218 protein-coding genes, 1 tRNA gene, 2 pseudogenes and 4 riboswitches (1 of these 225 running past the window's edge) are annotated in these 226,332 nt (G+C 63.8%); of the genes and pseudogenes, 143 read left to right on the plus strand and 78 right to left on the minus strand.

Features of this window, described 5'->3' with window-relative positions; all coding sequences use genetic code 11:
• Nucleotides 1–66 precede the first annotated feature (66 nt).
• Nucleotides 67–1,605 (minus strand): APC family permease, encoded by a 1,539-nt coding sequence (locus tag LRQ04_RS06445; protein WP_235518836.1) that lies wholly within the window; start codon nucleotides 1,603–1,605, stop codon nucleotides 67–69.
• Nucleotides 1,606–1,820: 215 nt separating this feature from the next.
• On the minus strand, nucleotides 1,821–2,600 hold the full coding sequence (gene map / locus LRQ04_RS06450) for a type I methionyl aminopeptidase (RefSeq protein WP_235518838.1): 780 nt from the start codon (nucleotides 2,598–2,600) through the stop codon (nucleotides 1,821–1,823).
• A gap of 67 nt (nucleotides 2,601–2,667) precedes the next feature.
• Between map and LRQ04_RS06455 the strand changes: the two genes are divergently transcribed.
• A complete protein-coding gene (locus LRQ04_RS06455; RefSeq protein ID WP_235518839.1) occupies nucleotides 2,668–2,958 on the plus strand; it encodes a helix-turn-helix domain-containing protein in 291 nt (96 codons plus the stop codon).
• On the opposite strand, the gene LRQ04_RS06460 is transcribed toward LRQ04_RS06455, so the two are convergent.
• On the minus strand, nucleotides 2,955–3,542 hold the full coding sequence (locus LRQ04_RS06460) for a helix-turn-helix domain-containing protein (protein ID WP_235518840.1): 588 nt from the start codon (nucleotides 3,540–3,542) through the stop codon (nucleotides 2,955–2,957). The genes LRQ04_RS06455 and LRQ04_RS06460 overlap by 4 nt on opposite strands.
• A gap of 123 nt (nucleotides 3,543–3,665) precedes the next feature.
• On the opposite strand from LRQ04_RS06460, the gene LRQ04_RS06465 reads away from it, so the two are divergent.
• Together LRQ04_RS06465 and LRQ04_RS06470 are read left to right on the plus strand one after the other, a co-directional pair.
• Nucleotides 3,666–4,661, plus strand: a complete 996-nt coding sequence (locus tag LRQ04_RS06465) for an NAD(P)/FAD-dependent oxidoreductase (protein WP_235519710.1) — start codon at nucleotides 3,666–3,668, stop codon at nucleotides 4,659–4,661.
• A 67-nt stretch (nucleotides 4,662–4,728) separates the two neighbouring features.
• Complete coding sequence (locus tag LRQ04_RS06470) at nucleotides 4,729–4,944, plus strand: DUF4312 family protein (RefSeq protein WP_235518841.1); 216 nt, start codon at nucleotides 4,729–4,731, stop codon at nucleotides 4,942–4,944.
• 155 nt (nucleotides 4,945–5,099) lie between these two features.
• Here LRQ04_RS06470 and LRQ04_RS06475 read toward each other — a convergent pair whose 3' ends face one another.
• From LRQ04_RS06475 to LRQ04_RS06490, 4 genes are read right to left on the minus strand one after another with little or no spacing between them, the layout of a single operon-like run.
• Nucleotides 5,100–5,483, minus strand: a complete 384-nt coding sequence (locus LRQ04_RS06475; protein WP_235518842.1) for a flagellar assembly protein FliW — start codon at nucleotides 5,481–5,483, stop codon at nucleotides 5,100–5,102.
• Entirely contained in the window at nucleotides 5,480–6,367 is an 888-nt protein-coding gene (gene flgL / locus LRQ04_RS06480; protein ID WP_235518844.1) for a flagellar hook-associated protein FlgL, read from the minus strand. The genes LRQ04_RS06475 and flgL overlap by 4 nt, the downstream gene beginning before the upstream one ends.
• Before the next feature lie 3 nt (nucleotides 6,368–6,370).
• On the minus strand, nucleotides 6,371–7,804 hold the full coding sequence (gene flgK, locus LRQ04_RS06485) for a flagellar hook-associated protein FlgK (RefSeq protein WP_235518847.1): 1,434 nt from the start codon (nucleotides 7,802–7,804) through the stop codon (nucleotides 6,371–6,373).
• A gap of 30 nt (nucleotides 7,805–7,834) precedes the next feature.
• The gene (locus LRQ04_RS06490) at nucleotides 7,835–8,317 is read right to left on the minus strand and encodes a flagellar protein FlgN (RefSeq protein WP_235518849.1); all 483 of its coding nucleotides are present in this window, start codon (nucleotides 8,315–8,317) and stop codon (nucleotides 7,835–7,837) included.
• A 229-nt stretch (nucleotides 8,318–8,546) separates the two neighbouring features.
• Here LRQ04_RS06490 and LRQ04_RS06495 point away from each other — a divergent pair, with 229 nt between their 5' ends.
• The 4 genes from LRQ04_RS06495 (at nucleotide 8,547) to LRQ04_RS06510 (ending at nucleotide 11,608) form a co-directional block, all read left to right on the plus strand.
• On the plus strand, nucleotides 8,547–9,392 hold the full coding sequence (locus LRQ04_RS06495; RefSeq protein WP_235519712.1) for a flagellin: 846 nt from the start codon (nucleotides 8,547–8,549) through the stop codon (nucleotides 9,390–9,392).
• A gap of 107 nt (nucleotides 9,393–9,499) precedes the next feature.
• Nucleotides 9,500–10,882, plus strand: coding sequence for a flagellar filament capping protein FliD (fliD, locus tag LRQ04_RS06500; protein WP_235518851.1), 1,383 nt, complete (start codon nucleotides 9,500–9,502; stop codon nucleotides 10,880–10,882).
• Nucleotides 10,879–11,337, plus strand: a complete 459-nt coding sequence (fliS, locus tag LRQ04_RS06505) for a flagellar export chaperone FliS (RefSeq protein WP_235518853.1) — start codon at nucleotides 10,879–10,881, stop codon at nucleotides 11,335–11,337. Before fliD ends, fliS begins: the two co-directional genes overlap by 4 nt.
• Complete coding sequence (locus tag LRQ04_RS06510) at nucleotides 11,324–11,608, plus strand: hypothetical protein (RefSeq protein WP_235518854.1); 285 nt, start codon at nucleotides 11,324–11,326, stop codon at nucleotides 11,606–11,608. Before fliS ends, LRQ04_RS06510 begins: the two co-directional genes overlap by 14 nt.
• Before the next feature lies 1 nt (nucleotide 11,609).
• On the opposite strand, the gene LRQ04_RS06515 is transcribed toward LRQ04_RS06510, so the two are convergent.
• Entirely contained in the window at nucleotides 11,610–12,836 is a 1,227-nt protein-coding gene (locus tag LRQ04_RS06515) for an amidohydrolase (protein WP_235518856.1), read from the minus strand.
• 90 nt (nucleotides 12,837–12,926) lie between these two features.
• On the opposite strand from LRQ04_RS06515, the gene LRQ04_RS06520 reads away from it, so the two are divergent.
• The 26 genes from LRQ04_RS06520 (at nucleotide 12,927) to csrA (ending at nucleotide 34,889) form a co-directional block, all read left to right on the plus strand.
• Nucleotides 12,927–13,583 carry a cyclodeaminase/cyclohydrolase family protein gene (locus LRQ04_RS06520; RefSeq protein ID WP_235518857.1) on the plus strand — a complete coding sequence of 219 codons (657 nt, stop codon included), beginning with the start codon at nucleotides 12,927–12,929 and terminating at the stop codon, nucleotides 13,581–13,583.
• 119 nt (nucleotides 13,584–13,702) lie between these two features.
• Complete coding sequence (locus LRQ04_RS06525) at nucleotides 13,703–14,044, plus strand: flagellar basal body rod protein FlgB (protein ID WP_235518858.1); 342 nt, start codon at nucleotides 13,703–13,705, stop codon at nucleotides 14,042–14,044.
• Complete coding sequence (locus LRQ04_RS06530) at nucleotides 14,044–14,436, plus strand: flagellar basal body rod protein FlgC (RefSeq protein ID WP_235518861.1); 393 nt, start codon at nucleotides 14,044–14,046, stop codon at nucleotides 14,434–14,436. Before LRQ04_RS06525 ends, LRQ04_RS06530 begins: the two co-directional genes overlap by 1 nt.
• A complete protein-coding gene (locus LRQ04_RS06535; RefSeq protein WP_235518865.1) occupies nucleotides 14,436–14,735 on the plus strand; it encodes a flagellar hook-basal body complex protein FliE in 300 nt (99 codons plus the stop codon). Before LRQ04_RS06530 ends, LRQ04_RS06535 begins: the two co-directional genes overlap by 1 nt.
• Nucleotides 14,735–16,369: a flagellar basal-body MS-ring/collar protein FliF gene (gene fliF / locus LRQ04_RS06540; RefSeq protein WP_235518866.1), complete on the plus strand. Its 1,635-nt coding sequence runs from the start codon at nucleotides 14,735–14,737 to the stop codon at nucleotides 16,367–16,369. Before LRQ04_RS06535 ends, fliF begins: the two co-directional genes overlap by 1 nt.
• Nucleotides 16,366–17,394 carry a flagellar motor switch protein FliG gene (fliG, locus tag LRQ04_RS06545; RefSeq protein ID WP_235518867.1) on the plus strand — a complete coding sequence of 343 codons (1,029 nt, stop codon included), beginning with the start codon at nucleotides 16,366–16,368 and terminating at the stop codon, nucleotides 17,392–17,394. Before fliF ends, fliG begins: the two co-directional genes overlap by 4 nt.
• Nucleotides 17,384–18,001: a FliH/SctL family protein gene (locus LRQ04_RS06550; RefSeq protein ID WP_235518872.1), complete on the plus strand. Its 618-nt coding sequence runs from the start codon at nucleotides 17,384–17,386 to the stop codon at nucleotides 17,999–18,001. Before fliG ends, LRQ04_RS06550 begins: the two co-directional genes overlap by 11 nt.
• Entirely contained in the window at nucleotides 17,998–19,335 is a 1,338-nt protein-coding gene (locus LRQ04_RS06555; protein ID WP_235518873.1) for a FliI/YscN family ATPase, read from the plus strand. The genes LRQ04_RS06550 and LRQ04_RS06555 overlap by 4 nt, the downstream gene beginning before the upstream one ends.
• The gene (locus LRQ04_RS06560; RefSeq protein WP_235518876.1) at nucleotides 19,332–19,757 is read left to right on the plus strand and encodes a flagellar FliJ family protein; all 426 of its coding nucleotides are present in this window, start codon (nucleotides 19,332–19,334) and stop codon (nucleotides 19,755–19,757) included. The genes LRQ04_RS06555 and LRQ04_RS06560 overlap by 4 nt, the downstream gene beginning before the upstream one ends.
• A 2-nt stretch (nucleotides 19,758–19,759) precedes the next feature.
• Nucleotides 19,760–20,425: a C40 family peptidase gene (locus tag LRQ04_RS20665; protein WP_305082603.1), complete on the plus strand. Its 666-nt coding sequence runs from the start codon at nucleotides 19,760–19,762 to the stop codon at nucleotides 20,423–20,425.
• Nucleotides 20,425–22,632, plus strand: a complete 2,208-nt coding sequence (locus LRQ04_RS20670; protein ID WP_305082601.1) for a flagellar hook-length control protein FliK — start codon at nucleotides 20,425–20,427, stop codon at nucleotides 22,630–22,632. The genes LRQ04_RS20665 and LRQ04_RS20670 overlap by 1 nt, the downstream gene beginning before the upstream one ends.
• 14 nt (nucleotides 22,633–22,646) lie before the next feature.
• On the plus strand, nucleotides 22,647–23,087 hold the full coding sequence (locus LRQ04_RS06575; RefSeq protein WP_235518877.1) for a flagellar hook assembly protein FlgD: 441 nt from the start codon (nucleotides 22,647–22,649) through the stop codon (nucleotides 23,085–23,087).
• Between the two features lie 46 nt (nucleotides 23,088–23,133).
• Nucleotides 23,134–24,306, plus strand: coding sequence for a flagellar hook protein FlgE (locus tag LRQ04_RS06580; RefSeq protein ID WP_235518879.1), 1,173 nt, complete (start codon nucleotides 23,134–23,136; stop codon nucleotides 24,304–24,306).
• Between the two features lie 155 nt (nucleotides 24,307–24,461).
• Nucleotides 24,462–24,800, plus strand: a complete 339-nt coding sequence (locus tag LRQ04_RS06585; RefSeq protein ID WP_235518880.1) for a flagellar FlbD family protein — start codon at nucleotides 24,462–24,464, stop codon at nucleotides 24,798–24,800.
• A gap of 3 nt (nucleotides 24,801–24,803) precedes the next feature.
• Nucleotides 24,804–25,622, plus strand: a complete 819-nt coding sequence (locus LRQ04_RS06590; protein WP_235518884.1) for a motility protein A — start codon at nucleotides 24,804–24,806, stop codon at nucleotides 25,620–25,622.
• Entirely contained in the window at nucleotides 25,619–26,440 is an 822-nt protein-coding gene (locus tag LRQ04_RS06595; RefSeq protein ID WP_235518885.1) for a flagellar motor protein MotB, read from the plus strand. The genes LRQ04_RS06590 and LRQ04_RS06595 overlap by 4 nt, the downstream gene beginning before the upstream one ends.
• 63 nt (nucleotides 26,441–26,503) lie before the next feature.
• Nucleotides 26,504–27,400, plus strand: a complete 897-nt coding sequence (locus LRQ04_RS20700) for a flagellar motor switch protein FliM (protein ID WP_235518886.1) — start codon at nucleotides 26,504–26,506, stop codon at nucleotides 27,398–27,400.
• The gene (gene fliN, locus LRQ04_RS06605) at nucleotides 27,397–28,122 is read left to right on the plus strand and encodes a flagellar motor switch protein FliN (RefSeq protein WP_235518888.1); all 726 of its coding nucleotides are present in this window, start codon (nucleotides 27,397–27,399) and stop codon (nucleotides 28,120–28,122) included. The genes LRQ04_RS20700 and fliN overlap by 4 nt, the downstream gene beginning before the upstream one ends.
• The gene (gene fliO / locus LRQ04_RS06610; RefSeq protein ID WP_235518889.1) at nucleotides 28,123–28,668 is read left to right on the plus strand and encodes a flagellar biosynthetic protein FliO; all 546 of its coding nucleotides are present in this window, start codon (nucleotides 28,123–28,125) and stop codon (nucleotides 28,666–28,668) included.
• 122 nt (nucleotides 28,669–28,790) lie between these two features.
• Entirely contained in the window at nucleotides 28,791–29,534 is a 744-nt protein-coding gene (gene fliP / locus LRQ04_RS06615; RefSeq protein ID WP_235519720.1) for a flagellar type III secretion system pore protein FliP, read from the plus strand.
• Nucleotides 29,534–29,809: a flagellar biosynthesis protein FliQ gene (gene fliQ, locus LRQ04_RS06620; RefSeq protein WP_159708780.1), complete on the plus strand. Its 276-nt coding sequence runs from the start codon at nucleotides 29,534–29,536 to the stop codon at nucleotides 29,807–29,809. Before fliP ends, fliQ begins: the two co-directional genes overlap by 1 nt.
• A 1-nt stretch (nucleotide 29,810) precedes the next feature.
• Nucleotides 29,811–30,569 (plus strand): flagellar biosynthetic protein FliR, encoded by a 759-nt coding sequence (locus tag LRQ04_RS06625; protein WP_235518891.1) that lies wholly within the window; start codon nucleotides 29,811–29,813, stop codon nucleotides 30,567–30,569.
• A complete protein-coding gene (locus tag LRQ04_RS06630) occupies nucleotides 30,569–31,654 on the plus strand; it encodes a flagellar biosynthesis protein FlhB (RefSeq protein WP_235518892.1) in 1,086 nt (361 codons plus the stop codon). Before LRQ04_RS06625 ends, LRQ04_RS06630 begins: the two co-directional genes overlap by 1 nt.
• Nucleotides 31,651–33,702, plus strand: a complete 2,052-nt coding sequence (locus tag LRQ04_RS06635) for a flagellar biosynthesis protein FlhA (RefSeq protein WP_235518894.1) — start codon at nucleotides 31,651–31,653, stop codon at nucleotides 33,700–33,702. Before LRQ04_RS06630 ends, LRQ04_RS06635 begins: the two co-directional genes overlap by 4 nt.
• Complete coding sequence (locus tag LRQ04_RS06640; protein WP_235518895.1) at nucleotides 33,680–34,645, plus strand: hypothetical protein; 966 nt, start codon at nucleotides 33,680–33,682, stop codon at nucleotides 34,643–34,645. The genes LRQ04_RS06635 and LRQ04_RS06640 overlap by 23 nt, the downstream gene beginning before the upstream one ends.
• A 4-nt stretch (nucleotides 34,646–34,649) precedes the next feature.
• Nucleotides 34,650–34,889: a carbon storage regulator CsrA gene (csrA, locus tag LRQ04_RS06645; RefSeq protein WP_235518896.1), complete on the plus strand. Its 240-nt coding sequence runs from the start codon at nucleotides 34,650–34,652 to the stop codon at nucleotides 34,887–34,889.
• Between the two features lie 320 nt (nucleotides 34,890–35,209).
• On the opposite strand, the pseudogene LRQ04_RS06650 reads toward csrA, so the two are convergent.
• Both LRQ04_RS06650 and LRQ04_RS06655 read right to left on the minus strand, forming a co-directional pair.
• Nucleotides 35,210–36,447 (minus strand): annotated as a pseudogene (locus LRQ04_RS06650) (IS256 family transposase).
• 326 nt (nucleotides 36,448–36,773) lie between these two features.
• A complete protein-coding gene (locus LRQ04_RS06655) occupies nucleotides 36,774–37,322 on the minus strand; it encodes a flagellar protein FlgN (RefSeq protein WP_235518897.1) in 549 nt (182 codons plus the stop codon).
• Nucleotides 37,323–37,532: 210 nt separating this feature from the next.
• On the opposite strand from LRQ04_RS06655, the gene LRQ04_RS06660 reads away from it, so the two are divergent.
• Nucleotides 37,533–38,348, plus strand: coding sequence for a sigma-70 family RNA polymerase sigma factor (locus tag LRQ04_RS06660; RefSeq protein WP_235518898.1), 816 nt, complete (start codon nucleotides 37,533–37,535; stop codon nucleotides 38,346–38,348).
• A gap of 58 nt (nucleotides 38,349–38,406) precedes the next feature.
• Here LRQ04_RS06660 and LRQ04_RS06665 read toward each other — a convergent pair whose 3' ends face one another.
• Nucleotides 38,407–39,954, minus strand: a complete 1,548-nt coding sequence (locus LRQ04_RS06665) for an MFS transporter (RefSeq protein WP_235518901.1) — start codon at nucleotides 39,952–39,954, stop codon at nucleotides 38,407–38,409.
• A 72-nt stretch (nucleotides 39,955–40,026) separates the two neighbouring features.
• Between LRQ04_RS06665 and LRQ04_RS06670 the strand changes: the two genes are divergently transcribed.
• The 9 genes from LRQ04_RS06670 (at nucleotide 40,027) to LRQ04_RS06710 (ending at nucleotide 51,916) form a co-directional block, all read left to right on the plus strand.
• Complete coding sequence (locus LRQ04_RS06670) at nucleotides 40,027–40,566, plus strand: TetR/AcrR family transcriptional regulator (RefSeq protein ID WP_235518906.1); 540 nt, start codon at nucleotides 40,027–40,029, stop codon at nucleotides 40,564–40,566.
• A 95-nt stretch (nucleotides 40,567–40,661) separates the two neighbouring features.
• Nucleotides 40,662–40,759, plus strand: a riboswitch (glycine riboswitch).
• Nucleotides 40,760–40,937: 178 nt separating this feature from the next.
• Entirely contained in the window at nucleotides 40,938–43,784 is a 2,847-nt protein-coding gene (gcvP, locus tag LRQ04_RS06675) for an aminomethyl-transferring glycine dehydrogenase (RefSeq protein ID WP_235518907.1), read from the plus strand.
• A gap of 13 nt (nucleotides 43,785–43,797) precedes the next feature.
• Nucleotides 43,798–44,931, plus strand: a complete 1,134-nt coding sequence (gene gcvT, locus LRQ04_RS06680; protein ID WP_235518908.1) for a glycine cleavage system aminomethyltransferase GcvT — start codon at nucleotides 43,798–43,800, stop codon at nucleotides 44,929–44,931.
• A gap of 34 nt (nucleotides 44,932–44,965) precedes the next feature.
• On the plus strand, nucleotides 44,966–45,352 hold the full coding sequence (gene gcvH, locus LRQ04_RS06685) for a glycine cleavage system protein GcvH (RefSeq protein ID WP_026542540.1): 387 nt from the start codon (nucleotides 44,966–44,968) through the stop codon (nucleotides 45,350–45,352).
• A gap of 187 nt (nucleotides 45,353–45,539) precedes the next feature.
• Nucleotides 45,540–46,940, plus strand: coding sequence for an L-serine ammonia-lyase (locus LRQ04_RS06690; protein ID WP_235518909.1), 1,401 nt, complete (start codon nucleotides 45,540–45,542; stop codon nucleotides 46,938–46,940).
• A 38-nt stretch (nucleotides 46,941–46,978) separates the two neighbouring features.
• Nucleotides 46,979–47,800 (plus strand): DNA/RNA non-specific endonuclease, encoded by an 822-nt coding sequence (locus tag LRQ04_RS06695; RefSeq protein WP_235518911.1) that lies wholly within the window; start codon nucleotides 46,979–46,981, stop codon nucleotides 47,798–47,800.
• 84 nt (nucleotides 47,801–47,884) lie between these two features.
• Nucleotides 47,885–48,973 carry a peptidoglycan bridge formation glycyltransferase FemA/FemB family protein gene (locus LRQ04_RS06700; protein ID WP_235518914.1) on the plus strand — a complete coding sequence of 363 codons (1,089 nt, stop codon included), beginning with the start codon at nucleotides 47,885–47,887 and terminating at the stop codon, nucleotides 48,971–48,973.
• Nucleotides 48,974–49,083: 110 nt separating this feature from the next.
• Nucleotides 49,084–50,400 carry a peptidoglycan bridge formation glycyltransferase FemA/FemB family protein gene (locus LRQ04_RS06705; protein ID WP_235518915.1) on the plus strand — a complete coding sequence of 439 codons (1,317 nt, stop codon included), beginning with the start codon at nucleotides 49,084–49,086 and terminating at the stop codon, nucleotides 50,398–50,400.
• A 28-nt stretch (nucleotides 50,401–50,428) separates the two neighbouring features.
• Nucleotides 50,429–51,916 carry a threonine/serine exporter ThrE family protein gene (locus LRQ04_RS06710; RefSeq protein ID WP_235518916.1) on the plus strand — a complete coding sequence of 496 codons (1,488 nt, stop codon included), beginning with the start codon at nucleotides 50,429–50,431 and terminating at the stop codon, nucleotides 51,914–51,916.
• Between the two features lie 23 nt (nucleotides 51,917–51,939).
• Here the strand turns inward: LRQ04_RS06710 and LRQ04_RS06715 are convergent, their stop codons facing one another.
• Together LRQ04_RS06715 and LRQ04_RS06720 are read right to left on the minus strand one after the other, a co-directional pair.
• Nucleotides 51,940–52,779, minus strand: coding sequence for a siderophore-interacting protein (locus LRQ04_RS06715; protein ID WP_235518917.1), 840 nt, complete (start codon nucleotides 52,777–52,779; stop codon nucleotides 51,940–51,942).
• A gap of 168 nt (nucleotides 52,780–52,947) precedes the next feature.
• Complete coding sequence (locus tag LRQ04_RS06720; RefSeq protein WP_235518920.1) at nucleotides 52,948–53,715, minus strand: uracil-DNA glycosylase; 768 nt, start codon at nucleotides 53,713–53,715, stop codon at nucleotides 52,948–52,950.
• A gap of 107 nt (nucleotides 53,716–53,822) precedes the next feature.
• Here LRQ04_RS06720 and LRQ04_RS06725 point away from each other — a divergent pair, with 107 nt between their 5' ends.
• From LRQ04_RS06725 to LRQ04_RS06745, 5 genes are all read left to right on the plus strand, one after another.
• Nucleotides 53,823–54,158 (plus strand): DUF3263 domain-containing protein, encoded by a 336-nt coding sequence (locus LRQ04_RS06725; RefSeq protein WP_374198921.1) that lies wholly within the window; start codon nucleotides 53,823–53,825, stop codon nucleotides 54,156–54,158.
• Nucleotides 54,159–54,207: 49 nt separating this feature from the next.
• Complete coding sequence (locus LRQ04_RS06730; RefSeq protein WP_235518922.1) at nucleotides 54,208–54,822, plus strand: LytR C-terminal domain-containing protein; 615 nt, start codon at nucleotides 54,208–54,210, stop codon at nucleotides 54,820–54,822.
• Between the two features lie 170 nt (nucleotides 54,823–54,992).
• Nucleotides 54,993–55,196 (plus strand): cold-shock protein, encoded by a 204-nt coding sequence (locus LRQ04_RS06735; RefSeq protein WP_011773737.1) that lies wholly within the window; start codon nucleotides 54,993–54,995, stop codon nucleotides 55,194–55,196.
• A gap of 323 nt (nucleotides 55,197–55,519) precedes the next feature.
• Entirely contained in the window at nucleotides 55,520–57,145 is a 1,626-nt protein-coding gene (gene groL / locus LRQ04_RS06740; RefSeq protein WP_235518923.1) for a chaperonin GroEL, read from the plus strand.
• A gap of 122 nt (nucleotides 57,146–57,267) precedes the next feature.
• Nucleotides 57,268–58,320, plus strand: a complete 1,053-nt coding sequence (locus tag LRQ04_RS06745) for a ribonuclease HI family protein (protein WP_235518924.1) — start codon at nucleotides 57,268–57,270, stop codon at nucleotides 58,318–58,320.
• Nucleotides 58,321–58,440: 120 nt separating this feature from the next.
• On the opposite strand, the gene LRQ04_RS06750 is transcribed toward LRQ04_RS06745, so the two are convergent.
• The 4 genes from LRQ04_RS06750 to LRQ04_RS06765 form a co-directional block, all read right to left on the minus strand.
• The gene (locus tag LRQ04_RS06750) at nucleotides 58,441–58,731 is read right to left on the minus strand and encodes a WXG100 family type VII secretion target (protein ID WP_235518925.1); all 291 of its coding nucleotides are present in this window, start codon (nucleotides 58,729–58,731) and stop codon (nucleotides 58,441–58,443) included.
• A gap of 134 nt (nucleotides 58,732–58,865) precedes the next feature.
• The gene (locus LRQ04_RS06755) at nucleotides 58,866–60,311 is read right to left on the minus strand and encodes a HAMP domain-containing sensor histidine kinase (protein ID WP_235518929.1); all 1,446 of its coding nucleotides are present in this window, start codon (nucleotides 60,309–60,311) and stop codon (nucleotides 58,866–58,868) included.
• 2 nt (nucleotides 60,312–60,313) lie between these two features.
• The gene (locus tag LRQ04_RS06760; RefSeq protein ID WP_026543233.1) at nucleotides 60,314–61,024 is read right to left on the minus strand and encodes a response regulator transcription factor; all 711 of its coding nucleotides are present in this window, start codon (nucleotides 61,022–61,024) and stop codon (nucleotides 60,314–60,316) included.
• An 81-nt stretch (nucleotides 61,025–61,105) separates the two neighbouring features.
• Nucleotides 61,106–61,735, minus strand: a complete 630-nt coding sequence (locus tag LRQ04_RS06765; protein ID WP_235518930.1) for a LysE/ArgO family amino acid transporter — start codon at nucleotides 61,733–61,735, stop codon at nucleotides 61,106–61,108.
• Between the two features lie 68 nt (nucleotides 61,736–61,803).
• On the opposite strand from LRQ04_RS06765, the gene LRQ04_RS06770 reads away from it, so the two are divergent.
• Nucleotides 61,804–62,721, plus strand: a complete 918-nt coding sequence (locus tag LRQ04_RS06770) for a LysR family transcriptional regulator ArgP (protein ID WP_235518932.1) — start codon at nucleotides 61,804–61,806, stop codon at nucleotides 62,719–62,721.
• A gap of 69 nt (nucleotides 62,722–62,790) precedes the next feature.
• Nucleotides 62,791–63,030 (plus strand): hypothetical protein, encoded by a 240-nt coding sequence (locus LRQ04_RS06775; protein ID WP_235518934.1) that lies wholly within the window; start codon nucleotides 62,791–62,793, stop codon nucleotides 63,028–63,030.
• Nucleotides 63,031–63,047: 17 nt separating this feature from the next.
• Here the strand turns inward: LRQ04_RS06775 and LRQ04_RS06780 are convergent, their stop codons facing one another.
• The 5 genes from LRQ04_RS06780 to LRQ04_RS06800 all read right to left on the minus strand — a co-directional run bounded on the left by LRQ04_RS06780 (nucleotide 63,048) and on the right by LRQ04_RS06800 (nucleotide 70,268).
• On the minus strand, nucleotides 63,048–65,123 hold the full coding sequence (locus tag LRQ04_RS06780) for a multicopper oxidase family protein (protein WP_235518936.1): 2,076 nt from the start codon (nucleotides 65,121–65,123) through the stop codon (nucleotides 63,048–63,050).
• Nucleotides 65,124–65,135: 12 nt separating this feature from the next.
• Entirely contained in the window at nucleotides 65,136–65,609 is a 474-nt protein-coding gene (locus tag LRQ04_RS06785) for a hypothetical protein (RefSeq protein ID WP_235518938.1), read from the minus strand.
• A 210-nt stretch (nucleotides 65,610–65,819) separates the two neighbouring features.
• Nucleotides 65,820–67,478, minus strand: a complete 1,659-nt coding sequence (locus tag LRQ04_RS06790; protein WP_235518939.1) for a DNA repair helicase XPB — start codon at nucleotides 67,476–67,478, stop codon at nucleotides 65,820–65,822.
• Between the two features lie 54 nt (nucleotides 67,479–67,532).
• Nucleotides 67,533–69,998: a helicase-associated domain-containing protein gene (locus LRQ04_RS06795; protein WP_235518940.1), complete on the minus strand. Its 2,466-nt coding sequence runs from the start codon at nucleotides 69,996–69,998 to the stop codon at nucleotides 67,533–67,535.
• 54 nt (nucleotides 69,999–70,052) lie between these two features.
• Nucleotides 70,053–70,268, minus strand: a complete 216-nt coding sequence (locus tag LRQ04_RS06800; RefSeq protein ID WP_235518941.1) for a hypothetical protein — start codon at nucleotides 70,266–70,268, stop codon at nucleotides 70,053–70,055.
• A 227-nt stretch (nucleotides 70,269–70,495) separates the two neighbouring features.
• Between LRQ04_RS06800 and LRQ04_RS06805 the strand changes: the two genes are divergently transcribed.
• The 3 genes from LRQ04_RS06805 to LRQ04_RS06815 are packed head-to-tail and all read left to right on the plus strand — an operon-like array spanning nucleotide 70,496 to nucleotide 72,882.
• Nucleotides 70,496–70,879, plus strand: coding sequence for a cold-shock protein (locus tag LRQ04_RS06805; protein WP_090820714.1), 384 nt, complete (start codon nucleotides 70,496–70,498; stop codon nucleotides 70,877–70,879).
• A gap of 4 nt (nucleotides 70,880–70,883) precedes the next feature.
• The gene (locus LRQ04_RS06810) at nucleotides 70,884–71,534 is read left to right on the plus strand and encodes a DUF3027 domain-containing protein (RefSeq protein WP_235518943.1); all 651 of its coding nucleotides are present in this window, start codon (nucleotides 70,884–70,886) and stop codon (nucleotides 71,532–71,534) included.
• A 43-nt stretch (nucleotides 71,535–71,577) separates the two neighbouring features.
• Complete coding sequence (locus tag LRQ04_RS06815; RefSeq protein WP_235518945.1) at nucleotides 71,578–72,882, plus strand: MFS transporter; 1,305 nt, start codon at nucleotides 71,578–71,580, stop codon at nucleotides 72,880–72,882.
• A gap of 70 nt (nucleotides 72,883–72,952) precedes the next feature.
• On the opposite strand, the gene serC is transcribed toward LRQ04_RS06815, so the two are convergent.
• Nucleotides 72,953–74,083: a phosphoserine transaminase gene (gene serC, locus LRQ04_RS06820; protein WP_235518946.1), complete on the minus strand. Its 1,131-nt coding sequence runs from the start codon at nucleotides 74,081–74,083 to the stop codon at nucleotides 72,953–72,955.
• Nucleotides 74,084–74,377: 294 nt separating this feature from the next.
• Here serC and LRQ04_RS06825 point away from each other — a divergent pair, with 294 nt between their 5' ends.
• The 10 genes from LRQ04_RS06825 to LRQ04_RS06870 all read left to right on the plus strand — a co-directional run bounded on the left by LRQ04_RS06825 (nucleotide 74,378) and on the right by LRQ04_RS06870 (nucleotide 87,691).
• Nucleotides 74,378–75,073 carry a metal-dependent transcriptional regulator gene (locus LRQ04_RS06825; RefSeq protein WP_235518947.1) on the plus strand — a complete coding sequence of 232 codons (696 nt, stop codon included), beginning with the start codon at nucleotides 74,378–74,380 and terminating at the stop codon, nucleotides 75,071–75,073.
• Nucleotides 75,074–75,261: 188 nt separating this feature from the next.
• Nucleotides 75,262–75,503, plus strand: a riboswitch (cyclic di-AMP (ydaO/yuaA leader).
• Between the two features lie 4 nt (nucleotides 75,504–75,507).
• The gene (locus LRQ04_RS06830; protein WP_235518948.1) at nucleotides 75,508–76,338 is read left to right on the plus strand and encodes a M23 family metallopeptidase; all 831 of its coding nucleotides are present in this window, start codon (nucleotides 75,508–75,510) and stop codon (nucleotides 76,336–76,338) included.
• Between the two features lie 137 nt (nucleotides 76,339–76,475).
• Nucleotides 76,476–76,644, plus strand: a riboswitch (cyclic di-AMP (ydaO/yuaA leader).
• 4 nt (nucleotides 76,645–76,648) lie between these two features.
• Nucleotides 76,649–77,389 carry a C40 family peptidase gene (locus LRQ04_RS06835; RefSeq protein ID WP_308194890.1) on the plus strand — a complete coding sequence of 247 codons (741 nt, stop codon included), beginning with the start codon at nucleotides 76,649–76,651 and terminating at the stop codon, nucleotides 77,387–77,389.
• A gap of 98 nt (nucleotides 77,390–77,487) precedes the next feature.
• Complete coding sequence (locus LRQ04_RS06840) at nucleotides 77,488–78,267, plus strand: NlpC/P60 family protein (protein ID WP_235518951.1); 780 nt, start codon at nucleotides 77,488–77,490, stop codon at nucleotides 78,265–78,267.
• A gap of 217 nt (nucleotides 78,268–78,484) precedes the next feature.
• On the plus strand, nucleotides 78,485–78,985 hold the full coding sequence (locus tag LRQ04_RS06845) for an HNH endonuclease (protein WP_144662688.1): 501 nt from the start codon (nucleotides 78,485–78,487) through the stop codon (nucleotides 78,983–78,985).
• A gap of 42 nt (nucleotides 78,986–79,027) precedes the next feature.
• Nucleotides 79,028–79,930, plus strand: a complete 903-nt coding sequence (locus LRQ04_RS06850; protein WP_235518952.1) for an NTP transferase domain-containing protein — start codon at nucleotides 79,028–79,030, stop codon at nucleotides 79,928–79,930.
• The gene (locus tag LRQ04_RS06855; protein WP_235518954.1) at nucleotides 79,927–81,270 is read left to right on the plus strand and encodes a molybdopterin molybdotransferase MoeA; all 1,344 of its coding nucleotides are present in this window, start codon (nucleotides 79,927–79,929) and stop codon (nucleotides 81,268–81,270) included. The genes LRQ04_RS06850 and LRQ04_RS06855 overlap by 4 nt, the downstream gene beginning before the upstream one ends.
• 52 nt (nucleotides 81,271–81,322) lie before the next feature.
• Entirely contained in the window at nucleotides 81,323–83,629 is a 2,307-nt protein-coding gene (locus tag LRQ04_RS06860; protein WP_235518956.1) for an FdhF/YdeP family oxidoreductase, read from the plus strand.
• 1 nt (nucleotide 83,630) lies between these two features.
• Complete coding sequence (gene fdhD / locus LRQ04_RS06865) at nucleotides 83,631–84,497, plus strand: formate dehydrogenase accessory sulfurtransferase FdhD (protein ID WP_235518957.1); 867 nt, start codon at nucleotides 83,631–83,633, stop codon at nucleotides 84,495–84,497.
• Between the two features lie 161 nt (nucleotides 84,498–84,658).
• Nucleotides 84,659–87,691: a glycoside hydrolase family 38 C-terminal domain-containing protein gene (locus tag LRQ04_RS06870; protein ID WP_235518959.1), complete on the plus strand. Its 3,033-nt coding sequence runs from the start codon at nucleotides 84,659–84,661 to the stop codon at nucleotides 87,689–87,691.
• Here the strand turns inward: LRQ04_RS06870 and LRQ04_RS06875 are convergent.
• The 5 genes from LRQ04_RS06875 to LRQ04_RS06895 all read right to left on the minus strand — a co-directional run bounded on the left by LRQ04_RS06875 (nucleotide 87,688) and on the right by LRQ04_RS06895 (nucleotide 91,615).
• Complete coding sequence (locus LRQ04_RS06875) at nucleotides 87,688–88,488, minus strand: amino acid ABC transporter ATP-binding protein (RefSeq protein WP_235518961.1); 801 nt, start codon at nucleotides 88,486–88,488, stop codon at nucleotides 87,688–87,690. The two genes, LRQ04_RS06870 and LRQ04_RS06875, sit on opposite strands and share 4 nt — an antisense overlap.
• Nucleotides 88,475–89,134 (minus strand): amino acid ABC transporter permease, encoded by a 660-nt coding sequence (locus tag LRQ04_RS06880; protein WP_235518963.1) that lies wholly within the window; start codon nucleotides 89,132–89,134, stop codon nucleotides 88,475–88,477. Before LRQ04_RS06880 ends, LRQ04_RS06875 begins: the two co-directional genes overlap by 14 nt.
• The gene (locus LRQ04_RS06885) at nucleotides 89,135–89,950 is read right to left on the minus strand and encodes an amino acid ABC transporter substrate-binding protein (RefSeq protein WP_235518965.1); all 816 of its coding nucleotides are present in this window, start codon (nucleotides 89,948–89,950) and stop codon (nucleotides 89,135–89,137) included.
• A 238-nt stretch (nucleotides 89,951–90,188) separates the two neighbouring features.
• Nucleotides 90,189–90,896 (minus strand): hypothetical protein, encoded by a 708-nt coding sequence (locus tag LRQ04_RS06890; protein ID WP_235518967.1) that lies wholly within the window; start codon nucleotides 90,894–90,896, stop codon nucleotides 90,189–90,191.
• Nucleotides 90,893–91,615, minus strand: a complete 723-nt coding sequence (locus LRQ04_RS06895) for a hypothetical protein (protein ID WP_235518969.1) — start codon at nucleotides 91,613–91,615, stop codon at nucleotides 90,893–90,895. The genes LRQ04_RS06890 and LRQ04_RS06895 overlap by 4 nt, the downstream gene beginning before the upstream one ends.
• A gap of 221 nt (nucleotides 91,616–91,836) precedes the next feature.
• Here LRQ04_RS06895 and LRQ04_RS06900 point away from each other — a divergent pair, with 221 nt between their 5' ends.
• On the plus strand, nucleotides 91,837–93,498 hold the full coding sequence (locus tag LRQ04_RS06900; RefSeq protein ID WP_235518974.1) for an ABC-F family ATP-binding cassette domain-containing protein: 1,662 nt from the start codon (nucleotides 91,837–91,839) through the stop codon (nucleotides 93,496–93,498).
• A gap of 2 nt (nucleotides 93,499–93,500) precedes the next feature.
• Nucleotides 93,501–95,414, plus strand: coding sequence for an ABC transporter ATP-binding protein (locus tag LRQ04_RS06905; RefSeq protein ID WP_235518976.1), 1,914 nt, complete (start codon nucleotides 93,501–93,503; stop codon nucleotides 95,412–95,414).
• Nucleotides 95,415–95,435: 21 nt separating this feature from the next.
• Here the strand turns inward: LRQ04_RS06905 and LRQ04_RS06910 are convergent, their stop codons facing one another.
• The 3 genes from LRQ04_RS06910 to LRQ04_RS06920 form a co-directional block, all read right to left on the minus strand.
• On the minus strand, nucleotides 95,436–95,861 hold the full coding sequence (locus tag LRQ04_RS06910; protein WP_235518977.1) for an NUDIX domain-containing protein: 426 nt from the start codon (nucleotides 95,859–95,861) through the stop codon (nucleotides 95,436–95,438).
• A complete protein-coding gene (locus LRQ04_RS06915) occupies nucleotides 95,858–96,301 on the minus strand; it encodes a DUF6314 family protein (RefSeq protein ID WP_235518978.1) in 444 nt (147 codons plus the stop codon). Before LRQ04_RS06915 ends, LRQ04_RS06910 begins: the two co-directional genes overlap by 4 nt.
• 1 nt (nucleotide 96,302) lies before the next feature.
• Nucleotides 96,303–96,375, minus strand: a tRNA-Arg gene (locus LRQ04_RS06920).
• 104 nt (nucleotides 96,376–96,479) lie between these two features.
• On the opposite strand from LRQ04_RS06920, the gene LRQ04_RS06925 reads away from it, so the two are divergent.
• On the plus strand, nucleotides 96,480–97,301 hold the full coding sequence (locus tag LRQ04_RS06925) for a hypothetical protein (RefSeq protein ID WP_235518979.1): 822 nt from the start codon (nucleotides 96,480–96,482) through the stop codon (nucleotides 97,299–97,301).
• A gap of 303 nt (nucleotides 97,302–97,604) precedes the next feature.
• On the opposite strand, the gene LRQ04_RS06930 is transcribed toward LRQ04_RS06925, so the two are convergent.
• Nucleotides 97,605–98,231 carry a hypothetical protein gene (locus LRQ04_RS06930; protein ID WP_235518980.1) on the minus strand — a complete coding sequence of 209 codons (627 nt, stop codon included), beginning with the start codon at nucleotides 98,229–98,231 and terminating at the stop codon, nucleotides 97,605–97,607.
• A 33-nt stretch (nucleotides 98,232–98,264) separates the two neighbouring features.
• Between LRQ04_RS06930 and LRQ04_RS06935 the strand changes: the two genes are divergently transcribed.
• The 7 genes from LRQ04_RS06935 to LRQ04_RS06965 all read left to right on the plus strand — a co-directional run bounded on the left by LRQ04_RS06935 (nucleotide 98,265) and on the right by LRQ04_RS06965 (nucleotide 105,347).
• Complete coding sequence (locus LRQ04_RS06935; RefSeq protein WP_235518987.1) at nucleotides 98,265–99,098, plus strand: inositol monophosphatase family protein; 834 nt, start codon at nucleotides 98,265–98,267, stop codon at nucleotides 99,096–99,098.
• 145 nt (nucleotides 99,099–99,243) lie between these two features.
• A complete protein-coding gene (locus tag LRQ04_RS06940) occupies nucleotides 99,244–100,560 on the plus strand; it encodes a choice-of-anchor G family protein (protein WP_235518989.1) in 1,317 nt (438 codons plus the stop codon).
• Nucleotides 100,561–100,602: 42 nt separating this feature from the next.
• Complete coding sequence (locus tag LRQ04_RS06945) at nucleotides 100,603–100,785, plus strand: hypothetical protein (RefSeq protein ID WP_235518994.1); 183 nt, start codon at nucleotides 100,603–100,605, stop codon at nucleotides 100,783–100,785.
• A 91-nt stretch (nucleotides 100,786–100,876) separates the two neighbouring features.
• Nucleotides 100,877–102,238 carry a glycosyltransferase family 2 protein gene (locus LRQ04_RS06950; RefSeq protein WP_235518996.1) on the plus strand — a complete coding sequence of 454 codons (1,362 nt, stop codon included), beginning with the start codon at nucleotides 100,877–100,879 and terminating at the stop codon, nucleotides 102,236–102,238.
• The gene (gene xrtS / locus LRQ04_RS06955) at nucleotides 102,238–102,834 is read left to right on the plus strand and encodes an exosortase S (protein ID WP_235518998.1); all 597 of its coding nucleotides are present in this window, start codon (nucleotides 102,238–102,240) and stop codon (nucleotides 102,832–102,834) included. The genes LRQ04_RS06950 and xrtS overlap by 1 nt, the downstream gene beginning before the upstream one ends.
• A complete protein-coding gene (locus LRQ04_RS06960) occupies nucleotides 102,824–103,705 on the plus strand; it encodes a septum formation family protein (protein ID WP_235518999.1) in 882 nt (293 codons plus the stop codon). Before xrtS ends, LRQ04_RS06960 begins: the two co-directional genes overlap by 11 nt.
• Nucleotides 103,698–105,347 (plus strand): hypothetical protein, encoded by a 1,650-nt coding sequence (locus LRQ04_RS06965; protein WP_235519001.1) that lies wholly within the window; start codon nucleotides 103,698–103,700, stop codon nucleotides 105,345–105,347. The genes LRQ04_RS06960 and LRQ04_RS06965 overlap by 8 nt, the downstream gene beginning before the upstream one ends.
• Here LRQ04_RS06965 and LRQ04_RS06970 read toward each other — a convergent pair.
• The 3 genes from LRQ04_RS06970 to LRQ04_RS06980 are packed head-to-tail and all read right to left on the minus strand — an operon-like array spanning nucleotide 105,321 to nucleotide 108,378.
• Complete coding sequence (locus LRQ04_RS06970; protein WP_235519002.1) at nucleotides 105,321–105,962, minus strand: response regulator transcription factor; 642 nt, start codon at nucleotides 105,960–105,962, stop codon at nucleotides 105,321–105,323. The genes LRQ04_RS06965 and LRQ04_RS06970 overlap by 27 nt on opposite strands.
• Nucleotides 105,956–107,134, minus strand: coding sequence for a hypothetical protein (locus LRQ04_RS06975; RefSeq protein ID WP_235519010.1), 1,179 nt, complete (start codon nucleotides 107,132–107,134; stop codon nucleotides 105,956–105,958). Before LRQ04_RS06975 ends, LRQ04_RS06970 begins: the two co-directional genes overlap by 7 nt.
• Nucleotides 107,131–108,378 carry a sensor histidine kinase gene (locus tag LRQ04_RS06980; protein WP_235519011.1) on the minus strand — a complete coding sequence of 416 codons (1,248 nt, stop codon included), beginning with the start codon at nucleotides 108,376–108,378 and terminating at the stop codon, nucleotides 107,131–107,133. Before LRQ04_RS06980 ends, LRQ04_RS06975 begins: the two co-directional genes overlap by 4 nt.
• Nucleotides 108,379–108,450: 72 nt before the next feature.
• Here LRQ04_RS06980 and LRQ04_RS06985 point away from each other — a divergent pair, with 72 nt between their 5' ends.
• From LRQ04_RS06985 to LRQ04_RS07050, 14 genes are all read left to right on the plus strand, one after another.
• Nucleotides 108,451–109,119, plus strand: a complete 669-nt coding sequence (locus tag LRQ04_RS06985) for a response regulator transcription factor (RefSeq protein WP_235519013.1) — start codon at nucleotides 108,451–108,453, stop codon at nucleotides 109,117–109,119.
• An 80-nt stretch (nucleotides 109,120–109,199) separates the two neighbouring features.
• A complete protein-coding gene (gene pcrA / locus LRQ04_RS06990) occupies nucleotides 109,200–111,743 on the plus strand; it encodes a DNA helicase PcrA (RefSeq protein ID WP_235519015.1) in 2,544 nt (847 codons plus the stop codon).
• 15 nt (nucleotides 111,744–111,758) lie between these two features.
• Nucleotides 111,759–112,457, plus strand: a complete 699-nt coding sequence (locus LRQ04_RS06995; protein WP_235519017.1) for a hypothetical protein — start codon at nucleotides 111,759–111,761, stop codon at nucleotides 112,455–112,457.
• Between the two features lie 253 nt (nucleotides 112,458–112,710).
• A complete protein-coding gene (sucC, locus tag LRQ04_RS07000; protein WP_235519024.1) occupies nucleotides 112,711–113,880 on the plus strand; it encodes an ADP-forming succinate--CoA ligase subunit beta in 1,170 nt (389 codons plus the stop codon).
• Between the two features lie 11 nt (nucleotides 113,881–113,891).
• A complete protein-coding gene (gene sucD / locus LRQ04_RS07005; protein WP_235519026.1) occupies nucleotides 113,892–114,794 on the plus strand; it encodes a succinate--CoA ligase subunit alpha in 903 nt (300 codons plus the stop codon).
• A 463-nt stretch (nucleotides 114,795–115,257) separates the two neighbouring features.
• Nucleotides 115,258–115,662 (plus strand): tautomerase family protein, encoded by a 405-nt coding sequence (locus LRQ04_RS07010; RefSeq protein WP_235519028.1) that lies wholly within the window; start codon nucleotides 115,258–115,260, stop codon nucleotides 115,660–115,662.
• 162 nt (nucleotides 115,663–115,824) lie between these two features.
• Nucleotides 115,825–116,829, plus strand: a complete 1,005-nt coding sequence (iolC, locus tag LRQ04_RS07015) for a 5-dehydro-2-deoxygluconokinase (protein ID WP_235519030.1) — start codon at nucleotides 115,825–115,827, stop codon at nucleotides 116,827–116,829.
• Nucleotides 116,826–117,791 (plus strand): deoxyribose-phosphate aldolase, encoded by a 966-nt coding sequence (locus LRQ04_RS07020; RefSeq protein ID WP_235519031.1) that lies wholly within the window; start codon nucleotides 116,826–116,828, stop codon nucleotides 117,789–117,791. Before iolC ends, LRQ04_RS07020 begins: the two co-directional genes overlap by 4 nt.
• A gap of 26 nt (nucleotides 117,792–117,817) precedes the next feature.
• Nucleotides 117,818–119,743 (plus strand): 3D-(3,5/4)-trihydroxycyclohexane-1,2-dione acylhydrolase (decyclizing), encoded by a 1,926-nt coding sequence (iolD, locus tag LRQ04_RS07025; protein WP_235519723.1) that lies wholly within the window; start codon nucleotides 117,818–117,820, stop codon nucleotides 119,741–119,743.
• 43 nt (nucleotides 119,744–119,786) lie between these two features.
• Nucleotides 119,787–121,298, plus strand: a complete 1,512-nt coding sequence (locus LRQ04_RS07030; RefSeq protein WP_235519035.1) for a CoA-acylating methylmalonate-semialdehyde dehydrogenase — start codon at nucleotides 119,787–119,789, stop codon at nucleotides 121,296–121,298.
• Nucleotides 121,299–121,331: 33 nt separating this feature from the next.
• Nucleotides 121,332–122,249: a sugar phosphate isomerase/epimerase gene (locus LRQ04_RS07035; RefSeq protein ID WP_235519036.1), complete on the plus strand. Its 918-nt coding sequence runs from the start codon at nucleotides 121,332–121,334 to the stop codon at nucleotides 122,247–122,249.
• Between the two features lie 33 nt (nucleotides 122,250–122,282).
• The gene (locus tag LRQ04_RS07040) at nucleotides 122,283–123,296 is read left to right on the plus strand and encodes a Gfo/Idh/MocA family protein (RefSeq protein WP_235519037.1); all 1,014 of its coding nucleotides are present in this window, start codon (nucleotides 122,283–122,285) and stop codon (nucleotides 123,294–123,296) included.
• A gap of 10 nt (nucleotides 123,297–123,306) precedes the next feature.
• Nucleotides 123,307–124,179: a sugar phosphate isomerase/epimerase family protein gene (locus LRQ04_RS07045; RefSeq protein ID WP_235519038.1), complete on the plus strand. Its 873-nt coding sequence runs from the start codon at nucleotides 123,307–123,309 to the stop codon at nucleotides 124,177–124,179.
• Nucleotides 124,176–125,591, plus strand: coding sequence for a sugar porter family MFS transporter (locus LRQ04_RS07050; RefSeq protein WP_235519039.1), 1,416 nt, complete (start codon nucleotides 124,176–124,178; stop codon nucleotides 125,589–125,591). The genes LRQ04_RS07045 and LRQ04_RS07050 overlap by 4 nt, the downstream gene beginning before the upstream one ends.
• A 65-nt stretch (nucleotides 125,592–125,656) precedes the next feature.
• Here LRQ04_RS07050 and iolB read toward each other — a convergent pair whose 3' ends face one another.
• Nucleotides 125,657–126,550 (minus strand): 5-deoxy-glucuronate isomerase, encoded by an 894-nt coding sequence (iolB, locus tag LRQ04_RS07055; RefSeq protein ID WP_235519040.1) that lies wholly within the window; start codon nucleotides 126,548–126,550, stop codon nucleotides 125,657–125,659.
• A gap of 14 nt (nucleotides 126,551–126,564) precedes the next feature.
• Nucleotides 126,565–127,305 carry a GntR family transcriptional regulator gene (locus LRQ04_RS07060; protein WP_235519041.1) on the minus strand — a complete coding sequence of 247 codons (741 nt, stop codon included), beginning with the start codon at nucleotides 127,303–127,305 and terminating at the stop codon, nucleotides 126,565–126,567.
• Between the two features lie 307 nt (nucleotides 127,306–127,612).
• Here LRQ04_RS07060 and LRQ04_RS07065 point away from each other — a divergent pair, with 307 nt between their 5' ends.
• The 3 genes from LRQ04_RS07065 (at nucleotide 127,613) to LRQ04_RS07075 (ending at nucleotide 130,671) form a co-directional block, all read left to right on the plus strand.
• Nucleotides 127,613–128,608 carry a substrate-binding domain-containing protein gene (locus tag LRQ04_RS07065; protein ID WP_211712909.1) on the plus strand — a complete coding sequence of 332 codons (996 nt, stop codon included), beginning with the start codon at nucleotides 127,613–127,615 and terminating at the stop codon, nucleotides 128,606–128,608.
• Nucleotides 128,609–128,673: 65 nt separating this feature from the next.
• A complete protein-coding gene (locus LRQ04_RS07070; RefSeq protein WP_211712910.1) occupies nucleotides 128,674–129,732 on the plus strand; it encodes an ABC transporter permease in 1,059 nt (352 codons plus the stop codon).
• A 12-nt stretch (nucleotides 129,733–129,744) separates the two neighbouring features.
• Nucleotides 129,745–130,671, plus strand: coding sequence for an ATP-binding cassette domain-containing protein (locus LRQ04_RS07075; protein ID WP_211712911.1), 927 nt, complete (start codon nucleotides 129,745–129,747; stop codon nucleotides 130,669–130,671).
• 75 nt (nucleotides 130,672–130,746) lie between these two features.
• On the opposite strand, the gene LRQ04_RS07080 is transcribed toward LRQ04_RS07075, so the two are convergent.
• A complete protein-coding gene (locus tag LRQ04_RS07080; protein ID WP_235519042.1) occupies nucleotides 130,747–131,742 on the minus strand; it encodes a LacI family DNA-binding transcriptional regulator in 996 nt (331 codons plus the stop codon).
• A gap of 156 nt (nucleotides 131,743–131,898) precedes the next feature.
• On the opposite strand from LRQ04_RS07080, the gene LRQ04_RS07085 reads away from it, so the two are divergent.
• Nucleotides 131,899–133,086, plus strand: a complete 1,188-nt coding sequence (locus LRQ04_RS07085) for a Gfo/Idh/MocA family protein (protein WP_235519043.1) — start codon at nucleotides 131,899–131,901, stop codon at nucleotides 133,084–133,086.
• Nucleotides 133,083–134,102 carry a sugar phosphate isomerase/epimerase gene (locus LRQ04_RS07090; protein WP_235519044.1) on the plus strand — a complete coding sequence of 340 codons (1,020 nt, stop codon included), beginning with the start codon at nucleotides 133,083–133,085 and terminating at the stop codon, nucleotides 134,100–134,102. Before LRQ04_RS07085 ends, LRQ04_RS07090 begins: the two co-directional genes overlap by 4 nt.
• 83 nt (nucleotides 134,103–134,185) lie before the next feature.
• On the opposite strand, the gene LRQ04_RS07095 is transcribed toward LRQ04_RS07090, so the two are convergent.
• Entirely contained in the window at nucleotides 134,186–135,208 is a 1,023-nt protein-coding gene (locus LRQ04_RS07095) for a Gfo/Idh/MocA family oxidoreductase (RefSeq protein ID WP_235519725.1), read from the minus strand.
• A 249-nt stretch (nucleotides 135,209–135,457) separates the two neighbouring features.
• The gene (locus LRQ04_RS07100; protein WP_235519045.1) at nucleotides 135,458–138,268 is read right to left on the minus strand and encodes a chitobiase/beta-hexosaminidase C-terminal domain-containing protein; all 2,811 of its coding nucleotides are present in this window, start codon (nucleotides 138,266–138,268) and stop codon (nucleotides 135,458–135,460) included.
• A gap of 301 nt (nucleotides 138,269–138,569) precedes the next feature.
• Here LRQ04_RS07100 and LRQ04_RS07105 point away from each other — a divergent pair, with 301 nt between their 5' ends.
• On the plus strand, nucleotides 138,570–139,706 hold the full coding sequence (locus tag LRQ04_RS07105) for an LOG family protein (protein WP_235519046.1): 1,137 nt from the start codon (nucleotides 138,570–138,572) through the stop codon (nucleotides 139,704–139,706).
• Between the two features lie 9 nt (nucleotides 139,707–139,715).
• Here the strand turns inward: LRQ04_RS07105 and LRQ04_RS07110 are convergent, their stop codons facing one another.
• The 3 genes from LRQ04_RS07110 to LRQ04_RS07120 form a co-directional block, all read right to left on the minus strand.
• Complete coding sequence (locus LRQ04_RS07110; protein WP_235519047.1) at nucleotides 139,716–140,651, minus strand: matrixin family metalloprotease; 936 nt, start codon at nucleotides 140,649–140,651, stop codon at nucleotides 139,716–139,718.
• A gap of 118 nt (nucleotides 140,652–140,769) precedes the next feature.
• A complete protein-coding gene (locus tag LRQ04_RS07115; protein ID WP_235519048.1) occupies nucleotides 140,770–141,606 on the minus strand; it encodes a matrixin family metalloprotease in 837 nt (278 codons plus the stop codon).
• A 141-nt stretch (nucleotides 141,607–141,747) separates the two neighbouring features.
• A complete protein-coding gene (locus tag LRQ04_RS07120) occupies nucleotides 141,748–142,920 on the minus strand; it encodes a VIT1/CCC1 transporter family protein (protein WP_374198922.1) in 1,173 nt (390 codons plus the stop codon).
• 226 nt (nucleotides 142,921–143,146) lie between these two features.
• Here LRQ04_RS07120 and LRQ04_RS07125 point away from each other — a divergent pair, with 226 nt between their 5' ends.
• Nucleotides 143,147–143,338 (plus strand): hypothetical protein, encoded by a 192-nt coding sequence (locus tag LRQ04_RS07125; RefSeq protein WP_235519049.1) that lies wholly within the window; start codon nucleotides 143,147–143,149, stop codon nucleotides 143,336–143,338.
• Here the strand turns inward: LRQ04_RS07125 and LRQ04_RS07130 are convergent.
• Nucleotides 143,335–143,691 (minus strand): hypothetical protein, encoded by a 357-nt coding sequence (locus tag LRQ04_RS07130; RefSeq protein ID WP_235519050.1) that lies wholly within the window; start codon nucleotides 143,689–143,691, stop codon nucleotides 143,335–143,337. The genes LRQ04_RS07125 and LRQ04_RS07130 overlap by 4 nt on opposite strands.
• 16 nt (nucleotides 143,692–143,707) lie before the next feature.
• A riboswitch (SAM riboswitch) is annotated at nucleotides 143,708–143,827 on the minus strand.
• 226 nt (nucleotides 143,828–144,053) lie between these two features.
• Nucleotides 144,054–145,595: a sodium:solute symporter gene (locus LRQ04_RS07135; protein WP_235519051.1), complete on the minus strand. Its 1,542-nt coding sequence runs from the start codon at nucleotides 145,593–145,595 to the stop codon at nucleotides 144,054–144,056.
• 267 nt (nucleotides 145,596–145,862) lie between these two features.
• Between LRQ04_RS07135 and LRQ04_RS07140 the strand changes: the two genes are divergently transcribed.
• Nucleotides 145,863–146,438, plus strand: a complete 576-nt coding sequence (locus LRQ04_RS07140) for a helix-turn-helix domain-containing protein (RefSeq protein WP_235519052.1) — start codon at nucleotides 145,863–145,865, stop codon at nucleotides 146,436–146,438.
• Nucleotides 146,439–146,525: 87 nt separating this feature from the next.
• On the opposite strand, the gene LRQ04_RS07145 is transcribed toward LRQ04_RS07140, so the two are convergent.
• Together LRQ04_RS07145 and LRQ04_RS07150 are read right to left on the minus strand one after the other, a co-directional pair.
• A complete protein-coding gene (locus LRQ04_RS07145) occupies nucleotides 146,526–147,368 on the minus strand; it encodes a DUF559 domain-containing protein (RefSeq protein WP_235519053.1) in 843 nt (280 codons plus the stop codon).
• A gap of 273 nt (nucleotides 147,369–147,641) precedes the next feature.
• Nucleotides 147,642–149,615: an amino acid transporter gene (locus LRQ04_RS07150; RefSeq protein WP_235519054.1), complete on the minus strand. Its 1,974-nt coding sequence runs from the start codon at nucleotides 149,613–149,615 to the stop codon at nucleotides 147,642–147,644.
• Between the two features lie 216 nt (nucleotides 149,616–149,831).
• Here LRQ04_RS07150 and speB point away from each other — a divergent pair, with 216 nt between their 5' ends.
• From speB to LRQ04_RS07215, 13 genes are all read left to right on the plus strand, one after another.
• Nucleotides 149,832–150,893 (plus strand): agmatinase, encoded by a 1,062-nt coding sequence (speB, locus tag LRQ04_RS07155; protein ID WP_235519055.1) that lies wholly within the window; start codon nucleotides 149,832–149,834, stop codon nucleotides 150,891–150,893.
• Nucleotides 150,890–152,593, plus strand: coding sequence for a thiamine pyrophosphate-binding protein (locus tag LRQ04_RS07160; RefSeq protein ID WP_235519056.1), 1,704 nt, complete (start codon nucleotides 150,890–150,892; stop codon nucleotides 152,591–152,593). The genes speB and LRQ04_RS07160 overlap by 4 nt, the downstream gene beginning before the upstream one ends.
• 198 nt (nucleotides 152,594–152,791) lie before the next feature.
• Entirely contained in the window at nucleotides 152,792–153,274 is a 483-nt protein-coding gene (locus LRQ04_RS07165; RefSeq protein WP_235519057.1) for a MarR family winged helix-turn-helix transcriptional regulator, read from the plus strand.
• A gap of 9 nt (nucleotides 153,275–153,283) precedes the next feature.
• Nucleotides 153,284–155,323: an MDR family MFS transporter gene (locus LRQ04_RS07170; protein ID WP_235519058.1), complete on the plus strand. Its 2,040-nt coding sequence runs from the start codon at nucleotides 153,284–153,286 to the stop codon at nucleotides 155,321–155,323.
• A 313-nt stretch (nucleotides 155,324–155,636) separates the two neighbouring features.
• Complete coding sequence (locus LRQ04_RS07175) at nucleotides 155,637–157,370, plus strand: ABC transporter ATP-binding protein (RefSeq protein WP_235519059.1); 1,734 nt, start codon at nucleotides 155,637–155,639, stop codon at nucleotides 157,368–157,370.
• On the plus strand, nucleotides 157,367–159,445 hold the full coding sequence (locus tag LRQ04_RS07180; protein ID WP_305082602.1) for an ABC transporter ATP-binding protein: 2,079 nt from the start codon (nucleotides 157,367–157,369) through the stop codon (nucleotides 159,443–159,445). The genes LRQ04_RS07175 and LRQ04_RS07180 overlap by 4 nt, the downstream gene beginning before the upstream one ends.
• A 62-nt stretch (nucleotides 159,446–159,507) precedes the next feature.
• Nucleotides 159,508–159,927 carry a thioesterase family protein gene (locus tag LRQ04_RS07185; RefSeq protein WP_235519731.1) on the plus strand — a complete coding sequence of 140 codons (420 nt, stop codon included), beginning with the start codon at nucleotides 159,508–159,510 and terminating at the stop codon, nucleotides 159,925–159,927.
• Between the two features lie 82 nt (nucleotides 159,928–160,009).
• A complete protein-coding gene (locus LRQ04_RS07190) occupies nucleotides 160,010–160,759 on the plus strand; it encodes a copper homeostasis protein CutC (protein ID WP_235519060.1) in 750 nt (249 codons plus the stop codon).
• Between the two features lie 87 nt (nucleotides 160,760–160,846).
• Nucleotides 160,847–163,981, plus strand: coding sequence for a glycoside hydrolase domain-containing protein (locus LRQ04_RS07195; RefSeq protein ID WP_235519061.1), 3,135 nt, complete (start codon nucleotides 160,847–160,849; stop codon nucleotides 163,979–163,981).
• A gap of 1 nt (nucleotide 163,982) precedes the next feature.
• Nucleotides 163,983–165,920: a DUF5107 domain-containing protein gene (locus tag LRQ04_RS07200; protein WP_235519062.1), complete on the plus strand. Its 1,938-nt coding sequence runs from the start codon at nucleotides 163,983–163,985 to the stop codon at nucleotides 165,918–165,920.
• A gap of 72 nt (nucleotides 165,921–165,992) precedes the next feature.
• Nucleotides 165,993–168,227 (plus strand): McrB family protein, encoded by a 2,235-nt coding sequence (locus tag LRQ04_RS07205; RefSeq protein WP_235519063.1) that lies wholly within the window; start codon nucleotides 165,993–165,995, stop codon nucleotides 168,225–168,227.
• Between the two features lie 73 nt (nucleotides 168,228–168,300).
• The gene (locus LRQ04_RS07210; protein ID WP_235519064.1) at nucleotides 168,301–169,509 is read left to right on the plus strand and encodes an McrC family protein; all 1,209 of its coding nucleotides are present in this window, start codon (nucleotides 168,301–168,303) and stop codon (nucleotides 169,507–169,509) included.
• Between the two features lie 36 nt (nucleotides 169,510–169,545).
• Complete coding sequence (locus tag LRQ04_RS07215) at nucleotides 169,546–169,800, plus strand: hypothetical protein (protein WP_235519065.1); 255 nt, start codon at nucleotides 169,546–169,548, stop codon at nucleotides 169,798–169,800.
• 30 nt (nucleotides 169,801–169,830) lie between these two features.
• Here LRQ04_RS07215 and LRQ04_RS07220 read toward each other — a convergent pair whose 3' ends face one another.
• Entirely contained in the window at nucleotides 169,831–171,501 is a 1,671-nt protein-coding gene (locus tag LRQ04_RS07220; RefSeq protein ID WP_235519066.1) for a cell wall metabolism sensor histidine kinase WalK, read from the minus strand.
• A gap of 99 nt (nucleotides 171,502–171,600) precedes the next feature.
• Between LRQ04_RS07220 and LRQ04_RS07225 the strand changes: the two genes are divergently transcribed.
• Complete coding sequence (locus LRQ04_RS07225; RefSeq protein ID WP_235519067.1) at nucleotides 171,601–172,344, plus strand: response regulator transcription factor; 744 nt, start codon at nucleotides 171,601–171,603, stop codon at nucleotides 172,342–172,344.
• 27 nt (nucleotides 172,345–172,371) lie between these two features.
• Here LRQ04_RS07225 and LRQ04_RS07230 read toward each other — a convergent pair whose 3' ends face one another.
• The 3 genes from LRQ04_RS07230 to bioB all read right to left on the minus strand — a co-directional run bounded on the left by LRQ04_RS07230 (nucleotide 172,372) and on the right by bioB (nucleotide 174,861).
• Nucleotides 172,372–172,752 carry an Hpt domain-containing protein gene (locus LRQ04_RS07230; RefSeq protein ID WP_235519068.1) on the minus strand — a complete coding sequence of 127 codons (381 nt, stop codon included), beginning with the start codon at nucleotides 172,750–172,752 and terminating at the stop codon, nucleotides 172,372–172,374.
• Nucleotides 172,753–173,125: 373 nt separating this feature from the next.
• The gene (locus LRQ04_RS07235) at nucleotides 173,126–173,566 is read right to left on the minus strand and encodes a very short patch repair endonuclease (RefSeq protein WP_235519069.1); all 441 of its coding nucleotides are present in this window, start codon (nucleotides 173,564–173,566) and stop codon (nucleotides 173,126–173,128) included.
• A gap of 281 nt (nucleotides 173,567–173,847) precedes the next feature.
• Nucleotides 173,848–174,861: a biotin synthase BioB gene (bioB, locus tag LRQ04_RS07240; RefSeq protein ID WP_235519070.1), complete on the minus strand. Its 1,014-nt coding sequence runs from the start codon at nucleotides 174,859–174,861 to the stop codon at nucleotides 173,848–173,850.
• A 193-nt stretch (nucleotides 174,862–175,054) separates the two neighbouring features.
• Between bioB and LRQ04_RS07245 the strand changes: the two genes are divergently transcribed.
• The gene (locus tag LRQ04_RS07245) at nucleotides 175,055–176,782 is read left to right on the plus strand and encodes a cytosine permease (RefSeq protein WP_235519071.1); all 1,728 of its coding nucleotides are present in this window, start codon (nucleotides 175,055–175,057) and stop codon (nucleotides 176,780–176,782) included.
• A 78-nt stretch (nucleotides 176,783–176,860) separates the two neighbouring features.
• Here LRQ04_RS07245 and LRQ04_RS07250 read toward each other — a convergent pair whose 3' ends face one another.
• Complete coding sequence (locus tag LRQ04_RS07250) at nucleotides 176,861–177,046, minus strand: CsbD family protein (RefSeq protein WP_211712941.1); 186 nt, start codon at nucleotides 177,044–177,046, stop codon at nucleotides 176,861–176,863.
• A gap of 91 nt (nucleotides 177,047–177,137) precedes the next feature.
• Nucleotides 177,138–178,313, minus strand: coding sequence for a zinc-dependent alcohol dehydrogenase (locus LRQ04_RS07255; protein ID WP_235519072.1), 1,176 nt, complete (start codon nucleotides 178,311–178,313; stop codon nucleotides 177,138–177,140).
• Between the two features lie 206 nt (nucleotides 178,314–178,519).
• On the opposite strand from LRQ04_RS07255, the gene LRQ04_RS07260 reads away from it, so the two are divergent.
• The 13 genes from LRQ04_RS07260 (at nucleotide 178,520) to LRQ04_RS07320 (ending at nucleotide 190,447) form a co-directional block, all read left to right on the plus strand.
• The gene (locus LRQ04_RS07260; protein ID WP_235519737.1) at nucleotides 178,520–178,945 is read left to right on the plus strand and encodes a hypothetical protein; all 426 of its coding nucleotides are present in this window, start codon (nucleotides 178,520–178,522) and stop codon (nucleotides 178,943–178,945) included.
• 109 nt (nucleotides 178,946–179,054) lie between these two features.
• Nucleotides 179,055–179,531: a hypothetical protein gene (locus tag LRQ04_RS07265; RefSeq protein ID WP_235519073.1), complete on the plus strand. Its 477-nt coding sequence runs from the start codon at nucleotides 179,055–179,057 to the stop codon at nucleotides 179,529–179,531.
• A 27-nt stretch (nucleotides 179,532–179,558) separates the two neighbouring features.
• Nucleotides 179,559–180,173 carry an SIS domain-containing protein gene (locus tag LRQ04_RS07270; protein ID WP_235519074.1) on the plus strand — a complete coding sequence of 205 codons (615 nt, stop codon included), beginning with the start codon at nucleotides 179,559–179,561 and terminating at the stop codon, nucleotides 180,171–180,173.
• Between the two features lie 51 nt (nucleotides 180,174–180,224).
• Nucleotides 180,225–180,890, plus strand: a complete 666-nt coding sequence (locus tag LRQ04_RS07275; RefSeq protein WP_235519075.1) for a hypothetical protein — start codon at nucleotides 180,225–180,227, stop codon at nucleotides 180,888–180,890.
• A 79-nt stretch (nucleotides 180,891–180,969) separates the two neighbouring features.
• Nucleotides 180,970–182,040: an alkene reductase gene (locus LRQ04_RS07280; protein ID WP_235519076.1), complete on the plus strand. Its 1,071-nt coding sequence runs from the start codon at nucleotides 180,970–180,972 to the stop codon at nucleotides 182,038–182,040.
• 128 nt (nucleotides 182,041–182,168) lie between these two features.
• Entirely contained in the window at nucleotides 182,169–182,861 is a 693-nt protein-coding gene (locus tag LRQ04_RS07285) for a GntR family transcriptional regulator (RefSeq protein WP_235519077.1), read from the plus strand.
• 268 nt (nucleotides 182,862–183,129) lie between these two features.
• Complete coding sequence (locus tag LRQ04_RS07290) at nucleotides 183,130–184,131, plus strand: sugar phosphate isomerase/epimerase (RefSeq protein WP_235519078.1); 1,002 nt, start codon at nucleotides 183,130–183,132, stop codon at nucleotides 184,129–184,131.
• A 3-nt stretch (nucleotides 184,132–184,134) separates the two neighbouring features.
• Nucleotides 184,135–185,883 carry a dihydroxyacetone kinase subunit DhaL gene (gene dhaL / locus LRQ04_RS07295; protein WP_235519079.1) on the plus strand — a complete coding sequence of 583 codons (1,749 nt, stop codon included), beginning with the start codon at nucleotides 184,135–184,137 and terminating at the stop codon, nucleotides 185,881–185,883.
• 2 nt (nucleotides 185,884–185,885) lie between these two features.
• Complete coding sequence (locus tag LRQ04_RS07300) at nucleotides 185,886–186,368, plus strand: ribose-5-phosphate isomerase (RefSeq protein WP_235519080.1); 483 nt, start codon at nucleotides 185,886–185,888, stop codon at nucleotides 186,366–186,368.
• A 2-nt stretch (nucleotides 186,369–186,370) separates the two neighbouring features.
• Complete coding sequence (locus tag LRQ04_RS07305; RefSeq protein ID WP_235519081.1) at nucleotides 186,371–187,360, plus strand: 3-hydroxyacyl-CoA dehydrogenase family protein; 990 nt, start codon at nucleotides 186,371–186,373, stop codon at nucleotides 187,358–187,360.
• A 20-nt stretch (nucleotides 187,361–187,380) separates the two neighbouring features.
• Nucleotides 187,381–188,145 carry an SDR family NAD(P)-dependent oxidoreductase gene (locus LRQ04_RS07310; RefSeq protein ID WP_235519082.1) on the plus strand — a complete coding sequence of 255 codons (765 nt, stop codon included), beginning with the start codon at nucleotides 187,381–187,383 and terminating at the stop codon, nucleotides 188,143–188,145.
• A 145-nt stretch (nucleotides 188,146–188,290) separates the two neighbouring features.
• Nucleotides 188,291–189,640 (plus strand): MFS transporter, encoded by a 1,350-nt coding sequence (locus tag LRQ04_RS07315; RefSeq protein WP_235519083.1) that lies wholly within the window; start codon nucleotides 188,291–188,293, stop codon nucleotides 189,638–189,640.
• A gap of 3 nt (nucleotides 189,641–189,643) precedes the next feature.
• Nucleotides 189,644–190,447: a triose-phosphate isomerase family protein gene (locus LRQ04_RS07320; RefSeq protein ID WP_235519084.1), complete on the plus strand. Its 804-nt coding sequence runs from the start codon at nucleotides 189,644–189,646 to the stop codon at nucleotides 190,445–190,447.
• Here the strand turns inward: LRQ04_RS07320 and LRQ04_RS07325 are convergent.
• A complete protein-coding gene (locus tag LRQ04_RS07325) occupies nucleotides 190,431–194,018 on the minus strand; it encodes a bifunctional RecB family nuclease/DEAD/DEAH box helicase (RefSeq protein ID WP_235519085.1) in 3,588 nt (1,195 codons plus the stop codon). The genes LRQ04_RS07320 and LRQ04_RS07325 overlap by 17 nt on opposite strands.
• 97 nt (nucleotides 194,019–194,115) lie before the next feature.
• On the opposite strand from LRQ04_RS07325, the gene LRQ04_RS07330 reads away from it, so the two are divergent.
• From LRQ04_RS07330 to LRQ04_RS07340, 3 genes are all read left to right on the plus strand, one after another.
• Nucleotides 194,116–194,583 carry a nucleoside deaminase gene (locus tag LRQ04_RS07330; RefSeq protein WP_235519086.1) on the plus strand — a complete coding sequence of 156 codons (468 nt, stop codon included), beginning with the start codon at nucleotides 194,116–194,118 and terminating at the stop codon, nucleotides 194,581–194,583.
• Nucleotides 194,584–194,662: 79 nt separating this feature from the next.
• Entirely contained in the window at nucleotides 194,663–195,097 is a 435-nt protein-coding gene (locus tag LRQ04_RS07335; protein ID WP_235519087.1) for a CBS domain-containing protein, read from the plus strand.
• 171 nt (nucleotides 195,098–195,268) lie between these two features.
• Nucleotides 195,269–197,704: a Tex family protein gene (locus LRQ04_RS07340; RefSeq protein ID WP_235519088.1), complete on the plus strand. Its 2,436-nt coding sequence runs from the start codon at nucleotides 195,269–195,271 to the stop codon at nucleotides 197,702–197,704.
• Between the two features lie 95 nt (nucleotides 197,705–197,799).
• Here LRQ04_RS07340 and LRQ04_RS07345 read toward each other — a convergent pair whose 3' ends face one another.
• The 3 genes from LRQ04_RS07345 to LRQ04_RS07355 form a co-directional block, all read right to left on the minus strand.
• On the minus strand, nucleotides 197,800–198,795 hold the full coding sequence (locus tag LRQ04_RS07345; protein ID WP_235519089.1) for an alpha/beta hydrolase: 996 nt from the start codon (nucleotides 198,793–198,795) through the stop codon (nucleotides 197,800–197,802).
• Nucleotides 198,792–199,154, minus strand: coding sequence for a DUF1622 domain-containing protein (locus tag LRQ04_RS07350; RefSeq protein ID WP_235519090.1), 363 nt, complete (start codon nucleotides 199,152–199,154; stop codon nucleotides 198,792–198,794). Before LRQ04_RS07350 ends, LRQ04_RS07345 begins: the two co-directional genes overlap by 4 nt.
• Before the next feature lie 160 nt (nucleotides 199,155–199,314).
• On the minus strand, nucleotides 199,315–200,223 hold the full coding sequence (locus LRQ04_RS07355) for an MSMEG_6728 family protein (protein ID WP_235519091.1): 909 nt from the start codon (nucleotides 200,221–200,223) through the stop codon (nucleotides 199,315–199,317).
• 82 nt (nucleotides 200,224–200,305) lie between these two features.
• Between LRQ04_RS07355 and LRQ04_RS07360 the strand changes: the two genes are divergently transcribed.
• The 3 genes from LRQ04_RS07360 (at nucleotide 200,306) to LRQ04_RS07370 (ending at nucleotide 202,739) form a co-directional block, all read left to right on the plus strand.
• The gene (locus tag LRQ04_RS07360; RefSeq protein WP_235519092.1) at nucleotides 200,306–201,337 is read left to right on the plus strand and encodes an adenosine deaminase; all 1,032 of its coding nucleotides are present in this window, start codon (nucleotides 200,306–200,308) and stop codon (nucleotides 201,335–201,337) included.
• A gap of 145 nt (nucleotides 201,338–201,482) precedes the next feature.
• Nucleotides 201,483–202,361 (plus strand): glycosidase, encoded by an 879-nt coding sequence (locus tag LRQ04_RS07365; protein ID WP_235519093.1) that lies wholly within the window; start codon nucleotides 201,483–201,485, stop codon nucleotides 202,359–202,361.
• A gap of 93 nt (nucleotides 202,362–202,454) precedes the next feature.
• On the plus strand, nucleotides 202,455–202,739 hold the full coding sequence (locus LRQ04_RS07370) for an acylphosphatase (protein ID WP_235519094.1): 285 nt from the start codon (nucleotides 202,455–202,457) through the stop codon (nucleotides 202,737–202,739).
• Between the two features lie 5 nt (nucleotides 202,740–202,744).
• Here the strand turns inward: LRQ04_RS07370 and LRQ04_RS07375 are convergent, their stop codons facing one another.
• From LRQ04_RS07375 to LRQ04_RS07390, 4 genes are all read right to left on the minus strand, one after another.
• Complete coding sequence (locus LRQ04_RS07375; protein WP_235519095.1) at nucleotides 202,745–203,137, minus strand: type II toxin-antitoxin system VapC family toxin; 393 nt, start codon at nucleotides 203,135–203,137, stop codon at nucleotides 202,745–202,747.
• Nucleotides 203,134–203,400: a type II toxin-antitoxin system Phd/YefM family antitoxin gene (locus LRQ04_RS07380; RefSeq protein WP_235519096.1), complete on the minus strand. Its 267-nt coding sequence runs from the start codon at nucleotides 203,398–203,400 to the stop codon at nucleotides 203,134–203,136. The genes LRQ04_RS07375 and LRQ04_RS07380 overlap by 4 nt, the downstream gene beginning before the upstream one ends.
• Before the next feature lie 75 nt (nucleotides 203,401–203,475).
• Nucleotides 203,476–204,369, minus strand: a complete 894-nt coding sequence (locus LRQ04_RS07385) for a ribokinase (protein ID WP_235519097.1) — start codon at nucleotides 204,367–204,369, stop codon at nucleotides 203,476–203,478.
• 23 nt (nucleotides 204,370–204,392) lie between these two features.
• Complete coding sequence (locus LRQ04_RS07390) at nucleotides 204,393–205,166, minus strand: GntR family transcriptional regulator (protein ID WP_235519098.1); 774 nt, start codon at nucleotides 205,164–205,166, stop codon at nucleotides 204,393–204,395.
• Between the two features lie 135 nt (nucleotides 205,167–205,301).
• Here LRQ04_RS07390 and LRQ04_RS07395 point away from each other — a divergent pair, with 135 nt between their 5' ends.
• Nucleotides 205,302–206,762 (plus strand): MFS transporter, encoded by a 1,461-nt coding sequence (locus tag LRQ04_RS07395; RefSeq protein ID WP_235519099.1) that lies wholly within the window; start codon nucleotides 205,302–205,304, stop codon nucleotides 206,760–206,762.
• A gap of 82 nt (nucleotides 206,763–206,844) precedes the next feature.
• A complete protein-coding gene (locus tag LRQ04_RS07400) occupies nucleotides 206,845–207,825 on the plus strand; it encodes a nucleoside hydrolase (protein ID WP_235519100.1) in 981 nt (326 codons plus the stop codon).
• A gap of 5 nt (nucleotides 207,826–207,830) precedes the next feature.
• Here LRQ04_RS07400 and LRQ04_RS07405 read toward each other — a convergent pair whose 3' ends face one another.
• The 3 genes from LRQ04_RS07405 to LRQ04_RS07415 form a co-directional block, all read right to left on the minus strand.
• Complete coding sequence (locus LRQ04_RS07405) at nucleotides 207,831–208,583, minus strand: metalloregulator ArsR/SmtB family transcription factor (RefSeq protein WP_235519101.1); 753 nt, start codon at nucleotides 208,581–208,583, stop codon at nucleotides 207,831–207,833.
• A 133-nt stretch (nucleotides 208,584–208,716) separates the two neighbouring features.
• Entirely contained in the window at nucleotides 208,717–209,214 is a 498-nt protein-coding gene (locus tag LRQ04_RS07410; RefSeq protein ID WP_235519102.1) for a DinB family protein, read from the minus strand.
• Entirely contained in the window at nucleotides 209,211–209,642 is a 432-nt protein-coding gene (locus LRQ04_RS07415) for a VOC family protein (RefSeq protein WP_235519103.1), read from the minus strand. The genes LRQ04_RS07410 and LRQ04_RS07415 overlap by 4 nt, the downstream gene beginning before the upstream one ends.
• A gap of 82 nt (nucleotides 209,643–209,724) precedes the next feature.
• On the opposite strand from LRQ04_RS07415, the gene LRQ04_RS07420 reads away from it, so the two are divergent.
• A complete protein-coding gene (locus LRQ04_RS07420; protein ID WP_235519104.1) occupies nucleotides 209,725–210,414 on the plus strand; it encodes a hypothetical protein in 690 nt (229 codons plus the stop codon).
• A gap of 126 nt (nucleotides 210,415–210,540) precedes the next feature.
• On the opposite strand, the gene LRQ04_RS07425 is transcribed toward LRQ04_RS07420, so the two are convergent.
• A complete protein-coding gene (locus LRQ04_RS07425; protein WP_235519105.1) occupies nucleotides 210,541–211,041 on the minus strand; it encodes a GNAT family N-acetyltransferase in 501 nt (166 codons plus the stop codon).
• Nucleotides 211,042–211,084: 43 nt separating this feature from the next.
• On the minus strand, nucleotides 211,085–211,498 hold the full coding sequence (locus LRQ04_RS07430) for a hypothetical protein (RefSeq protein WP_235519106.1): 414 nt from the start codon (nucleotides 211,496–211,498) through the stop codon (nucleotides 211,085–211,087).
• Nucleotides 211,499–211,766: 268 nt separating this feature from the next.
• Between LRQ04_RS07430 and LRQ04_RS07435 the strand changes: the two genes are divergently transcribed.
• The 5 genes from LRQ04_RS07435 (at nucleotide 211,767) to LRQ04_RS07455 (ending at nucleotide 216,724) form a co-directional block, all read left to right on the plus strand.
• Nucleotides 211,767–212,504, plus strand: coding sequence for a GAF and ANTAR domain-containing protein (locus LRQ04_RS07435; RefSeq protein ID WP_235519107.1), 738 nt, complete (start codon nucleotides 211,767–211,769; stop codon nucleotides 212,502–212,504).
• Nucleotides 212,505–212,635: 131 nt separating this feature from the next.
• Nucleotides 212,636–214,000 (plus strand): MFS transporter, encoded by a 1,365-nt coding sequence (locus tag LRQ04_RS07440; RefSeq protein WP_235519108.1) that lies wholly within the window; start codon nucleotides 212,636–212,638, stop codon nucleotides 213,998–214,000.
• Between the two features lie 222 nt (nucleotides 214,001–214,222).
• Nucleotides 214,223–215,218 (plus strand): NADP-dependent oxidoreductase, encoded by a 996-nt coding sequence (locus tag LRQ04_RS07445; RefSeq protein WP_235519109.1) that lies wholly within the window; start codon nucleotides 214,223–214,225, stop codon nucleotides 215,216–215,218.
• A 45-nt stretch (nucleotides 215,219–215,263) separates the two neighbouring features.
• On the plus strand, nucleotides 215,264–216,109 hold the full coding sequence (locus tag LRQ04_RS07450) for an alpha/beta fold hydrolase (RefSeq protein WP_235519110.1): 846 nt from the start codon (nucleotides 215,264–215,266) through the stop codon (nucleotides 216,107–216,109).
• A gap of 12 nt (nucleotides 216,110–216,121) precedes the next feature.
• Nucleotides 216,122–216,724 carry a TetR/AcrR family transcriptional regulator gene (locus LRQ04_RS07455; RefSeq protein WP_235519111.1) on the plus strand — a complete coding sequence of 201 codons (603 nt, stop codon included), beginning with the start codon at nucleotides 216,122–216,124 and terminating at the stop codon, nucleotides 216,722–216,724.
• Between the two features lie 2 nt (nucleotides 216,725–216,726).
• Here the strand turns inward: LRQ04_RS07455 and LRQ04_RS07460 are convergent, their stop codons facing one another.
• Complete coding sequence (locus tag LRQ04_RS07460) at nucleotides 216,727–217,914, minus strand: TerC family protein (RefSeq protein WP_235519112.1); 1,188 nt, start codon at nucleotides 217,912–217,914, stop codon at nucleotides 216,727–216,729.
• Nucleotides 217,915–218,091: 177 nt separating this feature from the next.
• Here LRQ04_RS07460 and LRQ04_RS07465 point away from each other — a divergent pair, with 177 nt between their 5' ends.
• Complete coding sequence (locus LRQ04_RS07465) at nucleotides 218,092–218,535, plus strand: hypothetical protein (protein WP_235519113.1); 444 nt, start codon at nucleotides 218,092–218,094, stop codon at nucleotides 218,533–218,535.
• On the plus strand, nucleotides 218,532–218,837 hold the full coding sequence (locus tag LRQ04_RS07470; protein WP_235519114.1) for a transcriptional regulator: 306 nt from the start codon (nucleotides 218,532–218,534) through the stop codon (nucleotides 218,835–218,837). Before LRQ04_RS07465 ends, LRQ04_RS07470 begins: the two co-directional genes overlap by 4 nt.
• 63 nt (nucleotides 218,838–218,900) lie before the next feature.
• Here the strand turns inward: LRQ04_RS07470 and LRQ04_RS07475 are convergent, their stop codons facing one another.
• The 8 genes from LRQ04_RS07475 to LRQ04_RS07505 all read right to left on the minus strand — a co-directional run bounded on the left by LRQ04_RS07475 (nucleotide 218,901) and on the right by LRQ04_RS07505 (nucleotide 222,982).
• Nucleotides 218,901–219,140 (minus strand): PLD nuclease N-terminal domain-containing protein, encoded by a 240-nt coding sequence (locus LRQ04_RS07475; protein WP_235519115.1) that lies wholly within the window; start codon nucleotides 219,138–219,140, stop codon nucleotides 218,901–218,903.
• Nucleotides 219,141–219,185: 45 nt separating this feature from the next.
• Nucleotides 219,186–219,737, minus strand: a complete 552-nt coding sequence (locus tag LRQ04_RS07480; protein ID WP_235519116.1) for a hypothetical protein — start codon at nucleotides 219,735–219,737, stop codon at nucleotides 219,186–219,188.
• Nucleotides 219,738–219,782: 45 nt separating this feature from the next.
• Nucleotides 219,783–220,850 (minus strand): hypothetical protein, encoded by a 1,068-nt coding sequence (locus LRQ04_RS07485; protein ID WP_235519117.1) that lies wholly within the window; start codon nucleotides 220,848–220,850, stop codon nucleotides 219,783–219,785.
• A 120-nt stretch (nucleotides 220,851–220,970) separates the two neighbouring features.
• Nucleotides 220,971–221,387 carry a DUF6188 family protein gene (locus LRQ04_RS07490; RefSeq protein WP_235519118.1) on the minus strand — a complete coding sequence of 139 codons (417 nt, stop codon included), beginning with the start codon at nucleotides 221,385–221,387 and terminating at the stop codon, nucleotides 220,971–220,973.
• The gene (locus LRQ04_RS07495; RefSeq protein WP_235519119.1) at nucleotides 221,384–221,833 is read right to left on the minus strand and encodes a hypothetical protein; all 450 of its coding nucleotides are present in this window, start codon (nucleotides 221,831–221,833) and stop codon (nucleotides 221,384–221,386) included. Before LRQ04_RS07495 ends, LRQ04_RS07490 begins: the two co-directional genes overlap by 4 nt.
• 41 nt (nucleotides 221,834–221,874) lie before the next feature.
• Nucleotides 221,875–222,114, minus strand: coding sequence for a PLDc N-terminal domain-containing protein (locus LRQ04_RS20745; protein ID WP_374198923.1), 240 nt, complete (start codon nucleotides 222,112–222,114; stop codon nucleotides 221,875–221,877).
• 135 nt (nucleotides 222,115–222,249) lie between these two features.
• Nucleotides 222,250–222,657: an SRPBCC domain-containing protein gene (locus tag LRQ04_RS07500; RefSeq protein ID WP_235519120.1), complete on the minus strand. Its 408-nt coding sequence runs from the start codon at nucleotides 222,655–222,657 to the stop codon at nucleotides 222,250–222,252.
• The gene (locus LRQ04_RS07505; RefSeq protein WP_235519121.1) at nucleotides 222,650–222,982 is read right to left on the minus strand and encodes a helix-turn-helix transcriptional regulator; all 333 of its coding nucleotides are present in this window, start codon (nucleotides 222,980–222,982) and stop codon (nucleotides 222,650–222,652) included. The genes LRQ04_RS07500 and LRQ04_RS07505 overlap by 8 nt, the downstream gene beginning before the upstream one ends.
• A gap of 210 nt (nucleotides 222,983–223,192) precedes the next feature.
• On the opposite strand from LRQ04_RS07505, the gene LRQ04_RS07510 reads away from it, so the two are divergent.
• Entirely contained in the window at nucleotides 223,193–223,642 is a 450-nt protein-coding gene (locus LRQ04_RS07510; RefSeq protein ID WP_235519122.1) for a hypothetical protein, read from the plus strand.
• Between the two features lie 27 nt (nucleotides 223,643–223,669).
• Nucleotides 223,670–223,843, plus strand: coding sequence for a hypothetical protein (locus LRQ04_RS07515; protein WP_235519123.1), 174 nt, complete (start codon nucleotides 223,670–223,672; stop codon nucleotides 223,841–223,843).
• A 67-nt stretch (nucleotides 223,844–223,910) separates the two neighbouring features.
• On the opposite strand, the gene LRQ04_RS07520 is transcribed toward LRQ04_RS07515, so the two are convergent.
• Nucleotides 223,911–224,150, minus strand: coding sequence for a hypothetical protein (locus LRQ04_RS07520; RefSeq protein WP_235519124.1), 240 nt, complete (start codon nucleotides 224,148–224,150; stop codon nucleotides 223,911–223,913).
• Between the two features lie 374 nt (nucleotides 224,151–224,524).
• Nucleotides 224,525–225,055: a MarR family winged helix-turn-helix transcriptional regulator gene (locus LRQ04_RS07525; protein WP_235519125.1), complete on the minus strand. Its 531-nt coding sequence runs from the start codon at nucleotides 225,053–225,055 to the stop codon at nucleotides 224,525–224,527.
• A gap of 60 nt (nucleotides 225,056–225,115) precedes the next feature.
• Here LRQ04_RS07525 and LRQ04_RS07530 point away from each other — a divergent pair, with 60 nt between their 5' ends.
• Both LRQ04_RS07530 and LRQ04_RS07535 read left to right on the plus strand, forming a co-directional pair.
• A complete protein-coding gene (locus LRQ04_RS07530) occupies nucleotides 225,116–225,346 on the plus strand; it encodes a hypothetical protein (protein ID WP_235519126.1) in 231 nt (76 codons plus the stop codon).
• Between the two features lie 15 nt (nucleotides 225,347–225,361).
• A pseudogene (locus tag LRQ04_RS07535) lies at nucleotides 225,362–225,985 on the plus strand (EamA family transporter); the annotation flags it as partial.
• A gap of 101 nt (nucleotides 225,986–226,086) precedes the next feature.
• Here LRQ04_RS07535 and LRQ04_RS07540 read toward each other — a convergent pair.
• Nucleotides 226,087–226,332, minus strand: the 3' portion of a protein-coding gene (locus tag LRQ04_RS07540; RefSeq protein ID WP_235519127.1) for a hypothetical protein. Its footprint extends 2,382 nt past the window's final position; the window shows 246 of its 2,628 coding nt (coding positions 2,383–2,628); its start codon lies beyond the right edge, outside the window — the gene reads right to left on this strand; the stop codon is at nucleotides 226,087–226,089.

The raw sequence follows: 226,332 nt of genomic DNA on the forward strand, positions 1-226,332 counted from the left end.
GGGAAACTTCCCTGCGAGCTGGCCGCTTTCCCACGAACTCGGGGTAACGCGAGCCGTACGGACCGGCTACTCCGGAACTACCAGTGCCGGGGTGTCCTTGCGGATGGTCTCCCCACGGAAGAACCCGGGACGCATGCGGGCCTGAACAAGCATGACCACGCCACCGAGGGCCAGGATTCCGATGCCAAGCACGAACACGAGCCCTACACCGAAGATTTCCGAACCGCTGCCGAACTCCGGATCCCAGCTGTCCACTGCGGTCTGGATGAACACCACGAACAGTCCCAAACCACCGAGCAGCGGGCAGACGAGCCGGAAGAAGAAGTTCCGGGCGTTGGAGAACACGCTGTTGCGGAAGTACCAAACACAGGCGATGGCCGTGAGCCCGTAGTAGAAGCAGATCATCAGGCCCAGGGCCAGGATGGTGTCGTTGAGGACGTTCTCGCTGATCACGTGCATCACCGCGTAGAACCCTGCGGACAGGACGCCCGCAGCGACAGTGGCGAAGCCCGGCGTCGAGAACTTCTTGCTCATGTGGCTGAAACGCTCCGGGAGTGCACCATAGTGCGCCATGGCCAGCAGGCTGCGGGACGGCGACGTAAACGTGGACTGCAAGGAAGCCGCGGACGACGACAGCACCGCGAGGGACATGAGGATCGCGAACGGACCCATGACCGGAGAGGCCAGCGCGGTGAAGACGTTGGCGTGGTTCTCGGCGTTGTTCAGGCCAATTCCTGCATCTCCTACACCGGCGAACATCATGGTGGCGATGGTGACCAGCAGGTAGATGCCAAGGACGATGACAGCGGTGAGCGTGCCTGCGAGTCCGGCAGTCTTCTTGCCGTTGGCGGTTTCCTCGTTGACCGTGAGGCAGACATCCCAGCCCCAGTACACGAAGATCGACAACGAGATGCCGGCAGCGATTTGGCCGAAGGTTTCCACCTTGGTCACGTCGAACCAGTCCCAGCTGAAGGGGATTGCGGTCTCGGAGGTGGACCAGTTGGCAAACGCCATGGCCACGAACAGGCCCAGGACCAGCAATTGGAAACCGACCAGGCCGTACTGAACGATCTTGGTGGTGTGCAGGCCGCGGTAGCTGATCCAGACGGCCAGTGCCACGAAGACGAAGCACGTTGCAACGTTCAGGAGTTTGTTGGAGGCTAGGTCCGCAAGCTCGGGTGAGCCGGTGGCCTGGGCGAGGAAGAGGTAGAAGAAGTCCACGGCGACGCCTGCCAGGTTGGACAGGACGATGATGTTCGCTGCGAGCAGGCCCCAGCCGCCCATCCAGCCAACCCATGGGCCGAAGGCCTTGGTGACCCAGGTGAAGGTGGTGCCGCTGTCCGGGGAGTCAGCGTTGAGCTCCCGGTATGCGAGCGAGACCAGGATCATGGGAATGAACCCGATCAGGAAAATAACGGGCAACTGGAGCCCGACTTGGTTGACGGTGGGTCCGAGCGCACCCGTGAGGGTATACGCCGGGGCGATGGTTGAAATGCCAAGAACGACGACGGCGAGGAGCCCCAACTGCCCCGTCTTCAGTCCCTTGCCGCTGATGTTGTGCGACTCTGCAGCATCGACGCTGCTGCGGCGGATTGTCTGGCTCATATGGGCCCTTTCTAGATGGCCGAAGGTTGCTGCGTGGTGCTGGCCAAGGAATTGGGGCCATCGAGGCGGGAAAGTTCAATCATGGTGGCATGTACTCCGGTGAGACGACAGTCACTAAATGAATAGCGTTCATTTAGTATGGCCTGTGTCACGCCTTGGCGCAAGGCCCAAATGAATCCCGTTCATATGTGACCTCGCCGACCCGGTCGGACGGGTTAGCCGCCGAGGGTTGGCAGGGTCAGGATTTCCGCGCCGTCGGCGGTGATGGCGATGGTGTGCTCGCTGTGTGCCGTGCGGCAGCCGGTGACGCTGCGCAGGGTCCAGCCGTCGGTGTCGGTGACGAGCTGTGCGGTGTCCGCCATGACCCACGGTTCAAGTGCAAGCAGCAGGCCGGGGCGCAGTTTGTATCCTCGCCCGGGGCGGCCCATGTTGGGCACGTGCGGGTCCTGGTGCATGGTTGATCCGATGCCGTGTCCGCCAAATTCGACATTGATGGGGTACCCGGCGTCGCTGAGTACTGAGCCGATGGCGTAGGAGAGGTCCCCGATCCGGGCCCCCGGGCGCGCCGCGGCAATCCCCGCGCGAAGCGCCCGCTCGGTGGCTTCAATCATCGCCACGCTTTCGGCGGGCTTCGAGTCGCCCACGATAAAGCTGATCGCGGAGTCTGCCGCGATGCCCCGAAGGGAAGCCGCGAGGTCGAGGGTGAGCAGGTCGCCGTCGGCCAGGGTGTAGTCGTGGGGCTTTCCGTGGAGGACGGCGTCATTGACCCCGGTGCAGATGTAGTGCCCAAACGGCCCCCGGCCAAAGGAGGGTGCGTAGTCGACGTAGCAGGACTGCGCCCCCGCTTCGAGGATCATTTCCTTGGTCCACTGGTTGATGTCCAGGAGGTTGGTTCCCACTGTGCATCGGCCCTTGAGGGTGTGCAGGATATTGGCGACGAGGGCGCCGGAGTCCTGTGCTCGGAGCAGTTCGGTGGGGGTCAGGATCTCGATCATGGAGGGCCTTTCGCGGGATTACCAATAACTATCCCGGCCATATTATCCCGGTATTAGAATTGGATCCATGGTCAGGTTGCCCCTCACACCCGCAGAGGCCGAGCGCGGACAGCGTCTCGGCGCCCTTTTGCGACGCGCCAGGGGAGGGAGGTCCATGCTTGAAACTGCCTTGGATGCAGGAGTTTCCCCTGAAACCCTCAGGAAGATCGAATCCGGAAGGGTAGCAACCCCCGCGTTCCCCACCGTGGCCGCGATCGCTGAGGTCCTTGGCTTGTCACTGGATGAAGTGTGGGCCGAGATCAACCAGCCCGAACCTGGGACCGTCCGGCGTGGCGAACGTGAAAGGCTCGCGTCCTAGCCCTGGCGCTGCGGGCGTGCCCGCACGTGCATCCGCTCGCCCTGCTGACCGAAGAGCGTGAGCAGCTCAACCGGGTCCTTGGTGGCGCTCGCGAACCAATGTGGCGTCCGCGTATCGAATTCGGCCACCTCGCCGGGCTTCAGCACAAAGTCGTTCCCGCCCAGGACCAGTCGCAGCCGGCCGTTGAGGATGTACATCCAGTCGTAGCCATCGTGTGACTGCGGTTCCGGAGTTTCCTTGCCGGTGGCACCGCGGAGCACCATTTTGAAGGCCTGGATGCCGCCGGGCCGTCGGGTCAGGGGAAGAGCGGTTCCCCAGGGGTGGACGTGTGGCTTGAGGTGGATGCGGGGATCGCCCGTTTCCGGAGCGTCAATGAGCTCCTCCAGCGGGATCTGATGGAGGCGCGCCAAGGGCAGGAGCAACTCCAGTGTGGGTTTCCGCTGCCCCGCCTCCAGTCGGGAGAGGGTGCTGACGGAGATGCCCGTGGCTTCCGAAGCTTCCGCGAGGGTCACGTTACGCTGCGTCCGCATGGCCCTCAGGCGCGGACCAACGGCGTCGAGCATGGAGCTGAAGTCTGTAGCCATGGGATCAGTTTGCCATACCGGCAAATTTCTTTGCTGTTTCACGATGATGTGTCAAACCATGGAAGAAGCGGCGCAGGGCCGCTCCGATGACGTGGAGGCACAGTGGAAACAGCAAACAGCCGGATGGCCGGACAGTACGACGTAGTGGTTGTTGGTGGTGGCGCAGCTGGGTTAAGTGCGGCCGTGAGTTTGGGCCGCGCCCTTCGCTCCGTTCTGGTGATCGACGCCGGGGAGCCCAGGAACGCGCCAGCGGCCGGCGTGCACAACTTCCTCTCCCGGGATGGAATCAACCCCACCGAGCTACTCAGCCTGGGGCGGGATGAGGCAATCCACTACGGGGCCGACGTCGTGGACGGGGAAGCCGTAGCGGCGCGTCTGACCGGGGAACAGCGTACGACGGCGGAACCGGGCACCGCAGCCCAGCCCGCCTTTGAGGTGGACCTGTCGGACGGCAGTACCGTGGCCGCCTGCCGCTTGCTGGTCACCACCGGCGTGGTGGATATCCTGCCCGATGTCGAAGGAATCCGTGAGCGCTGGGGCAAGGACGTCCTGCACTGCCCGTACTGCCATGGATGGGAAGTCAGGAACAAGGCAATCGGCATCCTGGGATCCGTCCCCATGGCTTTGCACCAAACAATGCTGTTCCGCCAGTGGAGCCCTTCCATCACGCTGTTCCTCAACGACATTGTGGAGCCGACTGAGGAGCAGTGGGAACAACTCGCGGCCCGTGCCATCACTGTGGTTGAGGGCAAAGTCCGTTCCCTTGACGTTTCCGATGATGCGTTGGCCGGCGTGGTCCTGGAATCCGGAAAGGTGGTTCCCGTGGACGCCCTCGTGGCCGGACCGCGGGTGGAGGCACGGTCCGGAGTCCTTGAGTCCTTGGGTATCTCCACGGTGGAACACCCGATGGGCGTGGGTCGCCACGTCGAAGTGAGCCAGCCCGGTGGTGCCACCTCCGTCCCCGGGGTGTATGCGGCCGGAAACGTCACCGACCTCACGGGCCAGGTCATGGCTTCGGCGGCATCCGGCACCATGGCCGCGGCTGCCATCAACGCGGACCTGATGCTCGAAGAGACCACCCTCGCCGTGGAAGCTGCCCGGTTGGCTGTCCGAATGTGAGCAAAAGGGTCGACGCAGGGATCGAGAGCGAGGAACATTAAAGGACAGCCGTTGAAGGAGGTTGGGTATGTGCTACGCGTACTATGACGACTTCGAGCGGCGCACGAAGAAGGACTCCGCGCGCAAGCCCGAGACGCACACGTCTGAGCCAGTGAAGGAAACGGAAGCCCCAGCAGAAAGCCGTCCGCGGACGGAAGGAACGTTGTGGACTTTCCTGGCCCGCCGTCGCAGGGAATTCGAGGTTTCCGAACCGAAGATCGACCGCATCCGCGAGAAAGTCTAGGCGCCGTCCTGGACTGACCCGAAGAACCGATCCACTGAAAGGCGCTGCCCCGGCAGCGCCTTTCCGCTGCGCGTGACCGGCGCTGCGCGTGACCGGCGCTGCGCGGGATCGCCCTACGCGGGACCCGCTATAAAAACGCCGGAACGCGAATCTTCCTACCGTGCCAGCTCTGCCCGGAGCGGATACACGGCGCCGTCCAGGATCACTTGGAGGCACGTGCCCTCCGCGTTGACCAGGAGTGGTGCCATCAGGTTCACGGTGGTCTTCTCCGACGCCGGGTTGACCACTACCAGGACCATTGCGTTGGCAACACTGGCCAGACCCAGCGCATCCAACGACGCCGCGGGAATGGCTGGCTCGTAATCGGGGACATACACGGAGGCGTCAGCTACGAACATCCGGGCGCGCGGCTCAGCCACTTCCAGGGCGTAGAGTCCTTCTGCTCCGGCGATGCCGCGCAGCGAGAACCCCTCGGCCGATTCCAGCCCGGGCATGGGGGAGGCGAAAGTCAGGGTGTCGAACGCCAGTGCCGTGCTCATCGGAGGAAGTCCATCAGCGTCGGCTGGAGCACCTTGGCCGAGACGGCAAGTGCCACCTGATAGTTGGTTTCCTGCAATTTCAAATCCATGACCGCCTTTCCCAAGTCCATGTCTTCGACACGCGACCTTTGAGTTTCCAGCGTAGCCTTCATCCCCTCCAGCGAGTCCTGGGCCTGCCCGAGCCGCGTTTGCCGCATGCCAACATCGGAGCGGCCGTCGATCACGGCTTTGATGCGGTCGCCGAGCGCGGCCAGCCGGGCATTGGGGTCCGCGCCGGAACGGATGTCGGCGACGACGTCACTCACCAGGGCGAAAACAGAGCCGGCGCCATCGCCGAAGATCGCTCCGCCGTCGGAATCCACGCGCACAGTCCGGGCGGCGTCAACGCGACGTTCCACGGACCCGCCGGCCGTGCCCATGAACGCTGGCGGAGTTGTGTTCGTAAACGCACCCACGGTGTCCGAGTTGCCGGCGAAGACGTTGCGGCCCAGGTACTGCGTGTTGGCCTGGTTCAGGAGGTCCTTGCCCAGGCCTTCGATCTCGACGGCGATGGCCTCCTTCGCGCTGCTGTTGAGGGTGCCGTTGGAGGCCTGGATGACGAGGTCCCGGACGCGGTTGAGGATGTTGGTGGACTGCCCTAAAGCGGTATCGGCAGCCGCGAGCCAGCCATTGCCGTCGCTGATGTTGGAGCCGTATTGTGTGGCCGCACTGAGTTGTGCGCGCATTGCGATGGCTTGGGCGGCACCGGCGGGGTCGTCGGAAGGGCGGCTGATGTTTTTCAGTGTCTGGGCCCGTTCCTGCAACTCTGCAAGCCGGGATTGGGCGGTCTGGAGATTCCGCTGCGCGGAAGCTGACATCATCTGGTTGGTGACGCGATTGAGCATGGCTTACCTTCCCACCAATCCGGTGCGGTTGATCAGGACATCCAGGGCTTCGTCGATTGCGGTCATGACGCGCGCCGCGGCCTGGTAGGCGTGTTGGCTCGCGAGGAGTGCGACGTTCTCCTCATCAAGGCTCACCGAGGCGGCCGACGAACGCTGCCCGACGGCGGCCACAGTCGCCGCGTCTGCCAGCTGCGAGTGCTGCTGGGCTGATTTGGAGGCCATCCCAATGCCTGCCACCACTCCATTCCAGAAGGTGTCAGGCGCGCCCGGCTTCGAACCGATTTGGGCCACCGCATCCGCGATGCTGCCGTCCAAGGAGCCGGCGCCGGGTGCGCCGGTCGCGATTCCCGCGGCATTGGTGGGAACCACGCGCAGGGACAGTGCCACGGGGACGCCGGGCGTGCTGGTGAAGAAGTCCAGGTTGCCGGCAGCCGTGGAGGTCTGGCCCGTCCGGTGGATTGCGTTGACGTCGTTCATCAGTTGGGTGGCGAAGGCGTTGTAAGCCTCTGCAGCTTCGGCGATCGGGCCGCCTGTTCCGGCTCCCTTGCTTCCCGGCGCCGCGGGAGCCAGGAGTGAGACAGCTCCGGCGAGTTGGCCGCCGTCGAGGTTTACCGCCAGGCCGGCACGGTCCGCCCACTCCAGCTGCACCGGCTGTCCGGGGCCGCCCATGGAGGTTTGTCCGGCCAGCGTCAATGCGCTGTGCGAGGTCCCGGACACCAATGCGTTGCCTCCGACGAAGACGTCCGCGGTGCCGTCCGGATTCTCGCGGACGGTGCCACCTGCCAGCGTGGCTATGGCCTCGGTCATCTGGTTCCTCGTGTCGATAAGTTCGTTCGCGGAACCCCCGGAGGCCAGGACCGAGCGGATGGTGGCGTTCAATTCGGCCACCTTGCCTGCGGTGGCGTTCAGTTCGTCCACAGTGGCAGAGGCTTCTCCACGAACCCGGCTCCACTGGGCGTCGAGCGCTTTGTAACCAGCTGAGACGGTTTCGCTAAGGGTGGCGGCCGCTTCGAGCAAGACCGACGCCGGAGCGGATTCGCCCGGGTGGTTCGAAACCCCCTGCCATGACGCCCAAAAGGTGTGCAACGCCGTCGAAATCCCGTGGGGGCCGGGTTCCTGCAGTGCATCTTCGAGGCGCTGGAGTTCCGTGGACCGGATCCCCGCGAAACCGGACTGGGCCCCGGTCCTGCGAACCCCGGCGTCCAGGAAGCTGCTGCCGAGCCGGGCGATACCGTCCACCGAGACGCCCTGGCCGGCCTGGCCCGTGGCCGGGTTCAGCCCAACCGGGACGGGTGCGCCGATGGCCGACAGGTCCAGCCGTTGACGGGTGTAGCCGGGGGTGGTGGCGTTGGCGATGTTCTGGCCCGCCAGGTTGATGGCCTGCTGCGCTGCGGTGAGGCCACGGTAGGCCGTGTTGAGTCCGCCGAAAGTGCTCACGTGAAGATGTCCTTTTCGCTGGGTGGGCGGTCAGAATTGCCGGTCGACCAGGTGCGCGGCCGATTGGTCCCCGGTCCGGCCGTGGGAGTCGTAGGTTCCCGCCGCGGGTTTCAGGTCGGCGAGTGTTTCCTGGGTGGAACGGACGGCGGCACGCAGGAACTGCTCATTGGCGTCGCGAAGTTCCTTGATGGCCGCTGCCTGCTGGCGCATCGCGGTGACATGGGAGGTGAGGACCTCGACCCAGGCGGGATCCGGCGCGGCTGCGGCGAGCTCAGCCAGGGAACAATCCTGGGATACGCCCCATTGCGCAGCAACCGCGGCGATCTCCACCGTGCGGGCCAGGCCGGCCTGGGAAACGCGCTCCAGGACCTGCTCCACTTCCCTTGTCCCGTGGGGCAGCCAACGGGACTTGCCTGCTGTCAGGAGCAACTGTTCTTCTTCGAGCTTGAAGGTCAGGAGATCGAGAAGTTCGCGCTCGCGCCACAGCAGTGCTGACAGTTCATGGATGGCCACAGGTGGTCAACTCCAGTTCTGGTCGGTATCGGGTGCGGTTGTGATGGCGTACCTCCCGCCAACTCCCCATTAGCTATCGGCCGCCGGCTGGCAGGGGTTAGGCGGGAAGGTCCCTGAATCTTTCCTTCGGATTTTTCCTAACGGGCCCGCGATGGCCAGTCGATAGTGCTGTGTGACGGCCCACGGATGGGCTGTTGCACAGTAAGTCCACATCATGGAGGAAACCAACATGGGCATGCAGATCAACAACAACCTGATGGCGAACAACGCGTACCGCAACCTGAACGCCACCCAGGACAACCTGTCCAAGTCGATGGAAAAGCTTTCCAGCGGCCTGCGCATCAACCGTGCTGCCGATGACGCAGCCGGCCTTGCCATCTCGGAAGGCCTCAAGTCCCAGGTCACCGGCTCCACGGTTGCCGCCCGCAACGCCCAGGACGGCATCAGCCTGATCCAGACCACTGAAGGTGCCCTTAGCGAGGTCCACTCCGTTCTGCAGCGCATGCGCGACCTCGCAGTCCAGGGTGCATCAGACACCAACAACGGTGACGCCCGGGCGGCCATCCAGAAGGAAGCTGACTCGCTGGGCAAGGAACTGTACCGCATCACGCAGTCCACCAACTTCAACGGGATCAACCTGCTCCAGGGCGGTTCCAAGAACATCCAGGTGGGCACTGCAGGCACGGCCAATGACACCATTGCCGTGACTCTGGGTAACGTCGCAACGGCTACGGGCACCCTGTCCTCGGCAGACGGCATCGCGGGAGCCACCGGCTTCGACGTCAGCACTAACGGTGCTGCACAGACCACGATCACCGCTATCGACGCAGCGATCACCACGGTCTCCGCACAGCGTTCGGACCTTGGCGCCAACCAGAACCGTCTGGACCACGCGATCAAGACCCTGACCGTCTCCGGTGAAAACCTGCAGGCAGCACAGTCCCGCATCGCTGACACGGACATGGCCGCGGAAATGGTCAAGTACACCAAGGCCAACATCCTGTCCCAGGCCGGCACCGCAATGCTGGCCCAGGCAAACCAGTCCGGCCAGGGTGTCCTGTCCCTCCTGCGCTAAGCCTTCACAGCATTTAGCCGCATGAGCTGACGGCGGCCGGCCAGGCCCCATCCTGGCCGGCCGTCGTCGGACACCTTTGCTTTACGAGCCTTCCGGAAGGGACCCGCGTGGGAACAGCTATCGACGGCCTTGTCAGCGGCCTTAAGACCACGGACATCATCAACTCGTTGATGTCCGTCGAAGCCCTGCCGCAGACCCAGCTCAAGACCAAGCTGGCGTCCAACCAGACCATCATTTCCACGCTGCAGTCCTTCAACACCAAACTCACCGCGCTGAAGGACCTCGCCGTTGCCGGGACGGCTGCCGGTGCCCTGAACCTGTTCACCGCAACCAGCAGTTCACCTGCCATCACCGCGAAAACCACGACGGCGGCCACCGCCGGATCGATCGACCTGACCGTGACGCAGTTGGCCCAAACGCAGGTCAACGTCACGGCAGCCATGTCCGCCTGGCCGTCCAACGCCGGGGTGCCTGAACGGCTGACGATCGTCGATTCCACGGGTAAGAAGACCGAGATTGCTCCCTCAGGGACTTCCTTGGATGACGTGGTTTCGGCGATCAACGCAGCATCAGCGGGCGCACACGCCGTGAAGGTCCCGGCCGGCAACGGCAGTTACCGGCTGCAGCTCACTGCCACCACGGCCGGGGCAGCAGGTGCTTTCACCGCCTACCGGGGGACGGCCGCGCAAGTGGGGGACGGCACCGCGGTGGACCTGATGACGGAGCCGACTGCCGCCGTCGTGAAGTCCGCCCAGGACGCGAAAGCGACGCTGTATGCCGGCACGCCCGCCGCGCAGGTCCTTAGCTCCGCTACCAATACTTTTGAGGATGTCCTTCCCGGCGTCTCCATCACGGCCTCGGCTGTGACCACGGGCCCGGTGACGGTGACCGTGGACAGCGACGTTCCCGGAATCACCAAGAAGGCCGAGGACCTGGTCAAGTCCGTCAACGACGTTCTGGGGTTCATCGCCATCTACTCTTCAGTGTCCAAAACCACGGACACCAAGGGCGCCACAGTGACCAAAGCCGGAATTTTCACCGGCAACAGCACTGTCCGCGCCGTCAACGACCAAGTACTCACAGCACTGTCCCGGCCCATCGACGGGAAGTCGCCCTCCGAGTACGGAATCAACATCACCAAGGCCGGCGACTTCACCTTCGACGCCGACAAGTTCGCGAAATCACTCGCCGCAGACCCCGCCGCCACGCAAGCCGCCGTCCAGGGGTTGGCAGCCAGGCTCGCCGAGGCAGCCACCGCCGCCTCTGATCCGTACACGGGCGCAGTGTCCGGGCTGATCAAAGGCCGCGAATCCGAAGTGCGCGACCTCGGCAACAGGATCGCGGACTGGGATCAGCGCCTCATTACCCGCCGCGCCACGCTCCAATCCGTTTATACGAACATGGAGGTGCTGCTCGGCGGCCTCCAGTCCCAGTCGGCCTGGTTGTCCGGCCAAATTTCCAGCCTCTCCAAGCAGTCCTCAGGAGCATGATGACTCTCCGCGCCCAGCAACTTTCCCGGTACAACGACGACGCCGTCCTCTCAGCACCCCCGGCGCGTCTGCTCACCATGCTTTACGACCGGCTCCTGCTGGACCTCAAACGTGCCCAACTGGCGCAGGAAAGCAGCAATTGGGACACCGCAAGGGAAAACCTGTTGCACGCCCAGGCGATCGTGGCTGAGCTGCGCTCCACCCTGCGGACCGACGCGTGGGACGGCGCGGCCTCGCTCGCGAGCATCTACGACTACTCCATGGAAGCCCTGATCGGCGCCAACATTTACCGGGACGTGGAACGGACCAAGGAGTGCATCGGGCTTCTGGAGCCACTCCGCCAAGGCTGGCACGAAGCCTCGGCTGCCTTGTCGGCTGACACCCCGGCTGGATCCGTTGCGGGGGCCGTTGCTGGGTCAGTTGCTGCGTCGGGCAGGGCCCTTGGAGTCGCTTGAGGCCTGGTCCGCGATCCTGGACAGTTTTGAACACGACATTGCCCGTGCCGTTTCGGGCGGTCCCGCAGGGCCGTGGGCGCCGCCGACCGACGCGGGACCCTTGCCCGCCGCCTTGGCCGAGCGCGCCCGCCGGGTCCTTGATGCACAGGCGGACGCGGTCGCTATCCTTTCGCGGTTGAAGCACGACGCCGGCACGCAGTTGGGTGCCATCGACGCCGTTCCTTCGGGGTCGGCGTCGGACAGGCCCCTGCTGCTCGACGTGCGCGGCTGACTTAGCTGGCGGAGGACCCCAGGAATTCGCGGGCCGCGGTGACCAGTGCTTCCGTTCCGCGCTGCAGGGTTGGCTGGATCACCGGCGCGAAGTAGGGGGAGTGGTTGGACGGGATATCCTCCGGCAACCGGCCCGTCGTGGCGTACTCCTGGAAGAGCGCAGGATCGGCTCCGCCCAGGAACCAGAAGACCAGGGGAGCATCCACAGCCTTGGCCAACGCTCCCACGTCTTCGCTGCCAGACACCGGACCCGGATCGATAATGTGACCCTCGCCGAAGGTCGCCTGGAACGCAGCCCTTACCTTAGCCGTGGCCGATTCATCGTTGACCGTCAAGGGGAAGTGCTCTTCGTAATGGAACTCCGGCTCCTTGGCAGCACCGGAAGCCGTTGCTTCGCTCTGGATAATCCGTTCGATGGAACCCAGGATCTTATCCCGGGTGGTGTTGCTGAAGGACCGCACGCTGAGCCCAAGGCTCGCGGTCTCGGGGATGATGTTGTTCTTGGTTCCGGCATGGATTTGTCCCACCGTCACCACCGCCGAATCGCTGGCAGCGAGCTCCCGGGACACGATGCCCTGCAGGCGGACAGTGGCCGACGCTGCCATGAGGACCGGGTCAACGGTGGTTTCGGGGCGGGAGCCGTGGCCGCCGCGTCCGTGCAGGGTCACGTTAAGGGAGTCCGCGGATGCCATGGTGACGCCCGGGCGGATGCCGAACCATCCGGCCGGGAACGGGGCCACGTGCTGGCCCAGGACGACATCGGGTTTCGGGACGCGGTCGTAGAGGCCGTCCTCCACCATGGTTTGGGCGCCGCCACCCCATTCCTCGGCGGGCTGGAACACAGCAATCAGGGTGCCTTGCCATTCCTGGCGCTGCCCGGCCAACGATTCAACGGCCCCCACCAGGCAGGTCACGTGCACGTCGTGCCCGCAAGCGTGCATGACGGGAACGTCCTTGCCTTCATGATCGACGCCGGCGGCCGAGCTTGCGTAGTCCAGGCCGGTGGCTTCCTTGACGGGAAGAGCGTCCATGTCCGCGCGCAGCATGACCACCGGGCCCGGGCCGTTCTCCAGCACACCCACAACGCCGGTTTTTCCCACGTTGCGGTGCACGGTGAAGCCAAGGTCCTGGAGGTGTTGCGCGGCGATCCCTGCGGTCCGGACTTCCTGGAACGAGAGTTCAGGATTCGTGTGCAGGTCTTTGTACAGCTCTTCGAGGTCAATGGTCATGGGTTTGCCCTTCTTTCGACGTCGTCGGTACGGCCAGTGTATCGACGCGAAATCCGCACTTGCTGGGAAGCCAGAGGGCAGACTGGTGCAATGAATGATTCCGGGTCAGTGACAACTCAGGCAGCCACTGTGGAAGCGTGGACGGAAGCCCTCGCCGAATCAACAGGCTCGCCTGGCGGCGGTGCCGGGACCGGGGTGATGCTGGCCATCGCTGCCTCGCTGACCTCGATGGTGGCCGGGTATACGGAGGCTGAGGGGGAGCAGGAGTCCGAGTTGGCGGCGCTGCAAAGGCGGGCGAAGGAACTGCGTCGGAACGCACTGCGGCTGGCCGACGACGACGCTGCCGCATCCAAGGCGTTCGGCGCTGCCTTCCGCTTGGATCCAGGACCGGAACGCGACGACGCCATCCACCGGGCATCGGTTGATGCGGCCAAAGCATCCGCCGTCCTGGGCGGGAAAGCCATGGACGCCATCGAGGACCTTGGCTGGCTGGCTTCGCACGGAAATCCGGCGCTCATCGCCGACGTCGTGGTGGCGTTCGGGGCGCTCAGGGCTGCGATTGCCGGGGCAAGGACCAATGTCAGCTTCGACCTCGGTTCGCTCACGTCGGCAGGTGCCGAACTCGAGGAAGTCCGGGAGCAGCACCCCAGGCTGTGGGACACGGTCAGCCGGCTCAGCGAAGCCTTGGACCGGATCGACGAACTGACGGCAAGCGTGGACGGGAAAGCGGCACCGACGCAGCGCTAAAAATAAGTGGAAGTATTCTCCTAACGGGTTCGCGGGCGCTGCCGATAACTGTTGCTGAGCAGGGATCGCTCGATGCATGGCCACGGATTGGCCTTAGGACACCAGCAGGTGAGGACTTTGTGCTTGAATCCGTGACTTCCGCCGCCATGGCCAGCGCCCTGGACGCGCTCGCCTTGCGCCAGCGGACCATCGCCAACAACATCGCGAACGTCAACACGCCCAACTACCAGGCCAAAAGGGTGTCCTTCGAAGACCAGCTGGCCGCTTCGGTACGTTCCGGGGACGGCAACGTCAAAGCGTCCATCAGCCCGTCCGATGAGCCCACCCGGACCGACGGCAACAACGTCAACCTGGACACGGAAACCCTTTCCAACATTGACACAGTGCTGCGCTACCAATTCGCTTCAAGGGCAGCAACCGGCGAATTCACTTCCCTCCGCACCGCACTGAGGACCAACTGATGACGTTTGACGCGATCGGAATCGCCGGTTCCGCACTGACGGTACACCGCAAATGGCTCGATGCAGTCTCCGACAACCTGGCCAACATGAACAACGCGTCCAGGACCGACGGGCAGGTTTTCCGGGCACGCTACATCGAGGCCGCCGAGGGCAACAACGGCGACGGCGTGTACGTCAAGAGCACACCGCTGGGAAATGGCGAAGGGCGGATTGTCTACCAACCTGACCACCCCTTGGCCGACGCCAACGGCAACGTCCGCTACCCGGACATCGACATGGCCGAGCAGATGGGCACGTTGATCATCGCCCAGCGCGGCTACCAGGCCAACGCCCAAGTGGTTGACCGCGCGCGCGAAACTTACCTGGCGGCCCTTGAGATAGGAAAATCCTGATGGCCATCGGCCCAATAACAGCGGTCCAAGGCGTCAGCGGAACCGGCTACGTAAGCCCGGCAGCGCCAGCCACCACCGGCGGCGACTTCGGAGCCGCACTGACGGGCGCCGTCGACAATTTGCAGTCCCTGCAATCGACATCCAAGGAACTGGCCGTATCCGCGGTGACCGGCAACCTGGACGACATCCACAAAGCGACCCTTGCGTCCACCCGTGCGCAGGTGACCTTTGAACTGGTGGCCGCTGTCCGGAACAAGGGTATTGACGCGTTCAACGAGATCATGAGGATGCAGGCCTGATGCCACCGGCGATTTCCCAGTTTTTCCGCAAGTTCGGCAGCGGCATCCAGGCGTTCAGCCCTGCCCAGCGCACCCTCGCCATCCTGGGCGTGGCCGTCCTGGTGCTTGGCGGCGTCGCGCTGACCGCATGGCTGGGAAAGCCCGCCTACTCACCACTGTTCTCCGGCTTGAAAGACACCGACGCCAACAGCATCGTGGAGCAGCTCCGGAAGGACAACATCCCCTACGAGCTCAGCAACGGCGGTTCCACCATCCTGGTCCCGGAGGACAAGGTTTACGACGAACGGCTGAAGGCTGCTGCCGCCGGACTCCCTTCCGCTGCTGCCACCGGATACTCGCTGCTGGATAAGTTGGGTGTCACATCCTCCGAGTTCCAGCAATCCGTCACCTACAAAAGGGCGCTGGAGGGCGAACTGAGCACCACGGTGCAGGCGATGGACGGCGTGAAGAGCGCAGCGGTCCGGCTCGCCATTCCCGAGAAGTCCGTGTTCGTGGACACCACCCCTGAGGCCACAGCGTCGGTGTTCGTTGAGACCCAGCCCGGGACCACCTTGTCCGCTGACAAGGTGCAGGCCATTGTGCACCTGACCTCGGCAGCCATCGAGAACCTCAAACCCACCAACGTCTCCGTGGTCGATTCCCAAGGCAACGTCCTGTCCACTGTGGGCGGGGGAGCCACCGGTTCCTCTTCCAAGCAGGCAACCGACTACCAGCAACGAACCTCGGATGCAGTCCGGGCAGTCCTGGACAGCGTCGTAGGGCCCGGCAACGCAACCGTCGCCGTCGCAGCGGACGTCACCGCCGAGTCCGCCCAGCAGCGCAGCGAAACGTTCGCGCCCGCGGCCAACACTCCGGCGCTCAGCGAGTCCACGAAAACCGAAAAGTACACCGGCACCGGTGGCGGCGCAGCGGGCGTCCTCGGCCCGGACAACATCGCAGTGCCCGGTGGCTCCAACGCCAACGGATCCTACGATTCCAGCGACACCACCAAGAACAACGCCGTCAACAAGGTCACCGAGGACCGGACCATCCCGCAGGGCGCCGTGAAGCGCCAGACCATCTCTGTAGCGATCAACCAGGCCGCAGCTGGAGGAGTAAACGTGGACTCGGTGCGCGCACTGGTCACCTCAGCGGCAGGGATCGATACGGGTAGGGGTGACGTGGTCACTGTGGAGGTGCTGCCATTCAGCACCGCTGCCGCCGACAAAGCCGCCCAAGCACTCGGGGCGGCGAAAGCCGACGCCGCCGCTGCCAAGGATGCAGCCCTGATGAACACCCTCATCCTTGCAGGCAGCATCATGCTGGCGGCCATTGCCCTGATCGTGGTTGTGCTCATTACCCTCAAACGCCGCCAACGCCGCGAGCCTGTGGACCTGGGCGAGCAGATGGATTACGACGCCCTCCCCGAAGCCCTTCAGACGCCGGCCCTCACCGGCCCGCCGACCACAGCGATCGAACTGACCTCCATCCAGCCCCAAGCCCCGGTCCAGCCCACCCCGGCGCTGCCGTTGCCAGGCTCCGAGGCCCTCGACGGCGAACTGAAGCGCGCCCAAATCGAAGCCATGGTGGCTGACAACCCGGCACGCACGGCCGAGTACCTGCGCGGGCTCATGGATGACAGGCAGTCCGTATGAGCCAGATGGTCCCGGAAGCCTCAGCCCTGAGCGGGGTGCAAAAAGTGGCGGTGGTGCTCATGCAAATGAACCCGTCCAGCGCGGCAGCCGTCATGGCCCAATTCTCCGAATCCGAAGCCGAAGACATCGCGGCCGAAATCGTTCGGCTCCGCCGTGTGTCCTCGGTGGTCGCCGACCACGTCATCAACGAATTCCACGGCCTGGCCGTCAGCGGGCGCCGCACTGCCCGCGGTGGCCAGGAATTCGCCGTCGGGCTCCTGGAAGCATCCTTCGGCGCGGACAAAGCCGCCGGCTTCATGGACCGGCTCGCGTCCACCATGGCCGGTAAGTCATTCGAGTTCCTGGAAATGATGGATCCCGGGCAAATCCTGGCCCTGATCGACGGCGAACTCCCGCAAACCATCGCACTGATCCTCGCCCACCTGCGGCCGGGGAAGGCCTCCGCCGTCATGGCGGGCCTCGGCGACACCCAGCGCATCGATGTTGCCCGCAGCATCGCCACCATGGGCTCAGCATCACCCGAAGCCGTTGGGATCGTGGCTGAAACCCTCAAAGCCAGGGCCGGCGCTGTCATGTCGCAGCGGAAGTCAAACGAAATCGTTGGCGGTATCCAACCGCTGGTGGACATCATCAACCGGTCCGACATCACCACCGAACGCTCCGTCCTGGACGGCCTGGGCACGCTGGATCCCGAGCTCGCCACCGAGGTCCGGGCCCGGATGCTCACCTTCGTGGACATCGTGAAGCTGGAACCGCGGGACATCCAACGGATCCTCCGCGGAGTCAGCGCCGACGTCCTGGCAGTAGCCATGAAGGGCGCCCCGGCCGTGGTTCTGGATACCGTCCGGGCCAACGTGTCCGGCCGCAACCTGGAAATCCTCGAAGCCGAGATGGCCGCCTCCGGTCCGGTTCGTGCCTCGCAAGTGGAGGAAGCCCGCGCGGAGATCGTCCGCTCCATCCGCGAACTCGAAGCCGAAGGCGCGATCGTGGTCCGGCGCGGGGACGAGGACGACTTTGTCTACTGAGAACTTCACCCGCATCACCTTCCCGCCGGTTGGCACCACCGACCGTTCCGATGACGTCGATCGCGGCTTCGTCCAAGGCCATGCGGCCGGCTATGCCGCCGGTATGCAGGCCGCCGCAGCCGAGCACCGCGAGCTCCAGCAGCGCTTGCGGGCCGAGCACCAGGAAATGCTCGACGCCGGCAGGTCCTCCCTGGCCCGTTCGGCCCAGGTCCTGCAGGCTGCAGCACAAGCGGCCCAGCAGCGTCAGGAAGTCACCTTGGACGAGATGCAGGACGTGCTGGCGGCCAGCGCGGTGGAACTGGCCGAGGCAATCCTCGGATACGAGCTCGCCCACGGCGCGGACACGGCCCGGGCGGCACTGAACCGCGCGCTGGGAGCCGGCGGCAGCACCGGCGTCGAACACGTCACCGCAGTACGCCTCCACCCACACGACATCGCAGCCCTCCAGGCCTCGGGTGTTGACGACATTGCCGGTGTGGAGCTGAAATCCGATGCCACGCTCAGGCCCGGCGACGCCATCGGCGAGTACCCGAACGGATGGATTGACGCCCAGATCGGTACCGCGCTGGACCGGGCCCGGAGAGCCCTGCTCGAGGTCCGGCAGTGACGGCGTACCGCCCCCACGCGCACAGTTTCCGTGCAGCACTGGCCGCCGCCGCCCCGCAACGCGTAGGCACCGTGACCTCCGTGCTCGGACTGGGATTGGACATCGCCGGGCTGCACTGCGCAGTGGGGGAGCTGGTGACGGTCGGCTCCGGAACGGAAACGCTCGACGCCGAAGTGGTCGCCTCTGTGGGTGGCACGCTGCGGTGCATGCCCCTGGGCCGGTTGACCGGCGTCGCGGCAGGAACACCCGCACGGGCCGCGGGGTCTCCCATGCTCGTACCCACCGGTGCCGGGCTGTTCGGACGGGTGCTCGACGCGCTGGGCCGACCCATCGACGGCAAGGGGCCACTTCCACCCTCCCGAATGGTTCCGTTGGATCAGGAAGCGCCGAATGCCATGAGCCGGGCCCGGATCGACACGCCCCTGCAGACCGGAGTCCGCGTCCTCGACACGATGACCACACTGGGTCGCGGCCAACGCATGGGGCTCTTCGCAGGCTCCGGCGTGGGAAAGTCCTCGCTGTTGTCCATGGTGGCCCGAGGCACCGACGCCGAAGTCTCCGTGATCGCCCTCGTTGGGGAACGCGGCCGTGAAGTCCGCGAATTCCTGGAAGACGACCTTGGCGCCGAAGGATTGGCCCGCTCCGTGGTGGTGGTTGCCACCTCCGACGAACCCGCCCTCATGCGGCTCCGGGCCGCCGTCACCGCTACCCGCATCGCCGAGTCCTTCCGCGAAGCCGGCAAGGACGTCGTGCTCATGATGGACTCACTCACCCGCGTGGCCATGGCCCAACGCGAAATCGGCCTCTCCGCAGGTGAGCCGCCGGCGACACGCGGCTACCCGCCGTCGACCTTTTCCGTTCTGGCCCGGCTCCTGGAACGCGCCGGCACCGCAGAAGCGGGCTCCGTCACCGGCATCTACACCGTTCTGGTGGACGGCGACGACCACAACGAACCCATCGCCGACGCCGCCCGCTCCATCCTGGACGGACACGTCGTCCTGGACAGGAAACTCGCCGTCACAGGGCACTTTCCCTCCGTGGACGTCCTCGGTTCGGTGTCCCGCGTTGCCTCCAAGGTCAACCCTGCCGGGAACACCGCGCTCGCCGTTGCCCTCCGGAGAGTCCTGGCGGCGAGGCGTGGCGCGCAGGACCTGATCGACGTCGGCGCGTACCAGCGGGGCAGCAACCCGCTGGTGGACGCGGCTCTTGACCACGAGGACGCGATCAACCAGTTCCTGCGCCAGCCAATGGGCGAATCGACGCCCAACAGTGGGTCCTGGGACGCGTTGGCCCAGCTCACAGCCAACTTTGGACACTTTGAAGGAGCAGCGTGAACCGACAATTCTCCCTTGCCGGGCTGTTGAGGCTGCGGCAGGCTGAACAGACGTCCGCGGAAAGCGGGCTCGCCGCCGCCAACTCACGATCCGCGTCATTGCGCGTCAGGCGTGCAGAAGCCCGGGACGTGCTTGCTGATTCGAATGGGCACGCAGGGGATTCGGCGTCTTTGCTGGCCATCGCCGCGGCCCGTGCGTCCTCGCAGAGCATGCTGGCCGAACTCGACGCCCTGGTAGCCAGTGCCGAGGCGGACGCCGACGCTGCCCGCGCCGACTACACCGAAGCCAAGCGCCGGGCGGTGGGCCTGGAGAAGCTTGAAGCCCGGCACGACGCCGCGTTCGTTGCCTCACAGTTGAACGCCGAACAGGGCGTCCTGGACGAGATCGCATCCACCGCATGGCACAGGAAGGCCACCCCGTGAGCATGACCGACGCCATTGGGCGGATACAGAACATCGAAGCATCCCTGCAACAGCTGACTTCGCCGACTCGTTCTACCCCAGCCTCTTCAGCCTCCGCCGGGAGCTCGGCTACCTCTGCCTCTGATGCTGCTTCCTTCGCTTCCGCGTTGAGCAGTGCGATGGGCACCTCCACTTCCCTTGCCCCAGGCTTGGGTTCCTTGTTGCCAGCTGTCGGGGGTGCGACTTCTTCGAACGCGGCGTTGGGAAGCACGACGGCGGCCACCGGAGCGGCGGCTGTCGGCGGCAGCGGCGGCACGACGTCGGGTGACGCCGTGGTTGCAGCAGCCAAGAAGTACATCGGTGTGCCCTACGTCTGGGGTGGAACCAACCCGGCAGTAGGCATGGACTGTTCCGGCTTCGTGCAAAGGGTCTTCAAGGACCTGGGCGTGGAACTGCCCCGGGTGGTCAGCGACCAGATGCAGAAAGGAACCCCTGTGGCCTCCCTGGCCGAAGCGAAGCCCGGGGACCTCCTTGTCAGCTACGGCGGAGAGCACATCTCCATCTACCTGGGCAACGGGAAAGCCATCGACGCACCCGTGCCCGGGCAGACCATCCAGATCCGGGACGCTTGGGAAAAGTACTCCAACCTGACCTCGATCCGTCGGATTGTCCCGGCAGGGGTGTCCTGATGTCCGCCGTTGCCGCGGGTCCGCGGTTCCTTGGTCCCCAGCTTGGTTCCGGCGCCCGGATGCCTCATGGCCAAGGGGATGCAGGCGCATTCGAGGCCGTAATGGCAGCCGAAGCCCAACCCGCCGGCCAGCTCGACGGTGCGCTGCAGGATAGACGTTCCCTGCCGTCTAATTCGCAGCGGGCCATCGAAACGGACGCGCCCGGGGATTCTGTGGGTGGCCCGGGGGGAGCGGCCGATGCTCTTCCCGCGCTTCCTTTCGGGATTGCCGGGGGAGCCCGTTTCGAGGCTCCGCCGCCGAGTGTGCCGGACGCACGGCATGGTTTGCAGCAAACCCCCGAGCGGGGCGTGCCCGGGGCCGGTGGTTTGGCCGGGGCTGGCGGTTTGGCGGGGAACGTGGCGGGTGCCAGCGTGTCCGTGGCCGGCGTGCCCGTGCCCGGTGGGCCGGGGGCCGGCGGCTTGGCCGGGAACACGGTGGGAGCTGGCGCGGCTGGGCTTGCCGCTGCCTCCGGTTATCAGACAACGCAGCCCACGCCTCCATCCAGTGCCGGGGGAGGGGTCGAGGTCTCGTCGTCTCTCCAATTCGGTGCTTCGCTGCCGAGTGTGCCGAACGCACGGCATGATTCGCAGCAAACCCCCGAATCGGGTGCACTGGCGTCTGCAGTGCCCGCTGGTGTTTATGCGGCTGCCGGGGTGTCGGGATTGGCCCGGATTGAGGGAGATGTTGGCGTGCCCGGGATTCGTTCGGCCACCCATTTCGACGCTTCGCTGCCGGCTAGACGATTCCTACCGTCTAATGGGCACCAAGCCGTCGAAATGGGCGTGCCCGGGGCAGCGGCTCCTGGCATCGGGGTAGCAGTTGATGCCCCTCCGGCACTTTCTGGTGCTCTCCAATTCGATGCTTCGCTGCGGAGTGTGCCGAACGCACGGCACGATTCGCAGCAAACCCCCGAATCGGGTGTGCCCGGGCCCGGCGGCTTACCCGGGAACGTGGCGGGTGCTGGTGCGGCTGGGCCTGCCGATGCCTCGGACCCCCAGGCGACGCAGCCCTATACTCCATCCAGTGCAGGGGTAGGGCTGGGCTCCTCGGTTGAGGTCTCTTCCTCTGCCCGTTTCGGTGCTTCGCTGCGGAGTGTGCCGAACGCACGGCATGATTCGCAGCAAACCCCCGAATCGGGGGTGCCCGGGGCCGGCGGCCTGGCCGGGAACCCGGCGGGTGCTGGTGCGGCTGGGCTTGCAGGGAACAGCGGCCTGGCCGGGAATGCGGTGGGTGCTGGTGCGGCGGGGCTTGCCGGGAATGCGGGCTTGGCCGGGAACCCGGCGGGTGCTGGTGCGGCTGGGCTTACCGGGAACACGGGGCTTGCCGCTGCCTCCGGCCCCCAGGCGACGCAGCCCGTTCCTCCATCCAGTGCAGGGGTAGGGGTGGGCGCTGCTTCGGTGCTGTCGCCGGCTCTCCAATTCGACGGATCGCTGCACGACAGACGCTTCTTTGCGTATAACCAGCAGGGAAGCGTCGAATCGGGCCCGCTCCAGGCACCCCAAGTCACGCAGGCCGCACAAATTCCCCCGAGCCTGCAGCCTGCACCCCCGCAGCTCAACACCATCCCAACCCAGCCGGCTACCCCAACCCAAACAGCCATCCCAAACCCGCTGGCTAGCGCACCCCAACCGGCCCTCGCACCCCAGCTCGCCGCACCACTTTTTTCGCTGGCATCGGCGGGACACGGGGAACACGTGATGACGTTGCGTGTTGCCCCGGACGACCTGGGACCCCTCACGGTCAGGGCCCACATCGACGCCGCGGGCGTGCGAATCGAACTGTTCGCACCCGGGGACGCGGGCAGGGACGCGGTGCGGCATGTCCTTCCGGAGCTTCGACGAAGCCTCGAGGACTCCGGCGCGAGCCTGAGCCTCTCTTCACAGAACAGCCCACCCGACGCCGGACGGGACCCCGGGCAAGGCAGCGGACGGGATCCCGGCCAAGGAACAGGGCAGGGCTCAGGTCCCGGCAACGGAACACGTGACCCGGACACCCGCACCCAAGGGCCCGGCGAGCAAGGCCCCGGCGAACGAGGGACCCGCACCCAAGGCCCCAACGAACAGGTGCCCGGCGAAGCGGGGCACGAAGGTGCCGATGCCCAACCACAGCTGCCACCCGGCGTCGTACACCGCCCGGGTAGCCCGAACCGCCTGGACATCCTGGCCTGACGAAGGAGACGAGCATGACAACCATTCCCGCAATCGCGGCCAACAACGGCGCAGCCCCGGGCAGCACCCCAAGGAGCCCGGTCAAGGCCATGGATTCGGAGGTCTTCATGTCTTTGCTGGTCACCCAGCTGAGGTACCAGGACCCCAGTGCCCCCATGGACACGAACCAGATGATGAGCCAGTCCGTGCAGCTCTCCATGATGGAGAAGATGACCGAGCTGACAGCCGGGTCCAAGGAGAGCTTCTCGCTGCAGATGCGAAGCGCTGCGGCGCAGATCATCGGAACCGAGGTGAGCTACACGCTCGCCGACGGCACCAAGGGCGCGGGCGTCGCCAGTGCGGTGTCGTTCGCCGACGGTGTACCCACCGTGACCGTGGGGCAGGCCAAAGTGCCCCTGGACCTGATCACCGGCATGACGGCACCAGCGCCCGTCGAGCCCAAGAAGACCACCTGATCCCCAAAAACACTTACCCCGAACCAAACCGAAGAAAGGCAACACCATGCTCCGTTCGCTGTACTCCGGAATTTCCGGCCTCCGAGCCCACCAGGCCATGCTCGACGTCACCGGCAACAACATCGCCAACGTGAACACCACCGGCTACAAGTCCTCGTCCGCCCAGTTCCAGGACACGCTCTCGCAGATGACGCAGGGCGCGGCGGGACCGCAGCAGAATGTGGGCGGTTCCAATCCAGCACAGATCGGTCTCGGAGTCCGGGTGGCTGGCGTGAGCACCAACTTCGGCCAGGGTTCGTCGCAGAGCACCGGCCGCGGCACGGACCTGATGATTTCCGGTGAGGGCTTCTTCGTCACCGGCAAGGGCACCCAGCAGTACTACACCCGCGCGGGCAACTTCCAGATGGACGCTGCGGGCCGCTTGGTCAGTCCCGACGGCGGCATCCTCCAGGGTTGGACGGCCACCAACGGCGTGGTCAACCCGGGCGGGGCAACCGGACCGATCACTTTGTCGCCGGGCACCACCGCGCCGGCTGTTGCGACGACGAACGCCACCTTGGGCGGCAACCTGCCTTCCGACGCCGCTGTGGGCACGTCCGTGGAGCGCCAGGTGAAGGTGTACGACGCCAACGGGGCGGAGCGCAGCCTCACCCTGACGTTCAGCCGCTCGGCCACGGGCTGGAATGTGGCCGGTGCGGACGCCAACGGAGCCAATGGAACGGGCACCTTGACCTTCGCCAACGGTGCTTTGACGTCCGGCGGGACGATGACGGTTGGTGGAATCACGGTGAACATGGGCGCGGTCACCGGCTTCGCGCAGATGAGTACCCTCTCCGTTACCGGCCAGAACGGCGCGGAAGCGGGCGAACTCGAGTCGTTCACGTTGGCTGGCGACGGTTCCCTGGTGGGGTCCTTCAGCAACGGTGCCAAGGAAGTCCTGGCACGCGTGGCCCTGGCGCGATTCACCAACCCCGAAGGCCTGGAGAAGGCCGGCGGCTCCGCGTATGTTGCCACGGCCAACTCGGGTGCGGCCCAGCTTGGGGTTGCCGGTGAAGGCGGTCTTGGCTCGCTGGCTTCGGGTTCGCTGGAGATGTCCAACGTGGACCTGTCCCAGGAGTTCACCAACCTGATTGTGGCCCAGCGTGGTTTCCAGGCGAATGCCCGCATCATCACCACCTCGGACGAGGTCCTGCAGGAACTGAGCAACCTGAAGCGCTAAGCAGATCCCGTCCTTGTCCGGATTCCAGCCGCGTAGTACGTGCGGATATTCGAACAAGGACGGGAGAGGGCTGCACGCAAGCTAACGCCCGGGCCGGTCCGGCCGACAGTAGGGGACAGCACCACTTCCAGCCACACCCTGACCAGAAACGGCCCATGATCGTTGTCACCCGCCTCAACGGCACACGCTTCGCCGTGAATCCGGACATCCTTGAACGGATCCACGAGAGTCCGGACACCCACTTGGTGACTCTCGACGGCGCCGCTTACGTCGTGCGCGAATCGCTCGCCGAGGTGGTGGAGCTGATCGCGGATTACCGTGCCAGTGTCCTCCGCCGTGCCCAGGATCTTCCCGCACGCACAGGGTATCCGCTAAGCCTGGTCCGGTCGCCTGAGCCCGAGCCAGAGCCTGGCCCGGCCGACGCGCCGCAGCCCGCGCCGCAGCCCGGCCCGGCCGACGCGCCGCAGCCGAACAACCACCCGAACGGAATGTAGTCGATGACAATTCTTGGCCTGCTGCTGGCCTTCGCATCCGTGGTGGCCATGGTCACCCTGGAGCACGCGAACCTCATGTCGCTGCTCCTGCCGGCACCAATGATCCTGGTTTTCGGCGCCACCATCGCGGTGGGCCTGGCAGGGAACACGCTCGCGGATGTCATCAAGGCCTTCAAGGACGTTCCCAAGGCCTTCCTCGGCAAACCCGCCAAGCCCACGGAGAGCATCGACGAGTTGGTCCGCCTCGCCGAGAAGGCCCGAAGCGAGGGCCTCCTTTCCTTGGAGGAGGAGGCCAACAACGCCAAGGATCCGTTCCTGCAGCGCTCCCTCCAGAACATCGCCGACGGGACGGACGCAGAGGAATTGCGCCTGCTCATGGAGGACGAAATCGACACCAAAATGCGTGCCGACCACGTGTCGTCCAAGTTCTTCGCGGCCCTGGGCGGGTACGCGCCCACTATCGGCATCATCGGCACGGTGGTCTCCCTGACGCACGTCCTGGAGAACCTTTCATCGCCCGACCATTTGGGGCCGATGATCGCGGCAGCCTTCGTTGCCACCCTCTGGGGCCTGCTGTCCGCGAACTTCATCTGGCTGCCGTTGAGTGCCAAGCTCAAGCGCCTCTCCGAGCTGGAAATCGAACGCATGACGCTCCTCATGGAGGGCCTGCTCGCTGTGCAGAACGGCACCCAGCCCTTGCTCCTGGCCGAACGGCTCCGGGCCATGGCGCCCGCAGGGGCCAAGGCCAAGGCCAAGTCCAAAGACGGAAAAGCGGAAGACGGCGGCAAGTCCCGTAAGTTGCCGGCGTCCAAGGCAGCATGAGGTCCCGGAGGAGGCGGGGTGCCCAGCCCGAGGAGCACCACGTCGACGAACGCTGGATGGCTTCCTACATGGACATGGTCACGGTGCTGATGTGCATGTTCATTGTCCTGTTCGCCATGTCCTCGGTGGATCAGGATAAGTTCGAGAAGCTGCGCAATTCGCTGGCCACGGGCTTCGGCACCCAGATCAGCCAGAAAGTGGACACGGCTACTGGCGTTGTGGTCCCCGCGGAGCTCGCTGCTTCCGACGGCGAGGGTTTTTCGGCACTGGATTTGGCCATCAAGGAAGCCGATAAGCTCACTGCCCTTGAGCACGAAATGAAAGCCAAACTCGATGCCCAGGGCCTTGGCGCGAACGTGCAGTTCGACGTCGGCGAGCGGGGACTGTCCGTGAAACTGGTGGGCTCCCAGACGTTCTTCCAACCGGACATGCCGGACCTGACCAACCGCGCCCTCGAGATCCTGAAGACCATCGCACCCACCGTGGTGGGCTCCGGGCTTGAAGTCATGGTGGAGGGCCACGCAGCCAAGGGAATCACGGCCTATGCATCCACGTGGGAGCTGTCGGCTGCCCGTTCCGTCAACGTCCTGAGGTACTTCGTGGACGACGCCGGCATGCCGCCTGGCCGGATCGGTGCGGTGGCTTTTGGTGCCGCGCGCCAGGTGACGGACGATTCCACCGAGGAACTCATGGAGTTGAACCGGCGCGTTGACGTGGTGTTGTTGTCCTCCAGCCCGGAGGATGTCCGCACGCTGATTCCCGGCGCGATCGAAGCCCAGACCAAGGAATCGGCGGCCGCCGCGAAAGCCGCGAAGTAACCGCGGAATAGTCGTACCGGGAAACGTCTTACGCGCTTCTCCTACGTGCCGATAGTGCCGTCCGTGGGAGAACAGGAAGATCGCGCGGCGGTACGCCAGCGCACCGTAGAGGTCTACGACTTCCGTCGACCCACCACTTTGCCGCGCCAGCATAGCCGGGTCCTGGAAGTCGCCTTCGAAACGTTCGCCCGGCAGTGGGGTACGCAGCTCACGGCCAAGGTGCGGTTGAAGTCCACGGCCACGCTGGAACAGCTGAGCATGCAGAGCTACGACGAATACTCTGCCTCCCTCCCTTCGGTCACGTCCATGGTGCTCTGCAGGATTGATGGCAGCGAATCCCGCCTGGTCATCCAGTTCCCCGCTACGGCCGCCCTGTCGTGGCTGAGCCGGATGCTCGGGGGTTCAACGGAAACCGCAGTGCCGGAGCGGAAGTTCACCCAGATCGAGCACGCCCTGGTTTCCCGGATGGTGGAGGAAGTGCTGGAAGACCTCCGGTACTCGTTGGGCAACCTCCTGACGCAGGCCGTGACGATGGACGGCATCCAGTACAACTCCCAGTTCGCGCAGGCGGCCGCCCCCTCCGAGCTTATGATCGTGGCGTCTTTCAACGTCAACGTGGGGGAAACCCAGTGCGCGGCCACCTTGGCAGTTCCTGCCGACGTGCTGCTCTCCAGACTCGGCGATGTAAACCCCATGGTCCACAGCGTCGACAACGAAGCAATGGTCCGCACCCAACTGGCGCAGGTGCCGGTGGATGTGGCCGTACAGTTGACCGCCGCACCGGTGACGCCCGCACAAATCCTGGGTCTCGCCGTCGGAGATGTCCTGCAGCTGCCGCACCTTGAAAACCGTCCGTTCGATGTCACCATCAACGGCACCCGCCTGGCCACCGCCGCGGCCGCCCGCAACGGCTCCCGCGCCGCCGCAGTCATCGTCACAACCGAGGAGCATCAGCGATGAGCAACATTTTGACCCTGCAGGCGGCTGCTGCCGAGCGCCTCGCGCTGCACCTGCCCAGCGCATCCACCCTCCGTGTTGCCGGCATCGTTCCGGCGCAGGACGCCGCCGCCTATGCTTCTCCGGCCGTCACTGCCACGTTTGTTGGAGCCCTGACGGCCGATTTCGCGCTGCTGCTGGTGGACCGGTCGTTCCTTGCCGCCGCCGGCGGTGCCGGGCTGGGTGGTGCGGTCCAGCATGCCGTGCAGGCCGCCGACGTTCTGCGTCCCGCCCTGGAACAGGCCGCGTCAGCGTTCGACGCCGGCGTGCTGGGTGAGGTGCGCGAGGAGGACTCAGCCGCGCTGCTCTCGGACCCCGATACTGCGGTTTTTGAACTGAACGACGGCGGTGCCCCCTTCGGCTGGTTCGCTGTCCGTGTGCGGGACAACGCTACTGGCACTGATGCCGGTGCCCGTGGACAAGGTAACGAGCTGGCTGCCCGCTTGGGCCTGATCAGCAGTGTTGAGATGGCGTTGACCGTGGAGATCGGCCGTACCCGGATGTCAGTGCGGGACGCCCTGGCACTCGAGCCCGGGAAGGTCATTGAACTGGACCGGTCAGCCGGTGCACCGGCAGATGTGCTGCTGAACGGCAGGCTGATCGCCCACGGCGAAGTTGTAGTGGTGGACCAGGACTATGCAGTGCGCATCACCCGCATCCTGGACGGGTCCGAGGGAACACTGTAGATGGACACAATGATCCTCGGGCTGCGGGTGCTCGTGGCCCTCGGCGCCGTGCTGGGCTTCATCTGGCTGGTGCAGAAGCGCCTCGGCAAGGGCAAAGGCCGCCGGCGCGCTGATGCCGCGCTGACGGTCGTGAGCCGTCAGGTGGTAGGCCAGAAAGCGTCGGTGGTGGTGGTCGACGCCGGGGACAAGCGTTTCCTGTTGGGCGTCACCGAGCACGCGGTGACAGTGCTCCACAGCGGTGACACGCCTGCCATGGCGCCGGAGCCGGGGGAAGCAGCGGGAGCCCAGTCGGCTGGGAGCTTCGCGGAGCTGTTCCGGCAGGCATCTGGTCGCCCCCAGCCTGAACTTCGGCCCCAGCCTGAACTTCGGCCGCAGCCGCTCACTGGGTCGCTTCCGGAGCCGGTCACGGACTCGCTGCCGGTGCTTCGGCGTCGGAGCGAACTCCACCGTCGAGGCCAAATGCCGGAGCACCCCATGCATGGCTCCATCCTGTCCGCTTCCACTTGGCGGCAAGCCTCGGATGCCATCCGGGGACGCCGCAATTGATCCGAACTGCTGGGTTCGGCCTGCCGGGCCGGCCATTTCCTGCCGCACGCCGGCGCGCACTGCCGCAGTTGTTCTCTGCTGCGGCAGTCGTGTTGTTCACGGGCGTTCTGCTGCTGCTTGGAATGGCAGCCGCCCAGGCAACCCCCATCGATCCCACGCAGCCCACGCCTCCAACTCCGCCTGCGGCACCCGGTTCCGGGAACGTCAGCATAGACATCAACGGCCTGGACGGGACACCCTCCACGGCGGTCGTAACGCTGATCGGGATCACGCTGCTTTCCGTAGCCCCCGCGCTGCTGCTCATGATGACCTCCTTCACCAAGATCTTCGTGGTGCTGGCGATGACCCGGAACGCCCTCTCCTTGCCGGCTATCCCGCCCAACCAGGTCCTCGCCGGACTCGCGCTGTTCCTCTCCTTGTTCGTCATGTGGCCCGTCGTCTCGGACATCAATACAGCGGCCGTGCAGCCATACCTGAACGGTGGGCTGGACTTCAACGGTGCAATGTCCGCGGGTTGGTCTCCGCTCCAGCACTTCATGCTGGCCCACACACGGGAAGAGGACATCGCTCTGATGACCCGGGCCGCGAAGATGGACAACCCCGCCAACCCTGAAGCCGTGCCGTTCCAGACATTGGTTCCGGCCTTCATGATTTCGGAACTGCGTGCCGCGTTCATTATTGGCTTCGTCATTTTCATCCCCTTCCTGGTCATCGACCTCGTGGTATCCGCTGCTCTCATGTCCATGGGCATGATGATGCTTCCGCCGGTGATGATCTCGCTGCCGTTCAAGATCCTTTTGTTTGTCTTGGTGGACGGTTGGGGACTGGTCATCACGTCCCTGATCCAGAGCTATTCGAGCGGCTGATGGATACCAATGCAGTCCTGGACATCTGCCTCCAGGCCATGATCGTCGCAGCCAAGCTCGCCGCACCCACATTGGTAACCGCACTGGTGGTGGGACTGGCGATTTCGCTCCTGCAGTCCATCACGCAGTTGCAGGAAGCAACGTTGTCATTCGTCCCCAAGGCTGTTGCAGTAGCGATCGCCTTGGTGGTCTGTGGGCACTGGATGATTTCGGAAATGGTGGCTTTCACCAATGAGCTGTTCGCCCGCATTCCCGGCCTGATCGGCGGAGCGTGAGGTGGACATCCCCGTCGACCAGTCGTGGATCCAGGTCCTCTTGCTGGCATCGGTTCGCATGACAGCCTTTTTGGTGGTCGCTCCGCCGTTCGCCCACCACGCCATCCCGGCCCGCATCAAAGCCATGCTCGGGATCGGGTTGGGGCTGGCCGTTTCCCAACGGCTCTCGTCCGGAGCCGTCCCGTCGGACACGGCAGGTTTCGTCATGGCCGTGGTCCTGGAACTGGTCACCGGCCTGGTCCTGGGCTTCCTGGTCATGGTGATCTTCGCAGCGATCCAGTCCGCCGGCAGCCTGGTGGACCTCTTCAGCGGTTTCCAAATGGCGCAGGCATTCGATCCCCAAATGATGGTCAATGGGGCCCAGTTCACCCGGCTCCTTCAAATGGCGGCCCTTGCGCTCCTATTCGCCTCGGACGGCTACCAGATGGTCCTTGGCGGCCTCATGGGAAGCTTCAATGCGTTGCCCCTGGCGGGCGGCATCGATCTCAGCCGACCCATCGAGGCCCTCATCGGCGCCGTCACCGGCATGTTCCTCGCCGCCGTGCAGATCGCCGGTCCGCTCCTGGTGGTCCTGGTGCTCGCCGACGTCGGGCTCGGACTCCTCACCCGCGTGGCCCCGGCCCTCAACGCCTTCTCGCTCGGATTTCCGCTCAAGATCTTCATCACCCTGGCACTGGCGGGTTTCCTGTTCCTGGCGTTGCCCCGGCTGGTTTCAACCCTGGCCGAGCAGGCAGCCAATGCTTTGATGGGGGTGGGCTAGTGGCGGATTCACAAGAGAAGACCGAACAAGCCACCGACAAACGCATGCGCGAGGTACGGGAAAAGGGGCAACTGTCCCGGTCCCAGGACCTCATGGCCTGGCTGGCAGTGGGGGCCGCGGCTGCGATGCTCCCGGCAACCATCGATCACGCCTCGAACGCTGCCGTCGACCAGCTCTTCACCGTGAAAAGCGTCATCGCGCAGCCTGATCCCGCGAAAGCCGTTGCTGCACTCGAAGCAGGGCTGGGGTCCCTGGCCGGAATCCTGGGGCCGTTGCTCTTGGTTGTCACCGTGGTGGTGCTGGCAGGCTCGGCCCTGCAGGGCGGCATCCGCTTCAAGAAGTTCCGGGCCGAGTTTGAGCATTTCAACCTGCTCGCCGGTTTCAAACGCATGTTCGGCGGCCAGGCACTATGGGGAGGCGTCAAAGCGCTGCTGAAGACCGCCGTCGTGGGTCTTGTCCTTTACGCCGTGGTGCAGGGACTGATGCCGGTGCTGTTGACCGCCGGCGGGCTTCCGGTTGCCGGGATTTTGGCAGCGGCTGCGGGGGGAATTGGCGCGCTCATCCAGTTCGCCGTCGCCGCAGGGCTGGTGCTGGCAGCGGCGGACATCTTCGTGGTGATGCGCCGCAACCGCAAGAAAACGCGGATGTCCAAGAAGGAAGTCCAGGACGAGAACAAAAGCACCGACGGCGACCCCCTCATCAAATCCCAACGGCGTTCACGCCAGCTCAGCATGAGCCGCAACCGCATGATCGGCGCCATTGGGGACGCGGACGTCGTGCTGGTCAACCCGACGCACGTGGCAGTTGCGTTGAAGTACGACGCCGGTAAATCGGCACCGCGCGTCGTGGCAAAAGGCTCAGGGCTGATCGCTGCCCGCATCAGGGAGGAAGCCGAAGCCAAGGGAGTGCCCATGGTCCAGGACATCCCCCTGGCGCGGGCCCTGCACTCGGCCTGCGAGTTGGGCCAGGAGATCCCGGTTGAGCTGTACCGCTCGGTCGCCGGAGTGTTGGCCTTTGTGATGTCGCTGAAGAAACGCGGAACTGCACGGGGAATCCATCAGATGAAAGAAAGTATGCAGGCATGAAGAACAACAAGTTCGCCCGGCTTTCCGTGCCGGTTGGCATCGTAGGAATTGTGCTGCTGCTGGTTGTTCCGCTGCCGGCCGCGCTGCTGGACTTCCTGATCGTGTGCAACATCCTCCTGGCGTTGCTGATCCTGCTGACCAGCATGTTCGTGAAGAAGCCCCTGGACTTCTCCGTCTTCCCGTCGCTGCTGCTCGTAGCCACGCTGTTCCGGCTGGGACTCAACGTGGCGTCCACCCGGTTGGTGCTGGGCCAGGGCTTCGCGGGACAGGTCATCGAGGCGTTCGGCAAGGTCACGGTTGGCGGTTCGCTGATCATCGGCGCCGTGGTATTCCTGATCCTGGTGGTCATCCAGTTCGTGGTGGTCACCAAGGGTGCCGAACGTGTTGCCGAGGTGGGCGCACGCTTCACCCTGGACGCCATGCCCGGTAAGCAAATGGCCATCGACGCGGACCTCAACGCCGGACTCATTACCGACGCCGAAGCCCGGAAGCGGCGTGCTGAAGTCTCCGCAGAAGCCGACTTTTACGGTGCCATGGATGGTGCTTCGAAGTTCGTCAAGGGTGATGCCATCGCGGGCATCATCATTATCATCATCAACTTCGTAGGCGGAATCGCCATTGGCGTGCTCCAGCGCGGCATGGACGCCGGGGATGCCCTGAACACCTACGGCCTCCTGACCATGGGCGATGGCCTGGTCACCCAGATTCCCGCACTGCTCATGGCCGTCTCCACCGGCATGATCGTCACCCGGTCCAATGCCGAAGAAGACATGGGCCGCACCGCTTCCTCGCAGCTCATGCAATCACCCAACGCGCTGCTGATCGCAGGACTGGCCGCCGGCAGCATGGCCCTCATTCCCGGCATGCCCATCCTTCCGTTCGTGGTGGTGGGCGCGCTGCTGGTCCTCGCTTCCAGGCGTGTAGCCACAGCACAAAAACTCCAGGCCGAAACGCAGGAGACAGAGAACGCAGCAGCTTTGACCGGGGAGGAGGACCCCAACGAGCGGCTCATGGAAGACATGCGCGTCCACCCTGTGGAGATCCTGCTCGCACCGGACCTTGTGGACATTGTTTCCGGTGCCTCCGATGACCTCTTGGCGCGGGTACGGTCACTCCGGCACAAGATCGCCATGGAACTGGGGCTCGTGGTCCCGCCCGTCCGTACACGCGACGCGATGGACCTGCCGCCCTCCACCTACGCCATCCGCATCGCCGGCGTCGAGGCTGGAAGGGGAGTGGCGCCGTCGGGCAAGCTGCTTGCCTTGGGCGAATTCCTGGACGCATTGCCGGGCACCGCAACCGTGGAACCCGTGTTCGGTCTCTCCGGCAAATGGGTTCCCACGGAAATGCGGCACAGCGCCGAAATGACCGGAGCCACGGTGATTGACCGGGTCTCCGTCCTGGTCACGCACCTGTCTTCGATCATCACCGCAAACGCGGCCCGGCTCCTGACCCGCGAAGACGTACGGGTGCTCACCGAAGGGGTCCGCAAACAAAGCCCTTCCGCCGTCGAAGAACTTACGCCTGCCCTGCTGTCCCTGGCGGAAATCCAGCGCGTGCTCCAAGGACTCCTCGAAGAGCAGGTCCCCATCAACGACCTCCCGCGGATCTACGAAGCGCTGGCGCTGCGGGCCAAGGTTTCCACCGACCCGGAATCGCTGGTGGAATCCGCCCGGCACGCGCTGGGTCCGGTGCTGGCAGACAGGTACATGGACGGTGAGGTCCTCAACGTGATCATGATCGATCCGTTGTTGGAGCAGTCCATGTTGGAAGACATGCGTCCAGGCGAAGGCGGGACCCAGATTGTCATGGGCCAGGCGAAGTTGGACAGCGTCCTGAACTCCCTGAAGTCCGCTGCCGACGGAGCCGCTGCTGCCGGCCGGGAAGCCGTGCTTGTGTGTGCACCAACCCTGCGTCCAGCGATACGGCGGCTCGTCGCAGCCCCCGACGGCGGTGTCCCCGTTCTCTCGTATCGCGAAGTGACCTCCGCCAACATCCGTATCGAGACGGTGGGGGTGGTCCGCCATGCAGAAGCGCTACAAGCTTAGCGGTGCGTCGCTGGAAGCCATTCGCGCCAAAGCACTCAAGCAGTGCGGACCCGGCGCGCGCATAGTCTCGGCCGAGAAGGTCACCAATCCGGGAATCGTGGGACTGTTCGCCGCAGCCAGGTTCGAAGCCACAGTGGAGGTGTCGGACGTCCCTGAACCCGCTGGCCAGCAGGCGCCGCTGACTGCCCGGCTTGTTGAGTCAAGTCCCGTTCACGAACTCCACGGGCCAGCCATCGCGGCACTCCTGGAGCAAGCCGACGCCGCCGAACTCGAGATGCACCAGCCCACCCCCTCGCCGGTCTCCACCGCATCCCCGGACTTCGCGGGCCTGCTGGAACAACTCGGCAAGGAACTCCAGCCGGCTGGTCCGTCCCCCTCCGTGCCGGCTTTGGCGACCCTGCCGCCGTCGGCCCCTAAGCCCATGCCGAAGGTTCCGCAGCCCATGACCGGCGACGGTAACCTCATCGTCCTCTTGGGCCTCGGCGACGACGCGCTCGGACCGGCCCTGGAAATGTCCATAGCCGCCGGAGGCTCGGATGTGCGCACATCGGGACGGCTCACCGCCTTCGGCCACCTTCACGTCCAAGGAAGGCAAGGCACGACGGCGGCACGCGCCCAGGCCGTCCTCACCGGCCAGACCGTGGTGGTTGCGTTCGGGCTCGGACGCCCGGGGGACGTGCCATCACATGGCGCGGACATCTCCCTCCTGGCCGCCGACCAAATGTGGGTGGTGGTCGACGCCCGGCACAAAGCGGAAGACACCCAGGCCTGGGTACAGGCCCTCCAGCGTGTCGTGGCAGGGGAGTCCTTGGGTGTTGACGCGCTCGCCGTCATCGGCGCCTCGGAAACCGCGAGTCCGCAAACGGTGGATACGCTGGACATTCCTGTCGGTTGGGTGGATGGCAAACCCGCCACCGCACCCGTCCTCGGAAAGGTAAATTGAAAGCATGCTGGTACTGACGCGTAAGCCGGGCGAAAAGATCATGATCGGGGACGACATTGTCATCACCGTCATGGAAGGGCGCGGCGACGGCGTCCGGATCGGAATCGAGGCTCCCCGCGGAGTGTCCATCCAGCGCAGCGAGGTGGTGGAAGCCATCGCCGCAGCCAACCTGGCAGCAACCCAGGCCGGCCCCGACGCCGAGGAACTCCTGGCGGCCCTCCGCCCGCCCGCCCCCAAAGCCTGACCCTCTCTCACATCCCGCCCTATTGGGCCGGACGCTCGCTCACGTTCCGCCCTGTTGGGCCGGACGCTCTCTCACGTTCCGCCGTGTTGTAGCGGACGCTCTCTCACGTTCCGTCCTGTTGTAGCGGACGCTCTCTCACGTTCCGTCCTGTTGTAGCGGACGCTCTCTCACGTTCCGCCGTGTTGGGCGTGACGCTCTCTCAGGTTCCGCCGTGATGTAGCGGACGCTCTCGCACGTTCCGCCGTGTTGGGCCGGACACGTCCTCCGGGGAAGGCCGACGCCGGGGAGTGTCCGTTTAACGGTGGATTCGGGCGTTGGCGTTACGTGATTCTGCCTTCGAAAGTGATGGCGAAGGCGTTTAGTGCCGGTTTCCATCGTGCTATCCATCGTGCTCTGCTTCGGCCGGTGGGGTCCAGGCCCTGGTGGCCAGGTAGAGACATTTGAGGGCAGCCGGGATGGTCGGGAAGTGTCCTCGTGCCCTGACTGCTCGACGGTAGCGGGCGTTGAGGGATTCGATGGCGTTGGTGCTGCAGATGACTTTCCGGATTTCCACGTCATAATCCAGGAAGGGCACAAACTCACTCCAGGCGTTGTGCCAGAGCCGGGTGATGGCCGGGTATTGCCGGCCCCATTTAGCGGTGAACTCCTCGAGGCGTTCCTTCGCAGTCGTTTCCGATGGTGACGTGTAGACCGGACGAAGGTCCCGGGCCATTTCGGTCCAGCTTTTCCGAGAGGCATACCGGAAAGTGTTCCGGACCAGATGCACCATGCAGGTCTGGACCACGGCCCGGGGCCAGACGGTATTGATCGCGTCGGGCAGGCCTTTAAGACCATCGCAGACCGTGATGCAGACGTCTTCCACGCCCCGGTTCTTGATCTCGGTCAGCACCGAGAGCCAGAACTTCGCTCCCTCCCCGCCATCACCGGCCCACAGCCCCAAGACGTCCCGTTCACCATTGATGGTGACCCCGATGGCCACATATATGGGTCGGTTGCTGACCTGCCCGTCACGGACCTTGACGTGGATCGCGTCGATAAACATCGCCGGCAGCACCCGGTCCAGGGGACGGTTCTGCCACTCGGTCATCTCCGCGACGACTTTCTCGGTGATCCTGGAGATGGTGTCCTTGGAAACCTTCGCCCCGAAAACATCAGCGAAGTGCGCTGAGATCTCCCCGGTCGTGAGTCCCTTCGCATTTAAGGACAACACGATTTCGTCCACGCCGGTCAGACGGCGTTGTCGCTTCTTCACCGTTTGGGGTTCGAACGTGGCCCCAGTGTCCCTGGGCACGTCGATCTCCACCGGCCCGATCTCGGTCAGCACGGTCTTCGAGCGCGTCCCGTTGCGGGAGTTCCCGCTCCCACGCCCGGCAACCTCGTGCTTCCCGTATCCCAGATGCTCGTCCATTTCCGCTTCCAAAGCGGTTTCCAAGACGTTCTTGGTCAGCTTGTTCAACAGCCCTCCCGGGCCAACAAGCTCCAACCCCTGTTCCTTGGCATGGGACAGGAGCTGCTGCGCAAACTCATGCTGATCCACCTCAGTCGCCATGGGACCCATGGTCTCGCTCATGATCAGTCCTCCCCGCCAGGCAAACCCGGCGTGTCAGGCCAACCCCGGATCCACCGTTATTCCGACAGTCCCTGGTGGCGCAGTAAATGAGGTTCACGGATGGGCGTCTACCGCCAAAGGGGGTGGGGTGTGAGTGAGGGTTGGGTTGATGGGGGTGGGGTGTGAGTGAGGGTTGGGTTGATGGGGGTGGGTTGTGAGTGAGGGTTGGGTTGATGGGGGTGGGTTGTGAGTGAGGGTTGGGTTGATGGGGGAGGGATGTGAGTGAGGGTTGGGCTGAAGGGGGTGGGATGTGATGGAGCGTCGGAAGGGAGGGGCTAGCCCAGCTCCAGGAAATCGCGGAGCGACCTCAGGGTAGCCGAGTTCACTGCAGCCAAGGCCCGCTGTATGTTCGCATCACGGGCCAAGAGGTCAAGGTCCGCGTCCCCACCCGGTGCCTCATTGGTGCCCGATGCCAACGACGGGATCCCGGCCTCGTCCGGCGGGGCTTTCAACAGCTCGATATTCCGGGCAGCGGCAAGGTCAATTCCTGCCAACAATGCCGTCAATCCCCGGCAGTGATCGTCAAGGAGCTCGGGCCACAGTCCAGGGGGCGCCAGCGAAATAAGGGAGGGAAGGGTGGATTGATCCGGGGCTTTCCATTCGGCGGCCAGGGCCGAGGCCTCCACCCCGCGTGCGAGGGATTCGAAACGCAGATTTTCCAGGACTTTTTCGAGTTCGGCCGCAGTGAAGTTCAACCGGTGCCAGTTGCCTGCCCGGAGGTGCAGGAGCTGTGTTTCGAGGAGGAAAAGCAGGAAATCCAGCTGCCTCCGTTCGCGCCACAGCGTTGCCGATAGCTCGTCCGCCCCCACGGTTCCCCAATTCATTTTATGGCCCGCCAAAATCACAATTTGGCAGGGTTTATCTTTACTTCTGTCGAGCGTACACGCAGGGAGCTTTTGAGGTGGTATGTTCACTGAATACGTACCTGATTGAACGCTCAACAACGATGCTCTGATTGGTCTCTGGACATCGGCGAAACGGCAAAGAAGTCGGGTTTGCAACTCAATAATCCGGTCTCATGGGGGGACTCACTTTTGAATCGCGAACAGCGCAACGAGCTGGTGTTGCAGCACCTTCCGCTCGTTGGTTACCTGGTCTCTGACCTTTGCGCGCGCGCGTCGCATTTATCGCGCGATGATTTTGCTTCTGTCGGTGCCGTTGCCCTGATAACGTCTGCTGATTCCTTCGACCCCGACCTTGGTGTTCCGTTCGGTGCTTTCGCGCGTCGCCGGATCGTAGGTGCTTTCGCGGACGAGATGCGAGCAGGAGACTGGGCCACGCGGTCGGCCCGTAAGCGGATCAAGGAAACCTTGGGCGTCCAGGAGACCCTGACCAGCATGCTGGGCCGTGGTCCGAGCGTGGCCGAGATGGCTTCGGCGCTGGGTGTCGAGCGGAGCCATGTCGAAGCTGCCCTGGTGGATGCGTCCCGAACGCTGACGTCGCTGGATGAGGTGGTGGCCGATACCGTTGCGTCCCCCACTGAATCCCCGGAACACTCTGTCCTGGCCGATGAGCGGATCAAGTACCTCCGTGCCGCCGTCGATGCACTCCCGGAAAAAATGCGCTTCGTGGTCCAGGAAATCTATCTCGCGGGACGGTCCGTGAAGGAGCTTGCCGAGGAGCTGGGTTCCACGCACGCCGCCGTCTCGCAGCAGCGTGCCGAGGGGATCCGTCTCATGCGCGACGGCTTGGCTGCCCATTACGCCGATTCGCCCGACCAGGTTTTCGAACCGGAATCGCGCATCACAGCCCGCCGCCGCAATGACTATCTTTCATCCCTTGCCGCGGCAACCACGGGTGGAATCACCCGCGGCTTTGGCCTGGGAACCTCACTCAACAGCGCCGTTTAGACACTGACGCGAAGGAGGCCGGGCCGCTCAGCGACCCGGCCTCCTTGCGTAGCCTCGGCTAGTGCGCCTTGGGGACACGCCGGAGTACGACGGCGGCAAGGGCTGCCGCTCCGGCCATGAGTACCAGCCCAATCGCCGCAGTGATGTGGACGCCGGAGTCGAAGGCGACGCGTGCCGAGGCCGTCAATGCTTCAGCCAAGGGCGCTGGGAGCGTGGAAGCAACGTCAACGGCACCGGCCAGGGTTTCCCCGGACTTTTCGGCGGCGTGGCCGGATACGCCGTCCGGTATGACCAGGTTGTGCTGGTAGGAGGCGGTGAGGATGGAACCAAGGACAGCCGTTCCCAACAGCGAACCCAACTCGTAACCGGTCTCCGAGATGGCTGATGCTGCCCCGGATTTGTCAGCCGGTACGGAGGCCAGGATGAGGTCGTTGGAGATGGTCTCCGCCGCACCCACGCCAACAGCAAGAACTGTGAGGGCCGACAGGAGGAACACGGGGCCGCTGCCGTGGTCGCCCACCACCGCCACGAAGTAGCCAACGGCACTGAGCGTCAACCCTCCGGCCACCACAAAACCGGGCCGGACCTTTTTGACCAGGGGCACCACCAGCAGTCCGGCGATGACTGTTGCCAGCAGGGCCGGGATCATTGCGATACCCGCCTCCATGGGGGACTGGCCTTCAACCAATTGCAGGTGCTGGGCGAAGAAGTAGATGAAGCCGGTCATGGAGAAGAGGGAAAGTACGTTGGCAACGATTGCCGTACTGAATACCTTGTTCTTGAACAGGCTGACATCCAGCATCGGGCTGTCAATCCTCTGCTGGCGTCGGACGAAGAGGACACCCATCACCAGGCCGAAAAGCATGAACGCTGCCGCTGATGCCCCAAAGCCGTGCACTGCGAATTCTTTGATGCCGTAGACAAACGGAGCCATGGTCAAGATGGACAAAGCGATGCTGGGGACATCCACCCGGCCCGGGTTCGCGTCTTTGGACTCAGGGATGAGCACCCTACCGAAGGCAAGCAGCGGCAGCAGCAGGAAGGCTGCCACCAGGAAGACGGCGCCCCACCAGAAGTGTTCCACCAGCCAACCGCCGAAGATCGGCCCGAGGGCAGCACCGCCTGAGAACCCGGCCGCCCACACGGCAATAGCGAGCCGCCGGCGGTTGGGGTCGGTAAAGATGTTCCGGATCAGGGAAAGCGTCGAGGGCATCAGCATGGCGCCGAAAACGCCAAGGGCGGCGCGTCCGGCAATCAGCCATTCCGCGGAAGGCGCGAACGCCGTAGCGGCCGAAACCGCAGCAAAGCCTGTGCTGCCGATCAGAAGCAGCCGCCGTCGTCCGATCCTGTCGCCGAGGTTGCCCATGGAGACCAGCAGCGCGGCCAGGACCAAGGGGTAGGCGTCGACGATCCAGAGCAGTTGCACACCACCGACATCGAGGGATCGGGCGATCTCGGGCAGGGCAAAGGTGAGCGCGGTGTTGTCGACGGCCACCAGCAGTACCGGGAACATCAGGAGTGCCAGGGCCGTCCAGTCGCGCCACGGTGCAGGGCCCATGACGGGACGAGCTGAACGGGGAGCTTGGGTGGAGGACGGCGAGAACATGTCCTTACTGTACCGTCCAGACGGTATAGTTTCAAATTAATCCTCAGCAAACCTTTAGGGAATGATGTACTCATGCCACGAAAACCAGTTGCCCGGGACGCCGTCCTGGATGCCTACGAAGCCCTCCTTATAGAGGTAGGGGAGCGGGCCGCCACGCTCGATGCAGTTGCCAAGCGTGCGGGCGTCTCGAAGGGCGGTTTGCTGTACCACTTTCCGAACAAGGAGTCGCTGATCAGTGCCCTCCTGGAACGCCTGGACCAACTGGCAGTACAGGACATTGAGCAGATGAGGGCCGCGCCGGACGGCGCCGCTGCCTACTTCATCCGGACGTCGTTGTGGGCCGGGACGCCGATGGACCGCGCTTTCGTCGCTGCTACCCGGCTGGCTGAGGTTGCCCACGAAGAAACGCGCCGCAGGTTTGCCGGAATCCAAAAGCAGTGGCTTGATGTGCTGGCCAAGGATGTGGGACCCGAGGTAGCGAAGGCCGTTAGCTACATGGGCGACGGACTGTATTTCAACGCAATGTTCGAGGGCGGACAGGAGGCCGGCGACGACGGCCGGGAAGCCGACATCAAGATCCTGCTCGGAGTGCTGGAGCGGCTGCGGAAATAGCGCATCATCCCATTTGCGGCGACGCGCCGCACGTAGGACAATTAACCCTTGTGGCCTGCCTTGATCCGGGGCCGCGCTACAACTGAACATGCCTATGATCTGCGGCGGGAGAGTCCTGCAAGCACGTGATGCAGGCGCCGTAGGAGCAAACCCTCCCCAGGAATCTCTCAGGCCCACGCACCGCCGCGGCAAGGCAACTCTGGAAAGCAGCAGGCGCTCTGACCACCGAAGGGTGAATGGAGTGCTGTGCTCACCGACGGTGCAAGCGATGTTGTTCCAACAACGCGGAAACTCTCAGGTCCAATACAGAGCGGGGAGGAACCCAACCGCTGTGGCGTACCCAAACGCCGCCCAAGTAATGGAGTTCCTTCGTGACGGTTAGTTCTGCCTCCACCACCTTCGTTGATCGGCATATCGGCGCCCGCCGCCGGGCCGACATTGAGACCATGCTCAAGTCCGTGGGCTACGACACCGTTGACGCGTTGGTCGACACCGCCGTCCCCAAAGACATCCGCCAGGACGTCGCCCTCACCCTGCAGAACGCCCTGAGCGAAGTCGAAGTCCTTGCTGAGCTGCGCAAGCTCGCCTCGAAGAACAAGACAGCCGTGCAGATGATCGGCCAGGGCTACTACGACACCGTCACGCCGCCGGTGATCCGCCGCAACATCCTCGAATCCCCGGCCTGGTACACCGCCTACACCCCGTACCAGCCGGAAATCTCGCAAGGCCGCCTCGAGGCACTCCTGAACTTCCAGACCATGGTCCAGGACCTGGTGGGCCTGCCCATCGCCAACGCTTCCCTTCTGGATGAAGCAACGGCTGTGGCCGAAGCCGTGCTGATGATGCGCCGCGCCAACAAGAACAAGTCCGCCCAGGACGGCAAGACCGTCCTCGACGCCGACTGCCTGCCGCAGACCATTGCGATCGTAAAGGGCCGCGCGGAAGCGCTCGGCTTCGAAGTTGAGGTCGCTGACCTGAGCGCCGGTCTTCCGGAAGGTGCCATCAACGGCGTCGTCCTCCAGCAGCCCGGCGTTTCCGGCCGTGTGTTCGATCATTCCGCCGTCATTGCAGAAGCCAAAGAGCGCGGCGCGCTGGTCACGGTCGCCGCCGACCTCCTGTCCCTCACGCTCATCACCCCTCCGGGTGAGCAGGGTGCCGACATCGCCGTCGGCTCCGCCCAGCGCCTGGGCGTTCCGCTGTTCTTCGGCGGCCCGCACGCCGCGTACATGGCCGTCCAGAAGGGCTTGGAGCGCTCCATGCCCGGCCGTCTGGTAGGCGTTTCCAAGGACGACGCCGGTGTCCCCGCCTACCGCTTGGCGCTGCAGACCCGCGAGCAGCACATCCGCCGCGAGAAGGCTACGTCCAACATCTGTACCGCCCAGGCATTGCTGGCCATCGTGGCCTCGATGTACGCCGTCTACCACGGCCCGGAAGGCCTGAAGGCGATCGCGGAGACCGCCCACAACCACGCCCGGACCCTGGCCGCATCCCTGAAGGCTGCCGGCGTCGAGGTCCTCCACGGCTCGTTCTTCGATACCATCACGGTCCGCGTTCCGGGTAAGGCTGCCGAGCTGGTGGCCGCAGCTGAGGCCAAGGGCATCAATCTGCGCGGCGTCGACGCCGACACGGTTGGCATCTCAGTGGATGAAACAACGACGACGGCGATTGTCGCCGACGTCGCAAGCGTCTTCGGCGCTTCGGTCACTGAAGCCGTTGAAGGCTTCGCGCTGGAGTCCTCCGTTGAGCGCACCAGCGGCTTCATGCAGCACCCGGTGTTCAACACCCACCGCTCGGAAACCCAGCTCCTGCGTTACATCCGCAAGCTCTCTGACCGCGACCTCGCGCTGGACCGCACCATGATCCCGCTGGGTTCGTGCACCATGAAACTCAACGCCACGGCTGAAATGGAAGCTATCTCCTGGCCGGAGTTCGCTTCCATCCACCCGTTCGCGCCGGACTCCCAGACAGAAGGTTGGCGTGAGCTCATCACCGACCTCGAGGCGCAGTTGACCGAGATCACCGGCTACGACCAGGTCTCCATCCAGCCGAATGCTGGTTCGCAGGGTGAACTCGCCGGGCTCCTCGCGATCCGCGGCTACCACCTCTCCAACGGTGACGAGCAGCGCAACGTCTGCCTCATCCCGGCTTCCGCCCACGGCACCAACGCTGCCTCTGCAGTCCTTGCGGGCATGAAGGTAGTGGTCGTTGCCACCGCGCCGGATGGCACCATCGACCATGTTGACCTCAAGGCCAAGATCGAGGCCAACCGCGACGCCCTCTCGGCAATCATGATCACCTACCCGTCCACGCACGGTGTCTACGATGCCGACGTCCGCGAAGTGTGCGACGCCATCCACGAAGCCGGCGGCCAGGTCTACATCGACGGTGCCAACCTCAACGCCCTTGTTGGCCTTGCCCAGCCGGGCAAGTTCGGTGGCGACGTCTCGCACCTGAACCTGCACAAGACCTTCTGCATCCCGCACGGCGGTGGCGGACCGGGCGTTGGTCCGGTTGCTGCCAAGGCACACCTGGCACCCTTCATGCCGGGCGATGCGGCTTCCTGGACCGAAGGCAACGACGTTCCGATTTCCGCATCCCGCTTTGGTTCCGCCGGTGTCCTGCCGATCTCCTGGGCATATGTGAAGCTCATGGGTGGCCAGGGCCTCACCGAAGCAACCAAGTCCGCACTGCTCGCTGCGAACTACATCGCGTCCCGCCTCAACGACCACTTCCCGGTGCTCTACACCGGCGAAGGCGGACTCGTGGCACACGAGTGCATCCTGGACCTGCGGGAACTGACGGCCAAGACCGGCGTCACCGCTGAAGATGTGGCCAAGCGCCTCATTGACTTCGGCTTCCACGCCCCCACGCTCGCCTTCCCGGTTGCAGGGACCTTGATGGTGGAGCCCACCGAGTCCGAAGACCTCGTGGAGATCGATCGCTTCATCGAAGCCATGATCACCATCCGCAAGGAAATCGACCAGGTCGCTGCCGGTGACTTCTCCGTGCAGGACTCCCCGCTTCGCCGCGCGCCCCACACGGCAGCCGCCGTCGTAAGTTCCGACTGGGACCGCGCCTACCCGCGTGAGCAGGCCGCCTTCCCGGTCCACCACCTGAAGCAGGACAAGTACTTCCCGCCCGTTGGCCGCATCGACGGCGCAGCCGGAGACCGCAACCTGGTCTGCTCCTGCCCGCCCATCGAAGACTTCGAGAACTAAGGGGTTCCGGACAATGACTGAGAACTACACGGCTCTCTACGAAGAGCACAAGAAACTCGGCGCCTCCTTCACCGACTTCGGTGGCTGGCAAATGCCGCTCAAGTACTCCTCGGAGTTGGCTGAGCACCACGCCGTCCGCAAATCCGCAGGCCTGTTCGACCTCTCCCACATGGGGGAGGTGTGGGTCAGCGGCCCTCAGGCTGCCGAGTTTCTCGACTACGCCCTGGTTGGCAAAATCTCGGCCATGGCCGACGGTAAGGCCAAGTACTCGCTGATCTGCCAGGAAGACGGCGGCATCATCGATGACCTCATCACCTACCGTCGCGGTGAGGACAAGTTCCTCGTCGTCCCCAACGCGGGCAACGCGAAGGTAGTGGCTGACGCCCTTGCCGAACGGGCCGCCGGATTCGACGTTGTGGTTCAGGACGCCTCCGCCGGGACCTCGCTCATCGCCGTCCAGGGTCCCCTTGCGGAATCGATCCTTTTGCGGCTCGTGCCTGCGGAGCAGCACTCCCTGCTCACGGAACTGAAGTACTACGCCGCCGTCAAGGTCACGTTCCTGGTGGCCGGCAGCGGCCAGGACCTGCTCCTGGCACGCACCGGCTACACGGGCGAGGACGGCTTCGAGATCTTCGTGCCCAACGAATCCGCGGCAGCCCTGTGGCAGGCCATTGCCGCAGTCGCGGATGACGGCGAGCTCATCCCCGCCGGCCTCGCATCCCGCGACTCCCTCCGACTCGAAGCGGGCATGCCCCTCTACGGCAACGAACTTTCCCGTGAGGGCAACCCCTTCGCCGCAGGACTTGGGCCCGTGGTTGCGCTGTCCAAGGAAGGCGACTTCGTGGGCAAGGAAGCCCTGGCTGCCCTGAAGGCGGACGGGGCCGGGTCCACCACCGGCCGCAAGCTCGTTGGCCTCAAGGGCCTGGGGCGCCGCGCCGGACGCAGCCACTACCCGGTCCTGAAGGACGGAGCGGTTGTTGGCGAAGTGACCTCCGGCCAGCCCAGCCCGACGCTCGGCTACCCGGTAGCGTTGGCGTATGTCGACGTCGAGTTCGCCGAAGTTGGAACTGCGCTGGACGTCGACCTGCGCGGCAAGGCCGAGCCTTTCGAGGTCGTTGCCCTGCCGTTCTACAAGCGCCAAAAGTAGCCAGTTTTTCATTCACCACACGTTAGGAAACAGAATGCCCAAAGTAGCGCCCGAACTTCAGTACTCCGACGAACACGAGTGGGTTTCCCGCGGCGAAGGGAACTCGGTGTCTGTTGGTATCTCCGAGGTTGCCACCGACGCCCTGGGCGACATTGTCTACGTTGACCTGCCCGAGGTCGGTTCCACCGTGACCGCAGGCGAAACCTGTGGCGAAGTCGAGTCCACCAAGTCGGTCTCCGACCTGTACTCGCCCGTCACCGGCGAGGTCACCGAAATCAACGACGCCGTTGTTTCCGACCCCGCCCTCATCAACAACGATCCCTACGGTGCAGGCTGGCTGTTCAAGGTGGCCGCCGAGTCCGACGGTCCGCTGCTTTCCGCCGAGGAATACGCCTCCAAGAATGGCGGAGACCTGTCCTAGGTATCCCGCCACGCGAGCTCCATGGGCGTAGCGTGGTAATTAGTAACTGAAAAATTGCGACGCCGGGTTGCCGCCTTTGGGGGCCATCCGGCGTCGTGCTTCGGTTGACTTCCGCCACAAGCGGTAGCGGCCATCCGGCAGGACCATCTGCCGGGACATCTCAAGTTTTTATGAAGGGATCACGGCTATGGCTGTTGGTGTTTTCGATTTGTTCTCCGTGGGCATTGGCCCGTCGAGTTCGCATACGGTGGGCCCGATGCGTGCCGGGGCGGTGTTTGCTTCTGAGTTGAAGGACGCTGGTGTCCTTGATTCGGTGGCGTCGTTGCGGGTGGACCTGTATGGGTCGTTGGCGGCGACGGGTCGTGGGCATGGGACGTTCACTGCGACCCTGCTTGGCATGGAGGGCTACGAGCCGGAGTTGATCCTTCCCGATGAGGTGGAGGAGCGGTTGGCGTCGATTGCGGAGACGGGGAAGCTGAACCTGGCCGGCGAAGTGCTGCTGGATTATGCGGTGGAGGACATGGTTTTGCATCCGTTGACGGTGTTGCCGCGGCATACGAACGGGATGAAGTTCGCTGTCTCCGATGCCGAGGGGAATGTTCTCAAGGAGGCGACGTTTTTCTCGGTCGGTGGCGGGTTCATTGTCCGGGAGGGTGAGGAGTCCGCGGCGCAGGCGGAGTTGGAGGAGTCCAAGAAGGAGTTGCCGTTGCCGTTCCGGACGGCGGCGGAGTTGTTGGGCCGGTGCGCGTCCAAGGGTTTGGGGATCAGCGACATCATGTTCATCAATGAGCGGGCGTCCCGGTCCGAGGAGGAGATCCGGGAGGGTCTGCTGCATATTTGGGCTGTGATGGAGGCTTGTGTTGAAACCAGTTTGCAGCGTGAGGGTGTGTTGCCCGGTGGGTTGAAGGTCCGTCGTCGTGCGCCGGATTGGTTGGAGCGGCTCCTGAAGGAGGACAAGGACCGGAACGATCCGAAGTACTGGCAGGAGTGGGTGAACCTGATCGCATTGGCGGTCAATGAGGAGAACGCCTCCGGTGGGCGGGTGGTGACGGCTCCGACCAATGGTGCTGCGGGGATCATTCCTGCGGTGTTGTATTACGCGTTGAATTACGCCCCGGGCATGGATAAAGCGACCCAGGCTGATAAGGACGATGTGGTGGTGAAGTTCCTGCTCGCTGCCAGTGCGGTGGGTGTGTTGTATAAGGAGCAGGCGTCCATTTCGGGTGCTGAGGTGGGTTGTCAGGGTGAGGTCGGGTCGGCCTCGTCGATGGCTGCTGCCGGGTTGGCTGAGGTGATGGGTGGTTCCCCGGGTCAGGTGGAGAACGCGGCGGAGATCGCGATGGAACATAACCTGGGGTTGACGTGTGATCCGATTGGCGGGTTGGTGCAGATCCCGTGTATCGAGCGGAACGCGATTGCTGCGGCGAAGGCGATCAACGCGGCGAAGATGGCGTTGTGGGGTGACGGGACGCACCGGGTCTCGTTGGACGAGGTGATCGTGACCATGCGTGAAACGGGCAAGGACATGTCCCACAAATACAAAGAAACAGCGATGGGCGGCCTCGCCGTCAACGTCGTCGAATGCTGAGTCTGTTTACTGTCGGTGCCTAGTGCCATGCTGTATCCATGAGCGGGGGATACGACAGGGATTTTTTGCGGGCACGTCTCGAGCTGCCCAGTCCGTCGGCGACGACGACTCTTTTGGACTACATCCACTTCTCCGTGCGTTTCCGGGTTTCCCGGAAGCTCGCGGCGATCGTGGGGGTCAACATCAACGGCAAGGAACTGAACCCGCTGGCCCGGGAAGGTACCTGGCACTTCGATGACCGGATTCCCCGGGAGCAACAGGCCGGTCCGGACGTCTACAAGAACAACGCGTTTGACCGCGGGCATCTGGTGCGGCGTCTGGACCCGGTGTGGGGAGATCCTGCCACCGCCAAAAAGGCCAACCAGGACACCTTCGTGTTCACCAATGCTGCGCCGCAGGTTGACGACTTCAACCAAGGCAAGGAACTGTGGGTGGGGCTGGAGGACCATGTCCTGGAACACGCTGACGCCTACGATGCCAAGCTCAGCGTGTTTACCGGGCCGGTCTTGCTTGATGACGACCCCCCGTACAGGGGCGTGCAGGTTCCACGGAAATTCTGGAAGATCGCTGCGTGGACCAGTGATGCCAAACTGGCGGCCGCGGGATTCGTCCTGGACCAGTCGCCGCTCCTGGGCAAAGTAGAGCTGAAACGGGCCATCGACCAGCGGCTCCTGGAAGGCGAACCGCCGCCATTGGGGCCGTTCCGGACGTTCCAGGTGCCCATTGGGGAGATTGCGGATCTGACAGGGCTCAGCCTGAGCCGGTTGGTCAGCGCGGACCGTCTGTCCAGCAGCCAGCGGGAGCTCGGAAAAGCGCCGAAGGCCATTAAGTTGGAAAGCACGGATCAGATCAGGCTTTAGGGCGAACCTGAGGATTTTTCCCGGCCCGATAGACTTGGGGCTGCATGTCCGCATGCCTTTGAACACTGCACCAAAACCCTGAGATTGGACACGGCCACCTTGCGAGAATTTACTGCCCGCTTTGCCACCGCCGAGGAAACCGATAACTGGGACAAGCACGTCACGGCCAATCCGAACGGCGGCAACATGCTGCAGTCGGACGCCTACGCCGCAGTCAAGGACGGCAACGGCTGGCTGGTCCGCCGCGTAGTGGTGGAAACCGCCGAGTACGCCAGCTACAACTTGCTGCTGGAGAAGAAGTTCCCCGTTCTCGGCCGGCTCTGGTACCTGATCAAGGGACCGGATGCTGCCTCGGCGGATGACATCGAGCCCATGCTCAGGGCGGTAGCTGCGTTGGCACGGGAACAGAAGCTGAACGTCTTCAGCATCAAGATCGAGCCCGACGTCGTGGAGTCACCTGAGGTGGTCGCGAAGCTGAAGGCGTCTGGCCTGGTCAAGGCTCCGAATATCCAGTCCAACGATTCCACGGCCTTGTTGGACATCTCCGCCCCGGCGAACGAAGTGCTGCGCAGCATCTCGTCCCGGGCCCGCAACGCTGTCCGAAGGGCGGAGCGCGAAGGCTGCGAAGTTGTGGAAGCGGAGCCGGGCCAGGACAGCTACAAGAAGCTCTACGCCCTGATGCAGAACACCATGAACGCCAAAGGCGCCATGCCCCTGCGGAGCTACGAGTACTACGCCACGTTCTGGGAAGAGTTTTGCAGCCGGGGCCAGGGACACTTCTTCTTCGTCTACGAGGACGGCGCGCCAAGCGTTGGCGCTTTCGTCATCAACTACGGTTCCAAAGCAACCTACAAGGACGGCGGTTCCACGCAGAACCGTAAACAGTATGGCGACTCGCACTTGGTCCAATGGGCAGCCATCCAGCGCATGCAGGAGCTCGGCTGCGTGGAATACGACTTCTGCGGCACACCCCCCGCTGCCAGGATCAAGGACAAGAGCCACCCGCTCTACGGCCTGGGATCGTTCAAGACGAGCTTCACCAAGACCGTTACGGACTTTGTGGGCTGCTACGACCTCGTGCTGGGCCCTGTCCGGTACAAGCTGTGGCTCAAGGGCGCAGAGAAGGTGTTCAGAAGGCTCGAAACCATGCGCACCGGCGGTCAGTTCTACTGACGGACACCCAAGCCAGCAAGCCAACCCACAGGCCCGCCCCGGCCACCAACGGGCGCAAATCTAATCTAGGTGAGGTAATTTCTTTGACTCCGATCGAGGCTGGAACCGACATGGAATTCGTGATTCTCAGTGACGCTGATTTCGAGACGTTCGCCAAGGGACACCCACAGGGGAGCTTCATCCAGTCCATGGACCTGACACGCTTCCAACGCGCCCGTGGCCAGGAAGTCGAGCTCTTTGGCGTAACCCGCGCCGGCAGTCTCATTGCTGCGGGAAAGCTCGTCTACACGTCCAACCGTTTTGGCTACAAAACCGCGGACTGTGCCAAGGGACCACTGATGGACTACAGCGACCCCGCAGTGGTTCGCTTCGTCGTCGAGCAGTTGAAGAAGCATGCCGCCTCAAAGAAAGCGGCGGAACTGCGCATTTCGCCGAACGTCCGTTACATCGCCCGTGACGAGGACGGCGCCGAGCACCCGGAGATCGAAGACAACCGGCCGCTGTTGAAGGAACTCGAGGGCCTCGGTTTCAAGCACCAGGGCTTCGACATGAACTTCGCCAATATCAACTGGATGTTCATCAAGCAGCTCGACGGGTTTGCGGACTCCGAAGAGCTCATCATGGGCATGAACTACCGCACCCGCAAGGCGATCCGGAAGGCCGAGAAGAACGGCGTCTACCTGGAACAGGCCACGCTGGAGACCCTCGATGACTTCTACAAAGCGCTGAGCACCGCAGGCGACGAGAAGGGCTTCACGTACCGCGAGCGGGAGTACTACGAGCAGCTGCTCCGGAACACCTCCGATGAGTTCACCAAGCTCATGATGGCCAAGATCAACATCCCCGAGTACCGCGCGTCCATCACGGAGCGGCTCGAAGCCGAGTCCAAGACGCTGGCCGAACTGAAACGTGAAGTCGAGGAGACCGGCAGCAAGAAGAAGGCCAACCGCGTCAAGGTGGTCCAGGACCTCGTGGACAGCTACGAGCGCAGCCTCAAGGACATCGAGCGCTTCCCCGATTCCGTGGGAGTGGCCACGGTGGCGGCCATCCACTTCGCGTGCTCCGGCGACGAACTGACCTGCGTTATCGGTGGCACCGTGCAGGACTACATCTACTTCAACGGCGCCACGTCCCTGTACTGGGGCATGATGCTCCACGCCCTCAACAACGGGTACTCGCGGTACAACTTCTACGGCACGTTCGGCATCCAGGGCCAGGACGACACCGGCCACGGTGGGTATGAATTCAAGAAGGGGTTTGGCGGCGAGGTGGTCCAGCTGATTGGCGACTTCGTGGCTCCGGTGAACCCGCTCACGTTCAACGCCTACCGCGTGGCCAGAAAGCTTGCAGGCGCCGCCCAGACAGTACTGGGACGATTGCCACTTGAGAAATTGCCGGTTGTAGGAAAGCTCCGGAGGAACCACTAATCACACAAGCGCACGGGAGGATCACCGCGTGACTGAACGCCCCGAGGGGTCAGCGAGCAGGCCGCACACGGACGGCTTGCCCAAGACCCAGCCGCTTCGGCCCTCGCAGGTCCGGCAGAACGTCAACGCCAAACGCATGCTGATGCGCCTGGTGCAAGGCGACAGCCCACCTACGGCTCCCATGAACATCGTGGACCGGCTGGCGGGCAGCCCCTACGCCAACCCCACCATCCAGGTAGTGGGCGTGGATGCATCCGCCCGCAAGACCATCGACTTTGCCTTGCACCTGGCTGAGGTCATGTTCCGATACGGTGCCGGCGCTTTGGAAGTCGAGACGAGCATGATCGCCGTCACGGCTGCCCTGGGCCTGAAGAACGTTGAAGTGGACATCACCAACCAGTCGGTGGCCATCAACTATGCGCCCAAGGACCAGACGCCCATCACGCTCCTCCGTGTGGTGCGCTCCTGGACCAACAACTACGCAGGCCTTGCGCAGGTGCACCAACTGGTCACCGACATTGTGGCCGGGGGAGTGGGCCGCGACGAAGCCGTGCGCCGGTTGAACGAAATTATCCGCAGCGCCAAGCCTTTCCCTCGATGGATGGTGACCATAGCGTTCGGTATCTTCGCAGCTGTCTTCGTTGGCGTCTTGGGCGGTGGGCTCGGCGCATCAGCGGTGGCCTTCTGCTCCAACATCCTGATCAGCCTGCTTTCCCGTCAACTGGCCAGGTGGAGGACGGCGGACTTCTTCAACACCATGGCGTGCGCGTTTCTTGTCACCTTCATTGCCTTGATGCTCCGCTGGGCAGGTGTGGACATCGCTCCCTCCATAGTGGTGGCGGGCGGAATCCTGCTGCTGCTCCCAACGGGCAGGCTCGTGTCGTCGGTACAGGATGCGATCAACGGCTTCCCGGTCACCGCCGCGGGCCGGTTCCTCTCCACGCTGCTCACCTTCGGGGCGATCGTGGCAGGGATCGGTGTCGCCGTCGTGGTGGGCACCCTCATGGGCAGCGCTGTCCTGGATGTCACGCAAACATTCCCCGACGCGTATCCGTTGTGGGGGCGCGCCGTCCTCATCGCCGTCGCTGTGGTTGCCATCGGCGTCACGGAACAAACCCAGATGCGGTTGCTGATTCCGACGGCGGCAGTCGGCATAGTGGGCTTCTTCGTTTTGTGGGGGGTCGGCCAAGCCGGTCTCGGCGATCGTTTGTCGCCCGCTGTCGCGGCGGTGGTCATCGGTTTGCTGGCCCGTGTGGTTGCCCTGAAGCTGGGTGCTCCCCAGCTGGTTGTCGCTGTGCCCGCGGCTTTGATCCTGCTGCCCGGCCTGACGATCTTCCGTTCGATGTATGCCCTCACCGTTGAAGGGGGCGACTTCCTGGCCGGTGCCGGCGGGATGCTTAACGCCGGAGCGATTGTCCTGGGAGTGGCCGCGGGTATCGTGCTCGGCGACAACCTGGCCAGGCCGCTGACGAAGGGCCTGTCCAGCAACGAACGCCGCAGGGTGCGTCGGCGCTAGCCTTTGAGGGGCGCTGGAGCTTGCTAGATCTTCCCTACGGGGAGCTTCTTCTCGGCTTGGAAGACCTCTTCGACGCGCCCCTGTGCCCAGTACCCGGACAGGGAAACCTGCGAACGTTCCAGGCCCCGCTGGACGAAGAAGATCTCCCGAAGACCCTTCATGTAGCCCCGCTCGCCGTGGGCGAAGACGTCCACTCTGCCGGTCAGCCACTCGGTGGTCCTCAGGGCTTCGAGCAGGAGGTCGCTGGAGCCGGCAGGCACGCCGCCGCGCAGCAGCCAGCGCAGTTCCAGGCCGGCAGGTGCCGCGATAGGCAAGATGTCCGCCTCACTGTCCACCTCCAGGTAAGCCACGCCGCGTGCGTCAGGAGCCAGTGCCTCCACGCAGGCGGCAACGGCTGGGATGGCGGCGTCGTCGCCCGCGAAAAGGTACCAGTCGGCGTCGGGGTTGGGATTGTAGCCACCGCCGGGGCCCGTAAAGACCAGTGTTTCACCTGGTTCGGCTGCTGCAGCCCACGGCCCGGCAAGTCCCTCGTCACCATGGACAACAAAGTCGATCGCCAGCTCCTGGGCCGCCACGTCGACCCAGCGGATGGTGTAGGTCCGGGTGTGCGGCCATTGCTCGCGCGGCATGGTCTCGCGGATGGTCCAGAGGTCCAGCGGGAAGTCGTAGTCGACGTCCGGCTGGGGAAAAACGATCTTGACGTAGCGGTCCACGTAGTCGTTGTTTGCGTAATCGCTGAACCCCGGCCCGCCGGCCACGATCCGCACCATGTGCGGGGAAAGGAGTTCTTTCCTGAGCACGGTCAGGGTGACCTGGGGGCGGGTGTTGCGGGTCGCGGACGAGGTGACGGGGAGAGCGGCCATATAGGCAAGCCTAAGCTAGTGCGCTGGACGTCTGCTGGATAGGGCCGAACGTTACAAACCCTCTCTCACGTTCCGTCCGCTTGGGGCGGACGCTCTCTCACGTTCCGTCCGCTTCGCGCGGACCCTCGCTCACGTTCCGTCCGCTTCGCGGCCTTCGGTGGAGGAGCGCTAGAGGACCGGCAACTCCCAGTCGATCGGCCCGGCGCCCTGCTGGACCAGAAGCTCGTTAGCCCGGCTGAACGGCTTGGAGCCAAAGAAGCCCCGTGACGCCGACAACGGACTGGGATGGGCCGACACGAGCGACGGCGCTCCCTTGAGCAGCGGCACGACACCCTCAGCGTCCTTCCCCCACAGGATGGCGACGAGTGGCTGTTGCTGCCCGGTACTGGTGGTTCGGTCGGCGACGGCGGTGACAGCCGCCGTCGTAATGTCCTCCCAGCCTTTGCCGCGGTGCGATCCGGCATTTCCCGCCTCGACGCTGAGGACACGATTCAGCAGGAGCACGCCCTGGCGGGTCCATTCGCTCAAGTTGCCATGGACCCGAGGTGGCAGGCCGAGGTCGTCCTGAAGCTCGCGGTAGATATTGGCGAGGCTCCGCGGGATGGGTCGCGTACTCCCTGAAACAGCGAAGGAAAGGCCGACGGCGTGTCCCGGGGTTGGGTAGGGGTCCTGGCCGAGGATGAGTACTTTGACGTCAGCCAGCGGCTGTTTGAACGCGCGCAGGAGATTGTCGGCTGCCGGCAGGACCTGGCGCCCCTTGGCGGCCTGGCCGGCAACGAACGCGAGGGCGGCGCGGAGTTGGTCTTCCACGGGCAACAAGGCGTCCGCCCAGTCGGGCGCCATCAGCTCTTCCAGCGGACGGTCGATCAGTTCCGCGAAGTCGCTATCCGCTACGCCTGCCGGTTCAAGTTCAAACAGTGCATCCTCGCCAGTCATCACGCCATTGTCCCCCGCGCCTGCCAGGCGGGGCGAATGACAGCGTTGTTATTCACCCGTAACATAGGGGTAGGACAATTTCCCATCAAGCGTCGAAGGAGTATGCCGTGGCGGAACCAGCACCGGAACCGATGGCGCAGCAGGCGACAGGTTTTTCCCTCGAGGACCTCGCGGCTGAAACCCGCAGCGAATCGCCCCTGAGTGAACGCGACCAGCAAATGCTGGCACTTGAACGGCAGTGGTGGAAGTACGCAGGCGCCAAGGAACAGGCTATCCGTGAGCTGTTCGATCTCTCCGCTACGCGTTACTACCAGATCCTGAACGCGCTGATCGATACCGAGGACGCGTTGGCCCACGATCCCATGCTCGTCAAGAGATTGCGTAGACTACGTACGTCCCGCCAACGTGCGCGGACGGCACGTCGCCTGGGGTCCGACGCGTAAATCGCCAGGCTGATCTGTCAGCAGCAACCAGCAAGGACAACGCTTCACCATGACCAAATTTGCCAGGGATGAATTCGACCAGGTTCCGCAAAACACCAATCGCCAGGGCGTCCACCGCGACGCCCAGGAGACTGCCCGACCTGCCTTGTGGCCGGTCCTCACAGTTGGAGCTGTCGCTCTGGTGCTGGGCCTGGTGGCCTTCCTGATCCTTCCGAACCTCGGCGTGGTGGGCCCCAGCGCCTCCTCGAACGTCTCGACGCCGGCACCCCAGCAGACTGATGCCTCGCCTTCCGCGGCGCCCAGCGAACCGGCTCCCACGGCTTCGGGTGAACCGAGCCCCGAGGCGTCACCGTCCAACGTTCCGTCCGCTACTCCGTCCTCGGCTCCGGTAGACAAGTCCATCCCCGTGGCTGTCTACAACGGTGCTGGCACGGCTGGCCTGGCAGGCCGGGTGGCCGGCCTGGTACAGGGCGATGGCTGGACGCTGAGCACAGTTGGGAACTGGGGCGGCCTGCCGCAGCAGACCTCCGTGATCTTCTACAACAGTCCTGCGCAGAAGGCCAACGCTGAGGCGTTGGGAACCCTGCTGCGTATTCAGTCGATCGTTGAGTCCCCGGAAATCCAGCAGCCCCTGGTGGTTGTTGCCGGTCCCGGATACCAGTAGCGGACCGCTGTAGGAGCACCTTTGAGCCCCAACTCGGTTAAGCATCAATAACAAAACCGAAGCACTGCCGCCCACCGGCAGCGCCGCAGGAGTGACTGTGGTTACAGTGGATTAATTCCGGTACGGAGATCCCGGCAACCGGTCTTGGCTACTGCGAAAGTGTGGGCATCATGGCATTGGGAACCGTCAAATGGTTCAACGCCGAAAAGGGCTACGGATTCATCACTGTGGATGAGTCCGGCGACGACGTTTTTGTGCACTGGTCCGCCATCCAGATGGATGGCTTCCGGGCCCTCGAGGAGGGTCAGCGGGTGGAGTTCGAATTGGGGGAAGGCCAGAAGGGGCCGCAGGCAGAAGGCGTGCGCGTCGCCTAGCCCTGGAGCAGGCCAACGCCTGACCGGCTCAGCTCATGGCTGAAACCCTTGGTTTTCTGTCGCATTGACGCTTTCCTGCTTGCACTCTCCCCGGTCGAGTGCTAATTATTGATTTAGCACTCCTACGGTTCGACTGCTAAGTGCGGATCGGTTGACGCCGGTCCCGGATGGCTGGCGTGCCGCTGGAGGATCAAGAACAACCTTGGTGTGGTGAGGTTTGGAGCGCGGGGCGTACATAGGCCGCAAGCAAAGAACCGTCCGTCGCGGGCACCGCATCTGACAGGTACCTTCTTATCGACTGTCCCGAAAGGACTACCGCCGTTATGGCCAAGATCATTGCATTTGATGAAGAGGCACGCCGCGGCCTCGAGCGGGGCCTGAACACCCTCGCTGACGCCGTCAAGGTCACCCTCGGCCCGCGTGGACGCAACGTCGTCCTCGAAAAGAAGTGGGGCGCCCCCACGATCACCAACGATGGTGTTTCCATCGCCAAGGAGATCGAACTGGACGACCCTTACGAGAAGATCGGTGCAGAACTGGTCAAGGAAGTTGCCAAGAAGACGGATGACGTCGCTGGCGACGGTACCACCACTGCAACCGTCCTCGCCCAGGCACTGGTGAAGGAAGGCCTGCGCAACGTTGCCGCCGGCGCCGACCCGCTGTCCCTCAAGCGCGGCATCGAGAAGGCTGTTGAAGCAGTCATCAACGAACTGCTGGCTTCCGCCAAGGAAATCGAAACCAAGGAAGAGATCGCAGCCACGGCTTCCATCTCCGCCGGTGACCAGGAAATCGGCGGCCTGATCGCCGAAGCCCTGGACAAGGTGGGCAAGGAAGGCGTCATCACGGTCGAGGAATCCAACACCTTCGGCCTGGAGCTCGAGCTCACCGAGGGCATGCGCTTCGACAAGGGCTACATCTCCGCTTACTTCGTCACCGACGCAGAGCGCCAGGAAACGGTCCTCGAAGACCCGTACATCCTGATCGTCAACTCCAAGATCTCCAACGTGAAGGAACTCGTCACGGTTCTGGAGAAGGTCATGCAGTCCAACAAGCCGCTGCTGATCATCGCCGAAGACATCGAGGGCGAGGCCCTGGCCACCCTGATCGTCAACAAGATCCGTGGCACCTTCAAGTCCGTCGCCGTCAAGGCTCCGGGCTTCGGTGACCGCCGCAAGGCCCAGCTGGCCGACATCGCCATCCTCACCGGTGGCCAGGTCATCTCCGAAGAAGTTGGCCTCAAGCTCGAAAACGCCGGCCTCGAACTCCTCGGCACCGCCCGCAAGGTTGTTGTCACCAAGGACGAGACCACCATCGTTGAAGGTGCCGGCGACGCCGAGCAGATCGCTGGCCGCGTGGCCCAGATCCGCGCCGAGATCGAAAACTCCGACTCCGACTACGACCGCGAGAAGCTGCAGGAGCGCCTGGCCAAGCTGGCCGGTGGCGTTGCAGTCATCAAGGCCGGTGCCGCAACCGAAGTTGAGCTCAAGGAACGCAAGCACCGCATTGAGGACGCAGTCCGCAACGCCAAGGCTGCTGTTGAAGAAGGCATCGTTGCCGGTGGTGGCGTAGCCCTCATCCAGGCAGGCGCCAAGGCATTCGCCAACCTCACCCTGCAGGGTGACGAGGCAACCGGTGCCAACATCGTCAAGGTTGCCATCGACGCTCCGCTGAAGCAGATCGCGTTCAACGCTGGCCTCGAGCCGGGCGTTGTCGTCGACAAGGTTCGCGGCCTGCCTTCCGGCCACGGCCTGAACGCTGCCACGGGCGTCTACGAAGACCTCCTGGCTGCCGGCGTCAACGACCCCGTAAAGGTCACCCGCTCGGCTCTCCAGAACGCTGCTTCCATCGCTGGTCTGTTCCTGACCACCGAGGCCGTAGTGGCTGACAAGCCCGAGAAGAACGCTCCGGCTCCGGGCGGCGACGACATGGGCGGCATGGGCGGCTTCTAAGCCCCCCTCGCTGAACATTTCGTTTCAGAGCTAACGACGGCGGTCCCCACCAACTGGAGGGGGCCGCCGTTTTGCTGCCTACCACGGTTTTAGTGTCCGTGGGTTCTGGCAGGATTAACGGTATGACGATTACTGCTGCCGCCGACGGGTCCGCCCTCGGTAATCCTGGGCCGGCCGGTTGGGCCTGGTACGTTGACGATTCCTGTTGGCACGCAGGAGGTTGGCCCCACGGCACCAACAACCAGGGCGAACTCATGGCAGTCCTGGATCTTTTCCGCTCCACGGCCCATGTTGCCCACGAGGAACTGCTGATCCTGTGCGATAGCCAGTACGTCATCAACTGCATCACCAAATGGATGCCGGGCTGGAAGCGCAAAGGCTGGCGTAAGGCGGACGGCAAGGCGGTGCTCAACGTCGATCTCCTCAAGGACATCGATCAGGCGATCGTTGGCCGCAAATACACTTTCGAATGGGTCAAGGGCCACGCAGGACACGATCTGAACGAAGCCGCGGATGAGCGTGCCCGGGCTGTCGCCGTGGCGTATCAACAGGGCGTCGCACCGCGGGTTGGACCAGGGTTCCCCGGGGCCAAAGATGAAACTGTAACCGCAGGTTCCGGGACCTCGGGAACCACCTCGATGGGGACTGCAGCAAGCTCTGCGACGGTCACCGCCGGCAGGGCCGCCACCGCGACGGTTTCCGCGGCGACCACCGCTGCGGCGCCGCCCAGGAGCCCCCGGCCGCACTTTGAGCCGACGCTCTTCGGCGAGTCAGGCATCTTCGGCCAAGCAGACCTTTTCAGTGAACTGGAAGGTGACGCAGCGGCCCCGGAGCTCTCGCCGGAAGACACGGTCCTTGCCTTGGAACGGGAACTGCTGAGGCCCGATGTGAGGGCGGACATTGGCAGGATTGGAGTTCTGCTCCACCCGGACTTCGCGGAGATTGGCAGTTCAGGCCGGTTTTGGACGCGGGATGCCATGATGATGGCGCTGGAAGAGGACCCGGGCGAACCGGGAGAGCTGGAGCTCCTCACCGCCGACCGCCTCAATGAAACCACCATTCTGCTGAACTACCGCAGTTACGCCCACGCGGGCTCTGCGCTTCGCAGCTCGATCTGGATGTTGGACCGCGGCCAATGGCGGCTGAGGTTCCACCAGGGCACCTTGGAGCCATAGAGACAGCGACGCCAACCCAAGACAAACCAGGGGCGGCGTGACCTGCAGGGCCGGATAGTTCAGGGGAAGACATCCGGCCCCGCAGGAGTACACGGGACTGTGCCGGCGGGCTGGCGGTTCCTAGTAGGTGAACCGCTGGGTGTTGCCCTGCTCGACTTCGGCGTAGTTTGAGGCCGCGGTGGACAATGCCACGGTGATGGAAGCCAACGATGCCTCCACCTTGCTTTGCGTCAGGGACCATTCCAGGACCAGGGACTGAAAGTTCGCGGCCGCAGTTCCTTTCCATGTTGCCTGAAGTTCCTCAAGCCCGCGCTTCATGGCGTGAACGTCCGAACTGATGCGGTCAATAGTTCCCCGGACATTGTCGGACTTGAGCTGGAGCATCTCGGTATCGACGGAGATGACGGACATGGTTGTGCCTTTCGACGAAGGTGTTCCGCATGGTGCGGCGGTAAGTGTGGGCCACACCATCGAGCCTAGGCAGCAGGCTTCAACCGCGGAACGAACGTCTGCCGCTATGTGGAAAACGGCGTCGAAAGTGGGTACTACGTAGAGAGAAGCTCGGCGGGTTCCTCGTGGAAGGGGAGGCTGACCACCAAAGTGGCGCCGCCGCCGTCGGTCTCTGAAACACGGACGCTTCCGCCGTGCGAGCCCACGATGGCAGCCACAATCGCCAGGCCAAGGCCGCTGCCACCCGTCTCGCGGGTGCGCGAGGTGTCAGCGCGGTAGAAGCGTTCGAAGATCTTGTTGGTCTCGTCTTCCGGAATTCCCGGTCCATGATCACGGATCTCGATGACCGACTCGGCGCCAGCGGGCGTGTTCCGGACACCAACGGCAAGCTCGATCGGGCTGCCTTCCGGCGTATATCGCAGGGCATTGCCCACCAGGTTCCCAATGACCTGCCGGAGCTTGGCCTCGTCACCTTGCACGGGGGCAGGGGCGGGGGAGCCGCCGTCGAGTCCTGTCAGGGTGATGGTCCGGTCGCCCGAGGAAGCTTTGGTGTCCACCATGGCGTCGTGGGCCAGGAGGTGCAGGTCCACGGGCTTGAGCTGCAGCGGCCGCTGCTCGTCCAGCCTGGCCAGCAGCAACAGGTCTTCGACCATGGAGCCCATCCGTTTGGCTTCGCTTTCGATCCGGCCCATGGCCATGGCCACATCTTCTTCCGTGGTCAGGGCACCATGCCTGTAGAGCTCCGAGAAGCCCCGGATGGTGACCAAGGGCGTGCGCAGTTCGTGGGAGGCGTCGGCCGCAAAGCGCCGCATCCGCCCCTCAGAAGCAGCCCGGGCTGCGAACGACGCCTCAATGTGCGCCAGCATGGCGTTCAGCGATCCGCCGAGGCGGCCCACTTCGGTATGTGGATTATCGATTTCAACACGGCGGGACAAGTCGCCGGCCGCAATGGCCGCAGCCGTCTTTTCCACTTTGGCCAAGGGCCTGAAGGACCGGGCCACGGTCCACGTGGCAATGAAGAAGGCCAGTACCAGCGTCAAAAGGCCGACGCCGACCACCACAAGGACGGCGTGCTCCATCACTTTGTCCACCGGGGTCAGCGGCAGGCCGATGATCACCACGCCGTTCTGCCCGTTGGCGATCACGCCAACGGCGACAACCCGCCAGTTGGTCCCCGCGGTGCCCTTCACCTGGAAGGGCGCATTGCCGCGCAATTTGGCTTCTGCAGCGGTGATGTTGGCGATCGCCGGACGGTCGCTCTGGTTCCCACCAAAGGGGTAGGGGTCCAGTCCCGGCACATAGAGCGTCAGGGAGTAGTCCGTGGGAACGGCAGTGTTGGGTTCAGACAACTTGTCAAAGGATTGGCGGTCCTGCGCCAAGGCAACTGCAGCCTTGAGCTTGTCGTCCACCTGGCCCTGCAGGTAGCTCTTGACCAGGGTCAGGGTTCCCGAGCCCGTCGCTGCCAGGGCCAGCAGGAGCAGACCCATGATGATGGCGACGAGCTGCGACCTCAGTGAGGCCGACTTCCAGCGTTGCAGCAAGGTCAGCGCTTCTCAGCCGTCCGCAGCACGTAGCCCACGCCGCGCTTGGTCTGGATGAGGGCGGCGGCGTCGGGATCGATGTCCACCTTGCGGCGCAGGTACGAAATGTACGACTCAACAATTGAGGCATCGCCGTTGAAGTCGTACTCCCACACGTGGTCCAGGATCTGCGCCTTGGAAAGGACCCGGTTGGGATTGAGCATGAGGTAGCGCAGGAGCTTGAACTCCGTGGGGGACAGCTCGATGACGGTTCCGCCGCGACGGACCTCGTGGGCGTCGTCGTCGAGTTCGAGGTCGTCGACGCGGATAACGGCGTCGTCGTCTTCGAGCGGCTGGGTACGGCGGAGGACGGCCCGGATACGGGCCACTACCTCGTCGAGGCTGAAAGGCTTGGTGACATAGTCATCGCCGCCCACGGTGAGGCCCGTGACTTTGTCCTCGGTGTCGTCCTTCGCTGTGAGGAACAGGACGGGGAAATGCTTGCCGGCGGCGCGGAGGCGCCGGGTCACGGTAAATCCGTCCATATCCGGCAGCATGACGTCCAGGACGGCCAGGTCCGGCGCGTGGAGATCGGCCGCAGCAAGGGCTTCGCGACCGTTGGAAGCAGCCACTACCTCGAATCCTGCGAAACGCAGCGACGTGGACAGCAGCTCACGAATGTTGGGTTCGTCATCAACCACAAGAAGCTTGGCTTCGGGACCGTTCTTTTTCATGCCACCCATGATCCTCCCAGTAACTGGGAGTTTTCTGAATGCTGCATGTGAGCAAACTGCGCGGGAAGTCCACGGACGGCATCATGCGCCGAGGACCAGGCCCGCTCCCAGTGCCACCATGGTCACGGCGATCCCGCCGTCCAGGATCCGCCAGGAGCGGGGCCTCGAAAAGAAGCCACGAAGGTACCGCGCACCGAATCCCAGCGAGCAGAACCAAAGAATGCTGCCCAGCATTGCCCCGGCGCCGAACCACCATTGCAGGGGAGTCCCTTGCGCGCTGGCCAGGGAGCCGATCAAGGCAATATCCAGATAGACGTGCGGGTTCAGCCAGGTCAGTGCCAGGACGGTGGCGACGGCGCCCGCCAGGCCGCGCCTCGCACCGCCGTCGTCCGGGCCGTCGCTTGTCAGCGACTGGGGGCGAAAGGCCCGTCGTGCGGCCATCAGGCCATAGGTCACCAGGAACGCTGCGCCCACATAGCGGAGGACGACGACGGCGGCCGGCGCGGCAGTGACCAGGGCGCCGATGCCCAGAACGCCGGCAGCGATGAGGACGGCGTCGGAGAGGGCGCATACCGCGACGATCGGACCTATGTGTTCGCCACGGATCCCTTGGCGAAGCACGAACGCATTCTGTGCCCCGATCGCGACGATGAGGGCCAGGCCTGTGGCGAGGCCAAGGCCTGCGGAGTGGGAGATATCAGTAATAGTCACTCTTCGAAACTACGGATGTGTTAACCATTAGAACAGCTAAGTATTTTGATGCCGCATAAGCTGTTCTAATGTTCCAATTTCCATCCGAACAGCTACTCACGTTCGCCACCGTCCTCTCGGAGGGAACCCTGGATGCGGCCGCGCGCCAACTCCATGTCACGCCGTCGGCAGTGTCCCAGCGGCTCAAGGCGCTCGAGCAGGCGGCGGGGCGTGTGCTGCTAAGGAGAAGCAACCCCGTTCAGGCAACGGAAGCCGGAGAGGTGGTCTTGCGGCTGGCGCGCCAGGTGGCGCAGCTCGAGGCCGACGCGGGCAGGGAACTCGGTTTGGGCTCGGAGGGAGCGGAACTCGCCGTGCCGATCGTCGTCAACGCGGATTCGCTGGCCGTCTGGTTCCTGCAGGCGCTGGTGAAGGTACCGCAGGAGCTGAACGTGACGTTTGACCTCCATCGGGATGACGAACAGCATTCGACGTCGCTGTTGCGGTCCGGGACAGTCATGGCGGCAGTCACGGCCACGCCTGAACCAGTGCAAGGATGCCGCGTCGAGAGCCTGGGGGTCATGCGATACCTTCCCGTTGCTGCGCCGCAGTACGTGGCGCGATGGTTCCCTGATTTTCCGAAGGGCATCAACGGGGTGTCGCTGAACGCTGCCCCTACGGTCGACTTCGATCGCAAGGACACCTATCAGTGGGCTTTCGTGCAGTCGTGGGCTGAGGCAGGGAGCGTGCCCGAGCGCCGGGGTCCCCGCCATTTCGTTCCGGCCTCGCACGATTTTGGCGACGCCATCCGCCTGGGCCTTGGCTGGGGGCTGATCCCAGAAGTGCAGTGCGGGCCGGACATTGCGGACGGCCGGCTGGTTGAGCTGGCACCGGACAGGCCGTTCGATGTTCCGCTTTACTGGCAACGGTGGCGCACGGCATCGAGGGTGCTGGACGTTCTCAGCGAGACTGTGCGGGACGTTTCTGCCCAGTATTTGAGGAGGCCATGAATGTCCCTAAAACCGGACACGCCCGCTGATGCTTCCAATAATGTCAGTGCCCCGTTCCACACTTAAAACATGGCAAACACAGCAGCTCCCACCACAGCAGCTTCCAACACTGTCCACCAACTCCGCGACAGGGACGACGTCGAGTTCCACGTGACATACCTGGACACCGACACCGGCCATGTCCGCCGCGAGGATTTCCAGGACCTCGCCGCAGCCGAACGCTTCGCCAGTGCCCAACTCCGCGATGAAGAGTGCTGGGCCGTGGTGGACCACGTCAGCATCTCGGCCACCAGCCGAATGGTCGCCTAACCCCTATTGCGCGTCCGTCACTCCGGCCTGTTGTGGGCGTGGCCCCCGTGCATGAAAGGCGATGACACCCCCTGATACTTCAGGAGCATCATCATCCCTTCCGCCGCGTGATCCAGGTTGTGGCAGTGGTCCATCCAGATGCCCGGATTGTCGGCGTGCAGCAGCAGTTCCCAGACCTCGCCAGGCTGTACGTCCACGGTGTCCAGCAGCAGCGGCGAGCCCGTCGGGGCCACGCCGTTCCGGCTCAGGACCTGCACATGGTGCCCGTGCGGATGCATCGGATGTGGTTCGGCGGTGCGGTTCACCACCGTCACCTTCACGGTGTCGCCGAGAGACACGTCAATGGAGGGGACCAAGGGGTAGGCCGCACCGTTGACGGTGAAGGCAAATCGCGGAATACCATCGACAAAACGGAATTGCCGGTCAAGGACCATTACTTCTTCCCGGGTAACCCTCGGCTGCGCCGAACCGGAACCGGCTACGGGTTTGCCATAGGCCAGGAGGTCCAGCGCAGGAGTGGTGGCGAAGATACCCGCCGGCGCTTTGTCCGGGGCCGCACTTGAAGCAGCGGCCGAAGCTTCGGCCAAGGCTGCGGAACCGGGTGGGGCAATGACGACGGCGGCTCCTGCTGCGGAGTCCGAACGCACGGTTACCGGTGCGGCCGGCATCGTGAAGTCGATGTCCAGCCTGCCACCGGAACCCAGCCTGAGGAGTTTGCCGGTCACTTCGCCCGGCTGGTTCACCTCCATTCCGTCCACGGCGACTACCCGGAATGCGGCGCCGTCCACCCAGTAACGCTGCGGCAGCGAATCAGTGTTGACCAGCCTCACCCGCACCGCGGAGCCGGGTGTAGCCGGGTGGGCACTGATGCGGTCTGAGGAGCCCAGCAACCCCAGACCGCCGAGGTCGTGCGCAGCCACCACAAGGTCCGTCCCGGCACGGGGCGTTGCGGGGTCGTGCACGACGAATGTGCCGTAGAGGCCCTTGCGGACTCCCTCGGCTGAATCCTGGTGCGTGTGGTACCAGTACGTGCCGGCCTGCTTGGCCTGGAAGCGGTATGTCATGGAATGTCCCGGCATGACGGCGTCCTGGGTGGCCCCGGCTACTCCGTCCATGGCGTTGGGAACGTCGTAGCCGTGCCAATGCAGGGTAACGCCCGCGGCGATGTCACGGTTCTTGAGTTCCACCTCCATGACCTCGCCCAGCTGGGCTTCCAGCGCCGGCCCCGGGACGCTCCCGAAGGTCCAGGCTTCCACCCTCTGGCCCGAGGGCAGCGTCACCTGTTCCACGCGTGCTGTCAGCTCATAATGCCGGACCACGGCGTCCGCCGGCACGGTGCCCAGCAGATCCGTCACTTGGGTGGGCTTTGCCTGCACGTACCTGTCCGGTCGGCCGTGATGTCCGACGGCGGCAGGGATTGCTGCGCCGTCGGCGGACCGGCTGCCCAGCCAGGCAAAAGCTCCAGAGCCCAAAGCGGTACAGGCCATGAGGGCGGCAACTGCCGCAGCCGCCGTCGGACGCTTGTGGGCGCGCGGGACTGTCCCTGGGGAACTGCGCCCGGGACGCCCGGCTTCCCGTAGCGAAAGCCTGGCAAGAACCACCGTGCCGCCCACCAAAAACAGGAGGACAACCACAGTCCATGGGGCGGGGAACGGACCTACTACGAGCGATAAGGCCAGCGATGCCACGGACGCCGCGGCCGCAGCGACCAGGGCAAGGACAACTCCTTCACGGGACCGCAACCAGCCGGCCCGCCCGTAAGTGGTGGAGCCGGTGTTCCGCTTCCTCAGCAAATACGGAACACCGGCCATCGCGGCCCAAGCCGCGGGGATGGCGGTCAGAGGCAAGCTGATGGTTATGCGCTCACTGGCAAACCACCAACTGCCGGCCGCCAAAGCGGGTAGCAAGGCATAGCGGGCCACCGTCGCAGCGGCGGCCACGCTCAGGAGTAAGAGGGCCAGATCGGTCGCGTGGGGTGGAGCTTGCTTCCGATCAGTGGTCGCGGCACTTGTCATCCACGCGGCGGCGACCCAGGCGCCGGCCGCGAGGATGGACAACACCAGGTCCACGGCCAGCAGCTGCGAGGTGTTCACAGCTGCCGCTGGTCAGGCAGTGCTGGGAGACGCTGATGCATCCGGGGCTGCAGCCTTGGGCGGAAGCGGCTGTGGGTTCAAGGCCACCGCGCGGGCACGCCTGAAGAGCCAGTAGGACATGAAAATTATCAGGACGCCGGTCAAAGGATGGATGGCGGCCACCCACGAGCCGGCAGGGGTGATGAAATCTTCGGACGAACCAGTCAGCATGCCTCCGATGATGAAGATGAACAACTGGACCCAGCTGAGCAGGAAGATCCCTGCGGCCAGCCAGATGGTCCGGGATCCGGCCCGGGCGATGGCGGCGACGATGGCGGCCAGGAGCGCGCCGTAACGCAGCACGTATTGGCCGTTCATCACGTGGTAGACGCCCGCTTCATGCTGGGCTTCGATGGTGTTTTGGAAATGGAAGTAACCGGCGAACAGTAACTGTGCGAGTGCTGACAGCAGGACGATCGCGGAAAGGACCAGGAGGGCTTTACGCATGGGGAATCCTCTGGATGAAAATGCTCAGATTTTTCTAGGCCTTCGAACCATCGGCTCCCTGGCTGCGGGATCACCCCCACTGCCGACGGCTGGCCGCCGGATTGCCTGGACCAGGGGCAAACCTTAAGGGCGGAGAGCTTCACTAGGAATCGTAAAGTTGCTGGACATTAACCGCAAGGGCCCTGACCTTAAAAAGTACCTGCGGCCGCCCTACTGTTCCTGGCCGACGTCCTTGCCGATGTCCTTGGCGTCCATGATGCGGTAGGCGTAGCCCTGCTCGGCCAGGAACCGTTGGCGCTTGGCTGCGAAGTCCTGGTCCAGGGTGTCGCGGGCCACCAGGGAGTAGAACCTGGCGGCGCGGCCGTCCTGCTTGGGGCGCAGGAGGCGTCCCAGCCGTTGAGCTTCTTCCTGGCGCGAGCCGAACGAGCCTGACACCTGGATGGCTACCGAGGCCTCGGGAAGGTCGATGGAGAAGTTCGCCACTTTGGACACCACCAGGGTGTGGATTTCGCCCTTGCGGAAGGCGTCGAAGAGTTTTTGCCTCGCCTTGACGCTGGTTTCGCCCTTGATCAAAGGGGCATCCAACCGTTCGGAAATCTCATCCAGCTGATCGATGTACTGGCCGATCACCAGCAACTGCTCACCCTTGTGGACCTCCACCAGTTGCTCCACCAGCTGGGTCTTGGTTTCCGACGTCGCGCATAGCCGGTACTTATCGGCGTCGTCAGCCATGGCATAAGCCACGCGCTCGTCGCGGGGGAGGTCCACCCGGACTTCCACACAGTCCGCAGGAGCGATGTAGCCCTGGGCTTCAATGTCCTTCCACGGAGCGTCGTATCGCTTGGGACCGATCAGGCTGAAGACCTCACCTTCCCGTCCGTCCTCCCGTACCAGGGTTGCCGTCAGGCCCAGCCGGCGCCGGGCCTGCAGGTCCGCGGTCATCCGGAAGATCGGAGCGGGAAGCAGGTGGACTTCGTCGTAGATGATGAGTCCCCAGTCGTGTCCGTCCACCAATTCCAGGTGGGGATACAGCCCCCCACGTTTGGTGGTCAGGACCTGGTACGTGGCAATGGTGACGGGCCGGACTTCCTTGACCGCGCCCGAGTACTCGCCGATCTCGTCTTCGGTCAGGGACGTCCGTTTGAGGAGCTCGTCCTTCCACTGCCGGGCGGAAACCGTGTTGGTCACAAGGATGAGGGTGGTGGTGGAAGACGTCGCCATGGCTGCCGCACCCACCAGCGTCTTACCGGCACCACAGGGAAGCACGACGACGCCGCTGCCGCCGGCCCAGAAGTTCTCCGTGGCCAGCTTCTGGTACGGCCGGAGCTGCCAGCCGCTCTCGTCCAGCATGATCAGGTGCGGCTGCCCGTCCACGTAGCCGGCAAGATCCTCTGCGGGCCAACCCAACTTGAGGAGCAGCTGCTTCAACTGGCCGCGCTGGGATGAATGGACTACCACCGTTTCGCCATCAATCCGCGGCCCCAGCAGGGGAGCGATCTTCTTGGCCCGAATGACTTCCTCCAGCACGGGGTAGTCATCGGTACGCATCACCAGGCCGTGCTGGGCGTCCTTTTCCAACCGGAGCCTGCCATAGCGCGACATGGTCTCTTCGATGTCGATCAGCAAAGCGTGCGGCACGGGAAAGCGCGAGTACTTCAGCAAGGTATCGAGCACCTGCTCCGCGTCCAACCCCGCAGCACGGGCATTCCAAAGACCCAAGGGCGTCAGCCGGTAGCTGTGCATATGTTCCGGGGCGCGTTCCAGTTCAGCGAACGCGGCGATGGCATGCCGGGCCTCGGTGGCGAGTTCGTGGTCGACTTCCAGCAGGATGGTTTTGTCGCTTTGAACGATCAGCGGACCGTCGGTCACTGTTGAATCCTCACTTGCGCAGCTTCACGGCGCGGTTTTCACAAACTGTGCGTTTCACGAACGCAATTCCTTGGCGGGTTCCACGTCGATGATCCGGTGGATGGACAACACCCGCTCGGTTTCCTTGGCGGGATCGAACACCCTGACGCGTCCGCCGGAGACGGATACAGGAACAACCGTTTCGGTGTTGGCATTCCCCAGGCTGTCCACCACATTCATGATGACTGCCTGCTTCAGCCGGATAGCCGTCTGCAGGGTCTCCAGACCGAGTTGCGTAGACGCCTCGCCGGCCGTCTCTGCCGGAACTCCGCGGTGCTGGCGCAGCACCGAAAGCTGGGCCTCGACATCCTCGTCCGGCGGAGCCGTTCGGGGCGCCGTGTAGACGGGGCGCGCGCTCCCGGGTACCGCTGTTGTCCGTTTGAAACGCACGACGGCGGGTTCGGCCTCCTGCACTGCAGGCGACAGTCCCAGCTCGCGCAGCACCCGCGCCGTTTCCCGTGGGCTCGCGGACGACGTCAGAACGGTCGGTGCGATGCGTACCAGGCTCAACACGGACGTTCTTGCCTCGTGGAGGAGATCGGTGATGGCGGTTTCGTCGTCGCTCTGGATAAAGCTGGCGCTGGAACCAATGCGCAACCGGCCATGCCGGGACGCGGTGTCCTGGACCAAATAGGCCAAGGGCTGGGGCACGTCGGTTGCTGAATGCTCACGAAGGAACGCCAACAGCGATTCCGCATCCTGTCCGGCGTCGAGCGCCCTGCGGATGGTGGCGGCAGAAAACCTGTAGATCGACGCCGGGCCCTGGCCCTCGGCGTCGGCCATCAACAGCAGGGTTTCGCTGAGTTCGGGCGCGAGGTACCCCGGGGCGACAGCCGTCAGGTCCGCCTGCAGCAGGATGTGGTTCACGGCGGCGGGCAAATGCTCGCCAAGGATGGTCATGGCTTGTTCCGGTTGCCCTTCCGCGATAGCCGATCCCAGCTGGGTCAGGGCGCCCGAACCCATCAGGCCCAGGAGCGTTGCCTCCTCCAGGATGCCGCGGACCAGTGAACTGAAACGCCTGGACATCCGGGGCTGTGCCCACTCGGCCCGCTGCAGGACGGCCCGGGCATCGAGGACGGGCGCTTTGCCGTCCGGCGCGGCTGCTTCCACTGTCAGTTCATTCAGGATTTCCAGGACCCGCCGCCGGACAACAGGAGCATCGGGCCGTTGGGCTTCCGCGGACAGGGCGTTGATGGTGGTGCCTGCAGCGCCCTGGTGCGTGGGAGAGGATGCCGAACCCGTGAGCGGCTGTCCCACCAGTGATGGCGCGCGCTCGCTGGCCAACCAGGCATTGACCAGCCAGAGCCATTGCTCCTGGCGGGGCAGGTTCAGCCACTCCAACGACGGCGGCTGCACCCAGGTGGAGCTGTCCACGTCCAGGCGCAGGAGTCCCGCCAACGCAGCCAGTTCCAGGAGGATCGCAGTCTCGTGCACCCCGTTCCGGACGGACTCGGCCAGGCGCCGGAGTTCGCGTACGCCCACGCCGCCGCTCCGGAGTGTGGCCAGCGGTTGCTCGCGGACGGCAAACAACAGCTCACCGGTCAGCCGCAGGGTCTCGGCGATGGCGCCCATGGCGGCATTACGGCGGAGGGCGGCACTCGTGTGGCCAAGCTCGGGAACCGGCGGGGCCAGCGTGAAGTCATCCACGATCGCGCCGCCCCGCAGTGCAAGTCCCACGCTGTGGGGGAGCTCCACGTGGCCGGCGTCCAGGGGGACCAGCAATCCGCGCGCCAGCAGCCAGTCGATGGGCCCGACGTCGCGGCTTTCATGGGTGACCGACGCCCGCCGCTGGGCCTGAGGTACAGCACCCATGGCCCAGCTCCCGAATTTCTCCAGGAGGGCCACCGTGCGTTCCGGAGCTGTGGCCAGGATGGCCCGCAGTTCCGCGGGACTGGAGGTCCAACGCTGAAGAGCAAGGGCCGCGTCCATGGGCGTGCTCGCTGGATGGATGCCGAGCCCGCTTTGGTGCAGTTCGGCCACCAACTGGACTGCCCGTTGGGCAAAGGCGGGTTGGAGCCGGACCAGCTCGGTGTAGCTTCGTCCCAGTCCTGCCGGGTAGATGCCGATGACGTCCTTGAGGCTGCCCACCGGGAGGTAGAAGCGCTGCCGTGAGGTGGTCGCAGGGGAACCGGCGGGTGGATCCGCCCGATGGATCAAGGCCAGTTCCTGCAGGTTGGCGAGGATGGGATCAAGGGCAGAGAGAGTGGAACCGGCAATGACTTTTTTCAATCCGGCCGCCGAAACACTGTGCCCGGTATCGGTATTGGTACAGAGATGGAGGGTTTCGAGCACCTGCATCTCCGGCTTGTTCAAGCGTTCCAAGGCCCGCTGGACACTCACGCGGGCACTCGCCCTGGCTGCCAAGGCGGCGAAGTCCGGTGCCATGGGGGAGATAAGGTCCGGCCGCGCGGCAAACAAAGCCCGCAGCGAATCGTCGCTGCGCGCTTCCAGTTCCTTGCTGAGCGCGCGAATAAGGGACATCAATCCAACGGTACCGCCCTTGGGCCGCTCATGCCCGCCGGAGCGAGGGACCGGTTACTGGCGGCGACGAAGACGGATGGCGTCCACCACCAGGACAGCCGCCAGCATGAACGCCGCGGGCAGCCCGTAAAGGGCCGTGGAAGTGATCCACACGGGGGCTGCGCTGCCCGTGGAAGCGATGGCGATGACGGCGGCGACGGCCGCCAATGACACCACGGCAATGACGGCGGCAGCAATCACGAGGGGGCGGCGGTAACCCGGGGAATTCATGCCATCAACGCTAGCAGGAGCAGTCCGCCGTGACCGTTGCTGCACGTCATGGGGCCCGCGGGCATGCACGCGGGCGTCCCAAAGCGGGATTAGGGGGTCCGGCAGGATAACCTTGAAGGAACAGACCAACACGGACCGGGCTGTCACCCTCGATCCCGCAGGACCCTGCGGATGCGGTAACGGCCCGACGTGTCTCCCAGAGCAAGAAAACGAAGAAGGTTGATTACGTGCCTACCGGCAAGGTCAAATGGTATGACAAGGAAAAAGGCTTCGGATTCCTCGCGGCAGAAGACGGCCAGGAAGTATTCCTGCCCAAGACGTCCCTGCCCGCGGGCGTAACGGAACTCAAAGCCGGCACGCGCGTGGAGTTCGGTGTAGCTGACGGCCGCCGCGGCGCACAGGCACTGGGACTTCGTGTTCTGGAGAAGACGCCTTCCATTGCCAAGGCCAAGCGCATGAACGCCAAGGATCTTGCACCGATGGTGCAGGACCTCGTGACGGTGCTGGACAACCTCTCCGGCTCCCTCTCGTCCGGCAAGTACCCGGACGGCAACAAGGCCAAGGCCATCAGCATGGCGCTCCGCAAGGTTGCCGACGAGCTGGAAGCCTAGGCCCATGGCATCGGAATCCGCACAGGACACGAAGGGCGGAAAGGGCGCGCAGGGAAGCCCTGATTCAGCCCCCGACGATGCCCAGGCTCCTGGAAACGGGGAAGCCCCCGCGCGGAAGCCTGCGGCGGAGAAGCCGCGGGCCGGTTTGCCTGTGTGGCGAACCGGCAAGCCTGACGCCTTCCTGGCTGCCGCCGTCGATACTGCACGTGAGGCAGTTCAGGGCATAGCCAACCCGGGCGAAGTGGGTGCGCACCTCGGTGCAAAGTCGGAGGGCGACCGCGTGGTCACCCACTTGTTCGAATCCAAGCTCGCGGGTTACGGCGGCTGGCAGTGGTACGCGGTGGTGACGCGTAACTCGCGTTCCAAGATCGTGACCGTCAGCGAGCTCGGCCTGCTGCCCTCCGAGGATTCCATCCTCGCCCCGGAATGGGTTCCGTGGGCCAAGCGGGTCCGCCCCGAGGACGAGACTCCGCTGGTGGAGGAGACGGTCGGCGATGTCACGGAGGAATCCGTCCAGGCCGACGAGGACGACGCTACAGGACCCGCCGATGCGGATGACGCCGAAGCGGACGACGACGAGGCTGACGACGCCGAAGCCGACGGCGAAGGAGACGACGCTGACGAAGACGACGCCGACGAAGCCGGGGCTGAATAAGCATTGCGGAAACCCGGGGTGAACCAAGCGATGGTGGACACTGATGTCCACCTTTAAGTCGCTGGGGATTCCCAACTACCGCATCTGGTTCTTCGGTGCCCTGATCTCCAATATCGGCACCTGGATGCAGCGCACTGCGCAGGACTGGCTGGTGTTCGACCACCTGACCGCGCACGACGCCGGTGCCATGGGCATCACCCTGGCCCTCCAGCTGGGCCCGCAACTCTTCCTTGCCCCGTGGGCCGGCCTGCTTGCCGACCGCTACAGCAGGCGGAAGCTGCTCCTCCTCACCTTGGTTGCAATGGCCCTGCTAAGCACCGGACTGGGCATCCTGGTGTTGTTGGGAGTCGCGGAGTTGTGGCACGTGTACATCTTTGCCCTGCTGCTGGGCATCGTGACGGCGTTGGACGCTCCGGTCCGCCAAACGTTCGTCTCGGAACTGGTCACCGATGATTACCTCCCCAACGCGGTGGCACTGAACAGCGCATCATTCAACGTAGCCCGGATGATCGGCCCGGCAGTGTCCGGTGTCCTGACTGTGGTGGTGGGGCCGGGATGGGTCTTCCTCATCAACACGGTGTCCTTCGCCGCGATGCTTTGGGCGCTCAAACTGATTCCGGCGTCGTCACTGCGGGCACAACCACGCGCGGCGCCAGGTAAAGGGCGCATCCGCGAAGGCCTGCGGTACGTCCGGGGAAGGCCTGATATCCAAGTGGTCCTGGTGGCCATCTTCATCGTGGGCACCTTCGGACTCAACTTTCCGCTGTTCATCGCCGCGATGGTAGGCACCCAGTTCGGCATGGACGCCGGCGCCTTTGGGGCCCTGAGTTCCATCATGGCCATCGGCTCAGTAACGGGGGCATTGCTCGCCGCCCGACGCGGCCGGCCCCGCCTCAGGCTGATCTTCCTGGCGGCCGGAGGTTTCGGGGTCTCCAGCGCGCTCGCTGCCCTGGCGCCCAACGCAACCCTTTTCGGTCTCGCGCTGGTTCCCTGTGGCCTGTTCGCGCTGACCCTCATCACCAGTGCCAACGGATACGTGCAATCGACCACGGAGGCCGTGATGCGGGGCAGGGTCATGTCGTTGTACATGGCGATCTTCATGGGCGGGACACCCATTGGTGCCCCGCTGGTGGGTTGGGTGGCCAACATCGGCGGTCCGCGCTGGGCGGTGGGCGTAGCCGCGATAGCCGGCATCAGCACCGCCGTCGTGGGTTTGGTCTGGATCATCCGGGCCAAACAGCTGAGGCTCCGCTTTGACCGGCGGGCGCGTGGCCTCAAGCATTTCCGGGTGGAGTCGCTGCTTGCCCCTCCGGGTACGGAAGAGGGCGACGGCGGCACCGCCCGTTAAGCGGCGACGGCGCCGTCCGGGCTGACCGAACGACGCCGACCCTCGGGTCCGGCTGGCTACCCGCCGAGGGTTACTTCTTCAGTTCACCCACGACGTAGTCGATGCTGGCAAGGAGCGCTGAGACATCGTCCGGCTCAATGGCGACGAACGTGGCAATACGCAACTGGTTGCGGCCCAGCTTGCGGTACGGCTCCGTGTCCACCACGCCGTTGGCGCGGAGGACCTTGGCGATCGCGGCCGCGTCAATGGAGTCGTCGAAGTCGATGGTGGCAATGACGTTGGAGCGGTCCTCGGCTTTGGCCACAAACGGGGTGGCGTACTCGGAGGCTTCGGCCCAGGAGTAGATCCGGTTGGCGGAGTCCGCAGTGCGCTTGCTGGCAAAGTCCAGGCCGCCGTTGCTGTTCAACCACTGAACTTGGGCGTCCAGGGTCACCAGGGTGGACAACGACGGCGTGTTGTACGTCTGGTTGAGCTTGGAGTTGTCGATGGCGGTCTGCAGGTCCAGGAAATCCGGGATCCAGCGGCCGGATGCCTTGATGCGGGCAGCGCGTTCCAGAGCTGCGGGGGAGAAGAGGCCGAGCCACAGCCCGCCATCCGATGCGAAGTTCTTTTGCGGGGCGAAGTAGTAGACGTCGGACTCCGAGACGTCGACGTCCAGGCCGCCGGCAGCGGAGGTGGCGTCCACCAGGACCAGTGATCCTTCGTCGGCGCCCTGGACCCGCTTGACGGGAGCTGCCACACCCGTGGACGTCTCGTTCTGGGGCCACGCGTAGACATCGACGCCGGCTTCGGCTTGCGCCACGGGGCGGGTGCCGGGCTCGGACTTGATGATGGAGGAAGCATCAAGGAACGGGGCTTTGTTGGTGGCGGCGGCGAACTTCGAACCGAACTCGCCAAAGGACAGGTGCTGGGCCTTCTTCTCCACCAGGCCGAATGCGGCGACATCCCAGAAGGCGGTTGATCCGCCGACGCCGAGGACAACCTCGTATCCCTCGGGTGCGCGGAAGAACTGGCTGAGTCCTTCCCGTACCGATCCCACGAGGTTCTTGACCGGGGCCTGCCGGTGGGAGGTGCCCAGGATGGTGGCCGATGCGGCAGACAACGCCTCGATCTGTTCCGGGCGGACCTTGGACGGTCCTGCGCCGAAGCGTCCGTCCTTGGGCAGCAGATCGGCGGGAATGGTGATGCTGTTGTCGCTCACGTGTGGCTCCAATGGGTATCGGCTAGAGATGGGTCGTGGCAGGTGGCATCCGCTGCCCCTTCGACTCCCCAATTCTGCCTGACTCGGCCCGGGGGCTGTAACCTGCATCCGTCATAGTCCGCCACGTGGAATGCGACGCAACAGGATGCGACCGGAATTATCCAGAGTAATTCCAAATAAGCTAGGCTGGGTGTCGGCGTTCAAGGGCCAGCGGTACACACCGGCTGCCCTGGCCAAGGACGCGGTACGGTGGAGATTACGCAAGGAAACTGCGTTCGAGGAGAGCTGAGCTGGATGACGGATCTGATCGATACCACTGAGATGTATCTTCGGACCATTTTGGAGCTTGAAGAAGAGAACATTGTGGCGCTCAGGGCCCGCATCGCCGAGCGCCTGCGGCACTCCGGCCCCACGGTTTCACAAACCATCGGCCGCATGGAGCGCGATGGCCTGGTGATCGTATCCAACGACCGTCACCTTGAACTGACCCAGATGGGCCGCAAGCGCGCCACCGAGGTCATGCGAAAGCACCGTCTCGCGGAGCGGCTCCTTGCCGATGTCATTGGCCTCGACTGGGCGTACGTCCATGACGAAGCGTGCCGTTGGGAACACGTGATGAGTGAGCGGGTTGAACGCCGGCTCTACGAACTCCTTGAACACCCCACCGAGTCGCCCTACGGCAATCCGATTCCAGGACTCGAAGCCCTGGGCGGTCTGCCGACGCAGACCATTCCGCGGCTCGACATCAACCTGCTGCAGGCCATGGATGGCTACGCCGCCGATTCCCGCGTGGTGGTCAGCCGGCTTGCCGAGCCCATCCAGGTGGAGCCCGAACTCCTCACCCAGCTGGACGAGGGCGGAATCCGTCCCGGGGCAGCGGTGTCATTGGAACGCGTCGGCGAGTACATTTCTGTCCGGGTTCCCGGCATCGAGGGAGCGCTTGAGCTTCCGCCTGAAGTTGCGGCCCACGTGTTCGTCTCCCTGGGCTGACCTCCCTTCGGGGCGCCGCCTCCTCGGGGATGCCGTGTCAAACCTCACTTTTGTGCCCTGCGGGACAATGTGACCTGCGGTTTTTCGGGATTGATGATATGGGAGTGCGTCGTCCTGTTGATAACGAATTTATTACTGCAGGCTTTAATCGCCTATAGTTATCTACTAGCGCCGATACCAAAGCGTTACCTGATCCGGAGCCGAGCTCTGCCAGCGGATCAGGTGTGCCATCCACCACTGGCAGAGGCGGGGGAACCACAAGCGGCTGTCTAAAGAAGCAGCCTTGGGGTGAAGTCCGCAGCAGAAGTGCCCATTTACGCAAGTCCCTCCTGGGATACCTGTGTGCCATGAGCGCTTCGTGCGGACCGGGTCTTTGAACTCTCTGACCCGAATCCGACAGCTAACTTCGCAGGCTTTCCAGAGAGGAACAGAGTTTGACATCGCAGAACGTCAGGGGTCGTCGCCGCGCGACCGGCCCCGCTGTTGAGCTGCGGCCAGCCCGCGCAACAATGGAGGTCCGGCCCCGTGACACTGAGCGCCAAGTCCGCCGCCGTAAGAGCCCATTGCGCCAGGTTGCCGATTTCGCCGCAGCCAGTGGTGTCGGCCAGAAAGCCGGAGTAGCCCTCGCTGCCACCGGCTTGGCGCTGACTGTCGGACTGCCGGCCACAAGCCCCGTGATGGCAACGTCGGAGTCAGGCCAGACCGAGTCCGCCCTCGCCGTTTCCGGCGGCAGCCAGCCAGAGGTCTCCGCAGCCGCATCGGCAAAAATCGACTTCAGCCGCGCCGCCGTCGCAACCGCAGCTGACCCCGACGGCAAGCTGAAGCAGTTGCTCAGCGCCCAGTCGGTCGGCAGCATCCAGCGCGCCTCGTCCGTAGGAACGCTTGCCAGCCCCCTGGACAGCCTGGTCACGGCCTCGCCGTTCGGCTACCGGGTCAGCCCCCTCACGGGCGGCACGGGCGACTTCCACCGCGGCCAGGACTTCGTTGCCCAGTGCGGCACCGCAGTGCATGCGGCTGCCACGGGCAAAGTCACTTTTGCCGGATGGCACGAGTATGGCGGAGGCAACCGCGTGGTAGTGGACCACGGCAACGGCCTCGAGACCACCTATAACCACCTGTCGTCCTTCAACGTCAAGGTCGGCCAGACCGTCACCCGTGGCGATACTGTCGCGTTGAGCGGCACCACGGGCGCTTCCACGGGCTGCCACCTCCACTTCGAGGTCCAGGTCAACGGAGAAGTTGTCGACCCCATGGGCTGGCTCTAAGCCAGTTGATGGTCGCCTCTCGCATTTTGCGACACCCCGTGACCTGAATGTGACATTCGCGTTCAACTGTTGTACCGTACAAAGCGCATCGGCTTTTTAGGGGGCCGGTGCACTTGAGTGGATTGCCTAGCTCTGCCACCACTCAAGGTCCGTTCGCATAAATCGTCTGGCAGGGGCGGGGGAACCACTTTTGGTCTTCGATAGAAGGCCTTGGGGTTAAGTCGCAAAAGCTTCCTTGAAGCAACGCGGCCGGATGACTCCCATCCGAATCCGACAGCTCACCTCGCAGGCATTGGGAGAGGCTACCTACGTGTCATCACGCACTACCCCTGCGCGCCACCGCGCTGAAACGGTTCGTACGAACCCCTTGAACACTCTTTCCAAGGCTGTTTCGTCCAACGCCGGTTCGGTTGGCCGTCAGGCCGTCGTCCTGGCAGCAGCTTCGGGCCTTGTCCTTACCGCCGGTCTTCCGGCTACGGCAGCTGATACGGACATCTCCAAGTCGGAAGCCTCCAGCACCCAGCAGATGGTGGCAACCGCCGTCGTCACTGCAGAGCCAACCGCCACCGTGGCCTTCGAGAGCCCGGTCGTGGCCACCAAGGAAGCCCCCAAGGTTGTCCAGCGTGCATCGCAGGTCACCCAGCGCGCCGCTGGTAGCCAGGACGCCGCAGCTGCGGTCACCGCAAAGTCCTCCGAGGTTACGGACGGTGCTGCAAGCGCTGCTGCTTCGGGCCTCGCCGCCATTGCCTACACCGGTATCGGTCACCCCTACGTATGGGGCGGCACCACCCCCAACGGCTGGGACTGCTCCGGCTTCACCCAGTGGGTCTACGCGCAGGCCGGCATCAGCATCCCCCGCGTCAACGCCTGGACGGCCATGAAGCCCACCAGCAACCCCCAGCCCGGTGACCTCGTCATGCAGAACGGCGGAGCCCACGTCGGCATCTACGTCGGCAACGGCATGATGATCAGCGCACTGAACCCGAGCCAGGGCACCCTCCTGCACTCGGCAGCCTCCACGGGCACCTCTTCCTTCTTCACCCTTCGCTAGAAAACATCCGGTTCGTGGCCGGCCAGCATGCCCCCAAGTGCTGGCCGCCCATTACCCGCGTGTAACCCCACTGCACGCGGATACGAAAAGAGAAAATCATGACCAGTGCAAACAAGGTTGCACGGCATCGCGCTGAGGCCCCCAAGACCAGCTCGCTTGCCATCATCGCCAAGGCTGTCGGCGGCAACGCCGGTACTGTGGGCCGCCAGGCCGCCGTCATCGCAGCGGCTTCCGGTCTGGTCCTGACCAGCGGTGTCGCGGCCAACGCCGCCGAAACCAACGTTGACCGTGAATCCACCGCGACGTCCACCCTCGATGTCCAGGCAGTGGTCCAGTCGACCATCGCTGCGGACTCCACGGTAGCCATCTCCTACGAACGGCCCGTCGTCACCACGGTTGAAGCTCCGGCTCCCGTGGAGAAGAAAGCCCCCGCCAAGGCAGAAGCCAAGGCCACGGAGAGCGCCAACACGGCTGCTTCCACCGGCAACGCGACGCTTGCCGTCAACAGCTCGGCTACGGCTGCCAAGGCTCCGGCAGCTTCCAGCGGCCTCGGTGCAGCTATCGCCGCCGCAGCGTACGCCCAGCTCGGCGTGACCCAGGACTGCACCATGCTGGTGACCAACTCCCTGGCAGCCGTGGGCATCCACTTCCATGACTGGCCGGCCGGGTACCTCTCCTTGGGCCGTACCGTCAGTGCTGCAGAAGCCCAGCCGGGCGACCTCGCCTACTACGCCAACGGCGGTTTGGCCGGGCAGGCCCACATCGCTGTCTACGTCGGCAACGGCATGGCAGTGCACGGTGGATGGAACGGATCCACCACAGCATTGTTCAGCGTAAACGTTGGCTCCGGCCCGGTTTTCATCCGCGTCAACGGCTAATAACGTACCTTTTGGAACACCCCGCAGGCTCCGGCCGGCGGGGTGTTCCGCTTTAACCACGCATGAACATTTGCCGACACCGCACGGGAAACGACAGAAAGATTCGTTGATACGGCATATAAGTGCTTACCCTTATCTTGTCGATCCACAGCCCGTACATGCAGAGGGCAGCCGGCCCTCGTGCCCCTGACGGGTGCGGCCGTGAAGAGGTACGTGCATGCGCACACTCGTTCTGAATGCTGGATATGAACCGCTGGCGGTAATAACATTCCGCCGGGCGCTGGTCCTTGTGCTGACTGGGAAAGCGAGCGTAGTGGCCGAAGGCGACGAGCCTGTCGTCGGGCCACAGGAGATTCTCGGACGACCATCCGTGATCCTCCTCAACCGCTACATCCGTCCCAAGTACAACAGGATCACCGCCGTGAGCCGCCGGGGCGTCCTTCGCCGCGACGGCCACCGCTGCGCCTACTGCGGGAAGACAGCGCACACCATAGACCACGTCCACCCCAAATCCAGGGGCGGCGCGGATTCCTGGGAAAACCTGGTTGCGGCGTGCTTGAAATGCAACAACGCCAAGAGCGACCACACGCTGGCTGAGATGGGTTGGAAACTTCGTTTCAAACCCGGCGTGCCCCAGGGAACCATGTGGCAGATCAAGGAACTCGAGAAACCTGCGCCGGACTGGGACCCGTTCCTGTTGCCGGAATCCGCTGCCTGATCGATTTCTGACGACTCCGCCCGCCCCGGGTAATCTGGGCGGATGGAGTTCAACGCCGTCGTCCTGGCGGGTGGCAGGGCCACCCGCCTCGGTGGCGTGCCCAAGCCGTCCTTAACGTACGACGGCGCCACCCTCCTTTCGCATGCCCTGCAGGCATCGGGCGGTGCAGCCGCCGTCGTGGTTGTGGGCCCTGAGGTTCCGGGCGACGACGCGGCCCTGCACGAAGGCATCCTGAGGGCGCGGGAAGAGCCGCCGTTTGCGGGTCCTGCTGCTGCGATCGCTGCCGGGCTGGCGGCGCTGAGGACCCGGGCCCTGCCGTGTCCGTGGACGCTGGTTTTGGCGTGCGACATGCCCCATGTTTCCCGCGGAGTCGATGCCCTCTGGAACGCGCTCAGGAATCATCCGGAGGTGGACGGTGCCATGGCGGTCTCTGCTGACGGTCGTAAGCAGCCGCTGCTGGGTGTTTACAGCACGGCGGCCCTGGAGCGGAAAGTGGCGGAAGCCGAGGGCGGTTCCGGCTTAACGGACTCTTCGGTGTTCCAGCTGCTTGCTAGGCTGAACCTGCTGGATGTCGCCGTCCCCGCCGGTGCCACAGATGATGTGGATACCTGGGATGACGCGACGGCGTTGGGCATTGACTACGACTTGGAGGCCGACGTGAAGAGCCAGGAAGAGACGCTCGAGGAATGGTGCCGCACACTGCTGCAGGCCTTCGAGCTGGAAGGCGTCGAAGTGGACGTCAATGAGGTCCTCGCCGTCGCCGGAGTAGCTGCGCACTCGGTGGTGCGTCCCGCTGCTCCCTTGACCACGTTCATCGCCGGGTACGCCGCCGGCATGGCCCGCGGGATCGGCCAGGCCAGCGACGATGCCTCCATGAAGGCGGCCTTGGACCTGGCACGCAAGGTGGCCAAGGAGTACGCGGAGACCGGGACAGACGCCGAATGACCGAGGCCCCCAGGGAGGGCCATCACGCGGCACACACGTGGCAGGAGGCCCGCAGCCGGGCATTCGAGGTTGCTGCGCCCATCCCGCCCGGTCCGGTCCCGATCAGTTCCGCCATTGGCCGCACATTGGCCTCGGATGTCCTGGCCGTGCAGGACATGCCCCACTACGCGTCGTCGGCCATGGACGGATGGGCCGTCAATGGCAGTGGTCCGTGGATCCTCAGCGAGCCCGGGCAGCGGCTGGCACCACACCAGGCGAGCCCCATTGTCACCGGTGGCCTGATTCCGCCCGGCGCCAAAGCTGTGTTGCGCAGCGAGAGCGGCGAGATCACGACGGACGACGACGGTCTGCCGATCCTTGCGCTTGGCGGCACAGCGAAACCGGGGGAGCCGCGCAACGGCCAACACATCCGTAAAGCCGCCGAAGAAGCCGTGGAGGGGGAGGTCCTGCTCAAAGCGGGGACGGTACTGAACCCGGCGCACATAGCTTTGGCGGCGCTGGCCGGACTGGACCATCTGAACGTTCAGGGCAAGCCATTGGTCCGCTTCCTCCTGACAGGTTCAGAGGTAGTAGTGCAGGGGGTGCCAGGGCCCGGGCAGGTCCGGGACACGTTCGGTCCGCAGTTGGGTTCCGTCGTGGAACTTTTGGGCGGCATCGCCGGTGAGCAGCTCAGGGTTGGCGACAGCTATGAAGAGTGGCTTGCTGCCCTACAGGATACTGAGCCGCTGCTTGGCGAACCTGACGTGGACGCCGAACCGCCGGCCGACGTCGTTATTACCACCGGGGGCACCGGGCTCTCGGGGACGGACCACTTCCGGAAGGCGGTGGCCGAACTCGGAGGCGAGTTGCTGATTGATGGCATCGCCATGCGTCCGGGCCATCCCGCGGTGCTGGCCGAACTTCCCGACGGCCGGTTCGTGCTGGGCCTGCCCGGGAATCCGCTCGCGGCGATGATGGCCCTGTTTACGGTGGGCGGGCCCCTGTTGGCGGCCTTGGGACACGGCAAACTCGAAGACGTAGCCGAGGTGCCCTGCGGCGCAATGATTGACGCGGATCCCGGCCGGACCCGCCTGATGCCCTTCAGGCTGATGTATGGCCTGGCGTCGCCGGCCCAGCATGCGGCTCCCGGAATGATGCGTGGCCTCGCAGCTGCGGATGGGGTCATGGTGGTCCCGCCGCATGGAGTGCAGATGGGGGAATTGGTCCCTGCGTTCGCCCTGCCTTGGGGCAAGCCGCTGCCCGCACCCAAGCCGGCAGAAGACAAGCCCCGCAAGGCGCCGGCCAGGCCGGCGAAGAAGGTTCCGGCGGGCCCGGTGGACTGGAGTGCACTGGACGCTTGAGCCGCGCGTTCGCCTTGGATGGACACTCCGGCCAAGATGCAATGATGGACTCATGAACAGGCATGCTCCCGAACAGGACATCAACGAAGATGACCTGCAGATCCACCCGCCCAAACGAGCCGCAGCAGGCGTAAAAGCCGTCACGGTGGCGCTTGAACGCGGCTATTCGCAAGCGGGGGTCGCCCGTACGGTCCGCTCCATGCTGCGGGTCAACCAACACGGCGGGTTCGACTGCCCGGGATGTGCGTGGCCCGAATCGATCACCGGCCGGCGAAGCCCGGCAGAGTTTTGCGAGAACGGCGCCAAGGCAATCGCCGAGGAAAGCACCACCAGGACGGTGGGCGCGCCTTTCTGGGCCGAGCATTCCATCAAGGACCTCGAAGGCAAGACCGAGTACTGGCTGGGGAGCCAGGGCCGGATTTCCGAGCCTGTGGTCATCAGGCCGGGTGACACCCACTATTCGACCATCAGCTGGATGGACGCTTTCGCCCTCATCGGGGAGCACATCAACGCCACCACGCCGGACAAATGCGTGTTCTACACCTCCGGCCGCACGGCCAACGAGACCGCCTTCATGTACCAGTTGTTCGCTCGAAGCCTCGGCACCAACAACCTCCCGGACTGTTCGAACATGTGCCATGAATCCTCCGGCAGCGCACTGAACCCCACCATCGGAATCGGAAAGGGCACGGTGTCCCTGGAGGACATCCACCATGCGGAGCTGGTGCTGGTGGTCGGCCAGAACCCCGGAACCAACCATCCCCGGATGCTCTCAGCACTGCGGGACTGCAAGAACAACGGTGGAAAAGTCGTTGCCGTGAACCCGCTTCCGGAGGCGGGCCTGTTGAACTTCAAGGACCCGCAGTCCCTTAACGGAGTGATCGGTGGCGGCACCACCATCGCCGATGAGTTCCTGCAGATCAAGGTCGGCGGAGACCTCGCCTTGTTCCAGGCCCTCGGCCACCTGCTCCTGGAGGAGGAGAAGCTCAACCCGGGGACCGTCGTCGACCATTCCTTTATTTCGCAGCAGACCGACGGCTTCGCCGCCTATGCGGAGGCCCGGTCTACGGTGGATTGGGATGAAACAGAGCGCGCCACCGGCCTGGACCGTGCGGAGATCACCAAGGTGGCGAAAATGATGGCTGCCTCCAAGGCCACCATCATTTGCTGGGCGCTGGGATTGACCCAGCAGCCCCACTCGGTGGATACCTTGCGCGAAATCATCAACCTCCTGCTGCTCCAAGGGAACTTCGGCAAGCGGGGAGCAGGAGCCTGCCCGGTACGCGGCCACTCCAACGTGCAGGGTGACCGCACCATGGGTATTTGGGAGAAGCCCAAGGAGTCGTTCCTGGCAGCACTGGACAAGGAGTTCGGCTTCCGGATGCCACGCGACCATGGCTACGACTCCGTGGAAACCCAGCACGCCCTCGAGAAGGGTGAGGTGGATGTCTTCGTGTCCATGGGCGGCAACTTCGCCGCGGCGGGTTCGGACACGGCAGCACTGGAAGAAGGCCTGAAACGTGCCGGGCTGACGGTCCACATTTCCACCAAGCCCAACCGGGCCCATGTGGTCCATGGAAAGACATCCCTGATCCTGCCCACGCTGGGCCGGACCGACACCGATGACAAACACCCCAAGGGCAAGCAGTTCCTTTCCGTGGAGGACTCCATGTCGGTCATCCACAAAACGCAGGGACGGCTGGAGCCGGTCTCCGAGCACCTGCTCAGCGAACCGGTAATCGTAGCCCGTATGGCGCAGGCGACCCTTGGCGATGACCACGGCGTGGATTGGCGGGCCATGGCTGAGGACTACGACGTGATCCGCGACCATATCTCCCGTGTCATCCCCGGATTCGAAGACTTCAACGCCCGGGTCCGTACCAAGAATGGTTTCGTGCTGCCCAACCCGCCCCGCGATACCCGTACCTTTGCCACGGATATCGGGAAGGGTCGCTTCAGCGTGCGCCCATTGGAGTACCTCGAAGCCCCCGCAGGCCACCTGATCCTGCAGACCGTGCGAAGCCACGATCAGTACAACACCACCTTCTATGGGCTGGATGACCGTTACCGTGGAGTCTCGGAGGGCCGCCGCGTGATTCTCGTCCACTCCGCCGACCTGGAGGAACTTGGCTTCCAGGACCGTGATTTGGTGGACGTCATCTCGACATTTGCCGGATCGGAGAGGCGGGCCAACAAGTTCCGCCTGGTGGATTACCCCACGGCGAAGGGCTGCGCTGCCGCCTACTTCCCGGAAGCCAATGCACTGGTACATCGCGAGTTGGTGGCCAGGGAGTCCAACACGCCCGGTTACAAGGCCATGACGGTGCGCTTCGTCCGGCATGAAAGTGAGGTGGCTTAGCGTGGGACGCGTAACCCAGCGCCGCAAGGTGCATAAGTTCGTCCTGGATGGCTCTCCCCAGGCACTGGAGCACCCAGTCCGGTTCAAGGAGGATGTCCTTGCCGTGGAGGAGCCCTTGGAGATCCGGCTTGGCGACATGTCGTTCTCGGTGACCATGCGGACCCCGGGAGACGACTTCGACCTCGTTGCCGGCTTCCTGGTGTCCGAGGGCATCATCTGGGAGCCCTCCCAGTTGATCTCCGAGCGGTTCTGCTCGGGGGAGGACGAGAACGGCGTGCAGACCTTCAACGTTGTGGACGCCCAGTTGCGCCCCGACGTGGAACGCCCGGACACCGGACGCAATGTGTACACCTCAAGCTCGTGCGGCATCTGTGGCACGGACTCCATCGAGGCAGTCCGCAAATCCTCGCACCACACGCCGCACGAGGACGACGTCACCGTCCCCGTGAGTGTCCTTGCGGCCCTCCCGGACCGTCTCCGCGAGGCACAGGCGGTTTTCGATAAGACAGGCGGCGTCCATGCCGCCGGGCTGTTCAGGATCCACGACGACGGCACTTCCGAGCTGCTCTGCCTCCGGGAGGATGTGGGGCGCCACAACGCGGTGGACAAGGTGGTGGGCTGGGCTTTGCGCGCCGGAATGCTCCCGTTGCGGGGGACGGTGCTGCAGGTTTCCGGCAGGGCGTCTTTCGAGCTCGTCCAGAAGGCTGCAATGGCGGGCATACCCGTTCTTGCCGCAGTCAGTGCTCCGTCCAGCCTTGCCGTGGAGCTGGCCGTGGAATCGGGCATCACACTGGCGGGCTTCAGCCGGGGTTCCAGCCTCAATGTGTACGCTGGTCGGGACAGGATCACGGGAGAGCAGGGCTCATAGGGACACCCCGGTGGTGGCCCCGTCACTTGGCTATTGGGCTGGAACAACGTAGATTTTATCCATCGAATGGAACCGCGGGTATCAGGAACAGGCGTTTAAAAACAGCCTGTGGGGAACCTGCCATCACGCTGTCCTTAACCCGACGCCCAAAGGGGAATTAATTGCACGACGACCGCCGGATCACTGAACAGCGTCTCGATCGATTTGTTCGGGAACGCATTCTTCCGGCCATTTATGGCAGGGCCTTACCGCTGGAGCTCAGCAGCTGGGATGCTCCCGGTGAGCCGGTGCCCGCCGCCGAGGCCATGCGCCAGCTCTTCACCCCACAGGAGCCGGGCGCTGCATGGGGCAAGGCCTGGAGCACCAAATGGTTGCGCCTGCAGGGCGAAGTGCCGCAGGACTGGGGCATGGCGGATTCCACTGGGGTGGAGATCATCGTGGACCTTGGGTTCAACAGCGATGTCCCCGGGTTCCAGTGCGAAGGCACCGCCTGGCGTGCGGACGGCAGCATCATCAAGGCAATCTCGCCCAGGAACTACCACGTACCCCTGAAACTTCTTGGCGGCGGACACTCCGTGGACTTCTACGTGGAGGCCGCGGCCAACCCTGACGTTGCACAAGGCTGGTCCTTCGCGCCCACTCCGCTGGGGGACAAGGCGACCTCCGGTGATGAACCCCGGTACCGCTTTGGCCGGATTGTCATGGCAGAGCTGAATGAAACTGTGTGGGAACTCAACCAGGACATCTGGACCCTCAGTGGCCTGATGTATGAGCTGCCCATCGAATTGCCCCGGCGCAACGAGATCCTGCGGGCGCTGGAACGCATGCTGGACATCATGGACCCCGACGACGTCGCCGGCACGGCAGCCGCCGGCCGTGAAGCGCTCAGGGAGGTCCTGAGCAGGCCGGCGTATGCGTCCGCGCACGAACTCCTGGCCACGGGCCACGCACATATCGACTCGGCATGGCTGTGGCCGGTCCGGGAGACCATCCGCAAATGTGCCCGGACTTTCTCCAACGTGGTGGCCCTGATGGACGAGGACCCGGACTTCGTCTTCTCCTGTTCCTCCGCCCAGCAGATGGCATGGATGAAGGAGTATTTCCCTGAGCTCTTTGTCCGGATCCGGGAAAAGGTCAAAGCCGGACAGTTCGTTCCCGTGGGCGGCATGTGGGTGGAGTCCGACACGAACATGCCCGGTGGGGAGGCCATGGCCCGCCAGTTCGTGGAGGGCAAGAGCTTCTTCCTGAAGGAGTTCGACATCGAATGCCAGGAAGCATGGCTGCCCGACTCCTTTGGCTACTCCGGAGCGATCCCCCAGATCGTCAAGGCTGCGGGATCGCGTTGGTTCCTGACGCAAAAGATTTCCTGGAACAAGGTCAACAGGATGCCGCATCACACGTTTTCCTGGGAAGGGATTGACGGGACCCGGCTGTTTACGCACTTCCCTCCCGTTGACACCTACAACGCGGAGCTGCACGGCCGGGAGTTGGCCCACGCCGAGCGCAACTACCGCGATCACGGCCGTGGCACCATGTCGTTGGTCCCGTTCGGCTATGGCGACGGCGGTGGCGGGCCGACGCGCGAAATGGTTGCTGCCGCGCACCGCACCGCAGACCTCGAGGGATCGCCCAAGGTCCGAATGGGAACCGCCCGGGACTTCTTCACCAAGGCTGAGGCCGAGTACGCGAACCTTCCGGTGTGGGTGGGGGAGATGTACCTGGAGATGCACCGTGGAACGTACACGAGCCAGGCCAAGACCAAGCGCGGAAACCGCCGCAGCGAGCACCTCCTCCGCGAAGCAGAGCTCTGGTGCTCCACGGCTGCGGTGCGACTCGGCGCGGATTACGAGTACCCCTACGAGGAACTTAAGCGCCTCTGGCAGCTGGTCCTGCTGCAGCAGTTCCACGACATCCTGCCCGGCAGCTCCATCGCGTGGGTCCACCAGGATGCCGAACGCAATTACGAGGCCATCGCACGCGACCTCGAAGCAATCATCAGTGCCGCCGCGACGGCCCTGGTGGGACCAGGCGGCAACGAGTACCTGCTCAACGCCGCCCCGCACATGCGTGCCGGAGTGCCCGCCCTAGGCGCCGGCGCAACCAACACCCCCGGTTCTGCCGTTGATGTCCAGGAGGACGCCGGCGGCTACGTCCTGGACAACGGGGTCATCCGTGCGGTCCTGAACGCTGATGGTCTCCTGAGCTCGCTTGTGGACCACGCCAGCGGCCGTGAGGCGATCGCTCCGGGCCAGGCAGGAAATCTGCTGGAGCTCTTCAGGGACACCCCGAACGAGTGGGATGCCTGGGACATTGAGGAGTTCTATCGTCGGAACGTCACTCCGCTGACCCGTGCGGACAGCTGTGACCTCGAGCGCACCGCAGCGGGCGCGGTCGTGGTGGTCAAACGCAAGGTGAACGCCTCCACCATTACGCAACGCATCACGCTCGACGCCGGCGCGAAGTCCCTGGGCATCGCCACCACCGTGGACTGGCAGGAACGCGAAAAGATGCTGAAGATTGCGTTCCCGCTGGACGTCCGAGCTGACCGCTCGGCCTCCGAAACACAGTTTGGCCACGTCTTCCGGGCCACCCACACCAACACGTCCTGGGAAACCGCAAAGTTCGAAATCTGCGTGCACCGCTGGATCCACGTGGCAGAACCCGGATACGGGGTGGCGGTCAGCAACTCCTCCAGCTACGGCCATGACGTCACCAGGGCGGTCCGCGGGGACGGCGGAACTACGACGACGGTACGCACCTCGCTGCTGCGCTCCGCCCGTTTTCCGGACCCGGAGGCGGACCGGGGCGAACACACCCTGGAACTGTCCATCAGGCCTGGCGCAGCGATAGCCGACGCCGTGGAAGAGGGCTACCGCACCAACCTGGCACCGCGGTACGTTACCGGCGGGCACGCCGTGGAACCGCTGGTTTCGGTGACCAATCCTGCGATCGTAGTGGAAGCCGTCAAGCTGGCCGAGGACGGATCGGGCGATGTTGTGGTCCGGCTTTACGAATCCTTGGGGGAGCGCTCAACCGGCAAGGTAATGCCCGGATTCCAGGCCCAGGGTGTCGCGGCCACGGACCTGTTGGAACGGCCCGTAGATGCCCCCGGGGTTGCTGTGGGGGAGGACTCCGTGGTGGACCTGGTGCTCCGTCCGTTCCAGTTGGTGACGTTGCGCTTCAGCCGGGGCTAGAGATCGTGCTGTAGCCGTTTCACGAAGAGCTTGGTCCGTTCCTGCCGGGGTGCGCGCAGCACCTCGGCAGCAGGGCCCCGTTCCACCACGACGCCGTCATCCATGAAGATGACTTCGTCCGCCACATGCTGCGCGAAGGCCAGCTCATGGGTGACGATCACCATGGTCCAGCCCTCTTCGGCGAGTTCCTTGATGACGCCCAGAACGTCGCCTACGAGCTCGGGATCGAGGGCGGAGGTGGGTTCGTCGAACAGGAGGAGCTGGGGTTTCAGGGCCAGGGCGCGCACGATGCCGACGCGCTGTTGCTGGCCGCCGGAAAGCTCAAAGGGATAGGCGTCGCGCTTGTCGGCCAAGCCCACGCGTTCCAGGAGCCGTTCGGCTTCGGCAATGGCCTCGGCCTTGGGACGCTTCTGGACCTGCACCGGCCCCTCAATGATGTTCTTCAGCACGGTCATGTGCGGGAACAGGTTGTAGTGCTGGAAGACCATGGCGCTGCGGTCGCGGAGGGCGGCTACTTCCTTCTTGCCCACCTTGGCCCCAAAATCGATGGCCAGCTCACCTGAGGCATCACCGCGGCCGAAGGTAACGGTGCCGCCGTCGGGAATTTCCAGTCCGTTGAGCGAGCGCAGGACCGTGGTCTTACCGGAGCCCGACGGGCCGATCAGGGCCACTACCTGGCCACGGCGGATATCGATGTCGATGTCGCGCAGCACCTTGTTGCTGCCAAAGGCCTTGGCGAGGTTCCTGGCCTCCAGTACCGGGGCGACCCGCGGTTCCGGGGTATCAGTGGGCGACATAGCGGTCCAATCTCCTCTCCACGGCGGACTGCGCGGTGGAAAGGACCAGGCAAATGACCCAGTAGACCAGGGCAGCCTGCAGGTACAGGGCCATGAACTCCTGGCTGAAGGCAGCAATCTGCTGGGCATTGCGGAACAGTTCGGTGACCAGGATCAAGGATGCGAGGGACGTGTCCTTGACCAGGGAGATGAAGGTGTTGGACAACGGTGGGACGGATACCCGGGCCGCTTGCGGCAGGATGATGCGCAGCAGGGTCTGCGGCCGGGACATGCCGATGGTGTGGCCGGCTTCCCACTGGCCCTTCGGCACGGACAGGATGGCGGCACGGATGATCTCAGCCGCGTAGCCGCCAACGTTAAGGGAGAAGGCGATGATCGCGCTCGGCCAGGGGTCCAGCTTCACACCGATGCTGGGCAGCCCGTAGAAGATCACGAAGAGCTGCACCAGCAACGGAGTGCCGCGAATGACTGAAACGTAGAAACGGCCGATCCCCGAAAGGACCACGTTGGGGTTCAGCCGCAGCAGGGCAACCAGCAGCGCCAGCACCAGGCCAAATGCGAAGGACGCAAGCGTCAGGGGAATGGTCCCCGTCACGGCCCCCGTAATCAGGGGGCCGAAGGAGCTCCAGATGAGGTCCCAGTTCATCTATTTGGTGACGTCCGCGCCGAAGTACTTGGTGGAGATCTTCGCCAGCGTTCCGTCGGACTGGAGATCGGCGAGGGCTTTACTGACGGCCTTGCTGAGTTCCGTGGATCCCTTGCGGAAAACGAACGCACTCTCGGTCTTGTCCGGCGCCTCAGCTGCAACCTTCAAACCCGAGTCGGGGGTGGTCTTCGCGTAGTCGAGGTAGGTGAGCTTGTCGTTGACGGTGGCATCGACGCGTCCTTGCTGGACCAGGGTGGCGGACTGGGCCCACCCCTCCACAGCCTGGACGTTTGCGCCGGCTTCGACAGCCATCTTGTAGAAGTTGCTGGTCAGCGACTGGGCAGTGGTTTTGCCCTTGAGGTCGGCGAAGCTGTTGATGCTGTTGTTATCGGACTTGGTGACCACAACGCCCGTGGAGACGGTGTAGGGCGTGGAGAACTCGTACTTGGCTTTGCGTTCGTCATTGATGGAGATCTGGTTCGCGATGGTGTCGAAGCGCTTGGCTTCCAGGCCCGCGAAGATGCCATCGAACTGGGTCTCCTGGAAAGTTGCCTTCACGCCAAGCTTGTCTGCCACTGCCCGTGCGATCTCGACGTCGTACCCTGTCAGGTCGCCCGCGCCCTCGGCATGGAAGGTGAAGGGGCGGTAGGTTCCTTCGGTGGCAATGACCAGTTCGCCTTTGGACTTCACACCGGAAAGGGACGTATCCGCGCCGGACTGGGCAGGAGCGGAGCCGCCGCCGCAGGCAGCAAGCGCAAGGGCGGCCGAGGCCAGGGTGGCAGCGAGGATTGAGCGTCGGGTGCGAAGGCTGTTCATGGAGCCATCTTAGTCACGGTGTGTGCGCCGCATTTGCTCCTGCCCGGCGAGGAAACAATTTTGCAGTTAAAAAGGCTGAGTGGGGGCGGTCCCCAACAGCCCGCCACCACTCATCCCCCCAATTGTGATCCGGTGGGCGCCACATCCACCGGAAACCCGTTCTCTGATTCCGGTGTCAGGCTGCAGCCGCTTTCACACATTCATGATTGTGCCATGATCTAATGCTTTTGTGAAAGTCTTACGCCAAGAGTCGTCGCTTTCGACGGGCGTAGGTCTTGGAAAACCAGATTCCGGCCAATCCGATGCACGTGGACATGGCAGCTGAGTAGTTGATGAGCACCCGCAGCCAGGCCTCTGAAAAAGGGATCAACGGGAAGAACTGGGAGAGCAGCAACAAGCAAAGGCCCAGGAGCAGGAACCCCGAAGCCACGCGCAGCAGCACGGGAGCCGTGCTGGCCACGGTCCGCCAGATCGCAGGAACCAGGCAGGCGGCAACAAACCCGGGATACAGCCGGCCCATGGCCGCATAGCCGTCCAGGGAGGGCCCCCAGGTGAGGCCGCTCATTCCGGCCGAGGAACCCCGCGTGTCCGTGATGGCGAAGAAGTAGATGGTCAAGGCGCCCACCAGTACAGCCGCGGTGATACCGATGGGTCCGCGGATTGCACGTACGGCCGATTCTGATCCGAACGCCATGGCGATCTTGACGCCCATGAAGTAGAACGTGGCATACAGGAGGAACCGCAGCACCAGGTTGCCGATGTTCATCCCGCCAAGCCAGCCGTCAATGACCAGATACGGCGCTTCGATGCTGATGAAAATGCTCAGCGTGATCAGCGAGAAGATGTAGAAGACATCCCGGTTCTCGCCGCGCAGGGCGCTGGGGATTCGTGCGAGGGTAATCGCGAGGCAAACAACCAGCGTGACCCAGGGCAGGACAGCCGTCATCCGAGGTTCTCCCAAATTCTTTCAGTACGTTCGTGGTCTTGTTCTTGTCGGCGCAGTGTCTTACCGAGTGCCAGCAGCCGGTCGCCGGCCAGGGTCACCAGTGAACTCTGGGTCATGGCGTCCAAGGCTTTCCGCCGGGCATCCGGTGGCCACCCGGCCTCCGCTTCGGTGATGAGTCCGCCGGCCACCAGTCCTCCCGCGGGCCCCACCCCGGCAGCGCGGGAGGTTGCGACAGCGAGTTCGGGCGGAAGCCTGTTGGCTGTCAGGTGCGCCGAAAAGTTCTGGGGAGCTATCCCGGTGGCGACACTGACGCGGTGCCGCAACTCGCCGTCGTCGATCGCGTCCACCCAGTTCCGCACGGACGTGGGGTGCGGTGGCTCCGAAAGGTGCGGGGCGGGGGCGGAACCTGGCTCGCTTCGCTCCACCACGGCCCGCAACAAGTCGATGGTGGCCACCTGGCTCACCAGTTCGCAGGGCGTCGGTGGGACGGGGTCGCCACGAAGATCGGAGTAGAGGTCGAAAGTCGAGAGCGCCTGTACCGGGTTGATATGGAAACCGCGACTGATGCTGACCAAGGTGGATTCGGCCACCTTGCCGCGAACCAGCTGCTGGGCAAGGGTGGTCCTCTTGATGCCGGCGATCCTGCAGACGTCAGCCGTGCTGGCATCGGGCGCAACGCCGTGAAGCCAGCGCTGGAACGCCTTGGACTGTAATGGCATGTGGAACTTTCAGGAATGTGTCGCAGGGGCGGCCCGGTTTCCCTCAGCGGGAAACCGGAAGTGGGAGTACGAAACGATTTTACGCTGACGCCACATTGAATTATGCTTGATGATTGAACCCGTTGGTCCGTACACCCCCCAAGTCCGGACCAACGGGTTTTTCCATGCCTGCGGGAATCGCAGCCTGATTCCCTGCGTTTCCTTGCTGGAGGATAGACACAATGACTGCAACCTTGGTAGCCAAGGATCTTGCCGGTGGTCACGGCCACCGCACCCTTTTTTCGAAGCTTTCCCTCACCGTGGCGCCAGGCGACGTCGTCGGCGTGGTGGGCGCGAACGGCGCGGGTAAATCGACGCTGCTGCGCATCCTGGCCGGGGTCGACCAGCCGCAGGAGGGGACCGTCAGCCTCGCGCCGTCGGACGCTTTCGTGGGCTGGCTGCCGCAGGAACATGAACGTACGGAAGGCGAAACCGTCGCCGCGTACATTGCCCGCAGGACAGGCTGCGCCAAGGCCACAACCGAGATGGAATCCACCGCCGAAGCGCTCGGATCCGGTGCTCCCGGGGCCGACGACGCCTACTCCCTTGCGTTCGACCGGTGGATGGCATCCGGTGCCGCTGACCTTGAAGACCGCATCCCGGCAGTCCTGGCCGACCTCGGCCTGGAACTGGGCACCGACGCGCTCATGACGGGGCTCTCCGGCGGGCAGGCGGCCCGCGTGGCATTGGCCGCGCTGCTACTCAGCCGTTTCGATGTGGTCTTGCTCGACGAACCCACCAACGACCTCGACCTGGACGGCCTGGCCCGGCTTGAGTCGTTTGTCCAAGGCCTGCGCGGCGGCGTGGTGCTGGTCTCCCACGACCGCGAGTTCCTGGCCCGGTGCGTCACCGCCGTCGTGGAACTGGACCTGGCACAGAACTCCGTTGCCGTATACGACGGCGGGTACGAGTCTTTCCTTGAAGAACGTGCCATCGCCAAACGCCACGCCCGCGAACGCTACGAGGATTACGCCAGCACCAAGGCGGACCTCGTCTCCCGTGCCCGCACCCAGCGTGAGTGGAGCTCCCAGGGCGTGCGGAACGCCATGAAGAAAAACCCGGACAACGACAAGATCCGTCGTGCCGCCAGCACCGAATCCTCCGAGAAGCAGGCCCAGAAAGTCCGCCAGATGGAGTCCCGGATCGCCCGCCTCACCGAGGTGGAAGAGCCCCGCAAGGAGTGGCAGCTGCAGTTCAGCATCGGCCAGGCGCCCCGCTCAAGTGCCGTCGTCGCCACGTTGCGCAACGTCGTGGCACGCCAGGGCGACTTCACGCTGGGCCCGGTGAGCCTCCAGCTCAACGGCGGTGAGCGGATCGGCATCACCGGCCCCAATGGTGCCGGTAAGTCCACTCTGCTCCGGCTGCTGCTGGGGACACAGGAACCGGACGACGGCGATGCCTCCATGGGTGCCTCGGTGGCCGTTGGCGAGATCGACCAGGCCCGCGGACTGCTCGACGGCGGCAGCAACCTTGGCGACGCGGTTGAAGCCGTGCTGGTGGATTGGACTGCCGCGGACGTCCGGACGCTGTTGGCCAAGTTCGGCTTGAAGGCGGATCACACGTCCCGGACTGTGGATTCCTTGTCACCGGGGGAGCGGACCCGTGCCGCGCTCGCATTGTTGCAGGCCCGCGGAGTAAACCTGCTGGTGCTGGACGAGCCCACCAACCATTTGGACCTTCCTGCGATCGAGCAGCTTGAAGAGGCACTGGAAAACTACGAAGGTGCCCTCCTGCTGGTCACCCACGACCGCCGCTTGCTCGAAAACGTACGGCTCGATTCGCGTTGGCACGTGCACAATGGCCACGTCCAGGAGCTCCATCACACCCCAAGCCAGGAGAAATAACCATGAGCATGGACCGCGTGGCCTGGAGCTCGCTGTACAACATCACCACTGCCAAGTCCGGCTCCAAGCCGTTCTCGAAGGAAACACTGAAGCGGGTGATGGCTTTTGCCGCCCCGCATAAGGGCAAGCTCATTGCCTTCGTCATCGCTTCTATCGCCGGAGCGTTCCTGGCTGTCGCTACCCCGGTCCTTGCCGGCCAAGTGGTTGACGCGATCATCGCCAACGCCGGTGTGGGAACCGTCATCTGGTTGGCTGTCCTGATTGCGATCGTGGCCGTTGGCGAAGCAGGCGTAGGTCTTTTGACGCGCTGGTTGTCGTCGATCATTGGCGAGGGCGTCATCGTGGACCTGCGCACCCGGGTCTTTGACCACGTGCAGCGGATGCCCATCGCATTCTTCACCCGGACCCGGACGGGTGCGCTGGTGAGCCGCCTGAACAACGACGTCATCGGGGCCCAGTCTGCCTTTGCGGGCACCTTGTCCGGCGTGGTCAGCAACGTGGTGGCGTTGGCCCTGACATTGGCAGTCATGCTCAACACCTCCTGGCTGGTCACTGTGCTGGCCATGGTGCTGCTGCCGATCTTCCTGATTCCCGCACGCCGGATGGGCTCCAGGCTGGCGGATCTCCGCCGTGAAGCTGCCGCCCACAACGCCGCCATGGGAACCCAGATGACGGAGAGGTTCTCCGCGCCCGGAGCCACTTTGGTGAAGCTCTTTGGCCGCCCGGATGAAGAGTCCCGTGAGTTCGCCGCCCGTGCCGGACGCGTCCGGGACATCGGTATCCGCACCGCGATGCTGCAGTTCACGTTCGTCACAGCTCTGACGTTGGTCTCCGCGTTGGCCCTGGCCTTGGTCTATGGCCTGGGCGGCTGGCTGGCGTTGGGAGGACAGTTGGCTCCAGGCGATGTTGTGGTCCTGGCGCTCCTGCTGACCCGGCTTTACGCTCCGCTGACGGCCTTGTCCAATGCCCGCGTGGAAATCATGAGTGCTTTGGTCAGCTTTGAACGCGTCTTCGAAATCCTGGATCTGAAGCCCCTTATCACCGAGAAGCCGGACGCGGTTTCCGTGCCGGCTGGTCCGGTTGCGGTGGAGTTCGACAACGTCCGCTTCTCCTACCCGTCCGCAGACAAAGTCTCCCTGGCCTCGCTCGAAGAGGTTTCCACGCTGGACACCCGCGGTGGCGAGGAAGTCCTGCACGGTGTCAGTTTCCGTGTCGAGCCCGGCCAGACGGTGGCGTTGGTGGGTTCCTCAGGCGCAGGCAAGTCCACGGTGGCACAGTTGTTGTCCCGGTTGTACGACGTCGATTCCGGTGCTGTCCGGCTTGGCGGCCAGGCTCCCGGGACAGGCGTGGACGTCCGTGACATCCGCTTCGATTCCCTGCGTGACACGCTGGGCATGGTCACCCAGGACGGCCACCTGTTCCACGAAACCATTGCATCCAACCTTCGCCTTGCCCGTCCCGACGCCACCGAGGACGACATGTGGGATGTGCTCAGGCGGGCCCGCCTGGAACCGATGATCCGATCACTGCCCGACGGCTTGGAAACAGTGGTAGGGGAGCGGGGCTACCGGCTCTCCGGCGGCGAACGGCAGCGGCTCACCATTGCCCGGCTGCTCATCAAGCAGCCGCGCGTCGTCATCCTCGATGAGGCAACGGCTGCGCTGGACTCCACCAACGAAGCCGCCGTGCAGGCGGCCTTGGGCGAGGCGCTCGAGGGGCGTACCGCCGTCGTTATTGCGCACCGTCTGTCCACCATCCGGGCAGCCGACGCCATCTTGGTGGTGGAGGACGGCAGGATCGTGGAGCGCGGTACGCATGCCGAGTTGCTGGCCGCCGATGGCCGCTACGCCGAGCTGTACCAAACCCAGTTCGCCGAAGCCACGGCGGTTGCCCAGGAAGCCGTCCCGGAGTTGTAACGCCTCCCGCGCACTGCCTGCTTAGCTGCGGCCTGCTTGGCTGCGGCCTGCTTGGGCTGCGGCAAGGGCGGGGAGCACATGGTCGGTCAGGAGCGGGGCAAGGTCCCCGGGCAGGGGCGCGCGGAGGTCCAGCCAGCGGACCTCGGCGATCTCCGCTGAGGGGTGGGCATGCCAGGTTCCTGGTGCCGTGAAGACGGTGGCTTGGATGTTGGTCGCTGCCTCGTTGGCGGCCGCAGCAAGCCAGGTACCCATCGGCAGGAGCTCTTCGGCCGGCACGTCGATGCCGACTTCCTCCATCAGCTCGCGGGAAGCGGCCTGGGCCGCGGTTTCGCCGGGCTCGGGCTTGCCGCCGGGGTGCATGAACTTGTCTGTTCCGCGCTTCCGGACGGTAAGGAGGTGCCCATCTTCGTTGTAGACGCAGACCGCGCTCACAATGATCAGGTTCATTTTTGCCTCGTTACATGTGATTCAAGCAGCAGGTCCTTTGCAGGACCACGGACATCCCAGGCGAAACTGAACGAATCCGGCCCTTCGTAGCTGTACCTGACACGGTATTCGTCGGGATCGCACCAGTGATGGTCCTCATGGTCCTGCCCGGAGAAGCTCATGGTGTGGAAGGGCCTGCCGTCCGGGAAAAAGACATCCATCCGCTCGGGCGACGCGCCGGGCTTCAGGAGATATTCGCGGAAAGCCGCGCCCGAATGGGTGGGCCAATGCATGGTTCCGTCTTCACGGTAGTCCAGGCCGCCGTCGGGGTTCTCCGTGTAACGCACGACGCCGGTAAAGGTACCGCGGGTGCCGGACGCCCGGTCCAGGAGGGTCCGCTCCACGTGCCAGCTGCCGGCCAGGTAGGCCCGCAGGTCCGGGGTGGGCTGCTGGTGGTTCAAGTGCCCTCGATTGGAATCGAACCAACGACACCGGCTTTAGGAGAGCCGTGCTCTATCCACTGAGCTACGAGGGCCTGCGTCCATGGCATGAAACCCATTGCTGGAGCTCAGGGCCCGGACACGACTACAAGCATACAAGCTGCCGGGGCAGTGCCTGAACACGGCTAGGCTGGCGACCATGAAAGGGCACCTGACCACGGCGGCTCCAGCCGGATCGTTCCTACCCGATGTGCGAAGCGTCCGCGCGACCATTGGAGGCTGGGCGCAGCTGAGCGTCGTGCAGTACTTCGTGGCGGAAGCCGCGGTGATCCAGGCCTGGGCTGGTCCGGAGCCCTACAGCAGGGCAACCGGGTACATCAGCGACCTCGGGGCGGTGTCCTGCGGTGTCTACGCGGACAGGGCGGTGTGCTCGCCGTTGCATCTGCTGATGAACGCATCCTTTGTGGTTCAAGGCCTGGGGCTGATCCTTGGTGCACTGTTCCTGACTGCCGGGCTCCTGTACGTCGCTGCGCGTCCGGGCATGCCTGCCCGGCGATTCCGGGACGCACCGAACACCCCGGCCCCCGTCCGCGTGCTGACTGTCCCGTGGCTGTTATCGGTCGCGGTCCGGGTCCTGACAGGGGTGGCCGGAGTGGGAACGGTGGTTGTCGGCCTGGTACCCGAGGACCTGGGTTCTCCGTGGCATTTCGCGGGGGCACTGATGTTCTTCATCGGTGGCGGGTTCACCCTGCTCCTGCTTGCCGTCCTGTGGTTCCGGCAGACCCCGGTGAGTTGGTTCCTCGGCGCCTGCGGGCTGGTCTGCCTGGGGGCGCTCATTGTTGGCGGGATCACCGGTATGCACGTGCCCCAGCCCGGAACCCTGGAGCGGCTGATGGGCTATCCCGTCACCATTGGGTTGGCGGCGGCGGGCCTGGTAATCGCCCAGCGCGTGCGGCGGCACCGAAGGGAGCTCAAGGCGCGAGGTGTGCTGGGCTCCGGGCCTCGCACCCTTTCCCGCTGATCGCACCCGTCATCGCTGGTGCGCGTGGCGGGTAGTGGTGCGCCGCTGGCGAACAGGTGGTGCGCTGGGCGGGCAGTGGTGCGCCGCAGGGTGGGGTGTCCTGGGCTCGAGGCTTCGCACCCTTTTCCGCCGATCGCACCCGTCATCCGTGGTGCGCGTGGCGGGTAGTGGTGCGCCGCTGGCGAACACGTGGCGCGCGTGGCGTTTAGTGGTGCGCCGCTGGCGAACAGGTGGTGCGTGCGGCGGGTAGTGGTGCGCCCCTAGCGAAAAGGTGGTGCGCTGGGCAGGCTGGAGTGCGGAGAGTCAGGCGGGCTTGGCGTTCTTTCGCCCGAGGAACACCGCAGCCACGCCGCAGACGAGGCTCACCAGGAAAAGCACCCACGACGCGACCGTCACTGCGGAAGCCAAAGCCACCGCACCGGCGTCGGGCGTTTCGGCGGCAAGCACGGAATCGATGGCCACATTGGACCACAGGTGGGCCACCGCGAACAGCAGCGGAGCGGCCCACATGGCCCAGCGCCAGGATTTGCGGGCCACGTTGGTGCCGATCAGCAACAGCCAACTGAAGCCGAAAATCAGCGGGAACAGCGTGCCGGCGGTCTTGTGGACATAGTTCAACTGGCCCCGCGCGGAGTCGTCCATCGCGGCGCGGAGCTGCGACACGTAGTCCTGCGAGAACCCGCCGATCAGCGAATCCGGCATGGCAAGGCCACCGGAGAGCTGCGTCATCTGGTTCAGGGTCAGCAGGTGCAGGTACCAGAACAGGAACAGGCTGGCCACGATGCCTGCGATCACAATGAGCTTGGAGTTGCTCTGGGCCTTCTGCGGGGTGCGCTGGGTGGTGGTGTTGATCACTGGCGGCAAGGAGTGGTCCGGGACCGCCGCCTTTGCTCCGTGCTTCCTGATGCGCTGCGCTGGTGTCTTGGCCATGTCATTCATTATCCCGCCACATAAGCTGGACCCATGACCACCGGCAGGCACACCGCAACTGAACTCGATCCCGCACTCGACGATTACCAACTGGCCAGCGCCCTGGTCCGCGAAGCAGGCCAACTGGCGCTGCTCATGCGGATGGGCGGCCTGCAGGGCGAACGGAAGACGTCGGTGTCCGACGTCGTCACGGCAGCAGACCACGCGGCCGAGGCCTACGTCCTGGAACAGTTGCGGCGCTGCCGCCCGGATGACGGCATCCTCGGCGAGGAAGGCGCGTCAGTGGCCGGCACCAGCGGCCGCACCTGGGTGATCGACCCCGTGGACGGAACGTACAACTTCCTGCACGGCTCCACCTACTGGTGCTCGGCGATTGCGTTGAAGCGCGACTCGGACGAAACCTCCGTGGATCCCGAGGTCCTGTTGGGCGCCATCTTCCAGCCGGAACTGGACAAGCTCTGGGTGGGTGGCCAGGAACACCCGGCAACCCTGAACGGGGAGCCGATTTCCGGTTCCGGGGACCGCCTTGTCGGCGAGATCTGCGCGGCAACCTACATCCACCCCACCTGGCTGGCAGACCCCCGCACGGCCATGCCCTGGCACGCCGCTGCCATCACCGCCGCGTCCCTGCGCATGTTCGGTTCCGGTTCCTGCGACCTCGGCCGTGTCGCGGATGGCGAACTCGGGTGCTGGTTCCAGCACAGCTGCCCGGAATGGGACTGGCTCCCCGGCAAGGCGATCGTCCGTGCGGCCGGCGGGGACACCGCCGTCGTAAAAGTCAACGGAATGAACTGGTTCGTCGCGGGAGGCCCGACGGCGGTCCGCGACTTAAGCACGGCCCTCACCTCAGTTCCCCAGTTTGCCTAGGAGCCCCAGCGGGCGTTAACCCCTTCGGGTACCCCTGCGAACCGCCACCGTTTGCCCTTGTTACTTTGCACCCGGGGGGGCGACTGCCCCCACGGTCTCAGCTGCAGAACAGCCCTGTCCTGCAGCGTTCGCAAGGGGGAAGTACTTGAACAGCAAGAGCAAGCTGTGGCCCACAGCCGTCGGCGTTACTGCCGTCTCGGCTTTGGCCATCGGCCTCGTCGCCGCACCCGCGGCAAATGCAGCACCCACTGACGTGATTTCGCTTGGCAGTGGACAGATCATCGATGGTTCCGTCCTGGCCATCCCGAACTTCGCCAACCTCGCCGCCAACGGCGCCGCAACCGCCCAGCAGGTAGGCACGCCGCCTACCGGTCCTGCGGTCATCGAAGCCACCGACCCGCTGGACCTCAGCGCTGTCTTCGGCGTCGTCAACGTCGGTGCGGGCAACATTCCGCTGCTGCAGAACAACGGCATCATCCAGGTTGGTGCGGTCAGCCAGTACGGCAAGGCCGTCAACGATGGCTCCTCGGAAGCTTTCTCCGGCACCGTCAGTGGTGCTCCGGGACTGGTCACGCTTCCTGCGGGCCTCCCGACCTCCGGTGACCCGGCCATCCCGGCAGCCCGAATCACAGCCGGAACTGCCGCCATCCTCGGTGGCACCAACCTGGTGGACCTCACCATGGACATCTCCACCCTTGCCGCAGCAGCCAAGAAGGACCAGGGCGCTTCACCGCAGGGCGCCTACGCCGTCGCAGGCGTTTCGGCCAACGTTGGCGGCACGCTGGTGGGAGGCGTCTCCACAGCACTCACTCCGTTGCTGAACACCGCCAACGTGGCCTTGTCCGCTGTTGGCCTGCCCATCACCAACCCGCTCGCCAGCGGCGTCATCCAGATCACCGAGGCTGACCTGTTGGCCGCGGCGGGTGTCGCAGACCTGAACTCGCTGCCGGCGGGTACCGATCTGGTCTCCTTCCTGCCCGCGGCAGTGTCCACCAAGATCCAGAGCATCCTGGCAACCACTTTGTCCAGCACCCGCGCGGCTGTTCAGGCACTGCCCGACACTCTTCCGCCCCTTGGACTGCCGAACGTCGCCAAGACCACTGCCTTGCTGGCAGTCACCACCCTGGAAACGGCAGTCAACGGGTTGGTAGGTGGCCTGAGCACCAGCTTGGTTACTCCGTTGGGCGACGCGTTGACGGCCTTGGTTTCGGCCAAGGTCAACATCCAGGAAACAGCACCCTCGGGCGCCTTTACCCAGCGCGCCTTGCAGGTCGGTGTTGCCGGTGGCTCCATCGCCACTGTAAACCTCGCCAGCGCCACAGTTGGTCCGAACCTGGACGCAGCGGCCATCCCGCTGGTCAACACCGACACCATGGCCATCAGCGGTGGCGTGGCACTCCTGGCACTGCTCACCTGGCTGTTCGTTCGCTCGCGCCGCCAGACTGCGGTAGCTGCTGCCTGATCGCTGTGAGCGCATCAAGCACCAGCGAAAGGAGAACGCCTTATGTACGGCCATAACTGGACTGCAGGCGGCACGGCAGCCGGGGGCACCGCCCTCGCTGCTACCGGCGCCCCAACCCTCGGCTGGGTCATCCTGGTGGGTGTCGCACTGCTGATTACCGGCTTCGTGGTCCTGCGTAACAGCAGGCTCAAGGCTGCGAAGCGGGATACGGGCCCCAACCCGTAGCACTACCGGCGGGACGGCTCCTGCAAGGGCCGTCCCGCCACCCTGTCCTCCCATCCTGGCCGATCGGCCAAGCCCTAAGCATCGGAAATTCATGTCGGTACTCGAATCCGCCCAAGCATTGGCTTTTGTGCTGCTGGTGGTTTTTCTGTCGTACATCCTGGTGATCCTGGTCCCGTTCCTGCGGCGAAAGCCTGATCCCGAAGGCGATCCCGGCACCTTCTCCTGGCACGTCTTCATTCCTTGCCGTGACGAGGAAGTGGTGATCGGCAAGACCCTTGAACTGCTCAGGGCGCAATTCCCGCAAGCCCACGTCTGGGTTGTCGACGACGACAGCGACGACGCGACCGCGGAACTCGTCAGCGCGGCGTCCCGCCACGACGACATGATCCACCTGGTCCGCCGCCGGCGTCCGCTCGCCCGCACCGGCAAGGGCGACGCCCTCAACGCCGCATACCGCACCCTGGATTCCTGGCTGCCCGCCGGCGTCGACCGTTCTTCGGTGATCGTCCTGGTGGTCGACGCCGATGGCCACCTTGCCGACAACGCCTTCCGGCAGGCGGCCGGTCCGCTTGCGTTCGGCGACCCCGAAGTAGGTGCCGCACAGACAGCGGTCTGGATGTCCAACCTGGACGATCCCGATCTTCAGGGCGGCGCAGGCCGGGAACGGATCAGGCGCTCGTTTGGCCGCTACCTGGTCCTGATGCAGGACATGGAATTCAGGACCACCATCGCGGCGATGCAGTCCCTGAGGCGGCACACGCTCACGGTCGGCCTGGGTGGCAACGGCCAATTCACCCGGCTGTCTGCTCTCGACGCGATCGCCAGGACCTCGGGCCAGCCGTGGCATGGGGCATTGCTGGAGGACTACGAACTGGCCATCCACATCATGCTGGGCGGCTACAAGACGGTCTACATGCACGACACGCATGTTGCCCAGGAAGCGTTGCCGGACCTGCGCCGGCTCCTGACGCAACGGACGCGCTGGTGCCACGGCGGCATGCAGTGCAGCACCTACCTGAAACGGATCTTCGAGTCGCCGTACTTCAGTAACGTTGGCGCCATCGAATCCAGCTACTTCCTCATTCAGCCCTTCATCCAGATCATCGGGCTGGTGCTCTGGCCCACGCTGTTCGTCACCATGGTGGCGCAGGGCGCCCTGACCATGGGCAGCTTCGTTGCGTGGATCTCGGCCGCGTGGTTCATCATCCCCTTGATCATCGCGACGGGCGTCCTGCCTTTCGCCCTCTGGGGGCTCGTGTACAGGCGGCACGTCGCTCCGGAGAAGAACTTCATGACCGGTATCGCGTGGGGCCTTGGCTATTGGCTTTACATGTACCAGAACTACGTCACCGTGCTGAGGGCCACGTACCGCCTCATCACCGGCCACCAGGGGTGGGCGAAAACACGCCGCAACCATGAAGCCGACGTCAAACTACTAGCGAAGGAAGCCTAGTGGCTGCGAGCGCCAACCTCAGCGACATCAACGTTCCCCGGGGGCCGCGGGCCATCCCCGTGCAGAAGGCCCGCGGCGGAGGCGTGCTCGGGTTGCTGTTCCTGGCCGCCGCCACGGTGGCCATGCTGCAGCAGGAACACATCAGGGCAGCGGAAGCATGGCTGATGGCTGCGGTTTTCGATGGGATCCTGGGCGGGGCGTCCTACAGCGTGGACGACATCATCTTCCACAACGTGGGGGCAGGCCAGCCCTACGCCCTCATGGTCACCGGACTGTGCTCCAGCGCGGTCCTCCTCACACCTGTCGCCGCGTTGGCGGGGGTCCTGTTCCTGATGGGGCGGATTCCTGTGTCGCGGCTCATGCCTGCCACCCTGATCGCCCTGGCTATCGTCTGCCTGAGCAACGCAACCCGGTATTTCATGATCGCCGCAGCCCAACAGAGCTGGGGACAGCAGGGCTTTGACCTCATGCACCACTTCCTGGGTTCGTTCGTGGTGATCTTCGGCTTCGTGGCCGCCATCATCGTCCTGGTGCGCGCCGCCGTCGTCCGAAAGGACCGCTCCGTCGCCAAGAGGAGGGGCCGGCGTGCGTCCTGAACTGCCGGCGGTGCTCCCGGCGCTCGCCATGGCTGCGGCTTTGATCCTGACCGGCTGCGGTGCCGGTCCCGCTACCGATGCGGAGGTTGGTGCGGTCTCCGGGGACAACGCAGTCCGCGTGGGCCAGTGCTACCTCATTTCAACACCGGAAGAGTATGGTGCCAGCAGCCATACGGGTCCGGCGGTTGCCTGTTCCGAGCCGCACACCACCCAGACGTTCCTGGTGGCTGCGGTGCCTCAGCCGCTGTCCGGGCAAGCGGAGCGTCCGCTCCACGAGCAACTCCAAAACCTCACTGCCCGTTTATGCCCGGCTACGGAACTGCGCAGGTACCTGGGTGGCGCCGAGCGCGACGCCACCACCGGCATGGCCATCACCGGGTATTATCCCACCCGCGCTGCCTGGTCGGCCGGGAGCCGGACCGTCCGCTGCGACGTCCTGACCACCACGGCTGATCTGGCGCCCAGGGAGACCAAGGCCGATCTCAAGGACGCCTTGGCGAGGCCCGAATCCGCTCCGATCCGGCTTTGCTACACCCAGGAGATCACAGACGGCGTGCTGGGTTCCGAAGGCACTGACACCCCCTGTTCCGAGCCGCACACTACCGAGGATGTCAGTGCTTGGTTCGGGCAGGACGCTTCGCTGGTGCCTTTGGCTGCGCAGCAGGAACGCTGCCTTCCTTTTGTGCTCGACTTCCTGAACGTGGATGTTCTCCCCGCAGATGTGGAAGTTCGGCCGATAGTGCGCGTCGACGGCGGTGCGCGGGCTGTCCGTTGCGGCGTGGCACCGCGGCAGTCAGCGGGTCCGGAACGCTGGACCGGGACCCTTGCACCCGTTGCCGGCACGGTGAGTGGGGAAGTGGCCAATGGTTGAGACGACGGTTGGAAAATCAGCCAAGCCCGACGTCGAGGAGTTCGCTCCTGTTCCTGTGAGGTCCGGCATGGGCCCACGGCCGGGCCCGCTGCGCATGGCGGGGAGGTTCCTCGCGCGGACGTTCGGTCCTGGAGAATTGACCCTGGGGGGAGTCCGTACCCCTGCCCTCGTTGCTGGGCTGGTGTCCGCCATTGCGATGCTGGTGCGGCTGTTTGTGCCGGGTCCGGTGGGGGTGGCCGACCAAGGAGATGGCAATGGCCTGGTCTGTTCCCTGGGCGTAAGCAACGTCCGGCCCTGGGACTACGCAGATTTCACGCGGTTCATCTACCCCAGCTGGACACCCCACCCGCTGGTGGGTGAGGCGTGCGGTGCCGCCGGATCCGGTGAGCCGGTGTACTCGTCCCAGCTTGCCTTCCTGTGGTTGGGGAAGCTGCTTACCCCGCTCTTTGGTTGGGGTGGCGGTCTGGATATGCGTGCAGTGGGCATCGTCTGCTGCCTGGTTTTCGGCCTGTTGATCGCCGCGCTGGTTGCTGTGCTCCCGGGCCGTGCCAGCTTCCGGGTCCTCATCGCCGCCTTGGTGACCGTGGTGATGGCCGACGGCGTTTTTGCTGATTTTTTCATCTCTCCCTACCCCGAACCCGCGGCTTTCCTGGGAACGCTGGGGTTGTTGGTGGCCCTGTTGAACTACTGGAACGGTGCCCGGAGCCGGTGGGTGACCATCCTGCCGGTGGTCGGTGCCGGCGTATTCACCATCGCGGCCAAACCCGAGATGGTGTCGTGGCTGCCTGTGCTGGCGTTGGCATTGTTGTGGTTGCCGCAGGGGAGCACGCGGCGTTCAGGCCGCCGCGCGCCGGAAGGAAGCCGATGGCGTCGGTTCGCGATGCCGCTGTTGGCGATCATGGCCATTGCAGCCTTCACCGTGGCCTTCATGGCGGTGCAACCGAAGCGCACCGCCGAGCTGAACCTCTACAACGCGGTTTTTGCTGAACTGCTACCGCACAGCCCCACCCCGGAGGAGGACCTGAAGTGGTTGGGCCTTGATCCGGGATTTGTTGCCGCGAGCGGCACTACCGTCGCGTCGCCGAGGTCGGCTGCCTTGAACCCGAAATTCCACGAGTTCCAGGAAGAGATGGGCGCCGGCAAGCTAGCAGGTTTCTACCTCACCCACCCTGAACGGCTGATTGGGATGGGCGAACGTGGGATTACCGCCATGCTGACGCCTGAACTGGGCTACATCGGTTCGTTCATGGAGGGACAGGGCCAGCCGTTCGCGAAGGACCACCGCTTCCCGGTGGTATTGGGCCTGTTGACGGCACTGAAGGCGGCGCCCGTTGCTTTGGTGGCAATGCAGCTGCTGACGCTGCTCCTTGGACTCGCCGTGGCCTTTCGCAAGAAGGCCGCCGTAGGACGCCTGGCGGTGGTGGTGGTCGCGGCAGGGTGGCTGCAGTTCTGGGTGGTGGTGCTGTGGTCCGGGCAGCCCGAGATCTATCGGCAGCTACTGCTCTCAGGTTTCCACGCGGCTTTGTGTGTCCCGTTGCTGGTTGCACTGATCAGCATCCTCGCATCCGGGCCGGAGCGGGGACAGCAGCAAACGGCTTCCCAGGCCACGCCCGGATTACGTGATCCAGCCGTCAGCGCTTAGCTGATTCCGCAGGCTGATCACGTTGCTGAGCCTGATCCCGGCGGCCGCATACCGCTGCCTGATCCGATGCAGGTGGGCCTTGACGGTTTGTTCGCTGATGCCCATGGCATCAGCCACCCCACGCACAGGCAAGGCGTCGCTGCCCAGGTAAAGTTCGGCGAGGCGTTGTTCACGAAGCGACAGCTTGATCCGTTCCGGTGCCGTGTTCACCATGACCGCCGCGACTTCCGGGGGCACATAAAGCTTCCCGGCGGCCACGGCACGGATGGCGTGCTCTATATGCTGGGGCCCCGCGGCCTTTGGGACATACCCAAGGGCCCCAGCGGTACAGGCCGCCCCCGCGTCCCATCCGTCCAGCACAGTGGCAAGGACGACGACGCGAAGGCCCGCCCGTACCAAATGGCGCACGGCCGGTAGCAGGTCCTCCTGGCTGTCCAAGGTGCCCAGCACAGCAACCTCGATCTCTTCCGCGGCCCAGCCACTGCCCTGCTCGCTGGGCCGAAGGGCGGTGGAAGTTGCCTTGATCACCAGGTCCGGCGCGTTGCAACGGAGCCAGGCATCCAGTGTGTCGATCATCAATTGGTGGCGGTCCACCACCAGCACCCGGGTCACCATTGCCGGGGCGCTTTCATATGGACAAGGATGCTGGCACCGCCAGGATCCCTTTGGACTCGGGTGTCTCCCAGGGTTTCCAATTCGCTCCACAGGGCCGGGGTGCAGCGGCTGGGATTGAGGTTGCGCACCCTCCACGTGATGAGGATTCGGTCTTCCACGTCGGGTTCAAGAAAGACCTGGAGCTTACGATCGCCGTCCGCACCCCCGACCGGGGTGACACTGCCGTCGACGCTCCCGACCGGGGTAGCCAGGAGCATGGTCACTGCCAGGACCGCCGAACGCTTCGCTTGGGGGATGCGCTCCGCCAGGTCCGGCTGGGCCGCCACAGCCACCGTGGATTCCATCCGGGCCAGGCGCAACGCGGCGACGAGCCACGTGCCCGATTGCAGCAGCATCAACTGCCCCCTGAGTTGTGAGGCCAAAGCCTGCGCTTCTTCGGCCACTTTAGGATCCAGGGCAAGCTGTTGGTTCCTGGCCACCTTGGCGAACAGCTCCTGGATTTGGTGGTGCGTCTGTGCCAGCAGATCGGACGGCGAGAACACATCGGACGGCGAGTCGACGATTGGATCAGCGGGTGGTTCCTGCGGAGCGGGTAATGCGTTGCCTTGCCGGGACGCGGCCAGTTCCATACGACTTTGGATACCGATGACCGCCAAGGCTCCCAGAAGGCCCGGAATGAGGGTGATGAAGAAGATGAGGAGCCCTTCACCGGACCCAAAACGGGGCGTCGTAGCGTAATAGACGGCGCTGAGGACCGCGTTGACTCCCACCAGGACCAGGAAACCCATCAGGTCCCACCGCATGCTCAACAGAAAAACCAGGGCCGCCCCCATGAGGACGTTGAACGCCAACGCGGCGTAGCCGGAGTCCGCGGTGACCGTACTCGCCGTGGCAAGTCCGGAGGCGATGGACGTGCCGAGCCAGCCCAAGCGCAGCCAGGGCAAACGCGACGCCCTGGTCTTTGGATCCGAAGCGAACATCGCAAGAGTGAATCCCAGCAGGTCGAAGGCTTGTGCGCCCAGTCTCATGATGTCCCGGTCGCTTCCGTCCAGGGAGTTGGCGGAGGTGACAAAGGAGATCGACCAAACGGTCAGGGTCCCGGCCAAGAGGATGCTGCGGGACAGGAACAAAGGACCGGCTTTGCCTGAGATGTACGGATGTTCCGCCTTCATGCCGGGTCCGCGTTTAATGGTGCGTCCACGTCCAGGACCACGGTGGTGCCGCGGCCGGCGGCGGACAACACCCTGGCATGTCCGCCGACGTCGTTCATGCGCTGCAGCACCGACTGCCGTAGGCCGAATCGCTCCGCCGGCACGGCTTCTGCGTTGAATCCGGAGCCCGCATCGCTGATCAGTACCGACACCGATGAACCGGACCGGGAGACGAGGACATCGACGTGGTCGGTGCCGGCATGCCGGGCAGCGTTGACCATGCACTCTTCTGCCGCGTCAACGAGAGCGCTCTGCAGGTTCTCCGGCAACGCGCCGGCCTCGCCATAGACCTCGACCGTGAAAAGCTTGCCGCTTTGGCGGGCGGCCCGGTCCCTCAGCACCTCGGCCAGTTCGGGAACCCCGGAAGGTTCGACGACGGCCATCCCCGCCTGGGTGCGCGGCCCGCCGTCGCCCCGCACTGCTGGGGCGACTGCGGCGTTAGGTGGGGTTGGCCCGGTAACCGGCCCGCCGGCGTCGTGCGTGGCGGAGGCCAGCAGGGCACGTAACTCGTCAGGATCGGCCCCGGCCCCGCCGCGGGCGAGCACTGTCAGCGTCCTCAGGGTCGTGTCGTGGAGGAGCCTGGCCTGGGCCATGGCGGCGTCGGCCGCATCCCGTGCCTGGGCCTGGGCCGTGGCGGATTCCTGCCGGATCGCCTGGTCATCGCAGTGGATGGCCACTGCCTTTGGTGCTGAATGGCGGATGACGAGCATGACGAACCAGGCGCCCAGGACCGTCAACGCGGTGGTGGGGCCCAAGCGGTGGATCACGGACACAGCGTAGGTGTGCCCGAATACCAACAGACCGAGGAACGCGGTAAACAGAACGGAGCGCCACGTGTTCCGTAACGCCAGGACCAGGACAGAGCTTGTAGCCAGCAGAACCGAATGTGCCAGGAGCAGGGAGTCGGAGTCCTGCCGGAACGTGACCCCGGTCAGAAGCTCGGACAAAGTGATCAGGGCCAGGACGGTGACAAGCCGGACGGGCCACGCATCGGTGCGGAGCATCGCAGCAAGGCAGGCGACGAGGACAACCACAACAGCGGTGGTGGCGGGGCTTCGCCAAGCGGGCCCGTCGCTGACCGGCCCGGCGTAGATCCATGCGGCCGCGACGAAAACGAAGCTGACCACGGCCCCGCCGCGGGCCAATAAATCCGAACTACCCAGAGCCTCCCGGCTGGCCACCGGTCGGTCGATCCATGCCCCCATGAATGTCTCCCCCGAAACGTGTCACCTAATATGGTGACGACTTAGGCAGAATCATATGTGGGGAGGTCTGAAATGCTGCGCTACCCACTATCCCGACCCACCATCGAAGTGGACATCGTCGAAGACCACGCGGTCCTGCGGGAGGGCCTCGCCCAGTGGATCCAAGCCAATGCCCCAGGGATCCGGGTTGTGGGAAAGTTCGCTTCCTGGGCCGAAGCTGCCGCCCACATCGGAGCCCTCTCGGATGTCGTGGTCCTGGACGTCCTGCTGGGCGACCATGTGCCGCTGCGCGCAAAAATCCAGGCAATCCTGTCCGCCGGACCCCAAGTGGTGGTCTGCAGCTCAGTCCTGGATCCAGCTGTCATAAGGCAGGCCATAGCGGCGGGCGCCCTGGCGTATATTCCCAAGACCGTGGCGGCCGGGGTGGTGGAAAGTGCGATCCGCAACGCAGCGCTGGGAGAGCCTTACATTACGGCGGAAGTCGCGGCGGCACTGGATTCCGAACGGTCCGGGCCGGTGTTGTCGGCCCGGGAACACCAGGTGGTGTCCCTTTATCTGGGCGGAACCGCGGGAACCCTTGCCGAGACGGCCAACGTCCTGGGGATCTCCGTCGATGGGGTGAAGAAGCACCTGGCTTCGGTGCGACGCAAGTTCCAGGACGGTCCCGAACCACTGACCAGGCTCGCACTCAGGGACAGGCTGGTTGCAGGAGGCTGGCTGGTGGAGGACCCAAACCACTAGTGCAGGGAAAGGCATGTAACCGGGGCCTGTGGACAACGCGCCGCTGACTGTCAGGGGCACCGCCTAGACTGGTAGGCACCATGGATATGTTGTTCGACCCCTACGCAGACGGACCCTTCAAAGCAGGCACCAAAGCCGCAGTCAAGGCTGCCCCGGAGCTCTCTGGCCCCGGTGGAGGCGCGGGTGGCGCCCGCCTGCAGGAGGGCAGCGGCGGCTCATCGGGCCCTTCCGACGGGCCTGCCTCGGGAGGGTGGAGCAACAACGGTGCGTCCGGCCTGCCGTCCGCGGATGCGCTCCTTCAAGGGTTGAACCCGCAGCAGGAAGAAGCGGTCAAGCACGCCGGGAGCCCCTTGCTGATCGTCGCCGGCGCCGGTTCGGGCAAGACCCGCGTCCTGAGTAACCGCATCGCCTACCTCATCGCCACTAAGCGCGCCCACCACGGCGAGATCCTGGCCATCACGTTCACCAACAAAGCCGCAGCAGAAATGCGGGAACGCATCGAGGCATTGGTAGGTGCCCGTGCCAAGGCCATGTGGATCTCCACGTTCCACTCCTCCTGCGTGCGCATCCTGCGCAGGGAAGCCGCGAACGTCGGCCTCAACTCGAACTTCTCAATCTACGACTCCGCGGATTCGCTGCGCCTGATCACACTGGTGTCCAAGAACCTGGACCTGGATCCCAAGAAGTTCCCGCCCAAGGCCATCCAGCACAAGATCTCCGCCCTGAAAAATGAGCTGATCGACGCCGACTCCTACATTTCCTCGGCCAACCACAACGACCCCTTCGAGCAGGCCGTGGCAGAGGTCTTCAAGGGTTACGCCCAAAGGCTGCGCCAGGCCAACGCCATGGACTTCGACGACCTCATTGCCGAGACCGTCTACATGTTCCGCGCGTTCCCGGCGCTCGCGGAGTCCTACCGGCGGCGTTTCCGGCACGTCCTGGTAGACGAGTACCAGGACACCAACCACGCCCAGTACGCGCTGGTCCGGGAGATTGTGGGCCTGGGAAGCGATAGCGGGGTTGAACCGAGCGAACTGACGGTCGTGGGCGATTCCGATCAGTCCATCTACGCCTTCCGTGGCGCCGACATCCGCAACATCGTGGAATTCGAAGCCGACTACCCCAACGCCCGGACCATCAAGCTTGAACAGAACTACCGCTCCACCCAGAACATCCTCAGCGCCGCCAACTCGGTGATCTCACGCAACCCCAACCGCCAGGAGAAGCGCTTGTGGACTGCGGAGGGCGACGGCGAAAAGATCGTTGGCTACGTGGGCGAGAACGAGCACGACGAAGCCCAGTTCATAGCCAAGGAAATCGACCGCCTGCAGGACGAGGACGGGCTGCGCCCGGGCGACGTCGCCATCTTCTACCGGACCAACGCACAGTCACGGTCCATCGAAGACGTCCTGGTCAGAGTGGGCCTGCCGTACAAGGTTGTGGGCGGCACGCGCTTCTATGAGCGCAAGGAAATCAAGGACGCCCTGGCTTACCTGCGCGTCCTGGTGAACCCGGACGACGACGTCAACCTCCGCCGCGTACTGAACGAACCCAAGCGGGGGATCGGTGACCGTGCGGAGGGCGCTGTTGCGGCTTTGGCGGAGCGGGAACGGACGTCCTTCATGGCGGCCGCGCGCCGGGCGGACCAAGCTCCGGGAATGGCCACGCGCTCGGTGAACGCGGTGCTCGGATTCGTGAAACTGCTGGATGACCTCGCCGAAGTTGCCTCGGGCTCGGGTGCTGCGGCAGCCCTGGAAGCGGTGCTGGAACAGACCGGTTACCTCGCCGGCCTGCGAGCAAGCAACGACCCCCAGGATGAGTCCCGGGTGGAAAACCTTGCTGAGCTGGTGGCCGTGGTCCGTGAATACGAACGCGACAACCCCGAAGGCACACTCGGCGAGTTCCTCGAACAGGTCTCCCTGGTGGCCGATGCCGACCAGATCCCGGATGCCCCGGGCGCAGACATCGACGCCGCAGTGGCAGAGGCCAAGCGCATGGGCGTGGTGACGCTGATGACGTTGCATACGGCCAAGGGACTGGAATTCCCGGTGGTGTTCCTGACAGGCATGGAACACGGGATCTTCCCGCACCAGCGCTCGGCCACCGATCCCAAGGAACTGGCCGAAGAACGGCGCCTGGCATACGTCGGACTGACGCGTGCCCGCAAGCGGCTCTACGTCACGCGCTCCGAGGTCCGGAGCATGTGGGGCCAGAGCCAGTACAACCCTGCCAGCCAGTTCCTCGAGGAGATTCCCTCCGAGCTGGTGGAGTGGAAGCGTGAAGGCATGAGCCGCCAGGCCGGTGGCTGGGGAAGCGCCCCTATCGGCTCCAACCGTTACGGTGGTTCGTTCTGGGGTGCGGGTACCTCCCGGGGAGCCGCCGCCAGCCCCACCGCAGGTTTCGACGCCGACGTCCCTGCCGCCGTCGCCCGCAACAGGGTGCAGCCACAGAAGGAAGTCATTTCCGTGGTGGTGGGGGACAAGGTCAACCACACAAGCTTCGGCAACGGCGTGGTTCTCGGTGTTGAGGGCGCGGGGGACAAGACCGTTGCCAAGGTGAAGTTCGACGTCGGCGAGAAGCGCCTGCTGTTGCGTTACGCGCCCCTGACCAAAATCGACGCCTAGGGCCTGCACGGCATAATGGGTGGCATGCGACGGACTGTATGGGGGATTCTTGCCGCTTTGATGGTGGTTCTGGCCTCGGGCTGTTCCTTTGCCACCAAGGATCCGAACTACGTTCCGCCGGCTCCGTTGCCGCCGCTGGAGCAGCTCCAGCAGGTCCCGGTCACAGAGCAGACCACCTTGTCCGCGGGCGAGGACGTGACCGCCTTCGTCACCGCAGACCGGAACATCGTCTGTGCCATGACATCCTCCCGCGGCGGGCACCTCAACCTGCCCTATGAGCCCAATACCTACTCGGACGCGGCGAACAACAAGTTCGCCGTAGTCCCGGTGGTGCATTGTGAGTTGGCCAAATACGGCAAGCCTGATGTTGCGGACATCGCCGACGACTGCGCCGGGACCGGCCTGGGCTACCTTGGCGGGACAGTGCTGCTGTCCCCGGATAAGGCGGTCTATGGCGCGTGCCGTTCCGGCGTAACACAAATGGAGTCCGAGTTCGGTCCCAAAGGAAGCCGCAACGGACCCATTTCCAAGCTGCGCGAACTGGCTGACGGGCAAAATATCGAGCGCAACGGTCTTCGGTGCTCGGCCTACAACAGCGGGGTCGCCTGCGGAAACGTCTCCGGGGGCGTGGCGTTCTTCGTAACCAGGGATGGGTACCAGCTGATTTCCGACGGCGGCAAAACGGTCCGCGGGACCCTGAAACACACGCCGTAGCTGGCCCCAGCCAGCCCAAAAACCGCTACTTTATGCGGTTTTTCTACATCCGATAGAAGTGTAAGGTTACTCACTTAACGGGTAGTGTGTAGCTGGCGGGACTCCCTAAAGGGCTAAAGTTCCGAGAGGACCTTACGCAATGTGACCGGCTTCAATCCGGTTGTTGACCGCGTACTCTCCGCAGCTGGCTATCGCGGTCATCGCGGTTCCCGGCTGAACAGAAAACTACTTCGACGTAGAAGGACACTAAACCGTGGACCTGTTTGAATATCAGGCGCGCGATATGTTCGAAGCGCACGGTGTACCCGTGCTCGCCGGCATCGTGGCGCACACTCCTGAAGAAGCAAAGGCAGCTGCCGAGAAGATCGGCGGCGTAACTGTCGTCAAGGCACAGGTTAAGGTTGGTGGCCGCGGCAAGGCTGGCGGCGTCAAGGTTGCCAAGACTGCCGAAGAGGCGCTTGAACACGCCACCAACATCCTGGGCATGGACATCAAGGGCCACACCGTCAACAAGGTGATGATCGCGCAGGGTGCTGACATCGCCGAAGAATTCTACTTCTCGGTCCTCCTGGACCGGGCCCACCGCAACTACCTGGCTATGTGCTCGGTTGAGGGCGGCATGGAAATCGAGCAGCTTGCTGTCGAGCGTCCCGAGGCACTTGCCAAGATCGCGATCGACCCCGCTGTAGGCATCGACCAGGCAAAGGCCGACGAAATCGTCGCCGAAGCAGGTTTCGCTGAAGAACTGCGCGGCAAAGTGGCCGACGTCATTCTGAAGCTCTGGGACGTCTTCAAGAAGGAAGACGCAACCCTGGTTGAGGTCAACCCGTTGGTCCGTACCGGCGCTGGCGACATCGTTGCCCTTGACGGCAAGGTCTCCTTGGACGAGAACGCTGGCTTCCGCCACGTGCACCACGCCACGCTGGAAGACAAGGACGCAGCTGACCCGCTGGAGGCCAAGGCAAAGGCGCAGGACCTCAACTACGTCAAGCTCGACGGCGAAGTAGGCATCATCGGCAACGGCGCCGGTCTTGTGATGTCCACCCTGGACGTCGTTGCTTACGCAGGCGAAAACCACGGCAACGTGAAGCCGGCAAACTTCCTGGACATCGGCGGTGGAGCTTCTGCCGAGGTCATGGCCAATGGCCTGGACGTCATCCTGGGCGACTCCCAGGTCAAGAGCGTGTTCGTGAACGTCTTCGGCGGCATCACCGCTTGTGACGCTGTTGCCAAGGGCATCGTTGGTGCACTGGCCGAGCTCGGTACCTCCGCGAACAAGCCGCTGGTAGTTCGCCTCGACGGCAACAACGTCGAGGAAGGCCGCCGCATCCTGACCGAGGCCAACCACCCGCTGGTTACCCTGGCCGCCACCATGGACGAGGGCGCCGACAAGGCCGCCGAGCTCGCCAACGCAGCTAAGTAAGGGACCCGAGAATGTCTATCTACCTCAACAAAGACTCCAAGGTCATCGTTCAGGGCATCACCGGCGGCGAGGGCACCAAGCACACCGCACTGATGCTCAAAGCCGGCACCAACATTGTTGGTGGCGTCAACGCCCGCAAGGCCGGCACCACGGTCCTGCACGGCGACAAGGAAATCAACGTCTTCGGCACCGTCAAGGAAGCCATGGCTGAAACCGGCGCGGACGTTTCCATCGTCTTCGTACCGCCGGCATTCACCAAGGACGCAGTGGTTGAAGCCATCGAAGCCGGCATCGGCCTCGTTGTTGTCATCACCGAAGGTGTTCCGGTCCAGGACTCCGCCGAATTCTGGGCCCTGGCCCAGTCCAAGGTGGACGCTGACGGCAAGCAGGTTACCCGCATCATCGGACCGAACTGCCCCGGCATCATCACCCCCGGTGAAGCACTGGTTGGCATCACCCCGGCGAACATCACGGGCAAGGGCCCCATCGGCCTGGTCTCCAAGTCCGGTACCTTGACCTACCAGATGATGTACGAACTCCGCGACCTCGGCTTCTCCACCGCTATCGGCATCGGTGGCGACCCCATCATCGGCACCACGCACATCGACGCCCTGGCTGCGTTCGAGGCTGACCCCGAGACCAAGGCAATCGTCATGATCGGTGAAATCGGCGGCGACGCTGAAGAGCGCGCAGCCGACTTCATCAAGGCCAACGTCACCAAGCCGGTTGTCGGCTACGTGGCTGGCTTCACGGCTCCTGAGGGCAAGACCATGGGCCACGCAGGCGCCATCGTTTCCGGCTCTGCAGGCACCGCCCAGGCAAAGAAGGAAGCTCTCGAAGCTGCAGGCGTGAAGGTCGGCAAGACGCCGTCCGAGACCGCCAAGCTCCTGCGCGAGGTTTTCGCTACGCTCTAGCCTTCACAACTGACTGACGACGGCGGCCCGTCACCTTCCGGATGGAAAGGTGACGGGCCGCCGTCGTACTTTAAGCGCCCGTTGTGGGGCCTGTTGAGCGCGCTATTCGGTTGTTTTGCGGCGCAGAGTGGGCCTCGCAATGTGGGTGCGCCCGTTGTGGGGCCTGTTGAGCGCGCTATTCGGTTGTTTTGCGGCGCAGAGTGGGCCTCGCAATGTGGGTGCGCCCGTTGTGGGGCCTCTTGTGCGCGCTTTTCGGGTGTTTTGAGGCGCAGAGTGGGCCTCGCAAAGTGGGTGCGCCCGTTGTGGGGCCCGTTGAGCGCGCTATTCGGTTGTTTTGCGGCGCAGAGTGGGCCTCGCAATGTGGGGCAGGGGTCCGTCCGAATCTACCCGGGCGGGCCTTTGCTGTATCCAGGCTTGAAGTAGTTTGTTAGTATGTTAGGACAAACTATTCGAAGGGAATGCAATGCCACTTGTGCGAATCGACGTGAACCAGGGCCGCTCCGCGGAGGAGTTGACAGCTCTCAGCCGAGCCATCCACGACGCAATTCTGGGTGAGTACGGAATTCCGGAGCGGGACTACTTCCACATCCTCACTGAGCATCCGCAGGGGCAGATCGTGGCGCAGGATGCAGGGCTTGGCTTTGAGCGGACTGCTGGTGTGGTGATGATCCAGATCTTTACCCAGGAAGGTCGGAGCCAGATGGCCAAGAGCTCCCTCTTTGAAGCGATTGCGGGCCGTTTGGCGGCAGTGGGGGTCCGTGGCGAGGACGTCTTTGTGGGCTACGTCGAAAACACTGCGGGGGACTGGTCCTTCGGCTTCGGGCGCAGCCAGTATGTCACCGGAGAACTGGCTGTTCCGCGCAAGTAAAAGCAGTCTGTGTCATGTTGTAAATATGTCAGTACAAACCTTTGACAGGACATGAAATCTGGTGCAAAGTAGTCATGTGGCCCCGCTCACTGAGGGGTGGCAAGGCATCGGGGCCCAGCGCTCAGAGGTTCAGAGTTCACAAGAGAAAGGTCAACGATCATCGTGACCCACGAACTGCTCACAATCGGGCGCATCAGCGTTGATATCTACCCGAATGACATCGGAGTGGACCTGGAGGACGTGACGTCCTTCGGCAAGTACCTCGGAGGTTCGCCCTCCAACGTGGCTGTGGCGGCTGCCCGGCACGGACGTCGCACTGGCGTGATTACGCGGACCGGCGACGACGCATTCGGCACATACCTCCACCGGGAACTGCGCAAATTCAACGTGGATGACTCGTTCGTTTCGCCCGTGACCCAATACCCCACGGCGGTGACGTTCTGCGCCATCAAGCCCGCGACAGACGAATTCCCGCTCTACTTCTACGGCCGCTTTCCCACGGCCCCGGACCTGCAGATCCGGGCCGAAGAGCTCGATCTGGACGCGATCCGCGAAGCCAGGATCTTCTGGTCCACGGTGACCGGCCTGTGCCAGGAGCCCAGCCGCAGTGCACACCTCGCAGCACACCAGGCCCGCCCCCGGACCAGCCTGAAGGAAGGCCAGTTCACCATCCTGGACCTTGACTACCGCCCCATGTTCTGGGCCTCCGAGGAAGAGGCGCGTGCCGAGGTCGCCAAGATCCTCCCGTACGCCACGGTGGCAATCGGCAACGACAAGGAGTGTGCCGTGGCGGTAGGCGAGGGGACGCCCGACGAGCAGGCGGACCGTCTGTTGGCGGCCGGTGTCGAGATCGCCGTCGTGAAGCTTGGCGCTGAAGGCGTGATGGCCAAGACCCGCACCGAGCGTGTGGTCTCAGCGCCGGTCCCGGTGGAAACCGTCAACGGCCTGGGTGCCGGCGACTCCTTTGGGGGCGCGTTCTGCCATGGCCTGCTGTCCGGCTGGCCCTTGTCCGAAGTCCTGGACTACGCAAACGCCTCGGGCGCGATCGTCGCCTCCCGCGTTTCGTGCGCGGATGCGATGCCGACGCCGGACGAGGTCACCTCGCTGCTCGCCGAACGCGGCCGCCCCATTCCGGGTGCCACCCTTACCGAAGGAGCCGTGCGTTGAGCCCCAACGATGATCCCCGCCGCTATGAGCACCTGAGCCGGATCCGGCTCGAAGATCCGGACGCCGTCGCCCGCGCAGCTGCCACCCGCCGTCGGCATCCGGGCTTGAAGTACGGCCAGCAGAGCTTCATCGTCGCAGCGGACCACCCTGCCCGGGGAGCCCTGTCAGTAGGTTCCGAGCCGATGGCCATGGCTGACCGGCGCGACCTGCTTGACCGCTTGCAGATCGCCCTGGCCAACCCGGCCGTGGACGGGATCCTCGCGTCACCGGACATCATGGATGACCTCCTTCTCCTGGGTGCCCTGGAAGGCAAGCTGGTGTTCGGTTCCATGAATCGCGGCGGCCTGGCCGGCCTGGTCAACGAGTTCGACGACCGCTTCACCGGCCACACGGCAGCTGCCTTGGAGGCGCTGGGCGCTGACGGCGGCAAGATGCTCACCCGCATCTGCCTGGGCGACCCGGATACGGTTGCCACCCTTGAGGCCACCGCCAAAGCCATTGATTCGCTGGCCGAGCGCAAACTCATCGCCATGGTGGAGCCGTTCCTTTCCATCCGCGACGCCAACGGCAAGGTCCGCAACGACCTCCGCGCGGACGCCGTGATCAAGTCGGTAGGCATCGCCGAAGGTCTCGGATCCACCAGCGCCTACACCTGGATGAAGCTTCCGGTGGTGAAGGACATGGAGCGCGTCATGGCCTCCACCACCTTGCCCACCGTTCTTTTGGGCGGGGACCCGGACGGCAGCCAGGATGAAGTTTTCGCTTCCTGGCAGGCGGCCCTTGCACTGCCCGGAGTCCAGGGCCTCACTGTGGGGCGCACGCTGTTGTACCCGCACGACGGCGACGTGGCAGGTGCCGTAGCCACGGCCGCCTCGCTGCTGAACGCCCCGGCGCCCGCTGCCGCCGCCAACGCAAACGGCCATGCCTCCTCAGACCGCATTCCAGTGAAAGTATCGGAGTAAGACCAGTGGGAACAGCAACCCGTCGGATGACCGTGGCGCAAGCCGTGGTGGAGTTCCTGTCCAAGCAGTACACCGTTGACTCTGTTGATGGCGTTCAGTTCCGTGAGCGCTTGATTCCGGGGACGTTCGGTATCTTCGGCCACGGCAATGTGGCCGGCGTGGGCCAGGCCCTGAAGCAGTACCAGGCCGCGGATCCCGCGATCATGCCCTACTACCAGGGCCGCAACGAGCAGGCCCAGGTCCACCAGGCCGTGGGCTACGCCCGTCACACCCGTCGTCGCCAGACGTTCGCGATCAGCACCTCCATTGGTCCTGGCTCATCGAACCTGCTGACCGGCGCGGCGCTGGCCACCACCAACCGTTTGCCTGTGCTGTTGCTGCCCAGCGACACCTTTGCAACACGGGCTGCGGACCCCGTCCTGCAGCAGTTGGAGTTGCCGTACGCCTACGACATCACGGTGAACGACGCGTTCCGGCCGTTGTCGAAGTTCTTTGACCGGGTCTCCCGGCCGGAGCAGCTGTTCTCCGCGTTCCACCACGGCCTCCGGGTCCTGACTGATCCGGCCGAAACGGGCGCGGTGACGATTTCCCTGCCGCAGGACGTCCAGGCCGAAGCTTTCGATGTTCCCGAAGAGTTCCTGTCCGAACGTGAGTGGCGGATCCGCCGTCCCGAGGCGGAGGACGATGACATCCGCCGTGCCGTGGAGGCCATCCGCGCCGCGAAACGCCCACTGATCATTGCCGGCGGCGGTGTCCTGTACGCCTACGCAAATGACGAACTTTCCAAGTTCGCTGAGCTGACGGGAATCCCGGTGGGCAACACCCAGGCCGGCGTCGGCGTCCTGCCCTGGGACCACAAGTTCTCCCTCGGTGCCATCGGCTCAACCGGTACGACGGCGGCCAACGCCATCGCTGCCGAAGCGGACCTGATCATCGGGATCGGCACGCGCTACGAGGACTTCACCACCGCATCCCGTACGGCGTTCCAGAACCCGGACGTAAAGTTCGTGAACATCAACGTCGCGCCGATCGATGCCTACAAGCACGGCACGACGCTGCCGATCGTCGCCGATGCCCGCAAGGCGCTGGTGAAGCTCAACCAGGCCTTGGGCGGTTACCGCGTGGGTGCGGACTTGGAAGAGAAGGTTGCGGCGGAGAAGAAACGCTGGAACGCGATCGTGGACGAAGCCTTCGAAACCCGCTACACGCCGTTGCCTGCCCAGAACGAAATCATCGGCGCCACCAACAAGGCCATGGACGACCACGACGTTGTCATCTGTGCCGCGGGGTCGCTGCCCGGTGACCTGCATAAGATGTGGCGCGTCCGGGACCCGTTCGGCTACCACGTGGAATACGCGTACTCCTGCATGGGCTACGAAATCCCCGGCGGCCTCGGCGTCAAACGAGCAGCGCTGGCCGAAGCGGCAGCCGGTGGCCCCGACAGGGATGTGGTGGTCATGGTGGGGGACGGCTCCTACCTGATGATGCACACCGAACTGGTTACCGCCGTCGCCGAACGCATCAAACTGATCGTGGTCCTCATCCAGAACCACGGCTACGCGTCCATCGGTTCGCTGTCCGAGTCCCTCGGTTCCCAGCGCTTTGGTACCCAGTACCGGGTTCTGGACAAGGAGCAGCACAGCTTCGACGCCGGGGAGCACCTGCCCATCGACCTCGCCACGAACGCCGAGTCACTGGGCGCGAAAGTCATCCGCATCGAACCGGGCGACAACGTCATCGAAGCCCTCGGTGCGGCGATCAAGGAAGCCAAGGCAGCTCCGGAGACCGGTCCGATCGTGATCCACGTCGAGTCCGATCCCTTGTTGGACGCCCCGAGCTCCGAGTCCTGGTGGGACGTCCCCGTCTCGGCAGTCTCCGAGCTGGAATCCACCCAGCAGGCCTACAAGACGTACACAGACCACAAGAGCCGCCAGCGCAAGCTGCTCGGCTGAATCCCAGACACACAGATCCCACAGACCACAAGGAAGTCCGCACATGTCGACGACGACCACACTGACCACCATCCACCACTTCATCAACGGCGCTGAAACCACGGGCGAGGGCGACCGTACCCAGCCGGTGTACAACCCGGCCACCGGCCAGGTCACCGCTGAATTGCGCCTGGCCAACGAGGCGGACCTGAACACCACGGTCGCAGCGGCCCGCAAGGCAGCCGATACCTGGGGTGACATTTCCCTGGCCAAGCGCACCGCCGTCTTGTTCAAGTTCCGTGAACTCGTCGCAGCCCACGTGGACGAGCTGGCCGAGCTAATCACCGCTGAGCATGGCAAGGTCCTTTCGGACGCGAAGGGCGAAATCGGCCGCGGGCTCGAAGTCATCGAGTTCGCCTGCGGTATCCCCACCCTGCTCAAGGGCGACTACTCGGACCAGGTGTCCACCGGGATCGACGTCTTCTCTTTCCGCGAACCCCTGGGCGTCGTTGCCGGCATCACGCCGTTCAACTTCCCGGTCATGGTTCCGTTGTGGATGGCGCCGATGGCCATCGCCACCGGCAACGCCTTTATCCTCAAGCCGTCCGAGCGCGACCCGTCCGCTTCGATGCTCCTGGCCAAGCTCTGGAAGCAGGCCGGCCTGCCCGATGGCGTGTTCCAGGTCCTGCACGGTGGCAAGGAGACCGTCGACGGCCTGTTGACGCACCCGGACGTGGATGGCATCAGCTTCGTTGGTTCCACCCCGATCGCCCAGTACGTCCACGAAACCGCCACCAAGCACGGCAAACGCGTCCAGGCATTGGGTGGGGCGAAGAACCACGCAATCGTGCTCCCGGACGCTGACCTGGACAACGCCGCCGACCACCTCGCCGCCGCCGCATTCGGCTCCGCCGGGGAACGCTGCATGGCCATCTCGGTGGCCGTCGCCGTCGGGGACGCCGCGGACCTGATCGTGAAAAAGGTCGAAGAACGGGCTCTGGCCGTGAAGGTCAACAACGGCACCGAGCCCGACGCTGAAATGGGTCCGGTCATCACCCCGGCCTCCAAGGAACGCATCGTCAAGATCGTCACCGAAGCCGAGCAGGCCGGTGCAGTGATGGTGGTGGACGGCCGCGACCTCGTGGTCCCGGGCCACGAAGACGGCTTCTGGGTAGGTCCCACCGTGATCGACCACGTCAAAACCGAGATGACCGCCTACACCGAGGAAATCTTCGGACCCGTCCTGGTGGTGGTACGCGTCGATACCCTCGAGGACGGCATCAACCTGATCAACTCCAACCCGTACGGCAACGGCACCGCCATCTTCACCTCCAACGGCGCAGCAGCGCGGAAGTTCCAGCGCTCCGTCACCGTGGGCATGGTTGGTATCAACGTCCCGTTGCCCGTGCCGGTGGCCTACCACTCCTTCGGCGGCTGGAAGAATTCCCTCTTCGGCGACAAGCACATCTACGGCCCCGAAGGCGTCTCCTTCTACACCCGCGGCAAGGTCATCACGTCCCGCTGGCCCGAACCCACCCACGCCTCCGGCGCTTCCTACAACTTCCCCTCCAACTAAGTCCCCACCGCCGCAAAGGAAGACAACGCTGTCATGACCGACGTCGAGAACAAGCTCATCATTGGCACCGCACCGGACTCCTGGGGAGTCTGGTTTGCGGATGACCCCCAGCAGACCCCCTGGGAACGATTCCTGGATGAGGTTGCCGAATCCGGCTACAAGTGGATCGAACTTGGCCCGTACGGCTACCTGCCGAACGACCCCACACGCTTGGCTGAAGAACTCAAGCAGCGCGACCTCCAGGTCACCGCAGGAACCGTCTTCACGGCCTTCCACCGCGGTGCCGGCCAGTACGATGAAGCGTGGGAGCCGGCCCGCAAGGTCGCGGAACTGACCGCAGCCATGGGTGGAGAACACATCGTGGTCATCCCCGCCATGTGGCGCGACGACGTCACCGGCGAAGCTGTGGAGAACGGCGAACTCACGGACGAGCAGTGGGCGGACCTCTTCGCCGGCCACAACCGGATGGGCAAGGTCCTCCTGGAGGACTTCGGCCTGCACCAGCAGTTCCACTCCCACGCGGATTCACATGTGGGCGCGCAAAAGGACATCGAAACCCTGCTGGCCGCCACGGATCCGCAGTACTTGAACCTCTGCCTGGACACAGGACACGCGGAATACTGCGGAGCTTCCAGCCTGGAACTTATCAAGAACTACCCGGACCGCATCGGCTACCTGCACCTCAAGCAGATCAACCCACAGGTCCTGGCCGAAGTCAACGAGAAGAACATGACCTGGGCGGCTGCCAACCTGGCCGGCGTCATGACCGAGCCGCCGAACGGCCTCCCGGACCTGCGCGCAGTCATCGAAGCAGTCGAAGCGCTCAACCGGCCCATCTTCGGCATCGTGGAGCAGGACATGTACCCGGTAGCGTTCGATGTGCCGATGCCCATCGCCAAGCGCACCCGCAACTACCTGCTTTCCTGCGGTTCCCGTACCCGCGTCCAGTAGCACCCCACAAGAACCTCAAGAAGGACAGATACAGTGACAAAGACTCTCCGCGTTGCCGTCATCGGCGCTGGCCGCATGGGTGCGGACCACATCAAGCGCCTCAGCACCCGCATCCACGGCGCTGAAGTGGCCGCCGTCGTCGACGTCGACCTCGCCAGGGCCCAGGCCGCCATCGAGGGTATCGACGGCGCCGTGGCACTCGCCAGCGCAGACGAAGCGCTCAACAATGGCGACGTGAATGCCGTGCTGATCGCCACTCCGGGCTTCCTCCACGAGGAAATCCTGTACAAGGCATTGGAGAAGGATTTCCCGATCCTATGCGAGAAGCCGCTGACCCCCGACGCCGAAAGCGCCTGGAAAGTTGTCCAGGCTGAGCAGGCTCTGGGCCACAAGCGCATCCAAGTGGGCTTCATGCGCCGCTTCGACGCCGAGTACTCGGCACTGGGCGCCATCATCCGCAACAGCGAATTGGGGGAGTTGTTGATGCTGCACCACCAGCACCGCAACCCCACCACGCCTGAGGGCTTCACCAACGAGATGCTGATCAACGACTCCGTCGTGCATGAGTTCGACGCCATCCGCTACTTCACCGGTGAGGAAATCACCTCCGTCCAGGTCCGTCTGGGCAAACCGACCCGCAGCGCACCCAACGGCCAGCACGACCCCCAGCATGTTCTGCTCGAAACCGAATCCGGTGTGCTGGCCGACGTCGAAATCTACGTCAACGCCAAGTTCGGCTACCAGGTGGCCACGCAGGCGTCCTTCGAGGATGGCATCGTGAGCATCGGCGGGGACAACGGCCCCTACGTCCAGGCAGCCGGTAAGTGGGGCGGCAATGTCACCCCAGGCTTTGAGGAACGATTCGGAGCAGCGTACGACGTCGAGGTGCAGGCTTGGGCGGACGCCGCCCTCCGCGGCGAAATCGGCGGACCTACCGCTTGGGACGGCTATGCCACGGCAGCATGCTGCGAGGCTGGTGTCGAAGCGCAGAAGTCGGGCGAAAAGGTCAAGGTCCAGTTGAACACCAAGCCGGACCTGTACAAGTAGGGGACTGAGCATGAAAATCGCCCTTGACCCCACACCGTTCCACCACAGCCACGGCCTGCTCGAATTCCCCCGGGTAGCGGCAGACCTTGGTTACAAATACCTGCAGATGACCCCGCATGCGGACCTCATCCCGTTCTACAACCATCCCAAGGCCGACGACGAGCTGGTAGGCAAGCTGAAAGCTGCGTGCAAGGATGCCGGCGTAGAGATCGCCTCTGTCCTGCCTGTCCTCCGCTGGTCCGGCCCGGATGAAGACGCACGCGAGGCAGCCGTCCGGTACTGGAAGCGGGCTATCCAGATCGCAGTGGACCTCGGCGTTCAGACCATGAACACAGAGTTCAGCGGCCGCCCGGAGAAGGCAGAAGAGTCCGAGCGTGCGTTCTACCGTTCCATGGAGGAACTGCTGCCGATCATCGAGCGCGAGGGCATGGACGTCCTGATAGATCCGCACCCGGACGACTTCGTGGAGGACGGCCTCGCCGCCCTGCGCGTCATCCGCGGCATCAACTCGCCCAACATCGGCATGGTGTACGTGGCATCGCACACCTTCCACATGGGCAACAAGCCGCTGGAAATCATGCGGGCCGCAGGCGACAAGCTGCGGCTGGTCCACGTCTCCGACACCATGAACCATCACGCGTCCCACGGCTTGCGGTACATCACCAATCCGCCGGGCAACGCGGTTCGCGTCCACCAGCACCTGAAGATTGGCGACGGGGACGTGAACTGGGATGAGTTCTTTGGCGGGCTGAAGGAAATCGGGTTCCTGGACAAGGAAAACACCGTCATGGTCTCTTCCGTGTTCGCGGAGGACGAGAATGCCGAGGACGTCTCCCGGTACCAGCTCAAGACAATGATCGACTACGTCGCCAGGACAAAATGACGGTTGGTACGCTCCCCGTAACCCCAAAGAAAACCGGCAAGCCGGCCAACCCCAAAAAGTTCCTTCGCAAGGTGGCGCTGTTCTCCACGTTCGGCGGACTGCTGTTCGGCTATGACACCGGTGTGATCAATGGTGCCTTGCCGTTCATGCAGAAAGACCTTGGCCTGACGCCGTTGACCGAGGGCCTCGTCACTTCGATGTTGCTCTTCGGTGCGGCGTTCGGTGCCATCAGCGCCGGACGTTTGTCCGACCGCTTCGGCCGCCGCAGGACCATCATGGGCCTGGCCGTCATCTTCGCCGTGGCCACCGTCGCCTGCTCCCTTGCGCCAACCACGGAGCTGCTGGTGCTGGCCAGGACTGTCCTGGGTCTCGCCGTCGGCGGTGCCTCGGTGATCGTGCCGGTCTACCTGGCCGAAATGTCACCTGCGGCGCAGCGCGGCAGGATCGTCACCCAAAACGAACTCATGATTGTGACGGGCCAGTTCCTGGCTTTCACGTTCAACGCGGTGCTCGGGAACCTGTTCCCTGAAGAGATGCACGTGTGGCGCTGGATGCTGGTCATCGCTACCTTGCCCGCCGTCATCCTGTGGATGGGGATGCTCGTACTGCCTGAGAGTCCCCGCTGGCTGGCGTCGTCGGGCCGGTTCAGCGAGGTGATGGACGTCCTGCGGCGGACCCGCGCCGCCGGTGACGTATCGGCTGAGTTCGACGACGTCCAGCGCGCCGCGCGCGAGGACTACCAGTCCCGGATGGGCACCTTCAAGGACCTGACCGTGCCGTGGATCCGCAGGATCTTCGTGGTGGGACTGGGCCTTGCCATCATCAACCAGATCAGCGGCGTCAACGCCATCATGTACTACGGCACGTCCATCCTGTCGTCCTCCGGTTTCGGCGACCAGGGCGCGCTCCTGGCAAATGTGGTCAACGGTGTGACTTCCGTGGTTGCCGTGATCGTGGGTATGTCGTTGATGACCAGGCTTCCCCGGAAGGCGATGCTCATTGCCGGGCTATCCGGTACCGCGGTGTCGCTCACAGCCATTTCGATCATCTCCGTCGCGGTTCCGGAGGGAACCCTGCGCGGGTACCTTGTCCTGCTGTTCATGGTGACCTTCCTGGCCTCCATGCAGTCGTGCATTGGTACGGTCACCTGGTTGACCCTGGCAGAGATCTTCCCGCTGCACGTGCGTGGGGTGGGAATGGGTATCTGCGTCTTCGTGCTCTGGATGTTCAACTTCCTGGTGGGCTTCTTTTTCCCGCAAATGGTTGCCTGGATGGGCGTCTCGGCGACGTTCCTGGTGTTCGTTGCGCTCCAACTGGTGGCCATCGGCTGGGTGAAACGCGCCATGCCCGAAACCAAGGGGAAGAGCCTTGAGGAACTGGAAGAGTTCTTCAAAGCCGGTTCACGACCGTAACGCAAGGCTTCAGAAGCACATAGCGAAGGCCGCCTGGAACATCCAGGCGGCCTTCGCTGTGTGGGTTACGCGCCGAACGGGAGCCGCGGGTCGGTGTCCTGGCCTTCCCACGTTTGGCGGATCCAGCCGTGGTGGGGGTCGTCGCTGATGAGCCAGTCACGTACGCGGCCGGGGCCCGCCATGACGTTCAGGTAATACAGGTCGTAGCCTGGGGCGGCCATGGCCGGTCCGTGCCAACCATACGGGACCAGCACGACGTCGCCGGTGCGCACCTCGGCAGAGACGTCGATGGGACGCTCGTCGGAGGCGTAGACGCGCGCGTAGCCGATCGGATCCGTGTCCTCTGGTGCAGGGGACCCCGGGGCAACGCGGGTCTCAAAGTAGTAGATCTCCTCAAGGCTGGTCTCGCCGTCCTTCTCCTCATCGTGCTTGTGGGGAGGGTAGGAGGACCAGTTACCGGCGGGGGTGATGACCTCGCACACGATGAACCGATCGGCTTCCAGCGCAGCCGGCGTGCCAAAGTTGTGGACCTGGCGTGAGCAGTTCCCTGCTCCGCGGAGCTCCACCGGGGTTTCCTTGGCCGTGATCAGGCGGGTGGGATACCCAGCCTTGGCGGGCGCCGTCGCAATGGCCACCCGGCCGCCGTCGTTCGAGCTGATGCTGACGGCCTTGTCGATCCCCGTGTACAGGACGTCACTTGGCCCGTCGAAAACCGATTGCCGTCCCGCGAGGCTGTACTCGCCGTCGTCGACCGTTACGGTGAAGGATCCGCTCAGCGGCACCACGATGCGCTCCTCCGGAGCGGCGGGAAGCTCGACGGCGGCACCTGCGGCGAGCGTCGCGACCTTCAGTCCCGTGTGGGCCCAGCCGTCTACGGCCAGGGTGGAGTCAGAGGTTCCCAGGGAGATGTCCCATTTACCGTCAGTGGCTGTTCCCAGCGGGTATACCCAGTTGGTCATGTGTGTGTCCTTGTTTAGCGCTGTACGAGTGTCATTTCAAAGCTGTAGGAGTCTGCGCGGTAGACGTGATGGCCGGTTTCCACCATGCGTCCGGTGTCATCCACCGCGGTGCGTTCCATGGTGACCAGCGCCGATCCCACCTCGGCTTCGAGGAGGGGAGCCTGGTAGTCGTTGGCGATCATCGCGCCGATCCGTTGCGAGGCCAGCCGGAAGTTGACCCCGCCGCGGCGCAGGATCGCGTAGAGGCCTTCCTTGGCAAGCTGTGCCTCGTCCATGCTGGTGATGTCGTCGCGGACCCAGTTCTCCATGAGCGCCAGGGGCTTGCCACCTACTTTGCGCAGGCGGGTGAAGTGGTAGACCTTGGAACCGGCCGGCAGTTGCAGGGCGGTCAGCGTTGCCGCGTCGGCTTCGATGTGCGAGAAGCTCAGGACGTCCGTGGTGGGCTTTTTGCCGTTGTTACTGAGGTCGTCATAGAGGCTGGAGAGTTCCAGGGGCCGGCGGACCTGGCTTGAAACCACCTGCGTTCCTACGCCACGCTTCCGGACCAGGAGCCCGGCCCGGACCAGTTCATCCATGGCTTTGCGCATGGTGGGGCGGGATAGGTTCAGCTGTGCCGCGAGGTCGATTTCGTTGTCCAAGCGGCTTCCGGGTTCCAGGATGCCGCTGTGGATGGCGGCCTCGATTCCTTGGACCACCTGATGGTAAAGCGGTACGGGGGACGAACGATCGATGCTGAGACTGAGTTGGTTCGCCACTGGATTCTCCTAGACGCCTGCTGAAGGCCGGCCGGGGGAGCGGGTCTGCGGCTCCTCTGCCGGATGGTAGCGTATGTCCGCTCATGTTCTCTTGATAGGACATACTGCCTTTTTCTGATGATAGCAGCCGCGGTAGGGCCGTCAAGGAAGGGGCGGGTTCGGCCTTCACGACAGCCATATTACGTTAAAACATCCTAATGTCAGGACAAACTATTGACAAAGTGTGAGGTCAGTCACCATGATCTGAGTAGCAGGTGTTCCGGATACGAGTCCTGGAAACCTGAAGCTGACATCAAAGGAGATAACGGTGGCAAAATTCTCATGGCGCAAAGCGGCGGTCGTCGCAGCAGTGGTTCCCCTGGTGGCACTGAGCGCCTGTTCAAGCCAGGGCGGCAAGCCGGCCGATAACGGCGGCGCCGCAGCCGCTGGCCAGGTGGCATCCACTGACCGGATCAAGGTAGCGCTGATTACGCACGCGGCTGCCGGCGACACGTTCTGGGACATCGTCCGCAAGGGTGCCGAGGAAGCATCGGCGAAAGACAACGTTGAACTCCTCTACACCAGCGACCCTGAGGCCGGTCGCCAGGCGCAGCTGGTCCAGCAGGCCATTGACCAGAAGGTGGATGGCATCGCCGTCACCCTGGCGACCCCGGACGCGCTGAAGGATGTCCTCAAGAAGGCCACCGACGCGGGCATCCCGGTGGTCAGCCTCAACGCCGGCGAATCAGTCTCCAAGCAGTTGGGTGCCTTCACCCACTTCGGTTCCAACGAGCAACTTGCCGGCGAAGCAGTCGGCACCAGGCTCGCCTCCGAGGGGTACAAGCACCCCGTCTGCGTGATCCAGCAGCAGGGCCACGTCGGTCTTGAAGCCCGTTGCGCCGGTGTGAAGGCCAAGGTGCCCGCAACCGAAATCCTGTACGTGGACGGCAAGGACATGACTGCGGTCCAGTCCACCGCCACGGCAAAGCTCCAGGCCGCCAAGGACGCCGACGTCATCATCGGCCTCGGCGCTCCGATCACCCTGACCCTGCTGAAGTCCGTCACTGACGCCGGCAGCTCGTCGAAGGTTGCCAGCTTTGACCTCAACGCCGACCTTGCCCAGAAGATCGTGGACGGCGCCGTGATCTTCACGGTGGACCAGCAGCCGTGGCTCCAGGGCTACATGTCCGTTGACTCCCTGTGGCAGGCCAAGCGCGGTGGCTTCAAGATCGGTGGCGGCCAGCCCGTCCTCACCGGCCCAACCATCGTGGACAAGACCAACGCATCCGATGTCCTCAAGTTCGCCCAGCAGGGCGTCCGCTAGATCCAGGAACCAGGCTGCGCGGCGGCTCCCTGCCGCGCAGCCTGACCAACAAGGAGTCCTCCCCTATGGCAAACACAGCAACCCTGCCGCCGGCGCCGGCTACGGCCCCCGGCGATGAACGGATCGGGCGGCGCAGCCCCCTCCAGAAGTTCCTCGCAAGGCCCGAAGTTGGAGCGTTGGTGGGCGCGGTGGTCCTCTTCATTTTCTTCGCGTCCGTTTCGCAGACGTTCACCCAACCCAACGCACTTGCTACCGTGCTCTACGGGTCATCGACCATCGGAATCATGGCGGTAGGCGTGTCCCTGCTGATGATCGGTGGGGAGTTCGACCTCTCCACAGGTGTTGCCGTGATCTCCTCCGCACTCACTGCGTCGCTGTTCAGCTGGAACTTCTCCCTGAACGCCTGGGTCGGCGTGGGGCTGGCCTTGGTGGTCTCCCTGGGCATCGGTTTCATCAACGGCTGGATCCTCGTCAAAACCAAACTGCCCAGCTTCATCGTCACCCTGGCCACATTCCTGATGCTTACCGGCCTCAACCTGGCACTCACCCGCCTCATCGGCGGCAGCGTATCCTCGCCGTCGATCTCCAAGCTGGACGGCTTCGAATCAGCACGTGCGGTCTTCGCGTCCTCCGTCAGCATCGGCGGGGTGGAGGTCAAGATCACGGTCTTCTTCTGGATCGTCCTGGTTGCCGTGGCCTCGTGGATCCTGCTGCGCACCCGGATCGGGAACTGGATCTTCGCCGTAGGCGGCGACGCAAACGCCGCCCGCGCCGTGGGTGTTCCGGTAACAAAGACCAAGATCGGCCTCTTCATGGCCGTGGGCTTCTGCGGCTGGATTCTGGGTATGCACAACCTGTTCGCCTTCGACGCCGTACAGTCCGGCGAAGGAGTGGGCAACGAATTCCTGTACATCATCGCGGCCGTCATCGGTGGCTGCCTCCTGACCGGCGGCTACGGTTCCGCAGTTGGTGGCGCCATTGGCGCTTTCATCTTCGGCATGGCCAACAAGGGCATCGTGTACGCACAATGGAATCCGGACTGGTTCAAGTTCTTCCTGGGCTTGATGCTGCTGCTGGCCACCATCGTCAACCTCATCGTCAAGCGCCGGGCAGAGCTCAAGTAAGGGGCCGGAACAATGAACGCACAACAGATCGATCAGCAAACCCTGCTGAAAGGCGAGAAGGATCCCTTGACACACACACCGGTCCACCTGCTGTCCCTCGATGGAGTGGGCAAGCACTACGGCAACATCATCGCGCTGCGGGATGTCACCATGGCCGTGGACAATGGCCGTGTCACCTGTGTCCTGGGCGACAACGGCGCAGGCAAATCAACCCTGATCAAGATCATCGCCGGCCTGCACCAGCACGACGAAGGCACCCTGCACGTCATGGGGGATGCCCGGAAGTTCAACTCACCCAGGGACGCGCTCGACGCCGGTATTGCCACGGTGTACCAGGACCTGGCGGTCGTTCCGCTGATGCCCATCTGGCGCAACTTCTTCCTCGGCTCTGAGCTGACCAAGGGATTTGGGCCGTTCAAGAGTATGGATGTCCAGAAAATGAAGGAGATCACGCTCAGCGAACTGGCCCAGATGGGCATCGACCTCCGCGATGTGGAGCAGCCCATCGGTCAGCTGTCCGGCGGTGAGCGCCAGTGCGTGGCGATCGCGCGCGCCGTGTACTTCGGGGCCAAGGTCCTGATCCTTGACGAGCCCACTGCGGCACTTGGCGTGAAGCAGTCCGGCGTGGTGCTCCGCTACATCCTGCAGGCCCGCGACCGTGGCCTGGGCGTCATCTTCATCACCCACAACCCGCACCACGCTTTCCCCGTGGGCGACCGGTTCCTGTTGCTCAAGCGGGGCAAGTCGATTGGGTATTACGACAAGAAGGACATCACCCTGGATGAGCTGACGGCCCAGATGGCCGGCGGTGCAGAACTCGCAGAGCTGGCCCACGAGTTGGAGCAGCTCGGTGGCCACTCCGACGCCCTTGAGGAAGTCAAGGCCGAGGTGGCCGGTGTGGAGGAATCCGTTCCGGAAAACGCCACTAAGCGGCACTGACGCGGTAGCTGCTGAAAGTCCTGCCCGGAGCGCATGTTGGCTCCGGGCAGGACTGTTTTAGGCAAGGAGCCAACCCTAGCGAAGCGGCGCCGTGGTGCCCCGCAGGGCCAGGGTTGGCTCAATGAGCTTGCGCTCCGGTGCCAGTGTCGGATCCGCTATGCGGGCCAGTAGCCTGCGGGCGGAGTCCGCCCCAACAATGTCGCTGCGGTTGTCGATGGACGTCAGGTCCAGGAAACGCGACTTGGCCAAGGGGGAGTTGTCGTAGCCGATCACCGAAACGTCGGCAGGTACTGACAGGCCGCGTGCTTTGATGGCTGCGAAGGCGCCCAGGGCCATGGAGTCGTTCGCTGCGAAGATCGCAGTGGTGTCCGGATGGCGCTCCAGGAGCCGGCTTGCTGTCTCGTAGCCGTCTTCCTCCGACGTTCCGGTGGACTCGCTGATGACAGGCTCGACGCCGGCAGCTTCCACGGCGCGACGGTAACCGGCGCGCCGGTGTGCGGAGGCGCCGTCGGACCCTGAGACGTGGCCGATGCGGACGTGGCCCAAACCCAACAGGTGGTTGGCTGCCATGCTTCCGCCGCCGTCGTCATCGTTGGTGATGAGGTCGGCGCCCTTCGGCACGCCTTTGCGCCAGCCGGCCACCACGGTGGGTACCCAGGTCTTGGCGAGCATGGCCTCGCTCGGTTCGGCGGCTATCACCAGCGCATCGACGTGCATGGCAAGCAGACCGTCTGTTGCTTCCTTGATCCGGTTTTCGCCCGGCCTGGAGTCCGCAAGCATCACCTGGTACCCAAGGTTTGAAAGGACTGATTCCATTCCACGGAGCAGGTCAACGAACCAGGGGTTCCGGTAGTCATCGATGACCAGGCCGATGCTTTTCGTGCTGCTGCTTGCCAGGGTGGTGGCGGCACGGCTCGGCCGGTAGCCCAGTTCAGTGATGGCGTCCCGGACGGCATTGCGGCGCTTTTCGCTGATTCTTTCGGGGTCTTTGAGGAACAGCGAAACCAACGACGGCGAAACGCCGGCTTGGGTGGCGACGTCGTAGAGCGTGGGGCGTCGGTTGTTGTTCAACGTATTGGCTGCCTTTCGTGTCCTCCCCCGAGGATAGTCCGTTAAGGATTGACAGGACATATAGACATGGTTACGCTCAAGTCCAGCGTAAAAATTGTAGCGCTACAAAATGCCGGACGATCCTCATGCGACGGCAGAATTTCGAAGGAGAAATCAATGGCTGAAAGCCTCGGCGTAGCCGTTATCGGAGCAGGCATGGCAGGCAAGGCCCACGCTGCCGCATACCGCACGGCATCCGCCCTCTATAGCCCCGTGCTTCCCAACATCCGCCTCGTTTCCATTGGCGACGTCAACGCTGAATTCGGCTCGTTGGCAGCACGCCGCTTCGGATATGAACGGAACGACACGTCATGGCAGGCCATTGCCGAAGCCGATGACATCGACGTCGTGAGCGTGGTGATCGCCAACTCCCTGCACCGCGAGGTGGTTGAAGGCCTGCTCGCCGCCGGGAAGCACGTCCTCTGCGAAAAGCCGCTCAGCGATACCCTCGACGATGCCCGGGCCATGGCTGACGCGGCCCGCGCCGCTGAGGCTGGTGGAGTCCTGGCACGCATCGGCTTCACCTTCCGCCGCACACCCGGCATCGCCTACATCCGCGAACTGATCCAAAATGGAGTGCTCGGAAATGTCCTGCACTTCAGTGGCCGGTACTGGACGGACTATGGTTTCAGCCCTTCGGCTCCCATGAGCTGGCGCTACAAGGGCGGACCCGGCTCCGGTGCGTTGGCCGACGTCGGAAGCCACCTGACGTATGTGTCCGAATTCCTGTGCGGCGACATCAAGTCCATCAGCGGTGGCAGGCTGTCCACTGCGATCGATAAGCGCCCGTTGCCACTGACCGCCGTGATGGGTCACGACCATGTTGCCGTCAGCGACACCTTCGAGGCCGTGGAAAACGACGACTACGCAGCCTTCAACGCCGAGTTCACCAACGGTGCCGGCAGCTTCGAAGTGTCCCGCGTTGCGGCAGGACACGCCAACAGCCTCCAGTTCGAGGTCTTCTGCGAGAACGGCGGAGCCAAGTTCGACCAGCGCCGCCCCAACGAAATCCAGCTCTTCCTCAACGATGGCTCCGGCCTGCAAGGCGGGTACCGCCAAGTGATCCTGGGCCCAGGACACCCCTATATTGCTGGCGGCCTGGCCATGGACGCCCCGGAAGTCGGCTTCGGCCAAAACGATGCCTTCGGATACCAGGCACGGGCCTTCCTCGAAGAGGTCGCGGGCTTGGCCGAAGCGGACTCCCTGCCCCGTTGCGCGACGTTCGACGAAGGTGTCCGCAACATGGAACTCCTCGGCGCGGTCACTGAGTCCGCCCTGGACAACGGAAAGAAGATCACGCTATGAAGCTCGGGGTCTACAACGCGATCCTCCACGACCGTCCGCTTCCTGAAGCGCTCAAAGTCATCGCCGACCTTGGCCTGACTGGCATCGAGATCAACACCGGCGGATTCCTTCCCGCCGTGCATGTCCCCACGTTCGACCAGATCCTGGACAGCGACGCCGCCCGCGACGACTACCTCGGGATCTTTGAGGGCACCGGGGTTTCAATCGCTGGCCTGAATTGCAATGGAAACCCCCTGCATCCCAAGCGGGAAATTGGCGAAAAGCACGCCGAGGACATCCGTCGTTCCATCCGCTTGGCCAACCGGCTGGGCCAGGACCGCGTGGTCACCATGTCCGGGCTGCCCGGGGGAGAGCCCGGCGCCACCACGGTGAACTGGGTGGTCAACGCCTGGAACTCCGCGGCGCTGGATGTCCTGGACTACCAGTGGGGAGTAGCGGCAGCCTTCTGGAAGGAAACGGACCGGCTCGCCGCAGACCATGGCGTCAAGGTGGCGTTGGAGCTGCACCCGCAGAACATTGTTTTTAATACCGCCGACGTCTACAAGCTTGTTGAGCTTACGGGAGCAACCCATGTGGGCGTTGAACTGGACGCATCCCACTTGTTCTGGCAGCAGATGGATCCCGTGGCGGTGGTCCGGGAACTTGGGCCACTGGTCTTCCAGGCGGCAGCCAAGGACGTCCGTGTGAACAAGGACAACGCTGCGCTCTACGGTGTGTTGGACAACAGCTTCCGGCGGCTCTCGGAAGCGGAAAACCGGACCAACCTTGGTGGCGACGAATGGGCCAACGAATGGCCCAAGAACTCTGCCTGGGACTTCGTGGCCCTGGGCCGTGGTCACGACACCGCGTTCTGGACCGAGTTCCTCCGGGCCCTGCACGAGGTCGATCCGAACATGCTGGTCAATATCGAGCACGAGGACGTCTCGCTGGGTCGGATCGAGGGGCTCGAGGTCGCGGCACAGGTGCTTCGCGATGCCGACGCAGCCCTTGAGGCATCGTTCAACGTCCCTGCCTAAGAGTCCCGTGCTGCGTCCGGGGCGGCGGCTACGGCCCCCGCCCCGGACGCGCCGTTCACCGTTCCGTGTGCTGCACGCTGATGCTAGGCCTGGACCTTGACGGGGACGCCGGTCTCCAGGGATAGCTGTGCTGCGTCGGCTACCTTTGACGCAGCCACGGCGTCTTCGGGAGTGCAAGGATTCTTACGTTTGCCGAGCACAACCTCTACGAAGGCCGCCATCTCGGCCCGGTAGGCCTGGTCAAACCGCTCGGCGAACGTGGTGTGCGGAGTGCCATTCGGGAAGGTCACTGCGGGCTCGGCCGACCTCATCGCCATCTGCTGGTCCATTCCCACCAGCACTGATTGCTCGGAGCCTTGAAGTTCCAAGCGGACGTCATGCCCGGCTCCGTTGTAGCGGCTGGCCGAGACGGTACCTACCGTGCCGTCGTCGAACGTCACCAAAGCCAGGGCAGTGTCGACGTCGCCCACCTCACCGATGGCCGGGTCGCCGTTGTTGGAGCCCTTGGCGTAGACTTCCACGATTTCCCTGCCTGTGAGCCATCGGAGGATGTCGAAGTCGTGGACTGAACAGTCGCGGAACAGACCGCCCGATGTTGCAAGGAACTCCACCGGCGGCGGGGTCATGTCGCAGGTGACAGCCCGAAGTGAGTGGATCCAACCAAGCTCCCCGGCATCGTAGGCCCGCTTGGCCTCCAGGTACCCGGCGTCGAAGCGGCGCTGGTGCCCGATCTGGACGATGCCCGACTTCTCGCTGATGTAGTCGAGGACGGGTTGTGACTCCGGAACATTTACGGCCACGGGCTTTTCGCAGAAGACCGGGATGCCTGCGTCCACCCCTGCGCGGATGAGTCCAGGGTGAGTGGCTGTGCCTGTCGCAATGACCAAGCCGTCCACGCCGGAATTGATGAGCTCCTCCACCGATCCCAGGAATTCGGCGCCCACGCTGGCCGCCACTGCGCGGGCATGGTCCTCTGCCACATCCGTCAGTTTCAGGCTCACGTGGATGCCGTCCGGGTTGAGGGTCTCGTTGAGGGCGCTGATGTTCTTGGCATGCATCACGCCGATCCGGCCTACGCCCACGAGGCCGAGGGTTACGTTCTTCATCATTTTCTGTCTCCGTCGGTGCAGCAGAGGGTCATCTCCAGAGAGAGATTCCTGAAGCGAGACTAGAGGTTGTCAGATTGTCCTGTCAAACATATGTGGGGATGCGAGTGAGCGTCTGGCTGAAGGGGTGGGGATGTGAGTGAGCGTCTGGCTGAAGGGGGAGGGATGTGGGAGAGGGTGTGGACATGGCTGACGCGGGCCGAAGAGTCTGGGGGAAAACTCCGACCCGCGCCAGGTTCATGGGGCCGGTCAGGCGATGATCTTCATCGCCTGCCAACCGGTACCGAGGCTGGTGGGCGGAACGTTGATGAACGTTCCACTGCCCGAGCCCGGATACAGCCACAGGGTGTCTCCGATGCGGCCGAGAACGTCATTCTTGGCGTCGCCGTCCAGGTCCCGGGGCCCTGCCATCGATGTTCTGTTGTCCCAGCCCGTGGAGATCTGCTTCCACGGCAACCAATCGCTTGCTCCATCGCCGGGATAGAGCCAGAGTGCGCCGGTATCCGTGCGCCGGGCCAGCACGTCTGCTTTACCATCTCCATTAAAGTCCCCTGTGCTGAAGATTGCATTCATGACATTCCAGCCCTTTCCCACCGTGGTGGGCGTCCTGAGCCCGCCGCTGCCGTTCCCTGCGTAGAGGCGGAGGTCGCCGGTGCTGCGCCGGGCCATGATGTCGGGAATGCCGTCGCCGCTGAAGTCCCCGGGGGAGAACAGTTGGGTCATGGCACTCCAGCCGGTACTGATCTGCGAGCGGGCACCGAAGCCCCCGGCCCCGTCACCCGGGTACAGCCACAGGACATCTCCTGCGCGGGCTACGAGGTCGGACTTGCCGTCCTTATTGAAGTCCCCGGGGGTGATGGCATCAGTAACGGTGGACCAGTCCGAGGCTGGTATGGCAAGCTTCCTGGCCTGCAGGCCGCCAGCGCCGTCCCCCGGGTACAGGTACAGGTTTCCGGTCGCATCGGAGGCCAGGACGTCGGCTTTGCCGTCACCGTCGAAATCATGGGCCGACGGCGGCCCGGCCGCTGGAACGCTGTACGTCTGGGTACCGACGGCGGAGGTGTTGCCGGCGGTGTCCACTCCGATGTATTTGAGCACCAGTGGCGAGTTGCCCATCACGATTGGAGTCGCGTACTTGAAGTTCGTGGCGCTCTCCGTTGCCGTCGGCGTGCTGCCATCGGTGGTGTAGTAGATGGTTGTCCCAGCCTCATTGGCAGACAGCGAAATGGTGGCTCCACTGGCCAACGGACGGCTGGTGGGATTGGCCGTCACTGTGGGAGCCGTGGTGTCTGCCGGGACTGTGTAGGTCTGCGAGGCGACGTCGGAGGCATTGCCGGCAGGGTCGGTAGCGAAGTACTTCAGCGTCATGGGCCCGGTACCCGGGAACGTGATCGGAGCGGAGTACACCAGCCCGGCCGTCACCGGATCCGTGCCGTCCGTGGTGTATTTGATCACCGAATTCGTTTCATTGGCCGTCAAAGTGATCGACGTACCGGCAGCGTACGCACCTCCCGCCGGGTTGGCGGTCACGACTGGTTTGGTGGTGTCCGGTCCCGTGGAGTAGGTCTGCGTGGCCACTGCGGACGCGTTGTTGGAGCTGTCCACTGCGAAGTACTTCAGGGTCAGCGGGCCGTCAATGGTGATGCTTGCCGTGTTCGGGTAGCTCACCTTCGTTGGAGTCGACGTCGTGGGCGTGGACCCATCGGTGGTGTAGTAGATGGTCCCGGGCTCATTGGTTGAGAGGGTGACCTTCTGCCCAATGTCATAGGTTCCGCCTTCAGGTGTGACTGTGACTATGGGGGCGACGGTGTCAGCGGTGATGTACGCCTCGAATTCGGCCAGGCCCACGTTGGTGGTGGAACTGCTGACGGCGGTGATGTTGAACCGCAGGGAGCTTACCGTCCGGGCCGGAAAGTTGACGGTCAGGCCCGAGCCGTTGTTGGGCAGTGCCGGAACCGGGACGGTGCTGCCGTCAGAGAACTGCAGGTTGCCGCCCGTCACCTGGTCGCTGGCTACCGGCCTGTCGAAGAGCGTCACGGCGTTGATGGTGCGTGCCGGGGAGAAGTTGTATTGGATCCAGCTTCCGGCCTTCCCACCGTTGGTTACCCATTCCCGGCTTGCGTCCATGGGGGATCCCCAGGCGTAGCCGTCGCGCGCCTTCTCCGGGCTCTGTGCCGAGGCTTTCTGCGAGGACGCAGACACGGTGGTGCCGGGGGACTTGGCTGCGTTGCCGGTCCACTCGATGGCGGTGATGTACTGCCGTTTGAGCCAATCGCTGTAGGGCGGGGCAGGGCATGGCGTATCGCAGAGGTATTTGTCGAAGTCGGCGAACCGGACAAACGCGTTCACCTTCGCCGTGAGCTCGGCACCGGTCACGTTCTGCGCGTACTCGTCGATGACGTAGGCGTCGTAGGCGGAGGAAGTATGCGGCCCCGTGTACGAGCGGGTTGCCAGCTGGGCGAACTTCGCTGTTGCCCAGTGGTCGCTGTGGTCATAGGGATCGTTGAAGTTCCCGGTCCAATCCTGGGTACGGAAGGTGGTGGGCCGGAAATTCTTGACCAGCGTGTTCAGCGTGGTTTGAAACTGCTCTTTGGTGTAAGTGGCAGAGCCATCCACGGGACGGATGGAGGACAACCGGCCGTCCCACAGTTTAAGGATGCTTTGGCCCCCGTACCGTGAGCTTCCTTTACCGTTGGGAAAGCCGTCAGGGAGCCGCAGGTACACCACGGAAATGGTGGGGGCATCCCTGAGGGTATAGACGCTGATGGCGCGGCCGGGAACGCCGGCGTCGGAGGTCGTCCACGAATTGGCCACCCCCGCCATCATTGCGTACGTTGCCCGGATGCCGTCTTCCAGGCTGTTCCAGTATGCAGGCCCCTCGCCCGCTTCCCCGGCGGTTGTGTAGACGGTCTGGACGCAACGCTTGGCTTGGATATCGCGCATGAAGTCCGGGCTGATAAAGATCAGGTCGTCGTCAGTATGGGCCACGATCTGCATGGCGCCACCGGTACCCGGGCAGGGTGGAACGGCCGCAGAAGCCGGCGCGGTGACGCCAAGCATCAGGCCTGAAACGGCAACGGAAAAAGCGGGAAGCCATGTCAGTAATCGATGGCTTGCGGAAAAAAGTGGGGTCATGACACGGAAACGGGGACGGCGAAAGTGTTTTGGACGGTCCACAACCATGCTCCTTCGAGCAGATGTTGGGCCCCCCAGCCGGCGAACTTTACGACGCCCCCAGAGCGTCATCTGAATGAAGTTATGTACTCGGCCCGCTCTCGAGAGAGCCATGGGCGTCGTAATGCGAGTTACTGTACTCCTTCGGTCCGGGCATGGGTAGGGTTCAGGCCACTACGCTGAAACCATGAATCGCACCGGAGCTTTGAACCCGAGTCCGCGGACACTCGACGTCGAAAGTGTGGTCCACTTCGACCGGCTGGTGGCCGCAGGGGCCGGGTCGATGCACGGTTGGCACGCGCAGTCTTTGGACCTCCGTGGACATTCGCGTGAGCTTAAGGCCCTGGACCCCCAGGGCGCGATCTTCCTTGGCTGCACTTTCGACGACGGCGTGGAAGAGAGCCTCCGACGCCGCGGGGCGCTCATCTTTCCCAAGATGCAGGGAATCCCGTTCGACCCCTACCGGGGGAGCCTCTACTCGGCCGACGAGCTCTACCATGACATTTCCGCCACAGAGTACGAGGCCACCCTGGACGCCAGGATTTACCAGTGGAGCATCCTGCCCGGGCAGCGGAAGAGCCTGGATGCCACCCTTGCTGCCGCCCTGCACGACCATGCGATCGGTGATGCCCTGGACGAACTGTTGGATCAAGGCGCCCTGTCAGACCGCAAACTGGTGGGAGTCATGGGTGGGCATGCCGCCCAGCGCGGGACCCGCGAATTCGCCGACGCTGCCCGGTTGGGACGGCTCCTGGCCAAAGCCGGCTTCGCCGTCGCCACCGGCGGTGGTCCCGGTGCCATGGAAGCGGCCAACATGGGCGCCTACTTGAGCGGACTGCCCGACGCCGATACCGCAGCCGCGCTTGGCACGCTCGCCCTGGTACCCGGGTTCAGGCCATCCGTGACAGCGTGGGCGCGCCAGGCAGCAGCCGTGGTCCAACAGCATCCGCAAGGCACTCCGACGCTAGGCATCCCCACGTGGTTCTACGGACACGAACCTCCCAACCTGTTCGCCACCCACATCGCCAAATACTTCGCCAACGCCGTCCGCGAAGCCATCCTGCTGGAACTGTGCAATGGCGGGATCGTCTTCCTGCCGGGGGCGGCCGGAACTGTGCAGGAGATCTTCCAGGATGCGTGCGAAATCTACTACGGCGCGCCCGAAACCATCACGCCCATGGTGCTGGTGGGACGCGACCACTGGGAGCGGACCTTCCCGGCCTGGCCAATGCTTCAAAGCCTGGCCGCCGGAAAGCCCATGGAAGGCCGGATCTTCCTGGTGGACAGCGTGGAGGAAGCGCTCGCGGTTGTGACCGGGCACTGAGGAAGCTGCTCAGAAGTCCTTGCTGCAGGCGCCTGAGCCAAGTTGGGCCAGCCCGGTAAGGTCGCCGGCTGCGTACTCCCGAACCCAGGATGCTTCGTCGAACATGAGTTGGCGCGGGTCGCTGACGTGGTCCAGTCCCACAAGATGCCCCAGTTCGTGCATGATGACAGCCACGCCTATTTCCTGGCCGTGGGGAGTGTCGATGATGCCGGCGAACTGGGGAGCGTCCAGGGAGAGCGTGCCGGTGACGTAAGCCTTGTAGCCGTTGCTCAGGCCAATGGAGGAGCTTCCGCCGAGGCCCACGGTCTGTCCGGCCAGGCGGGGGACCTGCTCCGGTGTGCTCCACGCGATCAGCACCGGCGCCCAACGGTCTCCGTACCTCGCGGGCTGGTACCCGGACCTGTTGGTGGAAGGAACCTCGGAGCTGGGGCCGTCGTAGATAAATTTCAGTCCAGTAGCGAGGCTCACCTGCCGGATGGCTTCCTCCACCATGGCCTGCCAGGAAGCCGGCGCAAGATCGGAGTTGACCACGTAGTGGATGGGCCGGCAGGGCGAATAGGCCAGCGGGGTCCCGTCCTCTTTGACGGCCAGGAACTTGTACGAGGAGCTGGTCTTCTTCAACGGCGCAGGTTTGCCAAGGGGTGCGTCGGCTTCCTCGAGTCCGGGTGGAGGATCCTGGCGCTGCCCAAAGGGGACCACCCCGGGCCGTGGTGGTTGGCCTTGGACAAGGGGCGAGCCGGTGACGAGTTGTTGGAGTTCGCCGCTGAAGTAGGCGCCTGCGCAGACGAGTCCGAGGATGCCGAAGAAGAACAGGATGGCGGCGATGCTGCTGTGCTTGATGGGCGGCCTGACAGGCGGATCTTCGGGCGGACGCGCAACCACTGGGAGGAAATTGGGCCGGGGAGGATCGTGGTCTGGCCACTTGGACGACCCAAAAGGTTCCATGGAACCCCCTGACGTGGCGGCTGCGACGGGTGGTGGGGCGCCGCCGTCGGCCGTAACCGTCAGCATAAGTCCGGCGACGCCGCGAGTCCATGGCGCGACTGCTGGAAAGCGAAGCTTGTCAGATGTCCTTGCGGCAGGGTGCCGATGCCAGCAGGTGCAAGCCGTTCAGGTCGCCGGCGGCAAGCCCGTCCGGTGCCCCGATTTCCGGGTACATGAGTTGGATGGGATCGTCCACGTGGTCCAAGCCCATGACATGCCCCAGCTCGTGTTGCATGACCGCCAGCACGTAGTCCGCGCCTCCGCTGGACATCAGCTCTGTCACCTGTGGGGTGTCCAGCTCCAAGCTGCCGGTGATGTAGCTTTTGGGGCCGTTGTTGAGGGAGTACATGGTGCTGCCGCCAGTACCGATCACTTTGTCGGCCAGGGCCGGTGCGACCTCCGGCGTCGTCCAGGAAATCAGGAGCGGAGCCCACCGGTCTCCGTATTTGGCGGGTTGGTAGGGTTCGCGGCGCTCAACCGGCAGCTCGTCGGTGGTGCCGTCGTTGACGAACTGGATGCCGGACGCAGCAGAAATGTTCGCGATGGCGGTGGTCAGCAGCGCGTCGGATCCTTCCGGTGCGGTTGCGTTGTTGACGACGTAATGCAGCGGCCGGCAGGGCGAGTACCCTACGGGAGTGCCGTCGTCGTTGGTCGCCAGGAACTTGTAGGAATCGTTGGTGGTTCCGGGCGCCGGCGGTGAGGCCAGCGGGGCGTCTGCTTCCTCAAGCCCCGGCGGCGGTGCGTCAACGGGGCGGGCGGCTTTCCCTTGCCCCTGGCTCCCTTGCTGCGGCGTGCCGGGCACACCCGCCCCGGGAAAGAGCGCTGTAATGCGGGGGTCGCCGTGCAGGTAACCGCTGACCAGGACGGCAATGACGGCCGCGAAGACGGCCAGGAGGACACCGCGGAGAACACGCAAAGCAGTTCCCGTGCGCCGGTGCCTGGGCACACGCATTTCTTCCCGCTCCGGGTCCACGGCTCTCCATTCCTCACGCCCTGGTCACGCGGGGCAGCGCGGAGGACGAACCAACAGTACGGGCTGCGGCCGGAGCCGTCCAACTCAGACGATCGCTGCGCCGAAGAGCAATCCCAGTCCGTACGTGGCGGCTGCCGCGCCCAGGCCGATCGCAAGCTGCCGCAGGCCGCGGCTGAGGGGCGATGTACCGGACAGAAGGCCGACGACGGCGCCGGTCGCCAACAGCGCGATGCCCACCAGGACACCGGCCACCATGAGGGCCGCGACACCGGTCATGCCGAACAGGAACGGCAGGATGGGGATGATGGCGCCCGAGGCGAAGAAGCAGAAGCTGGACAACGCTGCGCCCCAGGCTGAGCCCACGGATTCGTGCTCGTCCTCGGCCGGCTTCTCGGGCTGCAGGGAAAGGCTGGGATCGCAATCGCAGCTGAACAATCCCATGCGTTCGGCGGCCCGGTGCTCGGCCGCTTCCTGGGTCATGCCGCGGGCCAGATACACCAGAACCAGTTCGTTGTGCTCAATGTCCAGGGACGGCGCAGCGGTAAGCGTGGCCTGCGTGGGGAGGGTGGCGTTGAGCAGTTCCCGTTGCGAGCGCACGGAGACGTATTCTCCTGCGCCCATGGAAAGGGCTCCGGCCAGCAAACCCGCCACGCCGCTCATCAACACCACCGGGCTGGGCACTCCGGTGGCGGCCATACCCATGACCAGGGAAAGGTTGCTGACCAGGCCGTCGTTCGCGCCAAAGACTGCGGCGCGGAAGGTGCCGGACAACCTGTTCCGGCCACGGGTTGCGAGCCCGCGGACCACTTCTTCATGGATCTGCTCATCGGCCACCATGGCTGGCGTTGCGGCCGGCTCGGTGCCGTAGGGGGAGCGGCCTTCGGCCCGCTGCGCCAAAGCGAGCACGAACACCGATCCGAAGTTGCGGGCCAGGAAGCCCAGGAACTGGCTGCGGCCGGACGCCGCCTTGGGCATTCCTGCGTGCTCCCCGAGGAGCTTGAGCCAGTGGGCTTCGTGCCTGCCTTCGGCCTCGGCCAAGGCCAGGAGGATCTGGCGTTCTTCGCCGTCCCGGCGTTGGGCGAGTTCCCGGTATACGGCGGCTTCGGCCCGCTCGTCCGCCAGGTACTGACGCCAACGCCTGATGTCCGAGGACGTCGGCGCGGTTTGTGGTGCTTCGGCCTCTTGCGGGGCTTCGGTTTCGTGGATGGGGTCCGGAACGGGGCTCGACGGACCGTGGGATTCCTGGTGCTGTTGCACTTTTTCTCCTGTGCTGGGTGGGGTAGTTGCGGCCCCATTGCACGCCCCACACTACCGGTTATTCTCGGGGATTTTTGGCTGGTATTCCTCAACCGGAATGTTCGGTGCACCGTAATTTCGGCCCCTTGACCGGTCCGTGGGCCGGTGCTCAGATGGAATGACAGGGGCGGGGTCTCCCGCGCAAGGTCATCGGGTCGTTCGCGGCCCAAGGGACGGAGGTTGCATCATGAACACCACCGAATCACACGCCAATTACCCGGAACGGGCAACTGTGGAGTCCGACCCGGCCTACGACTACGCGGAGGACCAGGAAGTGGACGAGCCCTGGGTGGAGGAAGTGGACGCACCGGAGGATGACGAACGGGTGGTCCCGATCGATGAAACGGACGACTTCCGGGAGGAAGACGAAGAGGATTAGGCAGCTTGCTCCGGGAAGGTAAAGTGCCTCGGCAGCCCCATGGGCTTCCCGACGGCGGCAACGGTCACCGTCAGCGTCCCTGACGCAGCGCACCATTGGGTGGGGCGGACGGCCTGCGCAAGCGCCCGGGCGATTAACCGCGGATCGGGGTGCCGGAGCATCACGCTCTTGGCCCCGGTCACTATGGTGACGGTCCCCAGGAAGAGGTCGACGGCGGGGATCACCGAAACCTTGCTGGCTGCGGGTTCGGCAGGGGTGCCGGTTTTTTGCGAGTCGGGTTTCTTCGCGCCGGTAGTTTGGGCGCCGGGTGCCGGCGACGTGGGGGCTTGGCTGCTGTCGGCGTGGTACGGCAAGGTACTTCTCCTTGGGGGAGTGCTCTTGCCCGCTCGGTTGTCTTGGGTCCGGGGCGGGCCGCTTCCTCATCCGAACCACCCGTGAACATGGGGTTGGTGTGTGGCCAGTCGGAGCTTGGCACCACATCTCTTGAAGCTGGCACAACACTACCGCACGCGGCGCTCTCGTTGTGGGGCCCGCTCTCTTTCTGGGGCGCTCTCTCGTTGTGGGGCCTGCTCTGCGGGGTTGGATGGAGATTGAGCCCGCAGAGCAGGCCCCACAACGAGTACTTTCCGGGGGTACAGCAAAACGGCGACGCTGCCCCGTAGGGGGAGCGCCGCCGTCGGGCGTTGCTTTGTATCGTGTGTTCTGCGTGTTCGGGTCAGTAGGCCTTATTGGAGCTGACCGGGTGTGCTTCGACCGGCAGTTCCTCGGAGATCGCACCTGCCACGCGCTTGTCCCAGGCGGCCCGGACTGCGGGGTCGGTGGGCGGCGTCAGGAGCGAGATGACCACGTAAACGAGGAATGAGGCCGCCAGGCCGTAGTAGATGGGTTCGTTCGCGTAGACGCCGTCTTCGCTGGGGATGACTCCCACGGCGAACATGATCAGCAGGGCCAGGGTCAGCACCGAGCCGACTGCCATGGACCATGCAGCCGCGATGCCTGTACCGCGCTTCCACACCAGGCCGCCGAGGATCGCTACCAGGAGTCCGCCTACCAGGATGTCGTAGGCGATGGTGAGGGCCACCACCACGTCCTGCGCGGCCATGGAGATCAGGACCGCCACGATGCCCAGGCCAAGGACCCAGTAACGGTTGGCCTTGACGTCGTGCTCGGGGTTTTCGGTGTCGTCAGTGTTGATGGTCTTGCCGAACCAGCTGGCCACGAACGGGACGACGTCGGCGCGGGCAACCGTTGCGGCGGCGATCAGGGCGCCTGAGGCGGTGGACATCATGGCGGCGACAGCCGCTGCCATGACCAGGCCACCGATGCCCACGGGGAGGATGTGGGTTGCTACCTCTGCGTACACCACGTCCTTGCCGAGGTTTGCGACGTCGATATCCGGCAAGGCAACGCGGGCTGCCAGGCCGATCAAGGCACCTGCGATGCCGTAGAGGATGCAGTAGACACCGGCCGTGGCGCCGCCCCAGCGGGCAACGGTGGGGGTCTTGGCGGTGAAGACGCGCTGCCAGATGTCCTGGCCGATCAGGAGGCCCAGCGTGTAAACAACGAAGTACGTGATGATCGTCTGGGTACCGATGCCGTCGATCTGGAAGAAGCTGTCCTTGAGGCGCCCACGGATGCCGTCCATGCCGCCCGCAGCGTTCATGACGAACGGCAGCATCAGGAAGAAGATGCCCACGGTCTTGATGATGAACTGCACCTGGTCAGCCAGGGTGATGGACCACATGCCGCCAATGGTTGAGTAGACCAGCACGATTGCCCCGCCAACGGCGATTGCCAGCCAGCGTTCCCAATCGAAGAGCACCACGAAGATGGTGGCGTAGGCGCCAGTGGACGTGGCGCACAGCATCAGGGTGTACGCGAGCATCACGATTCCGGATGTCTGCGTGGCCTTGCTGCCGTAGCGGAGGCTGAGCATCTGGGAGACGGTGTAGATCTTCAGGCGCTGGATGGTGCCGGCGAAGAGCAGGCTCAGCAGCAGCACACCGGCGCCGATGGCCACCACGAGCCACATACCGGAAATGCCGAACTTGTAGCCCAGGCCGACGCCGCCGACGGTGGATGCGCCACCGAGGACCACCGCGGCCATGGTGCCTGTGTAGAGGAAGGGGCCAAGGCGGCGGCCTGCCACCAGGAAGTCGCTGTTGTTCTTGGTGCGGGACTTGCCCCACCAGCCGAACGCCAGCATGGCGAGCAGGTACACCACCACGATTGCGATGTTTATAGCCGAAGATTCCATGAACGGTCCTTGGAGCTGATGCACGGAGGTTGGGGATTTCGACGATACTCCTGCGAAGGGTCGAAGTCTCCGTGCTGACGATTGGAGATTGGGGAGGGTGTTGTATGCCTCACAGACAACACTTGTTGCCTCAGAGGATATGTTGTGATGGGAGTAACAGTCAAGATGCTTAAGTCATGCTTCGGCCGTTTCTGGTCCTCCTTTTGCGCGCTCCGGCTACTATTGCTCCAATGACAGGGCCACATGACAGGCCTGAAAGGTTCGTGAATGAAGGCTCTCCCCGTTGAACCAAGCAACGTTCCAGTTGCCATCGGTTCCAGAATCCGCGCAGCCCGGCAGGCGCAACGACTCACCATCGAGCAGGTGGCAGACGCTACCGGTCTGACCAAAGGGTTCCTCAGCCGCGTGGAACGGGACCTGACATCGCCGTCGGTCGCGTCGCTTGTCACCCTGTGCCAGGTTCTGTCCGTTTCCGTGGGGGACTTGTTCGCCGCGCCGGAAACCCACCTGACCAAGCGCGACGACGGCCCCCGCATCTCCCTGGGTGGCCAAGGGATCGTGGAACGCCTGCTGACCGCGCGCTCCGAGCGTCGCCTGCAGATCCTGCAGGCCACCATCGAACCCCGCGGCCGCGGTGAGAACGAACTGTACGCGGTGGATTGCGACGTGGATGTCCTGCATGTGGTCAAGGGCCGGATCAAGCTCATCCTGACCAACGAGGAATACGACCTCGCAGAAGGCGATACCCTTTCCTTCCCTGGCCGGGAGCCTCACACCTGGATCAACCCCACGGACGAAACCGTCGAAGTGCTCTGGGTCCTGGTGCCCGCTGCGAGCCGTTAGTCCGCCTAAAGCGCTCCTTCCCGGTTGCCTCGCTTCCGGGAGCTTCTCGGTGATCCTTTGCCCTGTAATTCCGGGGTTTGATTGGACTTACTTGCTGACCAACCGGGGAGGAGCGTTGCGCCGCCGTTCCAGCACTGCCCTGATTTCCGCTATGACCCGGCCCGGTTCGTACCAGATGGCCTCCGGCGGGTAGCGGAGGACGGAGAATCCCTTAAGGGTGGACGCGTTGTTGCGGAACAGGTCCCGACGCAGAGCTGACCGGTCGGCATGGAAAGCGAAGCCATCGACCTCGACAATGAGCACTCCTTCGATCAGGAAATCCACGCGCCCGATGCCCGGGAGTTGCACTTGGGCGTCGTAGGCAATGCCATGGCTTTTCAGGAGGTGTTGGGTATCGACTTCCACGATGGACTCGGCCCGTAGGTCGAGTTCTTGAAGTATCAGCAGTGATGGGCGGGATTTGTGGGCGCTGAGTTCGCCCCTCAGCAAGGCCAAAGGGACTCCGCGGAGCCGGACAGCTGAAACTGCCATCGCTGCTGCCGCATTGGGTTGGAGGCACCCCAGTGAGTGAATCACCGCATCCTCGACGCTTGCGAGCGGAAGTGCTGGATCGGCGTCGAACCTTAGGGTCCGGTGCCGCACGAAACCTGAGCCGTGGCCGTGATCGCAAGCCAAATGGTGTTGTTCGGGCGGGTGCCTGAGCCACAGGCCGTAATAGCTGGCTGCGCTGGCGCACGTAACTTTGGCGTTGTTCCGGATTGCCATGGCAAATTCCGGCTTGCAACCCTTGAGCATGAAGACGCCGCGCCGAGGCTGCTTGGCTCCCTGTTCTGGCAGCCGGGAAATTTCCGTGCGTGAGTAGCCTGCGGCCAGAAGTTGCTTGGTGCGGGCAACCCCTCCGATTGTCTGTAAGAACTGGATGGCGTCCATCCAGCCAGTCCAGTGGGCTCGAGGGGCATTGGGAATGCGGGAATCGCCGCATGTGGGAAACGTTGGCGGCTGTCCGGATGGTTGTGCCGGCGTTCCTCCCCGTTTGGACCAATCCGCAGCGGCGTTCCTCCCCGTTTGCTTTGACCCAGGAGGCCCAAGGCCCCAGAGCGGGCGCGGAAACCCGGGATCCATGCGTGCCCTTCCCGCCCAGCAACTGGGGAGGAGCGAGGCGCAGGCGGCGGCCAACTGGGGAGGAGCGCGGCGGGGGAGGAGCTAGCCCACGTGGACCCAGGGTCGGCGGGTGATGTCCGGCTCCGCTTCCCGCAACACTTCGCGCGTTACGGGCGCGATTTCGCCCTCGCCGAAGAACAGGAACTTGCTGAGGTTGGAGATCGGGTTGCCCTCGGTCCAGCGGAAGTAGATGTGCGGCATCAGGCCGGTGACATCGCGAATGTGCAGCAAGACGGCGGCCAGGGTATTGGGCACGTTGTTGCTGTGCACTTCCAGGATCTTGAAGCCGTGCCTCTCCTTGCCCACCACCTGCAGTTCCTGCTCAAAGTCGGAGCTGTCGTCCACGATGATCTCGATGAACACTGCGTCGCAGTCGACGGGAAGGTGGTTTGCCTGTTGGGCGTGCTGGAGCTTTTCCCGGTAACGGTCCGCGCTCACGTGCTTGGGTTCGTGGGCGATGATCCGGACCGGCCCCTCGGCATGGTTGGCCGTGAACTCCAGCGCTTTCTCGTCCAGCTTGATATGCGTAGCCCGCAGTTCAAACGCCCGGCGCATGCGGGAGATGAAACTGACCACCATGATGCCGAGGATGAAGAGGGCCGCGATCTTCAGGCCATCCGGGCGTTCGATGGAGTTGACCACCGTGGTGTAGACGAAAACCAGAGAGATGATGCCGAAGCCGATGAACTGGGCCCGCTGCTTCTTGCGCCGCGCGGACAGGGTCACCGCGATGGAAGCGGAGGTGATCAGGACAAGGACGCCGGTGGCATAGGCGCCGCCCTGGGCGTTGACGTCGGCCTGGAAAATGATGGTCACGATGAAGGCGATGACCGTGAAGACCAGGACCAGCGGGCGCAGGGCGCGGGCCCAGGCGGGAGCCATCCCGTAGCGGGGAAGGTAGCGCGGCACGAGGTTGAGCAAACCTGCCATGGCTGATGCGCCGGCGAACCAAAGGATCGCGATGGTGCTGACGTCGTAGACCGTTCCGAAGCCGTCACCAAGGAACTTGTGGGCGAGGTAGGCGAGCGCGCGGCCTTCGGCTTTGCCCCCGGATTCGAATTCGGCCGCCGGAATAAGCATCACTGTGGTGAAACTGGAGGTGATGAGGAACGAGCTCATGATGATGGCTGCTGTCGTCAGGAGCCGATGGGCACCCTTGATGCGTCCCACAGGGTTGGCGTCAGTGTCGGACGGATAGCCCTTGATCTGCGGCATGACGGCCACGCCGGTCTCGAATCCGGACAGGCCCAGGGCAAGCCGGGGGAAGACCAGGAGCGCCAGGGCGACCATCATGATGGGGTCGCCGTGCGAGGTTGTCAGTGCTGTCCACCAGTTGGTGACGACGTGTGCTTCGGTGAAGAGATGCCCAATGGAAACCGAAATCACCATCAGGTTCAGGGCCAGGAACGCAGCCACGAGGACGACGGCAACGTTGATAGCCTCTTTGAAGCCGCGAAGGAAGACCACGCCCAAACCAGCAATCAGCGCCAGGGTGATGACGACGTGCTGCCCTTCAAGGAAGTCCGGGGCGAAGGGGTTTTCTATGAGGTGGGCCGTGGCGTCTGCGGCCGACAAGGTGATGGTGATCATGAAGTCGGTGGCAGCGAAGCCCAGGAGCGCCAGGACGAAAAGCTTGCCGCTCCAGCGGGGGAGGAGGCGCTCCAGCATGGCAATGGAGCCTTCGCCTCGGGGGCTTTCCCTGGCCACCCTGCGGTATACGGGCAACGCGCCGGCCAGGGTTGCCACCACTAGGAGCAATGTTGCCAGGGGGGAGAGCAGGCCCGCTGCCAACGCCGCGATGGCGGGCTGGTAGCCGAGCGTGGAGAAGTAGTCCAGGCCGGTGAGGCACATGACCTTCCACCACGCCTGCGGCTTGTGCGACTCTGAGGGCTGGCCGTGGGGGCCTTGCCGTTTGCCTGATGTGTCCGGCATTCCTTCCAGCAGCCAGGGCTTGAGCTTGAAGGAGTCTTTTTGCCGGTTGGCCGGATCGGCCGGAGGCCTCGACAGGGTGGTCACGGTGTCCTTTCGCGCAGCACGTTGCTGCTCCCGGTCGAGCGTAGGACCGCGTTCGACGCCGAAACCCCGGTTTTTATGGAATCTTTACGCCTGCTGTGATGGGCGTCTCAAGCCGAGGCAAAGTTGTAAACAGATGATGCTTATTAGGCAACTTCGAGTGTATGATGGGTGTCACAGTCACAGATTCACCCCCGATCCACTAAGGAGTGGCGCATTTTGGAAGAGCTCCGTATTGAGGCCAACGGCAACCTTGGTCCCATCGATTCGTCCCGCATCCCGCGCTATGCCGGTGCCGCCACCTACGCCCGTCTGCCCCGCCTTGACCAGGTAGCAAAGGCTGACGTCACAGTTGTTGGCGTTCCGTTCGACTCAGGCGTCTCGTACCGCCCGGGCGCGCGCTTCGGCGCCAACCATGTGCGTGAGGCCAGCCGCCTGCTGCGCCCGTACAACCCCGCCTGGGATGTCAGCCCCTTTGAAAACATCCAGGTTGCCGACGCAGGCGACATGGCTGTGAACCCCTTTAACATCAACGAGGCCATCGAGACCATCCAGCAGAACGCCCTGGACCTCACCGCCAACGGCAGCAAGCTGGTCACCCTCGGTGGCGACCACACCATCGCCCTGCCTTTGCTCCGTGCCGCGGCCGAGCGCGCCGGCGAACCCATCGCCATGCTCCACTTCGACGCGCACCTGGACACCTGGGACACCTACTTCGGTGCCGAGTACACCCACGGCACCCCGTTCCGTCGTGCCGTGGAAGAAGGCATCCTGGACACCGAAGCCATTAGCCACGTTGGAACCCGCGGTCCGCTGTACGGCAAGAAGGACCTCGACGACGACCACCGCTTCGGGTTCGGAATCGTCACCTCCGCGGACGTCTACTACCAGGGCGTCCTGGAGACGGTTGCCAAGATCCGGGACCGAATCGGTAACCGCCCGCTGTACATCTCCGTGGACATCGACGTCCTGGACCCGGCGCACGCACCCGGCACCGGCACCCCCGAGGCCGGCGGCATCAGCAGCCGTGAACTCCTTGAAATCATTCGCGGTTTCCGTGGGATGAACCTCGTTGGCGCGGATATCGTCGAGGTTGCTCCCGCCTACGACCACGCGGAAATCACGGGCGTGGCCGGCAGCCACGTTGCGTACGAACTGGTGACCCTGATCGCAGATAACGCCGTCGAGGGCGATCGGCTGGGTGCCCCCAACGGCTACGCCCAGCAGGCCCTGGGTGCCCGCATCGAGGAGCTCGCGAAGGCCTCGGGAGAGCAGCGATGATCGATTTCGATCCGGGTACAGCAGCCCCCACCAAGGGCACCAACCAGCGCAATGGCGGGGACCTCGTCGTCGAGACCCTGGAAGCGTTGGGTGCGAAGACCGTTTTCGGTATCCCGGGCCAGCACGCCCTGGGCCTCTTTGACGCCATGGGCCGCGGCAACCTGCATTTCGTATCCTCCCGGGTGGAGAACAACTCGGCGTTCGCCGCTGACGGCTATTCCCGGGCCACGGGCGAGGTTGGCGTGCTGTTCCTGTCGACGGGTCCCGGCGCGCTGACTTCCCTCGCCGCCCTGCAGGAGGCCTACGCTACGGGTGTCCCCATGGTTGTTGTCGCCAGCCAGATCCCGCTCGACGGCCTGGGCGCCCGCCGTAAAGGCATGCTGCACCAGCTTGATGACCAGAAGGCCTCCGCGGCCAATGTCACCAAGAGCCAGCGCCTGATCCAGCACGCTTCAGGCATTCCGTCGGCCATCCAGGACGCGTGGACCGAGGCGATTTCCTCGCCGCAGGGTCCGGTGTGGATCGAGATCCCGCAGAACGTCCTGCTGGACCCGATCATGGTCCCGCCGGTGGAAGACGCATTGGCCGAGGCCTTCGACAATCCGCCCCGCGTTGAGCTCGTGCGGGAGGCCGTGAAATGGCTTTCGACGGCGGAACGTCCGGCGATTATCGCCGGCGGCGGTACCCGCCGTGGCCGGGCCGAGAAGTCTCTGCTCTCCATCGCCGAGCAGCTCCGTGCGCCCGTGATCTGCACACCCGGCGGCAATGGTGCATTCCCGTGGAACCACGAACTGTCCTTGCAGTCCTGGATTGAGGACCGGTACATGACCGACGTCCTCGAAGACGCTGATGTGCTGATCGTGATCGGCTCATCCCTAGGCGAAGTGACGTCCAACTACTTCACCTTCGAACCGCGAGGCCGGATCATCCAGATCGACGCCGAACCACGCGTCCTCGAGTCCAACCGTCCCGGCCTGGGCATCCGCGCCGACGCCGGACAGGCACTCGCGGCCCTGGACGAAGCGCTCTCAGAGGCAGGCGCCGGAACAGCGAACAAGAGGGACTGGCACGGAAGCAGCCCAGAGGACGTGGTCAAGGAGTCCCTGGCCAAGGTCAAGGCACGGCTGGAATCCCAGGACCTGGCCAAGGAACTGAAGTTCATGTCGGACATCCGCGAGGCTGTTCCGGCGGACATGCAGACGTTTTGGGACATGACCATCTCCGCGTACTGGGGCTGGAGTTGCTGGGACGCCCGGCAGGGCCAGTTCCACTCAGCCCAGGGCGCAGGCGGCCTCGGTTACGGGTTCCCTGCCGCCATCGGCGGGGCAGTGGGCCTGGAAACCACCGGCAAACCCAGCCGCGTGCTCGCTGTTTCAGGTGACGGTTCGTCCATGTACTCCATCTCGGAGCTCGCCACCGCGAAGCAGCACAACGTCCCGGTCACCTGGTTGATCGTGGACGACGGCGGCTACGGCATCCTCCGCGAATACATGGTGGGCGCCTTCGGCCAGGCCACGGCCACCGAGCTCGCCCGTCCGGACTTCGTGAAGTTGGCCGAGTCCTTCGGTGTCCCTGCCCATCGGGTAGCCCCCGAGGAAGTGGGGGACGCGCTTAGGGCGTCCTTCGAAGCGGACGGACCCAACGTCGTCGTGGTTGAAACGCTGCTGAAGATGTTCGGCCCCACCCACCTGGACGATTAAAAACGCCAAACAGTCAGCCCCCGCACGGTCATCCGTGCGGGGGTTTTCTGCGTTGTGGGGCCCGCTCTGCTCCCCAAATTCGTTCATTGGGGCGCAAAGCGGGCCCCACAACGCACCCACGAACCCCATCATTAGTTTCCCAAAGCAATCAATATGAGTTATAGTTGCTTTAGGCAAACAAAAAAGGGGTGTGTCTCCATGTCCGTCGGTTCTGCCACCGCAACCGATCTTGTTCATCAAATCTTCGATCTCCAACGAACTCTGCGTTGCGTGGTGACCGCCCACATGGCCCGCGTTCCCGACGTCGGAATGGCGCTCCAAGGTGTCATGCGGTTCATCGGCGAAGGGGAGGCCCGCGCGACGCAGCTCGCTTCGCGCCTGGGTGTCAGCGCCCCGGTCCTGAGCCGGCACATTGCGGAGCTCGAAGAGCTCGGCTTCGTAGTCCGGCGGCCCGATCCGGCAGACGGCAGGGCGCAATTGCTCGCCCTCACTGAAAAAGGTGCGGCGAAACTGCACGAATTCGAAGAACAACGCAGCGTGAGACTGCGGGATTACCTGGCGGATTGGAGCGAGGCTGACGCCCTCGAGGCCTCCCAGGTGCTCAACAAACTCACAGAGTCCCTCAAGGACTCAATCCGGGCAACGGCGGCCGGCTCCATCACAACAAACCAGACAGCTTAGGAGCCCGGAATGGCTAAACCAACACAAACCCCGACGGCGGTGGGCGCACCAGCAACTGCTGCCGCGCCCATGACGCACCGGCAGATCATGGAAGCCTTGACCGGCCTCCTCGCGGCATTCTTCACGGCGATCCTCTCCAGCACCATCGTCGCCAACGCACTGCCCACCATCATGTCCGAGCTCAAGGGCACCCAAACGGACTTCGCATGGGTGATTACGGCCGCGCTCCTGGCGAACGCCGCCACCACGCCCATCTGGGGCAAACTTGCTGACCTCTTCGATAAGAAGCTCCTGGTCCAGCTGAGCATCATCATCTTCGTGGCGGGCTCGGTCATGGCCGGCCTGTCCGAGACCATCCCGCTGCTGCTGACCGCACGCGTTATCCAGGGCATCGCGATGGGTGGCCTGACCGCCCTGGCGCAGGCGATCATCGGCTCCATGATCCCGCCGCGCGACCGCGGAAAGTACTCCGGTTACATGGGCGCTGTCATGGCGGTCGGAACCGCCGGCGGCCCGCTGCTGGGTGGCTTCATTGTTGACAGCCCGCTCGGCTGGCGCTGGACGTTCTTCGTTTGTGTTCCGTTGGCTGTTGTGGCGCTGATCCTTCTCCAGATCACCCTCAAGATTGAGCACATCAAGCGACCCGCCAAGATCGACTGGCTTGGTTCCATCCTCCTGACCTCGGGCGTGAGCCTGCTGCTGATCTGGGTTTCGTTCGCAGGCAACCCTGACTACTATGACTGGTTCTCCTGGCAGTCCGCGCTCATGGTCGGAGGCGGCGTAGCGTTGCTTGCCCTCCTGGTGTTCGTGGAAACCAAGGTTGCCCAGCCGATCATTCCCTTGAAGATCATCTCCGAGCGCACCACTGCACTGGCCATCGTTGCTTCGATCGCCGTCGGTATCGCCATGTTCGGTTCCTCCACCTTCCTGGGCCAGTACTTCCAGGTGGCCCGTGGTGCTACGCCTACCGAGGCCGGCCTGCTGACGCTGCCCATGATCGCCGGCAACCTTATTGGTTCCGTGGCATCGGGTGTGCTGATCAGCCGCTTTGGTAAGTGGAAGAGGTTCCTGATCGCAGGTTCGGTGCTGCTCATCGGTGGCCTGGCCTTCGCCGGCACCATGGACCACACCACGGAACTCTGGATCGTTGCCATCTACACCGGTGTGTTCGGCCTCGGCCTGGGCATGCTGATGCAGAACCTGGTGCTGGCCGTACAGAACACCGTCCAGGCCAAGGACATAGGAACGGCAAGTGCCTCGGTGGCATTCTTCCGGTCGGTGGGCGGCGCGATCGGTGTCTCCGTCCTCGGTGCCATCATGTCCAACCACGTGAAGGACCTTGCCGTGGAAGGAATGGCCGCTGCGGGCATTCCGGTCCAGGGCGGCGGCTCCGGGGCCAGCATGGACCTGGCCGACATGCCTGCGCCCATCGCCGACATCATGCGGGCTGCATACGGCGACGCAACTGCACAGATCTTCCTTATTTCCGCCATCATCAGCGTGGTTGCCCTGCTGGCCGTTCTGTTCATCAAGGAACGTCCACTGCGCCGCACGGTTGATGCCGCTCCCGAAAAGGAACTGATTGCCACGGCCTCCGGCGATGCCGGAATGTCCCTGGACACGTCGTCCCTGGACGCCGTAAAGACCGACGACGGCGACAAGGGCCTGGGTGCCGAACGCCCGGCAGGGGGAACGGACGGCCGGGTTCCCAAGCAGGATTCCGAAACCGACTTGGACCTGGAATTTGCCCGGATCCTCACCCAAGAACGTCCCCACGCCGCGGGTGACGTCAAGGAAGTCCAGGAGCAGCTGTCCCGGACGCAGTACGTCCTGGCCGAACAGCAACTGCAGCTCAGCCGAGCCAATGTTGAACTGCAGGCACGCCTGCGGGAGCAGCAGGCCATCGCAGAGCAGCAGGCCGCCACTGCCGAAGAGTTGGCAGCCCTCCGCAAGGAGCTCAAGCGCGAACGCAGGCAACAGGAGCGTATGGCACTGCTGCTTCTCCAGGGCGCCGAAGCCCGTGCCGACCACGGTAAGCACGCCGGCTAATCCGACCACGGATCCCGTCCTTGTGTGAAACACCCGGCGCAGTACGTGGGTCGTGACGAACAAGGGCGGGACAGTAGGCGCCGGCTGGGTAACCCAGCCGGCGCTTTGCTGCGTTTGAGGCCTGCCCGTCACCGGACCAGATGCACCGGCGGGAGCACCCGGGACACGGGAGATACTCCGCTGGGATGATCTTTTCCCTGGGTCGTTTCGCCGCAGCAAAGTATTTCGTACAGTGGGGAGGCTAATACTGTCAGCCCCTGCTGCCAAACTTCTTCCTGTCTCATTCACGCACTCTTTCTAAGGACCCGTGGGCATGCTTGTCACCCTTATACGGCGCTATTCCAAGCCGTATTTGCCGCAGATAGCGGCCGTGCTGTTCTTTCAGCTGGCCTCTACCATTGCCACGCTCTACCTCCCCAGCCTCAACGCCAAGATCATCGATGAGGGTGTCTCCCGCGGGGACACCGACTTCATCTGGCAGACCGGTGCCCTCATGCTCGCGGTGGCCCTGGGACAAGTGCTCTCCGCCATCATCGCCGTCTACTTCGGGGCCCGGGTGGCCATGGCCATCGGCCGCGATCTTCGGCGCAGCGTTTACCGTCAGGTCAGCGGTTTCTCGGCGCAGGATGTCAACCGTTTCGGTGCCCCCACGTTGATCACCCGCGGCACCAACGACGTCCAGCAGGTCCAGATGCTGGTGCTGATGGGCCTGAACTTCATGGTTTCGACACCCATCATGTGTGTCGGTGGCATCATCATGGCACTCCGCGAGGACCTCAGCCTCTCCTGGCTTGTCTGGGTCTCGGTCCCGGTCCTCGTCGCAGTGGTGGGTTACCTCGTGGTCCGCTTGATGCCCTTGTTCCGCTCCATGCAGACCAAGATCGACGCCATCAACGGCGTCCTCCGCGAACAGATCATCGGCATCCGCGTGGTTCGTGCGTTCGTGCGTGAGCCCCACGAAGCCAAACGCTTCGGTGATGCCAATGACGAGCTGACCGCGGTGTCCGTGAAGATCGGTAACCTGTTCGTCCTGATGTTCCCGGCCATCGGGATGATCCTGCACCTCTCCACCGCGGCTGTGCTGTGGTTCGGCGGCCAGCGCGTGGACTCCGGCGACATGCAGGTTGGCGCGCTCACGGCGTTCCTGCAGTACCTGCTCCAGATCCTTATGGCCGTCATGATGGGTACGTTCATGGCCATGATGATTCCGCGTGCCTCCGTCTGCGCCGACCGTATTGGCGAGGTGCTCGACGTCGAGCCTTCCATCCATAACCCAACCTCACCGGTGGTGCCCGCTGAGAAGAAGGGACGTGTCGAATTCCGCGACGTCACGTTCAAGTACCCCGGTGCCGAGGCACCCGTACTGAGCAACATATCGTTCACGGCAGAGCCGGGCAAGACCCTGGCCATCATCGGTTCAACGGGTGCCGGCAAGACCACCCTGGTTTCGCTGCTGCCGCGACTCTACGACGTCGCTTCAGGTGATGTACTGCTCGACGGCGTACCCGTCACCAAGATGGACGCCTCGGAGATCACCAGCCGCGTCTCGGCTGTTCCGCAGAAACCGTATCTGTTCTCGGGCACGATCGAGCACAACCTTCGTTTCGGGAAGCCGGATGCAACTGACGAGGAACTGTGGGATGCGCTGGAAACGGCGCAGGCCAAGGGCTTTGTGGAGGAGAAGTCGTCCGGCTTGAACCGACGCATCGCCCAGGGCGGAACCAACGTCTCCGGCGGGCAGCGCCAGCGTCTGTCCATTGCCAGGGCCCTGGTCACCAAACCCAACGTCTACCTGTTCGACGATTCCTTCTCGGCCTTGGACGTTGCCACCGATGCCAGGCTCCGGAAGGCCCTGAAGGCCAAGACGAAGGACGCCACGGTCATCATCGTGGCCCAGCGTGTTTCCACCATCGCCGACGCCGACGAAATCCTGGTGCTGGACAACGGCCGGATCGTGGACCGTGGAACGCACGACGAACTGCTGGAAACGTCGCCCACGTACCAGGAAATTGTTGAATCACAGCTGAGCGTGGAGGAAGTGGCATGAGCGGCCAGAACCAGCAGAAGAAGCGCGGCTGGGCTGCCAAGGCAGAAGCCGCCAGGAATGCCAAGGCGACAGCCGAGGCCCAGGTCGCAACCGACGTGCTTGAGGACGAAGACTTCGTAGAGGAGGAATACGTCCCCACAGAGGCTGATGGCGGCATGTTCGGCGACGTTCCGGCCAAGAAGGCCAAAGCGTTCTGGCCGTCGGCGAAGCGGCTCATGGGCCTGCTGAAACCCGAAAGCGTCGGCGTGTACATCGTGATCGGCCTGGTGGTCGTCTCGGTGGTCCTGAACGTCATTGCCCCCAAGGTCCTCGGTAGTGCCATGGACGTCATCTTCGGCGGCGTCGTGGGGAAGCAAATCCCGCAGGGCGTCTCCCAGGAACAGTTCGTCGAGCTTATGCGCCAGCAGGGCCAAGGCAACTTTGCGGACATGGTCTCCAAGATGGAACTCACCAACGGGATCAACTTCCCCAAGCTGACGTTCCTGATTTCGATCGTGCTGCTGATGTACTTTGTGGCCAACATCTTCCTTTGGGCACAAGGGTGGCTGCTCAACAGAATCGTCATGCGGGTCATCAAGAAGCTCCGCAACGACGTCCAGGCGAAGCTCAACAGGCTCCCGCTGAACTACTTCGACACCCGCCAGCGCGGCGACATCCTGTCCCGCGTGACCAACGACGTCGACAACGTCCAGCAAGGCCTGCAGCAGGCATTCTCCCAGTTGGTCAGCTCCGTGCTGACGGTGCTGGGCATTACGGTCATGATGTTCATCGTCTCCTGGGAATTGGCGCTGATCGCGTTGATCGCCCTGCCGCTCTCCGGCATCCTGGCAGGCGTCATCGGTGCCCGGAGCCAGAAACTGTTCGCGGCACAGTGGAAGAACACCGGCGCTTTGAATGGCCAGATCGAGGAAGCTTTCTCCGGCCACGATCTTGTGAAGGTGTTCGGCCGCGACGCCGACATGCTGGAGCGCTTCGATGAGAAGAACAACGAACTCTACAAAGCATCGTTCGGTGCCCAGTTCGTCTCGGGCGTGATCTTCCCGGCGATGAACTTCGTGTCCTACCTGTCCTACGTTGGCATTGCCGTCGTGGGCGGCCTGCGGGTCGCGTCGGGCTCAATGAGCCTGGGTGACGCCACGGCCTTCATCCAGTACTCGCGTGAATTCACCCAGCCCCTGGGGCAGATCGCCGGCATGGCCAACATGCTGCAGTCCGGCGTTGCCTCTGCTGAGCGGGTTTTCGAGTTCCTCGATGCCGATGAAGAGATCGAAGAGACCGGCACGCGCCACCTGCCGGCCAAGACCGACGGCCACGTTGAATTCGAGCACGTTTCCTTCAGCTACGTGGAGGACAAGCCGTTGATCGAGGACCTCTCCTTCAGCGCTGAGCCCGGGCACACGGTAGCCATCGTCGGACCAACCGGGGCGGGTAAAACCACACTGGTCAACCTGGTCATGCGTTTCTACGAGCTCAACGCCGGCCGCATCACACTGGACGGCGTGGACATCAAGGACCTCAGCCGTGCCGAGCTTCGCTCCAAGGTGGGCATGGTGCTGCAGGATGCCTGGCTGTTCGGTGGAACCATTTACGACAACATCAAGTACGGCAAGTTGGACGCCACGGAAGAGCAGATCATGGAGGCGGCCAAGGCTACCTACGTGGACCGATTCGTACGTGCCCTGCCGGACGGTTACCAAACCATCATCGACGAAGAAGGCAGCAACGTCAGCGCCGGTGAAAAGCAGCTCATCACCATCGCGCGCGCGTTCGTGTCCGACCCGTCCCTGTTGATCCTGGACGAGGCGACAAGCTCTGTGGATACCCGGACCGAGCTGTTGCTGCAGAAAGCCATGGCGGCACTGCGCACTGACCGGACCAGCTTCGTTATTGCCCACCGGCTCTCCACTATCCGCGACGCCGATACCATCCTGGTCATGGAGAACGGCAAGATCGTGGAGCAAGGCAACCACGCACACCTGCTCACCCTGCAGGGCGCGTACTACCGGTTGTACATGTCGCAGTTCGCAGGTGAGCAAGAGACCGCGGTGGACGATTCGACGGCGGTGCACAGCTGAGCACGGAATCGCCGGCTACCGGAGCATCCGCCACGCCCCAGCGCATTGAGGTCCTCGTGCCCATGCGTTGGGGCGACATGGACGCCTACGGCCACATCAACAACGTCCAGATCGTGCGCATGCTCGAGGAAGCCCGTATCGCAGCCTTCGGGCCACCCCGTGGTGCGGGACTCCCCGGGGTTGAGCCACCGGCAGCTCTTTTCAACGATGTTGACGAGGGCACCATGACCCTGGTTGTTGAACACAAGGTCCGCTACGTCCGGACGTTGGAATACCGCAATGTTCCGGCCGTCGTGGAGATTTGGGTGGGCGCCATCAAAGGGGCCAGCTTCGATCTGCATTACGTCATCAAGGACCCGGTCACCGGGGAGGAGTGCGTCAAAGCCAGCACGCACCTGGCCTTCGTCGCTGAGGCCAGCGGCCGCGTCCTCCGGCTCACTCCTGAACAAAAGGAGCAGCTGGGACGCTACCAGGCTCCCTGACGTCGAGCACGCGTGCGGCCCCCGGGATACGTTCCCGGGGGCCGTTCGCGTAGGCGAACCCACGGGCACGTAGAGTTTCAGCATGAAACTTGAAATAGCCGTAGTAAGTGCTGCCGGAGCAGGGATCGCCGCCTCGGAAGGCGCGGACCGCATCGAACTGTGCAGCAGCCTGGAACTTGGTGGCATCACGCCCAGCCAGGGCCTCATGGAAGCCAGCCTGGAACACGTCGACGGCCGTTTGGAAATCCACCCGCTGATTCGTTGCAGGCCCGGCGATTTCCGGTATTCCGCCTCGGACGTGGACACCATGGTGCATGAGATCCGGCACTTGCTGGCCCAAGGTGCGCACGGGGTTGTGGTGGGAGCGCTCACGGGGGCCGGCGAGCTGGATGTCCGCATCCTGCAACGCCTGGCGGACGCCGCCCGGGACGCCGAATTGACGTTCCACCGGGCCATCGATCAGTCCAAGGACCCGCTGGCCGCCTTGGAGCAGCTCCTCGAACTGGGATTCACGCGGGTCCTCACCTCCGGGCACGAAGCCACGGCAGGAGCGGGCCTGCCTACTTTGGCCGCCATGGCAGAACGGGCCGGAGCTGACCTGCAGATCATGGCCGGTGGGGGATTGGCGCTGGAGGACATCCCTGCCATGCACAAGGCAGGCCTTTCGGCTGTTCACTTGTCAGCCAAGAGGACTGTCTCCACCCTCGGCGAGGGAACGATTTCCCTCGGCGCCCAGGATGGCAACGATCCCACGGCCTACACCGTCACCGACCGCGAAACCGTTCGGGCCGCCAAAGCGATGGTCAACGCATTGAACGGCGCCGAAGCTTAACCAGGCCGCCGCCGTCCAGCCCAGTGCGGGCGAAATTCCAGTGAGTACGCATCGTAATGACCCTTTACAGAGGGTGCCGCACCGCCAATGATTGAAGGATTCACCAACTCGGTGAACAGCCCCGGAAGCTACCTTCAGGAGTCCCCAGCGATGCCGCTGCCCTCGCCGGTTTCATCGGCCCCCGCCTACCCCCTTCCATCTACCAGCAGCAGCCCCGGACATCCGGAGGTGGAGTGCGGCATCGGGGAGTGGGACAAGCTGCTGTACGGAAACCATCGCTTCGTCATCGAGGTCGGTACAACGCACACCCACACCGAAGGAGCCGAAGCAGCAGGCAGGGCACACCGTGTGGTTCTGCCGTGGCGCCGGCAGGACCCTGAGCCGGCAACCGTGGAGGTCATTGTTGTCTCGGCGCGCTCCGGGGGCAGGGTCAGGAACCTCACCGTGGAGCAGGCTACGAGGGAGTCGGGAACCCTGGTGTTCGAAGCCATCGACGGTGCCGGCATCTACTTCGCCTACTACCTGCCCTACGCAATGCTCGGGAAACCCCATTATCCGCAGGCGCAGTACCTCCCGCGTCGGCCGACCGCGGACCCGGCGTGGGCGGCCGCCGTCGGGGGTTCTGCGTGGGCGCCGGAACGCCGTCTGCCGCACGCTGAGGTTCTGCGCTACGAGGCGGCCAGTGAGCGGGACTCGTTCGCGCCGATGAACTTCACGGCCAGCGCCATCGAACTGGAATCACTCCACGCCCGGCACCCCGGAGAGGCCTTCCTGGTGTTCCCCGAGGACCGCCTGAACCCTGTTTCCATGCGGGCGGACCTGCCCGCGCACTGGGTGGTCAACGGCCCATCGGACACTTTCCGGACCGCAGCACAACCAGGCGAGGACTACGTGGTCCAGCTCGGGTTGTATGCGCAGCGGGACCTGGAAGGGGTCTCAGTTGAGGTCGCGTCAGCATCGGGCGGACACTGCATCAACACCGACGGTGTGGACCGACTGGGCCGGCCGTGGCGGAGGAGCCTGGACGTTCCAGCGGGGACGGTACGTGCCTTGTTCGTTGTCCTACCCATCCCGCGGCACGCTGCCGGGACCACGCACTACGCGTCGATAACCGTCAGCGCGACGGGACACCCAGCGCGGAATGTCGACGTCGAGCTTGATGTCCTCCCCGAGGAAGAGGCGCACCCGGTGGTCAGTGCGGGCGGTTTCGGCGACCCCCGCTACCTCCGACGCCTCGCTTGGCTGGATTCGGCCGTGGCACAGGACTCGGAGCTCGTGGCGCCGTTCACCGCAGTAACGCTCGACGAATCCGCCAGGACCCTCGGAATCCTGGGCAGGACGCTGCAGCTGACGGAATCGGGGCTTCCTGCCCAGGTAACCTCCACGTTCACGGCCGCTGTGACGTCAACTGAAGGTCCCGCCGTCGAACTTCTCAGTGCGCCCATCCAGTTGGACGTAGACGGCGTGGAGTGGGCGCATTCGCCGCTTGAGTTCAAGCGGGAGGGCCCGGCCCGAATCTCGTGGCGTTCCCGGTGGACCGGCCGGGCAGGTCAAAGTACTGCCATGTCGCTCGAGTTGAAGGGCGTTCTCGACGCCGACGGAACAGTGACGTACGGCCTGCGCCTCACACCCGGGTCGACGTTCGCAGCGGACGACGTCGGCCTGCAGTTGGGGCTCCATCGGGCTGCGGTTCCGTTCGCAATGGGTTTGGGCGTGCCGGGCGGACGGCGGCCTGAAACCCTCGATTGGACGTGGGACGTCGCAACGAGGAACCAGGATTCGTTGTGGTTGGGTGGGGTGAACGCCGGACTCCAACTGGCTTTGCGGGACGGCAGCTACGAGCGTCCGCTCAACACCAATTTCTACCGCGAAAAACCGTTGGTGGAGCCGGCGTCGTGGGCTAACCGGCAGGGCAACTCGGTCAGGGGCGGGGTGAGCCTTCGGACTTCCGGAGACGACGTAACGGTCCGAGCAGCCAGTGGTGCCCGAACCATGGAAGCGGGCCAGCCACTGGACTTTGACTTCCGGCTCCTGCTGACGCCGTTCAAACCCATCGAGGCCGGAAAGCACCTCGGCAAACGCTACTTCCACGAGCCAGCAGAACCTTCCGACATCAAAGCTGCCGGAGCTACGGTGGTCAACATCCACCACGCAACAGCACCGGCACCGTACATCAACGACCCCCTGCTCAGCGTCGAACGGCTGCGGAAGTACGTGGCTGCTTGCCACCAGAACGGGCTCAAGGCCAAGATCTACAACACTGTCCGGGAGCTCACCTTCCACAGCCCGGAGCTGCTGCCGTTGCTGCAACTAAACCATGAGATCTTCGGCGACGGCCCCGGGGCCGGGCACATCTGGCTTCAGGAACACGCAGGGAGCGGCTACGTTTCCGCCTGGTTCGCCCCCAACGTCGAGGACATCGCCGTGGTGACCACAGGGGAGTCGCGGTGGGAGAACTTCTACGTGCGCAGCCTGCAGGAACTCGCCCAGGGAGATGACGGGATCGACGGTATCTACCTGGACGACATCGCCTACGACCGGCATGCCATGGTGCGCGTGCGCAAAGTCCTTGAGAGGGCCTGCGTGGCACGTGGTGTAGCCGGACCAGAGATCGATCTCCACTCGGCCAATCAGTTCACGGCCCATGACGGCTATGCGTCCTCGGCCAACCTGTACATGGAGCAGCTGCCCTATGTGGACAGGCTATGGCTGGGGGAGTACTTCGACTACGACAACACCGACCCCGACTACTGGTTGGTCGAACTGTCCGGCATCCCCTTCGGCCTCATGGGCGAAATGCTGGAAGGCGGCGGCAACCCCTGGCGTGGCATGGTGTTCGGCATGACCGGCCGGGCCCCGGCCGTGGATAACCGTCCGCTCTGGGAGTTCTGGGCAGCCACCGGCCTGGAAGGCGCGCAGATGCGGGGCTTCTGGGACCCGCAATCACCCGTCCGCACAAGCCATCCGGATGTCCTGGCCACCACTTGGCTCACGGAGCGCGGAATGGTTGTGGCGCTCGCATCATGGGCCGGGCAAACTGAGGACGTGACGTTGATATTCGACGACGACGCCCTCACCGCCGGAGCCTCCGGCGCCGCTACCACCGGCCGCCGCATCGAAGCGCCGCCAATCCGCGGATACCAACCCGCCGCGGAGTACGCCCCCGGCGAATCCATAACCATCGAGCCGCAGCGCGGCCTCCTCCTCTGGATCGGATACTGACGTGGCACACACCGCAACCTCCAACCTGACCGTCACCACCATCGCGTTGACCATGGCTGAGATCGGCCCCTTGAATCCCTTGCCTGTGGTCGCCGCCGAACTGGACCAGCCCTACACCGTGGGCGAGGGCATCCCGGAGGAACTCCAGGCCTCGGCCCGGTACGGTCTGGTGCCCAACGTCTACCCGTACCTGATGCAGGACGGCTACAGCCGGGAGGCGGCACCGAAGGAGCTGCCCGCCGTCGTGCTTGAAAACAGCAAACTGAGGGTGACGGTCCTTCCGTCGCTGGGCGGCCGCATCTGGGAACTGTTCGACAAAGCCACCGGCAAACAGTTGCTCCACACCCACGACTCCCCGCAATTGGCCAATATCGCGCTGCGCAAGGCGTGGTTCGCGGGCGGACTGGAATGGAACATCGGCACCCGTGGCCACTCGCCCACCAGCTGCGATCCTCTGCATACGGCGATCGTCCACACGCCTGACGGCAAGCACATCCTTCGCATGTGGGAGTACGAACGGCTGCGCGAAGTGGTATTCCAAGTGGACATCTGGCTTCCCGAGGACTCGGCCGTGGTGTTCGCGGCCGTCCGGCTCCGGAACCCCAACGACCACGACGTCCCCATGTACTGGTGGAGCAACGCAGCCATCCCGGAGACCGAGCGAACCCGCGTCATCGCCCCGGCCGACGAGGCCTTCGGCAGCGACTACACCACGGACATCACCCGCGTCCGGCCCACCAGCCACGAAGGCTATGACGGAACCTGGCCGGTCAACAGCCCCCATGCAGCCGACTTCTTCTTCGACATCGACCCCGCCGAGCGGCGCTGGGTGGTAGCAGCAGACGACGACGGCGACGGGCTGGCGATGCTGTCCACGGGCCTCCTGCGCGGGAAGAAGCTGTTCGTCTGGGGCCAGGGCCAAGGTGGCAAACGGTGGCAGCAGTGGCTCAGCCCCGGAGCAGGGCCCTACGCGGAGATCCAAGCGGGCCTGGCGCAGACCCAGTTCGAACACCTGGTGATGCCGGCCGGCGCGGAGTGGGCTTGGGTGGAGGCCTACGGTAACGGGCATCTAAATCCGGAGGCCTCGCACGGTGCGGACTGGGGTGCTGCAGTGGCCGACGCAAGCGCCCGCCTGGAAGAGCTGCTGGCCCACGATGAACTTGAGGCCATGCTTCCCGCCGCCATCACGAATGCCGACGTCCCGCCGTCGAAAATGCTCCTGCACGGCAGCGGCTGGGGCGTGGTGGAACGGGCCCGGCGACTCAAGGGAGGAAAGCGCTGGATCGACGAAAGCGGGACACCCTTCGTAGACGAAAGTGTCACGGAGGAGCAGGAACCCTGGCTGGGGCTTCTTCACGGAAAAGCGTTCGACGGCGCACCCGGTTACGTTGCCGGGGCGGATTGGGAGGAGTTGCTGGCCGGGCAGCACAGCCCGGAGGCGGAGTTCCATCTGGCCACGATGAAGCACGCTCGGCAGGACCTGGAAGGCGCAAAGGAAGGGTACCGGACAGTCCTTGAGGCCACGGGTGTCCGGCGGCGCACCAAAGCGCTGGCGCACCGCGGACTTGGCCTTGCCCTGCTCGCGGCCGGCCGCGATGAGGAGGGGCTGTCTGAGCTGCGGGACGGGGTGGAAACCGACTCCTCCAGCGTTGCTTTCCTGTCGGAGGCCGTCACCCTGGCCATCAGGCACGGCGACCCCATCATGGCACTGGACCTGGCGGAGTCGGCACCAAAGGAGGGGGCCGCCGTCGGACGCTTGACGTTCCTCAAGGCGCTGGCGCTCGCCAGGGGTGGGCACGCAGCCGAGGCCGCCGCGATACTGCGGGACGGCGTCGAGATTCCGGACCTTCGGGAGGGCGAAGACGCGATTGCGGCGCTGTGGGAGGAAGTGTGCCCAGGTGAACCCGTACCGGCGGCGTACCAGTTCGGCATGCACTGACGGGAGCGCCGGCCCCGGCCGCGAACCTGTGGATATCCAGATGCTTGCTTAAGCCAAACAGGGTAAGTTGGCATGGTGATTCCCTCCGTAGAACCTGCCCTTGACCGCGCCCCCGGAGTCTCCAAGGAGATCGAGGACGCGGCCTGGTATGTGCTCGGTCCGGCGCTGCAAGGGAAACCTTCGGCGCTGGACGGACGGACGCTGACATGGACATCGGACGCTGCCGCGGAGCTGCTTGAACGGCTCGAACGCGGGGTGGAAGACTCCAAGGCGCCCATGATGACCAACCTCCGCCACAATCTTGACGGCGCGTCGCGGGAAGCCAAGCTCCTGGCTGTCGAACTGCTGTTCCTGCAGTCCCTCCCGCTCGCCCACGAGGTCAAGTCCCTGAGGGTGAAGCGCGCCCGGGTTGCCGAGGCAGCATCGTGGGTTGAACCGCCTGTCGAGCTCCCGGAGGAACTCTACGAGGGCATGACGGACCACGGCGTCATCCGTGACCGGACCGCGGAATTCAACTGGACCATCTGGGACCACCTGAAGTGGCTGTGCCGTTTTGTGGCGCACGTGGACAGCCAAAGCACAGCCACCATCAGCCAGGCGCTCGCGGACCCGCTGGCCTTCCACGAACTTGCCGCCGGCACACCCGGGGACCAGCCCGCCCTGCGCCGGAGCATCGAGTACCTGGTGTGGCCAAGCTACTTCGAGCCGGTGGTCGCTGACGTCGAGCGCCAGGAAATCAGGGACGCCTTCGCGTCGCTTGTAGGCGGGGCCAAAGGCGACACGGACGAGGACATTACTGCGGACATCCACCGCATCCGCTTGCACCTGGACGAGCAGGCCGGGCAGCGCATTGACTGGTACGCGCGCCAATTGGTGAGCCAGTGGCGGAAGGTGGGGGACCCGGGTCGCCGCTCTTGGCTTCTTCGCACGCACCACGACAATGCGGACCTCCTGGCTTCATGGGTTGCCGAAGAAAAGGCCACCCTGGATGTTGAGCACCTGCGAACCCTCACGGCGGGAGTTACCGCAGGGGTGGTCCAGCATGCCGTGGATGAGGACTACAAGCACCTTGGCTATGTTGAACGTGAAGACACCAAGACCGCCGTTTTTGCGTTCCTGACCGTCATGAAGCCGGGCGACCTCACCCTGTACCAGCACGCCGGCCGGGTGCGGGTCGGTGTGGTTCTCGGCGAACCGGAGCACCACGAGGACAACCGGCGCATCCGCCGCAAGGTCCGCTGGTTCGATGACAGCTACGCCATCCCGGAACTTCCGCGCCACGCCCAGCGGCAGCTCTCCACCCCCGGCATCCTGGTGGACGTCACCCGGGTCATCCAGGCGCTGCAGGAACTGCTTCCGGTGGAAGCCGAAACCGACGGCGAGGATGAAGCGCCGCCCACCGCCGTCGTCGAGGTCATCCAGCAGGGTTTCCGTCCCCTGACTGAAGAATTCGCCGCGTCCCTGCACATGGATCTGGAACCCCTCCAGGAGATCGCGGAACTGCTGGAGGAAAACCGCCAACTGGTGCTCTACGGCCCACCGGGCACCGGCAAGACGTACCTTGCCAAGCACCTCGCTGCGGAGCTCGCAGGCGACCACACAGACGAGCGCGTGAAGCTGGTCCAGTTCCACCCTTCCTACGCCTACGAGGACTTCTTCGAGGGGTACAGGCCGGACAAGACCGACGACGGCCAGGTTTCCTTCAAGCTCGTCGCCGGACCCCTGCGGCGCCTCGCGGAGGAAGCAGCCAAGCCCGAAAACGCGCACAAGCCGTACTTCCTGATCATCGACGAGATGAACCGTGCCAACCTGGCCAAGGTGTTCGGCGAGCTCTACTTCCTGCTGGAGTACAGGGACGACCGTATCTACCTGCAGTACAGCCCTAACGAGCCCTTCAGCTTGCCCGACAACCTCTACATCATTGGCACCATGAACACCGCGGACCGTTCAATCGCCATGATGGATGCTGCCATCCGCCGTCGTTTTGCGTTCATCGAACTGCACCCCAAGGTGGAGCCCGTCCGTGGCTCGCTGCGGCGCTTCCTGGAAGCACGCGGCCTGGATACGCTCAACGCCGACCTCCTCGATGCGCTGAATGACGCGATTGACGACTGGGACCGGGACCTCATGATCGGGCCGTCGTATTTCATGAAAAACGCGGCCCAGAATCCCACGGGCCTGCGGCGTATCTGGAAGTACGAGCTCATGCCGTTGCTGGAGGAGCACTACCACGGCCAGCTGAACCGGGCGCAGTTGGAGGAGCGCTTCGGCTTGGACCAGCTGCTGGGACGTCTTGCAGCCCGCTAACGCCATCCCGCCGAAGCCCGGCCGGGCTCCTGCGAGTGCCCGCCGTGGCCCATCGGGTCCACGGCATATCGTCATGGATGAGCTCTCCGGCGGAGTGGTGGACAAGCTCGATCCCGAGTCGGCGGCGTTCATCAACGCCAGCGGACTGGCGAAGGCATCACCCATGGGCATGGGCCTTTACCGGATAGAACCGGTAGGCAAAGTGGGTTCCGTGCGCACGGCCACCGTGCAGGTGGAAGTCCGTCCCAAGGACCGCCTTGGCCTGAGCCGCCTGCTTTTCCTGCTGAGCTACGCCGGCGACCAAGGCTTCCGTGACCATTCGGTGGAGGCCGTGGAGCACCCGGACTTGTGGAGCGCGCTGGCTGAGTCGCTGGCCCAGCTGGCGGACAGGGCACTGAGCAGGGGCGTCCTCCAGGGCTACCTGACAGTGGACGAATCACTCCGGACCGTCAAGGGCCGTATCCGCATCTCTGACCAGATCTCCCGCCGCCCGGGAATGATGGTTCCGTTGGAGGTATCTTATGACGAGTTCACGGAGGACATCGCCGAAAACCGGATACTCCGGGCTGCCTTGGAGCGGATGGGACAAGTCCCGGGTGTCCGGCCCGACGTCCTGAGCCGCTTGCGCCAGCTCAAGGGAAAGCTCGACGCCGTCACCCGCCTTCAGTCCGGGGCTCCGCTTCCGCCGTGGCGGGCCAGCCGGATGAACCTCCGGTACCACGCCGTCCTTCGCCTCTCCGAGGTGATCCTTCGCAATGCCTCCGCCGAGGCCGGTGTGGGCAAACAGCAGAGCGCCTCCTTTGTGGTGGATATGGGCAAGGTTTTCGAAGAGTTCGTTGGCGCAGCCCTGCGAAGTGCCATGAGCGCGCATCCCGGAGAGACGCGGCTCCAGTACGGAGCCCTGCTTAACGAGGCCGTCCGTGACTCCGACCGCATCACCGTCCGGCCCGACGTCGTCCACTTCCTGGGCGGGCGTCCCGTGGTGGTGTACGACACCAAGTACAAGGCAGCCTCCGACGCCGGTGCCTCCTTGAGCGCCGACCACTACCAGTTGCTGGCGTACTGCACGGCGCTCAGGGTCCCCACCGCCTGGTTGGTGTATGCCGGTTCGGGGGAGATGAAACTGCGCCGGATCCTGAACACGGACATCGACATTGTGGAGTATCCGCTGGACCTTTCCCGCCCTCCTGCGGAAATCCTGGCATCAGTGGCCGACCTCGCCCAACAGTCGTGGGGAGAAGTGGTGCGTCAGGCCGTAGCGGGCGCACCGCCGTCGGACTAGCCTGAAAAGGAACCTATCCGGAGTGGAGGAAAAACCATGGCTCGCAAGAAATCGTGGCGGGATATGAGCAAAGGCCAGCGGATCTCGGTGGTGGCCAGCGGCGTGGTGAACATGGCATTGCTGGTAGCCGCCCAGCGGAGTATTGCCAAGACCCCGGACGCCAACATCCGGGGCAGGAAGGGCTTGTGGCGGGCCGCATCCTTCATCAATTTCTTCGGTCCGGTCAGCTACTTCCTGTTCGGCCGGCGTCGGGATTCTGCCTTGGCGGGAGGGACGCCCGCCAAGCGCTGAGCCCCAGACGCTTAGCGTCAGAGTTAAGTCTCAGGCGGGCACCTTCACCGTGAAGGTCGTGCCGCGGCCCGGTTCGCTTTCCAAGGTAATGGTGCCTCCGTGCGCTTCAACGATGGCCTTGCTGATGGGCAGTCCCAGCCCCACCCCAGGGATGGCGCTGTTGCGGACTCCGCCGGCACGGAAGAACTTGGTGAAGGCCTCGGCCTGCTCCTCTTCGTTCATCCCCATGCCGGTGTCGGTAACACGGCAGAAGACGAAGTTCTTCTCCTCCCAGGCAGCTACCTCGACGTCTCCACCGTCTGGGGAGTACTTGATGGCATTGGACACCAGGTTGTCCAGCACCTGCGCAATCCGTGACGAGTCAACGTGCGCTTCCAAGGCGTCCGGCAGGTTCATGGATAGCCTGATCCCGGCCTTAGCTGCCCGGGGTTCGGCGGAGGAAACACTGCCCCGCACCAGTTCCGCGACGTCCACGGTATGTGGCTGGATGGCGATTTGTCCCGAGCGGACAGCCAGGAGGTCCGAGACGAGGGTGAGCAGCCGTTCGGCGTTGCGCCGGACAATATCCAGCTGTTTGCGGGACCTCGCATCCAACACATCAGGATCGTCAAGGATCAGTTCAACGTAGCCCAGGATGGACGTCAGGGGAGTGCGGAACTCATGGGATACGTTGGCCACAAAGTCGTCCTTGGCAGCCAGCGCGTTCACCAGCTCCGTCACATCGCTGAACACCACCACTGAGCCGGCAAACTTCCCGGCGTCGTCCACCATGGGGCGGGCGCTTGCGGTGAAGGCGCGCTGGTCCTTGCCGTCGCCGAGCCACACCAGCTGGTCGGTGAACCGTTCGCCCAGCACAGCACGGCGCACCGGGCGCCGGTCGGCCGGCAAGGGGGTCGTCCGGTCGGTGTCGAAGACGAGCAGCTGGGACTCGTTGGGGTCCTCGATGTCCGGGGGAGTCGCCAGGGTGTGGGTCTGCCGTTGGCGTCGGTTCATGAGGATGTCGTGCCCGTCCCCGTCTACCGCCACCACACCCAGCGGGAGGGCCTCCATGACGGTGTTCAGCAGGCGTTCCTGCTTGGTGCTCACATCAAGTGCTTCCTTGAGTGCCTCGTCCTTTTGCTCCAATGCACGCTGCTGGCGAACCATGCTCAAGGTCAGCACGCTGACCGACACGCCGATGCCGAGAATCAGAATTGGGAACAGGAGCGGCTTGGTCAGGGACTGCTCCGAGAGGTCACCACGGGCGAACAACGGGGACCACACGATGACCAAGGGGCCAATGAAGGACAGGGCTATGGCCAGCTTCGGGTAAAGCCCCGACGCGCACAGCCAAATGACCGGCAGTACCACCAGGACGCTGAGGCCAGTGAGTGCTTCCTGCCCGCCCTCCCGGCCGAACGCGATAGAGACCATGTCCAGGACGGGAATCACCAGGAAGCTGGCAAAGGGAAGCCTGTGCCAGGGCACCACGATGCACAGCGCCAATAAAAGAGCCTGGCTGAGCAGGAAGACCAGGAACAACGGATTTTGCAGTGTTGCCGGGAAAAACAGCCAGACCAAAACAGCCGACAAACAGACACACACCGATAACGGCAATTGGCTGAGGACTACACGCATCCGCAAGGTATGTTCGTGGAAGGAGCGCTGAAAGATCAACAATTTCTTCTTTTCGCCGATATCCCAAAAAGAAGGGCCGGTCATGGCACATCCACCACGGATGCAGAAGAAAGTCGGTTCATGAGATCAGCCTAACCATAACGGATATACTTCTGAGGTTATCGAAGGGGCTGAGGGGCAGCGATGAGTGAAGTACGTGTGGGATTGGTCATTGAAGATGACCAGGATATCCGCGAATTGGTACGTGTGGTTCTATCCCAGGCGGGGTTTGATGTCCACACTGCGTCCACCGGATCTGCCGGCGTTTTGTCCGCCCGCGAGCTGAATCCTGACGTCATCACTTTGGACCTAGGCCTTCCCGATATTGACGGTTTTGAGGTCGCGCGCCAAATCCGCAAGTCCTCGGACGCCTACATCATCATGCTTACCGCCCGTGCCGAAGAACTCGACACCCTCATGGGCCTCGAAGCCGGCGGCGACGACTACCTGACCAAGCCGTTCCGTCCCCGTGAGCTGCGCGCCCGTGTGGAGGCAATGATGCGAAGGCCCCGCGCGTCGTCGGACACCAGGAGCGCGCCGGACGAAGCCGATCCCGAGATGGCCCATAACGGCCTGTCCGTTTCCGCCGGCTCACGCACCGCCGTGCTGAAAGGCAAAGAGCTGAAACTGACCCGCACGGAGTTCGACCTCTTGCTGGCCTTGTTGGAGACAGGCCGGATTGTGCGGACCAAAGCCGATCTGGCGCGCCGCCTCAGGAACGAACCATACGACGTCGGAAGTTACGTCAGCGACGCCGACGAGCGTGCCGTTGAGGTACACATGGGAAACCTGCGGAAGAAGCTTGGGGACAGCATCCAGGCACCGCGTTGGCTGGAGACGGTCCGCGGCGTGGGATACCGGCTCGCACCACCGGTGCAGAGCAACTAAGGCGCTTCGTCACAGAACCGCGCTTGGTTACAGAACCGAAGATTCCAACTCCGCGATGGTGCCAAACACGTATTGCTCGATCTGAGTCACCAGAGGCCTCAGCTCCTTGAGGTGATTCTCGTTGGGCAAGAGGCGGAGGTTGATCTCCAGATCCTGTGCCAACCACTCCAGGCAGATCGCGCCTACCATGTGGCTGGAGGTCTTGAGGCTCAACACTGCGTCCATGGCATCTTCCATGTCCAGGTTGTCCAGGGCGGCATGTAGCCGCGAAACCCGCCACGGCAGTAGGGATACGTAGTTCCTGACGAACGCGCTGATGATGCCCGGGTCGCCGCCTAGCTCGGCCTGGAGAGCGATGAGGACCGCGCGATCCACCAGGACTTCGGTGCATTCGCCATAGTCAGACACCAAACTCCTCCCGCCTCCAAACAATCGATTCACGATTCAACAGTAGGACCCGCCGAACTACCGAAGTGCCAGAAATCCAAAGCTTGATCCAATCTTGAGCGGACTCAGAGGCAGTCTTGATCGCCGGACCGGAAAGTGATGAGGAGCAGGTTGGGGGTCACTGATCCGGGGATGTCAGCCTTGAACCAAGGAGCGGAAACAGCATGGACAGTGGGGCTCGAATATCACCGGCACTCATGGTTGTGATTGTCTTTTGCATGACCATCCTCCTGGGCATCGGCGGTACCGCCGCGTTCGCCCTCTGGGAGCAGAGCTCTCATGGCGCCGGTGTTGAGCACGTTGGTGAATCAGCCCCGACAACCACCTCCTCCCGCTAGCGACTGCTCGCCTCGAGGTAACCGGTCAGCCGTTCTTCGAGCATCGAGCGGTTTCCGAGCTCGCATTCCCACACGGTCAGTACGTCCCAGCCCGCAGCCAGCAACAGCTCCCGTTGCCTTGCGTCGCGCTCCCGGGTCCGGGAACGTTTGGCTTCCCAGAACTCCGCGTTGGCCGCCGGGGCACGCAAGCCAACCTTGCAGTCGTGAAAATGCCAGAAGCAGCCGTTGACGAAAATGACTTTTCGCCTGCCCGCGAATACCAGGTCCGGACGGCCGGGCAGCTTGGTTGACCCGGCCTGTCCATGCAGCCGATACCTGTAGCCTTTGGCATGCAGCAGCCTGCGGACCAGCAGTTCGGGCTTGGTGTTCTTCCCCCGGATTTTGGACATATTGCGGCTCCGCTGCTCCTGCGTCAGACGGTCCCGGCTTTCGCCCATGGATCCAGCCTACCCAGGGAGTTTTGAACAGATGCCGTTTTAGGAAGCGCTTTGAGGGGCCGGATCTGCACCAAACCGCGTGAGGCCATGCCGCGAACACTCCGCCGTCCAGTCCGTCGGAGTCACCTGGACCTTCATCCTCCTTCGACACTCCCCGCAGTAGCGTGGCGGCTCCATCGCCAACTGCTGCCGGCAACTGTGGTGGGGGTCCGACGTCGGACTGTCGCCTGGCGCTGCCGGGGCACCTTCGATGCCGCCGCAATGACCGCAGTATGCGGGTGTCACAGGGACTTCTGGAATTCCTTGATGGGCATGTTCAGCTCCACCAGGAGGTTGAGGTCGGCGTTGGCGGGGCGGCCCAAGGTGGTCAGGTAGTTGCCCACGATCACCGCGTTGATGCCCCCGAGCAGTCCATCGCGGGTGCCCAGGTCTCCGAGCGTCAGCTCGCGGCCGCCGGCATAGCGGAGCACAGTGCGGGGCATGGCGAGACGGAACGCCGCGATGGCACGGAGGGCATCCTTGCCGTCCATGATTCCTTGGTTTTCCAAGGGTGTTCCGGGCCGGGGATTGAGGAAGTTAAGGGGGACTTCGTGCGGTTCCAGGGCGGCCAGCTGGACGGCCAACTCTGCGCGCTGGGCCACCGATTCACCCATCCCGATCAGGGCGCCGCAGCACAGTTCCATGCCGGCTGCCTTGACCATGGCGCAGGTTTCCAGCCGTTCCTCGTAGCTGTGTGTGGTGACCACCTCCGGGAAGAAACTGCGGGCCGTTTCGAGGTTGTGGTTGTAGCGGTGCACGCCCCACTCCGCCAGCTGGTCCACTTGGCGCTGCGTGAGCATGCCCAGGGAACAGGCGATGTTGATGTCCACTTCTTCGTTGATGCGGTCGATCGCGAACTTGATCTGGTTCATGAGCTTGATGTCCGGGCCACGGACGGCTGCGACGATGCAGAACTCGGTGGCGCCGGTGGCGGCGGTTTCCTTGGCTGCCTTGACGAGCTCGGGGATGTCCAGCCAGACGCCACGGACAGGGGAGTCGAACAGGCCGGACTGGCTGCAGAAGTGGCAGTCCTCGGGGCAACCGCCCGTCTTGATGGAAATGATGCCTTCCACCTCGACATCCTCCCCGCAGTGTTTGAGCCGCACCTCGTGGGCCAGTTGCAGGGCTGCCGGGATGGCGTCGTCGGGGAGCTCGAGGATCTCGATGAGCTGCGCCTCGTGCAGGCCCTCACCGCGTTCCAGAACCTGTTGTCGGGCGGTGTCCAGGATGGCGTAACTGATGGCTTCGGTGGTCATGCCTTGACGGTATCCGTGCAGGTCACCGCCGATTTTGTGGGTTGCGCACAAAGCTTGATCGGGGATTTTGGTGGTGGCACGCGGGGCCGCTGATACAGAAGTTACAGATGCGAAACACGCACGTGACGGAATTGACGCGCTGCATTACTAGCGTCGTGGGCGAGGCACCCTCCCCGGATGAAAGCGACCACGCATGAGTGACGACAAGACCAGTACCGCCATATTGGAGCCGACGACGGCGGCAAGCACCGCCGTCGGAATCGGCACCGCCGGCGCACAGAAGCAAAGCAACGCCGACGCATTGAGTGCCGCGAAGGAGAGCCTGGAGGATTACACGCTCCGGTTCGCCCCGCGCTCTTACAGGAAGTGGAGCGCCGGAGTGGTGGCCACCAGTGCTTTGGGTGGCATCGCCTACCTGGCCGACTTCTCGATCGGCGCGAACATCGGCATCGCCTACGGAACGGTGAATGCGATCTTCGGCATCATCGTGGCGGCCGCAATCATCTTCGCCACGGGATTCCCACTGGCCTACTACGCCGCACGGTACAACATCGACCTTGACCTCATTACCCGCGGCTCAGGATTCGGCTACTACGGCTCGGTGGTCACCAACATCATCTTTGCCACGTTCACCTTCATCTTCTTTGCCCTCGAGGGCTCCATCATGGCCCAGGGCCTGCAGTTGGGCCTGGGCATCCCGCAGTGGATCGGCTACGCGGTGTCCACCATCATCATCATTCCGCTGGTGATCTACGGGATGAAGACGCTGGCCACCCTGCAGGTGTGGACCACGCCCTTGTGGCTGCTGCTCATGGTTGTTCCCGTGGGGTATCTGCTCCTTTCGCACCCGGAAAGCATCGACGCGTTCTTCGCCTTCACCGGCGCGTCAGGCGAAGGCGGCCCCAATCTGGCCTCCGTCATGCTGGCGGCCGGTGTTTGCCTGTCCCTGATGGCGCAGATTGCCGAGCAGATCGACTACCTGCGCTTTATGCCGCCCAAGACCGCCGAGAACAAGGGCGCGTGGTGGCGTGCAGTGATCCTGGCCGGACCGGGTTGGGTGATCTTCGGAGCCATCAAGCAAATCATCGGCCTGTTCATCGCGATCTACCTCATCGCCAAGCTCGACCCCGCGGCAGCAGTCCACGCCAATGAACCCGTCCACCAGTTCCTGGGCGTCTACGAAGAAATGATGCCGGCCTGGTTGGCGATGACCCTGGCCGTCGTGCTTGTGGTGATTTCGCAGATCAAGATCAACGTCACCAACGCGTACTCCGGCTCCCTGGCCTGGACTAACTCCTTCACCCGCATCACCAAGACATACCCGGGCCGGATGGTCTTTGTTGTGGTGAACCTGGTGATCGCGCTGATCCTCATGGAGTCCAACATGTTCGAGTTCCTGAACACCATCCTGGGCTTCTACGCCAACTGCGCCATGGCCTGGGTGGTCACGGTGGCCTCGGATATCGCCATCAACAAGTACCTGCTGAAGATTTCGCCCAAGGTTCCCGAGTTCCGCCGCGGGATGCTTTATGCGGTGAACCCGGTGGGCTTCGTGTCCATGCTGGTTTCCGCGGGAGTTTCGATCGCCGTCTTCTTCGGGGCGTTCGGTTCTGCAGTGCAGCCGTTCTCACCGATTTTCGCGGTTGGCTTGGCCCTGGTGTTGCCGCCGGTGTTGGCTTTGGCGACGCGCGGTCGGTATTACCTGCGGCGCACAGATGACGGAATCGACCTTCCCATGTTTGACGCCGATGGCAACCCGAGCGACGCCAAGCTTATGTGCCACGTCACCGGCATCGAGTTCGAACGCCCGGACATGCTCCGCTCCGGTCAGGACGGGCCCGACGGCGAACCCCGGTTCATCTCGTCCCTCGCCTTGTCCACGGACAAGTCGGGCGAGTTGGTCCTGCCAGCCCAGAAGTAAGTCCTCCCGGCAAACACGAACGCCCGGCCTCCCCATCGGGGAAGCCGGGCGTTGCGCTGTGTGGTTATTGCTGGTGGATTACTTGTCGAAGACGTCCTTGGCGGCGTCCTTGACGTTCTCTCCGGCCTGCTTGGTCTTGGCTGCCGCCTGGTCAGCGGCTCCTTCGGCCTGCAGTTTCTCGTTATTGGTGGCGTCACCCAAGGCTTCCTTTGCCTTGCCGGTGACTTCCTGTGCCTTGTTGCTGATCTTGTCTCCGAGTCCCATGGGCCCTCCTTCGATGTAATCCAACTCTGACAATCGCTAGGCTATCTAGCGATTCTGGATGTTTCCTGAAAGTCCGTGAAGTGCCGGCTGCCTACGGCTTGAGGACTACCTTGATGCACCCGTCCTGCTTCTTCTGGAACTTTTGGTACAGCTCCGGTGCCTCATCCAGGGAGCCGGTATGGGTGACCAGCCGCATGACGCCCAGCGGATCGGCGTCGTCCTCTACCAGGGGGAGCAGCTGGTCAGTCCAGCTGCGAACGTTGCATTGGCCCATCCGCAGCTGGATCTGCTTGTCGAACATGGTCATGAGCGGCATGGGGTCCGCCTGTCCGCCGTAGACGCCGCTGAGCGAGATGGTCCCTCCGCGGCGGACTACGTCGATGGCGGTGTGCAGTGCGGCAAGACGGTCCACGCTCATGGTCTCCATGGCGACTTGTGCCGGTTTGTCCGGGAGCAAGGACACGGCCTTGTGCAGGAAAGACGCCACGGGTGAGCCGTGGGCTTCCATTCCTACAGCGTCCACTACCGAGTCCGGCCCGCGTCCCAGTGTCTCCTCCCGGATCATGCCGGCGACGTCCGGGCTGTAGTCCATGGTTTCCACCCCATGCTGTTCCGCCATGGCCCGGCGCTCGGGCACCGGGTCTACGCCGATGACCCGGAACCCTTTATGGACGCCGATCCTGGCAGCAAACTGGCCCACCGGACCCAGTCCGAGCACCGCGAGTGTGCCGCCCTCGGGAACGTTTGCGTAGTCCACAGCCTGCCAGGCGGTGGGAAGGATGTCGGAAAGGAAAAGGTAGCGCTCATCGGGGGCGTCGGATTCGACTTTGACCGGGCCGTAATCGGCGAACGGGACCCGCAAGTACTGCGCCTGTCCACCAGGAACGGAGCCATAGAGTTCCGAATATCCGAACAGGGCAGCTCCCGAATTTTTGGCGGTGACCTGAGTGGTTTCGCACTGTGACTGCAGGCCTTGGTTGCACATGAAGCAGCGCCCACAGGAAATGTTGAAAGGCACCACCACGCGATCGCCCTTCTTCAGGCGGTGGACTTCCGAGCCCACCTCTTCCACGATTCCCATGGGTTCGTGCCCGATGACGTCGCCCTGATGCATATAGGGGCCCAGGACCTCGTAAAGGTGCAGGTCTGAGCCGCAGATGGCCGTCGACGTGATCCGCACGATCGCATCCGTGGGGTCTTGAATGGTGGGATCCGGGACGTCAATGACGCTTACAGAGCGTCGGCCTTGCCATGTCACTGCTTTCACAACTGGTTCTCCCTGCTGTTCGGCTGGAGCTGTCCCACGCTGCAGGAGACCTTCCCAGCGAATCAGAGTTGATACCCGGGCACAAGGCCGCTCGACCTCGGACAATGTGGTTGCATCCAGAAACTAGTAAGTAAGCTGACCATTAGTTACGATAGTGGCAGGGAGAGTTCTCGGGCAGGGTTGACCAAGGAGAGATGAGATTGTCGATGATGAGAAATCCGTTGATTCCTGGCTCCACGCCGCGTCCTAAGGCACAGGCGCTGTTGTGCGGCAAATGCAATTCCACGGACCACCTGGACCTTGAGACGATCGAGTCCATAGAGCCGCATTCCGGCGAACTGCTGGTCTCCGTGTCCTACACCTGCCTGGCCTGCGAGTCCTCATATGCGCATACCGCCGCGTTCCATGACGTTGCTGCCGTGCTGAACCGCAACGGAACGGTCTCCGGACTGTTGCAATTCGGCGGACAGTACTTCCACTGCGGCGAACCGATGCAATTCTCAACGAACTCCGCACGCAGCGTGTACGCACCGCTTTCCACCGAGGATACCGATGACGGCCTCATGGACGTTTACCTGAAAACCCGGGTTCTCCAGTGCCGCTGTGGTTTCCGAATGGAACTCCCGGCATAGGCCAGGCACATCGTTTGGAAGGATCCCACAGGGGTACATCCTCGGTAGCAACTACAGCGTGGGCAACGGGCGGCGCCCCCAAAAGCCGCACATCAGGGAGGTAATCCAGATGGACACAGGACAACTGGTGCTGATCATCGTCATCGCCGTCGTCGTTATCGCCGCTGTCGCGATCGCGGTCGTCGTCGGGCGCCGGAAGAAGGCTGAAGTCAACCGTCACCGCGCCGAAGAGCTGCGGGAGAAAGCCGCCGAGGAGGCCATTGGCGCGCACCAGGCCAAAGCCGAATCCGCGCAGGCCGAAGCCAATGCCCTGCAGGCCGAAGTGGAGGCCAACCGTCTCCGCAAGGAAGCTGAACGGCATGCGGAGAAAGCCGAAGAGGCCCGCGGGCGCGTCGACGAGCACCTTCGCCACGCAGACAAGCTGGACCCGAATGCCAACGACCGTTCCAACGGCTCGGCCCGATTGGACGAATCGACCACCGATCGCACCAATGCGGCAGAAGGGGAGCGTTTGACCCGCGACAGGTCCGATCGCAACGGTTCAGTTCGGGAGGGTTCAACGCGCGACGGCGATCGGAACCAATAGTTTCAACGGGGAAACGGAGGCAGGAAAGTGAGCATCGTGGTGAGGCGAACAGGTCAGGAGGTGCGTGCGGCCGGGTCCAAGGCGAGCCGGCACGCCGTGGATGTGGTTCTTGGGCACTTGGGCGAAATCGGTCCAGCGGTTGCTTCCCTGCGCCGGGAGTCCTCCAGGCTCGCCGAATGGGGCGAAGAACTGGCGCGTGTCCGGCGACGGGGTGGGACCGTGTTCGCTGCCGGCAGCGACGGTTCATCGCATGAAGCCCAGAGGTTCACTTCGGAGCTCGCGGCCCACGACCCCGGGGGTGGCTCCGGTTTCAAAGCCATCTACATTCCCAAAGGAGCTGACGGGGCCGCTGCCAGCATCAGCGCCCAACTCTCTGATCAGGTCCGCCGAGGCGACATCGTTGTCCTTCTGGCTGCCAAGGGCATCACCGAGGACCTGCGGGACGCTGCTGCCGCTGCCAAGGCAGGCGGTGCCCGCGTTTGGGCGCTCACCGGCCACGAGTCCAAGGATCTCGCCGACTCCGTGAACGAGGCCATCTGCATCAACACCGACCCGCCTCACGCTGAGGAAGCGCACCTCGTGGCGGTCCTGGCCCTCTGTGAATGCTTCGACGATGCCCTGAAGAACATCAAGCCTGAGTAGCTCGGGCGCGCTTCATGGCGATTGGGTTGCGGCTCTGTCACCCTTGAGCTCGTGAAGACTGCCGTTCTAACCTACGTTTCCATCCTGGCGCTGTCCGGACTCGTGGCCCTGAGCGTTCTCGGGGCCGTCCTGCTTCAGAAGGAAGACCCTCGAGGTATCGCGGTCCTGGCACTCGTCGTCGGCGGTCTCCTGATGACGTTCATCCTTGCAGTGATTCAGGGCGTCAAGGCAAAGCCAGGCAAGGTTACAGCGCACGAAGCTGCGTTCAATACCGTCACTACTTCTGCGACAGCTGAGTATCCGCATTCTGCCTCGGCAGTGTGGTCATTGATCAAGCCTGCGGAATCAGCGACCCTGCTGAGCGAGAACGTGATCCAGGCGGTCTCCGTACCTGGGTTACCAGATGGCCCAGGGGAGCGGCAGTGCTTTTTCCTCAGGAACGGTCAGATCGAGGTCATCGAAGTTGTCGAGGAAATTCCCGGGCGAATGGCGGTAACCCAAGCACTCTTTCCACCAAGTCCTGTGTCGCAAAGAACCACCTATCGTTTGGATGCCACCGCCGCAGGCTGTCGGTTGACTGTGGAAGACTGCGTTGAAGTTCCGGTTGATATTTCCATCGACCAGGAAGCCACCCAGGATCATCGTAAAACTTTCCTGGCTCGCGTAGGTGAGCTTCTGGACGCGTGCTCCGCCCGGGATGCCGGCCCCTCTGTGTGATCTCCGCCTCACACGGAATAGTTGCAGACGCCATGCAGTTGCCCAGAGTGAACCTGATTCATTCTGAAAGGATCCGCGCATGCTGTTTTCCCCCCTGGCCCTCGGCGAGCTTGAACTGTCCAACCGATTGGTGATGGCCCCTTTGACGCGCCTTCGCGCAGGTGAGCAAGGCATTCCCGGTTCATTGATCGCGGAGCATTACCGCCAGCGGGCCTCCCTCGGCTTGATTGTCAGCGAGGGAACCTACCCGACCCCCGCGGGCCAGTCCTACCCGGGCCAGCCGGGACTCGTCACTGAAGAGCAGATCGCCGGTTGGAAGCAGGTCACTGACGCCGTTCACGCAGAGGGCGGCCGCATGTTTGCCCAGATCATGCACGGTGGACGTGTTTCGCACGCCGACATCACCGGCGGTGTCGAGATCGTGGGCCCCAGCGCTGTCGCCATCGAAGGCGAAGTTCGCACGCCTAATGGCAAGCAGGCCTACCCGGTGCCCCGCGAACTGCGCACCGATGAACTCCCGGGCGTCATCCAGGAAATCGTCACCGCTTCCAAGAATGCCATTGAGGCAGGTTTCGACGGCGTTGAACTCCACTCGGCCAACGGCTACCTGCTGCATGAGTTCCTCGCCCCGAACTCGAACGTGCGCACGGACAGCTACGGTGGCTCCCCGGAGAACCGTGCCCGCTTCGTGATCGAGACCGTCAATGCGGTTGTCGAAGCCCTCGGTGCCAACCGCGTCGGCATCCGGATTTCTCCGGAGCACAACGTACAGGGCATCGCCGAGGTAGATGCCGCGGACGTACGCGCTACGTACGAGGTCCTGGTGGACACCATCGCACCGCTCAACCTGGCCTACCTGAGCATCCTGCACCACGACCCCAAGGGCGCCCTGGTCCAGGACCTTCGCGAGCGTTTCAACGGAACGTTCCTGGTGAACACCGGCTTCAGCGAGATCACCACCCGCGAGGAAGCCGTGGCCATTATCGAGGACGGACTGGCCGACGCCGTAGTGGTGGGTCGCCCCGCCATCGCCAACCCGGACCTCGCCCGCCGCTGGCGCGAGAGCCTTCCGCTCAACGAGCCGGATGCGTCCACCTTCTACGCTGAGGGCGCCGAGGGGTACACGGACTACCCGTTCTACGCTAACTAAGCTGTACGAAACCCACGACGTCGGCACCCAACCCGGGTGCCGACGTCGTGGTTTAACGCGCCATCCCGGCGCAATGTGACGGAGGCGCCTGCCCTGCCAGACGCCCGCGTTCCTATAGGATTTGTGGCATGCCTGATCCTTCCGTCGCCCGCGCCGGCTTTCCCGTTAGCCGCCAAGTGCTGGCCGACCACGTCTACGAAGCCCTCCTTGAATGGCTCATGGACGGCAGGCTGGAGCCGGGTGCGGCCGTCAGCATCGACGGGATGGCGCGGGAACTCGACGTTTCGCCCACCCCGGTCCGCGAGGCATTGGCGCGGCTGGAGCACACCGGCATGGTCCGGCGCGTCGCTTTGAAGGGTTATCGGGTGGCGCCGGTCTTCACCCGCGAGGATTTCGCGGAGCTGATGGAGGCGCGGCTCTCGATCGAACCGGTCAATGCCCGCCTGGCTTGCTCGCGCATGACCCCAGACGGTTTGGAAGCCCTCAAGAAAGCCGTCGAGGACCTGAAGACGGCACCCCGCGGCGGAACCTTCGCTGAGTACCGCAGCTACCTCGAGGCCGACGAACGCTTCCATCAGCTCATCGCCGCGCAGGCCAACAACCAGTTCCTCCTGGCGGCCTACAACACCCTGGGTGGGCAGATTCAACGCTTCCGGCTGTTCGGGGGAGTGGGCATCACCGATGCCGAGCAGGCTATTGCCGAGCACCAAGCCGTGCTGGAAGCCATGCTGAGCGGTGACCCGGAGAGGGCTGCGGAAATGATGGTCGATCACGTGGAGAAGGTGCGTGGCCGGGCCATGGCTGACGCGCCCGAGGACTGAGCCGCACCCGTTTGTGGTTGGCGGCGCACCTTTTTGCGCCTGCGCACCCGTTCGTGGTCTGCGGCGCACCCTTTGACGCCGTGTGCACCCGTGGCTAGGGGAGCGCTGGGCGGGAAGGGGTGCGCCAGTACGAACCCCCACCGCCAGTGACCCCCTTCACATACATATGTATGACATATAGGATCTAGGAAGTTTCCAAAAAGGGTTGACAGCATTGCTCGTATCGTAAATCCTATAGGAAACAGGATTCCACGAAGGAGTGATCATCATGGCGTACACCGCCGAGAATTGGCCCATCACCGCGGCCCTCCTGCAATTCCCCGGCACCGACGCCGAGGGAACACAGGTCAACGATGCCGACGCTTCAGTGTGGGCCTCCGTCCTCCAGGAAGTGAAGGACGCAGGTTTCGCGAACGCAGACCTCACCGACAGTTGGGTACGTCCCGGAGACCTCAGCAAAGAGCGCCTGGCGGAGTTCAAGCAGACCGCTGCCGAAGTGGGCATCGGCGTGCCCGTCATCTCCGCGATCCGCCGCAGCGTCATCCACCACACGGACTGGGCAGACAACCTCTCCTACAGCCACCGCACCATCGACGCCGCCGCGGAGCTCGGATGCGAAGTAGTCTCCTTCGGCCTGCACCAGGCCATCACGCCGGAGCAGCAGAAACAGCTTTGGTTCTGGACCGTCGAGGGCTACAAGGACCCCGTGGGGGACAAGGAAGCCTGGGGCAACGCTGTCTCCCGTCTCCGTGAACTTGGCAAGCACGCCGCAGAGGCAGGCATCCTCCTCTCGCTGGAAATGTACGAGGACACGTACCTCGGCACTGCAGACTCCTCGGTCCAACTGGTCCAGGACATCGGCCTGGACAACGTGGGCCTCAACCCGGACCTGGGCAACCTCATCCGCCTGCACCGCCCCATTGAGGATTGGCGCGAAATGGTGGCCAAGACCCTGCCCTACTCAAACTACTGGCACATGAAGAACTACATCCGGGACGAAGACGTGGCCCGGGACAGCTACATCACCATGCCGGCTCCGATGGAGAGCGGGCTCATCAACTATCGCGAGGCTTTCAAATTCGCGCTGTCGGTTGGTTTCCAGGGCATCCTCTGCACCGAGCACTACGGCGGCGACGGTCTGAGCGTCACGGCCAGCAACCAGGACTACCTGCGCAGGCACGTCCTGCCGAAGTCCGACGGCTATGCACTGGGCACCAGCCAGGTAGCCCAGGGACGCCAGGAACCAGCCGCCCAGCTGGCAGGAGTCTAGGAAATGACACAGATTTTCGACAACCCGGCGGACTTCGCCGACGAAGCGCTGGACGGCTTTGTTGCCGCCAACCGTGGCTACGTCGCCCGGGTGGACGGCGGTGTGGTCCGCTCCACCGAAGTTCCGTCCGGCCAGGTAGCACTGGTGGTCGGCGGCGGTTCGGGTCACTACCCGGCCTTCGCCGGTCTGGTCGGCCCCGGCCTGGCAACTGGCTCCGCATGCGGCAACATGTTCGCTTCACCGGCAGCCGGACAGGTGTACCGGGTGGCCAAGGCAGCCAACGCCGGAGGCGGTGTCCTCCTGAGCTACGGCAACTACGCCGGCGACGTCCTCCACTTCGGCCAAGCCCAGCTGCGGCTTAACGCCGAGGGCATCGAAACCCGCACCGTCACGGTCACCGACGACATCGCCAGCGCTCCCATCGACCAGCTAGAGAAACGCCGTGGGATCGCCGGAGACCTCACGGTCTTCAAGATCGCAGGAGCTGCGGCCGAAGCGGGACTGGACCTTGACGACGTCGAGCGTTTGGCCATCAGGACCAACTACCGCACGCGTTCGCTCGGCGTGGCCTTCGACGGCTGCACGTTGCCCGGTGCCAAGGATCCGCTGTTCCATGTGCCTTCCGGGCAGATGTCCTTGGGGCTCGGTATCCACGGCGAACCAGGAATCTCCGAGCACCCCATGCCCACGGCATCCGAGCTTGCCGAACTCCTGGTGTCAAAGCTGCTCGCTGACAAGCCCGAGGACGCCGGCGACCGCGTGGTCGCCATCGTCAACGGACTGGGCACCGTGAAATACGACGAACTCTTCCTGCTCTTTGGCAAGGTCGAGAAGCTCCTCACCGCTGCCGGACTCACGGTGGTGGAACCCGAATGCGGTGAGCTGGTGACCAGCCTGGACATGTCCGGCCTCTCGCTCACGCTCCTGTGGTTGGACGAGGAACTGGAACAGTACTGGGCTGCGCCCGCCGATACCCCGGCGTTCCGCAAGGGAAGCATGGCCCCGCGCGCACCCCGTGCCGAGGCCACAGTCGACGACGCCGGGATAGCCGACGTGGAACAGCCCACCGCGGCGGCCGCGGAACTCGGGCGGCAGGCCGTAGCCATCCTCGCCCAGGTGCGGGATGTGGTGGTGGAGCACGAGGAGGAACTCGGAAAGCTGGACGCCATCGCCGGAGACGGCGACCATGGCATCGGCATGCGCCGCGGTGTCGACGCGGCCGCTTCGGCCGGGGAGGCCGCAACTGGTTCGTCCGTGGCCCGCGTTCTGACCTCGGCCGGCGAAGCCTGGAGCGAGCGGGCCGGTGGGACGTCGGGCGCGCTGTGGGGGTCTGCAGTGATCGCAGCCGGGCAGTCGCTGGGCAACCGTGACAGCTACGCGTCGGAGGACGCAGCCGCAGCAGTGAAGGCCTTCGTGCGTGCCATTACCGAACTCGGCAAAGCCGACCCCGGTGACAAGACCATGGTGGACGCGCTCCTGCCGTTCCGGGACACCTTCCTGGCAGAGCTCGACGGCGGTGCTCCCGTTGACCGGGCGCTGGCAGTCGCCGCCGCGGCGGCCGAGTCCGCTGCCGCCGGGACCGCTGAACTGAGGCCGCTGAAGGGCCGTGCCCGTCCGCTCGCCGAAAAGAGCCTCGGCCATCCCGATCCCGGCGCGGTCTCCTTCGGACTGATCGTCACAAGAATCTCCAGCCACATCGATTCACTACTGGCCGCCGCCACTTCCGCGGCCCCGGCCGGAAACGGAGCCTGAACATGAGCAACAACCGAGGCTGGCGCATCGTCGTCGGCAATGATGAAGCCGGCGTTGAGTACAAGCAGGCACTCCTGGCCCTCCTGGAAGCGGATCCGCGTGTTGCGTCCGTGGCAGACGTGGGAGTGGGCTTTAACGATTCCACGGCTTACCCGCATGTTGCCGTCGATGCCGCCCGCAAGGTGGCCGCGGGCGAAGCAGACCGGGCGCTGCTGATCTGTGGCACCGGACTGGGCGTGGCCATCGCGGCCAACAAAGTGCCCGGCATCCGTGCGGTAACCGCCCACGACAGCTACTCCGTGGAGCGGTCCGTCCTCAGCAACAATGCGCAGGTCCTGACGCTCGGCCAGCGGGTGATTGGCTTGGAACTGGCCAAGAAGCTCGTAGGGGAGTGGCTGGACCACCGCTTCGACCAAACCTCATCCTCCGCCGCGAAGGTGGACGCCATCTGCTCCTATGAGCCCGACTACACGAAGGCAGTCTGACCATGACCATTTCTGAAGCAAACGCAGGCCCGGCCAGTAACGCAGCCCGGAAGATCGCCGTCGTCGGTTCCGGCTACATGGGCGGCGGCATCGCCCAGGTCCTGGCCCTCGGTGGAGCGCGCGTGGCGCTGGCCGATGTTTCCGCCGAAGTGGCGCAGAAGAACTACGACCGGTTGTTGGAGGAATCGGAGCAGTTCATCGCCGACGGACTTTTCCCGGCCGGGTCCACGGAAATCCTCAAGCAGAACCTGTGGGCTGCCAAGGACATTGAGGAAGCCGTGGCCGATGCCGACTTCATCGAAGAAGCCGTCCCTGAGGTTCTGGAGATCAAGCACCAGACCCTTTCGCGGATCAGCGCCGCGGCCCGGCCGGATGCCCTGATCGGCTCGAACACGTCCACCATTTCCATTGCGGACCTGGCCGAAGCCGTGATCAACCCCGAGCGCTTCCTGGGTGTCCACTTCTCCAACCCGTCGCCGTTCATTCCCGGCGTCGAGATCATCCCTCACGCTGAAACCTCTGCCGCAACAGTGTCCGCCTCCCGCGACCTCGTCCACGCAGCCGGCAAGCAGACCGCCGTCGTGAAGGACGTCACCGGGTTTGTCCTGAACCGCCTGCAGTACGCGCTGTTCCACGAGGCGGCCCAACTGGTCGAGCAGGGGATCGCAACAGCGGACGACGTCGACACCCTGGTGCGTACGACCTTCGGCTTCCGCTTGCCGTTCTTCGGTCCGTTCGCCATAGCCGACATGGCCGGTTTGGATGTGTACAACTTCTGCTACAAGTCGCTGCAAACGGGCTTCCCGGAGCGCTTCGCGACGCCGAAGATCCTCTCGGACCTGGTCGAGGCAGGCAAGCTGGGCACCAAGACCGGCTCGGGCTTCCTCAACGTACCCGCCGAGCGGACCCCGGAGCTCATCGCCTATCGCAATAAGGCCTACGTGGCCATGCAGAAGCTCATTGAAGAGCTTGGCCCGGCCCCCATCAACTAACACTTCACAGGAGAAGACCCATGACTTTCCCAGAATCACGCACCGCAATTGTCACCGGCGCAGTGTCCGAGCGCGGCATCGGCCGGGCCACCGTCAACTACCTGGCGGCCCAGGGCTGGAACATCGGCATCATCGACCTTGACGACGCTGCTTGCAAGCTCGCTGCCAAGGAAATCGCCGCAGAATTCGGCGTGCAGGCCCATGGCGTGGGCGCGAACGTGGCCAGCGAAGCCGAAGTCCGCGCGGCCATTGACGAACTCGAGGCTGAACTGCCGCAGATCGTCGCCCTGGCCAACGTTGCCGGTGTCAGCTCGCCCATCGGCTACCTTGAACTTGACCCGGCTGAGTGGGACCGGGTCCTCAACATCAACCTCAACGGTGTCCACTACGCAACCCGCCGCGTGGCTGAATCCATGGTCAAGAACCGGATCGGCCGGATCGTGAACATCTCCTCCGTTTCCGCGCAACGCGGCGGCGGCACCTTCTCCAAGACCCCGTACTCGGTAGCCAAGGCCGGCGTCATCGGCCTGACCCGGGCAACAGCCCGCGAACTGGGCGAGTACGACATCACCGTCAACGCCATCTCTCCCGGCCCCATCGACACCGACATCATGGGCGGCACGCTGAGCCAGGAGCGCAAGGACGAACTCACCAAGGACCTCGTGGTGAACCGGGTGGGCTCCACCCGGGACATCGCCGCCGCCATCGCCTTCCTCATCAGCGAGGACTCCGGATACATCTCCGGCCAGACGCTGAATGTGGATGGCGGACTATACATGCACTAGAACAGCCATGCGGACCTGGACCAGAGAACGCAAGATCTACCTTGCCGTGGGCATTCTCGCCTGCGCCGTGGGCATGGTGCTCATTTTCTTCCCGCGCTGATAGCGCCGCACCCATCAATTTGCTGTCACTCAAAGAGGAGTTTCAATGTCAGTAACCGCCAATTCCACCAAGGAGTTGCTGGATACGCCGGTCCTCAAATCGGCGATCTCCAAAGCATCCCGTCGGCTCATGCCGATGCTTGTCATCCTGTACGTGGTGGCTTTCCTGGACCGTACCAATGTCGGCTTCGCCGAAGCTGCGCTGGAAGTGGACAAGGGCATCACAGCAGGGGCCTACGCCCTGGGTGCCGGTATCTTCTTCATCGGCTACGCCCTGTTTGAAATCCCCAGCAACCTGCTGCTCACCAAGTTCGGTGCCAAAGTGTGGCTGGCACGTATTGCGATCACGTGGGGCATCGTGTCGGCCTGCTTCGCGTTCGTGCAGGGCGAGACGTCCTTCATCATCCTTCGATTCCTGCTGGGTGTTACCGAAGCAGGTTTGTTCCCCGGCGTCATCATGTTCCTCGCGGCCTGGTTCCCCAACAAGGTCCGCGTGAAGATGTTCGCCATCTTCTACCTGGCCCAGCCGTTCTCGCAGATGATGGGCGCGCCGCTGTCCGGTTGGCTCATCAACATCGGCGACCAGGTTCCCGGCGTCGCAGGCTGGCAGGTCATGTTCTTCGTTGAAGGCATGCTCGCCGTCCTGGCCGGTGTGGCAGCCTACTTCTTCCTCATCAACAGTCCGCAGGACGCCAAGTTCCTCTCGAAAGAGGAAAAGAAGGCCTTGTCAGACGTCATGGCACTGGAAGACACGGTCAAGGAAGAAACAGGTCCCAAGGGCGTGCTGGCTTCCATGCGCAACGGCAAGGTCTGGTACTTCACCGTCATCTACTTCTGCCTGCAGATCGCCGTCTACGGTGTCACCTTCTACCTCCCGCAGCAGGTGGCTCAGCTCACCGGCCAAAAGGTGGGCCTGGCTGTTGGCCTGATGGCTGCCATTCCGTGGTTCTTTGGCATCTTCGCCTGCTACTTCATTGGCAAAGCGGCCAACACTGTTGCGCGCCGACGCCGCTGGGGCACCGCGCTGTTTGTCTCCACTGGCCTGTGCATCTTCGGCTCCGCCTGGGCTGGTGCCAACCACTTGCCGGCCATCGGCATCATCTTCATCACTCTGGCGGTGTGCAGCTTCCTGGCGACGGGCCCCATCTGCTGGTCATACCCGACGGCGTTCCTCACCGGGACCGCGGCCGCTGCTGGTATCGGGCTGATCAACTCGCTCGGAAACCTGGGCGGATTCGTGGCACCAATCCTGCGGACTACCGTCAACGAGGTCACGGCTTCGGACACCGGCACCATGGGTGTCTACGCCTTGGGTGTTCTGCCGTTCGTGGCGGCACTGATGATGTTTGGCACCCGCGCCTTCACCAACAAAGCCGACGAACTGCTGGGCAAGTAGAAAATGCGCCCAGCTGCCTCCTCACCTTCGCCTGACGTCCTTTACATAGGGGTCAGCACCAAGATGTACATGGGCTACGCGCATTCCCTGGCGTGGTTGGAGCAGTTGGTTGCTGAAGTCGACGCCCGCCCGGCCCTTGCGGCCGGGCGGGTGGTCCCGTTTGTGATCCCGTCGTTTCCTGTATTGCCCGCCGCGACCGCGATGACGGCAGGTACTCCTCTGCTGCTCGGCGCGCAGAATTGCGGATGGGCCGACGGGCCATGGACAGGGGAAGTCTCTCCCTCCATGCTGGCTGAGCTCGGTGTGGGCCTTGTTGAGGTCGGCCACGCGGAACGGCGGCGGCACTTCGCCGAAGACGACCGTGTGGTGGCGCTTAAGGTCACTGCCGCTGTCGATGCTGGCCTCACTCCGCTGTTGTGCGTGGGGGAGCCTGACATGGTGGAACCGGAGACGGCCGCAGAAACAGTGTTTCGGCAGATCACGTCAGCGGTGTCCGCCGACTGGTCAGCGGCCGCCAAACTGGTTATTGCGTATGAACCAGTCTGGGCGATTGGTGCCCCCGAGTCGGCGTCCGCCGCCTATGTTTCCCGCGTGGTGGCTGCCTTGCGGGATTGGCTCGGTCAGCAGGGACTGGGCGGGCTACCCATCATTTATGGGGGATCAGCCAAGCCGGGGCTGCTGCCTCAACTTACCGGGGTTTCCGGGCTCTTCCTGGGCCGCTTTGCGCACGACGCCACGAACTTCGGCCTTGTGCTGGACGAAGCATTGCGTTTGAGTACGGCAGAGGTCCTTAACGGGCCTCTGTAGGGTCGTCAGCTGTGCTCACACTCCGCTGGCACAGGGCAACGAAACCGCCCAGATTCTCCAGTCCCTCCGGATGGGTGGGGAGGTAGTTGGTCAGTTCAGGCGAACGCACGACGACGGCCCGCCACTTGCCGCGGGACACCGCCACATTGATCCGGTTGCGCAAGAGCAGGAACTCCATGCCCCGGCGAACCTCGGCCGCTGCCGAGGCGGCCATGGACACGATGACCACCGGTGCTTCCTGCCCTTGGAACTTGTCCACTGTTCCCACCCGTACGTGGAGAAGGCCGGCGGCCCGGAGCTCATGCTTGATGAGTTGGACCTGGGCGTTGTAAGCCGCGACCACCAGAATGTCGGATTCCTGCAGTGGCTTCGGCTCCGGGGCTTGCGAGGGGTCCAGCCATTCCAGTCCCAAATGGGCTTGGACTTGCCTGACCACTTCGGCGGCTTCTTCGGGCGAATTGCTCGAGTTCCCGGTGTGCGGGACATAGACGCAGGAGATCCCCGGACTCGCCCCTTCCAAGTGGCGTTCCTTGGCGGCTGGCGCTGCCTCGAGCCGGTTGTCGTACGAGAGCTCTGAGACTGCGCTGCACAGTTCGGGATGCATGCGCCAGGACAGGGCCAGGAAGTAGCCCAGTTCCCGCGGCAAGGTGTTGTAGCCATCGGACAGCCAGCCAAGCGCCGACTCGTCGACGGGTTCGGGATGTTTGCCCTGCGTGACCTGCGGCAGCTGCTGCGGATCGCCCAGGAGCAGGAGCCGTTTGGCTGCACGACTTACTGCCATGGTGTTAGCCAGGGAGAATTGGCCTGCTTCGTCGATGACCAGCAAATCCAAGGAACCGGCCGGGACCTCCTTGCCAACCATGGTCCAGGCCGTCCCGCCGATCAATGCTCCGCCCGGCTTGGCGAGCAAGTCCTCGACGTTGCCTTTCCCGCAGTGCATCCATGGCACGGGGTTATCGTGCTTGACTTCCTTGGCAACCTGCCGGGGGTCCAACCCTGCTTTCTCCACTGCGGCGCACAGCATGTTTTCCACCACGGCGTGCGACTGCGCCACGACGCCCACCTTCCAGCCTTTGGCTACGAGCCGTGCCAGGACGTGGGCACCCACGTGGGTCTTCCCACTCCCCGGAGGTCCCTGCACGGCAAGGTAGGAATCGTCCAGGTCGGTTACGGCCGCAGTGATGGCGTCAATGTATCCGTCAGGCCCGGATTCCACGCGAGGCAGAGCGTCCAGGCTCCGTAGCTTGGGCGGCCTTCTCCGCACCAGGTCCAAGGCCGGGTCCTGTGGCCAGTCCGGCAGGGCGTCCTTGAGCTGTGTTGCCAGCGCGGCGAGGGCGGCCCGCTGGCCTTTCGTAGCAATGGGCGGATCGGGGGTCAGGGCAATGGGCAGTTGGCTGAACGCACTGGAGTCCTTGCGAAGGCCTTCAGTGATGGTGACCGTTTCGAAGTCCTGGTCCTCGCCAACCTCGGTGACCAGGGTACCGTTCCAGCCGGCACGGCCCAGCACAGCCGATTCTTTCCCCTGCAAGCCGTCCGGAAGGGGCGAGCCATACATTCTGAAGTACTTCTTGCCGGCCTCGAGTCCTGCTCCGTCCCCCGAGCGGCCATAGAGCTTCACCGTCCGCGCTGGGTTGCTCCGGGGTGTCGGCTTGGCCCAGTCCTGGAGCAGCTCAGCGTGATCCACCACAAAGAGATCACGCTCATCCGGCCACTGCGAGGTGGGCTTTTCCAGTCGGTCGAAGTGCCCCCACCAATGCTGCTTGTCCTCGCGGCGGTGGTAGCCCACTCCAGCTGCGACGATGCCAATGGCGCGCGCGTCCGCGGTGGATTTCCCATCCTCCGGTAGGTCGGCCACGTAATCGAACAGGGACTTTTCTTCCGGGGCTGGTTCGTACTTCTCGGGTTCGGTATCAGTCGGAGCTGCCTCGTCGGATCCGCCGACCGGCTGGATGGAGCGTTCGGCAGCCCGCTCCAGCAACCAGTTGCGAAGCTCCAGGGTTGAGAGGCAGTCGTATTCGTTGTAGTCCCGGATGCCCTCGAGGATTGCCGCCGCAGCGTCTGCTTCGCCAGTGTCCCGCGCCGTGCAGAAGTCCGCGTAGGCAACCACGGAGGCACCGGCGTCGGTGACGTCCCCGGATCGCAGATGCTGGCCCATGTACAGCGGTTCCAGTTTCTTGATGCTGTACGAGTTCTCGGAGACCCGGATGCTGTGCCGGACGGTGTCGTAAAGGTCCACCAGGACGCCCTCGCGCAGGAGGTCGTCGACGGCGGATTCGCCCACCACGTGCGTCAGGGAAAGGTTCCTGAGGGCCGTCTTTTCGTAGGCCGCGTAGTGGTAGATGTGCATCCCCGGATACTGTGCGCGGCGTTTGGCCACGTAGTCCAGGAAAGCCACGAACGCGTGGCCTTCCTCGGCACGCGAGTGCGCCCAGAACGGCTTGAAGACCGGGGTGCCCCCAGATTCCGCTGGATTCTCGATGACGCCGAAAAGGTACTCAAGCCCCCACTTCCCGGTGACAGGGTCCTGCCAGAGGGGGTCGCCTTCGAAGTCGAAGAAGATATCGCCCGGGTCCGGCACGGGGAGCCTGCCCAGAGTGTTGTCGGGAAGCACTGTGTAACTCACTGACTTGGCTTCGCCGGACTTGTCCGTGTAATTGACCGTTCCATCCGGTGTGCCTGTGCCGGTCTGCAGCTGGGCTTGCTCCCGGAGCCTGAGGAACATCGGGTCGCCGTCGGCAGGAGATGCTGCCAGTTGGTCGATAGTGGCGATCCCGGCCTCGATCAGTTTCTTCCGCCGGCTGATGCGCATTCCTGCCACCATCAGGAGGTCCCGGTGGAGCTGGACCTGCTCTGCACAGTAGTCGCAGCGGCCGCATGCGGAGTAGCGGGCGTCACCCCATTCGATGGGCCCGGGCTCCGCCATGTGCGCAGCGGTCATGCCAAGGAATCGTTCGCGGCGCTCGCGGAATACCGGGAGGACCTGCGACAAAAGGTGGTCGCTGTGGACGCGATTGCCCAGGACCAGGGTGATCGTGGGGTCAGGGGTGATGCCGGCTTGCAGCATTTGATCCCCGTACGCGGCCAATTGCAGCAAGGCCGTGACTTTCGCATGCCGTGCCAGCTTGGTATCAAAGACTGCGTACATGCCACCGGGACGCTTCACCAGGAAGTCCGAACGGCCGTGGAACCGGCCATCGAAGAAGGCTGCCTGGAATACGATGTCCGCGCCGGATTTGAGGGCGTCGATGGATTCCGCATGCTTGGCCGAAAGGGTGGCGCGGTCCATCGCGTCGGCGGGGACGACGTCGTAAACGCCTTTTCCTGTCGCCGGGTCCCAGTGGCCGAACTCCGCCACGAAGTCATCCAGCACCTTGTGCTCGTGGACGTCACCCAGCGTTGCGGTGCGCTCCAGCATGGCGTCGGGCGGAAAGTCCGGCTTGGGGGTCCGGCCCAGCTTTTCATCGAGCTTCCGGAGCAACTGGTACTCGCAGGTTGCAGCGATGACGAGGTCACTGGCGGAAAAGACCAGGTCCTGCGGGGCGCCTGCGGTCTCGGAATCGAGAAAGAACACTGCGACCCACCTTCCTTCCATGCCATGGTTAAACCCTTGCAGCCAAGCTATCAGCGGGCCCCGACAATTTAGCGTGGAAGCAATTTAGACTTCACGCATGACTGAAACAGCCCACACCGCTGACCCGGCTTTTGAAGCCGCGTTCCAGGCCGCGCAAAAGAGCCTCAGCGAAGGTGGGATCCCCATCGGCGCTGCCTTGGCCCGCGACGGCGAGGTTATTGCCACCGGACACAACGAACGCGTGCAGCACGGCGATCCGATTGCGCACGGCGAGATGACCGCACTGCGCGCCGCGGGACGGCAGAAAAGCTACCGCGACACCACCCTTTACACCACCTTGGCGCCATGCGCGATGTGCACGGGAACCATCATCCAGTTCAAGATTCCGCGGGTGGTAGTCGGCGAAGCGGAGACCTTTCCCGGCGAGTTCGACCTCCTCCGGTCACGCGGCGTTGAGGTGGTGGTTCTGGACGATCCCCGGTGCGTGGACATGATGCGGACGTTCCAGGAAAAGCACCCGGAACTGTGGGCCGAGGACATCGCTGAAGAGGCCGATCGAGCGTAGGCTTGGCTTCATCGGCGCTGAGCCGAAAGACTCATCCTCAAGGCCCCGCGTCGGTAATCCAATCGATGAAGGAGGATCCATGAGTGTCGTACGTGAATTCATGTCAACGGATTGCCAGTGCATCGAAGAGGATAAAACTCTTCAGGATGCCGCCATGCTGATGAGGGACCTGGACTGCGGCTCACTTCCCATCTGCGGCCGGGACGGCAAGCTCACTGGCTTCATCACCGACCGCGACATTGTGGTCAAGTGCCTCGCTGAGGGTAAGGACGCCCGGGAAGTCCGTGCCGGGGACCTCGCCACAGGCAAGCCCCATTGGGTTGACGCCGATGCCAACGTCGATGACGCCATTGCCATGATGGAAGAACATCAGGTGCGGCGCCTGCCGGTCATCAGCGACCACAAGCTGGTGGGCATCATCAGCCAGGGCGACATCGCCCGCCACCACTACGCAGAAGATCGCCTCGGTGAAATGGTGGAGCACATCTCCGCCAAGGAGCACATGGCCCACTAGGCCCCGCCTATCGCGGGCAGCCTGTCACCATCCCCAGCCGCCGCGAGGCACCCCTTCCGGGGGAACGCCTCGCGGCCCGTCTTTTGCTCCAACTACACCACTAACCGGGCCGCAGGGATAGGCCCGCAGGATGCCGGACCTGAAACTGTCGGCCGGGTGAGGCAAACTGTCATGGTGACTTCAAATCTCCAACACCAGTCAGTTGACTCCGCAATCCACGCCCAGATCGCCGAGGAACTCGGCGTCAAAGCCTGGCAGGTCAAGGCCGCTGTGGAACTGCTCGACGCCGGATCCACCGTTCCCTTCATCGCCCGCTACCGTAAGGAAGCCACCGGGACGCTCGATGACACCCAGCTCCGCGACCTTGAGGAACGCCTCAGGTACCTCCGTGAACTGGAAGAACGCCGCAAGTCCGTGCTCGAGGCTATTGCCGCCCAAGGCAAGCTGACCCCGGAACTCGAAGCCGCCGTCGTCGGTGCTGACACCAAGGCGCGGCTGGAAGACATCTACCTTCCCTTCAAATCCAAGCGCCGCACCAAAGCCCAGATTGCCCGCGAAGCCGGGCTGGAACCGCTCGCTGACGCCCTGCTTGCCAACCCGCAGCTGGATCCCACCACCGAAGCCGCCAAATACCTGAACGCCGAGCACTCCATCGAGGACGCCACCACGGCGCTCGCGGGTGCGCGGGCCATCCTGGTAGAGCGCGTCGGGCAGGATGCGGACCTGGCTGAGGACCTCCGTGAACGGCTCTGGAAGCAGGGCCGGATGGTGTCACGCGTGAAGAAGGGCATGGAGGCCGAGGGCCAGAAGTTCAAGGACTACTTCGAGTTCACCCAGGTGCCGTCGGGGATGCCGTCGCACCGCGTGCTGGCACTCCTGCGCGGTGAGAAGGACCGTGTCCTGGAGTTGGACCTCGCCGAAGCAGACCCATCCGACGACGACGCCCTGACAGCCGCCCGCGGTAAGTACGAGAACGCTGTTGCCAAGTGCCTGGGTGTTTCCAACCAAGGCCGGCCGGCGGATACCTGGCTGACACAGACCGCTCAACTTGCCTGGCGCGGACGCATCCTGGACCGCCTCACCACGGACCTTCGTGGTCGCATGTTCGCCGACGCGGAGGACGAAGCCGTGCGCGTCTTCGCTGCGAACCTGCGCGACGTCCTCCTGGCCGCGCCCGCGGGAAACCGCGCAACGCTGGGCCTGGACCCTGGACTGCGGACCGGAGTCAAGGTCGCCGTGGTGGACGGAACCGGCAAGGTGGTCACCACCGACACCATCTACCCGCACGCACCCGCAAAGAAGTGGGACGAAGCACTGGCCACCCTCGGCCGGCTCGCCAAACAGTACAACGTAGAGCTCGTCGCGATCGGCAATGGGACGGCCTCCCGGGAGACGGACAAGCTGGCAACCGAGCTCATCAAATCCCTTGAGGCAGCCGGGTCCAAGGGAATCCAGAAGCTGGTGGTCTCCGAAGCTGGAGCATCCGTGTACTCCGCGTCGGCGCTCGCAGCCTCTGAGCTCCCGGGGATGGATGTGTCGCTCCGAGGTGCCGTGTCCATTGCTCGGCGCCTGCAGGATCCGCTGGCGGAACTGGTCAAGATTGAGCCGAAGTCCATCGGCGTGGGGCAGTACCAGCACGACGTCACCGCCGCCAAGCTTGATCGCTCCCTGGATGCCGTGGTGGAGGACTGCGTGAACGCCGTGGGTGTGGACGTCAACACTGCCTCCCCGGCGCTGCTCAGTCGGGTGGCTGGCGTCGGGCCGCTGCTCAGCGAGAACATTGTGGCTTACCGGAACGAGAATGGTCCGTTTGCCAAGCGAAGCGACCTCAAGAAGGTGCCGCGCTTGGGCGCGAAGGCCTTCGAACAGTGTGCCGGATTCCTTAGGATTACCGGGGGAGCGGAGCCACTGGATGCCTCCAGCGTCCACCCTGAGGCGTACTCGGTGGCCCGAAAGATCCTGGTCGCCGCCGGGGGAGGACCCGCCACGGCGTTGGACCCGCAGGCCTTCGTTGACGGCACTTTTGGCCTTCCCACGGTCAGGGACATCATGTCGGAGCTCGAAAAGCCGGGCCGCGATCCCCGGCCCGCGTTCAAAGCGGCGTCGTTCTCCGAGGGCATCGAGAAGATCTCCGACCTCAAACCGGGCATGATCCTGGAGGGCACGGTCACCAACGTCGCCGCGTTCGGAGCGTTCGTGGACGTTGGAGTGCACCAGGACGGTCTGGTCCACGTTTCAGCGTTGTCCAACAAGTTCGTGTCGGATCCGCGTGAGATTGTGAAATCGGGGCAGGTTGTCAGGGTCAAAGTCCTTGAGGCTGATCCCGAGCGCAAGCGCATCTCACTGACGTTGAGGCTCGACGACGAACCCGGCACCGGGGGCGGCCGTGCTTCTGGGGGCCGTCCTTCGGGTGACGGCCAGCGCCCTGGTAGTCAGCAGGGCCAACGTGCCGGCCAGCCCAGTCAGGGTGGTCAGGGCGATCGCCGGGGTAACCAAGGTCGCCCACAGCAGGGCGGTCAGCGCCAGGGAAAGCCGCAGCAAGCCCAACCCGCTCCCGCCAACACGGCAATGGCCGAGGCGCTGCGACGGGCGGGACTGGGGAAGTAGGCCTCGCCACTCGCGAATCCCGCCCTTGTTTGCGTGCCTTGCCGTTCTACGGTGCGGCGGACGAACAAGGGCTGGGTTCTGCCGGGACTCTTGGGCTAGGCGCCTGCGGTCCTGGCGTCCCGCGAGGGTGCCTCGTGTGGCTGCAACGCTGCGGGAAGCCAGCGACCGATCCGAGCAAACGCCTCGCGCCGGATGGGTTCGGGGGACAGGAAGATATCGTGCAGCGCGTTCGGCAGTCGGCTGATGGTGACTGTATCTGCCAAGGACAGCGAGCGGTGGGCCACGGCGTCGACGTTGAGGGCCACGTCCGCGGTGAGGGCATCAGCGGACCATTTTGGCTGCAGGTAGCTCTTGTCCGAGAGCATCACCAGCACCGGAACGTCGATGCCCAGACCGGCCGCGACCGTTGCCTGTCCGCGGAACACCGCGTCCAGGAACGCAGGCGTGAGGGGGAATCCGCGGTCCGGCCGCCACTCAAGGTTGTAATCCCACTCGCCGTCCAGCGCAGCAGAAACGGCCCGGGTGTAGATGCCCGGGTCCACCGGTGGCAGCGGCGCCAACGGATGAAGCCGGGCGTGGAGTCCCACCAAGGGCGCGATCGCGCGTCTGCCGAGTTCCGTAGCTTGGAACTCCAGCCAAGGACTGTTGAGGATCAGTGCCGAAGCCATGCCAGGGTGGCGGGCAGCCCAGAGGCTGAGGGTGAGTCCTCCGGTGGAGTGCCCCAGCAGAATGAGCGGCCGCTCAGAATCCCCGGAACGGCCCATGGCCTCCAATGCTGCGTCGATGTCGGCGTCGTAGTCGCCCAGGCTGGTGACGAACCCCGGAACCAGTCCGGGCCGGAGACTGCGGCCGTAATTGTGCAGATCCAGGGCGAAGAAACGCGCGCCGGCGTTGTGCCAGAACTCGGCGACGTGGCGTTGGAAGAAGTAGTCGGACCAGCCGTGAACGTACAGGACATCCGCATCGAGCCCGCCCACTTCAGGCGGCGCCCCGACGTACCTCACCAAAGTGGCGACAGCGCCGCCGTCGAGCTCCAAGGTCTGCTGCTCAAAACCGTCACCAAGTATGTCCGGAACCCAGGGCCCAGTCACGACGTCTTTTCCTTCTGCCACGGCCAGCGACCGGTGATTTCGAGTTCCAGCGAGAAGCTCAGGAACGTCCGGATCAGCACGATGATGGCCAGGACCCCAACGCTTTCGAAGGTGGGGGTGACGGCGACGGTTCGGATGATGTCGGCCGCCACCAGCAGTTCCAAGCCGAGCAAAATGGACCGGCCCAACAGCTGCCGGTAGGCCCGGTACGGGGAGAACGGTTCCAGGCCGCTGGCGCGTTTGGGTTGGTATCCACGGAGGGCCATGGGGATGGACACCAAGGCGCCGATCACCATCACCGCCACCCCGGCGAAGTCCATGTACCGGCCGACTGCTTCGATGATGTGCTGGAAATCCATGGCCCTCCCCAGTTAGCTGCGTGCCTCCACCGTCTCACAAACAAACGACGGCGGCAGTCAGGTTCCATAGCTACGGAACCTGACTGCCGCCGTCGAACCCTTGCTTGTCCGCCTGCCGAGCCGTACAACGGTGTGACAGCCGAACCAGGGCAAGTTTTGGCTACAGAGCGGGCGCCGGGACCCGGAAGAACACGCGGGGATCCTGCAGGAGCGCCGGGTAGTCGAAATCGGAGCGCTTGATCACGTTGGTGACCTCGAAGTTTCGGGCGAAGCGTCCGTCCACGGTGATGGGGCGTCCCTGGATGAGGCCGACGGCGAAGAGCCTGCCGCCGTCGAACGGAACCGCAACCTCGGTTTTGCCGGGAAGCGTGTTGAACGCCTGATCCTGGGCCTGGCGCTTGCGGGTGGGCTTCTTCTCCTTCGGCGCGGCGGGACGCTTCTTGGGCCCACCAACCTGCCTGCGGGACTTCTCCTCGGCGTACACAAACTCGTAATCGTCGGGGTCAGAAGCGGGCTTCGACTTCCCGTGCGGGGGCATGCTTACCGTGGTGAGCTGCTCGGGACGGATTTCCTCCACCGGGGCGCGCAGGATCCAGAGACTGTCCTCTTCGGGTTCCTCGGGGTGGAACTCGTGCTTGGGTTCCGGCCACACGTATTCCAGCTTTTCGTCGGTGCCGGGGAACAGCTGCGTGTAGAACTTGGCGTCCTTGCCGATCAGCTTGGAGCGGTGGCTGAGGTGCAGGTCCTCGTGCCCGAGCCATGGCGGCATGATGATCCTGGAGGCGTAGTCCGGGTGGGCGGCCTGGGGTGCGAACTCCGCGATGTTGGTGCGCGTGTTGTCCGGGTGGCCCCGCTCCATCCACTCGTCGGCCATCGCCAGCCCGTACAAGGTGAGCGCCGGGACGTGGCCCATCCACATGCGCACGGCCGGGTGTGACTGCCAACCGTACTCCGGGATCACCAACGCGCGGAGTACTTGGAGTGCTTCGACGCGCTGTTTGCCGAGCCTTGAAGTGTCGAGCGCCGCGGCACTCTCACGGAAATCGGCGAAGGGGAGGAAAGTCTGCATCCTTTCAGTTTGAGGGTGCCGGGCGTGAGAACCAAGTTGAGTGCTCCGGGACACGTGCGCCGATGGGGCCTACAGTTGTCGGGTGGAAACTTTTGGCGAGAAAACGACGACCACGGCGCCCCCGGTTGCCGAACTGCACCTGCACATCGAAGGGACCCTCCAGCCAGAGCTCATCTTTGCGTTGGCCGAACGCAACGGCATCGAACTGCCGTACGAAGACATCGAGGAACTCCGCGAAAAGTACGAGTTCACCGATCTCCAGTCCTTCCTGGACCTCTACTACGCCAACATGGCCGTCCTGCAGACCGAGCAGGACTTCACCGACATGACCCGCGCCTACCTGGAGCGGGCCGCCGCCGGGGGAGTTCGCCATGCGGAAATCATGATGGACCCCCAAGCCCACGTCTCCCGCGGCGTTGCCCTGGAAACCTGCGTGAACGGCGTGGCCAACGCCCTGGCAACCTCGGAAGAGGACTTCGGCGTTTCGACCCTCCTCATTGCAGCTTTCCTGCGGGACATGTCCGAGGATTCGGCCCTTGAAGTACTGGACCAGCTCCTGGCCATGCACGCACCCATCGCCGGCATCGGGTTGGACTCTGCCGAGGTGGGCAATCCGCCGTCGAAATTTGAACGCCTGTACCAGCGCGCCGGTGACGCCGGACTGCGCAGGATCGCGCACGCGGGCGAGGAAGGACCGGCGTCGTACATCACCGAGGCACTGGACGTCCTGCACGTCGAACGGATCGACCACGGCATCCGCTGCATGGAAGATACTGACGTCGTGCAGCGGCTCGTCGCCGAGCAGGTGCCGCTGACCGTTTGCCCACTGTCCAACGTGCGCCTGCGCGCGGTGGACAAGCTGAAAGACCATCCGCTCCCGGAAATGCTCGCCATCGGCTTGAACGTGTGCGTGAACTCCGATGATCCCGCCTACTTTGGCGGGTACGTGGACGACAACTTTGAGCAGTTGGTGAAGGTTTTGGGATTCTCGGTCCCCGAGCAGGCAACCCTGGCCGCGAATTCCATCCGGTCCTCGTTCGCCAGCGATGCCCGCAAAGCGGCGCTGTTGGACGAGGTCACGGAGTGGGTTAAAGCCTCCGTTCCGCAACCCTGAGGCCCGGCAGCCGAGACCCGTAGATCAGTTGCGGCGAATGTGATGTCACACTCGGTCACGACACACGGTGTTTACCTTCAGCAGTCGTGGGAATTAACAAATCATTGGCAAACTGCTGTGGAGTAACCACCGTTGAAGGAGAAGCATGGGCGCGAACACCGCCGAGAACACCAACCTTCGTCTGAAGGCCGTACTGGACATCCTCGCCGAGAGCGTGTGGGCCGGAACTTCGCTGAACGCCGGGGAGGTGTTGGCCGAGGCGATCGCCCGCGTTCCGTTCAACGATCACGAAGCCGAGCTCCTGAGCGGCGGTATTCCCCGCGGCCACAAGACCCTGACGTCGGCTTCGGCGAAACTGGTCAAGGCCGGGTGGCTGGTCAAGGGCCGGTCCGGGTGGACCATTCCCGAGGACGGCTTGCGCGCCACAGTCGCTTTCCCTGATGTGGCGGCTTTCGCGGCAGCGCTCGACGCCGGAACTCCGGTACCAGCCGACGTTCCGGTTCCGACCGCCCCGCCTGTGAAGCCTGCGGCGAAGAAGGCAGCTACCAAACGCGCTGCAGCCAAGAAGGCGGCTCCTGATGAAGTGGCTGAGCCGAAGGTTGCCGCTGCAAAAGTCTCGGCCCCCAAAGCGAGGGCGGCTGCTGCCAAGGCGGAGCCGGCCGCGAAGAAGTCACCGCGCAAGGCGCCGTCGAAAGCTGCGGCGGCTCCCGCCGTCGAGACCGTCCCGCAGCCCGATGCCGTCGCGGTTGCGGGCGACTTCAACACCATCCTGGGCGCACCCGAGGACTGGGCCCCGCAGTACGACGAAGCCCAGATGGAGTTCAACCCGTTGGTGCAGGTGTGGACGCTGACAGCTGATCTTCCGGCCGGGCACTACACCTACAAGATCGCCTTGAACCGTTCGTGGGATGAGAACTACGGTGCGTTCGGTGCCCGCGACGGTGCCAACCACGAGTTGAACCACGACGGCGGTCCCGTCACCATCACGTACAACCACGTGACCCGGGACATCGTGGTCGGCTAGCTCTTCCGTTTGCTGGATCCCGCCCTTGTTCGTGGCGCCTCCCGTTGTACGGGGTGCGTGACCAACAAGGGCGGGACTCGTTAAGGTGGGTCCATGGCAGCAGACACGGTCCGGGTTACCGCGCGCATTTCGGGCGTGGTGCAAGGCGTGGGTTTTCGCTACTGGACAGCCCGAAAGGCCGACGAACTGATGCTCACAGGGACCGTGCGGAACGCTTCAGATGGTTCGGTGGAACTCGTGGCCGAGGGGTCCGTGGAACGTGTTGAGCGTTTCACGAGCTGGCTCCATTCCTCGAACGCCCCGGGCCGGGTGGAGAACGTCGACTTCCAGGTTTCCGAGGCCACCGGGGAGTTCGACGACTTCCGGATCGTTGGGTAGCAGCGCTAATTTCCCGGTGACGCAGTCATCAGCCCGGACTCCTTGGCCGCCAGGAGCAATTCCTGGTCATAGGCCACCACCGCGTCCGCCTGCAATCTGATGGCGGTTGCAAGGTGGATTGCGTCTGCGCTCCGAAGTTGCCCGGGCAGGGCTGAGGCGTACATCAGGTCCGAGCGGGTGACATCAACCAGATTGATGCCCGTCAGGACGTCGTTGACTAGGTCATAGGGCAGGTTGCGGCGGCGTGCTGCGCAATGAAGCTCGGTATAGAGGAGCATTGACGTCACCAAATGGCCGCCGGCCGCACGGACATCGTAGAGGTGGGCGGCCAGTGCCACGGATTCGCGTTCCTCCACCACAAGCTTCAGAATCGCGGATGTATCGGCGTAGACGATCACCGATCGCCACGCAGATCGGCCAGAATCTCGGCCGTGGACATCTCACTTTGAACCCGCGGCAGGATACGAAAATCGACTGGCGAATCAGAGGCTGGCCGCACGCTGCCTGCTCGCAGGAGACGCTCGAACGGGGATGCGGACGGCGGAATAAGCGTAGCGGCGACCTCGCCATTGTTGGTGACGTCGATGACCTCACCGTTCTTGACGCGTTCGAGTATCTTGCTGCTTTGATTGCGCAGTTCGCGGTGGGGAATAGTTGTCATGGTTAGCCTCCGTAGCAATCGTAGCAGCCGAGAGCGATGGGGCTCGATAACATCGGCAAAAACGCAATCGGCGGACTATGCAGTGGCGGAACCTGACGCGAGCGAGGTCCGCGTCGCCTCGATGTAGTGCTCCAGTGACTTCAGCGCAGGCTGGGACGAAGCATCACGCACTGCGTCCGCGCCAACAGCATTTGCCACGGCCAGCGCGTGAGCGTAGTCGAGCCCGGTTTGCAGCGCCAGGACCAGTGCGGCGCAGAAGGCATCGCCGGCTCCGATGGTGTTGGCAATGTCCGTGACACGCACGGCGGGAGCTTCGGCAACCCGTTCGCCGTCGACGAAGATCGCCGAGCCGTCGCCACCGTACGTGACGGCTACCAGCGGGGCGTCTTTCAGCGCGGGGATCAGCTCATATTCGGTCTCGTTCACGATCACCAGGTCGCAGCGTTCCAGCAACTCCGGAAGGATGGGTGCCGCGGGAGCTGCGTTCAGCGCGAAGAATCCCTTGGTGGCCCGTGCTGCCTCAAGGACAACTTCCTGGTCCACTTCGAGCTGGCACAACACGGCCTCGCCATCGCCGAAACGAACGTTTCCCAGGCTCACGGATGCGTTGGCGCCGGGGCACACGACGATCTGGTTTTCGCCGTCGCTGTCCACCAGCACCAGCGCGGTACCGGAAGCTTCGTCGACGGCGGCGATGTCGCTGATATCGACGCCGGCACCGGCCATTGCGTCCAGAAGTGTCCGCCCGGCGTCGTCCCGCCCTACTGCCCCCACCATGCGGGAGCTGCCTGCGAGCCGGGCTGCGGCGACTGCCTGGTTGGCGCCCTTGCCCCCTGGTTGCTGCCGCAGGACAGCTCCGCCCACCGTCTCGCCCGGCGAGGGGAGCCGGCTGGCGGTGGCCGTGATGTCGAGGTTGATGCTGCCCACCACGGTGAGTGTGGGCGCGGAGGACTGAACGGGCGTGCTCATGGGAGGTCCTTTTCGGTGAGGTTTCAGGAGGACTGGATGACGGAAAGGTGCCCGGCCTTAGCGGCTACGAGGCATTTGGCGAGGTAGAAGGGGGAGCCGTTCCGGCGCACGTATTGGGTGAGGACCAGTACAGGATCGGAGGGGCGGAGTCCTAGGAGTTTGGCTCGGCTTGGACCCGCGGTGCTGAGGCTGATTTCGCATTCGCCGGGGCCAAGGGTCACGCCGGGTAGCCCGCCCAGTACTTCCAGCAGCGTGGAGGCAGAAAGTGTTGGTGCTTCCGCGGCCTCTGTCAGGGGAGCGGCTTCGGGTATTTCCTGCGACACGTTTTCCTGCAGGTGGGCCACGGGTTCGCCGTCGCGGATGAGCACGCTTTCCCAGAACCAGACGTCCTGGGCCGGCTCCACGCCCACACCCGGTGCCACGAATTCCGAGGCGGGCTGTTTGATGGCGGCCACCCTTTTAACTTGGATGTCCTGGTCCGGGCCACCAAGTAGCTGATCGAAGGGCCGGATGTGTTCGATCCCGATCCGTGGCAGTGAATCTGCCACGAAGCGGCCCACCCCTCGGCGGGCGCGGGTGAGGCCGTCTTCTTCCAGCAGCATCAGTGCTTCCCGGATCACGGTACGGCTGACGTCCATCATGGTGCCCAACTCCGTCTCCGTGGGAAGCAACGAGCCAGGCGGCAGGACCTTGGTCCTGATGGCCTCGGCGATGCGGGAGTAGGCCGCGACGCGCAACGGCTGCCCTGGTTGGGTGGCGATGGGTCGGGACAGGAATTTGACGGCGTTGTCTGTCAAGGGTGCCTCACTTGGGATGGGTTACCGATACTGTACCGGATCGATGTGACAGGTTGCACAAGCTCGTAATACATGCTTGTATAACAACTCACATCTCGTGGCGCCGCCCCGCGCCCTCGGACAAAGGAGTTTGATGTGAACATCCCCACCGCCACAGGCACGCAGGCTGGAGACCCGCAGTCCCCAGCCTCAGCCGATACCGCAGCAGCCGACACAAAGACTGACGCGGGTCGCGTCCAGGGCAAGGCCGCTGCGCTCCTGATCACCACGTTGGTGCTCGCCGTCCTGGCCTTCCAGCTCAACGCCAGCATGATTACCCCAGCCTTGCCCCACATCGGCTCCTTCTTCGGCGAATCCCCGGAAGCTGTGGCCCAAGTGCAGTCCATGTTCTTCCTGGCCGGAGCCATCTCCGGTCCTGTCATTGGACGCTGGAGTGACTTCATCGGTCGCCGCAACGCGCTCCTCCTGGTCCTGGCGATCATGGGAGCGGGTACGGTGCTCTGCATCTTCGCGCCGAGCCTGCCGTTGCTGGTTGCCGGCCGCTTCATGCAGGGTGTTTCGAGCGCCATCTTCGCGCTTTCCTACATCGTTCTGAACGAATACCTGCCAGCCCGGCTCTTCGGCACATCCATTGGCATCATCGCGGCCATCAACGGTGGCGTGGGTGGTGTGGATGGCTACTTCGGCGGGCTCATGGCAGAGACTTTGGGCTTCCAGTCGATTTTCGTCGCCGTGCTGGTACTGGCCGCGATCGCCGTCGTCTGCGTCATCAAAGTGGTCCCCGGCGGTAAGTCCGCGGTCGCTCCGGGCCGGATGGACTGGTGGGGCGCGGGGTCGCTGTCCGTGTTCCTGGTGTTCATCACGTACTTCGTGTCCACGGGTTCCTCCGCCGGCTGGACTTCACCGGCCGCCCTCGGCCTGCTGGCCGGCAGCATCGCGTCCTTTGCGGCTTTCTGGCTCATCGAAAAGAGGCGCGAAACCCCGTTGGTAGCAGTCCACCACCTCCGTTCGCGTCAGGTGTGGCCGGTCATCGCCACCACCGTGCTGACGCTTGCCGGCATCTTCGCCATCATCAACTTCACCGTCGTGCTGCTGAGCCAGGACAAGGAAAACGGCTTCGGCCTCTCCGCGTCCGTTGCGGCGCTCCTGTTCCTCACCCCCGCCGCGTTGATCGGTGTGTTCGCTGCACCGCTGGCCGGTTGGATCGCCGACCGCCGCGGCTGGATCAAAACGGTCCGCGTCGGCACCGCCACCAGCCTCGCCTGCGCCATCATCGCTGCGTTGTTTGCACACAACCAGATCGCAGTCCTGATCGCGATCGCCGCGTTGGGCATCTTCTATAACGGCTTCTTCCTCACCGCCATCAACGGGCTGTCCGTCCTGCTCTCGCCCAAAGAAGCACCCGCCGCACTGCCGGGTATCAACGGAGCCTCCTTCGGGATCGGGGCGAGCCTCGGCGTCGTCATCGTTGCACCGTTCGCAGGCCAAGGCACCGTAGCCGGCTACTCCACCGCACTCTGGATTTCGGTGTCGATCACGGCGCTGGCTTTCATTGTTAGCCTGTTCATCGCAGCGCCGAAAGGCGAAAAGATCTAACGCACGACGCCGGCTCCCACCTAATGCGGGCCGCCCACTGCCGCTTCACCACAGTCCACTTCACCCGAATCGAGAGACCTCAATGACCCAGCCCGCACCCTTCTTCCTTGATTGCGACACCGGCATCGACGATGCCCTGGCCCTCGCCTACCTCCTGGCCACCCCACGGGCCAACCTGGTGGGGATCGGCACCGTCAGTGGGAACGTCTCCGCCGCCGGTGGCGCACGGAACACCCTGGATCTGCTGAACCTGGCAGGCCACCCGGACATCCCCGTGGCCGTCGGTGCGCACGATCCCCAAGTGGGCACATTCCATGGGGGCGCTCCGCACGTCCATGGCGACAATGGGATTGGCGGGGTGGACCTGGCGCCCTCAGACCGGGAGCCTGTCACGGCCTCGGCAGCGGAGCTGTTGGTCCAACTGGCACACCAGTACGCAGGGGAGTTGCGGGTGGTCGCCATCGGTCCGCTGACCAACATCGCCGACGCCCTGCGGCTGGAACCCAAGTTGCCGGAACTGGTCGCCGAGCTCACCATCATGGGCGGCGCCGCGCTGGCTCCGGGCAACATCACGCCCGTGGCCGAAGCGAACATCGCCAACGATCCCGAAGCTGCGGCAGAAGTCCTGGCCGCCGACTGGACCGTCACCATGGTGCCCCTGGACGTCACCATGACCAACGTCCTGGAGGAAAACCACCGGCAGGAACTGCTCGCAACCGATCACCCGGTTTCGCAGGCCCTCGGTGAAATGCTGGGGTACTACTTCGGTTTCTACATCGACATCTTCGGCCGTGCATGCTCGGCCATGCACGACCCCCTGGCCGCAGCCATCGCCGTCAGGGGAGTGGAGCTGGCCTCAGCTCCCACCGTTCGCGTCCAGGTGGACACCACGGACGGACCCGGCCGCGGCCAAACGGTGTGCGACCTTCGTGGACAGCACGCCGGTTTCCCGGAACAACGCGGTGCCCGTTGCCGGGTGGTGCTCTCCATCGGCGAGGACTTTGCTCCGCATCTGCTGGGCACACTGCAGGCGGCGTGGCTTACTGAAGTTCAGGTCGCTTAGGTCGCCTACGCGTACATGAGGGAGCCGGGCGTGGTGAGTGTCTCGCCGGTTTCGAGCCAGGTCTTCAAGCCCGAGAGGATCATGGGCCAGCCGCCGTAGAGCTGATCGTTGGCGCCCTCGCGGAGTTGATCGTGCGTGACGGTGAGGTGGCACGAATCGCCGACCGGTTCGATCTCCCAGGTGATGCGGGACGTGCCCTCGGCCTTCACGTCCTCGCCCCACAGCGCGGTCATGGTCTGGACGAGCCGGCGCGGAGGATCAACCTCGATGTTCTCGCCCTCGCCCAGCGGCGCATCGGCTTTGGGGTTCCGCATTTCGAAGTGGCCGCCCTGGGTCCAGTCCGAGGTCAGGGTGTTCCCGAACTGGTACTTGCTGCGGATCTCGCTGTTGGTGATGGCCTCCCACAACCGTTCCGGCGTGGTCTTGATGTAAATCTCGAAGATCTTTTCCATGGGACTTTCCAATCTGGATTTGAGGTCGCTGAGTGCAGCGGCCCATGGTTCTGCGAATTTACTCACCCAGCGGTCGTGGATGAGGCGGATGGGAACCGGGTTCAGGAAGTGCAGCTTTTCGCGACCACGACGGCGGGTAACCACCAGTCCTGCGTCTTCGAGCAGCTTGAGGTGCTTAGCGATGCCGAACCGGGTCATCTCGAAACGAGCTCCCAAGGTGGAGGCAGACTGGCCATCCTCGCGGAACAGTTCGTCCAGGAGTTCCCTGCGGGTGGGGTCTGCCAGCGCTTTGAACACGGTGTCCATGGCCTCAGAATAGGTGACTGTTTGGTCACGTGTCAACGGATTTTCGGCGGGTTTCGGCGAGTTCGCGGGAAGCGTGCGAGTTCGCAGGGTCCCTTCCAGCGCATTCGAAGCATTCCCGCGAACTCGATCCGCCCTACGCGTCGGCGCTGGTGATTTGTTCGCGCAGGATGTCGGCGTGACCGCAGTGCTGGGCCAGCTCCCGGAGCATGTGGAGGTACACCCAACGCAGTGGGAGGGGGCCGCGGCGGTTTCCGAGGACAAGATCGTCCAGGCCCAGCTGCGCCGCCGCACTCCTGGAGGCCTCGCACGCCTCCGCGTGGGCCGCACGAATGCTGGCTACGGTGTTCTGATCATTCAAAATAAACGACTCATCCGGAGACGCCGGAATGCCGATCTCGGCGCGGGACCGGCCCGTGATGGCTTCGTCGAACCACACCTTTTCCACGAAGGTGGCGTGCTTCACCAAACCCAGCAGCGTAGTCCGGGAGGGGACCAGCCGCCGTCGTGCCTGTTCTTCAGTGAGCCCATCGAGACTGTCGTTCAGAGCCCGACGGTGCTCGTCCAGGAAGGTATCGAACTGCACCCGTTCGCTGTTGTTGATGACGTCCTCCGTTGAAGTGTGCGTGCTCATCCGAAAACCACCGTTCCGTCCTCGTTGATTTTCCAGCCGGGGTTGTGCGCGATTTCCCAGACGATGCCGTTGGGGTCCTTGATATGGCCATGAAAGATGCCGCCGAATGCGCCGGCCTGGGCGGGCTTCAGAACGGTGGCGCCGGCCGCTACCAGGGCATCGATGGTGGTGGTGACTTCCTCCGCGCTGCCGACATTGTGGGAGAGGGTGACTCCGCTGGCCCCGGAGGTGGCGGTGGTGTTGTTGAGGTCCTGATCGAACTTTTCGGCGTCGAACAGGCCGAGCACCAGGCCCGGCGCAACCTGGAAGAAGAGGATCTCGCCAGGGACATCCATGAGCGGGTCCCACCCGAGGCCGGCCTTGTAGAACGCGCGGGCGGCGTCGAGGTCCCGCGTGGCAAACGTGATGAAGTGCAGTTGCTGGTCCATAGGGGAATAGTAGCGAGCGGTCCTGTCCTGTTGAGTGCCCGTCCTGTTGAGTGCCCGTCCGTGCCGGTGGGAGGATGGAGCGGTGGAACCCCTCTTCGATTTCCTTGGTCATTATTGGTGGCTCATCTTTCCCATTGGCGGCATGGCTGGTGGCTGGGCGAGGTCGTGGTCCAAGGCCAGCGAAGAGCGGCACCGCCGCAAGGTGGAGTTGCTCAAGCTGAGGAACCAGCTCGCCGTGCACGAGGAAGCCAACCAGGCAGAAGTCGTCTCGCTCATAGCCGCCCACGATTCCGTGAACCACCGATGGCTGGACTACGAGCTGGACGTCGGCAACCTCATCGACTTCCCCCTTATGACCGATGTGCGCGAGCCCCTCACGGTCGCCTTCCTCAAGGCCAAGAAAGAGGCCGACGGCTTGCGGCCCGCGGCGCCAGAGGACATCACGACGCCGGCCCGGCTGGCTGAATATCGTGCAGCGGTCCACAGTTACGAACTCGCTTTCGATGTCGCCGAGCGCGAAGCCCGACGCATCAAGGACGGCAACTTCAGCGGCCCCGAACGCCAACGGCTGGCGACGGCAAGGAAGCTCTTGCGCATCGCTGAAGACACCGCCGCCACTCCTGCCGAACGTCAGACCGCCTACAAGCGTGCACGCAAGGAACTCGACGGGTTGATCGTACTTCCCGAGGCCACGGTCGCGGCGCTGGAAGGGAAGATCGCGGGGATGCTGGACACCCGGAAGGACCCGGACACGGACGTTCGGTTCGCTTGATGGGGGAGCAGCGGCTAGTGGTTGTGGCTTCCTGACCCCCTTTCAACCCGGATAGGCCGTTATGCAACTCCAATCGACTGACTTTGGACCTTTCTGCAGCGAAAGCGGGTCGGGAAGCCACGCTAACTAAGCCAGCTGCATGCCCATCACGGTCCGGGTTACCGGCCCGTCCGTGTCATCCTCGATGTGGCGCATGCCGATCCGTTCAGCGACCCGGCGGGAGGCGGCATTTTCGGGATGAATGATGGCGACAAGTGAGCTCGCGCCGACCACGTCCCGCGCATATTCAAGGCAGACCGTAGCTGCTTCCGTGGCGTAACCCCGGCCTTGGAGGTCCAGACGGACGTGGTAGCCAACCTCAAGCTCGGACCTACCGTTGACCTTCTGCCATGTCAGCCCGCAGTCTCCGACGAAGTCGCCGGCGTACGTTTCCACGATCCAGAGTCCATAGCCGTGCTGCGCATAGTTCGCCTGGTTCCATTCGATCCAGGCCGCTGCTTCGTCCCGGGATTTCGGTGCCGGGTAATACGTCATGACGTCGCGGTCGCCCAGCATGGCGCTCATGGCGTCGAGATCATCCGGTGTCATCTCGCGGAAGCGCAGCCGGTCGGTGGGGTGGGGGAGCATGCCCACAGCCTACGGACTGCGATCAGACGGGGCCGGAATACGCTTAGCTCCGGCCCATGCTGGTTGAGGGGTCGCCGCTGCCCTCGGAGGGGTCTGCGCGCAGATCGTCGGGGTCGCTGCTGGGCAAGCCGGCTGGGCCTGCGACGTCTCCCGAGGAGGCTTCGGACGTGGCGTCAGAGGTGACGTCGTCGCCCCGGTGAGTGCCGCCGTCGGAATCCGATGACGCGGCGCGAGTCCCGCCGTCGGGTTCTCCCGGTGCGCGACGGCGACCCGTGGGCTTTGGGGAAAGGTCCTCGTCCATGGCATTGGAGCCTTCGCTGATGGAGGAGTGGACCTGGATATCGTCGTCCTTCTCGCCCGGCTCGGGAACCTGCTGGTCGTTCACCGGCTTGGATGTGCTCGCCAGATCTTCCATCGCGTTTTCGGTGGCCTTGCGGATGCTGTCTTCGACGCCCATGAGATGACTCCTTTGCAGAAATGGTCCGGGATCGAACCCGGCTCACATAGTAAGCCTACTTAGTTGTTGCGCAAAGCGACACCCTGCACTGACTTGACAGGAAGGCGGTAAGTGGGTCGTGTCTGTGCAGGTCAAGCCGTCACGGGCTGAACTTTGTACCGTCGTTCGTTGGACGATAAGGTATTTCCAGACCGTTTTGCAGAGGGCGGCAATTTTCGCTCCTTTGCTGTCTGCTGGGGACGCATTTCAGTCAGTAGGAACGTCTCATATGTCTAACCCACGCCCCGAGCAGGAAGCTCTCCGCAATGGATACTTCCTCGATCTGGTCCTCGGCAGCGAAGATGTCGAGGCATTCCTCACAGACCTTGCGGCTTTCTCCGCCGAAACTCTCTCCCACGGAACCAACCCCGTTTTCTGCGGCATTACGGTGTTGCGTCGAAAGAAGTCGGCCACAGCCGCCAGCAGTGATGAGCGCGCCCGCGTGATGGATGAATTGCAGAGCGAGTATGACGGACCCTGTTTGACGGCCATGGATAAGCTCACGTCCGTCCTGGTTCCGGATCTCGCAAGCGAGCATCGCTGGCCGGATTATGTCGAAGCCGCTTCACAACAGGGCCTCGCATCCATCCTGAGTGTGCCGCTCCTGGTTGAAGGCGACACCCGTGCCGCGCTGAACCTCTACTCGGAACGCACCCACGCTTTCGACCCGGATGACGTGGAGAGGGCCGAAGTTTTCGCGTTGCACGCTGCGAAGTCGCTTCGCCTTGCGTTGAAGATTGCCCAGCTCAGCGACGCCCGGAACGACCTCGCGGCCGCAATGCAGTCGCGCACCGTGATCGACCTTGCGGTGGGGGCCATCATGGCGCAGAACCATTGCAGCCAGGACGAGGCTTTCGAAATCCTCCGCACCGCGTCGAGCAACCGCAACATCAAGCTGCGGCACCTTGCACGGTCCATCATCGCGGCGGTTTCCTCGGGCAAGGTCACAACCCACTTCGAGGAGTAACGCCGGCAATCTCTTGCTTGGCCCTAAATCCCGTATTCGCCATATCGGATACCTGGGACAGCAGGCAGTTGATGGTCCGCCCTATGAGCCCGTTTCGTGACCCGAGGCAACCATGGAGCAAACTTGGGTAGGTGACTGCCAACAACCCCCGCCCCGGCTTGGCTATTGCGGCGTTGAGCCTGGGGACGGCGCTGAACCCGTTGAACTCATCCATGATCGCCGTTGCGTTGGTGGTGCTGCGGGAGCATTTCTCGCTGGACGTCGCCACGGTCACCTGGGTCATCACGTCGTTCTACCTGGCATCCGCCGCCGGGCAGCCGTTGATGGGCAGGCTCGCGGACCGCTTCGGCCCCCGCCGACTGTTCATGTTCGGCATGGCGTTGGTCGCAGTCACCTGCGCGATCGCCCCGTTCCTGCCCAACTTCGCGCTCGTCTGCGTGGCCCGCGCACTGATGGCTGTCGGGACCGCGACGGCGTACCCATCCGCCGTCGTGATGGTCACCGAACTGAGCCGGCTGGCTAAGCTGCCGCCTACGCGGCCGTTGGGCCGGATCCAGATGGCGAATACGTCCGCCGCTGCTGTTGGACCAGTAGTGGGCGGGCTGTTGGTGAGCCTTGTCGGGTGGCAGGCGCTGTTCGCGATCAACGTGCCTATCGCTTTGCTTGCGTTGTTCGTGGTTCGGCAGACGGCGCCCGCGGACGCTCATCGCGAGACCGGTTCCTTGGGGACGCTGATCCGGGACTCTGACATCCCTGGCATCCTGGCCTTCGTCACGTCGCTGATGCTCGCGATGATGGCGCTCTTGAACGTCATGCCGGGCTACCGCTGGCACCTCCTGGCCGCAGCTACTGTGATCGGGGCGCTCTTCGCCTGGCGTGAGCTGCGCTTCCGTCCGCCATTCCTGGATCTGCGTTTGCTGGGGCGGAACCGTCCGCTGTTGCTGGTCTACTTGCTGTTTATCGTCTTCAGCGGCGTCTACTATTTTGCGTTCTTCGGCCTTCCGCAGTTGCTGCAGGAAGCTGGCCATTACGACGCCGGCATAGTAGGCCTGCTGATGCTGCCCCTTGCGGCGTTGTCGGTTGTGGTGACGCCGCTGACGGTGCGGTTCATAGAGCGGTACGGCGTCCGGCCTGTATTGATCACCGGCGTTCTGATTCTTACTGCTGCGGCAGGAACGTTGGGCGCGTTGACGTTGACGCTGTGGGCGCCGCTGGTGTTCGTGCTGACCGCGTTGATGGGTGTTCCGTATGGGATGGTCAGCACAGCATCCAATCAGGGTCTCTACGTTTCCGCCCGGCCCGAAGAGCGCGGAGTGGCCGCCGGGATTTTCCAGACCTGCCGCTACCTTGGCGCGATCACGGCGACCGTGCTGATCGGCGTGTTCTACGGCCCTGGAGTGAACCAGGCCAACTGGGGACTGATGGTCTTGGTGATGCTGGGGCTCAGTGCCGTGGTGCTGGTGCTCGCAGTGATGTGGCGGAAGCCCTCGACGTAACGCTTCAGGCCGGCCATTTCGATGATTCGCTGCGTATTCGACGTTTCCTGCCGTCTTATACGCAGCGAGTCGTCTAAACGGGGCTCAGCAGTCCCACAGGCGCCGTCTCCCGGGGTAGCGTGCGGGCGTCTCCGACGGGGGAGGTCCGCAGCTTCCCTTGCTTAAAATACTGAGTAGACTCATAATTGAGTTAAGTCAGAAATCAAACACGGGAGACCCCTTATGAAAGCCTTCGTCCTCAACCAGTACAAGAAACCACTGCAGCAGATCGACGTACCTGAACCGGTGCTCGGCGATCGCGATGTGTTGGTGGAGGTTCACGCAGCCGGCCTGAACCAGTTGGACGAGAAGATCAGGCTGGGGGAGTTCAAGCAGATCCTCCCGTACAAACTGCCGCAGGTTCTTGGTCACGACGTCGCTGGCGTGGTCCTGCAGGTGGGGCCAAAGGTGCGGTCCTTCACGCCCGGCGACGAGGTCTTCGCTCGCGCAGGGGACCACCGGATCGGCACGTTCGCGGAGCGCATCGCGGTGGCCGAAGAAGACCTGGCCATCAAGCCGGCCACCATCAGCATGGAAGAAGCGGGCTCGCTTCCGTTGGTGGCCTTGACCGCGTGGCAGGCGCTGGTGGAGCGCGGAAACGTTGGCCCCGGGCAGAAGGTGTTCATCCATGCCGGTGCCGGGGGAGTAGGCTCCATCGCCATCCAGCTGGCCAAGTATCTGGGCGCAACCATAGCGACGACGGTCAGCGCCGGGAACAAAGACTTTGTCCGTGAGCTGGGCGCTGATGTAGTGATTGACTACCGCTCCGAGGACTTCGTGGAGATCCTTCATGACTACGACCTGGTTCTGGACAGCCTCGGCGGCGAGAACCTGGAACGGTCCCTGAAGGTCTTGAAAAAGGGTGGCAAGGCCATCGGAATCGCGGGCCCGCCCGACGCAGACTTTGCCCGGCAGCTGGGCGGAAACCCTGTGCTGCTGGGTGCGACGACCCTGCTGAGCTCGGGTATCCGCCGTAAGGCCCGCCGCCTGGGCGTTAGCTACCAGTTCCTCTTTATGCGTGCCGACGGCGACCAGCTTCGCCGCATTGCGGGACTTATCGATGCGGGGGAGATCAAGCCGGTCCTTGGCCGGGTGGTGCCGTTCGATCAGACGGCCGATGTCCTTGCTGCCATGGAAAAAGGTGGCGTCCGCGGCAAGACCGTTGTCAGCCATCTTTAGCCAAAAACCTTTAGCCAGCAACAACCACAGGACAGGACGAACATCATGAGCAGTGAACAACAGTCATATTTGCAAGTACCCGCTAAGACCGTGACAGCAGGCGGAGTCACGTACGCGTACCGTGAGATGGGGACCAAGGGTGGGGTTCCGGTGGTCTTCCTGATTCACCTCGCCGGAAACATGGACAATTGGGATCCGCGCATCATCGACCCCATCGCCGCGAAGCACCACGTCATCACCTTCAGCAACCGAGGAGTAGGCGCGTCCACTGGCACCGTTCCGGACAGCATCGACAGCATGGCCGACGACGCCGCCACCTTCATCCAAGCTCTCGGATATCAGCAGGTGGATCTCTTCGGCTTCTCACTCGGGGGAATGATCGCGCAGTCGTTGGTGCTCAAGCACCCCGGTTTGGTGCGCAAGCTGGTTCTCGCCGGTACCGGCCCTGCCGGTGGAGAAGGCATTCAGAAGATCATGGGAACCACGTACTACGACGTTCTCCGGGGCAGCCTCACCCGGCAGGATCCCAAGGAGTTCCTGTTCTTCAACAGGAATGCCACCGGTAAGCCTGCCGCCCGGGCCTTCATTAACCGACTCAAGGAACGCACCACCAACCGCGAGGCACCCATCAAGCTCAGCGCTTTCCAGACGCAACTGAAAGCCATCCGCCGGTGGGGACTGTCGCCGTCGGCCGATCTGGGCGTCATCACCCAGCCGACGCTGATCGCCAACGGAGACAACGACCGCATGGTGCCCTCGGTGCTTTCAAGCGACATGCACCGTCGGATTCCGGGCAGCGAACTGGTCATCTACCCTGATTCCGGACACGGCGGCATCTTCCAGTTCCATGACAGGTTCGTCCCTGTAGCCCTCGAGTTCTTGGGCCGCTGATACGGTAGCTGAATGCAGCCTGCGCCCCAGACCCTTGGCCGACGTGAGCGGAACAAGCAGGAAAAGCTTGACCGCATCACCGCGGCCGCCCGAGAGCTTTTCACCCAGTACGGAGTGGATGAGGTCACCACCCAGCAAGTGGCTGAGAAGGCCGACGTCGGATCGGGAACCTTGTTCTTGTATGCGAAAACCAAGGCGGAGCTGCTGCTTCTGGTGCACAACGTCAAATACGCCGAGGCGCTCGCCGCGGGAGTCGAAGCGGCCGCTGCCGAAGCCGAGGTCCTTGACGCGGTGATGGCCATCATCAACCCGATCATCACCTGCAACCGGGTACAGATTGAGAACGGCAGAACCTATCTGAAGGAAATCGTCTTTGGCGATCCAGCTGAGCCACACCACGCAGAGGCGCTGGCCCTCACCCAACGGACGGAAGCCGCCGTCGTCGATGTCCTGAACCGTGACACAAAGCTTGCGGCGCGGGGAGCTGAAAAACTGGCCGGAATCATCTCCGCGATCATGTTCATCAGCATGACGTCGGCAGCCAACCTGGGCCTGAACGATGCCCAGGTTGGCGACGATATCCGTGCCCAGGTCAGCGTGCTGCTGGGTGGCTAGCTTTAGCGGTTGAGGAACGCCGCGTGCTGGCGGTGCGCCTCGGCCACTTGCTCGCGGATCTTCTCCACGTCCTTGGCCTTATTCCGGTACTTCAGCGGCATCTGAACGATCTGCGCTTCCTCAGCCGTCAGTGCGCGGTAGATACGCTCGCGCTCATTGGCGTCGGCGGTGTAGTCGAGGTCCAGATAATCGACGGCGTGGCGGCGGGCGTTGTTGATGGCCGTCTGCGCCTTGCCTGCCGGGCTGATCAGCGAGAGAACCACGGTGATGACCAGGACGCCGACGATCACGCTCAGCGAGAAGCCGGTGGTGATTTCGACGACGCTGACGTGCTCGCCGTCGTTGATGAACGGGAGGTTGTTCTCGTGCAGCGCGTGGAGGATCAACTTGACGCCGATGAACGCCAGGATCGCGGCGAGGCCGTAGGAAAGGTAGATCAGGCGGTCAAGGAGTCCGTCGATCAGGAAGTACAGCTGGCGGAGGCCCATCAGCGAGAACGCAGTAGCCGTGAAGACGACGAAGACGTTCTGCGTGAGGCCGAAGATCGCCGGGATGGAGTCGAGCGCGAAGAGGATGTCCGTGCCGCCGATCGCCACCATCACCAGGAGCATTGGAGTGAGCGCACGCCGGCCGTTAACCATGGTGAAGAGCTTGTCGCCGTCGTACTTATCCGTGGTGTGGAAGAGCTTCTTGGCCACGCGGATGATGAAGTTGTTGGCTTGGTCGTCGCCGTGGTCGCCGGGCTTGAGCAGGTTTCCTGCCGTGAGGAGCAGGATGAGGCCGAAGATGTAGAACACCCAAGCGAACGAGTTGATCAGCGCGGCGCCCAGGAAAATGAAGCCGGTGCGTGCAATCAGCGAGAAGACGATGCCGAAGAGCAGGACCTTCTGCTGATCCTCACGCGGCACCCGGAAGCTCGCCATGATGATCAGGAAGACGAACAGGTTGTCGACCGAGAGGGCCTTCTCCGTGATGTAGCCGGCAAAGTACTCGGACCCCATCTGGCCGCCACCGAAGATCAGCACCAGGATGCCGAAAACGATCGCGAGGCCCACGTAGATGGAGGACCAGATGGCCGCTTCCTTCAGCGACGGGACGTGTGCCTTGCGGATGTGGAAGAAGTAGTCGAAGGCCAAGAGCGCCAAAATGACGACGATGGTGATGCCCCAGATGAGGGGAGAGACGGTCATGTGATCCTGCTTTCGTGAGGCGCGCTAGTGGTGTTGCTCACCGAGGGTCAAACTCGTGGAATCAAATTTACCGGGTCTGGTGGGGCGGGTGTTAACGGTGATCACTGGAAAGTACTTGACAACATGGAAAGTACTTTCCTACTGTTGAGACATCAGATTCGAAACTTTGGGGGAAGCATGAATGAGACCACCGGCAGCCCATCCGCTGCAGAAGCACGTGAACTGCTGGCCAAGGCGGAGGCCATCGGCGCCACCTCAACTAACGCCGCCGCTTGGCCGGTTGCTGTCACCTTCACCAGCCTCGCGATCATAGGGTCGCTGCTCATGATCGGCATGCACATCGTGCTCGTCACCGGCTACGGCGCTGCGTTGCTGGCCTGTTCAGTGGGTGCGTGGGCCGCAGTGACGGCCAGTATTTGGCCCATGTTCCAGCGTTCCACGAAGGCCGGGTACACCAAGCGCTTCCTGACATCCCTGTTGGCGTATTTCGCCCTGTATGTGGTGGCCTTGGCGGCAGGAGCCATACTGTTCCAGGACGGAAACCTGTGGTTCTACCTACCGGCGGGCATCGCGCTTGCTGTCGTGGGCTTGGCCGCGGCCTTCCGGGAGCTGCGCGCATGAGCATCCCGGCGGAACACCCGCGCCACAAGCTCAACGAACTCGTCCACTCGCCGGTCCGCTTCTCGATCATGGCCGCGCTGGCCAAGGCCGAGTCGCTTGACTTCAAGGATTTGCGGGACGCCATCCAGGTCAGCGACTCCGTACTGAGCAAGCAACTTGCCATCCTGGAGAAGGCCGAGTTCGTGAAGATCAAGAAGAGCTTCGCAGGGAAGATGCCTCGGACGTCGGCAAGCCTGACGGCTGCTGGACGTAATGTGTGGGCCGGTCATCTGCAGACGTTGCGGGAGATCGCGGGCGGTTGAGGGTGCCCCTGTTAGTGCACGACGGCGGCGGGCGGCTTGGTGCCGTCGGCTTCGGTTGCGCTCTTAGAGGGTCTTCTTGAGGCGGACACTGTTGGGCGTACCGACGAGCCTTGGTTTGGCGTAGAGCCACGCCAGGATGCCAAAGACCGGCAGGACGAAGAGAAGTAAAACCCACAACGCGCGGGTGAGCTGGTCGAGTCGGTCCTCACGGAGGACATCAAAGACGCCCCAAACGATGAGCCCGGTGACATAGAGAGCTGATGCTCCCGCCAGAATCACCGGTATCCACTGCCAAGCTTCCATGCCGTCCCCCTAAAACCAGCCGTTTCATGCACGGTACCACTGGGCTTATTTGCTGTGCATCGCGCTGAGATGTGCGCCGAAGTCTTCGGTGAGTAGGGCCAATGGTTCTGCGGGGGCGCTCGTAGTGAGCCACATGTACACGCGGTTTCCAGATCGGGCGACAATGCCACGCAGCTCATTGTGCTGCAGACTCCACCCGGCAGTATCGATCCCGTTTATTCGGATGGATGTGGGCTGAGCGCTGGCGCGTCCAAGCTTCGCCGCCACGTCGCCACTTCTCGCAACCATGCGGCTGTACGCGAAGCTTGTAAGTTCCTTGGCCAAAAGATCGACAAGGTGCACGCTCCGCATGGGCAGGTTCGGCGCCGGTTTGAGGGTGACCAAGCACTGCTCGCCGCTGTTTGAGCCGGGGAATCCTGCAGCGACCATGACTCCCGCCGCGACCTCAGATGGACCGGAGATTGAGGAAGGCCCCGTACCCGTGAGTGACCAGTTTGCGGCGATTTCGCCAAAGTCTTGCGCGCGGGCTGCGCGTTGCTTCCGGGCAGCATCCCGAGCCGGATTGTCCGTTGCCAGTTGATACATTGATCCACCCATACCCGCGATTCTCCACCCTGGTTGATGTAACCGCGGGGATATCGCCTAGTCCGCCCCGATCTGGAACCACTCGTCCTGGTTATGGGGCCGGTGCCAGAACTGCCGTGGCTGTTCGGATTCGCGGGCCACCTCGGTGAGCCAGATCGTGCTGCCCGGGTCCCAACCCGCGATAACCGTTGCGGTGTCCGGGCCAACGGAGAGTGCGCGACCTGCCGCGTTGAGGTAGCCGTCGACGGTGAGGTGCACGGCGTCCCACTCCGATGCGGCCTGCTCCCAGTCAGGGATGAGCCAGCGCCCGTGGCGACCGGTAGAGCGGAACCAGTCATGACGGCGGGACGCAGTAACCTCCAACGGGTAAGTCCGGCAAAGGTCGCTCCAATCCGTGGCCGTGCGAATCTCCAGAATTCGCCCGGCGCCGCTCACAGGGATAGTGGTCGCGTTTTCCCACCCGAGGGAATCCTCCACGAGGCTGAGCCCTTCGGGGATCGATGGGACTGTTTGCACAAGGCCATGCGGGATTGACCACCACTCTCCGCCTACCTGGGCCCTAATGTCTGCCGGGAGTTCCCACGCGGCGCGAATCTCCTTGGTCCGTTGGTTTCGCGCCCATTCGGCCAGGATTTGCTGGGGATTTCGGGGGAGTGGAGCTGGGTCGTTTGCGGAACGCCAGTCGATCGCCCACTGCCCCGGCCGGAAGCCGTCCCGCCACCATTGCGACGCGGGTGATTCCAGAACCCCCGCTGCGACGTGTGCCAACGCAGCAGTCACCGCATCCGTGGCGGCGAGAGCGTCCTCACCGTCGGGTTCCTGCCAGTACCTGGCGGTGTCCACGCTTCGCTGCAAAGCGTATGGCACCAAGGAATTCACGGTTTCCAGGTGCAATGCGTTGATACGGTCAATCAGCTCGGCGACGGTCGGAGCAGCAGGAACGGGCTCGGGCCCCTTCGACGAGCTGAGCGTGTACATGACCCTCGACCTACCGGCCGCGGGATCGAGGTTGTAGCTCAGATGGCGTGCGGCCCAGAGGATTTCCTCGTCGGCTGCCATGGCAAGCTCCAGGCACAGGCGTCTTCCGCGCGGACCTGCAAGCAAGGACTCGGCATCGGGCAACATCAGCCCATCCTGCCACGATGGGCTGGCAGCTGCTCGAACTCACAAGAGTGGAGGTACGACGCCGGAGCGGCTATAGCGAGGAAAGTTCAGCTGACGCTGAACAAGATCTCGTCGAGTTTGCTACCCCGTCCGCAAACCCCAGCTTGCGATGCTGCCCCCAGGACAAGAGACGAGCAACAATCCTTGGGGCCCATTGATCGTCCAAGCCTCGTAGTTCATATTCGCAGGGACGTTGATGGCGCTCCCGTCGGCGAACTCCACATGAAGGGCTCCGCGGTCGTCGGCGAACCCCGCCGCGATTGATGACCGGGTGATCGAGAGAGCTGGTCCCAGAAGGGCAGGTTCCCCGTTGGGCTCAACCTGGTGAATGTTCCCAGCGGCTGTCTTGAAGATGAAGGCCGACTCGATCCTGAGGATCATGCCGCCGTCTGTGCAGATGGTGAATGCGTAGTCGACACGGCATTCGACTATCGAGTCGGGCCCCGGGCTAACCGGCCAGGACCAGAGCACGTGGTCGCCCAGTGGGAGATCGCTCACGTTTGCATCCACTTCTGATTTTTCGGTCCCAATGTGTCGACGAAACCGGTCAACACGCTCATTCCTTCAGGCTCCGCGCCCCACCCGTCGTCGAACGCATCAAAGGAGTCATCGAGAACCACAAGATCCTGCACCATGGGGTGTCCCTCATGGTCAATGGTCCTGTGCACCCACCTGGTGAGTTCCCGTATCCGCAGGTTTCCAGCAAGGACCTGGTTTGCGTAGTAGTGGGTTGCAGCAAGTTGAGCGTCTTCCCGGGTCATGGGTCCCGTTGCCGTGCCGAGCGAGCTGAGGGCATCAACTATTAAAGTTCCGAGCTGGAACACGTTGATGTCCGGTGATGCTCCAGCAAGTTCGCGGAGAGATTCGCTGTCGTAACCTTCGACCAGCGCATTTGTGGCTGCCGAGATGGCTGGAGATGCAGCATCCTGCTTGAGAATCCACAAAGCTCTGGCCGTAAGGAGTGCGCCCGAGGCTGCGCTATACACTAGAGCGTCTGCCGCAGCCGGGGGCTGTTAGCCGAATGGGCAAGCCTGGGCTTCGCGTAAGGCCATGCGAGTAGCCCGAGCAGGGGAACTGTAAATAAAAGCAGTACCCATAGGATCCGGGTTGTTTGCTCCAGACGAACTTCCCCGAGCACGTCGAAGACCGCCCACATGATCGAGCCCATGACAAAGACCGCTGACGCGGCCGCCAACAGTACCAAGCCCCACTGCCAAACGTCCATGTCGTCCCCTAGACCAGATTTCCGTCAATATAGCACTCCGGAATCGCCGTGCGGCCCGGTCTAAGAACAATTCGCCCTGCCTCCGTTGAGCTCTGGCCGAAAGTACGACGACGGCACTCGCCTTGGGTGCCGACGCTAGCTGGCGTCGACCAAGACCTCGTCGATGCGGGCGAGGAGGCCGGGCCAGCCGTTGCCCATGCCTTCGATGGCCTGGCGTCCCATCGGCGAGTCCAGGTTGAAGCCGGCGTGTTCAAAGTAGAGGGTGGTCCCGGCGTCGACCGTTTTCAGTGTCCACGTGATGGTGGTGTCCAAGGTTCCTTCGGCGAAGCTGAAGGTGATGGACGTGCCGGGCTCGACCGCGAGGACTTCGCAGGGCTGCTGGCCCCAGCCGCCCATGTCCATGGTGAAGCGGTGGCCGACCACGGGAGCAATGTCGCCGGGTGCCCACCAGCGGGCGAGGAGGTCGGGCGTTGTCAGGGCTGCCCACACGGCGTCCTGGGGGTGCGGGAAGGTGCGTTCGAGGCGGATCGAGTTCTCAGTCATCGGTGTTTTCCTGTTCAGTAGATTGGCCGTCCAGTAGATCGGCCAGGGCATCGAGCCGCTGGTTCCAATATTGCTCGTAGTGCTTCAGCCAGCCACTGACTTCCTGCAGCCCGGCGGCTTGGAGGTGGTAGAGCCTGTGCCTGCCTTGCCGTTCCTCCCGGATCAGGCCGGTTTCCTTGAGGACGCTGAGGTGTTCCGACGCCGATGAGCGGCTGAGTTCCAGTCGACCCGTCAGTTCGCCCGCAGTCAGGGGACCTCCGAGGAGGCTGTCGAGGATGGTGCGTCGCGAGGGGTTCGCGAGGGCACCGAAGACGTCGGGAAGCACGTTGTGATGATATGTCGGAAATCTCCGAAATGACAAACGCGGGTTGTTTGACGGCACCTAGGGGGCCTGCTGTGCCACCCATTTTTTGGGCTTTTTAGCACCTATTTTGGCTGGCCCGCCACCTAGTTCGGGGCTTTTGGGCACCTAGCCGATGGATCCCCCGCGCAGGCTGTGCGGGTCAAGCAAGATCGTTCTTCACTAGGAGCAATAATGATCCGGAAGTACATCAGCAAGATAGCAATCGTCCTGGCTGCAAGCGCCGCTTTGGTTCTCACGGGGTTGGCTCCGGCCACCGCAGCTGAGCTGCCAGCACAAACCCATGCAGCCGCCGTCGAAATACCCGCCGAGTTGAACAGCCCGGCGCCGCCGGAGCCGGCAGGGCAGTACTACTCGTTTTGCACGAACCTGGGCATGTCGTTCAACTGGACCAGCAACGATCCGGCCACTTGTCCCGTGTACCTGGACGTGTACATCGGGGGACAGCAGGTCTCGCACCTGAACATCGGTGGAAGCCCGGGTTCGGTCCTGTGGAGCTGCGCGTTGGGCGTGGGAGTCAGCATGGTCACCATCTTCGCGCCGGGCGGTGCTGTCGTTGGCTGGGCGCTCGCGGGAACGCTGTCGAGCATTGGGCTGACGCTCATGGGCTGCGCGGGTTGGTAGCGTGCAGCGACGACTGAAAGCAGCCCGATGAAACGGATTCCGTCGCCATTGCAGGTGGTGTTGTTCTTCGTGATGGCCGTGATCTTCGCGACCTGGCAGCCGTTTGTTTGGTGGCGGGGACTGGGTGCTGCTGTGATGCTAGCTGGTGGCATTTATGGCTGGTGGCTGCTGCGGCGAAGCAAACGTAAACAGGTCAATTAGATGTCCAGAGAGCTCGAGTGACCATGAGATTGAGGATGGCCTGCAGACGGTCATTTGCAGGCCACCTCTACTGGTGAGTGTCTCCGTCGGGGCGGAGGTGGTTCTGAAATTCAGCGTCTCCGGAGCCAGCCACAAATCCAAAGTCGTACTTTCCGTTCTCCGGCGGGACCTCGCGCTCCAGTTTCAGTGCCGTCGTCGGTGTGAAGAGCGTCTTCGCGATACCGCTTTCCGTGTCAAAGGTGAAGGACCCGAAGATGGTCGGATCAAGGCGGTGCCTGAGGAGGAGTGTTGTGTCCGAGCCATTCATCTCACAAGCCACCGGGTGATAGTCGTCCAGGTGTCGGCCCCATATAGGCAGGGAGAGTGGGAATGAAAGCTGGACAGCTTTAGGAAAGGAAAACGGGATGCGGTCAATTGAAAGGCTGAATTCATCCGCGCCATCCCTCTGAAGGGTGAGGGAGCGCGGGTCGAATGTTCGTGTTGGCCCGTCCGGCAGTTCCTCCGCGGTCCACATGAAAACCCTGGGGTGCACTGAGATGGCATAACTCATCTGATGGTTGCCGCTTTGGCAATATGAGATGCCGTTATAGGCACTTGCCTGTCCGCCTCCCAGTGCTTTTCCGATTGCGATCGCCAGCTGCTCAGAGGAAGTGTCCACGCCTCATCCTCGCATGGGCACTCTTAGGAGGGTTCGCCGTCGTTGTTTGTTAGCAGGAACTTGCGCAGAAGGTTCGCTAGCTGGGTCCGCTCAGTCTTGGTTAGGCCCTCGAGCATCTTTTGTTGGTTTTCGACGTGGTGCTCCACGACGTCGTCCACCAGAGCGAGTCCCTCTGGCGTGAGGCTGATGAGTAGTTGCCGGCGGTTCTCGGGGTTGGTCTCACGATGAACCAGGCCGCGCGATACCAGCCGATCTACTCTGTTGGTCATGGCTGCGGAGCCGATCATGGTGAGGCTGGCGAGTCGCCCCGGCGTCAACGGCGCTTCGGCAGCCGACCGGCGAAGTGTTGCCAGGACGTCGAACTCCCAGGGCTCCAGTCCGAACTGGTTCATGAATTTCTGAACCTCGAGGGAGGCGAGGCGACTCGCCCTGTTGAGCCGGCCCAGAACGCCTATGGAGCTGACATCCACGTCGGGTCGCTCTTTGTCCCACTGCTCAAGAATCATGTCCACTGCGTCGCGGTCCATCGCCCTCCAATGCTTGACCTCAAACATTACAGCACCTACATTGTCTTACGTTAAATAGTTCGATGTCGAAATGTATGGAAGTGAAAGATGAGTTCATCTACAGCGGTTGCCAGCAGCGCGGGAGTCGGGGCGCCCAAGGCATCCCCTCGTGACCTCTTCATCACCGCCCTTGCCCCGATGGTCTGGGGATCCACCTACCTGGTGACCACGGAGTTCCTCCCCGCGGATCGGCCGCTCCTGGCTGCGACCGTGCGGGCCCTGCCGGCGGGCATTGTGCTGATGATCGTCACCCGAACGTGGCCGCGGAGGAGCTGGTGATTCAAAGCCGCAGCGCTGGGGGCGCTCAATATTGGGCTGTTCTTCTTTCTCCTGTTCTTCACCGCGTATCAGCTCCCCGGTGGGCTCGCCGCGCTGGTCATGTCCATCCAGCCCTTGTTTGTGCTCTTCCTCGGCGTGCTGTTGCTGGGGGAGAGGATCCGCAAGGCGCACATCATTGCCTGCGCGGTGGGAGCCGCGGGTGTCGGCTTGCTCGTCCTGCGATCCGACGCGACGCTGACTTTTGTGGGTGTGCTCGCCGGGATGGCGGCGGCGCTGAGCATGGCGGCCGGCATCGTCCTCACGAAACGCTGGGGAAGGCCCGACGGCGTGGGGCTGCTTGGGTTTACCGGCCTGCAGTTGGCAATGGGTGGAGTCATGCTGCTGCCCGTGACGCTGGTGGTTGAAGGACTGCCGGGGTCGATCTCTGGGTTGAATCTGGCGGGGTTCGCTTACCTGAGCGTCCTCGGTGCGTTGGCTGCCTACGCCGTGTGGTTCCGGGGTATCCAGCGGCTGCCGACGATGGTGGTGTCGTTCCTGGGATTCCTGAGCCCATTGGTTGCCACGGTGCTGGGGTTCGTGTTCCTGGGGGAGTCGTTGTCGGCGTGGCAGGTCGTGGGGGCGGTGCTGGTGCTGGGGGCTGTGTTCTTGGTGCACCAGCCAGTCGGGTATCTTCTACTGCCGGCCTATAACCTGGCACGTAACTTATTGGTGCATTCAAAACGTCGTCGAACTCCCTCGCTTCAAGGAAGGAATTTCTTCGGCATGAGTTCACGAGGTGGGTGGGGGGCTGCCATGTGCCAATGGTTGAGGGCCTCCAGGGCCTCTGGAAAGGGAGCCAGTGGGCGGGAAATTCTCTGTTTACCGGCAGAATAGGAATCATCCATCCGCCGCTGCTGAGCGAAAGCTGCCGGTGACATGTGGCTGGAAAGTAGAAAATGCTTCCAGATTGGCTTTGTACCGCGGCAATCTACGACTATGAGGTTCGG

It is taken from the genome of Paenarthrobacter sp. AR 02, assembly GCF_021538675.1.
Classification (GTDB): Bacteria; Actinomycetota; Actinomycetes; order Actinomycetales; family Micrococcaceae; genus Arthrobacter.

Coding starts and splice junctions, on each gene's coding strand:
- LRQ04_RS06445 (WP_235518836.1), bottom strand. CDS start 1,605: ATGAGCCAGACAATCCGCCGCAGCAGCGTCGATGCTGCAGAGTCGCAC.
- map (WP_235518838.1), bottom strand. CDS start 2,600: ATGATCGAGATCCTGACCCCCACCGAACTGCTCCGAGCACAGGACTCC.
- LRQ04_RS06455 (WP_235518839.1), top strand. CDS start 2,668: ATGGTCAGGTTGCCCCTCACACCCGCAGAGGCCGAGCGCGGACAGCGT.
- LRQ04_RS06460 (WP_235518840.1), bottom strand. CDS start 3,542: ATGGCTACAGACTTCAGCTCCATGCTCGACGCCGTTGGTCCGCGCCTG.
- LRQ04_RS06465 (WP_235519710.1), top strand. CDS start 3,666: ATGGCCGGACAGTACGACGTAGTGGTTGTTGGTGGTGGCGCAGCTGGG.
- LRQ04_RS06470 (WP_235518841.1), top strand. CDS start 4,729: ATGTGCTACGCGTACTATGACGACTTCGAGCGGCGCACGAAGAAGGAC.
- LRQ04_RS06475 (WP_235518842.1), bottom strand. CDS start 5,483: ATGAGCACGGCACTGGCGTTCGACACCCTGACTTTCGCCTCCCCCATG.
- flgL (WP_235518844.1), bottom strand. CDS start 6,367: ATGCTCAATCGCGTCACCAACCAGATGATGTCAGCTTCCGCGCAGCGG.
- LRQ04_RS06495 (WP_235519712.1), top strand. CDS start 8,547: ATGGGCATGCAGATCAACAACAACCTGATGGCGAACAACGCGTACCGC.
- fliS (WP_235518853.1), top strand. CDS start 10,879: ATGATGACTCTCCGCGCCCAGCAACTTTCCCGGTACAACGACGACGCC.
- LRQ04_RS06515 (WP_235518856.1), bottom strand. CDS start 12,836: ATGACCATTGACCTCGAAGAGCTGTACAAAGACCTGCACACGAATCCT.
- LRQ04_RS06520 (WP_235518857.1), top strand. CDS start 12,927: ATGAATGATTCCGGGTCAGTGACAACTCAGGCAGCCACTGTGGAAGCG.
- LRQ04_RS06530 (WP_235518861.1), top strand. CDS start 14,044: ATGACGTTTGACGCGATCGGAATCGCCGGTTCCGCACTGACGGTACAC.
- LRQ04_RS06535 (WP_235518865.1), top strand. CDS start 14,436: ATGGCCATCGGCCCAATAACAGCGGTCCAAGGCGTCAGCGGAACCGGC.
- fliF (WP_235518866.1), top strand. CDS start 14,735: ATGCCACCGGCGATTTCCCAGTTTTTCCGCAAGTTCGGCAGCGGCATC.
- fliG (WP_235518867.1), top strand. CDS start 16,366: ATGAGCCAGATGGTCCCGGAAGCCTCAGCCCTGAGCGGGGTGCAAAAA.
- LRQ04_RS20665 (WP_305082603.1), top strand. CDS start 19,760: ATGACCGACGCCATTGGGCGGATACAGAACATCGAAGCATCCCTGCAA.
- LRQ04_RS20670 (WP_305082601.1), top strand. CDS start 20,425: ATGTCCGCCGTTGCCGCGGGTCCGCGGTTCCTTGGTCCCCAGCTTGGT.
- LRQ04_RS06575 (WP_235518877.1), top strand. CDS start 22,647: ATGACAACCATTCCCGCAATCGCGGCCAACAACGGCGCAGCCCCGGGC.
- LRQ04_RS06580 (WP_235518879.1), top strand. CDS start 23,134: ATGCTCCGTTCGCTGTACTCCGGAATTTCCGGCCTCCGAGCCCACCAG.
- LRQ04_RS06585 (WP_235518880.1), top strand. CDS start 24,462: ATGATCGTTGTCACCCGCCTCAACGGCACACGCTTCGCCGTGAATCCG.
- LRQ04_RS06590 (WP_235518884.1), top strand. CDS start 24,804: ATGACAATTCTTGGCCTGCTGCTGGCCTTCGCATCCGTGGTGGCCATG.
- LRQ04_RS06595 (WP_235518885.1), top strand. CDS start 25,619: ATGAGGTCCCGGAGGAGGCGGGGTGCCCAGCCCGAGGAGCACCACGTC.
- fliN (WP_235518888.1), top strand. CDS start 27,397: ATGAGCAACATTTTGACCCTGCAGGCGGCTGCTGCCGAGCGCCTCGCG.
- fliO (WP_235518889.1), top strand. CDS start 28,123: ATGGACACAATGATCCTCGGGCTGCGGGTGCTCGTGGCCCTCGGCGCC.
- fliP (WP_235519720.1), top strand. CDS start 28,791: ATGGCAGCCGCCCAGGCAACCCCCATCGATCCCACGCAGCCCACGCCT.
- fliQ (WP_159708780.1), top strand. CDS start 29,534: ATGGATACCAATGCAGTCCTGGACATCTGCCTCCAGGCCATGATCGTC.
- LRQ04_RS06635 (WP_235518894.1), top strand. CDS start 31,651: ATGAAGAACAACAAGTTCGCCCGGCTTTCCGTGCCGGTTGGCATCGTA.
- LRQ04_RS06640 (WP_235518895.1), top strand. CDS start 33,680: ATGCAGAAGCGCTACAAGCTTAGCGGTGCGTCGCTGGAAGCCATTCGC.
- csrA (WP_235518896.1), top strand. CDS start 34,650: ATGCTGGTACTGACGCGTAAGCCGGGCGAAAAGATCATGATCGGGGAC.
- LRQ04_RS06655 (WP_235518897.1), bottom strand. CDS start 37,322: ATGAATTGGGGAACCGTGGGGGCGGACGAGCTATCGGCAACGCTGTGG.
- LRQ04_RS06665 (WP_235518901.1), bottom strand. CDS start 39,954: ATGTTCTCGCCGTCCTCCACCCAAGCTCCCCGTTCAGCTCGTCCCGTC.
- LRQ04_RS06670 (WP_235518906.1), top strand. CDS start 40,027: ATGCCACGAAAACCAGTTGCCCGGGACGCCGTCCTGGATGCCTACGAA.
- gcvT (WP_235518908.1), top strand. CDS start 43,798: ATGACTGAGAACTACACGGCTCTCTACGAAGAGCACAAGAAACTCGGC.
- gcvH (WP_026542540.1), top strand. CDS start 44,966: ATGCCCAAAGTAGCGCCCGAACTTCAGTACTCCGACGAACACGAGTGG.
- LRQ04_RS06690 (WP_235518909.1), top strand. CDS start 45,540: ATGGCTGTTGGTGTTTTCGATTTGTTCTCCGTGGGCATTGGCCCGTCG.
- LRQ04_RS06695 (WP_235518911.1), top strand. CDS start 46,979: ATGAGCGGGGGATACGACAGGGATTTTTTGCGGGCACGTCTCGAGCTG.
- LRQ04_RS06705 (WP_235518915.1), top strand. CDS start 49,084: ATGGAATTCGTGATTCTCAGTGACGCTGATTTCGAGACGTTCGCCAAG.
- LRQ04_RS06715 (WP_235518917.1), bottom strand. CDS start 52,779: ATGGCCGCTCTCCCCGTCACCTCGTCCGCGACCCGCAACACCCGCCCC.
- LRQ04_RS06720 (WP_235518920.1), bottom strand. CDS start 53,715: ATGACTGGCGAGGATGCACTGTTTGAACTTGAACCGGCAGGCGTAGCG.
- LRQ04_RS06730 (WP_235518922.1), top strand. CDS start 54,208: ATGACCAAATTTGCCAGGGATGAATTCGACCAGGTTCCGCAAAACACC.
- LRQ04_RS06735 (WP_011773737.1), top strand. CDS start 54,993: ATGGCATTGGGAACCGTCAAATGGTTCAACGCCGAAAAGGGCTACGGA.
- groL (WP_235518923.1), top strand. CDS start 55,520: ATGGCCAAGATCATTGCATTTGATGAAGAGGCACGCCGCGGCCTCGAG.
- LRQ04_RS06745 (WP_235518924.1), top strand. CDS start 57,268: ATGACGATTACTGCTGCCGCCGACGGGTCCGCCCTCGGTAATCCTGGG.
- LRQ04_RS06750 (WP_235518925.1), bottom strand. CDS start 58,731: ATGTCCGTCATCTCCGTCGATACCGAGATGCTCCAGCTCAAGTCCGAC.
- LRQ04_RS06760 (WP_026543233.1), bottom strand. CDS start 61,024: ATGAAAAAGAACGGTCCCGAAGCCAAGCTTCTTGTGGTTGATGACGAA.
- LRQ04_RS06770 (WP_235518932.1), top strand. CDS start 61,804: ATGTTCCAATTTCCATCCGAACAGCTACTCACGTTCGCCACCGTCCTC.
- LRQ04_RS06775 (WP_235518934.1), top strand. CDS start 62,791: ATGGCAAACACAGCAGCTCCCACCACAGCAGCTTCCAACACTGTCCAC.
- LRQ04_RS06785 (WP_235518938.1), bottom strand. CDS start 65,609: ATGCGTAAAGCCCTCCTGGTCCTTTCCGCGATCGTCCTGCTGTCAGCA.
- LRQ04_RS06795 (WP_235518940.1), bottom strand. CDS start 69,998: ATGTCCCTTATTCGCGCGCTCAGCAAGGAACTGGAAGCGCGCAGCGAC.
- LRQ04_RS06800 (WP_235518941.1), bottom strand. CDS start 70,268: ATGAATTCCCCGGGTTACCGCCGCCCCCTCGTGATTGCTGCCGCCGTC.
- LRQ04_RS06810 (WP_235518943.1), top strand. CDS start 70,884: ATGGCATCGGAATCCGCACAGGACACGAAGGGCGGAAAGGGCGCGCAG.
- LRQ04_RS06815 (WP_235518945.1), top strand. CDS start 71,578: ATGTCCACCTTTAAGTCGCTGGGGATTCCCAACTACCGCATCTGGTTC.
- LRQ04_RS06825 (WP_235518947.1), top strand. CDS start 74,378: ATGACGGATCTGATCGATACCACTGAGATGTATCTTCGGACCATTTTG.
- LRQ04_RS06840 (WP_235518951.1), top strand. CDS start 77,488: ATGACCAGTGCAAACAAGGTTGCACGGCATCGCGCTGAGGCCCCCAAG.
- LRQ04_RS06845 (WP_144662688.1), top strand. CDS start 78,485: ATGCGCACACTCGTTCTGAATGCTGGATATGAACCGCTGGCGGTAATA.
- LRQ04_RS06850 (WP_235518952.1), top strand. CDS start 79,028: ATGGAGTTCAACGCCGTCGTCCTGGCGGGTGGCAGGGCCACCCGCCTC.
- LRQ04_RS06855 (WP_235518954.1), top strand. CDS start 79,927: ATGACCGAGGCCCCCAGGGAGGGCCATCACGCGGCACACACGTGGCAG.
- LRQ04_RS06860 (WP_235518956.1), top strand. CDS start 81,323: ATGAACAGGCATGCTCCCGAACAGGACATCAACGAAGATGACCTGCAG.
- LRQ04_RS06875 (WP_235518961.1), bottom strand. CDS start 88,488: ATGTCGCCCACTGATACCCCGGAACCGCGGGTCGCCCCGGTACTGGAG.
- LRQ04_RS06880 (WP_235518963.1), bottom strand. CDS start 89,134: ATGAACTGGGACCTCATCTGGAGCTCCTTCGGCCCCCTGATTACGGGG.
- LRQ04_RS06885 (WP_235518965.1), bottom strand. CDS start 89,950: ATGAACAGCCTTCGCACCCGACGCTCAATCCTCGCTGCCACCCTGGCC.
- LRQ04_RS06890 (WP_235518967.1), bottom strand. CDS start 90,896: ATGACGGCTGTCCTGCCCTGGGTCACGCTGGTTGTTTGCCTCGCGATT.
- LRQ04_RS06895 (WP_235518969.1), bottom strand. CDS start 91,615: ATGCCATTACAGTCCAAGGCGTTCCAGCGCTGGCTTCACGGCGTTGCG.
- LRQ04_RS06900 (WP_235518974.1), top strand. CDS start 91,837: ATGACTGCAACCTTGGTAGCCAAGGATCTTGCCGGTGGTCACGGCCAC.
- LRQ04_RS06905 (WP_235518976.1), top strand. CDS start 93,501: ATGAGCATGGACCGCGTGGCCTGGAGCTCGCTGTACAACATCACCACT.
- LRQ04_RS06910 (WP_235518977.1), bottom strand. CDS start 95,861: ATGAACCTGATCATTGTGAGCGCGGTCTGCGTCTACAACGAAGATGGG.
- LRQ04_RS06925 (WP_235518979.1), top strand. CDS start 96,480: ATGAAAGGGCACCTGACCACGGCGGCTCCAGCCGGATCGTTCCTACCC.
- LRQ04_RS06930 (WP_235518980.1), bottom strand. CDS start 98,231: ATGGCCAAGACACCAGCGCAGCGCATCAGGAAGCACGGAGCAAAGGCG.
- LRQ04_RS06935 (WP_235518987.1), top strand. CDS start 98,265: ATGACCACCGGCAGGCACACCGCAACTGAACTCGATCCCGCACTCGAC.
- LRQ04_RS06945 (WP_235518994.1), top strand. CDS start 100,603: ATGTACGGCCATAACTGGACTGCAGGCGGCACGGCAGCCGGGGGCACC.
- LRQ04_RS06950 (WP_235518996.1), top strand. CDS start 100,877: ATGTCGGTACTCGAATCCGCCCAAGCATTGGCTTTTGTGCTGCTGGTG.
- LRQ04_RS06965 (WP_235519001.1), top strand. CDS start 103,698: ATGGTTGAGACGACGGTTGGAAAATCAGCCAAGCCCGACGTCGAGGAG.
- LRQ04_RS06970 (WP_235519002.1), bottom strand. CDS start 105,962: ATGGTGACCCGGGTGCTGGTGGTGGACCGCCACCAATTGATGATCGAC.
- LRQ04_RS06975 (WP_235519010.1), bottom strand. CDS start 107,134: ATGAAGGCGGAACATCCGTACATCTCAGGCAAAGCCGGTCCTTTGTTC.
- LRQ04_RS06980 (WP_235519011.1), bottom strand. CDS start 108,378: ATGGGGGCATGGATCGACCGACCGGTGGCCAGCCGGGAGGCTCTGGGT.
- LRQ04_RS06985 (WP_235519013.1), top strand. CDS start 108,451: ATGCTGCGCTACCCACTATCCCGACCCACCATCGAAGTGGACATCGTC.
- pcrA (WP_235519015.1), top strand. CDS start 109,200: ATGGATATGTTGTTCGACCCCTACGCAGACGGACCCTTCAAAGCAGGC.
- LRQ04_RS06995 (WP_235519017.1), top strand. CDS start 111,759: ATGGGTGGCATGCGACGGACTGTATGGGGGATTCTTGCCGCTTTGATG.
- sucD (WP_235519026.1), top strand. CDS start 113,892: ATGTCTATCTACCTCAACAAAGACTCCAAGGTCATCGTTCAGGGCATC.
- LRQ04_RS07010 (WP_235519028.1), top strand. CDS start 115,258: ATGCCACTTGTGCGAATCGACGTGAACCAGGGCCGCTCCGCGGAGGAG.
- iolD (WP_235519723.1), top strand. CDS start 117,818: ATGACCGTGGCGCAAGCCGTGGTGGAGTTCCTGTCCAAGCAGTACACC.
- LRQ04_RS07030 (WP_235519035.1), top strand. CDS start 119,787: ATGTCGACGACGACCACACTGACCACCATCCACCACTTCATCAACGGC.
- LRQ04_RS07035 (WP_235519036.1), top strand. CDS start 121,332: ATGACCGACGTCGAGAACAAGCTCATCATTGGCACCGCACCGGACTCC.
- LRQ04_RS07045 (WP_235519038.1), top strand. CDS start 123,307: ATGAAAATCGCCCTTGACCCCACACCGTTCCACCACAGCCACGGCCTG.
- LRQ04_RS07050 (WP_235519039.1), top strand. CDS start 124,176: ATGACGGTTGGTACGCTCCCCGTAACCCCAAAGAAAACCGGCAAGCCG.
- iolB (WP_235519040.1), bottom strand. CDS start 126,550: ATGACCAACTGGGTATACCCGCTGGGAACAGCCACTGACGGTAAATGG.
- LRQ04_RS07070 (WP_211712910.1), top strand. CDS start 128,674: ATGGCAAACACAGCAACCCTGCCGCCGGCGCCGGCTACGGCCCCCGGC.
- LRQ04_RS07075 (WP_211712911.1), top strand. CDS start 129,745: ATGAACGCACAACAGATCGATCAGCAAACCCTGCTGAAAGGCGAGAAG.
- LRQ04_RS07085 (WP_235519043.1), top strand. CDS start 131,899: ATGGCTGAAAGCCTCGGCGTAGCCGTTATCGGAGCAGGCATGGCAGGC.
- LRQ04_RS07090 (WP_235519044.1), top strand. CDS start 133,083: ATGAAGCTCGGGGTCTACAACGCGATCCTCCACGACCGTCCGCTTCCT.
- LRQ04_RS07095 (WP_235519725.1), bottom strand. CDS start 135,208: ATGAAGAACGTAACCCTCGGCCTCGTGGGCGTAGGCCGGATCGGCGTG.
- LRQ04_RS07100 (WP_235519045.1), bottom strand. CDS start 138,268: ATGCTTGGCGTCACCGCGCCGGCTTCTGCGGCCGTTCCACCCTGCCCG.
- LRQ04_RS07105 (WP_235519046.1), top strand. CDS start 138,570: ATGAATCGCACCGGAGCTTTGAACCCGAGTCCGCGGACACTCGACGTC.
- LRQ04_RS07110 (WP_235519047.1), bottom strand. CDS start 140,651: ATGGAACCTTTTGGGTCGTCCAAGTGGCCAGACCACGATCCTCCCCGG.
- LRQ04_RS07125 (WP_235519049.1), top strand. CDS start 143,147: ATGAACACCACCGAATCACACGCCAATTACCCGGAACGGGCAACTGTG.
- LRQ04_RS07135 (WP_235519051.1), bottom strand. CDS start 145,595: ATGGAATCTTCGGCTATAAACATCGCAATCGTGGTGGTGTACCTGCTC.
- LRQ04_RS07140 (WP_235519052.1), top strand. CDS start 145,863: ATGAAGGCTCTCCCCGTTGAACCAAGCAACGTTCCAGTTGCCATCGGT.
- LRQ04_RS07145 (WP_235519053.1), bottom strand. CDS start 147,368: ATGGACGCCATCCAGTTCTTACAGACAATCGGAGGGGTTGCCCGCACC.
- LRQ04_RS07160 (WP_235519056.1), top strand. CDS start 150,890: ATGATCGATTTCGATCCGGGTACAGCAGCCCCCACCAAGGGCACCAAC.
- LRQ04_RS07165 (WP_235519057.1), top strand. CDS start 152,792: ATGTCCGTCGGTTCTGCCACCGCAACCGATCTTGTTCATCAAATCTTC.
- LRQ04_RS07170 (WP_235519058.1), top strand. CDS start 153,284: ATGGCTAAACCAACACAAACCCCGACGGCGGTGGGCGCACCAGCAACT.
- LRQ04_RS07175 (WP_235519059.1), top strand. CDS start 155,637: ATGCTTGTCACCCTTATACGGCGCTATTCCAAGCCGTATTTGCCGCAG.
- LRQ04_RS07180 (WP_305082602.1), top strand. CDS start 157,367: ATGAGCGGCCAGAACCAGCAGAAGAAGCGCGGCTGGGCTGCCAAGGCA.
- LRQ04_RS07185 (WP_235519731.1), top strand. CDS start 159,508: ATGCGTTGGGGCGACATGGACGCCTACGGCCACATCAACAACGTCCAG.
- LRQ04_RS07190 (WP_235519060.1), top strand. CDS start 160,010: ATGAAACTTGAAATAGCCGTAGTAAGTGCTGCCGGAGCAGGGATCGCC.
- LRQ04_RS07195 (WP_235519061.1), top strand. CDS start 160,847: ATGATTGAAGGATTCACCAACTCGGTGAACAGCCCCGGAAGCTACCTT.
- LRQ04_RS07205 (WP_235519063.1), top strand. CDS start 165,993: ATGGTGATTCCCTCCGTAGAACCTGCCCTTGACCGCGCCCCCGGAGTC.
- LRQ04_RS07210 (WP_235519064.1), top strand. CDS start 168,301: ATGGATGAGCTCTCCGGCGGAGTGGTGGACAAGCTCGATCCCGAGTCG.
- LRQ04_RS07215 (WP_235519065.1), top strand. CDS start 169,546: ATGGCTCGCAAGAAATCGTGGCGGGATATGAGCAAAGGCCAGCGGATC.
- LRQ04_RS07220 (WP_235519066.1), bottom strand. CDS start 171,501: ATGACCGGCCCTTCTTTTTGGGATATCGGCGAAAAGAAGAAATTGTTG.
- LRQ04_RS07225 (WP_235519067.1), top strand. CDS start 171,601: ATGAGTGAAGTACGTGTGGGATTGGTCATTGAAGATGACCAGGATATC.
- LRQ04_RS07235 (WP_235519069.1), bottom strand. CDS start 173,566: ATGGGCGAAAGCCGGGACCGTCTGACGCAGGAGCAGCGGAGCCGCAAT.
- bioB (WP_235519070.1), bottom strand. CDS start 174,861: ATGACCACCGAAGCCATCAGTTACGCCATCCTGGACACCGCCCGACAA.
- LRQ04_RS07245 (WP_235519071.1), top strand. CDS start 175,055: ATGAGTGACGACAAGACCAGTACCGCCATATTGGAGCCGACGACGGCG.
- LRQ04_RS07250 (WP_211712941.1), bottom strand. CDS start 177,046: ATGGGACTCGGAGACAAGATCAGCAACAAGGCACAGGAAGTCACCGGC.
- LRQ04_RS07260 (WP_235519737.1), top strand. CDS start 178,520: ATGATGAGAAATCCGTTGATTCCTGGCTCCACGCCGCGTCCTAAGGCA.
- LRQ04_RS07265 (WP_235519073.1), top strand. CDS start 179,055: ATGGACACAGGACAACTGGTGCTGATCATCGTCATCGCCGTCGTCGTT.
- LRQ04_RS07280 (WP_235519076.1), top strand. CDS start 180,970: ATGCTGTTTTCCCCCCTGGCCCTCGGCGAGCTTGAACTGTCCAACCGA.
- LRQ04_RS07285 (WP_235519077.1), top strand. CDS start 182,169: ATGCCTGATCCTTCCGTCGCCCGCGCCGGCTTTCCCGTTAGCCGCCAA.
- LRQ04_RS07290 (WP_235519078.1), top strand. CDS start 183,130: ATGGCGTACACCGCCGAGAATTGGCCCATCACCGCGGCCCTCCTGCAA.
- dhaL (WP_235519079.1), top strand. CDS start 184,135: ATGACACAGATTTTCGACAACCCGGCGGACTTCGCCGACGAAGCGCTG.
- LRQ04_RS07300 (WP_235519080.1), top strand. CDS start 185,886: ATGAGCAACAACCGAGGCTGGCGCATCGTCGTCGGCAATGATGAAGCC.
- LRQ04_RS07305 (WP_235519081.1), top strand. CDS start 186,371: ATGACCATTTCTGAAGCAAACGCAGGCCCGGCCAGTAACGCAGCCCGG.
- LRQ04_RS07310 (WP_235519082.1), top strand. CDS start 187,381: ATGACTTTCCCAGAATCACGCACCGCAATTGTCACCGGCGCAGTGTCC.
- LRQ04_RS07315 (WP_235519083.1), top strand. CDS start 188,291: ATGTCAGTAACCGCCAATTCCACCAAGGAGTTGCTGGATACGCCGGTC.
- LRQ04_RS07320 (WP_235519084.1), top strand. CDS start 189,644: ATGCGCCCAGCTGCCTCCTCACCTTCGCCTGACGTCCTTTACATAGGG.
- LRQ04_RS07330 (WP_235519086.1), top strand. CDS start 194,116: ATGACTGAAACAGCCCACACCGCTGACCCGGCTTTTGAAGCCGCGTTC.
- LRQ04_RS07335 (WP_235519087.1), top strand. CDS start 194,663: ATGAGTGTCGTACGTGAATTCATGTCAACGGATTGCCAGTGCATCGAA.
- LRQ04_RS07340 (WP_235519088.1), top strand. CDS start 195,269: ATGGTGACTTCAAATCTCCAACACCAGTCAGTTGACTCCGCAATCCAC.
- LRQ04_RS07350 (WP_235519090.1), bottom strand. CDS start 199,154: ATGGATTTCCAGCACATCATCGAAGCAGTCGGCCGGTACATGGACTTC.
- LRQ04_RS07355 (WP_235519091.1), bottom strand. CDS start 200,223: ATGCAGACTTTCCTCCCCTTCGCCGATTTCCGTGAGAGTGCCGCGGCG.
- LRQ04_RS07365 (WP_235519093.1), top strand. CDS start 201,483: ATGGGCGCGAACACCGCCGAGAACACCAACCTTCGTCTGAAGGCCGTA.
- LRQ04_RS07370 (WP_235519094.1), top strand. CDS start 202,455: ATGGCAGCAGACACGGTCCGGGTTACCGCGCGCATTTCGGGCGTGGTG.
- LRQ04_RS07380 (WP_235519096.1), bottom strand. CDS start 203,400: ATGACAACTATTCCCCACCGCGAACTGCGCAATCAAAGCAGCAAGATA.
- LRQ04_RS07385 (WP_235519097.1), bottom strand. CDS start 204,369: ATGAGCACGCCCGTTCAGTCCTCCGCGCCCACACTCACCGTGGTGGGC.
- LRQ04_RS07400 (WP_235519100.1), top strand. CDS start 206,845: ATGACCCAGCCCGCACCCTTCTTCCTTGATTGCGACACCGGCATCGAC.
- LRQ04_RS07405 (WP_235519101.1), bottom strand. CDS start 208,583: ATGGACACCGTGTTCAAAGCGCTGGCAGACCCCACCCGCAGGGAACTC.
- LRQ04_RS07410 (WP_235519102.1), bottom strand. CDS start 209,214: ATGAGCACGCACACTTCAACGGAGGACGTCATCAACAACAGCGAACGG.
- LRQ04_RS07415 (WP_235519103.1), bottom strand. CDS start 209,642: ATGGACCAGCAACTGCACTTCATCACGTTTGCCACGCGGGACCTCGAC.
- LRQ04_RS07425 (WP_235519105.1), bottom strand. CDS start 211,041: ATGCTCCCCCACCCCACCGACCGGCTGCGCTTCCGCGAGATGACACCG.
- LRQ04_RS07430 (WP_235519106.1), bottom strand. CDS start 211,498: ATGGGCGTCGAAGACAGCATCCGCAAGGCCACCGAAAACGCGATGGAA.
- LRQ04_RS07435 (WP_235519107.1), top strand. CDS start 211,767: ATGTCTAACCCACGCCCCGAGCAGGAAGCTCTCCGCAATGGATACTTC.
- LRQ04_RS07445 (WP_235519109.1), top strand. CDS start 214,223: ATGAAAGCCTTCGTCCTCAACCAGTACAAGAAACCACTGCAGCAGATC.
- LRQ04_RS07450 (WP_235519110.1), top strand. CDS start 215,264: ATGAGCAGTGAACAACAGTCATATTTGCAAGTACCCGCTAAGACCGTG.
- LRQ04_RS07455 (WP_235519111.1), top strand. CDS start 216,122: ATGCAGCCTGCGCCCCAGACCCTTGGCCGACGTGAGCGGAACAAGCAG.
- LRQ04_RS07460 (WP_235519112.1), bottom strand. CDS start 217,914: ATGACCGTCTCTCCCCTCATCTGGGGCATCACCATCGTCGTCATTTTG.
- LRQ04_RS07465 (WP_235519113.1), top strand. CDS start 218,092: ATGAATGAGACCACCGGCAGCCCATCCGCTGCAGAAGCACGTGAACTG.
- LRQ04_RS07470 (WP_235519114.1), top strand. CDS start 218,532: ATGAGCATCCCGGCGGAACACCCGCGCCACAAGCTCAACGAACTCGTC.
- LRQ04_RS07475 (WP_235519115.1), bottom strand. CDS start 219,140: ATGGAAGCTTGGCAGTGGATACCGGTGATTCTGGCGGGAGCATCAGCT.
- LRQ04_RS07480 (WP_235519116.1), bottom strand. CDS start 219,737: ATGGGTGGATCAATGTATCAACTGGCAACGGACAATCCGGCTCGGGAT.
- LRQ04_RS07485 (WP_235519117.1), bottom strand. CDS start 220,850: ATGTTGCCCGATGCCGAGTCCTTGCTTGCAGGTCCGCGCGGAAGACGC.
- LRQ04_RS20745 (WP_374198923.1), bottom strand. CDS start 222,114: ATGGACGTTTGGCAGTGGGGCTTGGTACTGTTGGCGGCCGCGTCAGCG.
- LRQ04_RS07500 (WP_235519120.1), bottom strand. CDS start 222,657: ATGACTGAGAACTCGATCCGCCTCGAACGCACCTTCCCGCACCCCCAG.
- LRQ04_RS07510 (WP_235519122.1), top strand. CDS start 223,193: ATGATCCGGAAGTACATCAGCAAGATAGCAATCGTCCTGGCTGCAAGC.
- LRQ04_RS07515 (WP_235519123.1), top strand. CDS start 223,670: ATGAAACGGATTCCGTCGCCATTGCAGGTGGTGTTGTTCTTCGTGATG.
- LRQ04_RS07520 (WP_235519124.1), bottom strand. CDS start 224,150: ATGAATGGCTCGGACACAACACTCCTCCTCAGGCACCGCCTTGATCCG.
- LRQ04_RS07525 (WP_235519125.1), bottom strand. CDS start 225,055: ATGTTTGAGGTCAAGCATTGGAGGGCGATGGACCGCGACGCAGTGGAC.
- LRQ04_RS07530 (WP_235519126.1), top strand. CDS start 225,116: ATGAGTTCATCTACAGCGGTTGCCAGCAGCGCGGGAGTCGGGGCGCCC.